The sequence below is a fragment of the Cellulomonas fimi genome (assembly GCF_012952065.1).
GTDB classification, from domain to species: Bacteria; Actinomycetota; Actinomycetes; order Actinomycetales; family Cellulomonadaceae; genus Pengzhenrongella; species Pengzhenrongella fimi_A.
Genome location: NZ_JABCJJ010000001.1, coordinates 56,709 through 281,819, shown reverse-complemented (window position 1 = coordinate 281,819; position 225,111 = coordinate 56,709). Strand labels below are relative to the sequence as shown.

Sequence of the window (225,111 nt, the reverse complement as noted above, 5' to 3'; positions counted from 1 at the left end):
GGTGAGCGGCGCCGTCTGCTCCGCGTAGACCTCGAGACGGCGGCGGATCGCGTCCTCGGTGTCGTCGGTGCGGCCCTCGATCGCGGCACGCCTCGCCAGCCGGGCCAGGAGCTCGTCGCGCGGCGCCGACAGCTCGACGACCGCGTCGAGCGCGACACCGTCGCCCTGGAGCATCTGGTCGAGCGCGGTCACCTGAGCGGCGTTGCGCGGGTAGCCGTCGAGGATGAACCCGCGCGACGCGTCCTCCTGCGAGAGCCGGTCGCGGACCATCGCGTTGGTCAGCTCGTCGGGGACGAGGTCGCCCGCGTCCATGATCGCCTGGGCCTGGGTGCCGAGCTCGGTGCCCCCCTTGACGTTGGCGCGGAAGATGTCACCCGTCGAGATGGCCGGCACGTCCATGCGCTCGGCGAGGCGGATCGCCTGGGTCCCCTTGCCGGAGCCCTGCGGCCCCATGATCAGCAGGCGCGCGCTCATCGGAGGAACCCTTCGTAGTGACGCTGCTGGAGCTGGGACTCGATCTGCTTGACCGTGTCGAGGCCCACCCCGACCACGATGAGGATCGACGCGCCACCGAACGGGATCTGGGTCGAGATGTCCAGCAGGATGAACGCGATCGTCGGGATGAGCGCGACGAGCGCGAGGTACACCGACCCGGGCGCGGTGATCCGCGAGATCACGTAGGAGAGGTACTCCGCCGTGGGACGACCCGCCCGGATGCCGGGGATGAAGCCGCCGTACTTCTTCATGTTGTCGGCGACCTCGTCCGGGTTGAACGTGATCGCGGTGTAGAAGTAGCAGAAGAAGATGATGAGGACGATGTAGATCGCCAGGTACAGCGGCGCCCCCGGGTCCACCAGGTTGTTCGCGACCCAGATGACCCACTCGGACGTCTGGTCCCCGAACTGGACCAGCAGGCTCGGCACGGCGAGCAGGGACGCCGCGAAGATGATCGGGATCACTCCGGCCATGTTGATCTTGATCGGGATGTAGGTGCTCGAGCCGCCGTACATGCGGCGGCCGACCATCCGCTTCGCGTACTGCACCGGGATGCGTCGCTGCGACTGCTCGACGAACACGACCAGGCCGATCACCAGGATGATCACGGTCATCACGATGAGGAACTTGCTGACGCCGTTGTCGCCGCCCGCGATGGACCACAGGGCGGTCGGGAAGCTCGCCGCGATCGACGTGAAGATCAGGAGCGACATGCCGTTGCCGACGCCGCGCTCGGTGATGAGCTCGCCGAGCCACATGATCAGACCGGTGCCCGCGGTCATCGTGAGGACCATGAGCAGGATCGTCACGACCGAGTCGTTCGGGACCACGTCGACCGAGCAGCCCTGGAACAGCTGGCCCGTGCGCGCGACCGTGATGACCGTCGTCGACTGCAGGATCGCGAGGGCGATCGTGAGGTACCGGGTGTACTGCGTGAGCTTCGCGGTGCCCGACTGCCCTTCCTTGTGGAGCGCCTCGAAGCGCGGGATGACCACGCGCAGCAGCTGCACGATGATGCTCGCCGTGATGTACGGCATGATCCCGAGCGCGAACACCGACAGCTGGAGCAGCGCGCCGCCGCTGAAGAGGTTGACGAGGCCCAGCAGGTCGTTGTTCCCCGCGGTCTCGTCGATGCAGGTCTGGACGTTCGGGTAGGAGACTCCCGGCGTCGGCAGGAACGAGCCCACCCGGAAGATCGCCATGACCGCGATGGTGAAGAGCAGCTTGCGCCGCAGATCGGGCGTCCTGAACGCCCGGGCGAATGCGCTGAGCACCTGTCCTCCTGCTCCGCCGTGGGCGGTCTGTCCGTGACGTCGGGAGACCCCGACGGTCGTCCGGCCCCCTGGGGCCCCGGGAACCCTAACCGATCGGTGCCCGGATGCGGGAACGGGGTCGGAAGGACCTGTGTCCCTCCGACCCCGTCCTGCGATCAGTCCTGCTCGACGGACCCGCCGGCGGCGACGATCTTGTCCTTGGCGGACGCCGAGTAGGCGTCCACCGCGACCGACAGCTTGACCGTCAGCTCGCCGGTCCCGAGGACCTTGACGGGGGCGCCCTTGCGGACAGCGCCCTTCGCCACGAGGTCCTCGACCGTCACCGAGCCGCCCGCCGGGTACAGCGCGGACAGCTTGTCCAGGTTCACCACCTGGTACTCGGTGCGGAACGGGTTCTTGAACCCGCGGAGCTTCGGCAGGCGCATGTGCATCGGCATCTGACCACCCTCGAAGCCGGCCGACACCTGGTAGCGCGCCTTGGTGCCCTTGGTACCGCGACCCGCCGTCTTGCCCTTGGACGCCTCGCCGCGACCCACGCGGGTCTTGGCGGTCCTGGCGCCGGGGGCCGGACGGAGGTGGTGCACCTTGAGCGTGCCGCCGGCTCCCACCTCGGCCTCAGCGGCCGCAGCCTTGGTGCTCGACTTCGCGGTGCTCGACTTCGCGGTGCTCGACTTCGAGGTGCTCGCCTTGGCGGTGCCCGTCCTGCTCGAGCTCGCCTTGGCGGGCGTCTTCTCGGCCGCCGACGACGTCGCGTCGTCGGCCTTCGTGGGCGTCGCCTTGGCGGCGGGCGCCTTCTCGGCCTTCGTGGCGGCGGCCTGGGCCGGCGCCTTCTTCTTCGCCGGGGCCTTCACCTCGGCGTCGGCCTGCGTCTTGTCGTCCTTGTCAGCCATCAGTCGACCTCCTCGACCGCGACCAGGTGCGTCACCGTCGAGACCATGCCGCGGATCTCCGGACGGTCCTCCTTGACGACGACGTCGCCGATCCGCTTCAGGCCCAGGGTGCGCAGCGTGTCGCGCTGGTTCTGCTTGCCGCCGATGGCGGACTTGGTCTGGGTCACCTTGAGACGGGCCATCACGCACCCACCCCTGCAGCCCGGGCCCGCAGCAGCGAGGCCGGCGCGACGTGCTCGAGCGGCAGGCCACGGCGAGCCGCCACGGCCTCGGGCTGCTCGAGCCCGCGGAGCGCCTCGACCGTGGCGTGCACGATGTTGAGCGCGTTGGTCGAGCCGAGCGACTTGCTCAGCACGTCGTGGATGCCGGCGCACTCCAGCACGGCGCGCACCGGACCGCCGGCGATCACGCCGGTACCCGGCGCAGCCGGACGCAGGAAGACGACACCCGCGGCTGCCTCGCCCTGGATGGGGTGCGGGATGGTGCCCTGGATGCGCGGGACCTTGAAGAAGTTCTTCTTGGCCTCCTCGACACCCTTGGCGATCGCCGCGGGCACCTCCTTGGCCTTGCCGTAGCCGACGCCGACGGTTCCGTCGCCGTCGCCCACCACGACGAGCGCGGTGAAGCTGAAGCGGCGGCCGCCCTTGACGACCTTGGAGACGCGGTTGATCGTCACGACGCGTTCCAGGAAGGCGCTCTTCTCCGGGGCGTCCCGACGGCCGTCCCGACGGCCACCGTCGCGACGGTCGCCGCCGGAGCCGCCCGCGGGGGCGCCGGTGTTGCTGCGCTGCGGTGCAGCCATCAGTGGGTCCTCTGCTTCCGTACGGGGATGGTGTAGGTCGTCACAGGGTCAGGCCGCCTTCGCGGGCCCCGTCGGCGACTGCTGCCACCCGGCCGTGGTACTTGTTGCCGCCGCGGTCGAAGACGACCGCCTCGACGCCGGCGGCCTTGGCACGCTCGGCGACGAGCTCGCCGATGCGACGGGCCTTCGCCGTCTTGTCGCCGTCGAGGCCCCGAAGGTCGGCCTCGAGGGTCGACGCCGAGGCCACGGTGCGTCCGACCGTGTCATCGACGACCTGCGCGGTCATGTGCCGGGCGGACCGGGTGACCACGAGGCGCGGACGGGCGGGCGAGCCCGAGACCTTCTTGCGGACCCGCAGGTGACGACGGGCGCGAGAGATCGACTTGCCCTTGCCCTTGATCGTGAGAGCCATCGCTTACTTACCAGCCTTTCCGACCTTGCGGCGGACGACCTCGCCGGCGTAACGCACACCCTTGCCCTTGTACGGCTCGGGCTTGCGGATCTTGCGGATGTTCGCTGCGACCTCGCCGACCTGCTGCTTGTCGATGCCGCTGACCGAGAACTTGGTCGGGCCCTCGACCTGGAACGAGATGCCGGGCGGCGGGGCGATGCTGACCGGGTGGCTGAAGCCGAGCGCGAACTCGAGGCTCTCGCCCTTCGCCGTGACGCGGTAACCGGTACCGACGATCTCGAGCTTCTTCGTGTACCCCTCCGTGACCCCGACGACGAGGTTCGCGAGCAGCGTGCGGGTCAGCCCGTGCAGGGAGCGCGAGAGGCGCTCCTCGTTCGGGCGCGTCACCACGAGAGCGCCGCTCTCGTCGCGGGCGACCTGGATGGGGCTCGCGACGGTGTGCGTCAGCTCCCCCTTGGGGCCCTTCACGGTGACCGTGGGGCCGTCGATCGTGACATCCACGCCGGTGGGGACCGGGACGGGGACTCTGCCGATACGGGACATGGCTAGCTCCTTTCCGTCTCGGACTTACCAGACGTAGGCGAGGACTTCCCCACCCACGCCCTTCTTGGCGGCCTGCTTGTCGGTGAGGAGACCGGAGGACGTGGACAGGATCGCCACGCCCAGGCCGCCGAGCACTCTGGGCAGGTTGGTCGACTTCGCGTACACGCGCAGGCCCGGCTTGGACACGCGCTTGATCCCGGCGAGCGAGCGCTCGCGGTTCGGGCCGAACTTGAGCTCGATGGTGAGCGTCTGGCCCACCTCGGCCTCCTCGACCTTCCAGCCGGCGATGTAGCCCTCGGCCTGGAGGATCTCTGCAACGTGCGACTTCAGCTTCGAGTACGGCATGGACACCGTGTCGTGGTACGCCGAGTTCGCGTTCCGCAGACGCGTGAGCATGTCTGCGATCGGGTCGGTCATCATCGGGCTTCCGCCCTTCCTCGCCGGGGTATCCCCACCGGGCTCGCGCCTGCGATGGGGACCAGCGGCGTAGTGGTTACCAGCTGCTCTTGGTGACGCCGGGAAGCTCGCCTGCGTGCGCCATCTCGCGCACGCAGATGCGGCAGAGCCCGAACTTGCGGTAGACGGAGTGCGGACGCCCGCACTTCTGGCACCGGGTGTAGGCGCGCACCTTGAACTTGGGCGTCCTGGCGGCCTTCTGGATCAGGGCGGTCTTCGCCATGTCAGTCCTCCTTGAAGGGGAAGCCGAGACGCTTCAGCAGCGAGCGGCCCTCAGCATCGGTGGTCGCAGTCGTGACGATGGTGACGTCCATGCCCCGCACGCGGTCGATCTTGTCCTGGTCGATCTCGTGGAACATGACCTGCTCCGTGAGACCGAAGGTGTAGTTGCCGTGACCGTCGAACTGCTTGGGCGACAGGCCGCGGAAGTCGCGGATGCGCGGGAGCGCGGTCGAGAGCAGCCGGTCGAGGAACTCCCACATCCGGTCGCCGCGCAGCGTCACGTGCGCGCCGATCGGCATGCCCTCGCGGAGCTTGAACTGCGCGATGGACTTGCGGGCCTTCGTCACCTGCGGCTTCTGGCCGGTGATCGCGGTGAGGTCCTTGATCGCGCCCTCGATGAGCTTCGAGTCCTTGGCGGCGTCGCCGACACCCATGTTCACGACGACCTTGGTGAGCCGCGCGACCTGGTTGACGTTCTCGTGGCTGAACTCCTCACGGAGCCCGCCGACGATCTCGTCCGCGTAACGCGCCTTGAGTCGCGGCTGGGGGCCGGCCACGTTGACGTTCTCGGTGGTGGTCTCGGTGCTGTCGACGCTCATCAGATGTCCTTACCGGAGCGCTTGGCCACACGGACCCGCACGGTCCTGGTGCGACCGTCGCGCTCGATCTCCTCGGTGCGGTACCCGACCCGGGTGCCCTTCTTGGACTCCGGGTCGACGACCATCACGTTGCTGATGTGGATGGGAGCCTCGACGGTCTCGATGCCGCCGGTCCGGGCGCCGCGCTGCGACTGCCCGACCTTGACGTGCTTCGTGACCCGCTGGACACCCTCGACCACGACGCGCTGCGACTCGGTGAGGACCTCGAGGACCCGTCCCTGCTTGCCCCGGTCACGACCGGAGATGACGACGACGAGGTCGCCCTTCTTGATCTTGGCCATGGTCAGAGCACCTCCGGCGCCAGCGAGATGATCTTCATGAACTTCTTGTCACGCAGCTCGCGGCCCACCGGGCCGAAGATGCGGGTCCCACGGGGCTCCCCGTCGTTCTTGAGGATCACGGCCGCGTTCTCGTCGAACTTGATGTACGAGCCGTCGGGCCGACGGCGCTCCTTGCGGGTGCGGACGATGACGGCCTTGACCACATCGCCCTTCTTGACGTTGCCGCCGGGGATCGCGTCCTTGACGGTGGCGACGATGGTGTCGCCGATTCCGGCGTAGCGACGTCCCGAACCACCGAGAACGCGGATGCAGAGGATCTCCTTGGCACCCGTGTTGTCGGCGACCCTGAGTCGCGACTCCTGCTGGATCATCTGATGAACTCCTGACGTCTGCCGGTTCTCGCGGAACGAGCCTGGCCGAACGGATAGCTGCCGTCATGCACCCGTGGGAGGCTCCGGCGGGAGCCGGCGCCTCGGTCACGGGGGCAACTGAGTAGTGCTGTCGTGCTGAGTCGTGCTGGGCGGTGCGGGGAAGGCCTACTTGGCCTTCTCGAGGACCTCGACCACACGCCACCGCTTGGTGGCGGACAGCGGACGGGTCTCCATGATCACGACCAGGTCGCCGATGCCCGCCGAGTTCGCCTCGTCGTGCGCCTTGACCTTGCTCGTGCGCCGGATGACCTTGCCGTAGAGCGGGTGCTTGACCCGGTCCTCGACCTCCACCACGACGGTCTTGTCCATCTTGTCGCTGACGACGTACCCGCGCCGCGACTTGCGGTCGGCGCGGGGCGTCGCCGCGGTCTCGTTCTTCGTTGCCATGGTCGACCTCACTCGCTCGCGCTCGGGGCAGTACGGATGCCGAGCTCGCGCTCGCGCAGGATCGTGTAGATCCGCGCGATGTCGCGGCGCACGGCCTTGAGGCGCCCGTGGCTCTCGAGCTGGCCGGTGGCCGACTGGAAGCGCAGGTTGAACAGCTCTTCCTTGGCCTTCTTCAGCTCGGCGACCAGTCGCTCGTCGTCGAACCCGTCCAGCTCACTCACGGCCAGGTCCTTGGTTCCCAGAGCCATCAGTTGCCACCACCCTCGCGGACCACGAAACGGGTCTTCATCGGGAGCTTGTGCTGCGCGCGACGCATGGCCTCGCGAGCCAGCGGCTCCGGGACGCCGGCGAGCTCGAACAGAACCCGGCCCGGCTTGACGTTGGCGATCCACCACTCGGGCGAACCCTTGCCGGAACCCATGCGGGTCTCCGCCGGCTTCTTGGTGAGCGGGCGGTCCGGGTAGATGTTGATCCAGACCTTGCCGCCACGCTTGATGTGGCGGGTCATCGCGATACGAGCAGCCTCGATCTGGCGGTTGGTGACGTAGGCGGGCTCGAGAGCCTGGATGCCGTACTCACCGAACGCGATCGCGGTGCCACCGGTCGCGGCGCCGGAGCGCCCCGGGTGGTGCTGCTTGCGGTGCTTGAGCCTGCGCGGGATCAGCATTGCTCAGGCCTCCGTTCCGGGCTCGGCGGCGGGCGCCGCGGCGTCCGTCGCGGGGGCTGCGGCCTCGGCGGCCGGCGCCGGGGTCTCGGCCTGACGACGAGGGCCACCACCGGCACCGGCACCACCGCGCGCGGGGCGCTCGGGACGGTCACCGCGGGGTCCACGCGGCGAGCGCGGGGCCTGCGTGGCCTGCTGCTGCGCGAACTCCTTCTCGGTCATGTCGCCCTTGTAGATCCACACCTTGACGCCGATGCGGCCGAACGTCGTCTTGGCCTCGTAGAAGCCGTAGTCGATGTTCGCGCGGAGCGTGTGCAGCGGCACCCGGCCCTCGCGGTAGAACTCGCTCCGGCTCATCTCGGCGCCGCCGAGGCGACCCGAGCACTGGACCCGGATGCCCTTGGCACCCGCGCGCTGGGCGGACTGCATGCCCTTGCGCATGGCGCGACGGAACGAGACGCGGCTCGCGAGCTGCTCCGCGATCCCCTGGGCGACCAGCTGAGACTCCATCTCGGCGTTCTTCACCTCGAGGATGTTGAGCTGCACCTGCTTGCCGGTGAGCTTCTCGAGCTCCCCGCGGATGCGGTCCGCCTCCGCGCCACGACGCCCGATGACGATGCCCGGGCGGGCGGTGTGGATGTCGACGCGGACCCGGTCCCGGGTGCGCTCGATCTCGACCTTGGCGATGCCGGCGCGCTCGAGCCCCGTGGACATGAGCTTGCGGATCGCGACGTCCTCCCGGACGTAGTCGCGGTACCGCTGGCCGGGCTTCGTGCTGTCGGCGAACCACCGCGAGCGGTGGTCCGTGGTGATGCCGAGCCGGTACCCGTGCGGGTTGACCTTCTGTCCCACTATCGGGCCCTCTCCTTCTTCTCGACCGGGGCCACGACCACGGTGATGTGGCTGGTCCGCTTGAGGATCTGGCTCGCCCGGCCCTGTGCGCGCGGGCGGAACCGCTTGAGGGTCGGCCCCTCGTCGACGTACGCCTCGACGACGACGAGCTCACGCTCGTCGAACGCCTGGCTGGCACGGTCGGCCTTCACCCGTGCGTTGGCGATCGCGCTCTCGACCACCTTGCGGACGGTCTCCCCCGCGGCCTGCGGCGCGAACCTCAGCGTCGCGACGGCCTCTTCGGCCTGCTTGCCACGGATGAGGTCCACGACGCGCCGGGCCTTCTGGGGCGTGACACGGACGAACCGTGCCTGCGCCTTGGCTTCCATTGCTGTCCTGCCTTCTGTCTGGTCTGTCTCGAGGGACGTCGGGAAGTGCGGTGTCGTCGCTGATCCCTCGCGGGTCAGCGGCGACGACCCTTCCGGTCGTCCTTCTCGTGGCCGCGGAACGTCCGCGTGGGGGCGAACTCGCCCAGCTTGTGCCCGACCATCGACTCGGTGACGAAGACGGGGGTGTGCTTGCGGCCGTCGTGCACCGCGAACGTGTGGCCGAGGAAGTCCGGCGTGATCATCGAGCGGCGGGACCAGGTCTTGATGACCGCCTTGGTCCCCTTCTCGTTCTGGACGTCGACCTTCTTCTGCAGGTGTCCGTCGACGAACGGGCCCTTCTTCAGGCTGCGTGGCATCTGTCGGCTCCCTATCAGCGCTTCTTGCCGGTGCGCCGACGGCGCACGATGAGCTTGTCGCTCGGCTTGTTCGGACGACGGGTGCGGCCCTCGGGCTGACCCCACGGACTGACCGGGTGACGGCCTCCGGAGGTCTTGCCCTCGCCACCACCGTGCGGGTGGTCGACCGGGTTCATGGCGACACCGCGGACGGAGGGGCGCTTGCCCTTCCACCGCATGCGGCCGGCCTTGCCCCAGTTGATGTTGGACTGCTCGGCGTTGCCCACCTCGCCGACCGTCGCGCGGCAGCGCAGGTCGACGTTGCGGATCTCGCCGGACGGCATGCGCAGCTGCGCGTACGGGCCGTCCTTGGCGACGAGCTGCACCGACGCACCTGCCGAGCGGGCGATCTTCGCGCCGCCACCGGGCTTGAGCTCGATGGCGTGCAGGACCGTACCGGTCGGGATGTTGCGCAGCGGCAGGTTGTTGCCGGGCTTGATGTCCGCACCGGCACCGTTCTCGATGACGTCGCCCTGCCTGAGCTTGTTCGGCGCGATGATGTAGCGCTTCGTGCCGTCCGCATAGTGCAGGAGCGCGATGCGGGCCGTGCGGTTCGGGTCGTACTCGATGTGAGCGACCTTGGCCGGCACGCCGTCCTTGTCGTGACGACGGAAGTCGATCACGCGGTAGGCGCGCTTGTGCCCGCCACCCTGGTGGCGGGTCGTCACACGCCCGGTCGAGTTGCGGCCACCCGTCTTGTGCAGCGGGCGGACCAGCGACTTCTCCGGCGTGGAGCGCGTGATCTCGACGAAGTCGGCCACGCTCGAGCCGCGACGGCCCGGGGTGGTCGGCTTGTACTTACGGATTCCCATGGGGGTATGTCCTCAATCTGCTCTCGACCGGCTCAGCCGACCGGTCCGCCGAAGATGTCGATCGAGCCCTCGCGGAGGGTGACGATGGCACGCTTGGTGTCCTTGCGCTTGCCCATGCCGAACTTCGTCCGCCGCGTCTTGCCCTTGCGGTTGATCGTGTTCACGCTGGCGACCTTGACGGAGAAGATCTGCTCGATGGCGACCTTGATCTCCGTCTTGTTGGCGCGCGGGTCCACGACGAAGGTGTACTTCCCCTCGTCGAGCAGCCCGTAACTCTTCTCCGAGACGACCGGCGCGATCAGGATGTCGCGGGGGTCCTTGGCCACGGTGGTCACTTGGCGTCCTCCTCGATGTCGACCTCGGTCGCCTCGCTCGACGTGGCGACCGCCGTCGCCGAGCGGCCGGTGGCCGGGCCCGCCAGGAACGCGTCGAGCGCGCCCTGCGTGAAGACGACGTCGTCCGAGACGAGGACGTCGTAGGTGTTCAGCTGGTCGGCGACCAGGAGGTGGACCCGCTCGACGTTGCGGAGCGACTTCCAGGTGATCTCGTCCTGACGCTCGACGACCACGAGGACGTGCTTGCGGCCGGAGAGCCGCGAGAGCACCTCGAGGGCCGTCTTGGTCGAGGGCGCCTCGCCCGGGGCGAACCCGGTGACGACGTGCACGCGACCGGCGCGGGCGCGGTCCGAGAGAGCACCGCGGAGCGCCGCGGACTTCATCTTCTTCGGGGTCCGCTGGGAGTAGTCGCGCGGCGTCGGGCCGTGGACGACCCCGCCGCCGGCGAACTGCGGGGCGCGCGTCGAGCCCTGACGGGCGCGGCCGGTGCCCTTCTGCTTGTACGGCTTGCGGCCGCCACCACGGACCTCGCCACGGCTCTTCGTGTCGTGGGTGCCCTGGCGCGCCGCGGCGAGCTGCGCCACGACGACCTGGTGGATGAGCGGGATGTTCGTCTGGACGTCGAACACCTCGGCGGGGAGGTCGGCGCTGCCGGCCTTCTTGCCGGACGCGTCGATGACGTCGACGGTCAGTGCGGTGTCAGCCACGGTGTCATGCTCCCTTCGCGGCGGAGCGCACCAGGACGACGCCGCCCTTGGGGCCGGGCACTGCGCCCTTGACGAGCAGCAGACCCTTCTCGGCGTCGACCGCGTGCACGGTCAGGTTCTGGGTGGTCTGGCGGTCGAATCCCATCCGTCCCGCCATGCGCAGGCCCTTGAACACGCGCGACGGGGTCGAGGCCCCACCGATCGAGCCCGGCTTGCGGTGGTTGCGGTGCGAACCGTGGGACGCGCCGACGCCGGCGAAGCCGTGACGCTTCATGACGCCGGCAGTGCCCTTGCCCTTGGTCGTGCCCGTGACGTCGACCGTCGCGCCGACCTCGAAGGCCTCCGCGGTGATCTCCTGGCCGAGCGCGAACTCGGCCGCGTCGGACGTCCGGACCTCGGCGACGTGCCGGCGGGGGGTGACCCCAGCCTTCTCGAAGTGGCCCTTGAGCGGCTGGCTCACCTTGCGCGGGTCGATCTGGCCGTAGGCCAGCTGGACCGCGGCGTAGCCGTCCGCGTCAGCGGTGCGCACCTGCGTGACGACGTTCGTGCCGACCTGCACGACGGTGACGGGGACGAGACGCCCGTTGGCGTCCCACACCTGCGTCATGCCGAGCTTGGTGCCGAGCACGGCCGTGACGGCGCGCGCGTTCTGCTGGGTGGTCATCGTGATCAGTTCCTTCCCAGCTTCAGAGCTTGATCTCGATGTTCACGTCGGCCGGCAGGTCGAGGCGCATGAGCGAGTCGACCGCCTTCGGCGTGGGATCGATGATGTCGATGAGCCGCTTGTGCGTGCGCATCTCGAAGTGCTCGCGGCTGTCCTTGTACTTGTGGGGCGACCGGATGACGACGAAGACGTTCTTCTCCGTCGGGAGCGGCACCGGGCCCACGACCGTCGCACCAGCGCGCGTCACCGTGTCGACGATCTTGCGCGCCGAGCTGTCGATGACCTCGTGGTCGTAGGACTTGAGCCGGATGCGGATCTTCTGTCCCGCCATGGCGTCGTCTGACTCTCTCTCTCGAACCGCTGGCTGTCCGACCCCCGCACTCGGGCGTGTCGCGTTTCGCGGACACACCTTCGGGCTGCACACCTGTTCGCGGTGCGAGGTCGTTGGATGCTGTCTGGACTCGGCCACCGGGTGACCCCGGGGTCCGCTGAGCCCTCAACGTCTGTGCGCCTCGGCAGCTGACGACACGCTCGCGCGCGCCATCTACTCTCGCCGGGCAACCTGGCTAGTGTGCCAGATTCCGACCGCCATGACCAATCCGGGCCGTCAGCGATCCGGATCGGCCCTCGGGCGGACATGGGCAGGGCCCGGGCGCAGTGCCCGGGCCCTGCCGCGCGATCACTTGATGATCTTGGTGACCTTGCCGGAGCCGACGGTGCGACCACCCTCACGGATGGCGAAGCCGAGGCCCTCCTCCATGGCGATCGGCTGGATCAGCGCGACCGTCATCTCGGTGTTGTCGCCCGGCATGACCATCTCGGTGCCCTCGGGCAGCGTGATGACGCCGGTGACGTCGGTGGTGCGGAAGTAGAACTGCGGACGGTAGTTCGCGTAGAACGGGTTGTGACGCCCGCCCTCGTCCTTGGCGAGGATGTAGACCTGCGCCTCGAAGTCCGTGTGCGGCGTGATCGAGCCGGGCTTCACGACGACCTGGCCGCGCTCGACCTCCTCGCGCTTCGTGCCACGCAGGAGCAGACCGACGTTCTCGCCCGCCTCGGCGTAGTCGAGCAGCTTGCGGAACATCTCGACGCCGGTGACGGTGGTCTTGATCGCCTTCTCCTTGATGCCGACGATCTCCACCTCCTCGTTCACCTTGAGCTTGCCGCGCTCCACGCGGCCGGTGACGACCGTGCCACGACCGGTGATCGTGAAGACGTCCTCGATGGGCATGAGGAACGGCTTGTCGATGTCACGGACCGGGTCCGGGACGCTCTCGTCGACGGCGTCCATGAGGTCGGAGACGGACTGGACCCACTTCGGGTCACCCTCGAGCGCCTTGAGGCCCGAGACCTGGACCACGGGGACGTTGTCGCCGTCGAAGCCCTGGGCGCTGAGCAGCTCGCGGACCTCGACCTCGACGAGCTCGAGGATCTCCTCGTCGTCGACCATGTCCGACTTGTTGAGCGCGACGAGCAGGTACGGAACGCCGACCTGGCGGGCGAGCAGGACGTGCTCACGCGTCTGGGCCATCGGGCCGTCGGTCGCCGCGACCACGAGGATGGCGCCGTCCATCTGCGCCGCACCCGTGATCATGTTCTTGATGTAGTCCGCGTGGCCGGGCGCGTCGACGTGGGCGTAGTGACGCTTCTCCGTCTGGTACTCGACGTGCGAGATGTTGATCGTGATGCCGCGCTGCTTCTCTTCGGGCGCCTTGTCGATCTGGTCGAACGGCGTGAAGGGGTTCAGGTCGGGGAACTTGTCGTGCAGCACCTTCGAGATCGCTGCCGTCAGCGTCGTCTTGCCGTGGTCGACGTGACCGATGGTCCCGATGTTGACGTGCGGCTTGCTCCGCTCGAACTTGGCCTTGCCCACTGTGTCCTCCTCGGACTCAAGGTAGTGATCTGCCGAACGATGCAGGAGTCATGGTGACACCTGCCGGGCGTTCGGTCCTACCGGTCGGTTGTTGTGGAACTGCTGGTCTCGACCAGTGGGACCTACTCGCCCCGGGTCTTCTTGATGATCTCCTCGGCGACGTTCCGCGGAACCTCCGAGTAGCTGTCGAACTGCATCGAGTACACCGCGCGCCCCTGGGTCTTCGACCGCAGGTCGCCGACGTAGCCGAACATCTCGCTCAGGGGGACCTGAGCCGAGACGACCTTCACGCCGGTGGCGTCCTCCATGGACTGGATCATCCCGCGACGCGAGTTCAGGTCGCCGATGACCTCGCCCATGTACTCCTCGGGCGTCCGGACCTCGACGGCCATGACGGGCTCGAGGAGCACCGGGTCGGCCTTGCGGACGGCCTCCTTGAGGATCATGGAGCCCGCGATCTTGAACGCCATCTCCGAGGAGTCGACGTCGTGCGCGGCGCCGTCGAGCAGGGTCGCCTTGATGCCGACGAGCGGGTAGCCCGCGAGCACGCCCAGCTGCATCGCGCTCTGGATGCCGGCGTCGACGGACGGGATGTACTCGCGCGGGACGCGGCCACCGGTGACCTTGTTCTCGAACTCGTACAGCTCGCCCTCGGCCGGGTCCAGGGGCGCGAAGGTCATCTGGACCTTCGCGTACTGGCCCGAGCCACCGGTCTGCTTCTTGTGCGTGTAGTCGAGCTTCTCGACGGTACGGCGGATCGTCTCGCGGTACGCGACCTGCGGCTTGCCGACGTTCGCCTCGACCTTGAACTCGCGGCGCATGCGGTCCACGAGGATGTCGAGGTGCAGCTCGCCCATGCCGGCGATGATCGTCTGACCCGTGTCCTCGTCGAGGTTGACCCGGAACGTCGGGTCCTCCTCGGCGAGCTTCTGGATCGCGACCGAGAGCTTCTCCTGGTCGCCCTTCGTCTTGGGCTCGATGGCGACCGAGATGACCGGCTCCGGGAACGTCATCGACTCGAGGACGATCTTGTTCGCCGGGTCGCACAGGGTGTCACCCGTGGTGACGTCCTTGAGCCCGATGAAGGCGTAGATGTGGCCGGCCGTCGCGCTCTCGACCGGGTTCTCCTTGTTGGCGTGCATCTGGAAGAGCTTCCCGATGCGCTCCTTCTTGTCCTTGGTCGCGTTGTAGACCTGGGCGCCCGAGGCGACCTGTCCCGAGTACACCCGGACGTAGGTCAGCTTGCCGAAGAACGGGTGCGCGGCGACCTTGAACGCGAGCGCCGAGAACGGCTCCTTGGCGCTCGGCTCACGCGTGAGGATCGTCTCCTCGTCGCCCACGGCGTGACCCTCCATCGGGGGAACGTCGAGCGGCGACGGCAGGTAGTCGATGACCGCGTCGAGCATGGGCTGCACGCCCTTGTTCTTGAACGCGGAGCCGCACAGGATCGGGTACGCCTCGCCCGCGATGACGAGCTTGCGGATGCCGGCCTTGATCTCGGCGACCGTCAGCTCCTCGCCGCCGAGGTACTTCTCGAGCAGCTCCTCGTCGGTCTCGGCGACCGCCTCGATGATCGCGGCGCGGTACTCGGCGGCCTTCTCGACCATGTCGGCCGGGATCTCCTCGACCGAGTACGCCTCGCCGAGAGCCGTCTCGCCGTGCCACACGAGCGCGCGCTCCTCGACCAGGTCGACGACGCCGATGAAGTCGCTCTCGGCACCGATCGGGAGCTGGATCGGCAGCGGCTTGGCCTTGAGGCGGTCGACGATCGTCTTGACCGTGAAGTAGAAGTCGGCGCCGAGCTTGTCCATCTTGTTGACGAAGCAGATGCGCGGGACCTCGTACTTGTCCGCCTGGCGCCACACCGTCTCGGACTGGGGCTCGACACCCTCCTTGCCGTCGAAGACGGCGACCGCGCCGTCGAGCACGCGGAGCGAGCGCTCGACCTCGACCGTGAAGTCGACGTGGCCCGGCGTGTCGATGATGTTGATCTGGTTGTCGTGCCAGTAGCAGGTCGTCGCGGCGGACGTGATCGTGATGCCGCGCTCCTGCTCCTGCTCCATCCAGTCCATCGTCGACGCGCCGTCGTGCGTCTCACCGATCTTGTAGTTGACCCCGGTGTAGAACAGGATCCGCTCGGTGGTCGTGGTCTTGCCGGCATCGATGTGGGCCATGATGCCGATGTTGCGGACCTTGGTGAGGTCCGTCAGCACGTCGAGTGCCACGTTGTCGCCCTTCTCAAAGCATGGGGATGGCGCCGCCGGGTGCCCCCGGCGGCGCGGCCGGGGTCACCAGCGGTAGTGCGCGAACGCCTTGTTGGACTCTGCCATCTTGTGCATGTCCTCGCGACGCTTGACCGCGGCGCCCAGGCCGTTGCTCGCGTCGAGGATCTCGTTCATGAGCCGCTCGGTCATCGTCTTCTCGCGACGGGCGCGCGAGAAGTCGGTGAGCCAGCGCAGGGCGAGCGTGGTCGACCGCACGGGACGGACCTCGACCGGCACCTGGTAGGTCGCGCCGCCGACGCGGCGGGACTTGACCTCGAGCGCCGGGCGCACGTTCTCGAGCGCGCGCTTGAGGACGACGACGGGGTCACCGCTGGTCTTCTCGCGCACGCCCTCGAGGGCGCCGTAGACGATGGCCTCGGCGACGGACTTCTTGCCGTCCAGGAGGACCTTGTTGATGAGCTGCGTGACGACCGGCGATCCGTAGACCGGGTCGATGACGAGCGGCCGCTTCGGGGCCGGACCCTTGCGAGGCATCAGTTGCCGCCCTTCTTCGCGCCGTAGCGGCTGCGCGCCTGCTTGCGGTTCTTCACGCCCTGCGTGTCGAGCGCACCGCGGACGATCTTGTAGCGGACGCCCGGGAGGTCCTTCACACGACCACCGCGGACGAGCACGATCGAGTGCTCCTGCAGGTTGTGGCCGACGCCGGGGATGTAGGCCGTGACCTCGATCTGGCTCGAGAGCTTGACGCGCGCGACCTTGCGAAGGGCCGAGTTCGGCTTCTTCGGGGTGGTCGTGTACACGCGGGTGCACACACCGCGCCGCTGCGGGCTGCCCTTGAGCGCCGGGGTCTTCGACTTGGTGGCCTTGGCCTGCCGGCCCTTGCGGACCAGCTGCTGGATCGTAGGCACTACGTCTCCGTGTCTGTTCGAGGTGGATCTCTGGTCGGCCGGATCCTTGTCCGGCCCGGTCGGACCGACCCGGTGGGCCGACCCGGAGGTCTTGAGTCCCGCACCGGCCCACGCACCCGGGCGTGTCGCGCCATCCGGTCGCGGCGTCCACCCCCGACGCCAGAGACGGTGAGGTGTTCGCGCACGAGGGAGGGAGATCCACCACCCGGCACCGGCCTGCCGCTGCCGGAGCAGGCGCAGATCGCAGTGCACACACGAGGGCCCGACGACGCGGGCACGGTCGACAACGTTACTCGCACGCGCCCGAGGCGTCAAAAAGACGCGGTGTGATGCACGTCGGTCCCCGGCGCGCCGCGCACGGCGCGCCGGGGACCGACCTGATCAGGCGCTCGGGCTCAGCGGAAGTCGCCGAAGTCGAGGTCCTCGAGCGGGATCGCCTCGCCCGAGCCGAGGCCCAGGGCGGGGAAGTCGATCTCGTCGTAGCCGAAGCTCGGGTAGAGCTCGGCCTTGGCCTCCTCGGTCGGCTCGACCGCGACGTTGCCGTACCGCGGCAGGCCCGTCCCGGCCGGGATGAGCTTGCCGATGATGACGTTCTCCTTGAGGCCGAGCAGCGGGTCGCTGCGTCCGCTCATGGCCGCCTCGGTCAGCACCCGGGTGGTCTCCTGGAAGGAGGCCGCCGAGAGCCACGAGTCGGTCGCGAGCGAGGCCTTGGTGATCCCCATCAGCTCGGGACGGCCCGATGCCGGCTGGCCGCCCTCGGCGACCGCACGACGGTTGGCGTCCTCGAACCGGCCACGCTCGGCGAGCTCGCCGGGCAGCAGGTCCGAGTCGCCGGAGTCGAGGACGGTCACCCGGCGCAGCATCTGCCGGACGATGACCTCGATGTGCTTGTCGTGGATGTCCACGCCCTGCGAGCGGTAGACCTCCTGGACCTCGTCCACCAGGTGCTTCTGCGTGGCACGCGGGCCGAGGATGCGCAGCACCTTCTTCGGGTCGACGGCGCCCTGGACCAGCTGGGTGCCGACCTCCACGTGCTCGCCGTCGGAGACGAGCAGACGGTGCCGCTTGGTGATCGGGTAGGCGATCTCCTCGGAGCCGTCGTCGGGCGTGAGCACGATGCGGCGCGTCCGGTCGGACTCGTCGATCGTCACGCGACCCGAGAACTCCGCGATGGGTCCCTCACCCTTGGGGGTGCGGGCCTCGAAGAGCTCCTGGATACGGGGCAGACCCTGCGTGATGTCGTCGGCCGAGGCCACGCCACCGGTGTGGAACGTCCGCATCGTCAGCTGCGTGCCGGGCTCACCGATCGACTGGGCCGCGATGATGCCGACGGCCTCGCCGATGTCGACGAGCTTGCCGGTCGCGAGCGAGCGGCCGTAGCACTTGGCGCACGTGCCCACGCGTGACTCGCAGGTGAGGACCGAGCGCACCTTGAGCTCGGTGACCCCCGCGTCGAGCAACTGGTCGATGAGCACGTCGCCGACGTCGTCACCGGGGTTGCCGATGACCGTGCCGTCCACCTCGACCGTCGTGGCGAGCGTGCGCGAGTACACGCTCGTCTCGACCTTGTCGTGGCGCCGGAGCGTGCCGTCCGAGCCCGCCACGCCCACCGTCATGGTGAGCCCGCGCTCGGTGCCGCAGTCGTCCTCGCGGACGATGACGTCCTGCGAGACGTCCACCAGGCGACGGGTCAGGTAGCCCGAGTCGGCGGTCCGCAGGGCGGTGTCCGCCAGACCCTTGCGGGCACCGTGCGTCGCGATGAAGTACTCGAGGACGGACAGGCCCTCGCGGTAGTTGGACTTGATCGGGCGCGGGATGATCTCGCCCTTCGGGTTCGCCACGAGACCGCGCATACCGGCGATCTGACGGACCTGCATCCAGTTACCACGCGCGCCGGATCCGACCATCTTGAAGACGGTGTTCTCCTTCGGGAAGTTCTCCCGCATCGCGTCGGCGACCTTGTCCGTGGCCTGGGTCCAGATCTCGATGAGCTCCTGACGGCGCTCGTCGTCGGTGATCAGACCCTTGTCGTACTGGCCCTGCACCTTGGCCGCGCGACCCTCGTGCTCCTCGAGGATCGCCGCCTTCTCGGTCGGCGTCGCGACGTCGGAGATCGAGATGGTGACGCCGGAACGGGTGGCCCAGCGGAAGCCGGCCTCCTTGAGCGCGTCGAGGCTCGCGGCGACCTCGACCTTGGGGTAGCGCTCGGCGAGGTCGTTGACGATCACCGAGAGGCGCTTCTTGTCGACGACGCCGTTCTCCCAGGGGTAGTCGATCGGCAGCAGCTCGTTGAAGAGCGCACGGCCGAGCGTCGTGTCGAAGACGACCGGGTCGCCCTCGCTCCACCCTTCGGGCAGCCCGGCGCGGTCGGCCGGTGCGACGAGGTCCGTGAGCCGGACCCTGATCGTCGCGTTGAGGTCGAGCTCGCCGGCGTCGAACGCCATCTGCGCCTCGGCGGTCGAGCTGAACACGCGACCCTCGCCGAGCGCACCCTCCTTGTCGCTCGTCAGGTGGTACAGGCCGATGATCATGTCCTGCGAGGGCATGGTCACCGGACGACCGTCCGACGGCTTGAGGATGTTGTTGCTCGAGAGCATGAGGATGCGGGCCTCGGCCTGCGCCTCCGCGCTCAGCGGCAGGTGGACGGCCATCTGGTCACCGTCGAAGTCCGCGTTGAACGCGGCACACACGAGCGGGTGCAGGTGGATCGCCTTGCCCTCGACCAGCTGGGGCTCGAAGGCCTGGATGCCGAGGCGGTGCAGCGTGGGCGCGCGGTTGAGCAGCACGGGGTGCTCGGTGATGACCTCTTCGAGGACGTCCCAGACCACCGGGCGGGCGCGCTCGACCATGCGCTTGGCCGACTTGATGTTCTGCGCGTGGTTGAGGTCGACGAGCCGCTTCATGACGAAGGGCTTGAAGAGCTCGAGCGCCATCTGCTTCGGCAGCCCGCACTGGTGCAGCTTGAGCTGCGGGCCGACGACGATGACCGACCGGCCCGAGTAGTCGACGCGCTTGCCGAGCAGGTTCTGGCGGAACCGGCCCTGCTTGCCCTTGAGCATGTCCGAGATCGACTTGAGCGGGCGGTTGCCCGGACCCGTCACCGGACGGCCGCGGCGGCCGTTGTCGAACAGCGAGTCCACGGCCTCCTGGAGCATCCGCTTCTCGTTGTTGACGATGATCTCCGGCGCACCGAGGTCGAGCAGCCGCTTGAGGCGGTTGTTGCGGTTGATGACGCGGCGGTACAGGTCGTTCAGGTCCGACGTCGCGAAGCGGCCACCGTCGAGCTGCACCATCGGGCGCAGGTCCGGGGGGATGACCGGGACGGCGTCGAGAACCATGCCCTCGGGCGTGTTGCTCGTCGTGAGGAACGCGTTGACGACCTTGAGCCGCTTGAGCGCGCGCGTCTTGCGCTGGCCCTTGCCGTTCTTGATCGTGTCGCGCAGCGACTCCGCCTCGGCGGTCAGGTCGAAGGCCTGGAGCCGCTTCTGGATCGCAGCGGCGCCCATCGAGCCCTCGAAGTAGTTGCCGTACCGGTCCTGGAGCTGGCGGTAGAGCATCTCGTCGCCCTCGAGGTCCGCGACCTTGAGGTTCTTGAACCGGTCCCACACCGTGTCGAGCCTGTCGAGCTCGGCGTCGGCGCGCTTGCGGATCTGGGCCATCTCACGCTCGGCGGAGTCGCGGACCTTGCGGCGCGCGTCGGCCTTGGCGCCCTCGGCCTCGAGCTCGGCCAGGTCGGCCTCGAGCTTCTGCGCGCGGGTGTTGATGTCGTTGTCGCGGCGGTCGGTGATCTCCTTCCGCTCCAGGTCGATCTCGTTCTGGAGGTTGGGGAGGTCCTCGGCGCGGCCGGCCTCGTCGACCGACGTGATCATGTACGCCGCGAAGTAGATGACCTTCTCGAGGTCCTTCGGGGCGAGGTCGAGCAGGTAGCCGAGGCGCGACGGCACACCCTTGAAGAACCAGATGTGGGTCACCGGGGCGGCGAGCTCGATGTGGCCCATCCGCTCACGGCGCACCTTCGAGCGCGTCACCTCGACGCCGCAGCGCTCGCAGATGATGCCCTTGAAGCGCACGCGCTTGTACTTGCCGCAGTAGCACTCCCAGTCCCGGGTGGGGCCGAAGATCTTCTCGCAGAAGAGCCCGTCCTTCTCCGGCTTGAGCGTGCGGTAGTTGATGGTCTCGGGCTTCTTGACCTCGCCGTGGGACCAGGCGCGGATGTCCTCGGCCGTGGCCAGGCCGATCCGAAGCTCATCGAAGACGTTGACGTCGAGCAAGGGGTCCTACTTCCTTCGCTTGCCGGCACCCGGCCTCAGCGGGGGTCCGACGGTGATAAGGAGCTACGTGACGGTCCCCGGCGCCGCCCCTGAGGGGCTGCGGCGCCGGGGCCGAGGTCAGATCTCTTCGATGCTGCTGGCGTTGGGTCGCCGGGAGAGGTCGATGCCGAGCTCTTCCGCCGCGCGGTAGACCTCGTCGTCGCTCTCCTTCATGTCGATCGACGTGCCGTCGGACGACAGCACCTCGACGTTCAGGCAGAGCGACTGCATCTCCTTGAGGAGGACCTTGAACGACTCCGGGATGCCCGAGTCGGGGATGTTCTCGCCCTTGACGATCGCCTCGTACACCTTGACGCGTCCGGGGACGTCGTCGGACTTGATGGTGAGGAGCTCCTGGAGCGTGTAGGCGGCGCCGTACGCCTCGAGGGCCCACACCTCCATCTCGCCGAACCGCTGACCGCCGAACTGCGCCTTACCACCCAGCGGCTGCTGCGTGATCATCGAGTACGGGCCGGTCGAGCGGGCGTGGATCTTGTCGTCCACCAGGTGGTGCAGCTTGAGGATGTACATGTAGCCGACGGCCACGGGCTCCGGGAACGGCTCGCCGGAGCGGCCGTCGAAGAGCCGCGCCTTGCCCGATCCGTCCACCATGCGGTCCCCGTCGCGGTTGGGGGTCGTCGCCGAGAGCAGCCCGGTGAGGGCCTCCTCCTGGACGCCGTCGAACACCGGGGTGGCGACCGGGACGCCCGGGGCGGACGACGCGGCGATGTCCGGCACGTGGGCCTTCCACGCGGCGTCCTCGACCTGGCTGATGTCCCAGCCCTGCTTCGCGACCCACCCGAGGTGGGTCTCGAGGACCTGGCCGACGTTCATGCGGCCCGGCACGCCGAGCGGGTTGAGGACCACGTCGACCGCGGTGCCGTCGGGCAGGAAGGGCATGTCCTCGACCGGCAGGATCTTGGAGATGACGCCCTTGTTGCCGTGCCGGCCGGCGAGCTTGTCGCCGTCGGTGATCTTGCGTCGCTGGGCGATGTAGACCCGGACCAGCTCGTTCACGCCGGCGGGGAGCTCGTCGCCGTCCTCGCGGTTGAACGTGCGGACCTCGATGACCGTGCCCGACTCGCCGTGCGGCACCTTGAGAGACGTGTCACGGACCTCGCGCGCCTTCTCGCCGAAGATCGCACGGAGCAGGCGCTCCTCGGGCGTGAGCTCGGTCTCACCCTTCGGCGTGACCTTGCCGACGAGGATGTCGCCCGCGACGACCTCGGCGCCGATGCGGATGATCCCGCGCTCGTCGAGGTCCGCGAGGACCTCCTCGGAGACGTTCGGGATGTCCCGCGTGATCTCCTCCGGGCCGAGCTTGGTGTCCCGCGCGTCGACCTCGTGCTCCTCGATGTGGATCGACGAGAGCACGTCGTCCTGCACGAGGCGCTGGCTGAGGATGATCGCGTCCTCGTAGTTGTGGCCCTCCCACGACATGAACGCGACGAGGAGGTTGCGGCCGAGCGCGAGCTCGCCCTCGTCGGTCGCCGGGCCGTCGGCCAGCACGGAGCCGACCTCGACGCGGGCGCCCTCCTCGACCACGACACGCTGGTTGTACGACGTGCCCTGGTTGGAGCGGCGGAACTTGGCGACGCGGTAGCTCGTGGTGGTCGCGTCGTCGTTGGCGACGACGATCAGGTCGGCCGAGACCTCGGTGACGACGCCGGCCTTGGTCGCGACGATCACGTCACCGGCGTCGACGGCCGCGCGACGCTCCATGCCGGTCCCGACGAGCGGGGCCTCGGAGCGGACGAGCGGCACGGCCTGGCGCTGCATGTTGGCGCCCATGAGCGCGCGGTTGGCGTCGTCGTGCTCGAGGAACGGGATGAGCGCGGTCGCGACCGAGACCATCTGGCGCGGCGACACGTCCATGTAGTCGACGACGTCACCGGGGACGACCTCGACCTCGCCACCCTTGCGGCGCACGAGGACGCGGTCCTCCTCGAACTCGCCGTTCGCCTTGAGCGGCGCGTTCGCCTGGGCGATGACGTAGCGGTCCTCGTCGTCGGCGGTGAGGTAGTGCACGTCGTCCGTGACCTTGCCGCCCACGACCTTGCGGTAGGGGGTCTCGACGAAACCGAACGGGTTGATCCGCCCGTACGTCGCGAGCGAGCCGATGAGGCCGATGTTCGGGCCCTCAGGGGTCTCGATCGGGCACATGCGGCCGTAGTGCGACGGGTGGACGTCACGGACCTCCATGCCGGCACGGTCGCGGGAGAGACCTCCCGGGCCGAGCGCGGACAGGCGCCGCTTGTGCGTCAGACCCGCGAGCGGGTTGTTCTGGTCCATGAACTGGGACAGCTGCGACGTCCCGAAGAACTCCTTGATCGACGCCACCACGGGGCGGATGTTGATCAGGGTCTGCGGGGTGATCGCCTCGACGTCCTGCGTGGTCATGCGCTCGCGCACGACTCGCTCCATGCGGGACAGCCCGGTGCGGACCTGGTTCTGGATCAGCTCGCCGACCGCGCGGATGCGACGGTTGCCGAAGTGGTCGATGTCGTCCGTCTCGACCCGGACCTCGATCGCCTCGCCGTTGCGCTGCCCCGGGAGCGTCGCGACGTCGGCGTGCAGGGCGGCGAGGTACTTGATCGTCGCCACGACGTCCGAGACCGAGAGCACGCTCTCGGTGAGCGGCGCGTCGATGCCGAGCTTCTTGTTGACCTTGTAGCGCCCGACCTTGGCCATGTCGTAGCGCTTCGGGTTGAAGTAGAAGTTCTCGAGCAGCGCGCGGCCGGCCTCGATCGTGGGCGGCTCGCCCGGGCGGATCTTGCGGTAGAGGTCGAGCAGCGCCTCGTCCTCGGTCGTGACGTGGTCCTTCTCGAGGGTGTCGATCACGGCGGGGAACTGGGCGAACTCCTCGCGGATCTGCGACTCGGTCATGCCGAGCGCCTTGAGGAGGACCGTGACGGACTGCTTGCGCTTGCGGTCGACGCGCACACCGACGGCGTCGCGCTTGTCGATCTCGAACTCGAGCCAGGCACCGCGGCTCGGGATGATCTTGGCGCTGAAGATGTCCTTGTCGGACGTCTTGTCGGCCGTGCGCTCGAAGTAGACGCCCGGTGAGCGGACGAGCTGGGAGACGACGACGCGCTCGGTGCCGTTGATGATGAACGTGCCACGCTCGGTCATCAGCGGGAAGTCGCCCATGAACACGGTCTGGCTCTTGATCTCACCCGTGGTGTAGTTCACGAACTCCGCGGTGACGAACAGCGGGGCCGCGTAGGTGAAGTCCTTCTCCTTGCACTCCTCGGCCGTGTACTTCGGCGGCTCGAAGCGGTGCTCGCGGAACGACAGGGACATGGAGCCGCCGAAGTCCTCGATCGGCGAGATCTCCTCGAAGATCTCCTCCAACCCGGCCGTCTCGGGGACGTCGGTGCGCCCGGCCTCGACAGCGGCGGCGACGCGCGCCTGCCACTTCTCGTTCCCGAGCAGCCAGTCGAAGTTCTCGGTCTGCAGGCCGAGGAGGTCGGGGACCTCGAGAGGCTCGTGGATCTTGGCGAATGAGACGCGACGGGACGCGGTGCGGTTCGCGATAGCGTCGACGGACGGTGCAGATGGGATGCGCGAGGCAGCCAAGAGGGGTCCTTCCCTGCGGATCGAGTGCACGCTGCGCAGGGCCCGGCGGGGCGCGACCCCCCGGCCTCGGACCGTCCGGACGTCGCGCACGAGGACGTCAGGAGTGGTCGGGTTATTCGGGGTCGCGGGCACAGGCCAGCGCAAAGCGCTAGCATAGCCGGTCCGGTGAGGGCTGTCCAACGAGCACGAGGCCCGCACCCGAGAAGGGTGCGGGCCTCGACTTCTGCAGGCCTCCGGGGGAGACCTCGGTACTACGAGCGCCCGTGCGGGCGCGGTGTCAGTCGCCGGTCAGTCGACGGTCACTCGACCGTCACTTGACGGTGACGGTGGCGCCGGCAGCCTCGAGCTGGCCCTTGGCCTTCTCGGCGGCCTCCTTGTTGACACCCTCGAGCACGGCCTTGGGGGCGGCGTCGACCAGGTCCTTGGCCTCCTTGAGGCCCAGGCTGGTGAGCACGCGCACCTCCTTGATGACCTGGATCTTCTTCTCGCCGGCGGCCTCGAGGACGACGTCGAACTCGTCCTTCTCCTCCTCGGCGGCGGCCTCAGCCGCACCGCCACCGGCGGCCGGGGCAGCAGCCGCGGCGACGGGGGCGGCCGCGGTGACCTCGAAGGTCTCCTCGAAGGCCTTCACGAAGTCGGAGAGCTCGATGAGCGTGAGCTCCTTGAAAGCGTTGATCAGCTCGTCGGTCGTGAGCTTCGCCATGGTGGCGTTCCTTCCGTGTCGTCTCCCGGAGCCGGGCGGGTGGCCTGGCGTCGGGCGGGTTGTGGTGCGCTTGAGCCGGTCGGCTCAGGCAGCGTCTTCTGCAGGCGCCGAGCCCTGCGTCTTCTCGCGCAGGGCGTCGATGGTGCGCACGGCCTGGGCCGTGGGCGCCGTGAAGAGGTACGCCGCCTGGAACAGCGACGCCTTGAACACGCCGGCCGCCTTGGCCAGCAGGACCTCACGGGACTCGAGGTCCGCGAGCTTGGTGACCTCCGCAGCGGTCAGGGTGCGTCCCTCGAGGACACCGCCCTTGATGACCAGTGCAGGGTTCGCCTTGGCGAAGTCACGCAGACCCTTGGCCGCCTCGACCGGGTCACCGGTCACGAAGGCGATCGCCGAGGGGCCGGCGAGGTGCGCGTCGAGTCCGTCGACGCCCGCCTCCTTGGCCGCGATGGCGGTCAGCGTGTTCTTCACCACGGCGTAGGTTGCGTTGCCGCTGAGCGCGCGCCGCAGCTGCTTGAGCTGGGCGACGGTGAGCCCGCGGTACTCGGTCAGCACGGCCGCGTTCGAGTCGCGGAACTGGTCCGTGAGCTCGGCGACTGCGGCTGCCTTGTCCGGCCTCGCCATGGCAATCCTTCCGATGGTGGTGCCACGGGTCGTCGCCTCGGTCACGAGCAGCGGGAGAAGCACGAAGAGCCCCGCGCAGGCGCGGGGCTCGGCACCCGGACATGGTCCGGGCTGCTGAACTCTCACCTGCGCCGGCCCCCGCTGCTGCGGGACTTCGGGCAGCCACGTCCGACCTGGAGGAAGGGGTGGCCGACGACCTGCGGTCTTGGGCAGCGACCAGAGTACGCGCCCGAGACCGTGCGGCCAAATCCGTCGGGCCGGGCCCCGCTCGTCGGACCGGGCCCCGCTCGTCGGTCCACCCACCGGTCGGATGGTGGTGGGGCGGAGCTCAGACGGAGGCGCCGAAGCAGACCAGCGGAGCCGGCGCGCCGCGGCCGGCGTCGACCTGCGTGGCCTGCGCGAGGGCGCGCGCCACGTCCCAGCCGTCCCGCAGCAGCGCGTGGGTGCGCGTCATGACCCGGAGCGCGACGTCGTCGGACAGCGGCGCGATCGCGGCCACGACCGCGCCGACACCGATGCGCAGCAGCACGCTCGCCAGTCCGAGCGCCTCCCCGCCCGGGCGGACCGACGTGCGCCCCACCTCGCAGGACGAGAGCAGCACGAGCTCGGGGGCGGCGCTGCCGTTGTCGAGCTCGTGCGCGAACAGCGGGCCGTCCGCCATGCGTACCGAGGAGAACAGCGGGTTGTCCGTCTCGTGCCGACCGTGCGCCGCGAGATGCACGACGCCGGGAGCCCGCAGCACACCGGCGACCTCCGCGCAGGTCGCCGCCGGTCCCGTCAGCACGACGCTGTCCGGCCAGCCCAGCGCGACCTGCTCGACCTCGAGCCGCGCGTGCTGGAGACCGGGGCCGGCGACGGCGCTCAGCCGCTGCTCCGCCAGGCCGGGGACGCCCACCGGACGCCGACCCGGTGGGACCGCGTGCGTCAGCCAGTGCCGGGCCGACGGCGCCACGACGGTCGGGCGGCCGACCCGGCTCCGGAGCATCGACCACGGGACGGCGGCGAGCCAGCCTCCGACCACGACGACGAGCTCCCCCGGTGCGGCCACCGCGTCGCACAGCGCGTCGTCGATCCGTCCGAGCGCACGCTGCAGCGACCCCTCGGCGGCTGCCCGGAGGCCGGCCGGCACGAGCGGGTTCGCGACGACCGGGAGGTCCGCGTGCGCGCGACGTGCCTGCTCGCGCAGCGGGCCGGCCGGCCCGAGGGGCACCAGCTGGGCTCCTCGCTGGGTCAGGCGTACGGCGGCGAGGTGGCCGCGGTGCTCGAGCACGCTCACGACCGTCGTGCCGGGGTGCGCGCCGAGCATCGCGACGAGCTCGCGCGCCCGGCCGGGCTCGTCGGCCGGGCCGGTGTCCCCCTCCTGCCACGAGCGTGCCTGGATGGCGTGCCTGAGCCGGAGCGCCTCGCGCCGCGCACGCTCGCGCTGGGGATCGGTGGCGGGCCGGCGGTCGAGCTCGCGCGACTGCTCGAGCAGCTGGCGGAGCTCCGCGAGGAGGGCCGCCGTGCCCGCGTCCGGGGGCGGGTTGACGCGGCGCGCCCCGCGGATGACCGCGCGGCTGCGTTCCGCGGCGTCGAGCACGACGTCGGCCCGCCCGCTCGCGAGCGCCATCCGCAGGTCGATCTCCGCGAGCGCGGCCCCGTGCACCGCGCTCGCGGTCCGCAGGTCGATCGAGCCGAACCGCGCCCGGTGCGCCGCCAGGTCGCGCTGCCCCGCGCGCACGTGCCGCGCGGCCCGGGCCCGGTCACCCGCCCGGAGGGCCAGCTCGGCTCGCAGGCGCTGGCCCTGGAGCCGGACACCGAGGGGCGCGCCCGCGGGCACGGCCCCGAGGGCGACCAGCCGCGAGCGCGCGTCGGCGCCGCTGCCCACCGTGACCTCGGCCTCGGTCCGGAGCATGCGCGCGACGTAGGCCCACTGGGTGCGCCCGGTGTCCGCGCAGGCGAGCTCGAGCTGCGCGCACCGCGTGGCGAGCCGGCGCCACGCGGTGCGGAGGGCGGGCGGGAGCTCGTCGGGTGCGGGGACGAGCCGGACCGAGAGATCACGCGTGCCGTTGCTGCCCGAGGTGCTCACGGCCTCACCCTCCCGGGTCAGGGCCGCGGCCTGCACCTGCAGCTCCAGCACCGTCGCGCGCACCGCCCACGCCTCGTCACCTCGGCGCTCGAACCGGCGCCGAGCCGCTGCGGCGAACCGCTGGGCGGCCGCGTGGTCGGCGCGGAGCAGCGCGCACTCGGCCCGCGCGAGCTCCGCCTCGGCGAGGTCGTGCGGGAGCCGGTCGGCCGCGAAGATCGCGGCCGCCTCGGCGAGCGTGGCGTCCGCGACGCCGACGAGCCCCGCCTCGACCAGGACGCGCGCCCGGTCCAGCAGCGCGATCGCGCGCGGGCCGCCCGGGTCGTTCTGCGACGCCTCCTCCATCCGGGCGAGCGACAGCGGCAGCCGACCCGCCAGGTACTCGAGGTACCCGAGGTTGTGGGACGCCTTGAACACGAGGAGCCCGAGGTCCGCCTCCTTGGAGCGACGCACGCACTCGGCCAGGTCCCGACGGGCGCGGGCCAGGTCACCGCGCTCGAGGTGGAGCACGCCGCGGTTGAGGAGCGCGCAGCAGGCGTCGATGACCTCCGCGCTGTCGATCTGGTCCACCGCGGTGTCGAGCTCGCGCAACGACGACTCGACGTCGCCCGCCCGCAGGTGCAGCAGGCCGCGGAGCCCCGCGACGGCCGGTTCGAGCCCGGGCCAGCCCGCGCCGTCGGCCGCGAGGTGGTCCAGCCGCTCGAGCTGCGCCGAGGCGTCCGCGCGCATCTCGAAGTCGCTCTTGGCGAGCTCGAGCACCGCTCGCGCCCGCACCCGGCCCACGTCGGCACCGCGACCCAGCGCGTCCAGGCGCACGAGCGCGGGGCGCAGCCGACGGGCCGCCGGAGCGGGACGACCGTCGGCGTTCTCGCCGGCGGCCAGCTCCACCTGGAGCGTCAGGGCGTCGAGCTCGCTCGACTCCGGACTGCTGCGCACCGCCCGAGGCACCGCCTACAGCTCGACCATGGGTGTCACGACGGGCACACCCGGCTCCTCCGCCCGGCGCATCACGAGCCGCGACGGTCCGCGCACCAGGTCCTCGAGCACGAACCGGCCCTCGTCGTCGGAGTCCGTGCTGGTGACCGTCCCGGCCTGGTGGAGCTCGACGGACAGCCGGCCCGCGGGAGTGACCCACCCGTCGAGGCGGACGACGTCGCCCTCCGCGTGGACGGTGATCATCACCGTCAGCACGTCCGTCGTGAAGGTGATCGTCTCGGCCTCGATGCTCGTCTCGTCCGCGCGGACACCCGCGGGAGCGGAGGCCACACGACGGAGCTCGGCGACCTCGGTGTGCAGCGCGTCGAGCGTCAGGGAGAACCCGATCCGGTCGACCAGGTCGGCGGGCACGGGATCGACGCGGGCCCACACCTCGGCGAGGCGGCCCAGCACGGCGCTGTCGGTGCCGTCCAGGGACGCGAGTGACCCGGTCGTGTCGTCGTAGGTCATCGGGCACCCCATGCCGGGTCGGCGGCCAGGGCCGCGCGGAGCTTCGCCAGGCAGCGGCCGCGGGTCGGGCCGATGCTCCCGACCGGCATGCCGAGCGACTGGGAGACCACCGCGTAGTCCGGCCGGTCGACCATGGCGACGAGCCGCAGCAGCGCGCGGCATCGTTCGGGCAGTGTCTGGACGTGGTCCCACAGGACGCGGTCGCGCTCCTCGCGCAGCACCGTCGCGTCAGGGGCGTCCTCGGTCGGTGTGACGACGAGCTCCATCGCGCGCTCGTCGGAGCTGGTGTGCGTCAGGTCGGAGCGTCGGCGCTGCACGGCGCGCCATGCGGACCGGCGCGCCGTCACGAGCATCCACTGGAGCGTCGCCATGGGGTCGCGGATGCTCCCGGCCTCCCGGAGCAGGGCGATCCAGACGCCCTGCACCACGTCCTGCGCCTCGTGCGCCGCGACGCCCTGGGCACGCACCGTGTGCCAGAGCAGCGGTGTGAGCTCGGCCACGAGCGCGGCGAGAGGCTCACGATCGCCGTCACGGAGCGCGACGACGGCGTCGGCCGCCTGGTCGGCGAGCGACCGGTCGCGGTGCGCCGTCTCGCTCGCGACAGGGCCGGCCTGGTCGTCGCTCATGGCGAACCTCCTGGATGGGTACCGCCCGGATGCGGGCCGCCCGGGCCGGAGCCGCCTGCGCCGGATCGGCGAGAGGGCGTCTCCGGTCAGGCTAGGACGAACAGGACACGTGGACAAGGACGATCCGGACGGCGTGCGCCCAGGCGGGGCGGCCGTCGCGTGGGGCGTGTGGTGGGTCATCGCAGGCAAGGAGCTCGGGACCCTTGCCCTGATACCCGGATCCGTGAGATGTATCAGCGACCGTGCGCGGCGCTCCTTGCGCACGGTCGGTGCGGGCGTTCGCCTGCCGGTCGCGAGTCGTGGTCCTGCGGGTCGTCCGGAGGCAGGGTCCAGGCAAGTTCCAGGCAGGGGGCCAGACAGGGGTCCAGGCAGGTCCAGGCAGGTCGTCAGCACAGGAAAGGTCGTCCATGACATCCGAGGGACCGGCGGACGAGCGGCAGCAGCGCTCGCGCATCCGCCCCGTCAAGCAGCGCGTCGAGAACGAGCTGATCAGCCGCCCCGGTGTCGTCGGGATCGACATCGGCGAGAAGGTCAGCGGCGGTGAGCGGACCGGCGTCGAGTCGATCGTCGTGTACGTCCAGCGCAAGCGGCCGCTCGAGGACGTCGCCGACGACGAGCGGGTGCCCGTCGAGATCGACGGCGTGCCGACCGACGTCGTCGAGAAGCGCATCCGCCTGCTCGCGGACGCGGTCAAGCTCGTCGCGCCCGAGGATCTCGTGGACGGTGCGGCCTACCGGCCCGTCGTCGGCGGGGTCAGCCTGGGTCCCGAGCGGCCGGTCCACCGCACGTCCCCGCAGGTGGAGAAGACCGGGTACTACACGTTCTCGGGCACCATCGGCGCGATCGTGACCGACCGGCTGTCGGGGCTCGCCCTCGCGCTGACGAACTACCACGTCGCCGCCGCCGACCCCCGGTGGCGGCGCGGGGACGTCCAGCTCCAGCCCTCCCGCGGCGACGAGGGCGATCCCGTGGAGGACCGGATCGGGACGCTCGCGCGTGCCGAGCTCTCGGACGAGGTCGACGCCGCCGTCGTGCTGCTCGATCCGGGGACGCCGTACTACCCCGCGATCCACGAGGTCGGTGAGGTGGCCGGCTCCGGCCCGGCCGTGCTCGGGCAGAAGGTGCGCAAGCGCGGACGGACGACCGGCCTGCGGCACGGGGTCGTGGGGTCGGTCGACCTCACCGTCGAGCTCGACTTCGGGGCTGCGGGCACGCGCGTGCTCCACAACCAGGTCCGCATCGACTCGAGCCCCGACGAGGGCTGGTTCTCCGACGGCGGCGACTCCGGCTCGGCCGTGGTGGACGACCGGCGGCGGATCGTCGGGCTCCTCTGCGCCGGCGACGAGGACGGGGAGTTCAGCATCGCCAACCCGATCGGGGCCGTGCTCGACGCGCTCGACGTCGACGTGCTGGTCGCACCTCGGGCGGGTGCCGGCGGCCGTGCGAACTCCGCCGGCCGTGCGGGCTCCGCCGGCCGTGGCGGCGGCAGCGGACGCGGCACCGCCGGCAGCGAGGCGGCCGACCGGGTCAGGACGCAGCCGACGACGGCGGGCGCAGCCGGCGCGACGACGTCCCGGCGGGTGTCAACGCAGTCGGTGGGAGGCGACGCGTACGGCGAGGGTGCCGACACCGACGGGATCGAGACCCAACCGTTCACCCAGCCGTTCACTCAGCCCTTCACGCAACCGTTCACCCAGCCGTTCACGCAACCCGTGATGCAGCCGTTCACGCAACCCTTCACCCAGCCGTTCACCCAGCCGTTCACGCAACCGTTCACCCAGCCGTTCACGCAACCGTTCACGCAGCCCTTCACCCAGCCGTTCGCGCAACCGGCGACCGCGCCGGCCGGGTCGGGCGAGGGTGCGCTCCGCGCGGCGTTCTGGTCGGGGTACCTGTTCGCGCTGCAGCAGCTCGACGGCGGCGCCTGATCGCCCGCGGGCGGCGGCCGGCCGCCGGCACGGACGCAGCAGGGCCCGGCGGTCGAGACCGCCGGGCCCTGCTGGTGCTGCTCTGCTGCCGAGAGGCGAGGTCAGGCGACCTCGTCCTCCTCCTCGGTCAGGCGGCGCGTCTTGTTCTGGTCCACGAGGATGCCGGGGCCGTTCGTCGTCGAGATCGTCGCCTTGGTGATGTAGCGGCCCTTGGACGCCGACGGCTTGAGCCGCAGCACCTCCTCGAGCGCCGCACCGTAGTTCTCCACGAGCTGCAGGTCGGTGAAGGAGACCTTCCCGATGATGAAGTGGAGGTTGGCGTGCTTGTCGACGCGGAACTCGATCTTGCCGCCCTTGATCTCGTTCACGGCCTTCGCGACGTCCATCGTCACCGTGCCGGTCTTCGGGTTCGGCATGAGCCCGCGCGGGCCCAGCACCTTCCCGAGACGCCCGACCTTGCCCATGAGGTCCGGCGTGGCGACGGCGGAGTCGAAGTCCGTGAAGCCTGCTGCGACGCGCTCGATGAGCTCGTCACCACCGACGATGTCCGCGCCCGCCTCGCGAGCCTGCTCGGCACGCTCACCCGTGGCGAAGACCAGGACCCGAGCGGTCTTGCCGGTGCCGTGCGGCAGGTTGACGGTGCCACGGACCATCTGGTCCGCCTTGCGGGGGTCGACCCCGAGGCGGAAGGCGACCTCGACGGTCGCGTCGAACGTGGCGACCGACGTGGTCTTGGCCAACCGGACGGCCTCGAGCGGCGCGTACAGGTGGTCCTTCTCGATCTTCTCCGCTGCGGCGAGGTACGCCTTGCTGCGCTTGGTCATCTGCTCTCTCCTTCTACGGCAGTCGTGGTGCGGGCCTGCGCCGGCCCTGCCACTTCCCGGCGCCGAGGGTCAGGCCGGGGTACTTCTTGGTGCCCGATGTCGCGGGGCGGGTCGTGCTGTTGTCTCGCCTCGGCCCGTTTGTGGGGCGGGGGTGCTTCGTGCGGTCGTGTCGTCTCAGCCGGCCGCAGGCCGGGCTACTTCGTGCGGTTGTGTCGCCGCAGCCCGCTGCCTTTTCGCTCGGGGTGCGCGTCGCCGGCTCTCCGGCAGGACTCGCTTCGCTCGTCCTACCTGCGAGCCGCCTCCTTCACCCCTCGACCTTGATGCCCATCGAGCGCGCCGTGCCGGCGATGATCTTCTCCGCCGACGCGAGGTCGTTGGCGTTGAGGTCCTCGAGCTTGGTCGAGGCGATCTCGCGCACCTGGTCGGCCGACAGGGTCGCGACCTTCACGGTGTGCGGCGTCGGCGAGCCCTTGTCGACGCCAGCGGCCTTCTTGATGAGCTCGGCGGCCGGCGGCGTCTTGGTGATGAACGTGAAGGAGCGGTCCTCGTAGACCGTGATCTCCACGGGCACGACGTTGCCGCGCTGCGACTCGGTCGCGGCGTTGTACGCCTTGCAGAACTCCATGATGTTGACGCCGTGCTGGCCCAGGGCGGGACCGATCGGCGGCGCCGGCGTGGCGGCCCCAGCCTTGATCTGGAGCTTGATCAGGCCGGAGACCTTCTTCTTGGGGGGCATGTCGGGTCCTTGCTTCGATGAACTTCGGTGAGTGGCACTGCCGACGACGCCGCGCGACGTCGTCGGAGGCGTCAGGTCAGATCTTGGCGACCTGGCCGAACGACAGCTCGACCGGGGTCTCCCGGCCGAAGATGGAGACGAGCACCTTGAGCTTCTGGCCCTCGGCGTTGATCTCCGAGATCGTGGCGGGCAGCGTGTCGAACGGACCGTCCGTGACCGTGACGGACTCGCCGACCGTGAAGTCGACCTTGATCTCGCTCGCGGCCTTGCCCGCAGCGGCGGCGGCCTGCGTCTTGGGAGCCAGCGTCGGGGCCAGCATCGAGAACACCTCGTCGAGCGTCAGCGGCACCGGCTGGTGGGTGTGGCCCACGAAGCCCGTGACGCCCGGCGTGTGGCGGACGGCGCCCCACGACTCGTCGGTCAGGTCCATGCGGACGAGGACGTAGCCGGGGATCCGGACGCGGCGCACGACCTTGCGCTGCGCGTTCTTGATCTCGGTGACCTCTTCCATGGGCACCTCGACCTGGAAGATGAAGTCCTCCATGTTGAGGCTCTGGATGCGGTTCTCCAGGTTGGCCTTCACGCGGTTCTCGTAACCCGCGTAGGAGTGGATGACGTACCAGTCGCCGGGAAGGCGCCGAAGCTCCTTCTTGAACTCGTCGACCGGGTCGACCTCCTCGGGGGCCTCGTCGACAGCGGGCTCGTCGACAGCGGTCTCGGCACCAGCGGGCTCGGCGGCCGCGTCGTCGTCCTCGGGCGCCGCGTCGACGTCTCCCGCCTCGACCGCCTCGACCGACGCCAGGGTGTCCTCGAGCTCCACCTCGGCGAGGGGCTGCTCCTGCGACTCCTGCGACACGTCCGGACCTGCTTTCTGAAGACCATCACTCATGAACAACTACTTCGACTCGGGGAACCGGTCGCCGACCGGGCTCGGGACCGGTCAGCCGCCGAACAACCACAGCGTGACCCGGCCGATGCCGAGGTCGAGCACCGTGATGAACGCCATCACGACGAGGACGAACACCAGGACCACCGAGGTGTACTGCAGCAGCTCGGACCGCGTCGGTCGGACGACCTTCTTGAGCTCGGCGATCACCTGACGCATGAAGAGGGCGATCCTGGCGAAGAGCCCGCGACGGGGCGCCTCCTTCGCCGGGCCGCTGCGCGCAGGCCTCGCCCCTTGCGCGGCGGCGCCTTCGGCACCGGACGCCGCAGCGGGTGCGGAATCGCTCACAGTGGGGTCCCTTGCCTCGTTCGTCGGGTGTCTACGCAGGGCAGGCGAGACTCGAACTCGCAACCGCCGGTTTTGGAGACCGGTGCGCTACCAATTGCGCCACTGCCCTTCGGTGCCGGTGGCCACCATGACTCACCGCACCGGACGCAGCAGGATACCTGCTCCCACCTGTTCCGAGGCACGACTGATCATGGCGGACGTCAACCACCGAGGGTCCACTGTACGCGAGGTCGTCAGCACGGTCGAACCGGCAGTCCCCACACTCCGCCCATGCCGCGCGCCCGGTGCCGCGTGAGAGCGCCCCCACCGGTGTCGGACCTCCGTGCCAGGATGTCGCGTGTGAGCGACGACACCCAGACCCCTGCCCCCGCGGCCGCTCGGCCGCGCGTCTCGACCCGCCTGGCGGCCATCGCGGAGTCCGCCACCCTCGCCGTGGATGCGAAGGCCAAGGCGCTCAAGGCGGCGGGCCGACCCGTCATCGGGTTCGGTGCCGGCGAGCCCGACTTCCCGACCCCCGGCTACATCGTCGACGCGGCGGTCGCGGCCGCCGTCGACCCGGTCAACCACCGCTACTCCCCCGCCGCCGGCCTGCCCGCCCTGCGCGAGGCGATCGCCGCGAAGACGCTCCGCGACTCCGGGTACGACGTGGCGCCGTCGTCCGTGCTGGTCACCAACGGCGGCAAGCAGGCCGTGTACCAGGCGTTCGCCGCCGTCGTCGACCCCGGTGACGAGGTGCTGCTGCCGGCGCCGTACTGGACGACCTACCCCGAGGCGATCCGCCTGGCCGGCGGCGTCCCGGTCGAGGTGTTCGCGGGCGTCGACCAGGAGTACCTCGTCACGGTCGAGCAGCTTGAGGCCGCGCGCACCGAGCGCACCAAGGTCCTCCTGTTCTGCTCGCCCTCGAACCCCACCGGCTCGGTGTACTCGCCGGAGCAGACGGCGGAGATCGGTCGCTGGGCGCTCGAGCACGGGATCTGGGTGATCACCGACGAGATCTACGAGCACCTGACGTACGACCACTCGGTGTTCACGCCGATGATCCGCGTGGTGCCCGAGCTCGCGGACACGACCATCGTGCTCAACGGTGTCGCGAAGACGTACGCCATGACCGGCTGGCGCGTGGGCTGGATGATCGGCCCGGCCGACGTCGTCAAGGCCGCGACGAACCTCCAGTCCCACCTGACCTCGAACGTCGCGAACGTGTCGCAGCGCGCGGCGATCGCGGCCGTGACCGGTGACCTCGCCGCGGTCGAGGCCATGCGTCTCGCGTTCGACCGCCGACGCCGGACGATGGTCGAGATGCTCACGCAGATCGACGGGGTCGAGTGCCCGATGCCGCAGGGCGCCTTCTACGCCTACCCGAGCGTCGAGGGGGTGCTCGGTCGCACGATCCGCGGCACGACGCCGACGACGTCGGCCGAGCTCGCCGCCCTCATCCTCGACGAGGCGGAGGTGGCGGTCGTGCCCGGGGAGGCGTTCGGTCCGAGCGGGTACCTGCGGCTGTCGTACGCGCTCGGCGACGACGACCTGGTGGAGGGCGTCTCGCGCATCCAGCGGCTGCTCGACGAGGGCTGAGCTCTCATCTCGTCCCGGGACCTCGAACCTCTCCCGCCGAGCATCCGCGCAGGCCAGAGTGGGGGCATGACCTCCTCCGACTCCCCCGCGACCGACGCCGCCGTGGTGGTCCGCGGGCTGCGCAAGAGCTACGGCAGCAAGCACGCCGTCGACGGCCTGGACCTGACCGTGGAGCGTGGCGAGGTCGTCGCGATCCTGGGTCCCAACGGAGCCGGCAAGACGACGACGGTCGAGATCCTCGAGGGGTTCCGCGACCGCGACGCGGGCGAGGTGTCGGTGCTCGGCGTCGACCCCGCGACGGCCGGCCGCTCGTGGCGCGCCCGGATCGGCGTCGTGCTGCAGACCATGAACGACCAGGCCGAGCTCACGGTCGGCGAGCTGGTCCGGCACTTCGCGCGGTACTACCCCGACCCGCGCGACCCCGCGGAGCTCATCGAGGCGGTCGGGCTCACCGACAAGATCGGGACGCGGACGCGCCAGCTGTCGGGTGGCCAGCGCCGGCGGCTCGACGTGGCGCTCGGCATCGTCGGGCATCCCGAGCTGCTGTTCCTCGACGAGCCGACCACCGGCTTCGACCCGCAGGCGCGTCGGTCCTTCTGGGACCTCGTCGCGGGCCTGCGGGACGCGGGGACCACGATCCTGCTGACCACCCACTACCTGGACGAGGCCGAGCAGCTCGCCGACCGGGTCGCCGTCGTGCGCGACGGCCGCCTCGTGGCCCTCGGGGCGCCGCACGAGCTGGGCGGCCCCGAGGCGCGGCGCGCCGTCGTGCGCTGGTCCGAGCCGGCCGCCGAGGGTGGCCCACCGCGTCCGCGCCAGGAACGCACGGCGACCCCGACGGCGTTCGTGCGCGCGCTGGCCGCTCGGCTCGGCGCCGGTCCGGGAGACGAGATCCCCGACCTGCAGGTGGTGCGCCCGAGCCTCGAGGACGTGTACCTCGGGCTGATCGGCGAGCCGGCCGCCACCGGCCCCGTCATGGCCACCGCCGCGCTGGACGGAGAGCCGTCATGACCACGCCCACGCAGGCCCGGCGCCCGGGAGCCGCCCCGACGCGCACCCGCACCGGCGCGGGGCGATTGCCCTCGACGCTCGCGATCGGCTGGTCGCGCGTCGGGATCGAGCTGCGCCAGTTCTTCCGCGAGCGCGACGCGGTGATCTTCATCTTCGCGTACCCGATCATCATGCTGGCGATCTTCGCGACGGTGTTCGGGCAGGACGACGGCCGCGTCGGCCCGCCGCCCGGCATCCCGTTCGCGCAGTACTTCCTGCCCGGGATGGTCGCGACCGGCGTCATGCTGTCGAGCTTCCAGAACCTCGCCATCACGATCGCGAGCGAGCGCGACGACGGTGGCCTCAAGCGGCTGCGCGCCACGCCGATGCCGGCGACGTCGTACTTCCTGGGCAAGGTCGGGCAGGTACTCCTGACGTCGATCGTGCAGGCGGCGCTGCTGCTCGTAGTGGCGGCCACCCTCTTCGACGTGCCGATGCCGGACACCGCGGGCCGCTGGTGGACGTTCGTGTGGATCTTCGCGCTCGGCACGGCGACCGGGTGCGTCTGCGGCATCGGCTTCTCGGCGGTGCCACGGTCGGGGCGCGCGGCGAGCGCCGTCGTGACGCCCGTGGTGCTCGTGCTGCAGTTCATCTCGGGCGTCTTCTTCCAGTACGACCAGCTGCCGACCTGGATGCAGCAGGTCGCGTCGCTCTTCCCGCTCAAGTGGATGGCGCAGGGCATGCGGTCGGTCTTCCTGCCCGAGGGCGCGGAGGCGGGCGAGGTGTCCGGGTCCTGGGAGCACGGCGCGACCGCGGCGGTGCTCCTGGCGTACCTGGTGGTGGGGCTCGTGCTCGGGGTGCGGACGTTCCGCTGGCGGCGGCGCGACGACGGCTGACGGGCTCCCACGCGGTCCAGGGTGCGCGCGACGACGGCTGAGTGCCCTGGCAGACTCGCCGCGTGCGCGACCTGGCCCTGCTCCCCAAGGCGCACCTCCACCTGCACTTCACCGGGTCGATGCGCGTCTCGACCCTCGCGGAGCTCGCGGACGCGGCCGGGGTGCGCCTGCCGGCCGCGCTGCTCGACGGCGACCCGCTCCGCGTCCCCGCCAACGAGCGCGGCTGGTTCCGGTTCCAGCGCCTGTACGACGCCGCGCGGTCCGTCGTGCGGTCGGAGGAGACCATGCGGCGGATCGTCGCGGAGGCGGCGGCCGACGACGCCGCGGAGGGCTCCGGCCGCCTGGAGATCCAGGTCGACCCGACGTCGTACGCCCCGTACGTGGGCGGGCTCACCCCGGCGCTCGAGATCGTGCTCGACGCGGCGCGCCGGGCGAGCGCAGCGACCGGGATCGAGGTCGCGGTGATCGTGGCGTCGTCCCGGATGCGGCACCCGCTCGAGGCGCGCACGCTCGCTCGGCTCGCGGCGCGGCACGCGGGCACCGGGCCGGGCGAGGTGGTCGGGTTCGGGCTGAGCAACGACGAGCGACGGGGCGAGACCGCGGAGTTCGCCCCCGCCTTCGCGATCGCGCGACGCGCGGGCCTCGCGTCCGTCCCGCACGGGGGCGAGCTCCTCGGGCCGGCCCACGTGGAGGACGTCCTGGGGCACCTGCGTCCCGACCGCCTGGGGCACGGCGTCCGCTCGGCCGAGGACCCGCGGGTGCTCGACCGGGTCGTCTCCGAGGGGGTCGCGCTCGAGGTCTGCCCGGCGTCGAACGTCTCCCTCGGCGTGTACCCCGAGGCGAACCACGTCCCGCTGCGCACCCTGGTCGAGGCGGGCGCGACCGTGGCGCTCGGGGCCGACGACCCGCTGCTGTTCGGCTCCCGCCTGGTGCACCAGTACGAGACCGCGCGCGACGTGCTGGGGTTCTCCGACGCGGACGTGGCCGAGCTGGCGCGCGGCTCCATCAACGCCTCGCGCGCGAGCGGCGGCACCAAGCAGACGCTGCTGGCCGGCGTGGACGCGTGGCTCGCCCCGGCTTGACACGACTTCGCGCGTGCATCAATGTATCGACTCATTGATTCATTGAGGCCTGAGGAGACGCCGTGGCCACCGCAGCACTGCTCCTGATGCTCGTCCCCCTGCTGCTGGCGGGCGCCGTGGCTGCGCTCCTCGTCGCCATGAGCAGCCGCGGGTCCGACCCGGGTGCGACGCGGTCCGAGACGGCCGTCGCGGCACGCCGGCATGCGGCCCAGGTCCTGGCCGCGGCGTGGCTCGTGCTGGTCACCGCGGTCCTGCTCGCACCGCTCACGATCGCGGTGCCGACCGGCCTCGGCGCCGGGGTCGCGATCGCGCTGACCCCCGCCGCCGCCGGCGTGCTGTTCCTCGGCGTGCTCGCGGTGGGAGAGCTCACCTGGCCGCGCCCCCGCGGCGCGCTCCGGACCGCGCCGCTGGTCCGGCGCACGGTCGCGGACGTCGCACCCGGTGCGCTCCGGAGAATCCTCTGGGCCTGGGCGCTCCTGCTCCTCGTCACCCTGGTCGCCTGCGGGTTGGTGGCGGCCGACGACGGCCGCGCGTTCGAGACCGTCATGACGGACGCGCAGGGCGTCGTCGTGCCCGGCCGGCGCAGCGGCCCCTTCCCCGGGTGGTTCTACGGGCGCCCGCTGCTCGGTGCGACCGCCGTCGTGGTGGCGGCGACCGAGGGCGTGCTGCGGCTCATCGCCCGTCGGCCCGCCGTGGCCAACGCGCCCGACGGTTTCGACGGCGGCCTGCGCAGGGTGTCCGCCGCGCGGACCCTGCGTGGCGCCCAGCTCGTGCTCGGGCTCACGCTCGTCGGCGTGCTGGCCGTCGGCGGCATGGTCCTGAGGCAGCACGACGTCGTCGTCGGCTGGCCGATGCTCGTGCTCGCGGCCGCGGTGGGGGTGGTCACGCTGGTGGTCGCACTGATCCCCGTCGCGGCGCCGGCGGTGGCCGTGGGCGAGCCGGCTCTGGGGCCCGACAGCGCACCGGCATGAGCCTCCAGGTCGCGGTGGACCTGACGTCCGGCGTCCCGCCCTACGAGCAGATCCGCAGTCAGGTCGTCGCGCACGCCTCGGCCGGCCGGCTCCGGGCCGGCGACCGGCTGCCCACGATCCGTGCGCTCGCGGCCGACCTCGGCGTCGCGGCGGGGACGGTCGCCCGCGCGTACCGCGAGCTGGAGACGGCGGGGGTGGTGACGACGCGGCGTCGGACCGGGACGGTCGTGGCGCGCGGCGCACCCGCCGTCGACGACGCGCTCGACGCGGCCGTGCGCCGGCTGGTCACGACCGCGCGGACGGCCGGGCTGGGGGACGAGGGCGTCCTGGACCTCGTCCGCGGCGCGCTGCTCGCACCCGAGGTGCCGTCCCCCGAGGTCACGTCCCCGTAGGAGTCAGACCACCTCGTCCAGCGAGCAGCCGACCAGCACCGGTTCGGGCTCCAGGACGACGCCGAACCGGTCCCGCACCCCGTCGCGGACGGTCCGCGCGAGGGCGAGCAGCTCCGTCGTCGTGCCCCCGCCCCGGTTCGTCAGGGCGAGCGTGTGCTTCGTGGAGAGCCCGACCGGGCCGGGCAGGCCGTACCCGCGGCCGAAGCCGGCGCGCTCGATGAGCCACGCTGCGCTCGTCTTGACGTGTGCGGCGTGGCCGTCCGTGGCGGACGCAGCGGCCGCCGACGGCGCCGGCCGCACCGGGTACCGGGGCGCGTCGTCGGGCAGCCTGGCGGCCTGGTCCGGCTCGAGGACCGGGTTCGTGAAGAACGAACCGGCGCTCCAGGTGTCGGGGTCGGCGTCGTCGAGCACCATGCCCTTGCCACGGCGCAGCTCGAGGACCGCCGCGCGGACGTCGGGCGTGCGCGCACGCTCGCCCACCGCGATCCCGAGCCGGCGCGCGAGCTCGGGGTAGACGACCGGCCCGGACAGGTCGCCGAGGTACATCTGCAGGCTGACGTCGAGCACGACGTACCGCGGCGTCGGCCCCCAGGGACTGCCGGGGTCGTGGAGCGAGCGCTTGAGCACCGAGGTGCGGTAGCCGAAGCCGAGGTCCACGAGCGGCAGCGTGCGGACCCGCGCACGCTCGCGGTCCCACACGCGCACGGTCGACACCACGCCCGAGAGCTCCTGCCCGTACGCGCCGATGTTCTGCACCGGCGCCGCCCCGACCGAGCCCGGGATGCCCGCGAGCGCCTCGACGCCCAGCCACCCCTCCTCGACCGCGCGAGCGACCAGGTCGTCCCACACCTCGCCCGCAGGGACGCGGATGCTCGCGCCGCCGCACGTGTCCGCCGACTCCACGACGACCCCGCGCCGGGCGTCACGGACCACGACACCCGGGAACCCGGCGTCGGCCACCACGAGGTTGGACCCGCCGCCGACGACGAGCAGCGGCTCCCCGGCGGCGTCGGCGGCCTGGACGGCCTCGAGCAGCTCGGCCTCCGTCGTCGTCTCCACGAACCGCCCGACGGGACCGCCGAGGCGCAGCGTGGTCAGCTCGGCCATCGTCGGGACCGGCTCGTGCGTGCTCGGCTCCTGGGCGCTCGCGGCGAGGGCGTCGAGAGTCATGCTGCCCAGGCTACGCCCGGGGATCGACGCGCTCGGGGCTCCCTGCGGCCGCCCGCCGAGCGGCGGCGCCGCGGGGAGCGGCCGCCGGCAGCACGAGCAGGCCGATGACCACCGGCACCGCGATCGCCAGGAGCGCTTGGCGGTACCCGACGTGCTGCGCGAGCAGCCCGAGGAGCGGCGGCCCGGCCAGGAACGCCGTGTACCCGATCGTCGAGACGACGCTCACGCGTGCCGCAGCGCGCAGCGGCTCGTCGCTCGCCGCGCTCATGCCCACCGGGAACCCGAGGGCGGCGCCGAAGCCCCACAGCACGACGCCGACCAGCGCGAGCCAGAGGCTCGGCGCCAGGCCGAACAGGAGCAGCCCGACGAGGGACAGCACGGCCGTGGCCCGGAGCACGACGATGCGCCCGTACCGGTCCAGCAGCCCCGTGCCGAGCAGCCGCATGCCGGTCATGGCCGTGACGAACAGCGCGAACGTGAGCGCGCCGGTCGCGTGGCTCTGGTCGAACCCGTCGACGACGGCGAGGCTCACCCAGTCGTTCGCGGCCCCCTCCGTGAGGGCCGCGGCGAGGACGACGACGCCGATGAGCAGGGTCCGCGGCTCGAGCCAGGCCCCGAACGTGTGCCGGGCGCCGCGGTGGACCGGCGTCGCAGGCGACGCGCCCAGGACGCCGTCGGCCCCTCCGCCCGGAGCGGTCCCGCGTGCCGCCGCCTCCGCACCCGCGGGCAGGAACCGCTGCACGCAGGCGAGGACGAGCGCGAGGCTCGTGCCGACGGTCACGGCGAGGTGGGCCAGCACCGACGCGTCGAGGTACGCCGCCAGGGCACCGGCCCCGGCGCCGGCCATCGTCCCGAACGAGAAGCCCGCGTGGAACCGCGGCATGATCGAGCGCCCCAGCCGCTGCTCGACGGCCGCGCCCTCGAGGTTCATGGCCGCGTCCCAGACGCCGGTGCCGACCCCGAAGACCACGAGCCCCACCCCGACCACGACGATGCGCCCGAGGTCCACGCCCGCGGCAGCGATGAGCAGCCCCGCGGTGTTGATCGACGCGAAGATCGCGACCGTGCGCCGCGCGCCGAGCCGCTGGACGACGAGCCCCGACAGCGGCAGCGCGCCGATCGACCCCAGCGACCCGATCAGCAGCAGGATGCCCACCCGGTCGGGGGTCAGCTCGAGCTCGTCACGCAGCGCGGGGATGCGGGCGGCCCAGTTCGCGAAGTTGAACCCGTTGAGCGCGAAGACGAGGAAGACGGCGAGCGAGGCCTGCCGGACGGTGTCGCGGCTCATCGGGGGGTCCCGTCAGGGACGCACGCGCTCGGGCGGTGCAGGCGTGGCATCGGCGGTTTCCCTGCGTTGTCAGACGTGGCGGGACACGGAGCCCGCGTCGAGCCTGACACGGGCGAGGTGGTGGTGTCGGAGGCGCGTCAGAGGCGGACGGTCGCCTGGGCGCGGCCGAGGACGCGGACCCCGTCGCACGTGGCCGTGAGGTCGACGCGCGCCGTCCCGGCGTCGGCGTCGATCGCGCCGACCGTCCCGGACACCTCGACGACGGCGACGCCCGGGTCGGGCACCGGGACGGGCCGCGTGAAGCGCACCTGGTAGTCGACGACGGCGCCCGGGTCGCCCGCCCAGGCGCTCACGAGCTCCACCGCGGCGCCCATGGTCCACATGCCGTGCGCGATGACGCCCGGCAGGCCGACCTCGGTCGCGAACCGCTCGTTCCAGTGGATCGGGTTGAAGTCGCCGCTCGCGCCGGCGTACCGGACGAGGCGGGTGCGGTCGACCTCGATGCTGCGGGTCCCGACCGGGTCGCCGACCGAGAGCCCGGTGAGCGTGGGCCGGGTCGCCTGCGCGTCGCCGGTCATGCGCCCTGCGCCCCGCGGATCGCGAGGGTGGACACCACGGTCGCGACGGGGGCGCCGTCGTCGGCGGCGATCTCCGCGCGGGTGGTGACCATGGCGAGACCCGCGCGCTCGACGACCGAGTCGACGTGCAGGACGGTGACCAGCCGGTCGCCCGCGTGGATCGGGCGGTGGTGGGTGAAGCGCTCGTCGGCGTGCACGACCCGGGTGAAGTCGATGCCCGCCTCGGGGTCGGCGATCAGCTGGCTCTCGGCACGCTGCGCGACGACGACGGCGAACGTGGGCGGCGCGATGACGTCCGGGTACCCGAGGGCGCGGGCGGCCTCGGGGTCGCGGTGCGCGGGGTGGCTCGCCCCGACGGCGTCCGCGAACTCACGGATCTTCTCCCGACCGACCTCGTAGGCCAAGTTCGGTGGGTACTCGCGGCCTGCGTACGCGGCGTTGACCGGCATGCGTGCTCGCCTGTTGCTCGCCTGGTGGCGAGGCGTCAGCGGGTCTCGCGGTGGACGGTGTGCTTGCCGTCGCGCGGGCAGAACTTCTTCAGCTCGAGCCGGTCGGGGTTGTTGCGACGGTTCTTCTTCGTGATGTAGTTCCGCTCCTTGCAGTCCACGCACGCAAGCGTGATCTTCGGGCGGACGTCAGCGCTCTTGCTGGCCACTTCGAGCCTTCTCTCACATCTCGCGCCGCACGTGCGGCGCTCGTCTTCTTCGCACAGCACACCGCCGGCCGGCGTGCTGCTGTCATGTCCGTGCTGCTGTCAGATCTCGGTAGCGGGGGCGGGACTCGAACCCGCGACACCACGATTATGAGCCGTGTGCTCTAACCACCTGAGCTACCCCGCCGAGCCGGCGGACGGCCGACGCACGTGGCGTCGGCCGCACCTCCGAACAGAGCCCCGAAAGGGAATCGAACCCTTGACCTTCTCCTTACCATGGAGACGCTCTGCCGACTGAGCTATCGGGGCAGCGCGAGCAAGGTTACACGGACGCGGGCGCGCCCGCGAAATCCTCTGGGGACCTCGCGGGCACGCCCGCCGTCGTCGTGGCAGCCGGGCCGCGACGGGCCGCGTCAGCGCACCGTGCCGAGCACCAGCCCGCCGTCGACCGCGAGCTCCGCGCCGGTGATGTTCGCCGCCTCGTCGCTCGCGAGGAACGCGACCGCCGCCGCGATCTCCTCGGGCTCCCCGATGCGCGTGACGGCCTGGCCGGCGTACGCGCTCGGGTCGTCCGCGCCCGCCGCCATCGGGGTGCGCACGCCGCCCGGGTGGATCGAGTTCACGCGGATGCCGCTGTGTCCCAGGTCCATCGCCGCCGACTTCGTCAGGCCCCGCAGTCCCCACTTGCTCGCCGAGTACGCCGGGAGGTTCTGCATGCCGACCAGCCCAGCCGCCGACGAGATGTTCACGATGGCGCCCTTGCCGGCCGCCTTCATGTCAGGCGCCACGGCGCGGATGCCGAGGAACGCGCCGGTGAGGTTGACGTCGAGCACCCGCCGGAACGTCTCCGGGTCGGTCTGGTCGATCGGTCCCCACGCGAGGATGCCGGCGTTGTTGACCAGCACGTCGACCGGCCCGAACGCCTCGTGCGCCGCGAGCACGGCCTTCTCCCAGGCCATCTCGTCGCTCACGTCGAGGTCGACGAAGACGACCTTGTCGCCCAGCTCGTCCGCGAGCGCCTGGCCCTCCTCGACCAGCACGTCGCCGATGACGACGCTCGCGCCCTCATCGACCAGGCGCCGGACCTCGGCCTCGCCCATCCCCCGTGCACCGCCGGTGACGATCGCCACCCTGCCGTCGAACCGTCCCATCACGAGCTCCTGCCCGACCGGACGTCAGGCCGGTCGATCGGCCGCCGAGCTGCTCTCTCGCCTCCCGTGCGGCGTTGTCGTCTGCGTTCTCCACGCTAGGTGCGACCGGACGCGCGGGACCCGGACCGAGGTCCCGGATGGGGTGGCGTGCGGGGGGCCGGGGGTCGGTCCGCGCGGAGCACGGGACTCGTGAGGCGCACGGGGCGGGACGACGGCGGATCGACCGCTCTCCAGCCCCACGCGCCACATGCTCCGCGCGGAAGGGCAGGCCGCGAGCATGGCCGGGACAGGTGGGCCGGGCAGGGCCGGGTCAGCCGGGCAGTGCCGGGTCAGCCGGGCAGGGCCGGGTCAGTCGGGCAGGGCCGGGCGAGCGGGCCGGGCCGCGGCGCGGCGGGCGGACGCGAACGGGGCGCCCTCTGACGAGGGCGCCCCGTGTCGGTGGCGGGTGAGGGATTCGAACCCCCGTAGGCGTTGCCAGCTGATTTACAGTCAGCCCCCTTTGGCCACTCGGGTAACCCGCCGGGCCGTCGCGGCGCTCCTGGGAAGAGCGTCGCGAGTGGTGCGGGTGGAAGGATAGCAACACCCGGGCGGGTGCCACGAACCGCCCCCGACGCCGCGCCCCGGCGCGGCCACCAGCACCTGGAGGAGCCATGGCGAGCGAGTCGTCGTTCGACGTCGTCAGCAAGGTCGACCGGCAGGAGGTCGACAACGCCCTGAACCAGGCCGGCAAGGAGATCGCCCAGCGGTACGACTTCAAGAACGTCGGCGCCTCGATCGCCTGGAGCGGCGAGAAGATCGTGATGATCGCCAACGCGCCCGAGCGGGTCCTCGCGATCCTCGACGTGTTCGAGACCAAGCTCATCAAGCGAGGCATCTCGCTCAAGTCGCTCGACACGGGCGACAAGGAGCCGAGGCTCTCCGGCAAGGAGTACCGCCTCGAGGCCTCCGTCAAGGAGGGCCTGAGCAGCGAGAACGCGAAGAAGATCAGCAAGATCATCCGCGACGAGGGCCCCAAGGGTGTCAAGGCGCAGATCACCGGCGACGAGCTGCGCGTCTCGGCCAAGAGCCGCGACGACCTGCAGTCGGTGATCGCCCTGCTCAAGGAGTCGGACCTCGACGTCGCGCTCCAGTTCGTCAACTACCGCTGAGCGCCGCGGCTCGACCGGCGGCGTGGGACGGCGGCGCGGACCGGCGGCGTGGGACGGCGGCGCGGGACGGCCACGGCGCCGCCGGTCAGAGCCGCTGGTACATCACGTGCAGGCCGACGAGCCCGTGCTCGCGGTGGTCGAACGCCTCGGGGACCGTGCAGAGGACCTCGAAGCCGAGCGACTGCCAGAGCCGGACCGCCGCCGTGTTGGTCTCGACCACGGCGTTGAACTGCATCGCGTGGTACCCGTCCCCGCGGGCCAGGCGGAGCACCTCGCGCCCCAGCGCGCGGCCGATCCCCCGGCCGTGGTGCGCGGGATCCACCATGAACGACGCCGTCGCGACGTGCGCCCCGCGACCCGGCCGGTTGGGACCCAGCTTGGCCGACCCGACGATCGCGCCGTCGTCGTCCACCGCGACGATCGTCCGCCCCGGCGGCTGCTCCATCCACCAGGCACGCGCCTCCTCGAGGGCCTGGCCGGCCGGGAAGGCGTAGGTCGCGCCGGCCTCGACGATGGCGGCGTAGAAAGGATGGATCGCGGCCCAGTCGTCGGGCGTGGCGGCGCGGAGCTCGATCATGGGACTGGACGGTACCGCCGCGCGACGACGACGCCGGGACGTCGCCGTCGTGCAGCGGGCCGGCTCAGTAGAGCGACGTCGGCGGGACGCCCGCCATGCGCTGGAGGCGGTCGATGCGGTTGCTCATCGGCGGGTGCGTCCGGAAGAGCTGGCCGACGCCGCCGCCGCGGAACGGGTTGGCGATCATGAGGTGCGAGACGTCGACGAGGTCGCGATCCTGCGGGAGCGGCGCGCGCTGCGTGCCCAGCTCAAGCTTGCGGAGCGCCGAGGCGAGGGCGAGCGGGTCGCCGGTGAGGCGGGCGCCGTCCTCGTCGGCGTCGTACTCGCGCGTGCGGCTGATGGCGAGCTGGACGAGCATCGCGGCGAACGGCGCGAGGATCGCCATGGCGAGCGCGGCGAGCGGGTTGCCGCCGCGGTCGCGGCCGCCGCCGAAGAACATGAGGAACTGCGCGAACGACGTGATGAGGCCGGCGACGGCGGCCGCGACCGACGAGGTGAGGATGTCGCGGTTGTAGACGTGCATGAGCTCGTGCCCGAGGACGCCGCGCAGCTCGCGCTCGTCGAGCAGCTGGAGGATGCCCTCGGTGCAGCAGACGGCGGCGTTGCGCGGGTTGCGACCTGTCGCGAAGGCGTTCGGCGCGGCGGTCGGGGAGACGTAGAGGCGGGGCATGGGCTGCCGGGCGGAGGTCGAGAGCTCGCGGACGATGCGGTACATCGCGGGCTGCTCGAGCTCGCTCACCGGGCGCGCGCGCATGGCGCGGATCGCGATCTTGTCGGAGTTCCAGTAGCTGTAGGCGGTGCTCAGCACGCCGATGCCGGCGAAGACGAAGAACAGGCTGCGGTTGCCGCCGCCGACGAGCGCGTAGATCCCCAGCAGCACGGCCCAGAGGACGCCGAACAGGGCGGCGGTCTTCAACCCGTTGAGATGCCGATGACCCATGGGGGCGTGCTCCTCTCGCAGTGCGTCCTCGGCCCGCTGTGCGTCCTCGACCTGACAACGCCTCCGAGGCGGCGGGGGTTCCCGGCGGGGGTGCTGAGCGGGTGGCTCACGACTTGTCAGACCGAGCGCGACGCCGAGGGCGCGCTGGGTCTGACACGTCGCCCGGGAGCTGGTCTCAGCCGGCGGTCGGCCGCCGGTGCTCGCCGCGGGCGATCGCCGTCATCTCGTCGCGCGGCACGACCTTGACGCGCTCGCGACCCGCCTCCTCACCCAGCGCCCGCTCGTGCGCGTCCAGGACCTGCCAGCCCGACCACTCGACCACCGGGACGCCGCGCGCGTGCAGGAACTCCAGCACGGCATCGGGCCCGGTCTCGGTCGCCGTGTGCAGCGCGGTGCCGTCGCCCGCGGCGGCGTCCTCGACGAGGTGGCGGATCGTCTCGGTCGCGTCGGACTTGGTGTGCCCGATCAGCCCGACCGGGCCGCGCTTGATCCAGCCGGTCGCGTAGACGCCCGGCACGACCTCGCCGTCGACGTCGACGACCCGACCCTCGCGGTTGGGGATGACGCCCTTGAGGCCGTCGAACGGGATGTCCACGAGCGGCGAGCCGAAGTACCCGACCGCGCGGTACACGGCCTGCACGGGCCAGTCGTGGTACTCGCCCGTCCCGGACACCGTGCCGTCGCCGTTGAGCGCCGTGCGTTCGGTCCGCACGCCGACCACGTGCCCGTCCTCGCCGAGCACCTCGGCGGGCCGGTGCAGGAAGTGCAGGTGGATCCGGCGCGAGGCCGTCAGCTCCTCGGGCTCCTTGAGCGTCCAGTCCGTGAGCGTCTTGACGACCTGCTTCGTCTGGTTCGACGAGTGGATCGCCGCCATCGACCCCTCGTCGAAGTCGAAGTCCTCGGGGTAGACGACCACATCGACGTCGGGCACGTGGCCCAGCTCACGCAGCTCGAGCGGCGAGAACTTCACCTGAGCCGGCCCGCGCCGCGCGAAGACGTGCACGTCCGTGACCGGCGACGCCTTGAGCGTCTCGTAGACGTTGGCCGGGATCTCGGTCGGGAGCAGGTCGTCCGCGTGCTTCGCGAGGATGCGCGCGACGTCGAGCGCGACGTTCCCCGCGCCGAGCACCGCCACGTGCTGCGCTCCGAGCGGCCAGGTGCGCGGCACGTCGGGGTGGCCGTCGTACCAGGACACGAAGTCGGCGGCGCCGTAGGACCCCTGCAGGTCGATCCCCGGGATCGGCAGCTCGGCGTCCCGGATCGAGCCCGTCGAGAAGATCACGACGTCGTAGAACTGGCGCAGGTCCTCGAGCTTGAGGTCGACGCCGTAGTCCACGTTCGCGAGCAGGCGGATGTCGCCGCGCTCGAGCACCTTGTGGAGCGCGACGATGATCTGCTTGATCCGCGGGTGGTCGGGCGCGACGCCGTAGCGCACGAGGCCGAACGGGGCGGGCAGCCGTTCCAGCAGGTCGATGCTGACGTCGAGGTCCGTCTTGGAGAGGATGTCCGAGGCGTAGATGCCGGCCGGGCCGGCGCCGACGACGGCGACGCGCAGGGCTCGGCTGCTGCTCGCGGGCTGGGGGCTCACAGGGCGGTGGTGCCTTCCGGGTCGGGGGTGCCGCGCGGGCCGGGTGAGGGGGTCCGGGACCGGTACGGGATGGGTACCGGGTCCTGGCCGGGTCGACCGACGGCACGGGGCCTGCCACCCAGTGTACGGCGGGGTGAGGGTCCCCTCACTCCGACCTGACCGCGGCTGGCGTACGTTGCACCCGTGCACCCCGCCACTCCCCCGCCCGGGCCCACGACGACACCGTCGGGCGCGACGCCATCGGGCACGACGCCATCGGGCACGACGCCGCCCCTCGCGCCGGGCGGTCCCGCGACAGCCGGTCCGGACGCGGCCGGTCCGGACGCAGCCGGCCGCGAGGCGGCCGCAGCCGCCACGCACCGCAGCGGCCTCGCGCTCGGCCTCGGCGCCTACGTGCTCTGGGGCGTCATGCCCCTCTACTTCCCGCTGCTCGAGCCCGCGGGCCCGGTCGAGATCATCGCGCACCGGGTCGTCTGGTCGCTGCTGTTCTGCCTGGTGGTGCTGCTCGCCACGCGCCAGTGGGGCACCTTCACCGCGGCGTTCCGGTCGGGCCGCACGCTCGCGACGCTGACGGTCGCGGGTGCGCTGGTCGCGCTCAACTGGCTCGTCTTCGTCTACGGGGTGCTCAGCGGTCACACCATCGACACGGCGCTCGGCTACTACATCAACCCGCTGCTCACCGTCGTCCTGGCCGTGCTCGCGCTCGGCGAACGGCTGCGGCGCGCGCAGTGGGTCGCGCTCGGCGTCGGCGCCGTCGCCGTCGTCGTCATCACCGCGGGCGTCGGGCGGCTCCCGTGGATCGCGCTCGCCCTCGCCGGGACCTTCGGGCTGTACGGCCTCATCAAGAACAGGGTCGGGCGGACCGTGCCCGCGGTGACGAGCCTGGCCGTCGAGACGACCGTGCTGGCGCCGTTCGCGCTCGGCTACCTCCTGCTGCTGCAGGCGAGCGGCGACGCGGCGTGGGGCGCGAACGGCGGGTGGCACATGGCCCTGCTCGCGAGCGCCGGCGTCATCACCGCGGTGCCGCTCCTGCTGTTCGGCGGCGCGGCGAGGCGACTACCCCTGAGCGTGCTCGGGATGCTCCAGTACGTCGGCCCGACGATGCAGTTCGCCATCGGCGTCCTCGTGCTCGGCGAGGAGATGCCCGCGGCCCGGTGGGCGGGCTTCGCGCTGGTCTGGCTCGCGCTGGTGATCCTCACCGTGGACGGTCTGCGCGCGGGTCGGGCGGAGCGCATCGCGCGCCGCGTCGCGCGGGCCCGGCCCGGCAGGGTCTGATCTGAGCGGGTCTGAGCGGACCGGGTCTGACCGGACCGGGCCCGACGGCGGCGCGTGCTCGGTCTCGGGGATGCGCGGCCGGAGAGACCGGCGTCAGTGCACGGCGACGGTGACGACGGCGATGTCGTCACGAGCGTCGCCGGACTGGAACGTCATGACGTCCGCGAGGATCGCGTCGGTCACCTCGGCCGCGGCGGCGCGGTGCTCGTCGACGACCGCCAGGAGACGCTCGATCCCGTAGAACTGCCCGGGACGCCGCGCCTCGGTCACGCCGTCGGTGAAGAGCACGAGCGCGTCGCCGGGCTTGAGCGCGACCTCGGTGTCGGTGAACCTCGCGTGGGGCAGGACGCCGAGCAGGGCTCCGTGCTCACCCACCCTGACCGGTGACCGCCCAGCGCGGCGCAGCAGCGGGAGCGGGTGACCGCCGCACGCGACCGTCGCACGCCACGTGCCCTCGCTGCGACGCACCCGCACGAGCACCGCGGTGCAGAAGCGGTCCGTCTCGGAGCTGTGGAGCACGTGGTCGAGGGTGCGCAGGACCTCGCTCGGGGAGTCGTGGTCGACCGACGCGGCGCGCACGGTGTAGCGCGCGAGCGCGGTCACGACCGCGGCCTCGGCGCCCTTGCCCTGGACGTCGCCGAGGGCGACGACCCAGTCGTCCGTCGAGACCTGGAAGACGTCGTAGAAGTCGCCGCCCACGTGCCGGCCGTCGCCCGCGGGCCGGTACGCGGCGGCGACGTCGAGGCCGGGGATGTGCGGCGGCGTCGGCGGGATGAGCGTCTGCTGGAGGGTCTGCGCGAGCTGGACCGCGCGCGCCTCCGACTCCTCGGCGCGGCGCTTGGCCGCGAGCACCTCCTGCTCGTACCGCCGGCGCTCGGTCGCGTCGAACACCGCGGTCCGGACGACGGACGGGGCGCCGTCGGAGTCGTGGTCGAGCACCGAGTTCACGAGGACGGGCAGTCGCCGGCCGTCGGCGCACACGATCTCGAGCGCGATCTCCCGCGCTGCGCCTTGCAGACGCAGCATCGGCGCGTAGTGGGTCTCGTGGTAGATCCGGCCACCGACGGACAGCAGGTCCACGAAGCGGCCCCTGCCGACGAGGTCCTCGCGTCGGTGCCCGGTCCAGGCGAGGAACGTCGCGTTGACGCGCACGATGACGCCGTCCGGCGTCGTCGACAGGTACCCGCACGGCGCCCGGTCGTACAGCTCCGCCGGGTCGTCCCGCCTGAGCGCCTCCTGGAAGGCGGCATCCGCGCCGGCGAGGGACGAGCTGACCACGGGCTGCGGGACCTCAGCCGCGGACGAACGCGGCGATCGCGGCGGTCGTCGACTCGGGGGCGCTGAGGTTGGGGCAGTGGCCGGTCGCGTCGAGCATCACGAGCTCGGCACCGGGGATCGCGTCGCGGACGTACTCCCCCACGGCGACGGGCGCGATGACGTCGTCGGTGCACTGCAGGACCAGCGTCGGGACGGTGACGTCGGCCAGGTCGGCGCGGTTGTCGGACAGGAACGTCACGTGGGCGAACCGGCGAGCGATCTCGGGGTCCGTCCGGCAGAAGCTGGCGGTCAGCTCGGCCCCGAGCTCCGGACGGTCGGCATTGCCCATGATCACGGGGGCGATCGCGCTGGACCAGCCGAGATAGTTGCTGTCCAGCGACTCGAGCAGCTCGGTGATGTCGGCCTCGGTGAAGCCGCCCGAGTAGCCCGCGTCGTCGGTGTACCGCGGTGACGGGCCGACGAGGACGAGCTTCTCGAAGCGGTCGGGCTCGGCAACGGCGGCAAGCACCGCGATCATCGCGGAGACCGAGTGGCCCACGAGCACCACGTCCTTGAGGTCCAGGTCGTCGATGATCGCCAGGACGTCCTCGGCGTAACCCTGCAGCGAACCGTGCCGCACGGGGTCGTACGCCGACAGGTCGGAGCCGCCGGCGCCGACGTGGTCGAACGTGATGACGGTGAACGCGTCCTCGAAGTGCGGGGCGACGTGGCGCCACATGTTCTGGTCGCAGCCGAACCCGTGGGCGAAGACGACCGGCTGCGCCCCGGGCACTCCCGAGACGCGGATGTTGTGCTTCTGGACCGTGTCCACCCGACGAGGCTAGCGACTCGCGGTGCGGGTCGGGACGTCCGGGGATCAGCCGGACACCGGCAGCACGGTCCGGAACGAGGAGAAGGCGCCGAGGTTCGCGGTCAGGTACTGCGCCTCACGCACGACTGCGCCCCGTCGGAGCAACGCCCGCTCCAGGGCCATCCGGAACGTCCGCATGCTCACTGTCCGCGAGCGTCCCTCGCTCGTTCCTTGATCGCGAGGATGACGGCGGTCTTGGCATCGGCGTAGTCGTTCGTGTCGTCCCACCGCTTGCTGAGCAGCGTCCTCTTGGTGCTCTCGTAGAGGGCGCGGTCGCGCGCGTCGGACCGCAGGTGATCGCGGAGGAGAAGGTAGTCGTCCACGGCGGGATCGCCCCGTTCACAGAGGTGCACGTGGACGTCGCGTGCTGGGGTGCGCACGAGGCGGTGCCCCGGCTCGCGGACCCGCAGCTCGTACCCCGCCGCCAGGAGCGCATCGAGGTAGTCCTCCTCGGCGGTGATGTCGTCCACCGTGACCACGATGTCGATGATCGGCTTCGCCGCCAGCCCGGGGACGGACGTGGAGCCGATGTGCTCGATCTCGACGTCCACCGCCGCGAGCGCGTCCCGGATCCGCCGCCGGTGATCACGAAAAATGTCTGCCCACCGCTCGTCGTGGCTGTGCAGCTCGAGCACGAGCGCCTCGACGCCCCCCACGAACTCGACCGTGGTGACGTCCGGCCGGCGCGGCTTTCGGCTCGTGATCACAGGGACATCCTCGCAGCGCGCGTGAGCGACCTCCCGCGATCGGCGTCGACCCGGGTTCTCGGGCGGCGGGCTCGGCGAGCTCACCGTCGATGCCCTTGCCGGTGCCGCCGTGACGATGCACGCTGTAGCCCCGTCCGGGCGGAGGCACCCATGGGCAAGCTGATCTACGCAGCCAACACCTCGCTCGACGGCTACCTGGAGGACGAGACCGGCTCCTTCGACTGGTCGGTGCCCGACGACGAGGTGCACGCGTTCTGGAACGAGCACGAGCGGCACATCGGCACGTCGCTGTACGGGCGCCGCATGTACGAGACGATGCGCGTCTGGGAGGACGACGACTGGCTGACGACCGCGCCGGCCGTCGTGCGCGAGTACGCGGAGATCTGGCGCGACGCCGACAAGGTCGTCTACTCCTCGACGCTCGACGAGGTGTCGACGGCACGGACGAGGATCGAGCGGCAGTTCGAGCCCGAGGCGGTACGACGGCTCAAGGAGACGTCGGGCTCGGACCTGAGCATCGGCGGCGCGGCCATCGGGGCTGAGGCATTCCGGCACGGGCTGGTCGACGAGTGCGTCCTGCTGCTGTGCCCCGTGGTCGTGGGCGGCGGCAAGCCGGCGCTGCCCCGGGGGGTACGGCTCCACCTCGAGTTGCTGGACCACCGACGGTTCCGCAATGGCGTGGTGTACGTGCGCCACGCGGTACGGAGCGCTACCTGACACCCTGGTACGTCGCAGCCGGACCGTCCCCACACCGCTTGTCGATTGCCAACGACAGGCTGCGGTGCTGGTCCAGGAACGACTCGACCTGCACCCTTATCGGCTGGTCTATGACGTCGGGAGCTCCAGCTCCGCCCGGACCTCCGTCCCGCTCACACCCGTTCGACGCGGTCGGCCTGTGGTCCTCGATCGCTCTGTCGCACCTGGTAGCGGACCCGATCGCCCTGGTGCAGCGCCTCGGCACCTCTGAGGACCGACACGTGCACGAACAGGTCCGCGCCTCCCGCGTCCGGGGCGATGAAGCCGAAACCCCGCTCCGCGTCGTAGCGCGCGACCACGCCCTCGCCGCCGCGCGCCTGGATGCCAGATGCCTCCTGGTGCCCCGACCGACCGCGGGTCGTCGACGCCGTGGGTGCGCCCCGAGGTGTCGAGCTGCGCGCGAGGCGCACGTCGCGAGCCTGCGGGCCCTTCTCGCCCACGGCGACGTCGAACGTCACCCGGTCCCCCTCGTGCAGCTCAGCGAGCCCGCCGGCCAGGGCCCGGACGTGGACGAAGACATCGGGACCGCCAGATTCAGGGGTGATAAACCCGAAGCCCTTGTCCCGGTCGTACCAGGACACGGTGCCGTCCGCCCCGTCGGACGCCACGGCCTGGTGGGCGGCCTGCGTCCCCAGGGGCAGCAGATGGTCTGCCTGCGGACCTCGCTCCCCGTCGACGACGAGGAACGCCACCCGCTGCCCCTCCCACACCACGCCGCCCCCCACGATGGCCGAGCTGTGCACGAAGATCTCGGCACCACCGCCGTCGGGGGTGATGAAGCCGTACCCCTTGGCAGGCTCGTACCAGACGACGGTGCCGAGCACGCCCAGCGGTGTGTCGGCGGACTGGTCGCCCGTGACCCGGACCCGGCGGGCCTGCGGGCCGCGGTCCCCCTCGCCGATCTCGAACTCGACCACCTGTCCCTCGCGGAGCAGCTTGGTCGGGTCGTCGCTGACGATCTCGGACGCATGTACGAACAGGTCCTCTGCCTCCTGCCCGAGGGCGATGAAACCGAACCCCCGGTCGGTGTCGAACCAGCGAACGGTTCCCTCGGGCACGGCTGACTCCTCGTCGAAGCTATGGTCGGTCGTCACCCAGTGTCCCCGACAGGACTGCGACGAGCGCCCGGCGCCCGGCGCCCGGCGCACGAACGTGATCGCACGGTCGGGGTACGAGCTCCCCGACGACATCCACGCCTCTCGGCGCCAAGCCGACAGCGACATGAGCGGATGGGCGCGACGCGTGCAGCCGCGGCGTCTTCGATGGGTAGTCCGAAGCCTACGGACGTCTCAGGGGCAGCCTCGGGTCGGGCGGCTCGGTGTCTCGCCTTCGTGGTAGGAGAACTGATGCCTCACGGATGCTTCCGGCGGTATGGGTTTGATTCGCCTTGGGCGACACTTGGTCGGGATGCCGACGCGTCTGAGCATCAGGACCGACGGTTCTGCGGACCAGGCAGGCCCGACCACTTGACCGCCCGCCCATCACTGACGACCCGCCCATCACCTACGAAAGGAGCGCGACCTGGTGACCGACTCGACTGCTCAGGGCACCGGTGTTGCGCTTCTTGTGCTCGCCGGGCTGGCATCGATCACCCTGGCCGGCTGCATCCCACTCGACCGGACTCCTCCGATCGCGAACCTGGTCAACCATCGGACGGCGCCGGTCACCCTGACGCTCACGGGCGTTGAGGTCGAGCCTCAGGAGTTCCCTGCCAAGGAAGGGGATCGGGTGCTGGCCGCGGAGCGCACCTGGATTGAAGGCAAAGACACGTGTGTGGGCGATGGGTTCATCGTCACCGACACTGCTACCGGAACCGTGCTCGACACCTCCGACCAGCCCGTATGCGGCGACACCACGATCAGGGTAAAAGAAGACGGCACCGTCACCTGAGATGAACCACCCGAACGCTGCCACTCGTCCAGGCCCGCTACCGCCCCGCCGGGCCCCGGCCTCAGGCCGTAGGACGTCATCATGGGACCGCCAACTCGGTGCGCGACGAGCGGCAGAAGCGGACTCTCGATCGGAAGCGTCGACGAGCGGCCGGGTGCCGGTCTGGAAACTACAGCAGGAGGTCGAGGTACTTCCTTCGAGCCGGCATCGCGTGGACGACCATCTCGTCGCCGCTCTCGAGGATGAGTACCACCGTCTCCAGCAGGCGGGCTCCGGTGTCGAAGCCCAGGCGCAGCTCTCGGCGGGGAGCGTCGTCGTCCACAAGGGGCTCGATCCACAGCGCCCACTGCGCCGCCTGGATCGCGTCCTCCGGCAAGACGCCGTGCTTGAGCGCTCCGGTGGACCTTCACGCAGCGAAGTGAGCCAGCGCAGCCCGGATCGCCTCGGACCTGCTCATGTCGTTCTTGGCAGCCGCCGCGTCGATAGCGTCGAGCTCCTCGGCGGTCAGCCGGACCGCCACGACCTGCATCGGTTCAGCCCCGCGACCAGGGCGTCCACGACCCCGACGCTTGAGGGCATCGACGTCGTATCCCACTTCGGCCTCGTCGGTCCACTGCTGAATGCTCGCGTCGCTCACCATGGACAAATCGTATAACGAAAAGCGATGGCGGCTCCAGAGGTGCCCCGGTCGGTCGCTACATGGCTGCGACGAGACGGCGCACCCAAATCTTTCCCCGCTCGTGACAAGGCGCTAGCTCCTCGACAGGCGCGCGTGCGGCGGCAGATGCGCGCGAGTCAGGCGACGTCGCTAAGGCGGCGGACCTTCGGTGAGCCGGTGGCGCGCTCGGCGGCCAGGTCGTGAGCCGACTGCATTGCCAGCCACGCGCGGGCGGTCCCGACCCCGGCCTCCTCCAGCCGGACCGCCAAATTCGGGCTGATCCGGGCGTGCCCGTGCAGCACCCTGCTCAACGCCACCCGCGAGACTCCCAGCCGGGATGCGGCCTCGCTCACGCCAAGCCCGAGGTCACCCAGCACGTCCTCGCGCAGGATCTCGCCCGGGTGCACCGGGTTCTTCATCGCCATCACCCTCATCTGCCTCTCAGTGGTAGTCCTGGTAGTCCACGAGCTCGACGTCGTTGTCCAGGAACCTGAACGTCACCCGCCAGTTCCCGTTCACCCAGATCGACCACTGCCCCGCCAGGTCGCCCTTCAGCGGGTGGGTGCGAAACGACGGGATCGCAAGATCCGCAGGTGTCTGCGCCACGTCCAGCGCCGACAAGATGCGCACCAGCTTGGGCACGTGAGCCGCCTGCACGCCCTTCTTCGACCCGTCGCGGTACAACTGCTCCAGACCCTTGTGCCTGAAGGTCACGATCACCGAACCAGCGTATCGCGTAACGCAACGCGATACAATCGTCGCCTTCACGGTTCTCGGCAGGACCGGTATTGGTCAGGCGCCGGAGGGTGTCATCTCGGTGGACCGTCTCCGCCGCCTCCTCATCGGCAGAATCAACGGTCAACGGTGACGGGGGACAGTCTGGTGCCCACGACGGGGCGGTGCTGAATCCCCGCCCACTTGCAGGACGCGACGCGTGACCAGCGGCATGAGCGCTCACCCTGGTCGGTAGACCTCTCGCCGGTGGTCGATGCGGAGGACGACGACTTCGCGCCGTGTCTCGTTGATCCGGTAGAGGACACGGTAGGTGCCGCGCCGAGCCGAGTGGATCCCGGCGAGGTCGCCGCGCAACTGCCTGCCGACGCGGTGCGGGTTGTCGACCAGCGCTCCGGTGACGAATTCAATGACCGCTTCCGCTACGGCGCGGGGAAGTGCGGACTTGACGGCTCGGACGGCCGGCGGGGTGAGGATGAGCTCGTAGGGAGCGTCGCTCACGCGCGAAGTCCGCGAACGGCCTCGACCCCGCGAACGACGTCACCGGCCACGTATGCCCCGTCGGCCTCGCGAATGTCCGCCAGCGCTTGTGGATCGCTCAGGACTGACAACGTCTCCTCGAGCTCGTCGAGGTCCTCCGGGCTCAAGATGATGGCGACCGGGCGCCCGTTGCGCGTCACTGTCACTCGCTCGTGCTCGTGCTCGACACGGTCGATGACCTCGCTGAAATGGTTCCGGACCTCGCGGAGTGGCTCGACGGTCATGCACACAATTGTGGCGTCAAGTTGCGCTCATGGCAAGGCTGGGCCCGCAGGGGTTCATCACCGTCAGGTGCCCGAAGCCCTGTAGGCCGCGAGGATGTAGTTGGGTCCTGGGCGAGGTGGCGCAGTCGTCGCGTGGCGGCGTGACGGTCGAGTCGGCGCCCGACGGTGTTGAGGCAGACGAGCGCGAAGTCGCACGTGTTGGGCGTTGTCCGCGACGCGGTCAACAGGGCCTGGAGCTGGAGATGGGTCAGGCCGAGGGTGGGTGACTCGGGTGGCACGTTCGGACGCCGGACGTACTCGGCTGGGGAGTGCTCGAGGATTTCGTCAATGGCGCACGTGCGGTAGAAGCCGACGACGACCGACCTCCGCCGGGAGACGGTCGAGGGGGCGTAGCGCTGGGTGTCCTGCATCCACCGGATGCAGAGCTCCACGTGAGGGCGTCGCGCGGTGAGCGGGTCAAGGTCGTGCTCCTGGCACCAGGTCAGGTAGATGCGAAGATCTGACTCGGTATGGCGGCGTGTCTCACCGCGATAGCGCGCGCGATTGCCGGCGACCGGAACGCGCAGCGGATCAAGCCGCCAGCGTGGGCCACTCGTGGGTGTGGGTAGGAATTCCGATGCAGTAGGCATCGCTGAGCATCCCCCCGCGGCTCATCGGTCCGACAGAGCCCTGCCTGCGGCAGATCGACACGGCGAGCGCAGCCGCCCTCAGTGCGGCCGGCATGTGCGGATGCCCACCTGCGCTCGCACGGCCGCGGAGTCATCCTGCCGCTGAGTCCGGTTCAGGCCGTGCGGCGAGCGCATCGCCCGCGCTCGAGCAAGGCCGTCAGGAGCCACCGAGCGATCCGCGCAGGATCGCGTTCTGATCTGGGGGCTCATAGGGAGTCTGGTCCTTCCCGCACCGCGAGCACCGCTGATACACCGCGTACGGGCCTCCCTTGTCGCGCACGGCCTCCTTCTTCCACGCATGCAGACCCAGAATGCATCGGAGGGATCGCATCGCCGCCTCCTCACTGCGAACGCAACGACTACGGTCCTCGCAGTGCCCTCAGGCGTCAACGATCTCTCCGGCTGGCCACGCGGCCCCCCCGAGGCCGGCGCCGGCGTAGCGCTCTACCGCACGAACGCGCACTGAAGAACGGCATGGGCCCGCTCCGCTCCGCGGCAGAGCTGGTGGGCGTAGCCGCCCGCGGTGCGGCATGAGCGCGCGTCGTGCGCGCGAAGCAACTGGGCGCGAGCGCCTAGCGACTGACCGACTCCAGCACCGTGGCGAGTTCCGCCCGTCGGCTCACCATCGGCCAGTGCCACGTCGGCAGCTCGACGTACGCCCAGTCGCCGTCGACCATGTGCGCGAACATCGGCGTGCAGGGCGCCATCTGCCGCAGTTGCTCAAGGCCGAAGCTGCACAGCACGCCCGTCCGTGGCAGCCGCTCCCAGGCGCCGGTGAGCGCGACCGGCCGGGTGGCGGTGCGCCAGGGCTGCGGCTGTGAGCCTTCGACCAGCGCGGCCACGGCGTCGTCGTCGACCTCGGGCGCCTCGGCGGCGAGTACGGCCCAGGGCGGCGGGGGGAGCTTCCAGCCCTGGCCGTGTGTCATGACCAGGTCCTCGTCGGCCGCCCGCGCGTCGGGCCCCTCGAAGTCGGCCTGTGCCATGCCGTCCGGCAGGGGACCCGAGTCGATGTAGACCAGGCGGGCCACCCGCTCAGGCGCGCGGTCTGCCGCACCGGTCGTCACGAGGGCGCCGTAGCTGTGGCCGACGAGCACGACGTCGTGGAGGTCGTGCTGCTCGAGCAGGTGCACGACGTCGTCGATGTGGGTCGTCAGGTCGGTCTCGGGCGAGGCGAGGTGGGCGCGCTCGCCCATGCCGCAGAGGTCGACGGCATGCACGACGTGGCCGCGCTCGCTCAGCGAGTCTGCGACGGCGCGCCAGACCCAGGCGCCGAGCCAGAAGCCGGGGACGAGGACGTAGGTGGTGTTCATGACACGACGTTAGAATGGTTTGTGGACAGATTCCGCCCGGTATTCAGGATGCGCATCGCAGTTCTTTCCATGCAGCCCCGAGGAGAGCCGTGACCCGCCCCGCCGCACGCGTGCTGGCGATGCTGGAGCTGCTCCAGGCGGGCGGGCAGCGCACCGTCGGCGATCTCGCGGCGCGGCTCGGGGTCGACGAGCGGACCGTCCGGCGCTATGCCGAGCATCTTGCCGACCTCGGGATCCCCGTCCAGGCGCAGCGGGGCAGGTACGGCGGCTACCGGCTCTCACCGGGCTACAAGCTGCCGCCGCTGATGCTCACCGACGACGAGGCCGTCGCCGTCGTCCTCGGCCTGCGGGCCGCGGAACGCGCGGGGCTCGCCACCACCGACCACGCGGCGACGGCGAACGCGCTGGCCAAGGTGTCGCGTGTACTGCCGCGGGCCCTGGGCCAGCGGATCGACAGCCTGCTGTCGACCGCACAGTTCACGACCCCGGCGCGCCCCAGCGCTCCCGCCGGCGCCGGCGCCGACACGCTGCTTGATCTGGCCTGGGCAGCGCACGCGCGGCGCACCGTCGTGATCGCCTACACCGCCTGGGACGGACAGGAGTCGCAGCGTGAGCTCGACGTATACGGCCTGGTCTTCCACTTCGGCCGGTGGTACGCCACCGGACACGACCACGGCCGTGATGACGTGCGGACCTTCCGCTTGGACCGTATCGCCTCAGTCAGGCAGGGCGACGGCTCCTACGCCGTGCCCGCCGACTTCGACGCGACGACGCAGGTCGTGTCCGGCATCGCGGCGGTCAGGTGGTCGCACGAGGTCTCCGTCGTGCTGCGGACCACGCTCGCGGAAGCGGGCGAGCGACTGCCCCCGAGCGTGGGACAGCTGAGCGAGCACCGTGACGGCGTGCTCCTCGAGGCGCGCGTCGAGCACCTCGACGGCATGGCCCGCATGCTCGCCGGGCTCGGCTGGGACTTCGAGGTGATCACCCCCGACGCCCTGCGCGACGAGGTCCTCGCCCTGTCCGACCGCCTCCGAGTCAGCGCGGTGCGCGGCGCCGTCGCCGGCACCACGGCTGGTCCGCGGAGTCCGTGAGCGACACCACCCGGCCGCACATCCCCAGCTCGTCACCGCGACGACCCATCCGGAGATCGGCAGACGCGCAGGCAGCGGCAGATCCGGGCGAGCGTAGCCGCCCTCGGTGCGGCATGACCGCGCGTCAGTCGAGGTCACGTGAGAGCAGCAGAACCTCGCGGTCGATTGCCGCGCGCGGCCCCCAGAAGGTCATCCCGTCATTGGTGCGCCGCCAGGCGACCGTGCCGTCGCCGCCCCAGTTCGACGCTCCCCACTCCAGGCCGGGGTGCTCGGTTGTGCTGGCTGAGCCGTTCGCGGACCCGACCACAAAGGTCTCGCTGTCAGGAAATACCAGCGTCCAACCCTCGAGGCTGCAGTCGGTGTACGCCGACAGTTCCTCAACGGCGAGCGTCCCCATCGGGCTGCAGGGCGGTAGCTGGCCGCGGATTTCCACGCCGGTCGGGGAGCACCCGGCCGTGGTGAGCGCGGCCAGGAATGCCATGTGCCTGAGGGGCTGACGGGGACTCATGGCCCGATCATCGCCGGTCGCCGGCCCGGAGCCGAACGCCCGTTGTCGCTGGCACGGCGCACACGGTCCGCGGCATGTGCGGATGCCGAAGGCGCACGCCCCGGCGGCGTAGGCGCGTAGCACGTCTGACGGGTGCCTCTGTAGGGGCAGAACCTGGGAGGCAGGGTGCAAGCAGCGAGATGTACCTGCTCAGCCGTTGTCAGTCCTGCGGCGGGGCGAGCCAGGGCCCCTCAGCGTGCGCGGGTCGGGCTACCGAGTTCCCGGACGGACGCACGGAGCCGCTGACCCAGGAGATGACCGGTCGCGGCAGAGCGGTCGGGCGCTCGAGGTCAGCGCGGCAGGCCAAGCCCTCGGGAGATGACCATGCGCTGGATCTCGGAGGTGCCCTCGCCGATCTCGAGGATCTTGGCATCCCGGTAGTACTTGGCGACTGGGAACTCCTCCATGAAGCCGTTGCCCCCCAAGACCTGCGTGGCGGTGCGGGCGGCCGCCACGGCGGCCTCCGTGGTGAACAGCTTGGCCACCGCAGCGGCCTGGGTGATCTCCTTCGCCGGGCGGCGGCCGGCGTCACGCTCGTCCTTGAGCCAGGCGGCCTTGTAGGTCAGCGCCTCTGCCGCCTCGACGGCGACGGCGAGGTCGGCGAGCTGGAAGGCAATGCCCTGGTTCGCGCCGATGGGCCGGCCGAACGCCGTGCGCGTCGTGGCGTACTGGGTGGCGACGTCGAGGCATGCCTTGGCAAGTCCCAAGGCGAGGGCGGAGATCGCAATGCGACCCTCGTCGAGGATCTGGAGGAACTGGCGCAAGCCGGCTCCACGCTCGCCGAGGAGATTCTCGACCGGGACGCGGCACCCCGCGAACGTCAGGCCGTGGGTATCGGAGGCGTGCCAGCCGAGCTTGCGGTAGGCCGGGTCGACGATGAAGCCGGGGGTTTTGGCGGGCACCAGGATGGCGCTGATCTCCGGGCTGCCGTCGGGCAGCTCACCGGTACGCGCTGTGACGGTGACGACAGAGGTGATCGGAGTGCCCGAGTTGGTGATGAAGCTTTTCGACCCGTCGATCACCCAGCAGTCGTCCTCCTCGCGTGCGCGGGTCCGGGTGCCGCCGGCGTCCGAACCGGCCTCGGGCTCCGTGAGACCGAAGGCGGCCAAGGAGCGGCCCGCGACGAGGTCCGGCAGCCACCGCTCCTTCTGCTCCTGGGTGCCGAAGGCAAGGATCGGGTTGATCCCCAGACCGACACCGGCGGAGAGGGTGATGCCGATCGACTGGTCCACGCGGCCGAGCTCCTCGATGGCAACGCACAAGGAGAGGAAGTCGGCGTCGGCGCCGCCGAACTCCTCAGGCGCTTGCACCCCGAAGAGTCCGAGCTCGCCCATTTTCGGGATCAGGTCGACCGGGAACCGTGCCTCCCGGTCCCACTCGGCGCTGTGCGGCGCAATCTCGTTGCGTGCGAACTTCCGGACGACGGAACGGAGCACCTCGTGCTCCGACGACAGTTCGAACATGCTTTTCCTCGTCGTCTCTCTTCGCGGGAGATGGCGTCACGCCGCACTGCCACGATCGCAGCCCGAACTGCGTGCCGGTGCGGATCATCTCGCGAACTTCGGGGTCGCGCTCATCAGGTTCGCGGCGTAGTGGGTGCGGCACCGTTGCCAGCTCGCGCCGGGCAGGGTCGCGCCGATCACGGCGACCAATCCGCGGTGGGCTTCGGAGGTCACCAGCTTGACCCCGGTCAAGCCGCGGGCGGTCAAGTCCCGGAAGAACGCCAACCACCCGGCGCCGTCCTCGGCGGTGGACACGTCGATGCCGAGGATCTCCCGGTGCCCGTCGGCGTTGACCCCGGTGGCGACCATGACCGCGATGTTGACCACCCGCCCGCCCTCGCGGACCTTCACGCTCAGCGCGTCGGCGGCGAGAATCATGTAGGGGGGGCGTCCAGCGGGCGGGTGCGGAACCCCGCGACCTGCTCGTCCAGGTCCTGCGCCATCCGGGAGACCTGGGACTTGCTCAGCCGCGTGATGCCGAGGGACTCCACCAACTTGTCCATCCGCCGGGTGCAGACCCCGAGCAGGTATCGGGTCGCGACCACGCTGGTCAGGGCGGCCTCCGCCCGGCGGCGCCGCTCCAGGAGCCAGTCCGGGAAGTAGGTCCCGGCGCGCAGCTTGGGGATCGCCACGTCCATCGTGCCGACCCTCTTGTCGAAGTCCCGGTGCCGGGAACCGTTACGGGTGTTGGCCCGCTCCGGTGCGCGGGTGCCGTACTCTGCCCCGCAGATCGCGTCGGCCTCGGCGCCCATCAACGCGTCGATGAAGACGCCCAGCAGCTCGCGCAGCAGGTCCGTGGAGGCGGTGGTCAGGTGCTCGTGCAGGAACCGGGCAGGGTCCAGACTGGGAACAGCGGTCATCGCGGGTCCGTCTCTCGAGTCGACTTTGTAGGTCTCTCGAAGAATCACGCGGTGACCCGCCACTTCGTCTACAACACCCTCACCGACGAGGGCCGCTCGCACACCACTCTGCGGGACGCCACTGGGCCAGCGCCCGCTGGGACGGATGAGACAGTCGTCGCATCGAGGTTGTATCCTTCTGCATTGGTGCGCAACCATGTGTGGCCGTCGTCTTCCGAGCCATCGACTGGTTGCTGGAACGATTGACGGGAAGTGACGACCTTCACCCAGCCAGCCGGAGCGGATCCAGCGACGCGCACCATATGCGGCATGAGCGATCACCTCCAGCAGCGGCCGAATGGGTGCGACGGAGGTGTTCGCTGCCCAGGGTTGCGGAAAAGACGACCTACAGGTCCTCAACGCTTTCCTCGTCTGGACATGGCAAGGGAGGTCCGTCGGCCAGACGGGCGCCGTCGATCTGCCACTCGCCCGCGTCGAGCACCAGGGTGTAGGTGATCACCCAGTCTGAGCACGTCGCGCCATCCGGGCCGTACTCGGCGGTCTGCGTGGTGCGCAATGCGACCGTGGCCTCGTCGGTGACCTCGTCCAACACTTCCACCTCGAGCACGTCGACCGAGATCCATGAGCTCGTGGAAAGGCCCTCGAAGTAGGTGTCGTAGTCTCCCACGCGCTCGTGCATGGATGGGGTGAGTAGGTACCAGACCAAGTCGTTGTATCTCTCGTTGAGTGCTTGGCCGTACAGTTGCAGCGTCTGCGCTATCGAGGGCGCCTCGGGGTGCGTGCTGGTGACCGACACCTGGACGGGGTCGTCCCACCGCTCTTCGCCGCTCGCCTCACACTCCTCCGCCGGCGGCACGACGGCGCTATCGGCCTGGGCCGCGACGACGGCCGCGATACGTGGCTGGGACACGGCGTAGCCGTCCCCGGGACCATCCGAGCCGGCGCTGACCACTCCGACGACATCCCCGCTCTTGTTCAGCACCGGGCCGCCGCTATTGCCCGGGTTGATCGCCGAGTCGGTGCGGAACACCCCGCGCAGGTCTCGGTCCTCTGCGTTTATGCGCAGGTCAACGGACGTCACGGCACCCTGAGTCATGCCGAGAGGCCGCCCCTCGGGGTAACCCAAGATGGCCACGTCTTCGCCGACCACCGCGGGCTCCTCGGCGATGGCAAAGCGGTGACCGGCGGGCTGCCCGTCCACCCGCACAAGCGCGAGGTCGTTCTCTGTGTCCATCAGCACCGGCTCGCCGGCGAAGACTTCCGCGCCGAATCGGAGCGACACCGTCGTCGCGCCCTCGACCACGTGCGCTGCCGTCATCACGGTGTCCGGCGCGACCAGAAACCCCGATCCGGTCCCACCACCGTCGCAAGTGACTACGGCGATGCGCGCCACGCCTGAGCTCTCTATCGCGTAAACGTCCGACCATGTGAGTGCGGTGGTCGGCGTGGGAGTCGACTCAACCATAGGCGCCTCCGTCACGGTGGCTACGGGAGGCGGGGTGGGCTCCTTCAATCCCACTGAGCACCCCGAAACGACGAGCGTCGTGACGATTAGGAGCGCCTTCGCGGCCCTCGGTCGGAATCGTGCGTGTCGCTTCGTCACCGAGCCACCTCGTTGTCGAGACCGCTTGCCGCACCTTCGAGTACTGGTGCGACGCCACTGAGGAACTTAGGCGCTGCTCCGACCTCTGTCACGAACTTGGCCCGCTGCCGGCGACCGGTCACATCTGGCGGACGTTTGAGGCTCGGATCCGACACCGTACCTGAGGTGTCGCCTGGCCTCGCCAGTACGGCGAGTCGGCCTACCTGAAGCGCCATGCGCGGGACGCCCGCCGGCATCGATCGGCGTCGAGGTCGTCGACGTGCTCGCCGAGCACGCGCGGCTCGCCGCCGGCGGCGGGATCGACCTCGATGGCGAGTCGCAGCAGATCCCCGTCGCGCCGCTCATGTTCGCGCTGCGTCACGCCGACGGGAACTGGATCTGGGTCGTGTCGCCTCGGGACTGAGGCCGACCCACGCCGACCGGCTCGAGGACCGGCTAGCGGACCGGGTCCCCTACACCCGCCGCGCGCTCGCCTGGATCGTGCGGATCTCCTCCAGCGTGCCCTTGGCCTGGGTCGCGGTGCACGTGCCGGTGACCTGCACCAGGTCGACCGCCGAGCCGTGGTCGACGACGGTGATGCGCGCCGCCTGCACGAGCCCGCCCACCTGGGGGTGCAGGAACGCGCCCTCGATCCGGAAGCCGGGCCCGCCGAGCACCTCGAGCTCGGCGCGGCCCAGCTCCTGGTAGTGCTCGAGGGGCGCGACGCTCGCGAGAACGGTCGCGACGGCGTCGTCCAGGGTGTAGCCCGGCGCGAAGCGCGCGATCGTCACCGTGACCAACGGCTGGAACTGCTTCGGCATCACGCGCTTGCCGACGGCGAGCACGACGCCGACCCCCGCCGTCGGGCCCCAGCCCCTGGGGTGGTCGAGCGCGATCGCCGGGTAGGCCGGGAACGCCTCGCTCGGGAACGTGACCGTGCCGCTCATGCGCCCGCTCCCCTCGCGCCGCTCGCTCGGACCCCGCCGCCCGCACCTCCGGAGCCCGAGGCTTCCACCCGCTCGTCCTCGACGACGACCGGGCCCTCGCCGCCCTGACCGACCGTCAGCACCGTGAAGGCGTAGTCGCCGAAGGACACGGTCGCACCGGTCGCGAGGCGCACGGTCTGCTCGGGCGCGCAGAGGATCTGCTGCCCGTCGAACAGGGTGACGACGGTCCCGTTGGTCGAGCGGCGGTCGACCACCCATGGTCCGTGCACGTCGACCCCGACCGCGAGGTGCGTCTTCGAGACCGAGCGGCCCATGTCGATCACGGGCAGCAGCATGTCGGGCGACTCGCCCGCGCGCGGGGCGGGGTTGCGGCCGAGCAGGGCCGTCCCGGCGACGGTGACGCGCCGACCGTCCGAGAGCGCGAGGTCGGCCCACGGGACGTCCGGGTGCCGGCGGTCGGCCGGCGCCGGGGCCGGCCGCGGCAGGCTCATCCGGGTCGACTCGACGTCCTCGCCGGCGCCGGCCCAGGCCGGGATCGACGTCGTGACGGGCGCCGTCCGCGGGGCCGCCGGGGTGGGCGGCGTGGGCACGAGGGGCGGGGCGGGCACCGGGCCGACGACCTGCGCGACGGTCGCGTCCGGCTGTGCGACCGGGAACGGCGTGTCGACGGGGACGGGGACGGTCGGCAGGCGCTCGGTGTCGAGGGTCCGGTGCGCGAGCGCGTCGGCCCAGGGGTCGATGCGCGTGGGCGGTGCGCCGGGCGCGGGCGCTGCAGCGACCGCGGGGCCGCCGGCAGCAGACGCGGCCGCCTCGGCCGCCTCCGCGCGAGCACCGCGCCGCGTCCCGGCCGCGCTCGCGTCCACCTCCAGCATGCCCTCGACCCGGGACGTGAAGCTCGCGGTCGTCGACTCGTCCGCGACGGACGGGTCGCGGCCGTTCCAGACGTCGAGGACGACGTCGCCGGCCGCCCGGTCGTGCCAGCCCTGGCGGCGGCCCGTCGCGTCGAAGAACGGCGAGAGGAAGACCAGCGCCGCCCCCACGACCGGCACCAGCGAGCACCCCGCGATCACCAGGTACCGCACGAGGACGCGCACCATGCCGATCGGGCGCCCGGTCTCGGCCGAGAGGGTCCGGATGCCGACGAGGCGCTTGCCGAGGGTCCAGCCGTGCGTGCCCTGGTACCACCACTGGAACCCGCCGACCGCGAGCGCGAGCACGGCCGCGAGCGCCACGAGCAGCCCGTTCGGCTGCACCGTCGGGTCCTCGGCCTGCGCCGCGGCCGCGGGGACGAGCGCCAGCAGGAGCGGCACGCCGGCCAGCAGCGACAGCACGAGCGAGTCGACGAGGTACGCGAGCAGCCGTCGACCCATCGGCGCAGGAACGGTCCGGAACATCGACATGGGTGATCTCACCGCTTTCCGTCACGGCGTGCGGACGCCGGGACTCGTGGGCGACGGGACTGCGGGTTCTTCGTCCGCGTCCCGAGAACGGTAGCCGGGGGTCGCGCGCCGCGGACCGACCGCGGCACCTCGGCGGAGCGCGCGTCGCGGCCGGGGCGGCGGGCCCGGGCGGCGTCCTTGGCGGCGGCGCGCCGGAGGCGACGGCGGTGCCGCAGCGACGACGCGGACCAGCGGGCACGCAGCCGACGGCGCCGCGGGACGCCCGCGCGCATCGCCGCGACGGTCCGGGCCACCTGCGACCAGTACCGCTCGACCGCGTCGTCCGCGGGCTCGCCGGGTCCGAACACGACCGCGTCGGCGCCGGTGGCGAGCACCGCGAGCGGGTCGCGGCTGGCGTCCCCGAACCGGTCGGCGAGCTCGGCAGCCGTCTCGCGGCGCGTCCGCCCGGCCGGGCCCGGGTGCTTGAGGTCGCGGGCGGCGTCGAGCACCTCGTCCCAGCCGCCGACCACCCGGGCGACCCCGTCCCCGCGAAGGCGACGGCGGCGTCGTCGGCGGCGGCGCAGCAGGGCGAGCACCGCGGCGGGACCCAGCAGCAGGACGAGTGGCACGCTCGCGGCGGCCGCGACGAGGGCGATCCGGCGCCACGACGACGCCGTCTCCTCCTCGCGCTCCGGGTCCTGCGTCTGCGGCTGCTCGGTGTCGTCCTCGGGCGGCGTGACCGGGTCGGCGGGCGGCGGCGGGGGCTGCATGACCTGCGGCTGCGGGTCGGACTGCTCGACGGGCGTCTCGTCGGTCGGCGTCTTGCTCTCGTCGGGCGTCGGACGGAACGGCACCCAGCCGTGGCCCGCGAACGCGACCTCGACCCACGCCTGCGCGTCGTCGCCCGTGAGCGTGAGGCCCTCCTCGGAGCCGGCCGCGGCCTCGACCGCCTCGTCGTCGGGCCAGAACCCGAGCACGACGCGCGACGGCAGGCCCAGCTCGCGCGCCATGAGCGCCATCGCGGACGCGTACTGCTCGCTGTCCCCCACCATCAGCTCGCCGCTCAGCAGGGTCGTCATGCGGTCCGCGCCGTGTCCCGAGAGCGACGGGTGGTCGCCCGCGTCGGTGAGGCCGTGGCTGAACCACCCGCGCTCGACGAGCCCCGCCTCGAGGGCGCGCGCGATCTCGACCGGCGACGAGGCGGTCCCCGCGATCTCACCCGCGAGGAGCGGCACGACGTCGGGCACGCCGGACGGCCGCGGCAGCGTCTGGCGTCCCGGCTCGGCCTCGCCGATGTCCTCGTCGGTCGGCACCTCGGGGACGACGGCGTCGACCGTGTAGCGGAGCCCCTCCCGCAGGCCCCCGGTCAGGACGGCGGCCCCCGTCGCGTCGTTGAAGCGCAGCTGCTCGTGGGTGCCCGCCGCTGCGCCGGCCGTGCGCGACGTCGCGGCCTGGCCCGAGCCGTTCGCCGATCCAGCAGTCCGCGCCGGCCCCGACGTCCCGGCTGCGCCGATCGTGATCGACGTCGGCTCGCCCACGGTCGGCAGCCAGACGCCCGGCAGCTCGAGCACCTCCACCTCGACCGACACGTCCTGGCCCTCGAGCGTCCGAGGGAGCGTCGCGCCGACGCGGCGGAACGCGCCCGACCCCTCCGCCGCGTCGCCGTCCGACACGTTCCAGACCACGCCGTCGTAGGCGTCCATCGTGGCGATCCGCACCGGGGTGCCCGCGGGCAGCCCGCGCACCGTGAGCAGCGCGGCGTCCTTCCACTCCTTGACGTACCTGCGGTACCCGGCGAGCGGGCTCGGGTAGTCGCGCGGGTCGAACGGCGGCGTGATCTCGTCGCGCAGCACGTAGCGCGGGTGCTGCGCGGCGACCAGGGGGCCGACGACGACGCCGCTCGCGCCGACCACGCCGACCAGCAGCGCGAGCGTGAGCACCCGGCGGGCCTGCAGGGTGCCGCGCCGCCACGCCGCCCACGTCGCGAGCAGGATCACCGCCGACGCACCCGCGAGCGCGCCGAGCACGGGCTCCTTGGTGCCGAGCAGGAGCGCGACGACGCCGACCGCCGGCGGCACGAGCGCCGCGAGCGCGGCCCGGCCACCCGCGGCCACCCGGAGCGCGATGCTCGCCGCGAGCGCCGAGCCGCCGAGCGCGAGCAGGAACGGCGCGACGAGCACGCCGCCGAGCGCGCCGAGCGGCGGGTCGAGGGTCACCGACTCCTTCCACGCCGTCACGGCGCCCGCGACCAGCGTCGTCAGCGTGCGCCCCGTCGGGACGACGCCCGCGAGCGTCGTCGACGGCGCGGCGAGCGGGCCGCCGGCGACGAGGAACACGACGACGACCGCCGCGAGCGTCAGCAGGGTCGGCCACCGGCGGCGGGCGGCGACGACGGCCACGCCCGCGCCGAGCACGAGGCCGCCGGCGATCGCGGGGACGACGGCGGCGACGCCGTAGGCGGGCAGGACCGGCAGCAGCGCGAGCGCGAGCGCGGCCGTGAGCACGAGGACGTCGACCGTCACCGGTCGAGCGCTGCGCGAGCTGCTCGGGCTCGAGCTGCTCCGGCTCGCACTGCTCGTTCGACCACCGCTCGTGCGACTACCGCTCGTGGGACTCCGGCTCATGCGACGACCGCCCGACGCAGCGCGCGCGGCAGGTCCGCGAGCGACGGGACGCGCACCAGCGTCAGCGAGTCGTCGGTCCGAACCCCGACCTCGCCGCGGCGGTCGCACACGAGCGCGACGGCCCGGACGCCGGCCGGGATGACGCGGGTCGACGCGCGCAGCTCCGCCTCGGTCGGCGTCGACCCGACGACGAGGATCGCGACCGACGCGTGCGGCACCTGACGCGCGACCCACCCCGCCAGGTCGGCGCTCCCCCGCTGCGCGTCGGCCGGCTCGAGCGCCGCGACGTCGTCGAGCAGGCGGACCGGCGAGTCCGTCCGCAGCCGCCCCTCCCCCGCGAGGACGGTGACCTCGCGCTCGTCGCGCAGCGCCTGCACGGCGATCGAGGCCGTCACCGAGATCGCGAGCTCGAGCTCGTCGGCGTCCGCGTAGTCGCCCGGCCGCGTCGAGAGCGCGAGCGCGGTGTGCGTGCGCCGGGTGTCCTCGAACTGGCGCACCATGAGCTCGCCGAGCCGCGCGCTCGTCCTCCAGTGGATGTGCCGACGGTCGTCGCCCGCGACGTAGTCGCGCAGCGCGTGGAACGACATGTCGCTGTCGGAGATCGTCCGGGTCGCCTGGCCCTCGAGGTCGCGCAGCACGCCCGAGCCCGCGCCGTCGAGCGGCATGGTCTCGGGGTGCACGTAGAGGTCGACCGGATCGGTCCAGCGCAGCCGCCGGCGCACGAGCCCGATCGGGTCGCCGCGCACCGACCGCACGGGCCCGACGACGACGACGCCGCGACGCGACGTCGGCACCGCGAAGACGTCCTCGTGCTCCGCGCCCGGCCCGAGCGACGGCAGGTCGAAGTCGGCCGCCCCGCGGCCGACGGGCAGCTCGACCTGCGCGGGCAGCAACCGGCGCCGCGACGTGTTCCGCACCGCGATCCGGCCGACCGCCCGCTGGCCGACCCGCACACGGTCACCCGAGAGGTCGAGCTCGACGGCGTACGTCGACCGGCCGACGGCCAGCACGAGCCCGACGCCGAACGCGGCGAGGAGCGCGACCCCGGCACTCGCGAGCTCGACCCAGCCGAACCACCAGCCGGTGCCACCGAGCGCCGCGCCGAGCGCGAGCGTGAGCCACCCGAGCGTCGAGACGGGACGCGCGCCGTCGCGGCTCACGGGGTGCCCGCCGGGGGCGGGGCGGCCGGCGGGGCGGCCGGCGGGTCCGTCGGGGTCGGCCCCGGCTCGGGCGCCCGCTCCGACGCGAACGTCCCGGACACCTGGCCCGACGTGCTCCATCCCCGGGCGTTGCCGGCCTGCACGTAGACCGTGAAGTCGTCGCCCCGGTCCCTCTGCCGCAGGCCGATCGTGACCGACCGCTGGTCGCCCGCGACCTCGGTCCAGCTGCGGTTGTCGACGCTGTAGCGGAACCGCGTGTACGGCGAGCCGCCGTCCGAACGCGGCGCCCACCGGATGGTGACCTCGTCGAGCACCGTCACGTCGGCGGTCACGTCGGGCGACTCTGCGGCCGTGGTGACCTGCGCCGACGGGAACGCGACCCACTGGCTCACCTCGCCGTGGCGGTTGATCGCACGCAGGCGGTACGCGGGCGACGGCCCGGCGGTGAGCCCGCCGAACGTCTCCTCCGTCGAGCCCCCGCCGACGCGCCGGGTCCCCTGCGGCCCCTCGATCTCGTACGCGTCGATCCACACGTCGTCGCCGCCCGGGTCGGCCGGCGCCTGCCACGACAGCCGCACCGCGCCCTCGCCCCATGCCGCGTCGCGACGGCCGGCGTCGGCCGCCGCCAGGGCGAGCGGCTCGGACGGCGCGCTCCACGTCGCGCCCGTCGCCTCGCCCCACGCACCCCAGCCGGCCTTGTTCCGGGCCCGGATCGTGAAGGTGTAGTCCCGCCCGCGCTGGGCGCCGGTGAGCTGCCACGACGTGGCCGACCCCGGCAGCGCGACAGGCGTCCCCCGGTTCACGACGAGCTCGAACCCGTTCACCGGGTCACCGTTGGTGGCGGGCGGGCCCCACGTCACGTCGATCGTGCCCTGCCCGGCCGACATCGACGAGCGCCGCGACGCCGTCAGCGCCGGCGCCTCCGGCGGCCTCGCCGGGACCATCGGCGCCGACCAGGTGCTCCACGGGCCGCCGTCGACCAGCCTGTTGAACGCCTTCACCCGGACCGTGTACTCGGTACCGTTCGTGAGCCCGGTGAACGTCTGCGACGTCGACCGCGTCGTCACCGCCCCCCCGCTCCGGGGCGCCGGGCTGATCTCCACGGTGTACCTGTCGACGGGCGAGCCGGGGCTCGTCGGCGCGGCCCACGTGGCCGTGACCTGCCCGTCCCCGAACTGGAGCACCGGGGCCCCCGGTGCGTCCGGCACGGCGTCGGGCCTCGCGGGCGGCGAGACCGGGCTCGGGTCGGACCAGTCGACGGCGTTCCGCGCGGCGACCGTGAACGTGTACTCGGTGTCGTTGACCAGGTTGTCGATCGTGCACGTGGTGCTCGCGCAGTCGCGCACGATGCCGCCGGGGTTCGCGGTCACGCGGTAGCCCGTGATCGCCTCGCCGTTGTTGACCGGCGCGACCCAGGCCAGGACCACGGTCCGGTCGCGGACCTCGACGACGCGCGGCGCCGTCGGGGTCGCGGGCCGGCCGCGCACGACGACGGTGACGCGCCCCTCGACCTCGCGCTGCGGATCGCCGGTCGCGTCGCGGACGCTGAACCGCGTCACCATCGTGCCGATGAACCCGGCCGCGGGCCGCACGGAGACCTGGTCACCGGCCACGGCCGCCGTGCCCGCGCCCGGGGTCTCGACCGTCGCGCCGCGGAGCGCCAACGGCGACCCGGGGAACGGGTTGGAGGCCCCGGCGAGGACGGGCACGTTCGACGCGCGGCCCTCCACGCCGTCGGCCACCGTGACGTCGACGACGCGGGCGAGCGGGCGCGTGCTCGCGATGACGCGGAGCTCGACCCGCGCGTCCATCGACCCGCCGACGCCGTAACCGATGCTCAGGCCGAGCGTCCCGAACGTGCCCTTGGGCGCGGTCGTCTCGGCCGCGACGCGCAGCACCGAGCCGTCGAGCGTCGCGCTGAACCCCTGCGGGACGGCCGAGGTGATCGCGTACCTGTAGGCGTTCGCGGCGCCGCCGGTGCCCACGGGGGCGGACGTGAACGCGGTGAGGTCGACCGACATGGACGCCTCACCGGGCGCCACGTCGATCACCGACGGCACGAAGGCCGGCGGGTAGTCCTCGACCGCGTACACCGTGATCGGCAGCGTGAGGACCTTGGTGCGCGCCTCGAGGTCGCCGGGACCGGTCGCATCGGTGACCTCGAACGAGATCGACGCCGGGCCGGCGTAGGTGCGCGGCGCGCGGTAGGTCAGCGTGGTCCCGTCGCGCCAGAGCGGCGACCCGTCGGCCTTGGTGGCCTGGACCTTCGCCGGGTCGCTGATCGTCGCGGTCCGGCCGGGCGCGACCTGGACCTGCTCCGCGAGCGGGATGACGAGCTCCTCCCCCGCGAGCACCTCGAGGGCCGCAGCGCGGGGACGCAGCATCGGCGGGAAGTCGCCGAGCGCCGGCACGGTGATGAACGCGTAGGTGCTCAGGCCGTCGGCCTGCGGGTTCGTGTTGGTCAGGACGTACGGGAGCGTCTGCGCCGTCTCGACGAGCGTGACCACGACGGCTCCGCCGGGCGTGACGGTCGCGGTCGACGCGGCCGTCGGGTGCACCGACACGGCGAGGTCGCTCAGCGGCCCGCTCGGGTTCTGCGCGACGGCGAGCACGTCCACCTCGACCTCGGTGCGCCCGACCGTGTCGGTCGGCGGCACGACGACGTCCTGGGCGACGGGGGGCAGCACGGTCGCGTCGTTCGAGACCGTGACGGTGAGCACCGCGCTGTCGCGACCGCCGCGCTCGTTCGTCGCGGTGTAGGCGATCTGGAGGACAGCCTCGGCATCGGGGGCCCGCACGACGATCCGGCGACCCTCGACCCGCGCGTCGACGCCCTCGGCGAGCTCGAGGTCGGGCGCGAGCTGCAGCTCGGCGCCCCCGGGGTCCACGTCGTTCGCGAGCACGCGCACCTCGACCTGCTGACCCGGCCGCACGGTGACGTCGTCGTTCCGGGCGATGACGGCGGCCGCCGTCGTCGGCCGCGCCGCGATGCCGACACGGACCGTCGCGACCGCGCGCTGCCCCACCCAGTCCTCGACCGCGTACGTGAACTGGTCGGTGCCGAGCTCGCCCGGCAGGGCCTGGTACTCGAGCCAGTCGGCGCCGACGGCCGTGATGCGGCCCTTGGTCGGCACCTGGTCCTGGCCGAGCAGGCTGACGCCGTCGCCGTCGGGGTCGATGCCGACCAGCGGGACCTGGATGCGGACCGTCTCGCTCGCGAACACGCGCGCCTCGAGGCTGCGCGGGCGCGGCGGGGCCTTGGTCTGCGGGTCGGACGCGTGGACGGTCACCGTGAGCACGGCCGCGGTCACGTTGCCGACGGCGTCGGTCACCGCGAACGTCGCCCTGGCCGTGGTCGGCTGCGTCGGCGCCTGGTAGCGCAGCAGGTCGCCGGACACGAAGAGGAGGCCCTGCCCGTCCGGCAGCGGCTCGGCGAGCTCGCGCACGAGGGTGAGCTCGTCGCCGTCCGGGTCGTACGCGTGGTCGAGCACCGGGACGGTCACGACGCCCCCGGTGCGGACCGAGACCGCGATGTTCTCGACGACGGGCGCCTGCTGGGTCACGCCGGCCGGGACCGGCCGCACGAGGATCTCGCCCGTCGCCTGCGCGGTCCCGTTCGAGACGACGTACCGCAGCACGACCGGGCCCTCGAGCACGCGCGTCGCGGTGATGCGCAGCAGCTGGTGCCCGAGCGTGGCCACCCGCAGCCCCGACTCCGCGGGCACCTCGACCGACTGGAGCACCAGGACCGCCCCGCCCGGGTCGACGTCGTTGCCGAGCGGGTCGATCGTGACCTCGCCGCCGGGCGGCAGCAGCGCGCGGTCGCCGACGGCGGTCGGCGGCTCCGGCTGGCCCGGACGCTCGCGCACGTCGACCCGGGCGACGCCGGTCGCCTGCTGCGGCGACGCCGTGACCAGGAACGTCACGTAGTAGCTGCCCGGCCGCGCGGCGCTGAAGCTGAAGGTTCCCGCGGCGAGGTCGGGGACCACTGTGGCGCCGGGGACCTCGTCGACCCCGGCCAGCCGCGCGGGCTCGCGCGAGCTGCTCCGGACCGCGTCGAGGGCCCGGACGGTCACGGGGGTGTCGACGTAGGTGACCGCGTGCACCGGGTCGATGAGGGGCGCGAGCGAGCCCGCGGGGCGCACGTCGACCAGGAGCAGCCCGTCGACCGTCTCGACGCCGTCGGACACCAGGAGGCGGACCTGCACCCGGCCCAGCTGACCGCCGTCGGCCTGGAACGTCACCTGGCCGTCCTGCCGGCTGCGGACGGTGCCACCCTGCTCGGTCGACGCGCCGACCAGCACGAGGTCGTCGCCGTCGGGGTCGGTGAAGTCGGCGAGCGCCTCGTACGAGGCCTGGGCGCCCTGCTCGACGACCACCGACCCGACCCGCACCTGCGCCGGGGCCCCGTTCTCGCCGTCGGGCCGGATGGTGAGCTGGACCCGCGCGGTCGAGGGCGCCGAGCTGCCGCGGCCGTCGGTGACCGTGTAGGTGAAGGCGGCCGAGCCGCGCGCGCCGTCGGCGGGCTGGAGCTGGAGCGCCCGCCCGCCGTGGATGGGCGCGAGCGTGCCGAACTCGGGCGGCAGGGGGTCGAACTCGGAGATCGCGAGGATGCCGCAGTCCGACGAGGAGTCGTTGTCGATGACCGACAGGACGGTCGAGCGGCCCGGGCGCACGCCGTAGTCGTCGTCGTTCGCGGTGGGCGGCGCCGACTGCGCGGTGCACTCGGCGAGCAGGTTCTGCTCGCTCTGCTGGCTGTCTGCCTCCTGCTCGTCGTCCTGCGTCTCCTCCTGCGGCTGGATGTCCTGCCAGTTCGGTTCGCGCAGCTCGGGGTCCTCGAGCGGCACCCACAGGCGCCCGGCGAGCGTGTCGTTGAGCACGACGACCGAGCGGTTCACGCGGAAGACCAGCTCGTCGCGCGTCGTCATGCCCTCGAGGTCGAGCACCTCGGGCGCACCGTCGCCGCACTTCGCCAGGAAGCTGCCCCGCGGGGTGGCCCACGCGGCGCGCGCGCAGCCGTCGACCAGCACGGGAGCGGCCGGCTTCCCGCTCCCGCCCGACTCGTGCTCGCGCACCTCGCCGCCGTCGAGCGGCACCTCGAGCAGCGCGGAGCTGCTCGCCACGAGCACCGTGCCCGACGCCGGACCCGGTTGCTGGAGCGCCAGCGCGTCCCCGTAGCGCGCGAGGTCGACCGGCCCGGTGAGGGTGTGCAGCGTGCGGCCCGCGAGCGCGACGGGCTGGTCGCCGACGGCCGTGACCTGGTCCCAGCCGGTCGGCGGGGCGGCTGCGAGCGTCCCGGCGTCCCCGGGCTCGCTCACGCCGGCAGTGCCGTCGTCGGCCGTGACCAGGGTGCTGACGGCACCGTCGGCCGCGATGGCGACGACCGTGCCGTCGCGCGCGACGACAGCGGCGCCGCCCTCGCCCAGCTCGAGGTCGGCGTCGTCGGCGTCGGTGCGCAGGGCGCCGAGCGCGCTCGTCGGGCGGACCCAGAGCGAGCCGTCCGCGGGGTCGACGACCGCCACCGTGCCCGCAGCCATCGAGACCAGCGCGTCCCGCGGGACGACCGTCTGCGCGCTCGGGGTCACGGACGCGGGGTCGATCACCGCGACGGCGCCCGGCTCGACGAGCAGCACGTCGGACGCGTCCTGGAGCACGTCGAACTCGGTCGCGGTGGTGACGAGACCCCCGTTGAGCTCGTCGATCACCGAGTTGAAGCGGCCGAGCTTGAGCGCGGAGGTGTTGGTCAGCCACACGCCGGCGTCGTTGAGGTCGACCTGGGACACGGGCTGACCGGGGTAGACGAGCGCGAGGGCCGCGAGGACGGCGGGCGCGGTCGCGACCGCTCCGACGCGGGTCCACGTCCGGCGGTCGCCCCGGCGCAGCGTGCGCGACGTGTTGGCCGGGAGGAAGCGGCGCAGGCCGTCGCGGGGGCTCACGGGCTGCACCCCACGGCCGGGGTCGTGGACGCCCGCCGGTCGGCCCGCACGATCGAGACCTCGATGCAGACCGGCGCCGCGGTCCCGGCGCCGGGCACGCTCACGACCCGCTCGTCGACGACCTCCATGCGCGGCTGCGTGCCCGTCTGCACGACGCCCCAGAGGTAGCGGTCGCCGTCCTGCGGCTCGGGGTTGCCCCAGGTGAACACGACCGCGCCGTCGGGCCCCGTCGTGCCGACCAGGTCCACCGGGGTGGGCACCGCGGTGGTGACCGCCACGGTGGCCGTCGGGGCCGGGCTCGCCTCGGCCTCGGCCTCGGGTGGGGCGTCGCCGCCGCCGAGGGAGAGCGCGGCGGCGCCGACCAGCACGCCGACGACGACGGCGCCCGCGACCGCGCCGAGGACGAGGCGACGGCGGTGGCGCGGCTGGGTGGAGCGGTCGGGGGCGGTGGCCGACGGCGCGGACGCGGCGGGCAGCGCGTAGGACGGCACGGCCGAGGCGGGACGGGCCGGTGCGCCGTCGGGCGAGATGCTCGCGACCGGACGCAGGCGCGTGGCCTGGGCGCCGTCGTCGGCGGGGTCGGCGTCGGGGTCGGCGTCGGGGTCGATGCTCACGACGGGCCGCAGCCGGGTCAGCTGCTGGTCGGCCGCCTCGCCGCCGTCGGCGTCGCCCGCCTGCTCGGCGTCGGTCAGGACGTCCTCGGGGAGCTCGACCGGGGTGCCGGGAAGCATCAGCTCGAGCTCGACCTGCTGGAGCGCGCGCGCGAAGGCCAGCGCCGAGTGGTGGCGGTGCGCGGGGTCCTTCTCCATCGAGCGCGCGAGCGCGGCCTGGAGGCTCGCGGGCACGTCGGTGCGACCGGTCGGGGCGAGCGGCGAGCGCTCGATGCGGGCGATCAGGTCCGCGGCGCCGTTCGCGCCGCCGGGGACCTCGAACGGCGACCGGCGTGCGAGCAGCGAGTAGACCGTGGCTCCGAGCGAGTAGACGTCGCCGCGCACGTCGCCCTGCGGGTCCTCGGCGAGGAGCTCGGGCGGCGACCACGGGATCGACATGCCGACCGCCGACCCGCTGCTCCAGCCGGTCGTGGCCGCGATGCCGAAGTCGGTGAGCGCGGGCCAGCCGAAGTCCGTGATGAGCACGTTGGCGGGCTTGATGTCGCGGTGCAGGATGCCGGCGCGGTGCGCCGTCTCGACCGCGGACGCGAGCCGGATCCCGATCCGCAGGGCCTCCGCGACCGAGATCCGCTCGCTGCGGTACCGCGCGCCGAGGCCGGGCCGCGAGCAGTACTCCATGACCAGGTACGGCCGTCCGTCACCCGCGATCGCGGCCTGGTAGATCGTGACGATCGACGGGTGGTGCGACAGCTGGGCCATGAGGTCGGCCTCGGTCTGGAAGCGCGACCGGACCTCGGGGCCGAGCGTGCCGGCGAGCAGGACCTTGACCGCCACGGACCGTCGCGGCATCTGTTGCTGGTACAGGAAGACGTCGGCGAAGCCGCCCATCCCGAGGAGGCGTCGGGCCTCGTAGCCCGGGATGTCGGGCGGCGTCGAGGGTTCGCGGCGCGAGGTCACGCTCCCCGCTCCACGGTGAAGGTGATGCCCTCCCCCAGGTCGACGACGAGACCGGGCTCGAGCACGGTCGCCTCCCCCGGGTGGAGGCGCTGGGGCGTGGCTCCCGGGCGGACGACGAGCACGCCGTTCGTCGAGCGCAGGTCGGTGAGCACCACGTGGTCGCCGTCCATGCGGACCTCGGCGTGCGTGCGCGAGATGTCCTGCATCGGGCTCGGGACCGTGACCAGGCGCGGGATCTCGGCGTTCTGCACGCGGGAGACCTGGGGTGCGCGGCCGATGAGCACCGGCCGGTTGAGGGTCACGACCTCGCCCGTCGAGAGCACGAGGCGCGCCGGGGCGGGCGTCGTCGAGGCGGGCACGGCCAGCGGGCCGGGCACGGCGTTGCCGACCCAGTCGGGGAGCTGCTTGCGCAGCGCGACGACGTCCGTGGTCAGGACGGTGGTGCCGTCGTGGTCCACGGAGTCGTCGAAGAGCGGGATCGTCGGCGCGGGGGTCGAGGGCACGGGCATCGGGGATGCGGGCATCGAGGAGATCGGCGTCGAGGAGATCGGCGTCGACTCGGGAGCCGCCGCCCGGTGCGCCGGGCGCAGGAGGGTGTGGTCGAGCACCTCGTCCTCGTCGAGGTCGGGGAACGGGTCCGCCGGCATCTCGTGCATCGTCGCGGAGAAGCCGGCGTGCTCGTTCTGCGTCGGGACGTCCGGCGCCATGACGAGGTGACCCGGGACGGGGACGGGAGAGGGGACCGGCTCGGACTCGGGGTGCGGCTCGGGCTCCGGCTCCGGCTGCGGCTCGGGCTCCGGCTCCGGCTCGGGCTCCGGTTCGGGCTCCGGCTCGGGCTCCGGCTCCGGCTCGGGCTCCGGTTCGGGCTCCGGCTCCGGCTCCGGCTGCGGCTCGGGCACGACGGCCTCCGCCGGCTCCGCCACCGTCTCCTCCACGACCACCGCGGTGGCGCCGGTCTCCTGCTCGCCGGTCTCGGCGTCGGGCACGAGGCGGAGGGCCCCCGCCCGCACGACCCCCGCGACCAGCGGCAGCGCGTCGTCCGTCACGGCGTCGCCCGCGGCGACACCCGGCGCGCGGAGCGTCACCGATGCGACGCCCTCGACGACCTCCTCCGACCACGTCGACACCAGCGGAGCGGCGAGCACGCGGTCGCCCGCGGCGGTCGTCACGTCGAGCGCGACGTCGCCGCGCACCATCGCGTGCAGCCGCCCGGCCTCGAGCGAGACCAGCGCGAAGGGCGGCAGCGAACCGAGCCCGTCGCGCGTGAGGACCTGGAGGTGCTCGACGAGCGACGCGCCCGCGCGCAGCGACTCCCAGAGCGCCCGCACGGTCGTTGTCGGCGTCGCTGCGGGGAGGAACGCCGCGTCCGCGCCGCTCACGACGGCGACCCACTCGCCGGGCTCGTACTCGCGCATGGTCACGCTCCTCACTGCTCCGTTCCGGTCACACGTTCCAGGCGCGGGATGGTCGCGCCGTGGAGCACCTCGTCCCAGTCGATCGCGGGAGACGACTCGGGGTGCTCGGTGGTCGCCTCGTTCACGGCCGTGGCGCGGGCGGTGCCGACGTCGACGACGACGGCGCTGACGTTGTCCCGGCCGCCCGCCGCCACCGCGGCCTCCACGAGCACCGCCGCGGCGACCTGCGGGTCCGTCTCGACGGTGAGCACGTGGGCGAGCACGTCGTCCGCGAGCTCCTGCGTCAGGCCGTCGGAGCAGATCAGCAGGCGGTCCGTGGGACCCGCCGGGATGAGCCAGTAGTCGGGCTCGGGCGGCGCGCCGGTCCCCACCGCGCGCGTGATGACGTGCCGCTCCGGGTGCCCCTCGGCCTCGTGCGCGCCGATCTCGCCGCGGTCGAGCATCTCCTGGACCACCGAGTGGTCGACGCTGATCTGCTCGAGCTCACCCTCGGCGAGGCGGTAGACGCGCGAGTCTCCGATGTTGAACACCAACCAGTACGAGCCGCCGTCGTGCGCCGCGATGGCGACGCCCGCGACCGTCGTGCCGGCCGTGCGGCCCGCGGCGATCGTCTCGCGCAGGCGTCGGGCCGTCCGCTGGAAGCAGCCGTGCACCTCGTCGGGCGAGGCGGCCGGCGATCCCGCGAGCTGCGAGAACTCCTCGACCGCGAGCCTGCTCGCGAGGTCCCCGGCCGAGTGCCCGCCCATGCCGTCAGCCACCAGGAAGACCGGCGGGTACGCCAGCAGGGCGTCCTCGTTGAGCCGACGGACCCGTCCCCGGTCGGTCGCCGAGCCCCACGACGTGCGCACGTGTCTCCTCGCGGCTCGGGTCGCCGTGGCATGTCGCGGCGAGCAGGGAAGGGTTCCGGTCCTCCCATCGGCAGGAGGGAACCGGGTCATGAGGGTCCTCGGGGCAACGATCTGCCCGGCGCAGGACCTTCCGGACTATAGAGCCAGGTCGCGGCCGCCGTCCCGGACTGTGCGCAGACGGGTGACGCGGGCTTCGCCCTTCCGCGAACCCGCCGTCTCCCGTCGACGAGGTCCGACCCCGTCAGGCACGCCGGCGGCAGCGGCCGGGCGGGCGAGCGGGGTCACGCCACGGTCCGCCGCTCCTGCGGCGCCGCGACGTCCCCGAGGATCCGGGCCAGCACGCCGTCCGACGTCGTGCCCGCGAACTCCGCCTCGGGGTCCAGCATGAGCCGGTGCGTCCAGACCGGGCCGACGAGCTCCTTGACGTCGTCGGGGAGCACGTAGTGGCGGCCGTGGACCGCGGCCCACACCTTGGCCGTCCGGACGAGCGCGAGAGAGCCGCGGACGCTGACGCCGAGCCGCGTCTCGGGGGCCGTGCGCGTCTCCTCGGCGAGCCGCGAGACGTACTCGAGCACCGCGCCGTCGACGTGCGTCGTGGTCGCGAGCCGGATCATGTCGGCGACCGCGCTCGTCGTGATGAGGGCGGGGAGGTGACCCGAGCGGTCCCGCTCGGACGCACCCGCGAGGATCTGCACGGTCGAGGCGTGGTCGGGGTAGCCGATCGACGTCTTCATGAGGAAGCGGTCGAGCTGCGCCTCGGGCAGGCGGTAGGTCCCCGCCTGCTCGATGGGGTTCTGGGTCGCGATCACCATGAACGGGCGCGGGGCGTCGTGCGTGACGCCGTCGACCGTGACGCGGGCCTCCTCCATGACCTCGAGGAGCGCCGACTGCGTCTTGGGCGAAGCCCGGTTGATCTCGTCGGCCAGCACGATCGAGCTGAAGATCGGGCCCTTGTGGAACTCGAACCGATGGGTCGACTGGTCGTAGATGGTCACGCCCGTGACGTCGCTGGGGAGCAGGTCGGGCGTGAACTGGATCCGGTTGTGCGTGCCCTGCACGGTCGAGGCGATCGCGCGTGCGAGCGACGTCTTGCCGGTTCCGGGCGCGTCCTCGAGCAGCAGGTGACCCTCGGTGAGCATGCACGTGAGCGCGAGGCGGACGACGTGCGACTTGCCCAGCACCGCCTGCCCGACGTTGGCGACGAGCTTCTCGAACGTCTCGGCGTACCAGGCGGCCTGCTCCGGGGTCATGCTCATGAACGGTCTCTTCTCTCGTGGGTCACGGGACCTCTCTCCTGCGGTGACCTCCGGGTCAGGACGCGCGGTCGACCAGCGCGTCGGTGAACGACAGCAGCGCGTCCTTGACCTTCCCCCCGGGCAGCGGGCGCAGCTCGGCGACGGCCTCGTGCGCCCACGCCACCGCGAGCGCGCGGGTCTCGTCCACGACGCTGTGCCCGCGGAGGCCGCGCACCGCCTCGGCCAGGTCGACGTCGGCCGACAGGTCCGAGTCCAGCAGCGCGACGAGCTCGCGGTCCTGCGCGCTCGCGTCCGGGCGCGCGGCGCGGGCGCGCAGCAGCAGCACCGGCATCGTGGGCACCTGCTCGCGCAGGTCGGTGCCCGGCGTCTTGCCCGTGGCCGCGCCGTCGGCCGAGAGGTCGATGACGTCGTCGGCGAGCTGGAACGCGACCCCCACCTTCTCGCCGTACTCGGTGACGATCCGCACCACGTCCGGGTGGCACCCCGCGAACATCGCCCCGAAGCGAGCGGACGTCGCGATGAGCGACCCGGTCTTGTCGGAGAGCACCTGGAGGTAGTGCTCGACGGCGTCCTCGCCGCCCTGCGGGCCGACCGTCTCGTGCAGCTGCCCCAGGCACAGTCGCTCGAACGCCGCGGCCTGGATGCGCACGGCCTCGGGGCCGAGCCCGGCGACCATCGAGGACGCCCGCGCGAACAGCAGGTCGCCCGTGAGGATCGCGACCGAGTTCCCCCAGACCTCGTGCGCCGCCGGCGCACCGCGGCGCAGCGGGGCGGAGTCCATGACGTCGTCGTGGTAGAGCGTCGCGAGGTGGGTCAGCTCGACCACGACCGCGGCGTCGAGCACCTCGGGGCGCATCCCGTTACCGAGCTGCGCGGCGAGCAGCGTCAGCATCGGCCGCAGACGCTTGCCCCCCGCGTTGACGAGGTGCCGCGACGCGGTGTCGGCGAGCGCGTCGGCCTGTGCCACGGCGTCCCGCAGCCGCTCCTCGACCAGCGCGAGCCGCCCGGTGAGCAGCTCGGTGAGCTCCGGGTCGGCGAGCGGGAGCGCCGCGGCGGACGTCACGGGACGAACCTCGTGACCTCTCCGGTCAGGACGTCGAGCACCGGCGCCGGGAACACCCCGAGCAGGACCGTGAGCGCGGCGGTCACCACGATGGTGACCGTCGTGAGGCCCTCCGACCGGACGACCGTCACGCCCGCCGCTCCGGTGTCGCCCGCCCCCGTCACGGCGGCAGGGCCGGCCGGCGTGCCGGCGGGCTCACCCGAGCGCGGCGCGTCGGTGAAGAACATCAGGACGATGATCCGCACGTAGAAGAACACGGCGACCGCGGACGCGACGACGCCGGCGACGGCGAGCGGCGTCGCGTCGCCCTCGATCGCGCTCGAGAACACCGCGAACTTCCCGATGAACCCGGCCGTGAGCGGGATGCCCGCGAACGAGAGCAGGAACAGCGAGAAGGCCACCGCGAGCCACGGGTTCCGACGCCCGAGCCCGGCCCACTGGGACAGGTGCGTCGCCTCCCCCAGCACGACGCCGTCGGCCGCCTTCTCGCGCACCAGCGTGACGATCGCGAACGCGCCGACCGTGGCCGCGCCGTACGCGGTCAGGTAGAAGATCACCGAGCCGATGCCGCTCTTCTCGAGCGCGACCACGCCCGTGAGGATGAACCCGGTGTGCGCGACGGCGGAGTAGGCGAGGATCCGCTTCATGTCCGTCTGGACCAGCGCGACGACCGTGCCGACCGCCATCGTGAGAAGGACGATCGCCCAGAGCACCGGCCGCAGGTCCCAGTGGATCGACGGGACCACGACGTAGACCACGCGCAGCAGCGCGCCGAACGCCGCGACCTTGGTGCAGGCGGCCATGAAGCCGGTGATCGGCGTGGGCGCCCCCTGGTAGACGTCGGGCGTCCACGAGTGGAACGGGACCGCGCCGACCTTGAACAGCAGGCCCACGAGGACCATCACGGCCCCCGCGAGCAGCAGCGGGTCGAGGCCCACGACCGTGGCCGTCGCCTCCGCGATCGCGTCCAGGCGGACCGACCCCGCGAAGCCGTAGAGCAGGGCCACGCCGAACAGGAAGAGCGCCGAGGAGAAGGCCCCGAGCAGGAAGTACTTCATCGCCGCTTCCTGCGACAGGAGCCGACGGCGTCGCGCCATCCCCGAGAGCAGGTACAGCGGGAGGGAGAGGACCTCGAGCGCGACGAACATCGTCAGCAGGTCGCCCGCGGCGGTGAAGATCATCATGCCGCCGGCGGCGAACAGGATGAGCGGGTACACCTCGGTCTGGACGACGCCCTGACGCCGCGCGAGCTGCTCGTAGTCGGAGCCCGGCACGGCCGCGGCCGACGGCGCGAACGCGTCCTCGCCCGTCGCCGTGCGGTCGGCGACCACGAGCAGGGACAGCAGCGTGAGCACCGCGACGAGGCCCTGGAGCAGCAGCGACGGGCCGTCGAGGATGACGGACCCGCCCAGCACGACGGTCCCGCCGTCCTGCGTCACGCCGTCCCAGAGCGCCGCGAGCGCGACGACCGCGCCGGCCGTCGCGACGAGCGCGAGCGCCAGCTGGACGGTCCTCCGCGGGCCACGCGGGACGAACGCCTCGACGAGCACGCCGATCACGCCGGCCCCGAGCACGATGAGGATCGGTGCCAGCGCCGCCCAGTCGATCTGCGGCGCGGTGAAGCCCCCGGTCACGTCGTGCTCCCCTCGTCGTCGCTGGTCGTGCCGCTGCTCGTCCCGGTCGCGGCTGCGTCGGCCCCCACCGCGCGGGCGGCCGTGCTCACGGTCGCCTCCGGGTCGCTCACGCCGACCTGCTCGAGCGTGACCGTCGCCGGCTCGCGCACCAGGTCGAGCGCCGGCGTCGGGTAGAAGCCGAGCACCAGCATCAGCGCGATGAGCGGCGCAACGACCCAGGTCTCCCGTGCGGACAGGTCGGGCGTCCGGACGAGCTCGTCACGCACGGGCCCCGTGAAGATGCGCTGGTAGGTCAGCAGCACGTAGATCGCCGCGAGCACGACGCCGAGCACCGCCACCACAGCGGCCGGCTGGGAGCGCGCGAACGTGCCGATCAGCACGAGGAACTCGCTCACGAACGTCGACAGGCCCGGCAGCGACAGCGCCGAGAGACCCGCGACGAGGAACGTGCCGGCCAGCACCGGCGCGACCTTCTGCAGCCCGCCGAAGTCGGCGATCAGCTGGCTGCCGCGGCGCGTCACCAGGAACCCGGCCAGGAGGAACAGCGCCCCGGTCGAGAGCCCGTGGTTGAACATGTAGAACGACGAGCCCGCGATGCTGGTCGACGTGAAGGCGAAGATGCCCAGGACGATGAAGCCGAAGTGGGAGACCGACGTGTAGGCGATCATGCGCAGGAGGTCCTGCTGGCCGATCGCGAGCAGCGCCCCGTAGAGGATCGAGATCACGGCGAGCACGATGATGACCGGTGCGGCCCAGCGGGAGGCGTTCGGGAACAGCGGCAGGCACAGCGTCAGCATCCCGAAGGTGCCGACCTTGTCGAGGACAGCGACCAGCAAGGTCGACGTGCCGGCCGGCGCGGTCTCCGCGGCGTCCGGCAGCCACGTGTGCACCGGCCACATCGGGGCCTTGATGGCGAAGGCGAGGAAGAACGCCAGGAACATCAGTCGCTCGGTCCAGACCGGCAGGTCGAGCCCGACGAGGTTCTCGATGAGGAAGCCCTGCGGCCCGCCGTCGCCCTGGAGGTACAGCGCGATGACGGCGACGAGCATGATCAGCCCGCCCGCGAGCGAGTACAGCAGGAACTTGACCGCGGCGTAGCGCCGCTGCTGGCCGCCGAACTGCCCGATGAGGAAGTACACCGGGATGAGCATCGCCTCGAAGAGCACGTAGAACAGGAACACGTCCCGCGCCGCGAACACCGCGACCATGAACGTCTCGAGCACGAGGATCAGCGCGACGTAGTGGCGCAGCCGATCGACGTCCCCGGCCTGCTCACGCCAGGCGGCGAGCAGCACGAGCGGCGTGAGCACGACGGAGAGCAGGATGAGGAGCAGGCCCACGCCGTCGACCCCGACGGCGTAGCTCGCGCCGATCTGCGGGATCCAGCCGCGCAGCTCGCCGAGCTGGTGGGTCCCGGCGTCGGCCGTGTCGAAGGTGGACGCGGCCGCCACCGCGAGCAGCAGCTCGAGGAGCGCGACGCCGACGGCGACGTGCCGCACCCAGCGCCGGGCGGACGAGGGCAGCGCCCACACGATCGCGGCGCCGACGAGCGGCACCACGATGAGCGTGGTCAGCCAGGGGAAATCCGCGGACAGCATGTGAATCTCCCTCAGATCCGGGTGGCCAGGACGGCGACGACGAGGACGACGAGGCCCACGGTCATCGACGCGGCGTAGGAGCGGACGTAGCCGGTCTGCAGGCGGCGCATCCGGTCGCCGATCCGGACCATCACGTGCGCGAGACCGCTCACCGCGCCGTCGACCACCTGGCGGTCGCTGTACACCAGCGAGCGCGTGAGGTACTGGCCGGGCTCGACGAGCAGGGCGTCGTTGACGTCGTCCTGGTACATGTCCTTGCGGGCCGCGCGGCTGAGCGCCGAGCCCGCCGGGGCGACCACCGGGACCGGCGCGGCCCCGTACTGCCGCCACGCGAGGGCGAGCCCGACGAGCACCAGCAGGAGGGTGAGCGTCGTGATCACCCAGATGGGCATGACGGGTGCGTGCGGCTCGGCGCGACCCGTGACCGGCTCGAGCCACGACGTGAACACCCCACCGATGCTCAGCAGCCCACCGAGCGCCGCCGAGCCGACCGCGAGGACGATCATCGGCACCGTCATGAGCCGCGGGGCCTCGTGCGGGTGCTGGACCGGGGCGTTGGCGATCGCGGCGTCCGGCGACGCGCTGTGGCCGTCGTTCCAGCGCTTGGAGCCCAGGAACGTCATGAAGAACAGCCGGGACATGTAGAAGGCGGTGATCCCCGCGCCGAGCAGCGCGGCGGACCCGAAGACCCACGGTCGCCAGCCTTCGCCGACGAACGCCGCCTCGATGATCTTGTCCTTGCTCCAGAACCCGGAGAACGGCGGCACGCCGATGATGGCGAGGTAGCCCAGGCCGAACGTGACGTACGTGGTCTTCATGTAGCGACCGAGCCCGCCGAAGCGGCGCATGTCGACCTGGTCACCCATGCCGTGCATGACCGAGCCCGCGCCGAGGAACAGCCCGGCCTTGAAGAAGCCGTGTGTCACGAGGTGGAAGATCGCGAACGCGTACCCGACCGGGCCGAGCCCGGCCGCCAGGATCATGTAGCCGATCTGCGACATGGTCGACGCCGCGAGGGCCTTCTTGATGTCGTCCTTCGCGCTGCCGATGATCGCCCCGAGCAGCAGCGTGAAGGCACCGACGACGACGACGACCAGCTGGGCCGTGGGGGCGCCGTCGAAGACCGGCGCCGAGCGCACGATCAGGTAGACGCCCGCGGTCACCATGGTGGCCGCGTGGATGAGGGCCGAGACCGGCGTCGGGCCCGCCATCGCGTCGCCGAGCCAGGACTGCAGCGGGAACTGCGCCGACTTGCCGCACGCCGCGAGGAGCAGCATGAGGCCGATCACCGTGAGGACGCCCTCGCTCGCGCCCGGGACGGCCGCGAAGACGGTCTCGAAGTCGACCGCGCCGAACGCGGCGAACATCAGCATCATCGCGATGAGGAGCCCGAGGTCACCGACGCGGTTGGCGACGAACGCCTTCTTGGCCGCGACCGCGTACGGGGTGTTGTGGTTCCAGAACCCGATGAGCAGGTACGACGCGAGACCCACGCCCTCCCAGCCGACGAACAGCAGCAGGAAGCTGTCGGCGAGGACGAGCAGGAGCATCGCCGCGACGAACAGGTTGAGGTAGGCGAAGAACCGGCGCCGGTCGGTGTCGTGCTCCATGTACGCCACGGAGTAGACGTGGATCAGCGTGCCGACGAACGTCACGAGCATCACGAACGTCAGCGACAGCGGGTCGACCCGCAGCCCGGCGTCGACGTTCAGCGCCTCGGCCGGCAGCCACGTGAACAGGCGCAGGTCGAGCACGCGCTCGCCGGCGTCGCGGCCGAGCACGCTGATCAGGAGGACGAGGCCCAGGACGAAGCTCGCGGCCGAGGCGAGCACGCCGAGCCAGTGGCCCCAGCGGTCGGAGCCCCGTCCGGCGAGGAGCAGCACGGCGGCGCTCACCAGCGGGACGGCCACGAGCAGCCAGGCCAGCGAGACGATGCCCTCGGCGGGAGCGGCGGCCGCTTGCGGCTCCACCGCGGCCACCAGGGTCGCGATCGACGAGGTCACGGTCGGCCCCTCAGCTCTTCAGCAGGTTGATGTCGTCGACCGAGGCCGAGCGGCGGGTACGGAAGATCTGCACGATGATCGCGAGCCCGACGACGACCTCGGCGGCCGCGACGACCATCACGAAGAAGGCCATCACCTGCCCCGAGAGGTCGCCGTGCATGCGCGCGTACGTCACCAGCACGAGGTTCGTGGCGTTGAGCATGAGCTCGACCCCCATGAACGCGATGATCGCGTTGCGGCGCAGCAGCACCGTGGTCGCGCCGATGGAGAACAGGATCGTCGCCAGCACGAGGTAGTTCGTGAGGTTCATGGCTGGACCTCCGAGCCGCGGCCGGTCGTGATCGTGGTGGTGGGCCCGGTGGTCTCCCCCGGGGCCCCCGCCGGCGGGAGCGGGACGCCGACGGTGCCGCCGCCCTCCTCGTCGTCGAGCCCGGCCGCGAACTCCTCGAACTCGCGCTCCTGCCCGCGGACGCGCAGCACGCGCGAGACCGAGCGCCCGATCGGCTCCCCGTACGGGTCGAGGGCCGGGACGTCCATGGCGTTCGTCCGCGCGAACACGCCGGGCGCGGGCAGTGGCGCGAGGTGCTCGCCCTGGCCGAGGCGCGCGACGCGGCTGTCGGACCGCTCCTTCTGACCGATCCGGCGCGTGAGCCGCTGCCGGTGGGTCAGCACGAGCGCGCCGACGGCCGCCGTGATGAGGAGCACGCCGACGACCTCGAACGCGAAGATGAAGTCGCCGAAGATGATGCGCGCGACGCCGACCGGGTTGGAGTCGGCGTTCGGCACCGCGAGACCCGTGGGTGCCGGGTACGTCACGCGCGTGACGGCGGCGATCAGCACCGCCGCGAGCCCGACGCCGAAGATCACGCCGACCCAGCGCTGGCCGCGCAGGGTCTCGGTGAGCGAGTCGGACGCGTCCACGCCGACGAGCATGAGGACGAAGAGGAACAGCATCATGATCGCGCCGGTGTAGACCACGACCTGAACGACGCCGAGGAACGGCGCCTCCTGCGCGATGTACAGCACCGCGAGGGAGATCATCACGAAGACGATGCCCATCGCGCCGTAGATCGCCCTGCGCGCGAGCAGCAGGCCGAGCGCCCCGAGCACCATGAGCGGGGCGAGCACCCAGAAGAGCACGGCCTCCCCCGTGCTCGTCTGACCGGCATCGGTGAACGCCGCGGCGACGCCCTGAAGGGCGCCCAGCGTGGTGGGCGACGCCGTCATCGGGTGTGCCCCTGGTGCGCCGTGGAGCCGACGGCACCGGTGGACGCGGTGGCGGCCGGCGTGACGCCCTCGAGGCTCGCGTCGTCGGGGCGGTGCTCGCGCACCCACGCGACCTGCTCCTCGGTCGGGCCGGTGATCTCGTTGCGGTAGTACTCGGTGTCCGTGGTGCCCGGCACCATCGGGTGCGGCGCGGCCAGCATGCCCGAGCGCAGGGGGGCCAGCAGGTCCTCCTTCTCCCAGATGAGCCCCTCGCGGGTCGGGCCGGCGAGCTCGTACTCGTTGGTCATCGTGAGCGCGCGCGTCGGGCAGGCCTCGATGCACAGCCCGCAGAAGATGCACCGCAGGTAGTTGATCTGGTAGACGCGGCCGTACCTCTCGCCGGGCGAGAAGTGCGCGTCGGGGGCGTTGTCCGCTCCCTCGACGTAGATCGCGTCGGCCGGGCACGCCCAGGCGCACAGCTCGCAGCCGATGCACTTCTCGAGGCCGTCCGCGTACCGGTTGAGCTGGTGTCGACCGTGGTAACGCGGCTTGGTCGGCACCTTCTCGAACGGGTACTGCTCGGTGACGGCCGGCTTGAACATCGACGAGAACGTCACGCCGAAGCCGGCGACCGGGGCGAGCACCTCCGCGAGGCCGGTGCGGGGCTCGATCAGCGGCTCGTACGGCCGGTCCGCCGACTCCGCGGCTCGTCCGACGGCGCCACCGGGCTGCTGCGCACGGGTGACCTCCCGGTCGCCCGTGGGCTGGTTCGTGTCGCGGGCGTCAGCCACGCTCCACCTCCGTCTCAGTGTCGGTCACCTCGGGTGCGGCACCGACCGGTGCGGCGGCTGTCACGCGCTGGCGACGAGGCGACGGGGGAAGCGTCTGGCCGGGCAGCGGGGGCACCGGGTACCCGGCCGCGAACGCGTCGAACTCACCCGGCGGAACCGTACCGCCATGGACACGGGGCCCGGTCCGGTCCTTCTCGGGCACGAGGAAGCTGATGCCGATCGCGATCACCACGAGCACCCCGAGCGCGATGAGCAGCGTCTGCAGGGTGATGTCGGTGAACTGGCGAACGCCCTGGACGACCGCGACGCTCACGACCCACACGAGGGCGGCCGGGATGAGGACCTTCCAGCCGAACTTCATGAACTGGTCGTACCGGAGGCGCAGCAGCGTGCCGCGGACCCAGACGAACAGGAACATGAAGCCCCACATCTTGACGAGGAACCACAGGACGGGCCACCAGCCCTCGTTGAACATCCCGTCGTTGATCGCCGAGATGGGCCACGGTGCCCGCCAGCCGCCGAAGAACAGCGTCGTGGCGATCGCGGAGACGTTGACCATGTTGATGTACTCGGCGAGGAAGAACCACGCGAACTTCATCGACGAGTACTCCGTCATGAAGCCCGAGACCAGCTCGCCCTCGGCCTCGGGGAGGTCGAAGGGCAGCCGGTTGGTCTCGCCGATCATCGAGATCACGTAGATGACGAACGCGGGGAGCAGCGGCAGGGCCCACCAGATCTGCGTCTGCGAGTCGACGATCTGCGACGTCGACATCGAGCCCGCCATGATGAACACGCTGACGAGCGAGAGCCCCATCGCGAGCTCGTACGAGATGACCTGCGCGGTCGAGCGCACCGCGCCGAGCAGCGGGTAGGTCGAGCCGGACGACCAGCCGCCGAGCACGATGCCGTACACGCCGATCGCGGTCACGCCCAGGATGTACAGCACCGCCACGGGCATGTCCGTGAGCTGCAGCGGGGTAGACACCCCGAAGATGTTCACGTTGGGCCCGAACGGGATGACGGCGAAGGTCAGCAGCGCGCAGAACACCGAGATCATCGGCGCCAGCAGGTAGATGAACTTGTCGGCCGCCTTGACGGTGATGTCCTCCTTGAGCAGGAGCTTCATCGCGTCTGCCAGCGACTGCAGCAGGCCGAACGGCCCGTGGACGTTGGGCCCCGGGCGGAGCTGCATCCGCGCCACGACCTTGCGCTCGAACCAGATCGCGAGGAGGACGGTCGTCAGCAGGAACACCAGGATGGCGACCGCCTTGAGGATCCAGATCCCGACGTGGTCCTGGCTGAAGTCGGCGGTCACGCCGGACTGGGCGGCCTGCACGGCACCGAGCTGCACCGGCCCGAGCGGCACAGGCCCGAGCTGCGACGACGACAGCAGCGCGCTCATGCGGACCCCTCCACGTCGTTGTCGGAACCACGTGAGTCCTGACCGGCACCCGGCTCTGACAGCTCGCCGGAGCCCGGGCTCAGCCGCACGACGTCGCCCGCGTCGGCCCGCAGGCTCGTGCGGATCGCGCAGTCGGGCGCCTTGGTGGGCAGCCAGACGACGTGGTCGGGCATCGGGACCACGCCGACAGGCGCCGTGACCGAGCCGTGCTCGGTGCTCACCCGCACGAGCCCGCCGTCGGTCAGGCCGGCGCTTGCCGCCGTGGCGGCCGAGACCCGGGCGACGGTGCGCTTGGCGGTGCCCGCGAGGAACGGCTCGCCGTCCTGCAGACGGCCGGCGTCGAGCAGCAGGTGCCAGCTCGCCAGCACGGCCTGGTCCGGGGCCACCGCAGGGGGCTCCGACGACGAGACAGCCGGCGCCGCGACGCGCGCCCCGTCCCAGGCACCGAGCTGGTCGAGCTCGGCGTGGACGGCCTGGAGAGTCCGCAGCCCGAGCTCGACGCCCATCGCGTCGGCCAGGGCGTCGAGCGCACGGTGGTCCGCCATCGCGGTCGAGGCGAGCGCCTGCGGGAACGGCCGCGGACGGCCCTCCCAGTTGAGGAACGTGCCGCCCTTCTCGGTGGGCGGTGCCACCGGCAGCACGACGTCGGCCCGCTCGGTGACCTCGGAGGCGCGGACCTCGAGAGAGACGACGAAGCCCGCCTTCTCGATCGACCGCAGGGCCTTGGCCGGGTTCGGCAGATCGGCTGCCTCGACCCCCGCCACGACGAGCGCGGACAGCTTGCCCTTGCGCGCCGCGCGCAGGATCTCCGTCGCGTCGCGCCCGGGCGTGGCGGGGAGCGTCGGGACGTCCCACAGCGCCGCGACGTCGACGCGCGCACGCGGGTCGGCGACCGGGCGCCCGCCGGGCAGCAGCGAGGGCAGCGCACCGGCCTCCACGCCGCCGCGCTCACCGGCACGTCGCGGGATCCACGCGAGGCGCGCGCCCGTGCGACGGGCGAGACGCAGGAGCGCCGAGTACCCGCCGGGCACCGACGCGAGCCGCTCGCCGACCAGGATCACGGCTCCCGCCCCGCCGAGCGCCTTGGACGCGTCCCGCAGCGGGCCGGTCTTGGCCCTGCCGGTGATGGCGTCGAGCACCTCGGGCTCCGTGCCCGGGGCGGCCGGGATGAGCGTGCCGTACATGCGATCGAGCCCGGGCGACGCGAGCGCGGCGACCGAGTACACCGAGGTGGTGCCCGCGAGCACGCCCTTGCGAAGCCGCAGGAAGGTGACGCCGGCCTCGTCCTCCGCCTCGAGCGCGACCAGCAGCACGGCCGGCGCCTTCTCGAGGTCGCCGAACGTGACGCCGTCGGCGGCGCCGACCAGCTTGCCCGCGACCGCGTGCCCGAGGAAGGCCTCCTCCTCGTCGGAGTGCGGCCGGGCGCGCAGGTCGATGTCGTTCGTGCCGAGCGCGACGCGCGCGAACTTCGAGTACGCGTAGGCGTCCTCGAGCGTCAGGCGGCCGCCGGGCAGCACGCCGACCCCGCGACCGCCGTTCGCCTCGCGCGCGGCGAGCAGACCCGTGGCCGCCACGTCGAGCGCCTCGGCCCAGCTCGCGGGGCGCAGGGCGCCCGTCGTCTCGTCGCGCACGAGCGGCGTCGTGAGGCGGTCGCGCGCCGACTGCCACGTGAACGCGAAGCGGTCCTTGTCGGTGATCCACTCCTCGTTGACCGCGGGGTCGTCCCCCGCCATCCGGCGCAGCACGACGCCGCGCCGGTGGTCGACACGGATCGCGGAGCCGCACGAGTCGTGCTCGCCGACCCCCGGGGTCGAGACCAGGTCGAACGGACGCGAGCGGAACCGGTAGGCCGCGTTGGTGAGGGCGCCGACCGGGCAGATCTGGATCGTGTTGCCCGAGAAGTAGGACGAGAACGGTCGGCCGGACTCGTCGAGCGCCGCAGGCCCGGCGGGGGCCTCGAAGCCGGGTTCGAAGTCGAGCACCTCGGGCCAGAGGAGCCCGATCTGCTGCTGCGCACCCCGCTCCTGGAGGTCGATGAAGGGATCGCCCGCGATCTGCTGCTGGAACCGGGTGCAGCGCTGGCACATGATGCAGCGTTCACGGTCCAGCAGGATCTCGGTCGAGATCGACAGCGGCTTGGCGAACGTCCGCTTGATGTCGACGAAGCGCGACGTCGCGCGGCCGTTGCTCATCGCCTGGTTCTGCAGGGGGCACTCGCCTCCCTTGTCGCAGACCGGGCAGTCGAGCGGGTGGTTGATGAGCAGCATCTCCATGATGCCGTGCTGCGCCTTGTCGGCGACCGCGGAGGTGCGCTGCGTCTTGACGACCATGCCCGGCGTCGCCTCGAGCGTGCAGGAGGCCTGCGGCTTGGGCATCGGCCGCAGGTTGCCCTCGCGGTCCGGCGTCGAGACCTCGACGAGGCACTGCCGGCACGCGCCGGCGGGCTCGAGCAGCGGGTGGTCGCAGAACCGCGGGATCTGGATGCCGACCTGCTCGGCGGCCCGGATCACGAGCGTGCCCTTCGGCACCGCGACCTCGAGCTCGTCGATCTGGAAGGTCACCAGCTCGGGGGGTGTGGGGACCGCGACCGCAGCGGTCCGCTCGCCGCCGGTGGCGCCGGTCCTCGGCGTCGTCGTCGTCATGCCTGCACCGTTCCTGCCATCTGGCCGGCGAGCCGGCCTGCGTCACGCGGGGGCGTCGGGAAGAGTGCCGACGCCGCGGGGTCGAACGGGCAGGCGCCCGCGGTGATGTGCTCCTCGAACTCCGCGCGGAAGTACTGGATGCCCGAGGTGACGGGCGACGTCGCGCCGTCGCCCAGCGCGCAGAACGCCCGACCGAGGATGTTGTCACAGGTGTCGAGCAGCACGTCGAGGTCGTCCATCGTGCCCTGACCGGCCTCGATCCGCCGCAGCACCAGCTTGAGCCAGTACGTCCCCTCACGGCACGGGGTGCACTTGCCGCACGACTCGTGCGCGTAGAACTCCAGCCAGCGGGTGATCGCGCGCACCGCGCACGTCGTGTCGTCGAAGATCTGCAGCGCGCGCGTCCCGAGCATCGAGCCTGCCGCCGCGACGGACTCGTAGTCGAGCGGGGTGTCGAGGTGCTCCGCGGTGAACAGCGGCGTCGAGGACCCGCCCGGCGTCCAGAACTTCAGCTCGTGACCGGCCCGGATGCCGCCCGCCATGTCGAGCAGCTCGCGCAGCGTGATTCCCAGCGGCGCCTCGTACTGGCCCGGCCGGGCGACGTGGCCCGACAGCGAGAACAGGCCGAACCCGGCCGACTTCTCGGTGCCCATGGAGCGGAACCAGTCCGACCCCCCGGTCACGATGGCGGGGACGGACGCGATCGACTCGACGTTGTTGACGACGGTCGGCCGCGCGTACAGGCCCGCGACCGCGGGGAACGGGGGCTTCAGTCGCGGCTGGCCGCGCCGACCCTCGAGCGAGTCGAGGAGCGCCGTCTCCTCGCCGCAGATGTAGGCGCCGGCGCCGGCGTGGACCGTGATGTCGAGGTCGTAGCCCGAGCCCATGATGTCCTTGCCCAGGTAGCCGGCCGCGTAGGCCTCCTCGACCGCGCGCAGCAGCCGGCGGTACACGTGCAGCACCTCGCCGCGGACGTAGATGAACGCGTGGTGGCACCCGATCGCGTACGACGTGATGATCGAGCCCTCGATCAGGACCTGCGGCGTCGCCATCATGAGCGGGATGTCCTTGCACGTGCCCGGCTCGGACTCGTCCGCGTTCACGACCAGGTAGCGCGGGCCGCCGTCGGGCGCGGGCAGGAAGCTCCACTTCAGGCCGGTCGGGAACCCGGCGCCACCACGGCCGCGCAGCCCGGAGTCCTTGACCGCGGCCACGACGTCGGCCGGGTCCTGCGTGAGCGCCTTGCGCAGGCCGGCGTACCCGCCGTTGGCCTCGTAGGTCGCGAGGGTCCACGAGCGCTCCGCGTCCCAGTGGGAGCTGAGCACCGGCGCGAGCGACGTCGGGGTGGCCATCAGGACTCCTTCGAGGTGGAGGTCTGCGTGTCGGCGTCCTTGTCGCGCTGTCCCGTGGCGGGACGCTGCGCGCTGGACTGCGGCTCGCCGGTCGCCGGCTCGCCGGCACGCTCGGGCACGGCCGAGCCGGCTGCGCCGGACCCGGACTCCGCGTCCGGCGCCGCCGGGAAGCGGGGCGCGGTCCAGCCGCGCTCCCTCGCGAGGACCGTCCCCCGCAGGGTCGGCTCCCCCGCGCCGACCCCTTCGTCCGCACGCCCGTCCGTGAACCCGGCGAGCACGCGTGACATCTGCTTGAACGAGCACACGCTCGCAGCACCCCGCGTCGGTGCGACCTCGTCGCCCGCGCGCAGGCGGTCGACGACGTCCCGCGCCGAGTCGGGCGTCTGGTTGTCGAAGAACTCCCAGTTGACCATCATCACGGGTGCGTAGTCGCAGGCCGCGTTGCACTCGATCCGCTCGAGCGTGACCTTGCCGTCCGGGGTCGTCTCGTCGTGCCCGACGCCGAGGTGGTCGCTCAGGTCCTCCCAGATCGCGTCCCCGCCCATCACGGCGCAGAGCGTGTTGGTACAGACCCCGACCGTGTACTCGCCGTTCGGGTGGCGCTTGTACTGCGTGTAGAACGTCACGACCGCGGAGACCTCGGCCGTCGACAGGTTCAGCAGGTCCGCGCAGAACGCGATCCCCGCCGGGCTCACGAACCCGTCCTGCGACTGCACGAGGTGCAGCATCGGCAGGAGCGCGGACCGCGGCTCGGGGTATCGCGCGATGATCGCGAGCGCGTCGGCGCGCAGCCGTTCCGTCCGCGCCTCGTCGTAGCTGTGGGTGGTGGTCATCAGCGGTCCACTCCTCCGAGCACCGGGTCGAGCGAGGCCACGGCGACGACGACGTCGGCGACCTGGCCGCCCTCGCACATCATGGAGACGGCCTGCAGGTTGTTGAACGACGGGTCGCGGAAGTGCGCGCGGTAGGGGCGCGTGCCGCCGTCGGACACCAGGTGCACCAGGAGCTCGCCGCGGGGGGCCTCGACGCTCTGGTAGACCTGCCCGACCGGGACCCGGAAGCCCTCGGTGACCAGCTTGAAGTGGTGGATCAGGGCCTCCATCGAGGTGCCCATGATCTCCCGGATGTGGTCGAGCGAGTTGCCCATGCCGTCCGAGCCGATCGCGAGCTGCGCGGGCCAGGCGACCTTCTTGTCGGCGACCATCACCGGGCCGGGGCCCATCGCCTGGAGCCGCTCGACGCACTGCTCGACGATCCGCATCGACTGGTAGCACTCCTCGATGCGCAGGATCACGCGCGAGAAGGAGTCGGCGTCGGTCGAGGTGGGCACGTCGAAGTCGTACGTCTCGTAGCCGCAGTACGGCGTGGCCTTGCGGACGTCGTACGGCAGCCCGGTCGAGCGCAGCACCGGACCGGTGATGCCGAGCGCCATGCACGCGGCGAGGCTGAGGTGCCCGACGTCGACCAGGCGCCCCTTGAAGATCGGGTTCGCCAGCATGAGGTCCTCGAGCTGGCGCAGGTAGTGCTTGATCAGCGGCAGCGCCTCGCGGATCGTGTCGAGCGCGCCCGGCGGGATGTCCTGCGCGACGCCGCCGGGGCGCACGTACGCGTGGTTCATGCGCAGGCCGGTGATCAGCTCGAAGATCTTGAGGATCTCCTCGCGCGCGGTGAAGCCGAGGATCATGATCGTCGTCGCACCGAGCTCGTTGCCGCCGGTCGCGAGGGCCACGAGGTGCGACGAGACGCGGTTGAGCTCCATCATCAGGACGCGGATGACGGTGGCGCGCTCGGGGACGTCGTCGGTGATGCCGAGGAGCTTCTCGACCCCGAGGCAGTAGGCGGTCTCCTGGAACAGCGGGGCCAGGTAGTCCATGCGCGTGCAGAAGGTCACGCCCTGGGTCCAGGTGCGGAACTCCATGTTCTTCTCGATGCCGGTGTGCAGGTAGCCGATGCCCGCGCGGGCCTCGGTCACCGTCTCGCCGTCGATCTCGAGCATCAGGCGGAGCACGCCGTGCGTGGACGGGTGCTGCGGGCCCATGTTGACGACGATCCGCTCCTCGCCGAGGCGGGCGGCCTCCTCGGCGATGTCGGACCAGTCGCCGCCGGACGCCTCGAACGTCCGTGCGCCGGTCGTGTCGTCGCGGAACCCGCGGGTCGCGCGCGGCCCAGCCTGCGGAGCAGCCATCAGTTGTACGCCCTTCGCTGGTCCGGCGGCGGCACGGTGGCGCCCTTGTACTCCACCGGGATGCCGCCGAGCGGGTAGTCCTTGCGCTGCGGGTGCCCCGGCCAGTCGTCCGGCATCTCGATGCGGGCGAGGGCGGGGTGCCCGTCGAAGACGATCCCGAAGAAGTCCCACGTCTCGCGCTCGTGCCAGTCGTTCGTCGGGTACACCGAGACGGTCGACGGGATGTGCGGGTCGGCGTCGGGGACCGCGACCTCGAGGCGGAGCCGGCGGCTGTGCGTCACCGAGACCAGGTGGTAGACGGCGTGCAGCTCGCGGCCCGTCTCGTGCGGGTAGTGGACGCCCGAGACGCCCATGCTCAGCTCGAACCGCAGGTCCTGGTCGTCCCGCAGGACGCGCGTGACCTGGACGAGGTGCGCGGCGACCACGTAGATCGTGAGCTCGTCGCGGTCGACGACGACCTTCTCGATCGCCGACGCGAACCCGGGACCCTGCTCGTCGAGCACCTCGGCGAGCACGTCGACCGCCTCGTCGAACCAGCCGCCGTAGGGCCGCTCGCTCGGGCCGGGCATCGTGATCTCACGGACGAGGCCGCCGTAGCCCGAGGTGTCACCCGAGTCCGCCGGACCGAACATGCCCGTGCGGACGTCGATGACGTCCAGCGGCTGCCGGCCGGCGGGCTCGGGGGCCTGCGGTGCCTGCTGCTGCTGCGCCAGCTCGGTGCTCGTGTTCGTGACGGAGTCCTTCTCGACCGGGGACGCGTCGACGCGCTTGTCCTCGCTCACCGCAGCAGCCCCTTCATGTGCGAGGTCGGCGTCGCCTCGAGCGCGGCGGCCTCGGCGGCGCGCACGGCCTCGTGGCGGTTCACGCCGAGCGGCTCGGACTGGATCTGGTCGTGGAGCGCGAGGATCGCGTTGAGCAGCATCTCCGGGCGGGGCGGGCACCCCGGCAGGTAGATGTCGACCGGGACGATGTGGTCCACGCCCTGCACGATCGCGTAGTTGTTGAACATCCCGCCCGACGACGCGCACACGCCCATCGACAGGACCCACTTGGGCTCGGCCATCTGGTCGTAGACCTGCCGCACGACCGGCGCCATCTTCTGGCTCACGCGGCCCGCGACGATCATGAGGTCCGCCTGGCGCGGGGACGCGCGGAAGACCTCCATGCCGAACCGGGAGATGTCGAACCGGGACGTCCCCGTCGCCATCATCTCGATGGCGCAGCACGCGAGCCCGAACGTGACCGGCCACAGCGAGCCCTTGCGGAAGTACCCCGCGAGGTCCTCGACCGTCGTGAGCAGGAAGCCCGACGGTGCCTCTTCGATACCCATTACGCCTCGCCTCGCCTCGTTGCGCTCATTCCCACTCGAACCCTCCGCGCCGCCACTCGTACACGAACGGCACCGTGATCAGGACGAGGAAGCCGAGCATGGCCACCAGCCCGAACATCGCGAGCTCGCCGAAGTTGACGGCCCACGGGTAGAGGAACACGACCTCGATGTCGAAGATGATGAAGGTCATCGCGACCAGGTAGTACTTGATCGGGAACCGGCCGCCGCCGACCGCGTGCGGCGTCGGCTCGATGCCGCACTCGTACGCGTCGAGCTTCGCGCGGTTGTACCGCTTGGGCCCGATGACGGCGCTCGCGGCCACCCCGCCGAGCGCCATCACCGCGGCGATCGCCATCATCACCAGGATCGGTGCGTACGGGTTCGTCATCGGAGGCCTCTCCTGCGCGGTTCGGACGTGCGGGCGACGTGCGGTGCTGTGCTCATGCTGCCGGAGCCAGCCTGCTCAGGCCGCTGATGACGCGGTCGACCATGTCGCCGCCGCGTGGCTCGTAGCAGTCCGACAGCAGCTTGAGCGTGAACCGCATGAGCAGCGGTCGTGGCAGACCGTACCGGGTGCAGAGCCGCATCACCTGCGGGTGCTCGATGAGCTTCACGAAGTACCGGCCGAGCGTGTAGTAGCCGCCCAGGTCGTCACGCATGATGCGCGGGTACGTCTCGAGCGCGCGCTCGCGCGCGGCGTCGGTGGGCCGCGCCTGCGCCTGGACGATCGCGTCGGCCGCGACGCGGCCGGCCTGCATCGCGTAGGCGATGCCCTCGCCGTTGAACGGGCTGACCATGCCGCCCGAGTCGCCGACGAGCATGAGCCCGCGCGTGTAGAGCGGCGCGCGGTTGAAGCCCATCGGCAGGGCGGCGCCGCGCACGGGCCCGACCTGGTTCTCGGGCGTGAACTCCCACTCCGCGGGGGCGTTCTTCATCCACTTCGCGAACAGGTCCTTGTAGTCGACCCTCGTCGCGGCGGCCGTCGAGCTCACGCTCCCGAGGCCGACGTTCGCGGTGCCGTCGCCGAGCGCGAAGATCCAGCCGTAGCCGGGCATCAGGTTCGAGCGGTGCGGCTCGCCGTCCCACAGCTCGAGGTGGCTCTCCATCATCGAGTCGTCGTGCCGCGGCGTGCGGAAGTACGTGCGGACCGCGACGCCCATCGGCCGGTCCATCCGCTTCTCGAGCCCGAGCGCGAGCGGCAGGCGCGCCGAGACGCCGTCGGCCGCGATGACGACCGGGGCGCGGTAGGTGCGCTCGTCGCCCGCCCGGCGCCCGGCGTCGTCCACGGGGCGCGCGGTGACGCCGACGACGCGGCCCGTGCGCTCGTCGAGCAGCGGGCCCGTCACGTTGGTGCGCTCGAGGAGCTTCGCGCCGGCCGCGCGGGCGTGGTCGGCGAGCGCGTGGTCGAGCGTCATGCGGGTCTTGGCGAGGCCGTAGGACGGGTAGCTCGAGAGCTCGGGCCACGGCAGCTCGAGCCGGTGCCCGCCCCCGACGACGCGCAGGCCCTGGTTGCGGATCCAGCCGTCCTCGGCGCGGATCGGCAGGCCCATCGCGACCATCTCGCGCGTCGCGCGCGGGGTCAGCCCGTCGCCGCAGATCTTGTCGCGAGGGAAGGCCGCCTTCTCCAGCAGGAGCACCGTGAGGCCCGCGGACGCGCAGTAGTAGGCGGCGGTGGACCCTGCCGGTCCCGCGCCGACGACGATGACGTCCGCGTCATCGCTGCCTACCTGCACCACGACTCAGCCCGCCCTACTCGCCTACTTGTGAAGACCTTCACGTGCACGTCGGTGGACCACTCTAGTCACGGGTTTCACGGGTGTCTGCCAAGGCTTGCCTCACCCCGCCGGGGGCGCGCGGATGCCGGTGCGCGCCGCTCGCGACCGGCGCCCACGGCCCGGTCAGGCCTCGTCGGGGCGGGTCGCGCGGTGCAGCGCGACGATGCCGCCGGTGAGGTTGCGGTACGCCGCCTGGCGCCACCCGGCCTCGCGGATCAGGCGGCCGAGGGCCTGCTGGCCGGGCCACGCGCGGATGGAGTCGGCGAGGTACGTGTACGCGTCCGTCTCCTTGGAGACGGCTCGCGCGACGGCCGGCAGCGCCCGCATCAGGTAGTTGTCGTAGACCGTCCGGAAGGGGGCCCAGGTGGCGTGCGAGAACTCGCACACGACGAGCCGGCCGCCCGGCCGCGTCACCCGGAGCATCTCGCGCAGGGCGCCGACCGTGTCGACGACGTTGCGCAGCCCGAACGAGATCGTCACCGCGTCGAAGGACGCGTCCGCGAACGGCAGCCGGGTGGCGTCGCCCGCCACGAACCCCAGGTCGGGGCGCCGCCGCTTGCCGACCTCGAGCATCCCGAACGAGAAGTCGCACGGCACGACCTCGACCCCGGCGTCCGCGAACGGTGCGCTCGAGGTGCCCGTCCCCGCGGCGAGGTCGAGGACGCGCTGCCCCGGTTGCGCGTCGACGGCGGCGATCGTGGCGGTCCGCCAGCGACGGTCCTGACCGAGCGACATGACGTCGTTCGTGAGGTCGTAGCGCCGGGCGATCCCGTCGAACATCTCGGCGACCTCGTGCGGCTTCTTCTCCAGGCTGGCGCGCGACATGTGGCCATCGTCTCAGGTCAGCGGGGCCTCTCGCTTCGCGAGCACCCTCGTCGCGGTCCTACCCTGGACAGCGATGACCGTCTCGTCGACCCCAGCCGGCAACGCCGTCCCGCAGCCCCTCGTGGTGCGCACGGTGGCCGTCGACGATCCCGGCGCCCTCCTCGCGCTGCTGCCGCAGGACGCGCCGCTGGCGTGGGTGCGGCGCGGCGACGGCCTCGTGGGCTGGGGTGAGGTGCTCCGGATCCCGGTGAGCGGTCCCGACCGGTTCGCCGCGGCCGAGGACGCGTGGCACCGGGTGCTCGCGCACGCCGTCGTCCGCGACGAGGTCGGCCTGCCGGGCACGGGGCCGGTGGCGTTCGGGTCGTTCGCCTTCGAGGAGGACTCACCCCGCGGCGGCGTCGTGGTGGTGCCTCGCGTCGTCGTCGGGCGACGCGGCACGACGGCGTGGCTCACGACCATCGACACCGGCGCCACGATCGGCCCGGCGCCCTCCCTCGCCCGCGCGGCCGGGTCGCGCCGTCCGGTGACCGCCCCGGGCGCGGTCCGGTACGACGACGGCGCCGTGCCCGCGGCCGACTGGCGCGACGTCGTCGCGCAGGGGGTCGCCGCGATCCGCGACGGCGAGGTCGAGAAGGTCGTGCTCGCGCGCGACGTCGTCGCCACCACCGAGCGCCCGCTCGACCCGCGGTGGGTGCTCGGTCGCCTGGCCGACGCCTACCCGTCGTGCTGGACGTTCAGCGTCGACGGGCTGCTGGGCGCGACGCCCGAGCTGCTCGTGCGCAGCGAGAAGGGCCTGGTCACCTCGCGCGTCCTGGCCGGCACCATCCGGCGCACCGGGGACGACGCCGCCGACCTCGCCCGCGCGGCGATCCTGGCCCACTCGTCGAAGGACCTCGAGGAGCACGAGTACGCGGTCTCCTCGGTCGCGGACGCGCTCGCGCCGTACTGCTCGTCGACCAACGTGCCGGACGTGCCCTTCGTGCTCCACCTGCCGAACGTGCTGCACCTCGCGAGCGACGTGACCGGGGTGCTGGCTGCGGGTCATGGCGGGGTCGGCATCGGTGGCGCGGGCGGCGCTGCAGGTGGTGCCGGCGCGGGGACGGGCGGCGCCGGTGCGACTGTTCCCGGCCTCCCCGGCCCCTCGAGCCTCGCGCTCGCCGCCGCCCTGCACCCGACGGCCGCCGTCTGCGGCACGCCCACCGAGGCCGCGCGCGCGCTCATCGCGCGGCTCGAGGGCATGGAGCGCGGCCGCTACGCGGGCCCGGTCGGCTGGTTCGGGGCCGACGGCGACGGCGAGTGGGGCATCGCGCTCCGGTCGGCCGAGGTCGACCCGCAGGACCCGCACCGGCTCCGGCTGTTCGCCGGCTGCGGCATCGTCGCGGCGTCCGACCCCGCCGCCGAGCTCGCCGAGTCCGAGGCCAAGCTCGTGCCGATGCGGCACGCGCTCGCGTCCGACTGACAAGGAAACGGACGGCCCAGGTAAGGACCGGCCGTTCCCTTGCAGTCGGAGCCACCGCCTCCCGGGTGGCGAGTTGCTCCCCGCCCGAACGAGGAGCAACCTCGTGGCCGGATCAACCGCCGCCCAGGGAGCGTTCCGCTTCGCTCCGGTCATGGCCGGAACCGCGCCTTCGCTCTCGCCGGGCGCGCCGAAACCAACCGACAAGTCGCCATAAGACGAGCCCGACGAGCACAGCGATCGCCACCAGCAGGCCAAGAGTCACCAGCTCAGCCGTCCTCATATTCGGTCCTCCGGTTCGTCGCTAACCGGCGACGACAGATCTTGTCGTGCCTCTCAGCCTGAGTTCAGTCCACGCACGGGTCTGGATCGGGGTACCGCCCACCACTTGCAGATTGTAGGCAAGTCGTGCCACAGCGGGCAGCGTGCTCGTCTGCCTCTGCCGAACGATGCTGAGGTCAACCTCGGAATATGACCCCCCGATGATTGTGATGCTCCAGCTCCGCACTCCGAGGACTTGAGCCGTGTTCCTGTTCGCTACTGCGTAGTCGGCACGGAAGGAATCGTGCCAGATGATCCCCGTGTATCTCACGAGGCAGTCCCTGTAGTACGTCACAGTTCCAGAGGTGTTTGTCACGCATCCTGAGATCGACGTGCCGAGGGCGGTGGGGTCTTTCCGACCGTCGTCGCGCTTCGCGATCTGCGCCACCTCGACCGCGGTCAGACTGACTGAACCGTCCTGGAAGGTCTTCTTCGTCACATCGAAGCCCCCCTCGCGATATGTCTTCGAGGAGACGGGGTCCACGCCGTCGATCATCGAGTCAGGAAGTACTCCGCGCTCAAGCTTCTCAACCAGCACGTTTCTCACTGCCGAAGAAATACCGAGACCCGCCATATGTTCGCGCCACTCCTGGCGCGTCTCCTCCGTGACAGAAGCGGCGTCCTCCGCGGCTGCCGGAGCCACCATGCCAGCTGCAAGTAATGCAGCAAGCGCGGCAGTCACGAGTGCAAATCTACGTGTTGCCATGGGTGATCCCTTCGTATCCATCGGACTCGCCCGACGTCAACGCCGATGTTCGCAGTCGCCTTGCGTTGCCCGGAGGTGGATCAGGTCACGGTTCGGTAACAGTAGCTATGACTGCTGTTTGATTCGACTTGACCGGGCGGGTTCCCGGTTCCGCGGTTGCAGATGTCCCCGCATGTACGTCCGGCTGCGTCCTCTCATGGCGACCTGGGCCCGGACGAGCGGGCAGCGCACCCAGCCACTCTGCCGTGGGCACTTCGGGCTCATCTGCTGCGCGATCCGTCCGATGGTGTGGGCCGGACTGGCGACGGACACTGGCAGGTGGCAGTGATGCTGCCGCGACAGGAGCGAACCCGAGGAGGGAGCGACCGTGGGACTCGACGACATGAAGGAGAAGGCCAGCGACGCGGGCATCGAGAAGGCCGGCGACGCCGCCGATCAGAAGAGGGGCGGCAAGGGCGCTGACAAGATCGACCAGGCGGAGCAGGCGGCCGACAAGAAGTTCGGCGGGTAGTCCTCGACGCGGACTGCGACGAGGAAGGCCGGCACCCGCGCGCGGGTGCCGGCCTTCCTCGTGCGCCCGACGGCCGGGGGGAGCGACCGCCGGGCAGCTGTGGTGGGACGGATCAGCCGCCGAAGTACCAGCCGAACGGGTTCTCCGGAAGCTGACCCTGCTGGCCGGGCATCTGCCCCGGCTGGTCCTGCTGCCCCGGCTGGTCCTGCTGCCCCGGCTGGTTCTGCCGCCCCGGCTGGTCCTGCGGCGCCGCCGTCTCGGCGCGGGTCGCGAGCGTCACCGTGACGTCGAGCGTCTTTCCGTCGCGGACGACGGTCAGCTTCGCCTCGTCGCCCGCCGCACGCTCCCGGACGTAAGCGGTCAGCGACTCCGACCCTGCGACCGGGTCGCCGTCGATCGCGACGACCACGTCACCGGCCCGGACGTCGGCAGCGGCTGCCGGCGACCCGTCCGTCACCTGCTGCACGACGGCGCCGCGCCGGGTGACGCCGTCCGCCGTCGCGTCTCCGTCGGTCATGGAGACGCCGAGGAACGCGTGCTCCGCGGTGCCCGACTCGATGAGCTGGGTCGCGATGTTGCGCGCGAGGTCGATCGGGATGGCGAAGCCGAGGCCGATCGAGCCCGCCTGGCCTCCGCGGCCGGAGATCGTCGCGATCGAGGACGTGATGCCGATGACCCGACCCTCGGCGTCGAACAGCGGACCCCCGCTGTTGCCGGGGTTGATCGCGGCGTCGATCTGGATCGCGTTCGTCACGACGACGTCGCTGCCCTGGCCGCCGCCGCCGGCCGAGACGGGACGGTCGACGGCGGAGACGATGCCCGTCGTCACCGTGTTCGCGAGGCCAAGCGGGTTGCCGACCGCCATCACCGGCGCGCCGACCACGACCGCGTCGGACTCGCCGAGCGACGCGGGCCGCAGGTCGCCCGGCGCCTCGACGAGCTTCACGACCGCGAGGTCGGTCGTCGGGTCGGCGCCGACGATCGTCGCGTCGAGCAGGCGCCCGTCGCTGAGCGTGACCTGGACGGTGTCGTTCTGCGCCCCCGCGACCACGTGGTTGTTGGTCAGGACGTTTCCGGCGTCGTCGAGCAGGACCCCGGAGCCCTCGCCACCGCCGTTCGCGGTCACGACCTGGATCGCGACGACCGACGCCTGCACGGCGCTCGCGACGCGCTCCCAGTCCGGGTCGTCCGCGGTCGAGCCCGAGACGGGTGCCACGTCGGTCCCCGACCGGCCGACCTGGGCGAGCGACGTCGAGGAGGTGGATCCGGGGTCGTCGTCGAAGCCTCGGGTGAGGCCCACCGTGGCGAAGCTCGCGACCAGCGCCGCGGCCGTCGCCGCGCCGACCACGGGGAGCCAGAGGCGCTGCTTGGTGCCGGTCGCGCCGTGGGCCGAGGCGGGCGCGGGCTGCGCGACGGGGCGGTGCTGTGCCGATGGCGGGGCGAACGGGTCGCGGTACGGCGCAGGAGCGGGGGGCTGCGAATGCATCGGCTCGATCCGCTGGGTCTCCGTCATCGGCGGAGCCGGCGGGGTGGGGCGCTCGGTCGGGGCGATGCCCCCGGTCGGGGCGATGCCCCCGGTCGGGGCGTTGCCCTCGGCCGGGGTGCGGTCCTCGGTGCTGTCGGGGCGGTCGCTGCTCGTCATGGGTGGTTCCTCCTCGTCGGGATCCATCTGACCCCGAGTCGCTGGAGACGACCTCGGACGGACCTGAGAGTTTGCTGCGAGCCGGATGCAGCGCGCGCCCTCCGCACGCCGAGTCGCCTTCCGTCCGACCGCGAGGCGGCGCCCCCGATGCGGATATCAGTCGAACGCGTCGTCGACCGCCGTCGCCATCCGCGCGGTCAGCGCCCGGCGGCGCGACCGGTCGACGCGCACCTCGACGACGCTCAGTCCCGGTCCGGGCGTCGCGAGCGCGACGCGCAGCGACTCGACGTCGCGGACGAGCTCGTGCCGTACCGCGTACCCCGCGCACAGCGCGCCCAGGTCCGCCCCGTGCGGCGTCCCGAACACGCGCTCGAACGCCGACGCGTGCTCCGGCGCGCCGTGCTCGAGCGTCGCGAAGATCGAGCCGCCGTCGTCGTTCGCGACGACCAGCTGGAGGTTCGGCTCGGGCTCGAACGGCCCCCGGAGCAGGCCACCGACGTCGTGCAGGAACGTCAGGTCGCCCAGCAGCGCGCGCACCCGGCGGCGTGGGAGGGCGAGCGCGACCCCGATCGCCGTCGAGACCGTGCCGTCGATGCCCGCGAGCCCGCGGTTGGCGAGCACCACGGGCGCGTCGCCGTCCCAGCGGGCCACGAGGTCGAGGTCGCGGATCGGGTTGCTCGACCCGACGACCAGCACGTCGTCCGGCCGCGACGCGCGCGCGACCTCACGGGCGAGCAGCGGCCCGCGCACCCGGGTGCCGCTGCGCGAGCGGCGGCCCTTGGGAGCGGCGTCGAGCACCCGGTCGATCGCCTCGGCCGCGATCGCGCCCGCCTTCTGCCACCGCGCGAGCCACTCGCCCGCGTGCCCCGCGGGGCCGGTCACGCCACCGAGGAGCTGAAGGGGGACCTCGGCGAGGACGGTCGACGCCCGCCGCATCGCGTCGGGCCAGGCGCCGCCGCGCGGCGCGACGACCAGCACCTCGACGTCCGCACGCGCGAGGAGCTGCTGCACCGGGCGCGAGAGCGTCGGCCGACCCAGCACCACGGCACGTCTGATGGCCCCGCCGAGCTCCGGGCGATCGAGCAGCAGGCGGTAGGCGGTGATCGCGTGGTCACCCGCACGCGCCCCCGACGACGGCTCGGCGAGCAGCGGCCAGCCGTTCGCCTCGGCGAGCCGCCGCGCGGCCGGGCCGGCGCCGTCCCCGGCGACGACGACGGTCGGCACATGCTCCGTGGCCGCCGCCGGCTGCGTGCTCACGTCCGCCGGGACGAGCGGCCCGCCGGCCGGCGTCCCGGGCTCCACCGCGTCGGCCGCGCCGCGGCGCACCACCTCGCTCAGCCCGACGGAGGACGGCGCCGGCCAGGTCCCGTCGTCGGGTCCCGGGGCGAGGGGCTCGCGGAAGGAGAGGTTGAGGTGCACCGGGCCCGGGTCGCCGGTCCGCGAGCCGAGCGCCGCCGCGACGGCACGAGACGCGAGCTGCCGTACGTCCGCGTGCTCACCCGGCCGACCGCTGGGCGCGGGCACGTCGACCGAGAGCCGGACGGCGGACCCGAACAGGCCCACCTGGTCGGTGGTCTGGTTCGCGCCCGTCCCGCGCAGCTCGTGCGGACGGTCCGCGGTGAGGACGAGCAGCGGGACACCCGCGTGGTGGGCCTCGAGCACCGCGGGGTGCAGGTTCGCGGTCGCGGTGCCCGACGTCGTCACGATCGCCACGGGCCGCGCCCCACCACCCGCCGTGGTCCCGTCGGCGGGTCCGCGCGACGCGGCCCCGTGCGGGGGCTCGGCCGCGCCGTGCGCGGGGACGGCCGACCCGCGTGCGAGCCCGAGCGCCAGGAACGCCGCGGACCTCTCGTCGATCCGCACGCTCAGCCGGATCGTCGGTGCGCCCGCGGGGCGCTCGCCGTCGGGCAGGGACGCCGCCGCCAGCGCGTACGCCAGCGGCGCCGACCGCGAGCCCGGAGCCAGCACGACGTCGCGCACCCCGAGCCGGGCGAGCGCCTGCACCAGGACGCGCGCTGCCGCGGTCGCGGGGCCGGCCGGCTGCACCGGAGCACCGCCCGGCTCAGCAGCAGGCGCGGGTCCGGGGGCGGTCATGCGACCACCGTAGCGACGGCCGCGAGGCGCTCCCGCCACCGTGCGTCGTCGGGGGGCGGGGCGGCCGCGGCGGCCAACGAGGCGGCGTCGGGCGCGGGTCGGCGCACCGGGATCGCCCCGTCCACGGGCAGGAGGGGGTCGGCGACGACGTCGCGCGTCAGCAGCTGGGCGGTCGCGAGGCCGCACGCGTACGGGAGCTCGGGGAGCGCCGCCGCGAGCGCGACGCCGGCCGCGAGCCCGACCGAGGTCTCGAGCGCGGACGACACCACGACGGGCAGCCCGACCTGTTCGGCGAGCCGCACGCAGGCGCGCACGCCGCCGAGCGGTTGCACCTTGAGGACGACGACGTCGGCGGCGTCCGCGCGCACGACCGCGAGCGGGTCCTCGGCGCGCCGGATCGACTCGTCGGCGGCGATCGGGACGTGGGTCCGGCGGCGCACGGCGGCGAGGTCGGCGACCGTCGGGACGGGCTGCTCGGCGTACTCGAGCCCGCCCGCGGCGCGGTCCAGGACGCGCAGGCGCGCGACGGCGGTCTCGACGTCCCAGGCGCCGTTGGCGTCGATGCGGACCGCGCCGTCCGCCCCGAGCGCCTCGCGCACCGCCTCGAGGCGCGCGACCTCGTCGTCGACGCTCTGGCCCGGCTCCGCCACCTTGACCTTGGCGGTTCGGCAGCCGCCCGAGCCGAGCACGAGGCGGCGGGCGGTCGCGGCGTCGACGGCCGGCACGGTCACGTTGACCGGGATCTGCGTCCGGACAGGCGCGGGCCAGCCCCCGTCAGCCGCCTCCCGGGCCGCGCGCCACCACGCGGCCGACTCGGCGACGTCGTAGTCCCAGAACGGGCTGAACTCGCCCCACCCGGCGTCGCCGTGCAGCAGCACGCCCTCGCGGACCGTGAGGCCGCGGAACCGCGTGCGCAGGGGGATCGCGTAGACGTGCGAGGGCGGGGACGCGAGGGACACGTGCCCAGGCTAGGCGTCCCCGCCGACAGCGGGCCGCGGGGGGCCGGTTAGGGTGACCGGCGTGAGCGCGATCCCCCCGCCGGTGTCCCAGACGTTCGACCCGACCCGCTGGCGCGCGGTCGACGGGTTCTCCGACCTGACCGACCTGACCTACCACCGCGGCGTCGAGCGCGGCGCCCCGGGCGAGGCCGGCGCGACAGGCACCGAGCGCGACCTACCCGTGGTCCGCATCGCGTTCGACCGGCCCGAGGTCCGCAACGCGTTCCGTCCGCACACGGTCGACGAGCTCTACCGCGTGCTCGACCACGCGCGCATGACGAGCGACGTCGGGACCGTCCTGCTGACCGGCAACGGCCCGAGCCCCAAGGACGGCGTCTGGGCGTTCTGCTCGGGCGGCGACCAGCGCATCCGCGGCCGCGACGGCTACCGCTACACCGCCGGGGCCGACGACGTCGGGGCGCCCCCCGAGGGCGCCGACGCCATCGACCCCGCGCGTGCCGGACGGCTGCACATCCTCGAGGTGCAGCGGCTGATCCGGACGATGCCGAAGGTCGTCGTCGCGGTCGTCAACGGCTGGGCCGCGGGCGGCGGGCACTCGCTGCACGTCGTCGCGGACCTGTCGATCGCTTCGCGCGAGCACGCGCGGTTCAAGCAGACGGACGCGAACGTCGGGTCGTTCGACGGCGGGTACGGGTCCGCGTACCTCGCGCGACAGCTCGGCCAGAAGCGGGCCCGGGAGATCTTCTTCCTCGCGCGCGAGTACTCGGCCGAGGACGCCGAGCGCTGGGGCGCGGTCAACGAGGTGGCGGACCACGCCGACCTCGAGGACCTCGCGCTCGAGTACGCGGCGATCATCGCGACCAAGTCGCCGCAGGCGATCCGGATGCTGAAGTTCGCCTTCAACCTGGCCGACGACGGCCTCGCGGGTCAGCAGGTCTTCGCCGGCGAGGCGACGCGGCTGGCCTACATGACGGACGAGGCGGTCGAGGGCCGGGACGCGTTCCTCGAGCGCCGGGACCCGGACTGGTCGGGCTTCCCCTACGCGTTCTGAGCGCGCACCCACCCGCCCCGGCGACTTGTCAGACCTGGCGCGCCGCCGAGCACGCGCTGCGCCTGACACCCCCGAGCGCCGCACCACTTGTCAGACCTGACGCGCTGCCGAGCACGCGCTGCGCCTGACACCCCCGAGCGCCGCACCACTTGTCAGACCTGACGCGCCGCCGAGCACGCGCTGCGCCTGACACCCCCGAGCGCCGCGCCACTTGTCAGACCTGGCGCGGTGCCGAGCACGCGCTGCGCCTGACACCCCCGAGCGCCGCACCACTTGTCAGACCTGACGCGCCGCCGAGCACGCGCTGCGCCTGACAGGACCGCGAGAGAGGGTGGCCGGTCAGCCGGGGGTGACCGAACCGGTCCCGTTCGGCACCAGCTCGACCCACGTCGCGCCGGGCGCGAGCTTGACGACCTGGCCGTCCGCCGTCGTGAGCACGAGCGGATCCCCGACACCCGACTTGGTCCACGTCACCGTGAGCACCTTGCCGCCGGTCGCGACCACGGCTTCGCCCGTCCCGACCAGCCGCGTCTCCGGCACCACGGACCCCGCGGGGTCCCTCGTGCCCGAGTCGACCAGGTCGACCCGCAGCGCCACCACGTTGCTCGCCGCCAGCCGCGCCCCCGACGCGGCGGTCGCGGCCGTGCCGGACTCCGACCGGAGCCACGTGCCGCTCACGGCGTCCCAGGTCCAGCCGGGCTGCGAATAGCTCGACATCGCGATGTTGAGCGCGCCGGCCGGCGTGCCCAGCAGGGTCACGGTCGCCTGCTCGGCGCGGCGCGCGAACGCGAACTGCTCGGGCGGCGGCGCCTGGTGGTTCGCGTCGGCCTGGTCCCAGAACGCCTGCGGGTTGCCGAACACGTTGCTGGGCGCCGGGCGGATGCGCGTCCGGTAGAAACCGGCGTTGCCGGCGTCGTGGCTCACCGTCTGGACCCCGGCGTCGCGCAGCGCGGCCACGAATCCGGGCTGACCGCCCGAGAACGCGATGATCCCGCGCATCGGCGCCGTGATCGCCGGGTCCATCGGCCGCACGGACCGGATCGGACCCACCTCGGCGGGCACCTGCGACTGGTAGACGGCGACGAGCCGCGTGACGCCCCCCTCGACGACCTGCTCCCAGACGACGTCCGCCTGGTCGAGCCCCGTCTGAGGGCGGACCTCACGCGGGTTCTCGATCTTGACGGCGAGCGCAGGCCGGCTCGCGACCTCGTCGGCAGCGACACCGGTGAGCGGCCACCTCGGCGGGACCACCGGGGGCGGCGGCGCCGTCTTGTCGACCGCGATGTCGGGGCCCTCGGTCACGGGGGTGGGGACGGTCGGCGTGTCCGCGCCGCAGGCCGTGACGGTCAGCAGCGCACCGAGCACGGCGACGGCGGCCAGCGAACGGCTCCGGTGACCGGCGGAGGTCCGCGTGCCGCGGAGGGCGACGACGCGAGCCGCGCGGGTGGCGCGGGCGGTGACAGGCACAGAGCTCCCCTTCGTGCACCGGCCCCTCGGCCGGCGATCCGCGGACACTCTACGGGCTGCGCCTACCCTGGGGCCGTGACACGTCCGCTGCGCACCGTGCCGGTCGACGACGGCGGCAGCGCTGCCGTCCTGACCGCCCTGAGGGCGGCGCTCGACGGCTCCGGACCGGCCGTCCGGCCGTCCCTCAGGACGTCGGCGCCTCGCGGCGAAAGATCCCCGGACGAGGTGCCCGACGGCGTCGCGCTCGTCGTCGAGACCTCCGGCTCCACGGGCGAGCCACGCGCCGTGATGCTCACCTCCACCGCCCTGCGCGCGTCGGCGACCGCGACCGACGCGCGTCTCGGCGGGCCCGCGCAGTGGCTCCTGACGCTCCCGCCGGCACACATCGCCGGGCTCCAGGTGCTCGCGCGCTCGGTCCTCGCGGGCACCGAGCCGGTCGTGGCGACCGCGGGCCCCTTCCGGCCGGACACCTTCGCCGCCGACGCCGCCCGCCTCACGGGCGACCGCCGCTACGTCTCGCTCGTGCCGACCCAGCTCCACCGCCTCCTGGACGACGCGGGAGCCGGGCTCGCCGCGCTCGCCCGGTTCGACGCCGTCCTGCTCGGCGGCGCCGCCGCGTCGCCGAGCCTGATGGCCCGGGCGCGCTCCGCGGGCGTCCGCGTCACGACGACCTACGGCATGTCGGAGACCTGCGGTGGCTGCGTCTACGACGGCGTGCCGCTCGACGGCGTCCGTGCGCGCGTCGACGCCGACGGCCGCATCCACCTCGCCGGTCCCGTGCTGGCCGCCGGCTACCTCGGGCGCCCCGACCTCGACGCGGCGACCTTCCACACCGACGACGGCGTCCGCTGGCTCCGCACGACCGACGCGGGCGAGCTGCACGGCGAGCTGCACGGCGAGCCGCACGCCGAGCTGCACGGGGAGCCGGGCGACGACCGTCTCACGGTGCTCGGGCGGCTCGACGACGTGCTTCTCACGGGCGGCGCCAAGGTCGCCCCGGTGGCCGTCGAGGCCCTGGTCGCCGAGCTCGAGGGCGTCGCGGAGGTCTGCGTCGTGGGGGTGCCCGACGCCGAGTGGGGGCACGCCGTGACCGCGGTGGTCGTGCTCCGGCCGGGCGCCCGGGCTCCCGCCCTCGACCGCGTCCGCGAGCACGTCGCGCGTAACCTGGGCACGCCCGCCGCACCGCGCCACCTGGTCGTGACCGGCGGGCTGCCTCTCCGGGGACCGGGCAAGGTCGACCGCCGCGCGGTCGCCGAGCTCGCTGCGCAACGGCTCGCCTGAGCGCGCGGGTGAGTCCCCGTCCGACCAGCACAGTCCGACCAGCACCGTCCGACCAGCACCGTCCGACCAGCACAGTCCGACCAGCACAGTCCGACAGGGTGCACGTCCACCGCCGCGTTCCACCGACGAACAGGAGCCCGATGCCCACCGCCGCCGAGTGGATCGCGGGCGCCCGGCCCCGCACGCTGCCCGCCGCCGTCGCCCCCGTGCTCGTGGGCACGGGGGCCGCCGCGCAGGCGCTCGACGCGTGGGAGCCCGCCGGCACGCGCACGCTCGTCGCTCTCCTCGCGGCCGGTGTGGCGCTCGCGCTCCAGGTCGGGGTCAACTACGCGAACGACTACTCCGACGGCGTGCGCGGCACCGACCTGGAACGCGTCGGCCCGCTGCGGCTCACGGCGTCGGGCATCGCGTCACCGCGGCAGGTCAAGCTCGCGGCCTTCGCGGCGTTCGGGGTCGCGGCCCTGCTCGGCCTCGCGCTCGTCGTGCTGACCGGGCACTGGTGGCTGCTGGCGGTCGGCGCGCTCTGCATCGTGGCCGCCTGGTACTACACGGGTGGCCGTCGGCCGTACGGCTACCGCGGCCTCGGTGAGGTGGGCGTGTTCGTGTTCTTCGGGCTCGTGGCCGTGCTCGGGACGACGTACCTCCAGCTCGGCGGGGTGACCTGGCCCGCCGTCCTGGGCGCGATCGGGGTCGGCCTGCTCGCGTGCGCCCTGCTCATGGTGAACAACCTGCGCGACGTCCCGACCGACGCCGTCGTCGGCAAGAAGACCCTCGCGGTGCGGATCGGCGACGCGCGCGCGCGCCGCGCCTACGTGGCGATGATCTCCGTGCCCGTGCTGCTCGGCGTCGCATGCGCCTTCGCGTCGCCATGGGCCCTGCTGGTGCTGCTGCTCGTCCCGCCGGTCGTGATCCTCGCGATCACCGTGCGGCTCGGGGCGCGCGGCATCGCGCTGGTCCCGGTCCTCGCCGGGACGGGCATGCTCGAGCTCGGGTACGGAGTGCTGCTCGGGCTGGGCCTGGCCCTCTGACGCGCCTGGAGCCCTCTGACCCGCCTGGACCTGCGTCCGGGCCGGCCGCCCACGCCATCGACCACGCCATCGACCACGCCGCGCCCCTTCCGGGCGGAGCATGTGACCGGAGTGGCCCGAGGTGCGTCGGGAGGCCCCGCGGGGTACTCAGCAGCACCACGAGCCACATGCCCCGCGCTGACGGACCGCACAGCCGAGCGCGGCCGGCCAGGCCGCCAGGGCAGCCGGCCAGGTCGACGACGCGGTCGGCGTCCGGCGCCGGCCGCGAGCAGGCGCCAGGGGCTCGAGCGGTCAGTCCTGCCCGTCGGTCCCCGGATCACGCGCGGTGCGCTGCTCGGCCGCATCACCCGCGGAGCGCTGCTCGGCCGCATCACCCGCGGAGCGCTGCTCGCCCGCGTCGGACGCGAGGCGCTGCTCGGCCGCGTCCACCACGGCGTCCTCGTGCGCGGCGTCCTGCTCGGCGTTCTCGGAGAACCGCCGACCCGAGAGCTTGCGCCGCTCGACGCGTTCGGCGATGTACAGCGCAGCCTTGTCGCGCGGCTTCGCCAGCACGACGTACGAGATGCCCCATGCGGCGAAGGCCGCGACGAGGACGAGCAACCAGCTGCCCAGACCGATCCAGTAGAGGACGGCCACGCAGACGGCGAACAGCCCGAGGCGGAGTGCGGAGTAGGTGACGATCGGCACCCCTCCAGGGTAGATCGCGCAACGGGCGGCTCCCGCACGCACGCGGCGACCTAAGGTGGAGCCATGCGCAACCTCCTCTACCTGGTGCTGATCGGACTGGTCGTGTACACGATCGTCGACGTCGTGCGCAGCGAGGACCGCGAGCGCGCGGGCATGCCCAAGGCGCTCTGGATCGTGCTGATCGTCGTCTTCCCCCTCATCGGCTCGATCGCCTGGCTCGCCGTGAGTCGGGCGATGCGCTCGCGCGGGGCCGGGGTCTCGCGCGGCGGCGGCTGGGGCAGTGCTCCCACGACGCCGGCCGGGCCGGTCGCACCCGACGACGACCCCGAGTTCCTCTGGCTCCTCGAGCAGCACCGGCGTCAGGCCGAGCGCGAGGGCCGCCGGTCGGCGCCCACCGACGGCGCGACGCCGTCCGGCGGACCGGACCCGGCGGGCGGACCGTCGTCGGCCGACGGTGCGGGCGGCGGCGTCGGGCACGGTGACGAGAGCTCGGGCCACGACCACCCGGACCCCCGCACCCAGGCGTGACGCCGGTCGCGACACCGCTGTCCTGATGCCCTCGGGGCGCAGCCCGTCACACCACCGGCTGGAAGCCGGCGATGAGACCCTGGAGCGACTGCGTCCACGTGCCCCACAACCCGGTGACCAGCGCGAGCCCGACGAGGATCAGGAGCCCGCCGCCGCTGCGCATGATCACCAGCCGGTGCCGACGCAGGAACCCGAGCGCGGCCGTGCTTCGTCCCAGCCCGAGCGCGATGAGAAGGAACGGCACACCCAGTCCCAGCGCGTACGCGGTGGACAGCGCGGCACCCCTCCCGGCCGACCCGCCGTCGAGCGACAGCGCGATCACCGCCGCCAGCGTGGGGCCGATGCACGGCGCCCAGCCGAGGCCGAACGTGAACCCGAGCATCGGCGCACCCCACAGCCCCGCCCGGGCACGCACGTGCACGCGCCGTTCGCGCTGCAGGGCGGGGACCAGGCCCAGGAAGGACAGCCCCATGGCGATGACGACCACGCCGAGAACCCGGGTGAGGGGATCCTGCCAGCGCATGAGCTCGGCCCCGAGAGTGCCTGCCAGCGTCCCGAGCGCGACGAACACCACGGCGAAGCCGGACACGAACAACGCCACGCCCAGCAGCAGTCGCCCGCGCCCGGCGCCCGCTCGGCGCCGGTCACCGAGAGCCGACCCGTCCTCAGCCGCCGACAGCCCACGCGTTCCCGCGGCGCCCTCGCGGGCGACCCCGGTTCCGGTCATACCACCGAGGTAGCCCAGGTACCCGGGCACGAGCGGCAGCACGCACGGCGACGCGAACGACACCAGACCCGCGATCAGCGCCACCGGCACGGCGAGGAGCAGGGACCCGGAGAACGCCGTCGTGGCGAACGCGGAACCCAGGTCTTCCCAGACCCCGGCCGCGAGCCCGCCGCCGGTCGTCACGAGACCGCCCCCGCCTCGCCCAGCACGTCATCGACCAGCGCGCGCAGCGTCGCGCTCTCGGCGCGCCCCAGGATGCGCGCCGCCACGCGGCCCTCGCGGTCCAGCACGACTGTCGTCGGGACGGCCTGCACGGGGACGATGCCCTGCAGGTCGGCGAGGGCGCTGCCGTCGGTGTCGGCGATCGAGGAGTACGGCACGGAGAACGTGCGCTCGTACGCCTGGGCGGTGCCGACGTCGTCGGTGCCGTTGATGCCGAGCAGGTGGACGCCGTCGTCGGCGTAGTCGTTCGCGAGGTCGACCAGGTCCGCGGCCTCGGCGCGGCACGGCGGGCACGCGGCGTACCAGGTGTTGAGCACGACGACGTCGCCGCGCCAGTCCCCGATGTCCACGGGCGCGCCTGCGAAGTCGGTCCCGGACAGCGCGACCGGGTCCCCACGCTCAGCAACCGGCCACGTCCGCGTGCTGCCGTCGCCCGACTGGTACCCCTGGCCGACGACGTCAGCCGGGCCGCGGTCCGCGCCGCCGGCGCTGTCGCCGCCGCCGGCGCCGCACGCTGTGAGGGCGACGAGGACGAGTCCCGTCAGGAGCCCGGTCACGAGCCCGGTGAGGCGGCGTCGACGACGGGTCACCGAGCGCGCGGCCGCCCGCGGTCCGGCGGGAGTGGCGCGATCGACGGGTGCCCCGGGATCGAGCGTCACGCGCCGGCCACCTGACTCGCTCCGGGGAGCAGGTCGGCCGCGGGCTCGGAGTAGCGCAGGCCCACGAAGCGGTCGTCCTCGAACTCGAGCGAGGTCAGCGACGCGAGCGAGCACTGCCGACGGCGCGGGTCGTGCCACAGCCGGCGGTTCGTCAGCGCGAGACGCGCGACCCAGATCGGCAGCTGGTGGCTCACCAGGAGGGCCTCGTGGCCCCCGGCCGCATCACGGGCGGAGCGGATCGCCGCGAGCATGCGGTCGACCTGCGCGGTGTACGGCTCGCCCCAGGACGGCCGGAGGGGGTTGACCAGGAGCGGCCAGTGGCGCGGGTGCCGCAACGAGCCGTCGCCGACCCCGAACGTCAGCCCCTGGAACTTGTTCTCGGCCTCGAGGATGCGCTCGTCGGTCATGATGTCGAGACCGAGGGCCGCCGCGATCGGCGCGGCGGTCTCCTGCGCGCGCTGGAGCGGCGAGGCGACCAGGACGGTGATGTCGCGCCCGCGGACGTGGTCGGCGACGCGGTCGGCCATCTGCCGTCCGCGCTCGGAGAGGCCGTAGCCGGGCAGGCGGCCGTACAGCAGACCGGTGGGGTTGTGGACCTCGCCGTGGCGCATGAGGTGGACCGTGGTGGCGACCATGGGCCCAGTCTCGCAAACGTGGCGGGGTGCGTGGTCCAGGCAGGCCGCCGCCGGGTGTGAGGTGGGCCCCGTCAGCGCCGCGCGCGCAGGGCGGCGCGTACGACGGCCATGGCCTCACCCAGCGCGCGGAGCTGAGGCTCGGACAGCACGTCGACGAGGTGCTCGCGGACGGCGGCCACGTGCCCGGGTGCCGCGGCCTCGAGGCGCGCGGACCCGGCGTCCGTCATCGTGCAGTTCACGCCGCGGCCGTCGTCCTTGCACGCGCGGCGCTCCACGAAGCCGCGCGCCTCCATCCGTCGGATGGTGTGGGTGGTGCGGCTGCGCGACTGCGCCAGCTCGTCCGCCAGCTCGGACATGCGCAACGTGCGGGTGGGAGCCTCGGACAGACGGACCAGCACCTCGTACTCGCTCAGCGAGAGCCCCGAGTCGCGCTCGAGCTGCTGCCCGAGCGCGTCGGTGAGGCGCACCGCGCCGTCCAGGAAGTCGCGCCAGTGCCGCTGCTGCTCGAGGTCGAGCCAGCGCGGCTCGTGCTCCGTCGTCGTGGCCATGTCCCGCGTGACCTGCTCTCTCGTCCGTGCGGCGATCCGACCCCACGTCTCGGGCGGGTCGCGGCTTGCGTTCTCGCTCCCAGCATAGTAGAAATGTCAACTACCGGATGGTTGCGTGTTCAAGGAAACGCCGTGAGGCCGTCGTCCCAGAACCAGGTGCACGTAGTCGTCCAGCCACCGACAGCTCGTCACCCAGCACCGAGGAGATCTCCATGAGCACGACCACGCTTCCCACCGAGCTCATCGCCGGCACGTACGTCGCCGACCCCACGCACTCCGAGGCGAGCTTCACGGTCCGCCACGCGGGCATCGCGAAGGTCCGCGGCACCGTCGCGATCACCGCGGGCACGATCGTCGTCGCCGAGACCGGCTCGGCCTCGGTGACCGCCACGCTCGACCCGGCGACCATCAACACGGGCGAGGCCAACCGCGACGGCCACCTCAAGACGGCCGACTTCTTCGAGGTCGAGAAGTTCCCCGAGTGGTCCTTCGTCTCGACCGAGGTCCGCGTCTCGGGCGCCGAGGCCGTCGTCGTCGGCGACCTGACGATCCACGGCGTGACCCGCCAGGTCGAGCTCGAGACCGAGTTCAACGGCACCGCGGTCGACGCCTACGGCAACTTCCGCGCCGGCTTCTCGGCCTCGACCGAGCTCCTCCGCAAGGACTTCGGCCTGACCTGGAACGCGGCCCTCGAGGCCGGCGGCGTCCTGGTCAGCGACAAGGTCAAGGTCACCCTCGAGATCTCGGCCATCAAGCAGGCCTGATCCTCCGCCGGGCCCCCGCCCGGCCGCGCACGCGCCGCACCTCACGCGGCGGTCGGCGCGCACCCACGACGGACCGCGCACTCCTCGAGTGCGCGGTCCGTCGCCGTGTGGGCAGACGGGTGGCTCGTGCGGCGGCGTCAGCTCGACAGCTCGGTCTTGCGCCGGTCGTGGAACGCGAGGATCTGCAGCTCGGACCCGAGGTCGACGACGCGCAGGTCGACGGCCGGCGGTACGCGCAGCGCGCGCGGCGCGAAGTTGAGGATGCCGGTGACACCCGCGGCGACCATGGTGTCGCACACGTCCTGGGCGACGTCGGCCGGGGTCGAGATCACCGCGATCGTCGCCGCCCCCTCCGCGACCACCCGGGCGAGCCGCTCCGCGGGCTGCACCTCGAGCCCCGCGACCGTCGTGCCGACCACCTCGGGGTCCGCGTCGACGAGCCCCACCACGGTGAAGTCGCGGCCGGCGAAGCCCGAGTAGTTCGCGAGCGCGTGGCCGAGGTGCCCGATCCCGACGATGACGACGCGACGCCGGCTCGTGAGCCCGAGCGCGACGGTCAGCCGGCGGCTGAGGTGCTCGACGTCGTACCCGACGCCGCGGGTGCCGTGGCTGCCCAGGAACGACAGGTCCTTGCGCAGCTGCGCCGGCCCCACGCCCGCAGCCGCCGCGAGCGTGCGCGACGATGCCGTCGCGACCCCCTGCGCGCCGAGCCCCGCGAGCGCCCGCAGGTACCGAGGCAGCCGCCCGACCGTCGTCGGCGGCACGCCGCGCTCGCCGGTCATCGCGCGCCCGCCGCGAGAGCGCGGGCGAGCCGCACCGGGTCGATCCGCCAGAAGCCGCGCGGGACGCCGTCGACCAGGACGACCGGCACCTGCTCGCCGTACTCGCGCCGGAGCCGGCCGCCGTCGTGCACGGCCGCGGCGTCGACGTCGACCTCGGTCCAGGTGGCACCGGCGTCGGCCGCCGCGCGCGCGACGACCTCCCGCGCCTCGTCGCACAGGTGGCACCCCGCGCGGCCGTAGAGCACGACCCGGGCGCCGTCGTCGGTCATAGGGCCACCTTAGGACGGCCCGGCCGGGCGCTCGGGGTGATCCCTCCGAGCCGCACGCGGCACGGCCGTCGCCGGGCCGGACCCGGTGGTTACAGTGGGCGCGTGTCCGAGCTCCCGACCGTCGACGCCGGGGCCCGCGACGTCGCGGCCGCGCGGACCGCGGCGGCCTTCTTCGACGTCGACAACACGATCATCCGCGGCGCGAGCGCCTTCCACCTGGCGCTCGGGCTGTACCGCCGGGGGTTCTTCAGCGTCCGGGACATCGTGTGGGCGGCGTTCCAGAACGCGCGCTACCAGCTGTTCGGCGAGAACCGCGAGCAGATCGACGAGATCCGCTCGTCCGCCCTGGGCATCATGACCGGGCACTCCGTGGCCGAGGTCGTGGCGATCGGCGAGGAGGTCTACGACCAGGTCCTCGAGCTGCGGATCTTCCCCGGCACCCGCTCGCTCCTCGACGAGCACCTGGCGGCCGGGCGCGAGGTGTGGCTCGTGACGGCGACCCCGGTCGAGATCGGCAACCTCATCGCGAGGCGTCTGGGCGCGACCGGGTGCCTCGGCACGATCGCCGAGCACAAGGACGGCTTCTACACCGGGCGGCTCGTCGGCGACCTGCTGCACGGCAAGGCCAAGGCGAGCGCCGTGCGCGCGCTGGCCGAGAAGGAGGGCCTCGACCTCGAGGCGTCCTACGCCTACGGCGACTCGACCAACGACGTGCCGATCCTCTCGACGGTCGGGCACCCGTGCGCGATCAACCCGGACCCACGGCTGCGCCGGCACGCCGAGGCGGAGGGCTGGCCGATCAAGGAGTTCCGGGGCCGACGCCGCGCGGCCAAGCGAGGCGTGAAGACGGCCAGCTGGGCGGGGCTCGCGTGGGTCGTGGGGCTCGTGCTCCGCTCGATCGGGCGGTCGCTGCGCGGCTGACGCGCGCACGTCGACCCGCCGGCACGAGGCCAGGTACGACTCGGGCCCGGCTGTTCTGCCGGGCCCGGGAGGTCACTTCTTGTTGCGACGCTGGTGACGCGTCTTGCGCAGCAGCTTGCGGTGCTTCTTCTTCGCCATGCGCTTGCGGCGCTTCTTGATGACGGAGCCCATGGGTCCTCGCAATGGTCGACTGGTGCTGGAACGAACGACACGCGGCGCGGTCGAATCGCCCACGCACGGGAAAGTCCGAGGGCGAGTCTACCGGGTCGGGCGCAGCAGCGGCGACGGCAGACCCTCTCCCGTCCGCGCGACGGGCGGCAGGACGCGAGAGGCACCCGGCGTGACGACTCAGGACGTGAGCCGGTCACCCTCGTTCGACGCGGTGCGCAGGTACTGGTCCAGCGCGTCCTGCGGGACCCGGAACGAGCGGCCGACGCGCACCGCGGGCAGCTCGCCCGAGTGCACCAGGCGGTAGACCGTCATCTTCGACACCCGCATGAGCCCGGCCACCTCGGCCACGGTGAGGAACCGTACGCGGGGCTGCTCGCTCGCCATCCTCCACCGTCCCTGGCCCGCGCCGGGCACGTGGCGCCGACGACCTGCTCGCGACCGGCGTCAGCTCTGCTGGGCGCAGCGCTCACCCTAGAGCCTGGTGGTGCTGGAGTGAAAGAGGGGAGAAGAGTGAACGCGTGGGGTCGGCGCTGCCCCGACGCGCGGCCGCGCAGGCGTCCGCGTCAGTCGTGGTGCGGGTCCAGCCCGAGGTGCGGGAAGACCGCGGCGCGGGTCGCGCGGATGGCGCGGTCGACGTCGTCGGCCGGGTCGTAGCCGTCGCGGAACTCCCGGAAGGCGGCGTCCGCGCCGTCGGTCATCCGGTCCGGCGCGCTGCGGCCCCACCTCGTGGCGACGTCGGCGAGCCACTCGGCCGGCACCTCGGCGTCCGGGGCTATCGGCGCGTGCGCCGCGACGGCGATGAGGTGCGACCAGGCGCGCGGGACGACGTCGAGCAGCGCGTACCCGCCGCCACCGAGCGCGAGCCACCGGCCGTCGGCGACCTCGTGCGCGAGCTCGTGCACGATCTCGGCGACGCGGCGCTGGGCGTCGATGCTCACGGCGAGGTTGGTCAAGGGGTCGGACGCGTGGGCGTCGCACCCGTGCTGACTGACGACGACGTCGGCCCCGAACCCGCGCACGACCGGCGCGACGACGGCCTCGACCGCGCGCAGCCAGCCCGCGTCGCCCGTGCCGGCCGGCAGGGCGAGGTTGACGGCCGTGCCCTCGGCGCCCGGCCCGCCCGTGTCGGTCGCGTGCCCGGTGCCGGGGAACAGGCTGCGGCCGCTCTCGTGGATCGAGATGGTCACGACCCGGGGGTCGTCCCAGAACACGCGCTCGACGCCATCGCCGTGGTGCGCGTCGATGTCGACGTACGCGACCCGCTCGGCACCGTCCGCGAGGAGGCGGCGGATCGCGACGGCGGCGTCGTTGTAGATGCAGAAGCCCGAGGCGGCGGCGGGCATCGCGTGGTGCATCCCACCCGTGATGTTGACGGCGTGCGCCACCTCGCCGGACCACACCGCGCGTGCGCCGGCCACGCTGCCGCTCACGATGCGGGCCGCGGCGTCGTGCATGCCCGCGAAGACGGGGTCGTCCTCGGTCCCGAGGCCGTGCGCCAGGTCCGGCCGCCCCGTGGTGGAGGCCCGCCGGACCGCGTCGACGTACTCCTGGCTGTGCACCGTGAGCAGCTCGGTGTCGGGGGCCGGGTGCGCATCGACCACCTGGACGCCGGGCACGTCGAAGAGCCCGAGGGCGCGGACCAGGCTCATCGTGAGGTCGAGCCGGACCGGTGACATCGGGTGCCCGAACCCGAAGTCGTACCCCAGCAGCGACGGGCACCATGTCAGCTGCAGCGAGTGCCCCATGCGCCACACGGTAGACCGGACCGCGGCGGATCGTCGCCTCGCGCCGCCCGGTCGCTGCGCCTGCGCGCCGCCCGGTCGCTGCGCCTGCGCGCCGCCCGCCCGGAGGCGTGCCACAGTGTCCCGTCCGGACGCGCGGTGAGCGGGAGGTGTGATGGGGCGGCTCCCTTCGCCCGTCTGGTCGGCCCGCGACCTGGTGGACCGGCTCGCCCGCCAGTCCCCCGCGCGCCTCGCGCTCGGCGTCTTCGCCTCCGTGGTCGCGATCTTCACCGGGCTGCTCTCGCTCCCGGCCGCGACCGCGACGGGCGAGCGCGCACCCTTCGTGGACGCGTTCTTCACCGCGACGTCGGCCGTGTGCGTGACCGGCCTCGTGACGGTGGACACCGGCACGTACTGGTCCCCGCTCGGGCAGGTGTTCATCCTCGTCGCGATCAAGATCGGCGGGCTCGGCGTCATGACGCTCGCGTCGCTGCTCGGGATGGCGGTCTCGCGGCGCATCGGGCTCACCCAGCGGCTGCTCGTCTCGTCCGAGACCAAGATGACGCGGCTGGGCGAGGTCGGCTCGCTCGTCCGGACCGTCATCGTGACGTCGACCCTTTTCGAGGTGGCGATCGCGGTCGTCCTCGTCCCCCGGTTCGTGGCGCTCGGGGAGGAGTGGGGCCGGGCCACCTGGCACGGCGTCTTCTACGCGGTCTCGGCGTTCAACAACGCCGGCTTCATCCCGACCACCGAGGGGCTCGGCCCGTTCGTCTCCGACTGGTGGGTGCTGCTGCCGATCATCGTCGGCGTGTTCGTGGGTTCGCTGGGCTTCCCGGTGATCCTCGACGTGATCCGCCGGTTCCGGACGCCGCGCCGCTGGAACCTGCACTCCAAGCTCACGCTCGTGACGAGCGCCGGGCTGGTCGTGTTCGGCTCGGCCGTGGTCGCGGCGTTCGAGTGGACCAACCCCCGCACCTTCGCGCCGCTCGACTGGCCGGCGACCATCCTGGCGTCGCTGTTCGCCGGCGTCATGCCCCGCTCGGGCGGGTTCTCGACCGTCCAGGTCGGCGAGATGCGCGAGGGCACCTGGCTGCTCAACGACGCGCTCATGTTCGTCGGCGGCGGCAGCGCCTCGACCGCGGGCGGCATCAAGGTGACGACGCTCGCCGTCATGCTCCTCGCCATCGTCGCCGAGGCCCGTGGCGACCGTGACGTCGAGGCGTTCGGGCGCCGGATCCCCCGCGAGGCGCTGCACACCGCCATCGCGGTGTCCTTCGTCAGTGCGACCATCGTGCTGGTGGCCAGCCTCGCGCTGCTCGCGATCACCGACCTGACCCTCGACGTCGTGCTGTTCGAGGTGATCTCGGCGTTCGCGACGGTCGGGCTGTCGACCGGCATCACCAACGACCTGCCCGACGAGGGCAAGTACGTGCTCGCCCTGCTCATGTTCGTCGGCCGCACCGGCACGATGACCCTGGCGGCGGCGCTCGCGCTGCGCAGCCGACGCCGCGTGATCCGGTACCCGGAAGAGAGGCCCATCATTGGCTGAGAAGAAGGGGGCGCTGCGGCCCCCCAAGCCGCCCGCCGCCCAGGACGCCGGTGTCCTCGTCATCGGCCTCGGCCGGTTCGGGTCGGCCATCGCGAGCACGCTCGAGGCGCTCGGTCACGACGTGCTCGCGGTCGAGCGGGACGCCGACCTCGTCGCGCAGTGGGCCGGGCGGGTCCCGCTCGTGGAGGCGGACGCGACCAACCCCGAGGCGCTCGAGCAGCTCGGTGCGCGGGACTTCTCGGTCGCCGTCGTCGGGGTCGGGTCGTACCTCGAGGCGAGCGTGCTGATCACCGGCAACCTCGTGGACCTGGGCACCCCGCAGATCTGGGCCAAGGCGATCTCGAACGAGCACGCCCGCATCCTGCAGCGCATCGGCGCGCACCACGTCGTGCTGCCCGAGGCCGACGCCGGCGCCCGGGTCGCGCACCTCGTCTCCGGGAAGATGCTGGACTACATCGAGGTCGAGGACGGGTTCACGATCGTCAAGATGCGCCCGCCGAAGGAGACGCAGGGCTTCACGATCGCGCAGACCAAGGTCCACGAGCGCTACGGCGTCACGATCATCGGTGTGAAGAGCCCGGGCGAGGACTTCGTCTACGCCGAGCCGGACACGCGGATCTCCGCGAACGACCTGCTCATCGTGTCGGGGCACGCCGACCTGCTCGAGCGGTTCGCGGCGCGGCCGTGAGGGGTACGGCTCGTCAGCGGCCCCGCGTCGTGGCCTCGGCGGCGAGCTCGCGCGAGCGGTCGCGCGCCGCCTCGGCCGCGGCGAGGAACGCCGCCCGCACGCCGTGCGCGTCGAGCTCGCGGACCGCGGCGACGGTCGTGCCGCCGGGTGACGACACGCGCTCGCGCAGCACGACGGGGTGCTCACCGCCGTCGAGGAGCGCGGCCGAGCCGACGATCGTCTGCACGGCGAGCTGCCGGGCGCGGTCCCGGGTCAGCCCGAGGAGCACGCCCGCCTCGGCCATCGCGTCCGCGACGTAGAACACGTACGCCGGGCCCGAGCCCGAGATCGCCGTGACGGCGTCGAGGTCCTTCTCGTCGGCCCGGACCACGAGGCCCGTGCTCGCGAGCACCCGCTCGGCGAGCGCGAGGTGCTCCTCGGTCGCGTGCGTTCCCGCGCTGATCGCGCTCGCACCCTTGCCGACCACGGCGGGCGTGTTCGGCATCACCCGCACGACCGGCGCGCCGGTCGGCAGCCGCTCCTCGTAGAACGCGCACGGCAGGCCCGCCGCGACGCTGATGACGAGCGTGCCGGGTCGGAGCGCGTCGGTGATCTCCGCGAGCACTCCCCCGACGTCCTTGGGCTTGACCGCGACGACGACGACGTCGGCCCGGCGGACGGTCTTCGCGTTGCCGTCCGCCGCACGCACGCCGTACGTCCCGGAGAGCTCGTTCGCGCGGAGCGCCGAGGGCTCGGTGACGGCGACGTCGTCGACGTCCCACCCCGAGGCGAGCACGCCGGCGAGCAGCGCCTCCCCCATCACGCCGCCGCCGAGAATGGCGAGGCGCGGGTGCGTCGTCGTGCCGGTCGGGCCGGTGCCGTTCGGGCTCATGGGTGCTCCTTGCCAGGGCTGTGGTGCGTCGGGGTGGCTCGTCGGGTGGAGCGCGTCAGAGCGGGAAGGCCTCGTAGAAGTCCGCGACGACGTCCGCGGGCCCGACGGCCTGGAGCAGCGCGGTGCCGTTGGTCCAGGTCGCGGTCCCGGTGCCGTCGGCGGCGGTCGTGAGGGTCCACTCTCCGGCGGGCTGGCCACCGACCACGACCTGGCCCGACGTCGGGGCGGCAGGGGGCGTCGCCGTCGCGTCGTCGGACGCGCCGGTGGCTGCCGGCTGGGGCGCAGCAGCCGGGGCGTCGCTCGTCACGATGGCGCCGTAGGCGGCGGCCGCCTCCTCGGGCGTCTCCCACTGGCCGGCGTAGAGCATCACGGTGCCCGAGCCGCCGTCGGAGTACTCCACCTGGTAGCCCTCGAGCGCACCCGCGGCGATGAGGGGGGCGTGCTCGGTGACGCTCGTGAGCGCGTAGGACAGCACCGAGTCGGGCAGCGCGTCGGCGAACGGCGAGAGGGGCTGCCGGGCGGCGGGCGCGATGGTGGGTGTCGGCGAGGGCAGGACGACCGTGCTGGGCGACGGAGCCGCCTGCGGGTCGCCGTCGAAGGCGCCGGACAGCGCGGCCGCGGCACCGCCGACCACCAGGATCCCGGCGACGACGCCCCCGACGAGCAGGAGACGACGGCGCGAGGTGTCGCGCGCGGGGCCGTCGGCCGACACGGGGCCGTCGGCCGACACAGGGCGGCCGTCCGCCGCAGGGCGACCGTCCGCCGCAGGGCGACCGTCCGCCGCGGGGCGGTCGCGCTCCGCCGGACGGTCGTCGCCCGACGCCACGGGGTCCCAGCGCGGCGTCGTCGGCCGTCCCGCGTCGTTCCCCGGCGTGCTCTGCGTCATCCTGCGTGCCTCCCTGCCGGCGCCACGGTCGTTCGCGGTGCGTCCCGGGGAAGCCTACGCACTGGGCGACGCACCGTCGGCGGCCCGGCGCGGCGAGTGTGTCGGTGGCTCCGGCTAGCGTTCGCGACGTGCCAGCCTCCTCAGCCGCCCGCCCACCTGCCGGCCGTCCCCCTGCCGCCCGCCGGGTCGAGCGGGCACCGAGACCTGCCTTCCGGTGCGGCGAGTGCGGCTGGACCACCGCCAAGTGGGTCGGCCGTTGCGGCGAGTGCCAGGCGTGGGGGTCGGTGGCGGAGGACACAGGCCCCGGCGGCGCGGCGCCGCGGACGACGGCGACGAGCCCGGCCCGCACGCCGGCCCAGCCCATCGGCGACATCGACGTCGAGGCAGCGAGGGCGCGCCCGACCGGCGTCGGCGAGCTCGACCGCGTGCTCGGCGGCGGGCTCGTGCCCGGTGCCGTGGTCCTGCTCGCCGGGGAGCCGGGCGTCGGCAAGTCGACGCTGCTTCTCGACGTCGCCGCGCGGGCGGCCCGCGGCGGCCGACGCGTGCTCTACGTGACCGGGGAGGAGTCGGCCGGTCAGGTCCGCCTGCGCGCGGAGCGGATCCGTGCGCTCGACCCGAACCTGCTGCTCGCGGCCGAGACCGACCTGGGAACGGTGCTCGGCCACCTCGAGCAGGTGGAGCCCGACCTGCTGGTGGTCGACTCGGTGCAGACGATCGCCTCGACCCTGGTCGACGGCGCTCCGGGTGGCGTGGCACAGGTCCGCGAGGTCGCTGCGGCGCTGATCGCGGTGGCGAAGGACCGCGACCTGCCCGTCCTCCTGGTCGGCCACGTGACCAAGGACGGATCGATCGCCGGGCCGCGCACGCTCGAGCACCTGGTGGACGTGGTGTGCCAGTTCGAGGGCGACCGGCACTCGCGGCTGCGGCTCGTGCGGGCGACCAAGAACCGCTACGGGCCGACGGACGAGGTCGGGTGCTTCGACCTGTCCGAGACGGGCATCGTGGGGCTCACCGACCCCAGCGGGCTGTTCGTGTCGCACGCGCTCCACCACGTCCCGGGCACATGCGTGACGGTCACGCTCGAGGGTCGACGCCCGCTCGCGACAGAGGTCCAGGCGCTCGTCGCCCCGAGCGTCCTGAGCAACCCCCGACGGACCACGAGCGGTGTCGACTCGAGCCGGCTGGCCATGGTGCTCGCGGTGCTCCAGCGGCGGGTGGGGGCGCGGCTGGTCGATCAGGACGTCTACGTGTCCACCGTGGGCGGCGCACGGGTCGTCGAGCCGGCGGCGGACCTCGCGCTCGCCCTCGCGACGGTGAGCGCACGAGAGAACGTCCCGCTGCTCGCGGGCGTCGTCGCGCTCGGCGAGGTCGGCCTCGCGGGCGAGATCCGACCGGTGGCCGGTGTCGCGCGGCGCCTGTCGGAAGCAGCGCGCCTCGGGTTCACGCACGGCGTGGTCCCGCGCGGCTCGGTCGAGCCGACGGCGGCCCCGGCCGGCATGACGTTGCACGAGGTCGGCGACCTCGCCGAGGCCGTGCTCCTGAGCAGCGGGCCACGGAGCCGACCCGCGTAGCGGACGGTGCCGGTCCCTGCGCCGACGACCGGCGTACAGTCCGCTCCGACGAGCACGGAAAGCCGCGAGACGACCGTGGCGCGTGTCCGCGTCGCGATCCCGCTGCACCGTTAGGATCCGCTCGTGGCCCCCCACCTCACTCCCGACGACCTGCTGCGGACGACTCTCGCAGCCGTCGCTCCCGGCGGGGAGCTCCGCGAGGGCCTCGACCGCATCCTGCGCGGCCGCACCGGGGCCCTGATCGTCCTGGGATTCGATCGCACGGTCGAGACCATCTCCTCGGGCGGGTTCGCCCTCGAGGTCGAGTTCTCCGCGACGCGCCTGCGCGAGCTCGCGAAGATGGACGGTGCGATCGTCCTCGACAAGGACGCCACCAATATCCTCCGCGCAGCCGTGCAGCTGCTGCCGGACCCCACCATCGAGACCACGGAGTCGGGCACCCGGCACCGCACCGCCGAGCGCGTCGCCAAGCAGACCGGCTTCCCCGTGATCTCGGTGAGCCAGTCGATGCGGATCGTCGCGCTCTACGTGGGTGGGTTCCGGTACGTGCTCGAGGACGCCGACACGATCCTGTCGCGCGCGAACCAGGCGCTCGCGACCCTCGAGCGGTACAAGTCCCGGCTCGACGAGGTGAGCGGGACGCTGTCCGCGCTCGAGATCGAGGACCTGGTCACGGTGCGGGACGTGTCCGCCGTCGTGCAGCGGCTCGAGATGGTGCGCCGGATCTCCGAGGAGATCGCCGGCTACGTCATCGAGCTCGGCACCGACGGCAGGCTCCTCGCGCTGCAGCTCGACGAGCTCATCGGCGGCATCGGGTCGGACCGCGAGCTGGTCATCCGCGACTACGTCGAGAGCCCGCGCAAGGAGCACGACGTGCCGGAGGTCCAGGCCGCCCTCGCGTCGCTCGACTCGACCGAGCTGCTGGACCTGGCCCACATCGCGGGGGTCCTCGGCCTGCCAGGCGGCGGCGACGCGCTCGACGCGGCCGCCGGTCCGCGCGGGTACCGCCTGCTCTCGAAGGTCCCGCGCCTGCCGGGGTCGATCGTCGACCGGCTCGTCGGCCACTTCGGCAGCCTGCAGAAGCTCCTCGCCGCGAGCATCGAGGACCTGATGACGGTCGACGGCGTCGGCGAGCAGCGCGCCCGGGCGGTGCGCGAGGGCCTCTCGCGCCTCGCCGAGTCGAGCATCCTCGAGCGCTACGTCTGACCGCGCCCCGCCCTTGCCGGGCGCCCACACGTCCCGGCGACGTCCGAGGGCGCTCGCGCTACTTGAGGGTGAAGACCGCCGGCTGGGCGCTCGTGCCGAGGAGCGACAGCACGGCCTGGTACGTGCCCGCGCGCGGCTCGGGGAGGCCCGCCGGGCAGCCCTCGCCCGAGCGGACGCGCTGCCACGTGATCTCGGCGGGGTCCTGCGCGCCCGTGCCGAGGAGGATCTGACGCGACGCGGTCTCCGGGGCGGCACAGTCCTTCGTCGACCAGATGCGGTCGGCGCCTGACGTGATGAGGACCTCGCGCGTGGCGTCACCCGCGTCGACCGTGCACGGCACGTCGCCGATGTTGGTGATCGACGCCCGCAGCACGGGGTCGGCGTCGGCCGCGTACTCGAGGGCGTCGGTGGTGAGCGCGAGCTGCAGGCTGTCGGGCGTGCAGTCGACCGGGGCCGCCGGAGCGTCCTCGGCATCGTCCTCGGCGGCGTCGACCGCGCCGGCGCCGGTGCCCTCGTCGCTCGCGTCGGCGGCGGTCTCCCCAGCGCCCTCGGCCGCCGTCGTCTGCCCGGCCGCTGCGGCGGCGTCGTCGGGTCCGAAGCGACCGAGGGCGATCGAGCCGAGCGCCACGAGGCCCCACACCACGGCGCCCAGCACGACGAGCACGACCAGCCGACGTACCCAGTACACCCGCGGAGGGTTCGGCCCGGCGGGGTGCAGCACCGTGCTCATCGCTCCTCCTCGACCGTGGGCTCCTCGTCGACCGCGTTCGACTCACCGTAACGACCGCGCCCGCCGCAGGTCGCGAGGGCACGCCGGTGCGCGGTGACCTGCCGACGAGGCCGGGGCATGGGAGAGGATTCGGAGGTGCCCGCACCCGACGTCACCCGGACCACGCGGCCCCGGACCGACTCGCGACGGCCGACGGCCACCGCCGGGGGGCCGGTCACCGGGGCCCTCGCGGCCGCCCAGGCGTCCGCGCTCCGCTCCGGTGTCGTCGACTGGTTCGCCGAGCACGCACGCGACCTGCCGTGGCGGGCGCCCGACCGCACGCCGTGGGGTGTGCTCGTGAGCGAGGTGATGCTGCAGCAGACGCCGGTCGTGCGCGTCCTGCCCGCCTGGACCGCGTGGACGGCGCGCTGGCCGACGCCCGCCGACCTCGCGGCCGCGAGCCCCGCCGACGTGCTGCGCGCATGGGACCGGCTCGGCTACCCGCGGCGCGCGCTGCGGCTGCAGGAGTGCGCGCGCGCGATCACCGAGCACCACGGGGGCGTCGTGCCCGACGACGAGGCCCGGCTCCGCGCGCTGCCCGGCATCGGCGCGTACACGGCGGCCGCGGTCGTGGCGTTCGCGTTCGGCGGGCGGTCGGTCGTGCTCGACACCAACGTGCGGCGGGTCCTCGCGCGGACCGTGGACGGCGCGGCGCTGCCGGCCCCGAGCCAGAGTGTCGGCGAGACCGCCCGGGCGGCCGCGCTCGTCCCGCCCGGCCCGGCGGACGCGGCACGCTGGGCGGCGGCGTCGATGGAGCTCGGAGCCCTGGTGTGCACGGCGCGGGCCCCGCGGTGCGAGGCCTGCCCGGTCGCGGAGCTCTGCGCGTGGCGGCTGGCGGGTCGGCCGCCGGACGAGCACGCTGCCCGACGCCGCACCCAGGCCTGGGCGGGCACCGACCGCCAGGTGCGCGGCCGCGTCATGGCGCTGCTCCGCGACGCACCGCTGCCCGTGCCGGGCGAGGTGGTCGACGAGGCGTGGCCGGACCGCGCCCAGCTGCGTCGATGCGTGGCGGGACTGGTCGCCGACGGACTGGTCGAGGAGGTCGCCGCCCCCGCCGACGACGCCCTCCCGGCCTACCGTCTCCCCCTCGCGCCCGTCGGCTGACACCCCGCCCGCCGACCGGGCGAAACGTCCGCGGCCGGCGTCGAGCGGGTCAGTCCAGCTCGACGAGCATGCGCGTGTTGCCGAGGGTGTTGGGCTTCACGCGCGCGAGGTCGAGGAACTCCGCGACGCCGTCGTCGTGCGAGCGCAGCAGCTCGGCGTAGACGTCCGCAGACACCGGCGTGCCCTCGATCGGCGCGAACCCGTGCGCCCGGAAGAAGTCGACCTCGAACGTGAGGCAGAAGAGGCGGCGCAGCCCGAGCACCCGTGCACGCTCGACGAGCCCGTCCAGCAGCGCGTGCCCGACGCCGTGCCCGCGCCATCCCGGCGCGACCGCGAGCGTCCGGATCTCGGCGAGGTCCTGCCACATGACGTGCAGCGCCCCGCAGCCGATCACCAGTGCGCCGCCCGGCTGACCACCGCTGTCCGCGACCGTCCGGGAGTCGCGGGCAGCGTCGCCCGCCACCGCGTCGGCCACCAGGAACTCCTGGACCGCCTCGTAGTAGCCGACCATCTCCTTGGCGAGCAGGATGCGCTCGCTCGCGTACGGCTCGACGAGGTCCCGGATCGCGGGCACGTCCGCCGGGCGCGCGGGCCGGATCGTGAGATCGGGATTCGTCACGCGGACCACCTAACCACCGCGGAGCGTCCGGGCACTCACACCATGTCGCCCGGCCAGCCGAGCCGTCCGTGCAGCACCGGCTCACCGGCTCGGTCGACGCCGTTCGGCGTGCGGTCACCTGAGCGCGTCCCGTTCCGCCCCTTCGCGTGCCTCGCGGCCGCGCCGGACCGCGCGCGCCAGGTGTCGAGCAGCAGGGCGGCCGTCCGCTCGTCCACGACCAGGTCCGTCACGACGCCGGCGCGCAGCGCGGCGAGCAGCGGGACCACCTTGTTGTCCCCGGCCACGACGCACACGCGCCTGGGCACCCGGTCGAGCTCCTGCGGCGTGGGACCCGTCGCCCGCGCGTTGAGCGCGACGTCCCGGTAGCTGCCGTCGGCGCGCAGGAAGACGGTGCAGACGTCCCCCACGACGCCTTCCGCGTGCAGCAGCGCGACGTCGTCGTCGTCGAGGTAGCCGGCGGCGTACACGTGGCTCGGCACCGTACCGGCGACGGCCCCCACAGAGAAGACCACGATGTCTGCACGTCGTTGCACGTCAAGGACCCGCTGCACCGAGCGTTCGCGCCACATCGCCGCCTTGGTGTGCGGGAAGTCGAAGAAGGCCGGCACCGGGAAGTGGTGCACCGCCGCGTCGAACGCCGAGCCGAAGCTCGAGATGAGGTCGCTGGCGTACTCGATCCCGCTGGTCCGCGTGTTCGCGGCCCCGTTGAGCTGCACGACGGCGCTGCCCCGGGTGGGCTTGTAGGTCAGGTGCCGGCTGACCGCGGCGAGCGTCGTCCCCCACGCGATCCCCAGGACCATGTCCGAGTCGAACCACGAGGCGAGCAGGCGCGCGGAGGTGATCGCCACCTGCTCGAGGCGGTCGATGTGCGCAGAGGAGTCGGGCACCGGGACGACGTAGGTGGCGATGCCGAAGGCGTTGCCGATGCTCTGGCCGAGCCCCGGCGCCCGGCTGCTCGCGGGTCGCAGGGTGATCTCGACGAGACCCGTCTCGCGGGCCCGCTTGATGAGCCTCGAGACGGTCGAGCGCGAGGTCCCGAGGTGCCGCGCGATGACCTCCATCTTCATGTCCTGGAGGTAGTACATCGCGGCCGCCCGGAGGACGTCCTGCTCTCGTTCGGGCACCGCCGCACCCTCCGTCCCGAGGACGGCGGTGCACATTCGTGCACCAGGGTTGCGCGTCCGTTCGAGCCATGGCAAGCATAGGGCTGCGTTCGGAACCAGGTCGGATGCCCACATGCCGCGACCGCTGCACGGGCCCTTCCCGGTGGCCGGGACATGCAGGTCAGGAGGACCACGGTGAAGATGGCGGCACTCACGGCGGAACGGCGGGCGGCGGCGCTCGACGTCCTGGAGGGCAGCTCCGCGGCCCACGAGCTGGACGTCCTGGTGATCGGCGGCGGCGTCACCGGTGCAGGCATCACGCTCGACGCCGTCACGCGAGGGCTCAAGGTCGCGGTCGTCGAGGCGCAGGACTGGGCCAGCGGGACGTCGAGCCGGTCGAGCAAGCTGGTCCACGGCGGTCTGCGCTACCTCCAGATGCTCGACTTCCATCTGGTCCGCGAGGCCCTGACCGAGCGGGACCTCCTCATCACGCGCCTGGCCCCGCACCTCGTGCGCCCGGTCTCGTTCCTGTACCCGCTCGAGAACCGGGTGTGGGAGCGCGCCTACGTCGGGGCCGGCGTCGCGCTGTACGACACGCTCGCGAGCGTCAACGGCCGCCGCCGGGCCATGCCCATCCACCGCCACGTGGGGCGCAAGGGGCTCGAGCGGCTCTTCCCGGACCTCCGGCACGACGCCGCGATCGGGGCCGTCCGCTACTGGGACGCCAGCGTCGACGACGCGCGCCTCGTCTCGACCCTGATCCGCACGGCCGTCTCCTACGGGGCGGCCGCGGCGTCCCGGACCCAGGTCACCGGGATGCTGACGACCGAGGGCGGCACGGTGATCGGCGCGACGGTCCAGGACCTCGAGACGGGCCGCTCGATCGAGGTGCGGGCCCGGCAGGTCGTCAATGCGACCGGCGTCTGGACCGAGGAGACCGAGTCCCTGGCCGGCACCGACGGCGGGCTGCGCGTGCTCGCCTCGAAGGGCATCCACATCGTGGTGCCGCGCGACCGGATCGCGGGCGACACGGGGCTGATCCTGCAGACGGAGAAGAGCGTGCTCTTCATCATCCCGTGGTCCCGCTACTGGGTGATCGGGACGACGGACACCCCGTGGACGCAGGAGCTCGTGCACCCGGTCGCCAACGCGGCCGACATCGACTACGTCATCGACCACGCCAACACCGTGCTCGCGCGGCCGATCTCCCGCGAGGACGTCATCGGCACCTGGGCCGGGCTGCGCCCGCTGCTGCAGCCGGGGACCAAGGAGGGCACGTCGTCGGCCAAGGTCTCGCGCGAGCACACGGTCGCGTCGCCGACGCCGGGGCTCACCGTCATCGCCGGCGGGAAGCTCACGACGTACCGGGTCATGGCCAAGGACGCGGTCGACTTCGCGCTCGGGGGCCGGGCGCACTCGCTGCCGTCGGTCACGGACACCATCCCCCTGGCCGGCGCCGAGGGCCTCGTGGTCCTCAGACGACAGGCGCCGACGATCGCGCGGCGCTACGGGTGGAGCCGCGCGATGCTCGACCACCTGCTGCACCGCTACGGCTCGCTGCTGGCCGAGCTGGTCGAGACGGTCGACGCCGAGCCCTCGCTGGGCACGCCGCTCGCCGCGGCTCCGGCGTACCTGCGTGCGGAGATCGCCTACGCGGTCACGCACGAGGGCGCGCTGCACCTCGACGACGTGATGATGCACCGCACGCGCCTCAACTACGAGGTCGCGGACCGCGGGCTCGGCGCGCTCGAGGAGATCGCCGACATCATCGGCCCGCTGCTGGGCTGGGACGACGCCACGCGCGAGCGCGAGCTGGCCGCGTACCGCGAGCGCGCGGAGGCCGAGGCGGCCGCGGAGCTCGAGCCGGACGACGAGTCCGCCGAGCAGGTGCGCCTGCGCGCGTCGGAGATCGCGCCGCTCCAGCCGATCACCGCCACCTGAGCTTGCGGTCCTCGGGCCTTGCGTGGGCCTGCGGACCGGAGGTTCTCGGGGTACCCCCCGGGAACGACATGACAGCGACGTCAGAGGAACGAGGTCGAAGTGGACAGTCTCATGTCCGAAGCATTCGTGTCCGAGATCATGGGCACGGCCATGCTGATCCTGCTCGGCGCCGGGGTGGTGGCCAACGTGATCCTGCCCCGGAACAAGGGGTTTGACAGCGGCTGGCTCGTCATCAACTTCGGGTGGGGGCTCGCGGTCTTCGCGGGTGTCTACACCGCGTTCAAGTCTGGCGCCCACCTCAACCCCGCGGTCACCCTCGGCCTGTACACGGCGGACCTGCCGTTCGCCGTGATCGACGACGTGGCGATCGAACCCACCTTCGGCAACATGCTCCTGTACTTCGCCGCGGAGCTCATCGGTGCGTTCCTCGGTGCCGTGCTGGCCTTCCTCGCCTACAAGAAGCACTTCGACGAGGACGCCGACCCCGCGACCAAGCTCGCCGTCTTCTCCACGGGACCGGCGATCCGCTCCTACGGCTGGAACGTCGTCACCGAGGTCCTCGGCACGTTCGTCCTCGTGTTCGTCGTCATCGCGTTCGGCAGCACCCCGACAGGGCTGGGCCCCCTCGCGGTCGCCCTCCTCGTCGTCGCGATCGGCGCGAGCCTGGGTGGCCCGACGGGCTACGCGATCAACCCCGCCCGCGACCTCGGTCCGCGCATCGCGCACGCGCTCCTGCCGATCCGCGGCAAGGGCTCGAGCGACTGGGCGTACAGCTGGGTGCCGATCGTCGGCCCCCTGCTCGGAGGCGCCATCGCCGGTTGGGTCGGCGCCTGGTACGTCGGCTGACGCGGCTTCACCGCACAGGCGTCTCATGACATCTGCGCTTCATGACATCTGCACTTCATTCACCTCCAGAGGACGGACGCACCATGGCTGACTACGTACTCGCGATCGACCAGGGGACCACGAGCTCACGCGCGATCATCTTCAACCACGGCGGGACCATCGTGGAGACGGGACAGCTCGAGCACGAGCAGATCTTCCCGCGGGCCGGATGGGTCGAGCACGACGCCGAGGAGATCTGGCGGAACACCCGGGAGGTCGTGGGGCTCGCGCTCACCCGCGCCAACCTGACCCACCGCGACATCGTCGCCGTCGGCATCACCAACCAGCGCGAGACCACGGTGGTCTGGGAGAAGAGCACCGGCAAGCCGGTCTACAACGCGATCGTCTGGCAGGACACGCGGACGCAGAAGATCGTGGAGGAGCTCGGGGCCCTGGGCGGCGGCGCGGAGCGGTACAAGGACCGCGTCGGGCTCCCGCTGGCCACCTACTTCTCCGGGCCCAAGGTCAAGTGGATCCTCGACAACGTCGACGGCGCCCGGGAGAAGGCCGAGCGGGGCGAGCTGCTCTTCGGCAACACGGATGCGTGGGTCCTGTGGAACATGACCGGCGGGCCCGACGGCGGCGTCCACGTCACCGACCCGACGAACGCCTCGCGCACCATGCTCATGAACCTCGACACGCTCTCCTGGAACGAGGAGATCGCGGGCGAGATGGGCATCCCGATGTCCATGCTCCCGGAGATCCGCTCGTCCTCCGAGGTGTACGGCGAGGGCCGTGAGGGCGGGATGGTCCCGGGCGTGCCGATCGCCGGAATCCTCGGCGACCAGCAGGCGGCGACCTTCGGGCAGGCGTGCTTCGAGGTGGGCACCGCGAAGAACACGTACGGCACGGGCAACTTCATGCTGCTCAACACCGGCACCGAGCCGATCCCGTCGAAGAACGGGCTGCTCACGACGGTCTGCTACAAGATCGGCGACCAGCCGACGCGCTACGCGCTCGAGGGCTCGATCGCCGTCTCGGGGTCGTTGGTCCAGTGGCTGCGCGACAACCTCGGGCTGATCTCCTCGGCGCCCGAGATCGAGCAGCTCGCGGCGACGGTCGAGGACAACGGGGGCGCGTACTTCGTGCCCGCGTTCTCGGGGCTGTTCGCGCCGTACTGGCGGTCCGACGCGCGGGGCGCGCTCGTCGGGCTGACCCGGTACGTCAACAAGGGCCACATCGCCCGGGCCGTGCTCGAGGCGACGGCGTTCCAGACCCGCGAGGTCCTGGACGCGATGAACGCCGACTCGGGGGTCGACCTCACCGAGCTCAAGGTGGACGGCGGGATGGTCGCGAACGAGACCCTCATGCAGTTCCAGGCGGACATCCTCGGCGTCCCGGTCATCCGGCCCAAGGTCGCGGAGACGACGGCGCTCGGGGCGGCCTACGCGGCCGGCATCGCCGTCGGGTTCTGGAGCGGTGAGCAGGACGTCATCGACAACTGGGCCGAGGACAAGCGCTGGGAGCCGTCGATGGAGTCCGGCGAGCGGGACCGCCAGTACCGCCTGTGGAAGAAGGCCGTCACGAAGACCTTCGACTGGGTCGACGACGACGTGAAGTAACGCGTCCACCCGTCACCAGGCGGCCGAGCTGTCAGAGCCACGTGAACCTCGAGGTTCACGTGGCTCTGACACGTCAGTGGAAGCTCGCGCCGCCGTTGACGTCGATGACGGCACCGCTGACGAACGCCGCGCCGTCGGAGGCGAGGTAGACCGCCGCCGCCGCGACGTCGGCCGGCACGCCGCCCCGGCCGACCGGGATCCCCGCGACGACCGCGCGCTGCGTCTCGACGGGCGTGTGCGTCTCCTGGAACGGCGTCTCGCCGATGAACCCGGGCGCGATCGAGTTCGCCGTGATCCCGCGCGGCCCGAGCTCCTTGGCGAGCCCGCGCGTCATGCCGTCCATGCCGGCCTTCGACGCCGCGTACGCGACAGCGCCCTGCCCGCCGCCGTTCTGCCCGGCCTGCGAGCTGATCGAGATGATCCGGCCGCCGTCGCCCATGTGCTCGAGCGCGGCGCGCGTCACGTAGAACATGCTCGTGAGGTTGAGGTCGATCACGGCGTGCCAGTGCTCGTCGGACATCTCGGCGACCGGCACCCGGCCCACGAGCCCGCCGGCGTTGTTGACGAGGATGTCGATCCCCCCGCCGAGCGCGGCGGCCGCCTGCCCGACCACGTCACGCACCTGGGTGCTGTCCGTCGCGTCGAGCGCGTACGCGACGGCGCGCCGCCCGAAGCCGGCGACCAGGTCGACCACGTGCGCGGCGTCGTGCGTGCGGTAGGTGACGGCGACGTCGGCGCCCGCGCGCGCGAGCTCGACCGCGATCGCCTGCCCGATGCCGGTCCCCGCGCCCGTGACGAGCGCGCGCCTGCCGGTGAGGTCCTGGAGGGGTCCGGCGGCCATCGGTCCGGCGGCCATCAGCGGTCCACCCGTGCGCCGCCGCCGCCTGCGAGCTTGAGCACCTCGGCCTTGGTCACCATCGTCGTGTCTCCCGGGGTGGTCATCGCGAGCGCACCGTGCGCCGCGCCGTACTCGACCGCCGTCTGCAACGGCTCGCCCTCGAGCAGCCCGTAGATGAGCCCCGACGCGAAGGAGTCACCCCCGCCGACGCGGTCCATGATCTCGAGGCGCTCGCGGTGCGTCGCCTGCACGACACCGGTCTCGCGCGACCAGGCGATCGCACCCCAGTCGTTGATGGAGGCGGATCGAACCGTGCGCATCGTCGTGCCGATGACCGTGAAGTTCGGGTACGCGGCCGCGGCCTTCTCGATCATCGCGGCGAACTTGTCGACCTCGAGCGCCGAGAGGTTCTCGTCGACGCCCTCGACCTCGAAGCCGAGCGAGGCCGTGAAGTCCTCCTCGTTGCCGATCATGACGTCAATGTGCGTGGCGATCTCGCGGTTGACCTCCTGCGCCTTGGCCTGCCCGCCGATCGCCTTCCACAGGCTCGGGCGGTAGTTGAGGTCGTACGAGACCACGGTGCCGTGCTTCTTCGCGGCCGTGACGGCCTCGATGACGGTCTCGGCCGCCGACTCGCTCAGCGCGGCGAAGATCCCGCCGGTGTGGAACCAGCGGACGCCGAGCTCACCGAACAGGTGGTCCCAGTCGACGTCGCCGGGCCTCAGCTGCGACGCCGCGGTGTTGCCGCGGTCGGAGACGCCGACCGCGCCGCGCACGCCGAACCCGCGCTCGGTGAAATTGAGCCCGTTGCGCACGCCGCGGCCGATGCCGTCGTACGGGACCCACCGGATGAACTGGGTGTCGAGCCCGCCGGTGAGGATGAAGTCCTCGACCAGGCGCCCGATCTCGTTGTCCGCGAGCGCGGTGACGACCGCGCCGCGCAGGCCGAACGCCCGGCGCAGGCCGCGGGCCACGTTGTACTCGCCGCCGCCCTCCCAGGCCTTGAACGAGCGGGCGGTCCGGATGCGGCCCTCGCCCGGGTCGAGGCGGAGCATGACCTCGCCGAGCGAGACGGCGTCGTAGCGGCACTCGGAGGCGGGGCGGATGGTCAGGGCGGTCGACGTCGACTCGGTCATCTACGGGTCCTCGATCGGTCTCGTGGGTGCGGGTGAGGGTTCGCCGGCGTGCGGCCGGCGTGCGGCTGGGCTCAGGCCTGGGCGAACGCGACGGCGTCGGCGGTGAGGGCGGTGATCCCGGCGAAGTCGCCGGCCTTGACCTTGTCGCGCGGGACCATCCAGGATCCCCCGACGGCGGCGACCGACGCGATGCTCAGGTAGTCCTGGAGGTTCTTGGGCCCGACGCCGCCGGTCGGCACGAACGAGACCCCGCCGAAGGGCGCCGCGAGCGCCGCGATCGCGGGGGCACCGCCGGACGTGCCGGCCGGGAAGAACTTGACGGTCGTGAGGCCGAGCTCGAGCGCCGCCTGGATCTCGGTCGCGGTCACGGCGCCGGGCAGGGCCACGACGCCGCGCTCCTGGCACCGCTCGACGACGGCGCGGCTGAGCCCGGGCGAGACGACGTAGGACGCGCCGGCGTCGACCGCCTGGTCGACCTGCTCGGGCGTGAGCACCGTACCGGCGCCGACCAGGATGTCGCCACGCGCCGACATCGCCTTGATCGAGTCGCGGGCCGCCGCCGTCCGGAACGTCACCTCGGCGACCGGGAGACCACCCGCCACGAGAGCACCCGCGAGCGCGTCGGCGTCGGCGGCGTCGTCGAGCACGACGACGGGGACCAGGCGTGCGGCGCGCAGGGAGGAGAGGACGTCCATGGAGGTTCCGTTTCGCTAGATGAAATGCTGGTACCGCTGTCCGAAACCCAGACTCCCACACGGCCGCCCCGACATCAACCTCCCCGCCCCGAAACTCGGACGTCCGCACTCCGTGGGGTCAGGACACCACGGAGTGCGGACGCACGCTCGGTGACCCCGGGACGCGGTGACGGGGGTGGCAGCGCGGGGGGTGGGGCTACGGGAGGTGAAGGCCCGTCGGGAGGAGCTGCGGGAGCACCTCGCGCATCTCGGCGTGCAGCTGCTCGACCCGCTCGGTCGTCATGCGCTCCGCGGGAGCGGTCACGCTGACCGCCGCGATCGCGGTCCCGCCGCGCAGCACGGGCACGGCGATGCAGCTGATGCCCGCCTCGTTCTCCTCGACCTCGGTCGCGTAACCGCGCGCTCGTGCGTGCTCGAGCGCATCCCAGACGTGCTCGGGGTCGACGGCTCGGCCCTCGCCGACCGCACGCACGTAGCCCGCCAGCGCCGACCGGTCGGTCCCGCGGAAGGCGAGCATCGCGCGCCCGAGCGCCGTCGTGACCGCCGGGCTGCGCCGCCCGACAGCCGACCACACCCGGACAGACCGCTCGGGCTCGACCTTGTCGAGGTAGACGACGTGCGTGCCGCTCAGCACCCCGAGGTGCACCAGCTCCTGCGCGACCCCCGACAGCGCGACGAGCGCCGAGTGGAGCAGCACCGGCAGGTTCTCGTCGCCGAAGAAGTCCTCGGCCAGCTGGGTCGCGGACGGGCCCAGCACGTACCCGCCCGACGCCGGGTCCTGCGTCACGAAGCCGCGGAACCGGAGCGCGGCGAGCGCGCGGTGGACGGTCGACTTGTTGACGCGAAGCTCGGACGCGAGCTCCGCGAGCCCCATCCCCCGGGCACCGGCGCGCGCCAGGACCTGCAGCACGACGAGCGCGCGGTCGACGCTCTCCACCGGCGACGTGGCGCTGCTGGGCGTGGGGCTGGCCATGCGCCGAGTGTAGGAGCGTGGCCGGCTACCGCTGCCCGCCGGGCACCCCTCAGTCGCCCCGGCGCCAGCGGTCGAAGACGCGCGGGTCGAGCGGGTGCGCCGGCCGCCGCCCGTGCGCGACGTCGATGATCGCCTCGATCACGCTCGTCGCCACGCCCGCGGTGAAGTCGGCGGTCCAGCACAGCGCGTGCGGCGTGACCAGCACGTTGTCCATGCGCAGCAGCGGCTCGTCGGGCGAGGGCGGCTCGGGGTCCAGCACGTCGAGACCCGCGCCGGCGATCCGCCCCTCGCGCAGCGCGTCCGTCAGCGCGGCCTGGTCGACCAGCCCGCCGCGGGCCACGTTGACGAGGTACGCCGTCGGCTTCATCGCGGCGAGGAAGTCGCGGTCGACGAGGTGCCGGGAGGACTCGGTGAGCGCGGCCGCGACCACCACGTAGTCGGACTCCGCCGCCAGCCGGTCGGTGTCGACGAGCTCCACGCCGAGCGCCGCGGCGCGCTCGGTGTTGCCGGAGCGGTCCGTCGCGATGACGCGCACCCCGAGCGGTGCGAGCAGGCCCACGAGATCGGAGCCCATGCTGCCGAGGCCGAGGATCCCGACGGTCCGGCCGGCGACGCCGGTCCCCCGGTACGCGCCGCGGTCGGCCCACCGGCCCGAGGTCGCGGCGCGGTGGTTGTCGAGCAGCCGGTGGCTGAGCGCGAGCAGGAGCGTCAGCGCGGACAGCGCCAGGGGCCGGCGCACCGCCGTCGGGGTGGTCGTCACGACGACGCCCTCGGCGGCGAGCGCGGCCGGGTCGATGCCGTCGTACCCGGCGCCGAACCGCGCGATGTGCTTGACCCGCGGCGCCGCCCGGAGCAGCGCACGGGGAAAGCGCAGATGCCCGAACGACAGGACGGCGTCGTACCCCGCGATCACGTCCGCCGCCAGCTCGTGCCCCTCGGCGTCGGGCATGACCTCCCACTCGAGGCCCGCCGCGGTGAGCCGGTCGAGCCCGACGTCACCGAAGATCGTCGAGCCGTCCGGGCGGGCGCAGTCCGCCGTCAGCCCCACGCGGTACCGCTCCGACACAGGGCGCCCCTCTCGCTGACATCTGATCTCTTCAGCCTAACCCGCCCGCCTTCAGTCAATTCTTGGGGTTGCACCCGTGATTCATCAGATGAATCCGATACGGTGGTCGCCACTCGACCACCCGCCACGACCCCGGAGCCCCCGCATGCCCCAGATCACCAGCGTCGAGGTCGAGGACGTCCGCTTCCCGACCTCGCTCACCGCCGACGGCTCCGACGCCATGAACAAGGACGGCGACTACTCGGCGGCCTACGTGGTCCTGCGCACCGACGGCACCGCGCCCGACGGCGCACCTCTCGCCGGCTTCGGCCTCACCTTCACGACCGGCCGGGGCAACGACATCGTCGCGCACGCCGCGCGCCAGCAGGCCGTGCACCTCGTCGGCAGGGACGTCGAGGAGATGGCCGCCGACATGGGCGGGGTCTACCGCGACCTCACCTCGGACGCGCAGATCCGCTGGCTCGGGCCGGAGAAGGGCGTGGTGCACCTCTCCCTGTCGGCCGTCATGAACGCCGCCTGGGACCTCGCCGGTCGGCTCGTCGGCAAGCCGGTGTGGCGCCTCCTCGCCGACATGACGCCCGAGCAGCTCGTCGACGTCGCCGACCTGCGGTACCTGTCCGACGCCCTCCCGCGCGAGGAGGCGGTCGCCCTGCTGCGCGCGAAGGAGGCCGGCAAGGCCGAGCGCATCGCCGAGCTCGAGGCGACCGGCTACCCCTGCTACACGACGTCGGCCGGCTGGCTCGGGTACAGCGACGAGAAGCTGCGCCGCCTGTGCCAGGAGGCCGTCGACGAGGGCTACCAGCACGTCAAGCTCAAGGTCGGCGCGAGCCTCGAGGACGACGTGCGCCGCTGCGCCATCGCCCGCGACGTCATCGGCCCCGATCGCGCGCTCATGATCGACGCGAACCAGGTCTGGGACGTCGACCAGGCGATCGAGTGGACCACCGCGCTCGCGCGGTTCGACCTGCTGTGGATCGAGGAGCCGACCAGCCCGGACGACGTGCTGGGGCACGCCGCCATCAAGCGGGGCGTGGCGCCGATCGGCGTCGCGACCGGCGAGCACGCCCACAACCGCGTGATGTTCAAGCAGTTCATGCAGGCCGGCGCGATCGACTTCTGCCAGCTCGACGCGGGACGGCTCGGCAGCCTCAACGAGATCGTGGCCGTGCTGCTGCTCGCGGCGAAGTTCGACGTCCCGGTGTGCCCGCACGCGGGCGGCGTCGGCCTCTGCGAGATGGTCCAGCACGTGTCGATGCTCGACTTCGTGGCGGTCTCCGGGACGCGCGAGGGCCGGGTCACCGAGTTCGTCGACCACCTGCACGAGCACTTCACGGACCCGTGCGTCGTGACGGACGCCGCGTACGTGCTCCCGAGCAGGCCGGGCTACTCGACCGAGATGCACCCCGCGTCGATCGCCGAGTTCCGCTTCCCCGACGGCGCGTACTGGACCCGGCGTACTGGACCCGGCGTGGCGACCGAGCGTGAGCGGCGACCGAGCGTGACCGGCGACCGATGAGCACGGGACCCGAGCCGGCCGGCGGGCATGCTGCCCGCACGTCACGCACGGACCGGGTCGTCGAGGCGATCACGCAGCTGATCCTCGACGGCCGGCTCGCGCCCGGGGACCGCCTCCCGGTCGAGAAGGACCTCGCCGCCTCGCTCGACGTCTCACGCGGGTCGCTGCGTGAGGGCGTCCGGGCACTCGCGGTCCTGGGGATCCTCGAGTCCCGGCAGGGCGACGGCACGTACGTGACGAGCCTCGCCCCTGCCCTCGTCGTCCGCCCGCTCGGCCTGGTGCTCGACCTCCAGGGGGTCGGCCACGCGGTGCACCTGCACGCCGTCCGGCGCCTCCTCGAGACCGAGGCCGTCGGCCTGGCGGCTGCGCACGCGCGCACCACCCCGGACCTTCTGGACGACGCCGTGGCGGCGCTCGCCGGGGCGGCCGAGATCCTGGCGGCGACGCCTCCAGACGTCGCGGGCGGCGACGACGACGTCGCGGCGGCCGCGCACGAGCGGTTCCTCGAGGCGGACCTCGTCTTCCACCGCACGATCGCGTCCGCCGCGGGAAACCCCGTGCTCGCGGCGCTCATCGAGGCGCTGGCCGGGCGCACCGCGCGCCACCGCCTGTGGCGAGGGCTCGAGCAGGCCGGCGTCGAGGTCCGCACCCAGCGCGAGCACGAGGCGATCCTCGACGCGGTCCTCGACGGTGACGCCGAGCGGGCGCAGGTCCGGATGGCCGCCCACCTGCTCGGCGTCGAGGACTTCCTCCGGAACCAGGACGGCTGACCCCGCCCGCCGTCCGATGCGCACGGGAGGACGCCCGGGCGGCTACAGCCGCTCGACGAGGAGGGTGAGTGCGGCCACCCCGCCGAAGGCGGTGACCACCGCCGTGAGGAGCAGCAGACCGGCACCCGGCAGGCGGTCCCCTCCTGCGTCACTCGTCAGGACGCGGTGCACCCTGCGGTGCCGACTCGAGGCCGCCGCCCCGATCGTGACGCCGACGACCATCCCCAGCAGCGCGACGACCGCCGTCAGCGCTCCGAGGTCGGGCGCGAGCAGGCGCGCGCCCACCAGCGGTCCGACGGCGAGGGCCAGCGCCGTCCGGCGCCACGCCATCGCGGTCCGCTCGGGCTGGAGGCCCGGGTCGAACGGTGCGGGTGCGGCCATGTCCCCCTCACCCGACCAGCAGGCCGACGAGCATCAGCGCACCCGCGACGAGCACCCCGACCGCGAGCGGCCCGCCCAGCACCGGGGCGGGCAGGGCGCGTCCCGCCCGCAGGGCGCGCTCGACCCGCATCCAGCCGAGCCACGCCTGGACCGGCGCCAGCACCCCGAGCGCGACGAGCACGAACGAGGCCGCGGTCCGGAACCCGGGCTCGATCGGCAACGGGAACGCCGCGAGGGCGACCCCGGCGGCCAGCAGCGCCAGCGACGTCCGGATCCAGGCGAGGTAGGTGCGCTCGTTCGCCAACGAGAAGCGCACGTCGGGCTCGGACCCCGACCCGTAGACGCGCCGGGGGAACCGCCGATCGCCGACTGCCACGGTCGCTCCTTCCCGCTGGTCCGCCGCCCCGTGATCGTGCCACGGCTCAGCGGGCCAGCCACCCGCCGTCGACGGCGAGGACCTGGCCGTGCACGTAGCCCGCGGCGGGCGACGCGAGGAAGACGACGACGTTCCCGATGTCCTCCGGCTGACCCCAGCGCCCGGCCGGGATCCGCGCCGAGAGCTGCTCGAGGCGCACCGGGTCGTTCAGCAGGGCCGTGTTCATGTCGGTCGCCATGTACCCGGGCGCGACCGCGTTGACGTTGACGCCCTTGCCCGACCACTCGTTGCACAGCGCCTTGGTGAGCTGCGCGACCCCGCCCTTGCTCGCGGCGTACGCCGGGACGGTGAGCCCGCCCTGGAACGACAGCAGCGAGGCGAGGTTGACGATCTTGCCCTCGCCGCGCTCGAGCATGGGCCGCCCGAACAGCTGGCAGAGCTGGAAGACCGACCGCAGGTTGACGTCGATGACGCGGTCCCACGCCTCGAGCGGGAAGTCGACCGCCGGGTACCGGTCCTGCGTCCCCGCGTTGTTCACGAGGATGTCGACCCGACGCTCCGCGAGCACCTCCGCTGCGGTCGCGGCGATCGCGTCCGAGTCCGCGAGGTCGAGCGCGTGGAAGTCGATCCGCCGGCCGAGCGAGGCGGCGTGGCCGGTCAGGTCGTCGCCGAGCGGGCTGCGCCCGAACACGATGACGTCCGCGCCCGCGTCGAGCAGCGCCTGCGAGATCCCGCGGCCGAGCCCACGCCCGCCGCCGGTCACGACGGCGGTCTTCCCGGTGAGGTCGAACGGGGTGCTCACGCGTCCGCCTTTCCGGGGAGGGGGGTCACGAGGACCTTGAGCGCGTCCTGCCCCGACGTCGCGGCGTCGAAGGCCGCGGTCACGTCGGCGAGGTCGAACGCCTTGGTGGGGAACCGCTCGAGCGCGAGCTCGCCACCGGCGATGAGCTCGATGGCCCTCACCACGTCCGCCGTCGTGTAGACGCGGACCCCGACCACCGACTGCTCCTTGAAGCACACCGCCTGGAGGTCGAGCGGCACCGGCTGCTTGTACACACCCACGACGACGATCCGGCCGAGCACGCGGGTCGCCGCGGTGAGCTCGGCGGCGACGCTCGGGTGGGCGGCCGAGTCGAACGTCGTGTCGGCCCCCTCGCCGCCGGTCAGCTCGTGCAGCACCTCGGTCATGGTCGAGCCCTCGGGCACGACGGTGAAGCCGAGCCCGGCCGCGACGTCGCGTCGCCACGCGCTGGGCTCGGTGACGACCACCTCACCCGCTCCCTCGTGCCGCGCGACGAGGGCGGTCAGCAGGCCGATCGGCCCGGCCCCGAAGACGGCCACCGTGTCGCCCCGCTGCATGCCCGACCGGTCCACGGCGTGCACCGCGACCGCGAGCGGCTCCGCGAGCGCCGCCGTGCGCGGGTCGACGCCGGTCGGCACCTCGTGCAGCACCTCGGGCGGGAGCGCGACGTAGGGCGCCATGCCGCCCGCGGTGTCGATGCCGTACAGGCCCAGGTTGTTGCAGACGTGCGCGTTGCCGGTGGTGCACGGCAGGCACCGCCCGCACGAGATGAGCGGCTCGACGACGACGAGCGCACCCTCGCGCGGCCCGCTCGGCGCGGCCTTCTCGACCCAGCCGGACATCTCGTGCCCCGGCACCAGCCCGTGCTGCGCCCGCGGGTGCTTGCCGTGGAAGATCGACAGGTCGGTGCCGCAGATGCCGTTGTACGCCACCCTCACCAGCGCCCATCCCTCGGGCACCTCGGGCACGGCGACCTCCGCGATGCCGATCTGGTCCGTGCCGGTCCAGACGGCCGCCTTCATCGTGCTCATCTCATGCTCCTGTCACGGGGTGGGCCGGCGCGAGGTCGGCGTTGCGGCCGGGGCCGCCGAGCACTTCGGGGTTGACGATGTTGCGGGGCGCACGGCCTGCGCAGACGTCGACGACGTTCTGCACCGTGCGGCGCTTGAGCTCGTCGTAGGACTCCTCCGTGTACCAGGCCAGGTGCGGCGTCAGGACGACCGAGTCGAGCCGGGTCAGCGGGTGGTTCGCGGGCAGGGGCTCGAACTCGTGCACGTCGATGCCGGCGCCCTGGATCGTCTTGGCCGCCAGCGCCTCCACGAGCGCCTCGACGTCGACGACGCCGCCGCGGCTCGTGTTGACCAGGATCGCGTCGGAGCGCATGAGCGCGAGCTCGCGGGCGCCGATCAGGTGCCGGGTGGTCTCGTCGAGCGGGGTGTGCAGCGAGATGACCTGCGAGCGCTCGAGCAGCTCCTCGAGGCTGACCGACGGGAACCCGTGGAACGTCTCCGCGCCCGGCTCGGCGGCGACGTCGTACCCGATCACCTCGTAGCCCAGCCCGGCCGCCTTGCGGGCGGTCGCCGTCCCGATCAGCCCCATGCCGATGATCCCGAGCACCCGGCCCCGGGTCTGGTACAGCGGCCGCACCACGGGAAAGTCGAACGACCCGGCGCGGACGCCACGGTCCAGCCGCGGGATGCCCCGGGCCACCGCGAGGGTCAGCCCGATCGCGTGGTCGGACACCGACTCGGTGCCGTAGTCCGGGACGTTGCAGACCGCGATCCCGCGCTCGGTGGCGGCGGGGATGTCGACCGAGTCGACGCCGACGCCGTAGCGGCCGATCGCGCGAAGCCCGGGCAGACCGTCCATCACCTCGGCGGTGATCCGGGCGTACTGGACGACGAGCGCGTCGGCGCCCTCGGCGTTCGCGATCAGGTCCTCGGTCGTGAACGACTGGGTGAGGACCAGCTCGGCGCCCGCCGCGTCCGCGACCTCGTGCTCGGCCTCGAACGTGTTGTGGTCGCACTCGGTGATGACGATCTTCACTGCTGCTCCTGGGTGTGGGGAACGGGTCAACGTGCGAGCCAGCCGCCGTCGACCGGGAGCACGACGCCGTGGACGTAGTCGGCGGCGCGCGAGGACAGGAAGAGCACGGCTCCGGCGATGTCGTCGGCCTCCGCCCAGCGGCCGGCCGGGATGCGCTCGAGGATCGCCTGGTTGCGGTCGGCGTCCGCGCGCAGCGCGCTGGTGTTCGCGGTGGCCACGTAGCCGGGCGCGACCGCGTTGACGTTCACCCCGCGGCCCGCCCACTCGTTCGCGAGCGCCTTCGTGAGGCCCGCGACCGCGGACTTCGACGACGTGTACCCCGGCACGTTGATGCCGCCCTGGAAGCTCAGCATCGAGGCGGTGTTGACGATCTTGCCGCGCCCGCGCTCGAGCATCGCGCGACCGACCTCGCGGGAGAGGACGAACGCCGAGCGGAGGTTGACGTCGACCACGTGGTCGAAGTCCTCGTCGGGGTGCTGGGCCGCGGGCGCCCGGCGGATCGTGCCCCCGTTGTTGACGAGGATGTCGACTCCCCGCCCGGCGAGGTCGGCGGCGAGCGCCGCGACCTGCGCGCGGTCGCCGAAGTCGGCCTGCAGCGGCGTGAACGTGCGGCCGTGCCCCTCCACGGCGTCCCGGGCGTCGCTCGCGCCGGTGGGCATGCTGTGGCTGACGCCGACGACGTCGGCCCCGGCCGCCGCGAGCGTGTCCGCGACGGCGAGCCCGATGCCCTTGCTCGCACCCGTGACCACCGCCAGCCGCCCGTCGAGGCTGAAGAGGCTGTCGAGGTAGTCGGTGCGGGCGGCGGTGGTGCTCGTCATGGTTCTGGTGCTGCTCTCTGGTGCTAGAAGGTGTGGCCGAGGGCCGCGGAGATCTGGTCCGCGGTCTCGACGGCGAGCGGGGCCATCGCCTCGATCTGCTCGGTCGTGTGCTCGAGGGTCAGCGTCGAGATGCTGAGCCCGTACCGGATCGAGCCGGTGTGGTCGCGGATGGGGGCGGCCACGCACCCGACGCCGGGCACGTTCTCCTCCCGGTCGAGCGCGTAGCCCAGCTCGCGGACCCGCGCGATCTCGGCGCGCAGCCCCTCGAGGGTCGTGATGGTGTGCGCGGTGCGGGCAGGCAGCCCGGCCCGCGCGACGAAGCGCTCGAGCGCCTCGTCGGTGTAGCCGCTGAGCACGACCTTCCCGATCCCGGACGAGTGCAGGGGGATCGAGTGCCCGACCCGCGACGGCATCTGGTACGGCTTGTCGGAGTCGGTGCGGATCAGGTAGACGATCTCGTCGCCGTTGACCACGCCCACGTGGATCGTGCAGTGCACCGTGTCCACGAGCGTGTCGACGAACGGCTGGGCGATCGCCGCGATGTCGATCCGCTGCAGCGCGCGTCCGGCGAGCGACAGGATCTTGGGTCCGGGCAGGTAGGAGCCGTCGTCGGCCACCGTGATGAACTGCCGGTCCACGAGCGTCGCGAGGATGCGGTGCGTCGTGGCCTTCGCCAGTCCCGTCGCCTCCACCACGTCGGTGAACCGGGCGTGCGTCAGCGCAGCCTCGAGCACCAGGAGGGTCTTCTCGCTCGCGCTGGCGTGCACGGCGGACGAGGTCGCGTCGGCGGCGGCCACCGTGGCGGTGCGCAGGGGTGGGGTGTCGGTGACCATGGCTGCTCTGCCTGTCGCTCGGTGGGTCAGCGCATCTCGGTGACGGGGAAGCCGTCCATGTCGTCGAACGACTGGTTCTCCCCCGCCATCGCCCACACGAAGCTGTAGCTCGCCGTACCGACGCCGGAGTGTACCGACCAGCTCGGCGAGATCGTGGCCTGCTCGTTGCCCACCACGAGGTGGCGCGTCTCGGACGGCTCCCCCATGAGGTGGATGACGCGCGCGTCGTCGGGCAGGTCGAAGTAGAGGTAGGCCTCCATCCGCCGGTCGTGGGTGTGCGCCGGCATGGTGTTCCACATGCTGCCCGGGTGCAGGGTCGTCACACCCATGACCACCTGGCAGCTGCGCACGCCGTTCTCGTGGATGTACTGGTTCAGCGTGCGCCGGTTCGACGTCAGCGGGTCGCCCAGCTCACGCACGGCGCCCTGGCCCGCCTCGACGAACGTCGTCGGGTACGCGGTGTGGGCCGGCGCCGAGACGAGGTAGAAGCGCGCAGGCCCCTGCTCACCGCCCGAGTCCGACGACGTGAAGCTCACGTCGGTCGCGCCGCGCCCGACGTACAGGCACGAGCCGTGGCCGACGTCGTACGTCGTGCCGTCGACCGAGATCGTGCCGCGCCCGCCGACGTTGACGATCCCGCCCTCGCGGTGGGCGAAGAAGTACTCGCTGCGGATCTCGGGGAACGTCGGCAGCGCGACCGTGGTGGTGACGGGCCGGACACCCACCAGCACCACGCGGTCGTGGTGGGTGTAGACGGCGTTGACCTCGTCGTCGACGAAGAGGTTCTCGACGAGGTAGCGGCGCCGCAGCTCGGCGGTGCCCATGCCCGGCAGGTGCTCGGGGCTCGTGGCGTATCGCTGTTCCATGACAGACCTTTCGAAGGGTGGGTGCCGGCGGGGCGGCGGGTCGCCGCCGCCCCGCCGGGGCCGGGCGCTAGGGCGTGATCAGGCCGATCGTCGTCGGGAGCCACATCGAGAGCGCGGGCGTGAAGATCACCATGACCAGCACGACGATCAGCGCTCCGAAGAACGGGAGCAGCCGCCTGATGACGTCCTCGATCGACACGTTCGCCACCTTCGCGCCGACGAAGAGGATCGGCCCGACCGGTGGGGTGATCGTCCCGATGGAGAGGCTGAAGACCATCATGATCCCGAAGTGCACGGGATCGATCCCCATCGCCGTGACGATCGGCAGGAAGATCGGCGTGAAGATCAGCACCGCCGGCGTCGGGTCCATGAAGCACCCGAGGATGAGCAGGATCAGGGCGATCAGCAGCAGGATGACGACCGGGTTGCTGCTGATCGAGAAGATCGCCTCGGAGGCCATGGCCGGCACCTTCGCGAACGACATGACGAAGCCCATGATCGACGAGACGCCGATGAGGAACATGACGACCGCCGTCGTGCGGGTGGCGTCCATGAGCATGCGCGGGATGTCGCGGACCTTGACGGCCCGGTAGATGAACGCCAGGACGAGCGAGTACACGACCGCGATGTTCGAGCCCTCGGTCGGGGTGAAGTACCCGAACAGGATGCCGCCGATCACGACGACGATGAGCAGCAGCGCCGGGACCGCCTCCAGGACGATCTTCGCGCCCTGGGCGAACGTGAGCCGGTCCGTGACCTTGAGCTCCGGACGCTTCCTGGCGTAGAAGTACACGATGAGCATGCACGCGATCGCCCACATCGCCCCGGGGATGTACCCCGCGACGAACAGCGCGGCGACGGAGGCACCCGAGACCAGCGAGTAGACGATCATCAGGTTGCTCGGCGGGATGATCATCCCGGAGGGCGCCGAGGCGATGTTCACGGCGGCCGCGAACTTCTTGTCGTAGCCCTCACGCGCCTGGATCGGGCCGATGGTCGAGCCGATGGCGGCCGCTGCCGCGACGCCCGATCCGCTGACCGCGCCGAACAGCGCGTTGGCCGCGATGTTGGTCTGGGCCAGGGAGCCGGGCATCCGGCCCACCATCACCTTGGCGGCGTTGACGAGCCGCAGGGCTATCCCGCCGTTGTTCATGATCACGCCCGCGAGGACGAAGAACGGGATGGCGAGCAGGGGGAACGAGTTGATCCCCCGGAAGACCTGCTGGGCCGAGGTGAGGACGCCGTTCTCGACGCCCAGGATGACGAACATCGCAGTGAGCGAGGAGAGCCCGACGGCGATGCTGATCGGTGCCCCGACCAGGAGGAAGACGGCGATGCCGCCCAGGAGGATGAGCGCGGCAAGTGCTGCGGGATCCATGGGTCAGCCCTCCTTCACAGGACGTCCGGCTCGGCTTCCTCGACGGCGACTTCCGCGCCGGTGAGGATCCGGACCAGGTGGTAGACGGTGTAGAAGGCGATGAGGACCCCGGAGATCGGCAGCGCCAGGTAGAGCGGACCCACGTTGACCGGCAGGCCGGTCAGGTTCTGATCCCAGGCGAGCTCGACGACCCGGTACCCGCCCCAGATCAGCACGAGCACCGTGAAGGCGAGGATCGCGAGCTGCACGATCACCGCGACCACGACCTTGGCCCTCTCGGGGAGGTTCTTCACGGCGAAGTCAACGGCGATGTGGCCGCGCTCGCCGAAGACGAGCGCCGCCCCGAAGAGGCCCAACCAGATGAACAGGTACTTGGCCAGCTCCTCGCTCCAGCCGCTGGGGCTGTCGAGCACCTGGCGCGCGAACACCTGCCACGCGACGTCGACGACGAGCACGGCGAACAGCACCACGCAGGCCCACGTCAGCGCGCGGTCGAGCGCGCTCTTGACTGCGGTCATGTCAGACCCCTTCGGGGACGGGGGCTGATCACTCAGCCGCGGCGCGGACCTTGGCGTAGATCTCCTTGGTGACGTCGGTGGTCAGCTTGGACTCCGTGAGCGGCCCGATGGCGTCGGCGAACGCCTTGGCGTCGACCTCGTTGAACTGCGCGCCGGCTGCTTCGGCTGCCTTCTTGGCGACCTCGACCTCCGACTTCCACAGGTCGGCCTCCTCCTCGATGGCGTTCGCCATCTCCTCCTCGAAGATCTCCCGGTGCTCGTCGCTCATGCCCTCGAGGATCGCCGGGTTGATGATCACGTAGTCGGGGAACATCAGGTGCCGCGTGTAGCTGTAGTACGGCGCGACCTCGGCGTGCTTGAGGTTGGCGTAGATGAGCTCGTTGTTCTCGCCGCCCTCGAGGATGCCGGACTGGATCGCGGTGTAGACCTCGCCCTGCCCCATGGGGGTCCCGGTGCCGCCCATGAGGCGCAGCATCTCGATGTTGGTGTCGGACTCGATGACACGGATCTTCATGCCCGCGAGGTCCTCGGGGGTGTTGATCGGCTTCTCCGAGTTGTAGACCGAGCGCACTCCGCCGTGGAAGGCGCCTGCGACGCGGATCCCCTGGTCGTCGAGCGACGAGTAGAGCTCCTCGACGATCTCCGGGTCGTTGGTCACCTTGCGCTGGTGGTCCTGCGAGTCGAACGTGAAGGGCAGGTTGAAGACCACGAAGTCCGGGTTGAAGTTCTCGAGCAGCGGCCCGCCGACGAAGGCCATCTCGATCGTCCCCGCCTGGACCAGCTCGATGGTCTCGCGCTGGGCGCCGAGCGTCTCGTTCGGGAATACCTCGATGTCGTAGGCGCCGTCCGTGCGCTCCTTGAGCCGGTCGCCCATCGCCTCGAGCGCGATGTACTGCGGGTGGTTCTCGGGCTGGTTGAACGCCAGCTTCATGACCGTGGTGGCGGCGGCGCCGCTGTCGCCGCCGGCCGTGCTGTCGCCGTTGCCGGCCGGGCTGGTGCCCGCGCTGCACGCGGTGAGCGCCAGGACCGACGCGCCGATCAGCGCGGTGATCGAAACGGCCTTGTTTCGCCTCATGGGAGAGCTCCTCTGCTGCTCACGCGGGGTGAGCGCATCTGGTGACGGGGTAGGGCTGACTGGTGCGTACTGCTCACTGCGGAGGACGCCACGACGTCGGTGCGGCCGTGCTGACCTCTCTATCAGCGCGTGGATGGAACTGGGTTCCGAGGTGCGGAACTTACGCTAACCTCTGGATCGGGGCCTGGCAAAGACGAGGGGTCCCGGGCCGTCGGCGGAGCATCCGACACACTGGAGTGGCCGCGACCGAGCCACCCGAGCCAGCCCGAGCAGAGGACCACCACCCATGGCGAGCACCACCCGGTCTCACGCCCCGCTGCTCGGCGCCTACGCGATGGCGCCGCCGGGCGCCGACGCGGAGGCCGCCTTCTACGCCGGGCTCGCCGACCTGCCGATCGGTGGGCTCGAGCTGCCGCTCGCGCTCGAGGACGCACCGAGCCTCGAGCCGGCCTGGTCCGCGCGGAACCTGCGCCCGGAGTGGGATCTCCTCCTCACGTGCGTCCCCGTGGTGATGCGGCGGCTGGGCGCCGACGCGGCCTACGGCCTCTCCTCGACCGACGACGACGGCCGCCGGCGCGCGCTCGCCGACGTCGCCCGGGCGCGGGACCTGGCCCACCGCCTCGCCGACGAGCACGGGCGCGCGAGCGTCGTCGCGATCCAGGTGCACAGTGCCCCCGGGCCGCAGGGCGGCTCGCGCGAGGCGCTCGAGCGGTCCCTCGGCGAGCTGCTCACCTGGGACCTCCTCGGCGCCGACCTGCTGCTCGAGCACGTCGACGCACCCGTCGCCGGACGCGACCCGGTCAAGGGCTTCCTGAGGCTCGACGACGAGATCGCGGCGCTCGCGAGCGCCTCGGGCGGCCGCCCGGTCGACGCGGTCGACGCGGCCGGCGGCTCGACCGCCCTCGGCGTGAGCATCAACTGGGGTCGGTCCGCGATCGAGGGGCGCAGCGCCCACACCCCCGTGGAGCACGTCGCCGCCGCGGTCGACGCCGGCCTGCTCGGCGCCGTCGTGCTCTCGGGCGCGACCGACGTCAAGACCCCGTGGGGACCCGTCTGGGACGACGCCCACATCCCGCCGTGCGGGGACGATCCCGCGCTCGCCGCGTCGTCGGCGTCCCTGCTCGGCCCCGACGAGACCGCCGCGACGCTCGCCGCCGCGCGGGCCGGCGGCAACGACCCGTTCGTGGCGGTCAAGATCGCGGTGCGGCCGATGGACGCCGACGTGGTCACGCGGCTCGCCGTCGCGCGCGCCGCGCTCGCCCAGGTGACACGGGTGGCCGCCGCATGACGGCGGTCGGGTACATCGGGCTCGGCGTCATGGGGGCACCCATGGCCGGGCACGTCCTCCGGGCCGGCTTCCCGCTCCACGTGACCGCGCGTCGCCGGGAGTCGGCGGACGGTGTGGTCGCGGCGGGGGCGCGCTGGCAGCCGACCGCGCGGCAGGTCGCGGCGCAGAGCGACGTCGTCGTGCTCATGGTCCCCGACCTGCCCGACGTCGAGGACGTGCTCGACGGTCCCGGCGGGCTGCTCGCCGGGATCGTGCGGCCGCTGGTCGTCGTGGTGTCCTCGACGGTCTCGCCCGAGGGGGTCCGCGCGCTCGACACGCGGGTGCGGGCCCTGACCGGCGGGCTCGCCCGGATCGTGGACGCGCCCGTCAGCGGCGGCGAGGAGGGCGCCGTCGCGGGCACCCTCTCGATCATGGTGGGCGGGTCCGACGACGACGTCGCGGTCACGCTGCCCGTCCTGGCCGCGACCGGCACGGTGGTCCACCTCGGGCCGCTCGGCGCCGGGCAGGTGGCCAAGGCGTGCAACCAGATGATCGTCGCGGCGACGATCACCGCGCTGAGCGAGGCAGCGGTCGTCGCGCAGCGCGCCGGGCTCGACGTGGGCGCCCTGTTCGACCTGCTCGGGGGCGGCTACGCGGGCAGCCGGCTCATGGAGGTCAAGAAGCGACGTCTCGCCGAGCACGACCACAGCCCGTCGGGAGCGGCGCGGTTCCTGCTCAAGGACCTGGGCTTCGCCGCGGCCGAGGCGCGTCGCAGCGGGACGATGACACCACAGCTCGACGTCCTGCGGGACGTGTTCGCCGGGCTAACCTCAGCCGGGATGGGTGACAGCGACATGTCGGTCGTCCAGGCGTACGTCGACGGTCTCGACCCCCGGTCGGCCCCTGCGGGCCGGCACAGCTCATGAAACCCTGCCACCTGATCCTCGAGGACGTGTGATGACCGAGAGCCCGAACCGCCTGTTCGGCCGCCTGGACGAGGGCAGCCGGCGGAACTTCGCGGACACGCTCCGCGCCGAGAACACGGGCGCGATCCTGCTGCTCGCGGGCGCCGTGGTCGCCCTCGTGTGGGCCAACTCGCCGTGGCGCGACGGCTACGAGGCGCTGAGCGGCACCGTCGTCGGGCCGGCGGCCCTGCGCCTCGACCTGACGATCGCCCAGTGGGCGAAGGACGGCCTGCTCGCGATCTTCTTCTTCGTCGTCGGGCTCGAGCTCAAGCGCGAGATGGTCGACGGGCAGCTCCGCAAGCCCTCGACCGCGATCGTGCCGATCCTCGCGGCGGTGGGCGGCATAGCGGTGCCTGCGACGGTCTACGTGCTGGTCAACTCGCTGGGAGAAGGCGGTTCGCTCGACGGGTGGGCCATCCCGGTCGCGACCGACATCGCGTTCGCCGTGGCGGTGCTGTCGATCTTCGGCAAGGGGCTGCCGACGGCGCTGCGCGCGTTCCTGCTCACGCTCGCGGTGGTCGACGACCTGCTGGGCATCATCGTCATCGCGATCTTCTACACCGCCGGGCTGCAGCTCGCCTGGCTCGGTGCCGCGTTCGCGGTGATCGCGCTGTTCGCGGTCCTCGTGCGCCGGCGCGGCATGACGGCGTGGGTGCTCATCCCGCTCGCGCTCCTCGCCTGGGCGTTCATGCACATGTCGGGGATCCACGCCACGATCGCGGGGGTCGTCCTCGGCTTCACCGTGCCTGCGCTCGCACGCACGGGCGAGAGGGTGAGTCTCGCGGAGCACTTCGAGCACCGCTGGCGGCCCGTCTCCGCCGGGCTCGCCGTGCCGGTGTTCGCGCTCTTCGCGGCCGGCGTCGCCATGGACCCCGCGGCGCTCGCCGACGCCGCGACCGACCCGCCGTCGCAGGGCGTGTTCCTCGGCCTCGTGGTCGGCAAGCCCATCGGCATCCTGCTCGCGACGTTCCTGCTGGTGAAGCTCACCCGGGCGACCCTCGACCCGAGCGCCCGGTGGCCGGACCTCCTCGCGGTGTCCGTGGTCGCCGGGATCGGGTTCACGGTGTCCCTGCTGATCGGCGAGCTCTCGTTCGCCGAGTCGTCGCCGCACGGCGAGCGCGTCAAGGCGGCGATCCTCCTCGGCTCGCTGACCGCGGCCGCGCTCGGGGCGAGCCTGCTGACGTGGCGCTCGCGCGTGCACGCGCGCCTGCACGACCTCAGTCCGGACGACCTCCGGTGAGCTGCAGGCTCGAACTCGCACCTGGCGTGACGGGGCGGGACCGCGCGTCAGCGGGTGAGCGGGTCAGGTGACCGTGCCGAGCTGCCACGGCACGAACTCCTCCTGGCCGATGTCGAGCTCCTCGCTCACGGTCTTCTCGCCGGACGCGGTCGCGAGGATCTTCTCGAAGATCTCGTCACCGACCGCGTCGAGCGTCGCCGTGCCGTCGACGATGCGGCCGGCGTTGAGGTCCATGTCGTCGGCCATGCGCGTGAACATCTCGGTGTTCGTCGCGACCTTGATCGACGGCGCCGGGCGGCACCCGAACACCGAGCCGCGCCCGGTCGTGAACACCACGACGTTCGCTCCGCCCGCGACCAGCCCGGTCACCGACACGGGGTCGTAGCCGGGGGTGTCCATGAAGCCGAGCCCGCGCTCGGTGATGGGCTCGGCGTACTCGTAGACGGCGGAGAGGTCGGCCTGGCCGGCCTTGGCCACCGCGCCGAGCGACTTCTCGAGGATCGTCGTGAGCCCGCCCGCCTTGTTGCCCGGGGACGGGTTGTTGTCGAGGCTCCCGCCACCGGCCACGGCGTACTCCTGCCACCAGGCGATGCGCTGCAGGAGCCGCTGGCCGACCTCCTCGGACACCGCGCGCCGCGTGAGCAGGTGCTCCGCGCCGAACACCTCGGGCGTCTCGGCGAGCACGGACGTCGCGCCCGCGGCGACGAGGCGGTCGGACGCGCGGCCGAGCGCCGGGTTGGCGGTGATCCCCGAGTACCCGTCGGACCCGCCGCAGTTCAGCCCGAGCACGAGCTCGCTGATCGGCGCCGGGGCCCGACGACGCGCGTCCAGCTCGGGGAGCATCGCGCGGATCCGTTCGACCCCGGCCTTCACGGTGGCGCGCACGCCGCCGGTGTCCTGGATGGTCAGCGTCTCGACGATGGTGTCCGCCGGCAGGTCGAGCCCGTCGACGAGCGACTGGACCGGCACCATCTCGCAGCCGAGCCCGAGCACGAGCAGCCCGCCGAAGTTGGGGTGCTGGGCGTACCCGCGCAGCGTCCGGACCAGCGTGTTCGCGCCGACCGAGCCGGGAACCAGCCCGCACCCGCTCTGGTGCGTCAGCGCGACGACCCCGTCGACGTTCTCGAACGCGTCGAGCGCGAGCCCGCGGAACTGGTCGGCGATCATCTTTGCCGACGACGCCGAGCAGTTCACCGACGTGAGCACGCCGATGTAGTTGCGCGTGCCGACCTTGCCGTTGGCGCGGTGGTAGCCCAGGAACGTGCGCTCGCGGTCCTCGGGGCGGTCCGGCAGCTCGGCGTGCACCGTGCCGAACTCGTACGCGCGCTCGGAGTCGTCCATGCCGAGGTTGTGCGCGTGCACGTGCTCGCCGGCCCGGATGCCCGTCGTCGCGCGGCCGATCGACTGGCCGTACTTGTGCACCGGCTGCCCGGCGGCGACGTCCTGCACCGCCAGCTTGTGGCTGCGCGGCACGTCGGCCGGGAGCACGAGCTCGCCGCGCGTGGTCGCGACCCGCGTGCCGGCCGGCAGCTCGCGGGTGAGGACGGCGACGTCGTCGTCGGGGCGGAGCAGCAGCGCCACCTCGTCGAGGGCGACGGCGAGGCCGGGGGCGGCGTGGTCTGGGGCGGCGTGGTCTGGAGCGGCGTGGTCCGGAGCGGTACTGCCGAGGCCGGGGGCCGTGTCGGTCATGCGTTCTCTCCTGTCACGGGCGCGGGTGGTGCGGCGCGGTAGACGGCATCGATCACCCGGACTGCCTCGAGTCCGTCATGGAACGTCACCGCGGGGGCCCGGTGTTCCCGGATCGCCCCCACGAGGTCCTGCCAGGTCCGCTCGTGGCCGACGGTCCCGATGCCGTCGGGACGTGCGCCACCCGCGGGGACGTCGTCGGGCGGGGGTGGCTCGGCGTCGACGTCCCACCGGGCGACCTGCGAGCCGACGAGCTCGACCGTCCCGGCCTCGGTGACCAGGGTGAGCCGCGGGTCGCCGCCGGGGCGGGCCGCGGTCGAGGTGACGAGGGACCCGACCGCGCCCGAGGCGTGCCGCAGGGCGACCGCGGTCACGTCCTCGGCCGGCGTGCCGTGCAGCACGCGCCCGGCGACCGCGCGGACCTCGACGGCCGGTCCTGCGAGCCACAGCATGAGGTCGAGCGTGTGGACGCCCTGGTTGATGAGCGAGCCGCCGGTCGGGTGCGCGGTCCGCCAGGGTGCGGCCGCGAAGTACTCGGCGGGCCGCCACCACAGCACCTCGCCGCTCACCACGAGGACGCGTCCCAGCGCGCCGCTGCGCAGGAGTCCCGCGAGGTGCTGGTGGGCGGCCTCGAACCGGCGCTGGGACACGAGCGCCGCGACGACGCCGCGGGCAGCTGCCTCGTCCGCCGCCCTCACGAGCGCCTCGGCGTCGGCGAGCGTCGTCGCGAGCGGTTTCTCGACCAGCACGTGGACGCCCGCCGCGAGCGCGGAGGACGCGGCCCGGACGTGGTCGTCGTTCGAGGAGCAGACGACGACGACGTCGAGCGTCGTGTCGTCGTCGAGCGCCGCGTCGTCGTCGGCCAGCATCGCGTCGAGGTCGGTGAACCACGGGGTCCCGTACCGCTCGGCCGCTGTCCGGCCGGTCTCGGGTCGCCCGCCCGCGACCGCGACGAGGCGGACGCCGTCGGTGCGGGCGATGGCCGTCGCGTGTGTGGCGCCGATGCCGCTCGGGCCGAGCAGGCCGACCCGGAGCTCGGTCACGGCTGCACCTGCGTCCGGGCGTCACCAGTCATGGACGGTCCCGTCGAGCAGCCGGTTCACCGGGAGGTAGGCGGGCGTGTACGGGTGGGCCGCCGCCGCCTCCTCGTCGAGCTCGACGCCGAGCCCGGGCGTCTCGCCCGGGTCGAGCAGCCCGTCGGTGAACGTGTAGCCGGTCCGGAACACCTCGAGCGTGCGCGCGTTGTGCGGCATGTACTCCTGGATCCCGAAGTTGTGCAGCGCGATGTCGAGGTGCAGGTTGGCCGCCATGCCCACGGGCGAGACGTCGGTCGGGCCGTGGAAGCCCGACTTGATCTGGTAGATCGCGGCGAAGTCCATGATCTTCCTCAGGCCCGTGATGCCGCCGGTGTGCGTCGCCGACGAGCGGACGTAGTCGATCAGCTGCTCCGTGATCAGCGTCTGGTAGTCGAAGACGGAGTTGAACACCTCGCCGATGGCGAGCGGCGTCGTCGTCTGCGAGCGCACCCGCCGCAGGCCCTCCTGGTTCTCACCGGGCGTCACGTCCTCGAGCCAGAACAGGTCGTACGGCTCGAGCGAGCGACCCAGCTGGGCGGCCTGGTTCGGAGTCAGGCGGTGGTGCGCGTCGTGCAGCAGCGGCATCGCCGGGCCGAACTCGGCGCGCACGGCCTCGAAGACCGTCGGGATGTGCCGCAGGTAGTACCCCGTGTCCCACCCTTCCTCGACCGGGATGGTGGTGCGGCCCGCGGGCTCGTAGTCGTACTTCTGGCCCTTCGCCTGGTCGGCGCCGACGCCGTAGACCTTCTTCAGTCCCGGCACCCCCGTCTGGATGCGGATCGCCCGGAAGCCCTCGTCGAGGTGGTTCTGGATCGAGGTGAACAACGACTCGATCGTGGAGCCCGACGTGTGCGCGTAGGCGAGCGCGCCACGACGGCTCCGGCCACCGAGCAGCTGGTAGACCGGCATCCCGGCGGCCTTGCCCTTGATGTCCCACAGCGCCATGTCGACCGCGGCGATCGCGGACATCGTGACCGGGCCGCGGCGCCAGTACGGCCCGCGGTAGAGGTACTGCCAGGTGTCCTCGATGTCGTCCGCCTCCCGCCCGACGAGCAGCGGCGCGACGTGGTCGCGGAGGTAGGACGCGACGGCGAGCTCGCGACCGTTCAGTGTCGCGTCACCGAGGCCGACGACGCCGTCGGTGGTCGTGAGCTTGAGGGTCACGAAGTTGCGGCCGGGGCTGGTGACGACGATGTCGACGGCCTCGATCTTCATGGACATGCCCTTCGAGGGTGCCTGGAGGTGCAACGACTCTACAACGCCGGCGCAGAACGGCGCCAGGCCTCGGGCGCGGCGGCGCGCGGCTGACCAGGCAGAACGCTCCTTCGTGCGTTCCACTCCGGGGTGTTTGCAGCGGCCGTTGCACGGCGTCTCATCTGGCCTGCAACGGTTTGCGACCTGCGGTGTTCGCCCGACGCGGGCCGACGGGGCGGGACCACCCCCTCGAGCCCGGGCATCGCGGTCGCGGTCTGTCCGGATCCCGGTCGTGGTTCCGGTCGTGGTCCTTGTCGTGGTCCGGTCGTGGTCGCGGTCGTCGGCCGCGATCCCGCGTGCCGGTCGGCAGATGACGCGTTCTGACATCGATTGGGAGCGGGCTCGGAGACCGCTCGCCGGGTGAAGCCGCGCCTGGCCTGGTCGTTCAAATCGCTGCCCGCCGCCTGCGTGCACCGCACATCACGATTGCGTGACGACGGTTGGCGCGGCCCGCAATGGTTTGCAGACTACGTGCGCCGCCCGACGCCGACGTGGGCGGCCGATACCTCCCGGCGCGCGCGACGACGCCCGCGACCTGACAGAAGGAAGACCACCCCATGCGTGTACCCAAGCCACTGCACCTGATCGCGGGCGTCACCGCCGTCGGCCTGCTCCTCGGGGCGTGCGCGGCCCCGAACGCCGAAGCACCGGCCGCGCCCGCCGAGAGCGCCGCCGCCGGCGACGTCCCCGACAAGCCGTCCGCCCCGGTCGCCCTCAACATCCTGGACGTCGGCGGGGTGAACAAGGTGATGGGCCGCGCGATGCAGGACTTCGCCGCCGAGAACCCGGACGTCATCTCGTCCATCACCTTCGAGATCGGCGGCGCGCCCGACCTCGTCGGCACGCTCAAGCCGCAGGTCGAGGCCGGCAACCTGTCGATCGACCTGGTCCTGACCGGCAACGACGGGCTCTCCTCGGGCATCACCGAGGACCTCTGGGTGCCCGTCCTGACGGACTTCCCGGACCGGCTGAGCAACATGGAGAACTACATCCAGCCGGCCGCCGACATGCAGGAGCTCGCGCAGGAGTACGGCGTCCTGTTGACCTGGACCCCCGGCGGTCCCATGCTCAGCTACAACCCGGACGCGGTGCCCGAGTCCCAGGTCCCGACGACGCCCGAGGAGGTCCTCGCGTGGGCGAAGGCGAACCCGGGCAGGTTCGGCTACGCCCGCCCCGCCAACAGCGGTCCCGGCCGCACGTGGCTCCAGGGCCTGCCCTACATCCTGGGTGACACGGACCCGAAGGACCCGGAGAACGACTGGGACAAGACCTGGGCGTACCTCAAGGAGCTCGGTCAGTACGTCGACAACTACCCGACCGGCACCGGCCAGGTCATCACCAACATGTCCGACGGGTCGTGGTCGCTGACGCCGATCACGATGGGCTGGGACATCGAGCCCCGTCTCGACGGGCGCGCGCCCAACACGCTCCAGGTCGGCAAGCTGGACGAGTTCACGTGGATCAGCGACTCGCACTACGCGGCCATGCCGAGGGGCCTGTCCGCCGACAAGCAGTCCGCCATCCTCCTCATGCTCAACGACGTGCTGACGCCGGAGCAGAACGCCAAGGCGTACGACCAGGGGTACCTCTACCCGGGCCCGTCGATCGAGGGAGCGACGCTCGACAAGGCGCCGCAGGACATCCAGGACGAGATCGCCGAGTTCAACCGTGACTGGTACGACGCGGAGATCCCGAAGCACACCATCGAGGCCCAGCTCGACGCCGCGAGCATCGTCACCGCGTTCGACATCTGGGACCGTGAGGTCGGCGCGGGGAAGTTCGAGACCAAGTAGCCCGCCGCTCGACCTGCTGACGGCCCGGGTGGACACCTCGTCCACCCGGGCCGTCTTCGCGTCGTCGCCCCGAGTGGATGAGCAACGCTGAGATAGTTCGCAGCGCGCGTGACCGCGGACTCCACTCCGCACCGCCAGCGCGCTGGCCTGCGGCAATGTCGTTCGCGACCTCGCGGCCGCCTGTCCCAGGTCACGAATCGGTGACAGAGACTTGACGAAACGTCGCAATGGTTTGCAGACTAGGCGCCGCGCCACACCGAGGTGGCGGCACACCGATGGAGGTGAACGGCACGTGGCAGTGAGCGCCCGCGATGTCGCCCGTGTTGCCGGCGTCTCGGTCTCGACCGTCTCCCGCGCGCTGGCCCGTCCGCACGAGGTCGCCCCCGCCACGCGCGTCAAGGTCCTGGAGGCCGCCCGCGGCCTCGGCTACACGCCGAACCTCGCGGCCCGCAGCCTCATCACGGGGCGAACCGGCAACATCGGTCTCGTCGTCCCCGACCTCGAGAACCCGTTCTTCGCCTCGGTGACCAAGGGCGTCCAGAGCCGCGCCCGCACCGCGGGCTACGCCGTCTTCATCGCGGACTCCGACGAGGACCCGACCCAGGAGGCCGAGCTCGTCCGGAACCTCGCCAAGCAGGTCGACGGCATGGTCCTGTGCTCTCCGCGCGCGACGGACGCCGTGCTCGCCGAGCTCGCCCGCGAGTGCGTCCTCGTGCTGGTCAACCGCGAGTCCGGCGACATCCCCACCGTGACGATCGACAACCACGAGGGCACCCGGCAGGCGGTCGCGCACCTCCTGGCCCTCGGTCACCGCCGGATCGCGTACGCGGGCGGTCCGACGACGTCGTGGTCCAACCGCCAGCGCGCGGCCGCGGTCGAGGCGCAGGGTGCCCTGCACGGGGACCTCGAGGTCGTGAACCTCGGCTCGTTCCAGCCCTACGTGTCCGGCGGCATCGCCGCCGGCGATCTCGTGCTCGCGAGCGGCGCCACCGCCGTCATCGCCTACAACGACCTGCTGGCGTTCGGCCTCCTCGAGCGGTTCCGTCAGCGGGGCGTCCGCGTGCCCGACGACGTCAGCGTGGTCGGCACCGACAACATCCCCGTCTCCGCGCTCACCTCCCCCGGCCTCACGAGCGTGGGCATCCCGCTCGTGAACACCGGCCGCGCCGGGGTCGACATGCTGCTGCACCTGGTGCGCGACCCGTCGACACCGCCCACCCACCACCACGACCTGACCGTCCAGCTCGTCGTCCGCGCCTCGACCGGGCCGCACGGCGGCGACGTCGCCCTGCGCCAGCTCGCCTGATCCCCGACCCGCCCCCGCCCCCGCCCGTCCGACCCGACCCGACCCGACCCGCACCGCACCGCCCGCACCGCCCGACAGCTCGACGCTCGACAGCTCGACGCACGACCCGGCCCGGTGATGACGCCGGCCCTACCAGAGAGAAGGATCTCCATGCGAACCACCAAACCACTGCACCTCGTGGCCGGGGTTGCGGCCGTCGGTCTGGCCCTCACTGCCTGCAGCGCCCCCAACGCGAACGAGCCGGCCGCTCCCGCAGCGAGCGACGCGAGCGAGGTTCCGGACACCCCGTCGGAGCCGGTCGACCTCAACATCCTCGACGTCGGCGGCGTGCTCAAGCTCGCCCAGGGCGCGATCGAGACGTTCGCCGACGAGAACCCCGACGTCATCTCGTCCGTCACCTTCGAGACCGGTGGGGCACCTGACGTCGTCGGTACGCTCAAGCCTCAGGTCGACACGGGCAACCTGTCGATCGACATCGTGCTCACCGGCAACGACGCGCTCTCCGCGGGCATCGCCGAGGACCTGTGGGTCCCGATGATCGAGGACTTCGGCGACCGCCTGAGCAACCAGGAGAACTACATCCAGCCGGCCGCCGACATGCAGGAGCTCGCGCAGGGCTACGGCGTGCTGCTGTCGTGGACGCCCGGTGGCCCGCTGCTGAGCCACAACCCGAGCGCGATCCCCGCCGCCGACGTGCCGACCACCCCGCAGGAGCTGCTCGACTGGGCGAAGGCCAACCCGGGCAAGTTCGGGTACGCCCGTCCGGCCAACAGCGGCCCCGGCCGCACGTGGCTCCAGGGTCTGCCGTACATGCTCGGCGACACCGACCCCAAGGACCCGGAGAACGGCTGGGACAACACCTGGGCGTACCTCAAGGAGCTCGGCCAGTACATCAACAACTACCCGACGGGCACGGGCCAGGTCATCACCAACATGTCCGACGGGTCGTGGTCGCTGACCCCGATCACCATGGGCTGGGACATCGAGCCGCGGGCCGACGGCCGCGCCCCGAACACCCTCGAGGTGACAGAGTTCGACGACTACACGTGGATCAGCGACTCGCACTTCGCGGCGGTCCCCAAGGGGCTCTCGGCGGACAAGATGTCGGCGATCACGCTGCTGCTCCAGGACCTCCTGACCCCGGAGCAGAACGCCAAGTTCTACGACAACGGCTACCACTACCCCGGTCCGTCGATCGAGGGCGCGACCCTCGACAAGGCGCCGCAGGAGACCCAGGACGTCATCGCCGAGTTCGGCCGTGACTGGTACGACGAGGCGATCGAGTCGCAGGACATCCAGACCCAGCTCGACGCGACGGCCATCGTCACCGCGTTCGACATCTGGGACCGCGAGGTCGGCGCCGGGAAGTTCGAGGGCTGATCACCATGGCTATCGCTGCCAGCAAGTTCGAGTCGCTCGAGCTCCAGGGGGTTGGTCGGAGCTTCGGGGGCGCCCACGCGCTGGTGGACCTCGACCTGACGGTCCGGGCAGGGGAGTTCATCGCCCTGCTCGGCCCGTCGGGGTGCGGGAAGTCCACCGCGCTCAACTGCCTCGCGGGGCTCCTCCCGCTCACCCACGGGCAGATCCTGATCGACGGCAAGCGCGTCGACACCGTGGCCGCGGAGAACCGCGGCTTCGGGATGGTGTTCCAGAACTACGCCCTCTTCCCGCACCTCACGGTCGAGAAGAACATCGCGTTCGGCCTGCAGATGCGGGGCGTGGCGAAGGCCGACATCAAGCGCCGCGTCGCCGAGGCGCTCGCGCTGGTCAAGCTCGAGCAGCACGCGAAGAAGCTGCCCGGCCAGCTGTCCGGCGGCCAGCAGCAGCGCGTGGCGATCGCCCGCGCCGTCGTGCTCGAGCCGCGGCTCGTGCTCATGGACGAGCCGCTGTCCAACCTCGACGCGAAGCTGCGCATCGAGATGCGCGGCGAGATCCGGCGGCTGCACCAGTCGTTGGGCCTGACCACGATCTACGTGACGCACGACCAGGAGGAGGCCCTGTCGATGGCCGACCGCCTCGTCGTCCTGCGCGAGGGCCGGGTCCAGCAGGTCGGGACCCCCGAGGAGCTGCACAACAACCCCGTGAACTGGCACGTCGCCGACTTCATGGGCTACCGCAACATCCTCGACCTCGACGTCGTCAGCGTCGAGAACGGCACGGCCACGGTGACCGGTCAGGGCCTGACCCTGCGCGGTACCGCGGTGGAGCCGGTCGCCGTCGGCGAGAAGGTCCGGGTCGCGATCCGGCCCGAGGACCTCGTCGTCACGTCGCCGACCGTGCCCGTGCGCGGCGGCAACGCGTCGGACGCCACGGTGTCCGTGGTCGAGTACCACGGCCGGGAGTTCGCTGTCGGGGTCCTCACGCCCGGGGGGCAGAGCATGCACGTGCGCTCCGACCACTCCCCCGCCATCGGCAGCAAGGTCCAGGTCACCGCCGACCCGAGCCGCGTGCTCGTCTACAAGGCCGACCTGATCGACCCGTCCCGGCTGTCCGTCGAGGAGCGCGAGCTGCTCGAGGTGCGGACATGAGTGCCCCGGCCGTGCGACGTCCGCGCGCGGAGAAGTCGACGGCGAGCAGGCGGCACAGGCTCGCCGAGCGCGGGATCGACACCTCGCTCCTCATGCTCGTGCCGGCCCTGGTGTTCGCGGTCGCCCTGTTCATCTACCCGTTCACCTACGGGATCGGGCTCACGTTCCAGCCGTCGCTGGCGATGCAGGAGCAGTGGGGCGCCGGGATCTGGTCGAACTACGTCGCCTTCTTCAAGGACCCGTTCATCTTCGACTCCATCTACCTGACGATGCGGCTGGCCCTGCCGGTCGCGCTGTTCAACGTGCTGGCGTCGATCCCGGTGGCCTTCAAGCTGCGGCACAAGTTCCGTGGCAAGAAGACGCTGACCATCCTGCTCGTCCTGCCGATCACGCTCGGCACCGTCCTGACCGCGCAGGGCCTGCTGATCTTCGCCGGGAGGCAGGGCTGGCTGAACCGGTTCCTCGTCCAGATCGGGCTGATCGACCAGCCGCTCACCCTGGTCAACAACTACTGGGGTGTGGTCTTCTCGCTGGTCATCTCGGGGTTCCCGTTCGCGTTCCTCCTGATCTCGTCCTACCTGTCGGGCATCGACCCGTCGATCGAGGCCGCGGCGAAGACCATGGGCGCGGGCTGGTTCCAGCGGTTCCGGCGGATCATCCTGCCGCTGCTCGCACCCGGCCTGGCGACGACGTTCATCCTCACCTTCGTCCTGGCGTTCAGCGTCTTCCCGTCCGCCCGGCTCGTCGGTGACGCGATGGGTGAGACACGTGTGATGGCGCTGATGGCCTACCGGGCCTTCGGCGAGCTCAACGACTACCCGATGGCCTCGACCATCGCGATCATGATGGGGCTCGTCGAGCTCGTCGTCATCGCCCTGGTGCTGGTCTGGCGGTCGTTCATGTACAAGGGTTCGACGGGAGGCAAGGGCTGATGGCCGCCACCGACACGGCACACACCACGGCGCCGGGGGTCGACCTCCCGCCGGCTCCGCCGCGCCGCAAGGGCTCGGTCACCCGGGCGCCCGGCGAGAAGGCACTGGTCGCGTCCCCCTCGACGTGGTTCGTCTGGGCGGGCGTGGCGGCGTTCTTCATCTTCCTGATCGGGATCCTGGTCAGCGTCGTCGTGGACTCGCTCGGCAAGCCGTGGTTCGACACGTGGCTCCCCGAGAACTTCACGACGGACTGGTACACCGGCGCGTGGGACCGCTTCGGCATGGCCCAGATCATCGGCGTCACCCTGACGGTCGCGATCGTGGTGATCGTGCTCTCGGTGCTGATCGGGGTGCCCGCGGCCTACCTGCTCGCGCGGCGGAACTTCCCGTTCAAGCGGATCATCACGCTGCTGTTCCTGCTGCCGGTCCTGATGCCGCCGATCACCTACGGCATCCCGCTGGCCACCGTGATGTACAACTTCGGTCTCGGCCGCTCGCTGGTCGCGGTGATCCTGGTCAACCTGGTGCCGTCGGTGCCGTTCGTGATCATGACCATGACGCCGTTCATCGAGCAGATCAACCCGACGATCGAGAACGCGGCCCGGATGTCCGGGGCGAACATGCGGCAGGTCTTCACCAAGATCCTCGGCCCGCTCCTGGTCCCCGGGATCCTCGCCGCCTCGGTCCTGGTGCTGGTCCGCACGGTCGGCATGTTCGAGCTGACCTACCTGGTGTCCGGCCCGCAGACCGACACCCTCGTCGTCGCGATCTACCGCGCGATGACGGCGTCCGGCGGTGGTGAGGCGCGCCAGCTCGTCTCCTCGATGGCGGTGGTCTACACCGTGACGATGATGGTCATCCTGATCATCGCCCTGCGGTACGTGAGCCCGACCCAGCTCGTCGCCCGCGTCAAGGAGTCCCGCGAGGACTGACCCTCGCGCCCGCCAGCGTCCGAGCGCTGACGTCCGACAGGACGTCAGCGCTCGGACGTCACGGGTTCGGGAGCAACCCACTGATCATCGACCGGTCCTGGAGGGCTTCTCGTGACCACCGCTCGGCACCCCGCGTCGTCGGATCCCGCGTCGTCGGACCTGTCGCCGTCGGACCTGTCGCCGTCGGACCGCGCGAGGTTCGCGATCGACTCCCCCGCCCACCACGCGTGGCTCGCCGCCGAGACCCGCCGGCTGCTCGAGTTCGGCCGCGGGGCGGCGCTGCCCGACGGCGGCTTCGGCTGGCTCGACCGGCGCGGCGCGGTGATGCCGTCGGTTCCCCCGCCGCTCTACGTGACCTGCCGCATGACGCACGTGTACTCGCTCGGCGCGCTGCTGGGTGTCGAGGGCAGCGAGGCGCTCGTGGACCACGGCGTCGCAGCGCTGCGCGGCAGGTTCCGCGACGCGGCGCACGGCGGCTGGTTCACCGCGGTGGGGCACGACGGGTCCCCGGCTGACGAGCGCAAGCAGGCGTACCCGCACTCGTTCGTCGTGCTGGCCGCCTCCAGCGCCCTGGTCGCCGGCCGCCCCGGCGCCCGCGAGCTGCTCGACGAGGCCCTCGACGTGGTCGAGCGCCGCTTCTGGGACGACGACGCCGGGATGATGGTCGAGGCGTGGGACCGCGCCTTCAGCAAGCTGGACGACTACCGCGGCATGAACTCGAACATGCACACGGTCGAGGCGTTCCTCGCGGCGTACGCCGCGACGGGCGACGGTCTGTGGCTCGACCGCGCGACCCGCATCACGCGGCGCGCGCTGGCCTTCGCGCGCGAGCACGACTGGCGCCTGCCCGAGCACTTCGACCCCGCGTGGACGCCGCTGCTCGACCACCACATCGACACCCCGGACGACCCGTTCCGTCCGTACGGCTCGACCATGGGCCACTGGCTCGAGTGGAGCCGGCTCGCGCTCCATGTGCGGGCCGCGCGCATGGCGTCGTCCGTCTGCCCGCACGCGACCGACGACGACCTGCTGCACGACGCCGTCGCGCTGTTCGACGCGGCCGTCCGGGAGGGCTGGCACGTCGACGGTGCGCCCGGCTTCGTGTACACCGTCGACTGGACCGGGACCCCCCGGGTCCGGCAGCGGCTGCACTGGGTGCTGTGCGAGGCGCTCGGCGCGGCGACCACGCTGTGGCAGGGATGCGGCGACGACCGGTTCCGCGACTGGTACGCCACCTGGTGGGCCTACGCGGACGCCCACCTCCTCGACCGCGTCGACGGGTCGTGGCACCACGAGCTCGACCCGCAGAACCGCCCGGCCGAGACCATCCGCCCCGGCAAGGCGGACGTCTACCACGCGCTCCAGGCGACGCTGCTGCCGCGGCTCCCGCTCGGCGCCGCCCTCGCGACCGCTGTGCGGGACCAGCCGCCGGCGCCCTGACGGCGGACGACGGCAGGGGGCGGGCAGCATGGGCGCGGTGGTGACGGCGCTCGGCACCATGGCGGCCATCGTGCTCGGCGGCTGGGTGCTCGGGTGGCGTGGGACCCTCGGGCCGGGCGCGCAGACGGTCCTCGCGCGCGCGACGTTCGCGGTCGCGACTCCGTGCCTCCTCCTCGTGACGGTCGCGCACGCCGACCTGCACCTGCTGATCTCGCGGCAGGCGCTCGTCACGGCGTCGAGCACGGCGGTCGTCGCGATCGTCGCCGCGGTCGTCCTGCGCCTCGTGTGGCACCGGCCCGCGCCCGACGTCGTCGTCGGGACGCTGACCGCGTCCTACGTCAACGCCGGGAACATCGGGCTCCCGCTCGCGGTGTACCTGCTGGGCGACGCCGTCGCGGTCGTCCCGACGCTGCTGTTCCAGCTCCTGGTCCTGGCGCCGATCGCCTTCTCGGTGCTCGACGCCCACACGGCGACGGTCAAGCCGGGCCTGCGCGGCGTCGTCGGGCGCACGCTGCGGAACCCGATCATCGTCGGCTCGCTCGTCGGGCTGCTGCTCGCCGCCGTCCCCTGGCGGCTGCCTGAGGTCGTGTTCGAGCCGTTCGCGCTGATCGGCGCCGCGGCGGCGCCGCTCGCCCTGCTGACCTTCGGGATGGCGCTCGCGGTCCCGCGCGCGGACGGCGGGACCGCCCCGCGCCGCGAGCTGGCGCTGGCCGCGGTGCTGCGCGAGGTGGTGCACCCGGCGCTCGCGCTCGTCATCGGCCGGGCGCTCGGGCTCGAGGGGCCCGCACTGCTCGCCGTCGTCACGATGGCTGCCCTGCCGACCGCGCAGAACGTGCTCGTCTACGCGATCCAGTACGGCCGCGGTCAGCCGCTCGCGCGCGACGCCGGCGTCCTCACCACCGCCCTCGCAGTCCCGGTGCTGCTCGTGATCGCGGCCGTCCTCGGCTGACTGACCCACGCCCCTCGCGAGCTGTCAGAACCACGTGACGCTCAGGACTCACCCAGCTCGGACAACGGGGCCGGCTCTGACACCTCGGCGTGAGGGGCCGCGCCGGCGAACCCGAGCTGCCGCCACGCCTCGTACACGCCGAGCGCGGCCGAGTTGGCGAGGTTGAGCGACCGTCGCCCGGCCAGCATCGGGATCCGGACCCGGTCGGTGACGCGCGGGTCCGCCAGGACGTCGTCGGGCAGGCCCGTCGGCTCGGGGCCGAAGAGCAGCGCGTCCCCGTCGCGGTACGCGACGTCGGTGAACGACCGCGTCCCGCGCGTCGCGAAGGCGAAGACCCGCGCCTCGGGCAGCGCGGCCCACGCCGCCTCGAGATCGCGGTGCACGACGACGTTCGCCAGGTCGTGGTAGTCCAGTCCCGCCCGGCGCAGCTTGGGCTCCGACAGGTCGAACCCGAGCGGCTCGACGAGGTGGAGCGTCGCGCCGGTCACGGCCGCGAGGCGGATCGCGTTGCCGGTGTTCTGCGGGATGCGCGGGGAGAAGAAGACGATGTGGAGCACGGGGACGATGCTCCCACCCTGCCGCTCCCACCCCGCCGCTCCCACCCCGACGGCGCGTGCCGGACCGCGCGTCACGCCCCACGGTCACTTCCAGCGGCGTGACGTCCCGGCGAGGTGCTGCGCGTACCCGACGAGGGACGCCGTCGAGCAGAGGACCTGGTACCCCAGCAGGAACACCAGGTACCCGACCCGGTTCTTGCGCACCCGCAGGTCCAGCGGACCGAACACATAGCGCGACTGGTACGTCCGCAGGCCGCCGTACATGAGGAGCGTGATCGGCAGCACCGCGAGCGTCCACACCGACACGATGAGCGGGATCCCGAAGAGCGCGAGCACGACACCGGGCAGCCACACCAGCACGTACCCGACGTCGAGGAACGGGATCAGCAGGTCGATCCCGGCGACGAACCTGGTCATCGGTCGCGTCTGCTTCCACGGCGGCACCGCGCTGATCCCCTCGAACATCCCACGTGCCCACCGCGCCCGCTGCCGCAGGAAGTGCGTGACCTCGAGCGGGGCGTCGGTGAACGCGACCGCCGTCGGCTCGAAGAACACGCGGTTGCCGTACTCCATGAGCCGCCACGTCACGACGATGTCCTCGCCGATCGCGTCCGGCCACCCGCCGATCTCCCGGACCGCCGTGGTCACGTAGACCGAGAAGGCGCCCTGCGCGACGAGCGTCGCCTGGTACAGCCCCTGCATCCGCTTCACTGCGGCGATGCCGAGGTAGTAGTCCCACTCCTGCACCCGCGTGAGCAGGTTCGCGCGCGAGTTCCGCACCAGCACGGTCCCCGCCACGGCCACCGTGTCCGACGGCGCGGACTCAAGCCGGGAGATCAGGCGCCGGAGGGCGTCGGCGTGGAGCAGGGTGTCGGCGTCGACCGTGATGACGTACGGCGTCGTGATCCCCTCGAGCGCGCGGTTGAGCGCGTGCGACTTGCCCGGGGTCGGCTCGCGCACGACGACGAGGTCGATGCCGAGCGCCTCGGCCGTCGCTCGCGCGATCTCGACGGTCCGGTCGGTCGAGCCGTTGTCCGCGAGCACGTACGTCACCGGGCCCGCGTACCGGGCCCGCGCGGCGGCGCGGAGCGTCATGTCGATCCCGGCCTCTTCGTTGCGCGCCGCGAGGACGATCGAGATCGGTGTCGTGGGGTCACGCACCTTGAGCGCGGGTTGTCGGTCCAGCAGCAGGGACGCCCCGAGGAAGGCGACGATCGCGCCGGGCAGGTAGGCCACGAGCGTGACGATCGTGTAGGCGAGCACGACGCCGACGACGGGAGTCAACTCGCGCACCCACGGCGCCGAGATCAGGGCGGAGAGCGTGACCCACAGGATCGTGGCGACCACCGCGATCCAGAACTTCGTGACGACCGGGATGTAGCGACCGCGCGCCGGGGGCTCCTCGGAGGCCGCCTCAGGCCGGCCCGGGTCGGGGAACCCGAGGTCGCCGAGCAGGTCGGAGCGGCCCCGGACCGCCGACCGCCGGACGACACCGACAGGATCCACGGGTGGACGTTCGGCCCGAGGAGGCTCGAGCTGCGGCCCTCGGGCGGAGTTCACCCGCGCCGCGGACCGGTTTCACCCCTCGCCGTCACCCGACAGCACGAGAGGCCCGGACCCGAAGGTCCGAGCCTCTCGTCGCTCGCACGGAGCGTCAGTCGTCAGGCGTCACGCCTCAACCGACCTGCGGCTGCACCCCCGGGTCGCCCGACGACGACGCCGGCGGTGCCGGCGGCAGGTCGGTGCCCGATCCCGGCGTCCCGATCGCTCCGACCGCCACCGGCTCGGGAACGGACGCGCCCTTGGGAACCCCGCGGAACGTGAACTCCCCGAGCAGACCCTCGCCGACCGCGTCGACGATGATCAGCTGACCGGCGGTGATCTCACCGAACAGGATCTTCTCGGACAGCGCGTCCTCGATCTCCCGCTGGATCGCCCGGCGCAGCGGCCGCGCACCGAGGACCGGGTCGTAGCCCTTCTCGGACAGCAGCTGCTTCGCGGCGGGCGTGATCTCGATCGCCATGTCCTTGTCCTTCAGCCGCTGGTCGAGCTTGGCGATCATCAGGTCGACGATCGCGAAGATCTCGGGCTGCGACAGCTGCGGGAACACGACCACGTCGTCCACGCGGTTGAGGAACTCCGGCCGGAAGTGCTGCTTGAGCTCGTCGTTGACCTTCGCCTTCATGCGCTCGTACGACGTCGACAGGTCGCCGCCGGCCTGGAAGCCGGTCTGCACGCCCTTGGCGATGTCCCGCGTGCCGAGGTTCGTGGTCATGATGATCACGGTGTTCTTGAAGTCGACCACGCGGCCCTGCGAGTCGGTCAAGTGACCGTCCTCGAGGATCTGCAGCAGCGAGTTGAAGATGTCCGCGTGCGCCTTCTCGACCTCGTCGAACAGGACGACGGAGAACGGCTTGCGACGCACCTTCTCGGTGAGCTGACCGCCCTCGTCGTAGCCCACGTACCCGGGAGGCGAGCCGAAGAGCCGCGAGACCGTGTGCTTCTCCGAGAACTCCGACATGTCGAGCTGGATCAGCGCGCTCTCGTCACCGAACAGGAACTCGGCGAGCGCCTTGGCGAGCTCGGTCTTCCCGACGCCCGTGGGCCCCGCGAAGATGAACGACCCGCCGGGCCGCTTCGGGTCCTTGAGGCCCGCACGCGTACGCCGGATCGCCTGCGACAGCGACTTGATCGCGGCCTCCTGGCCGACGACGCGCTTGTGCAGCGACTGCTCCATCGTGAGCAGCCGGTGGCTCTCCTCCTCGGTGAGCTTGAACACCGGGATGCCGGTCGCGAGCGCCAGCACCTCGGCGATCAGCTCCTCGTCGACCTCGGCCACGGAGTCGAGGTCGCCCGACTTCCAGGCCTTCTCCTTCTCGACCCGGCGCAGCCCGAGCCGCTTCTCGGTGTCGCGCAGGCGCGCGGCCTTCTCGAAGTCCTGCTCGTCGATCGCCGACTCCTTGTCGCGGCGCGCCTCGGCGATCTGCTCGTCGAGCTCGCGCAGCTCCGGCGGAGCGGTCATGCGGCGGATCCGCAGCCGTGCGCCGGCCTCGTCGACGAGGTCGATCGCCTTGTCCGGGAGGAAGCGGTCGTTGACGTACCGGTCCGCGAGCGTCGCGGCGGCCACGAGCGCGCCGTCCGTGATCGACACGCGGTGGTGCGCCTCGTACCGGTCCCGCAGCCCCTTGAGGATCTCGATCGCGTGCTTGAGGTTCGGCTCCGCGACCTGGATCGGCTGGAAGCGTCGCTCGAGCGCCGCGTCCTTCTCGACGTACTTGCGGTACTCGTCGAGCGTCGTCGCCCCGATCGTCTGGAGCTCACCACGCGCGAGCATCGGCTTGAGGATGCTGGCGGCGTCGATCGCGCCCTCGGCCGCACCGGCCCCGACGAGCGTGTGGATCTCGTCGATGAACAGGATGATGTCGCCGCGCGTGCGGATCTCCTTGAGCACCTTCTTCAGGCGCTCCTCGAAGTCACCGCGGTACCGGCTCCCGGCCACGAGCGCGCCCAGGTCGAGCGTGTAGAGCTGCTTGTCCTTGAGCGTCTCGGGGACGTCCCCCCGCACGATGTCCTGCGCGAGACCCTCGACAATCGCCGTCTTGCCGACGCCGGGCTCGCCGATCAGCACCGGGTTGTTCTTGGTGCGGCGGGACAGCACCTGCATGACCCGCTCGATCTCCTTCTGGCGCCCGATGACCGGGTCGAGCTTGCCGTCGCGGGCGGCCTGCGTGAGGTTGCGGCCGAACTGGTCGAGGACCGCCGAGCCCGACGGCTGCCCCTCGGCGGGACCGCCCGAGGCGACCGGCTCCTTGCCCTGGTAGCCCGAGAGCAGCTGGATGACCTGCTGGCGCACGCGGTTGAGGTCGGCGCCCAGCTTGTTGAGCACCTGGGCGGCGACGCCCTCGCCCTCGCGGATGAGGCCGAGCAGGATGTGCTCGGTGCCGATGTAGTTGTGGCCGAGCTGAAGCGCCTCGCGCAGCGACAGCTCGAGCACCTTCTTGGCGCGCGGCGTGAACGGGATGTGCCCGGAGGGGGCCTGCTGGCCCTCGCCGATGATCTCCTGGACCTGCGAGCGCACGGCGTCCAACGAGATCCCGAGGGACTCGAGCGCCTTCGCGGCGACGCCCTCGCCCTCGTGGATGAGACCGAGCAGGATGTGCTCCGTGCCGATGTAGTTGTGGTTCAGCATCCGCGCCTCTTCCTGGGCGAGGACGACGACCCGGCGGGCTCGGTCCGTGAATCTCTCGAACATGTGCACTCCTCACGAGCGACGTGCAGCCGGGATCGAGGGCCCGGCCGTGACGGCTGTTTCCAGGCTAACGGGCCGGACCAGCCGGAACCTCCTGTGTTCGCCGCAGGCGTGACGCCGGCGCCCGCTCGGCCGTCACCCGGCCGCGAGCGCCTCCTCGAACGCCGCGAGCGCCGCGTCCGAGAACAGCACGAAGCGCACGAGCCCGATGCCCGACGCCGCGCGCTCGCCCGCCGCGACGGCGTCGGGGGTGTCGTCGCCCGCCCGGGCGGGGGTGGCAGCCCAGCCGCGGACCGCGGCGACCGCCAGCCGCGCGACGTCGTGCACGTCCCAGCCGTAGACTCCCGCGCTCACGGCCGGGAACGCGACCGACCGTGCGCCGAGCCGCGCAGCGACGTCGAGCGAGCGCGTGAAGCACGAGCTGAGGAGCGCGGGGTCCGTCTCACCGGCGTGCCGGTTCGGGCCGACGGTGTGGACCACCCAACGCGCGGGCAGCCGCCCCGCACCCGTCGCGACGGCCTCGCCGACCGGCAGTCCGCCCGGGAGCCGCGTGCGGCGCAGCTCCCGGCACGCGGCGAGCAGCTCCGGTCCCGCGGCTGCGTGGATCGCGCCGTCGACCCCGCCGCCGCCGAGCAGCGACGAGTTGGCCGCGTTGACGATCGCGTCGACGTGCTCGCGCGTGAGGTCGCCGCGCACGGCCTCGATCCGCGTCGCCGCCCCCGTCGCACCACGCACGCCGCTCACGCCGCTCACGCCTCCAGGAGGATCGTCACCGGGCCGTCGTTGACCAGCTCGACCGCCATGTCCGCCCCGAACGCGCCGGTCGCGACCTCGAGCCCGCGGTCACGCAGGGCCGTCACCACCGCCTCGACGAGCGGCTCGGCGACCGGCCCCGGCGCGGCCCGGTTCCAGGTCGGCCGTCGGCCCTTGCGCGTGTCGGCGTAGAGCGTGAACTGGCTGACGACGAGCACGGGCGCACCGGCGTCCACCGCCGACCTCTCGTCCCGCAGGATGCGCAGCTCGGCGACCTTGCGGGCGATCAGCTCGACCTGTGCGGGGCCGTCGTCGTGCGTCGCCCCGACGAGCACGACCAGGCCCGGCCGGTCGACGGCGCCGACCACCGCGCCGTCGACCACGACGGACGCCCGCGTGACGCGCTGGACCACGGCCCTCATGCGGCGCCCCCCGCTCGCTCCCCCGCCGGCTCCCTCGCCGCATGCGGGCCGAGCACGGGGACGACGGCGCCGACCGGCCGACCATGGCCCAGCACCGGCGTCTGCCCGACGGCGTCCAGCGCGTCCGAGGCGACGCCTGCCACCGCGAGCGCCGCGACGAGCAGCGCGGCCCGCGGCCGGTCGCCGCCGTCCATGACCTTGAGGGCCAGCGCTCCCCCGTCGGGCAGGCCGGCCGCGTAGACGCCGTCCGCGCCGTCCTTCGCCACGAGACCCGGAGCCGCGGTCATCGCGCGGGTCACGTCGCGACCGGTCCCGCCGACGAGCGCCGGGTGGCCGCGCATCGCCAGCGCCACGCGGGCCTCCGCCGACCCCGGCGCACGGCCGGGCGCCGCACCGATCCGGCCGAAGGCCCGGGCGAGGCCGACGAGCGTCGTGGAGAACAGCGGCGCGCCGCACCCGTCGACGGTCGCGTGCGCGACCGGGACGCCGGTCAGGTGCCCGAGCTCCGTGCGGATCGCCTGCTGGAGCGGATGGTCGACGGCGAGGTGGTCGGCGGTGCTCCACCCGCGCGCCACGCACGTCGCGAGCATCGCCGCGTGCTTGCCCGAGCAGTTCTGGGTGAGCGAGGTCGGACCGTTGCCGGCGACCTGCCACGCGAGCGCGGCCTCGGACCCGTACGGCAGCGCCGGCGTGTTCTGCAGCGCGCTCTCGTCGAGCCCGGCGGCGGCGAGCACCGCCCGGACCCCGGCGAGGTGCTCGGGCTCGCCCGAGTGGCTCGCGCACGCGAGCGCCAGCCCGGGGCCGTCGAGGTCGAGGCCCGCGCGCAGCATCGCGACCGCCTGGAGCGGCTTGAGCGACGACCTCGCCCAGAGCACGACGTCGGGGTCGCCGAGCGCGAGCCGCACCGCGCCGTCGGGCCCAAGGACGACGAGGTGGCCGGCATGGACCGACTCGACGAGCCCCCCGCGGACCACGCGCACGAGCGGGACGGCACGCGCCGCCACGTCCGGACCGCTCGCGGCGCCGCCGGCCGTTCCCGTCACCAGCCCGCCACCAACCCGCCACCAACCCGCCACCAGCCGGTCACCAGCCGGTCACCATCCGCCGCGTGAGGGCGGGGTCCCGCCGCGGCCACCCCGCCCGCCGCGGCCACCTCGACCGCCCGAGTACGGCCCGACCGCGGGACGCACGTCGACGAGGTAGACGATCGCGCCGACCGCCCCGAGGAGCGCGAGGAACCCGAGCTGCCCGATGCCCAGCGGCGGCGGCAGCGCGACGAACGAGACCGCCGTCGCGACGCCCGTGATCACGAGCCAGAACCGCTTGGTCCGCTTGCCCGCGCTGACGAAGGCGGTGGCGGGTCGTACGGCCGCGTCGATCAGGGCCCAGAGGGCGAGCACGAAGATGGCGACGTAGAAGAGGGTGAAGACGAGGATCTGAGCGCTGGCGATCACGGCGTGAGCCTACGAGACCGCGCCTGTCACGGCACGACCCGCAGCCCCTCGGCCCGCGCGGCTTCCGTGAACGGCGTGTCCCAGCTCAGCACCGCGAGGTCCGGGCTCGACAGCACGAGCGCGCTCGCGAGGTGCACGGCGTCGCTCGCGCGCAGCGGGTGCAGCCCGACCAGCTCGGCCGCCCGTTCGGTCACCTCGCTGCGCAGCTCGACGGTCCACACCCCCCGCCACAGCCGCTCCCATCGCTCGCACGCCCGCGTGTGCGCGGCGTCGTCCAGGCGGCCCATCCGCAGGCCGCCCGCCAGCACGGCGCGCACCTCGACGTCGGCGAGCCGCGAGGTCGCGACCGTGTCGGCGCCGTCCCACATGGCGGCCGCGATGCCGGCACCCGCCGCGGGCATGCAGAGGCGCACGAGCGCACCGGGGTGGAGGTAGACGAGAGCCATCGGGCGGACGTCAGCGGCGCAGGCGGCGGGCGAGACCCGAGAGGGCCTGGGCGGGGCCGTGCCGGTCCTGCACGTGCGCCGCGACGCGCGGGCCCTCGGGCGGTGCGAGGAGACCCTCGCGCTGGAGCCTGCTCAGCAGGTCCGCCGAGGCGATCCCCGACAGCCGCGCCACGGGGATGCCACGGTCGGTGATGACCACGTCCTCACCCGACCGGGCCGCGTCGATCCATTGCTTGAGCTCGGCTCGCAGGGTGCTGACGGAGACCTCCATGAGCCGAAAATACAGGAGCCCGACGACCCGGCGCCCGACCGAGGGCCCGGGTCCGAGCTCTGAGGTCAGAACTCCACGAGCGCCGCGCGCGCGTCGTCGGCCGCGACACCGGCCGTCTCGAGCAGGTCGACGACGAGCGAGCGCAGCAGCAGGACGAGGCTCTGCGCCTGCCAGTCCCCCGGCGCGAGCCGGAACGGGTCCATCCGTGCGGCGATCCCGTTCAGGTCCGTGCGCGCCCGCTGCATCGAGCTGCCCGTGCCCAGCGCCACGGCGAGCTCCTGGGTCGCGTCGGCGAGCTCACGCACCACGTCGGCGAGCATCACGAGATCACGGCCCTCGCCGAGCACCGAGGCCGCGCGACGCGCCAGGACCCGCGCGTTCCGCATCGCGTGGTCCGCCTGCGCCGCGGCGCCCTGGAGCGCGGTCAGCTCGTCGACGTGGCGCATCCACCCCGGTGACACGCGTGCCGCCTCGCGCGCGCCCTGGGCGCTCGACCGCCACTCGGCGAACTCGGGCTCGGCGGCGCGGCCCTGCAGCAGCGCCTCCTCGGCGTCGGCCCGCGTGTCGGTCCGCAGCGCCTCGGCGAGCGTCCCGAGCAGCGCCGCGAGCGCGCGCATCGCCTCGCGCGCCGCTTCGCGCGTGCGCGGCCGGGGGTCGGTCGTCCCCAGGGTCGCGACGAGCAAGGCGACCGCGCCGCCGACGAGCGCGTCCATCCACCGCCCGACGGCCCCGTCGGTGATCATCGAGGCCGGCAGACCGATGATCACGATCGCCTGGACGCCCGCCTGGGTGGTGAGCAGCGCCCCCCGGTCGATGAACCGGCCCGCGAGCGCGGCCACGAGCAGCACGACGGACACCTGCCACCAGCCCGACCCGATGACGTGGACGACGACGTCCCCGAGCGCGACGCCGACGGCGACACCGATCGCCAGCTCGGCGACGCGACGCACCTGACGGTCCGGACTGAACCCCAGGGCGACGAACGCCGACACCGGGGCGAAGAAGGGGTACGGGTGCCCGAGCCCGTACCGCGCGATGGCGAACGCCACGCCGGCGGCCAGGCTGGCCTGGAGCAGCGGGACGAACGACGAGCGGACGCGGGTCCACCCCTGTCGCGCCCGCGCGCGCAGGACGACCCGGGCCCGGTCTCGGCGCGGGCGGCGACGCGCGGTGTCGTCCGTCACAGCGAGGCACCCGTCACAGCGAGGTGCCCGTCACAGCGAGGTGCCCGTCACAGCGAGGCACCCGTCACAGCGAGGTGCCCGTCACAGCGAGGTGCCCGTCACACCGGCGGTCACAGCATCGGGTGGTGCCCCAACCCTCGGGCGACCGGGCCGCGCGGGGCCGGACGGTCCACCGACACCCCCTCGCCCGGCACGACGACCTCCTGGCCCGCAGCGACGGCGCCGCCGCCCTCGCACTCGACCTCGAGGTCGACGTCCGTGGGTGTGCTGCGCTTGACGACCGCGAGCGCGATCGGGCCCAACTCGTGGTGCCGCGCGACCGAGGTCACGGTGCCGACAGCGCGCTCACCGTCGCGCACCTCGGCGCCCGGGACCGGGAGCAGGTGCCCGGACCCGTCGAGGTGGAGCATCACCAGGCGTCGCGGCGGGCGCCCCATGTTGTGCACCCGCGCGATCGTCTCCTGCCCCCGGTAGCAGCCCTTGTGCAGGTGGACGGCGGTCCGCAGCCAGTCCAGCTCGTGCGGGATCGAGCGGTGGTCGACCTCGGTCGCGAGGCGCGGACGCCATGCCTCCACGCGCGCGGCCTCGGTGGCCCACGTCCCGACGACCCGCCAGCCGGCGGCCTCCCGCTCGGCGACCGCCGCCGCGAGCCCGCCGCGCGGCACCAGGACCAGCCGCCACGGCCGCTCGGCGCCCGGGTGCGCGGCGTCGTCCACGCCGTAGCGCGTCCCGCCAGGGAGCGTGCGCGGCCACGGGTCGCGCCACGTGACGGGTTCGTCGTCGCCGCCCTCGGCGTCGACCGGCTCCCCGAGCACCGCGTACTCGGCCGACACGTCCGCGACCTCGACGCGCAGCATGAACCTCATGCGGTCGAGCCAACCGGCGAGCGCTGCCGCCCGGGTGCCCTCGGTCACCAGCCAGGTCGCCTCGCCGTCGTCGACCACGCCCGCCGCGTGCTCGACGTGCCCCTGCGGGCTGAGCACGAGGAGCTCGGTCGAGGTGCGGGGCGCGAGGGTCGCGAGGTCCTGCGACGTGATCGAGTGCAGCCACGTGAGCCGGTCCGGCCCGGTCACGCGGACGACGCCGTGGTGCGAGAGGTCGGCGACCGCGCCGCCGGCCCGCAGCGCGCGCTGCTCTGCGGTGGGGTCGCCGTAGTGCCAGGCGACACCGGCGTCGGGCCCGGCGGCCGCGACGGCGCCGCGCCGCGAGAGCAGCGGGCTGCGGGTCGGGGTCGGCGTCGGGCTCGGCGTCGTCACGGGTGTCGGCGGATTCATTGCGGTCCCTCCAGTCGCGCCAGCCGGGCCGACGCGTAGCTCTGCAGCGGCTTGCCGAACGCCGCGAGGTCCCACGCCCACATGAGCTCACCCTGCACGAGCCCGTACAGCCGCGTCCCGGCGGAGACCTCGGCCGCGGACACGGTCCGCGCGACCAGGTCGCTCACGAGGTCGATGCGCCCGTTGCCGGCCGAGCCGACGTAGAGCGACAGGTGGCCGGCCGGGTCGGCGAGCAGCACCTCGACCGGGTGGTGGTCGGCGGGCAGGTCGTCGGGGCGCTCGGACGAGATGCGCCAGTACCCGGACTCGGTCGCCCACACGGGACCGGCGTCGTCGGCGGCGCTCTCGTGGACGACGCCGCCCTTGGTCTCGCGGATCACCCCGTCGACGAGCGCGGCCGGGTCGTCGGGCACGACGACGAGCCGCATCGTCGAGCTGTAGCGCAGGTACGGGCCGCCGTCGTGGCTGAACTCGACGTCCTGCATGAACGCCGACTCGTCGATCCCCGGGTAGCCGACGACGCCCTCGCCACGCCACCGCCCCACGAGCCACGCCAGCGGGTACACCTCGGGGGCGAGTCCGTCGGGAACGGCGAACGGCATGTGCGGAACCTCCATCGGCGGTCGACCCGCCTCGAGCGACGCCAGCGAGCGGCGACCAGCGGCTACCTCAGCGCTGGCCCTTGAAGAGCCGGAAGACCACCAGCCCGGCGATGCCGCCGATCGCCACGGTCGCCAGCACCAGCAGTCCGATGAAGAACACCTCGAGCGCATCCATGTGCCGATCCTAACGACGCACGGGACCTACGCTGACGCCGTGAGCAGCGCAGCGCGGTCCCTCGTGGTCAAGACGACGTCCGGCGCCGACCGGCCCGAGGCCTGCAACCAGGCCTTCACGGTCGCCGCCACGGCGGTGGCCGCCGGTGTCGAGGTGAGCCTGTGGCTCACGGGCGACGCCGCGTGGCTCGCCCTCCCCGGCCGCACCAGCGACATCTCGCTCGCCCATGCGGCCCCGCTCCAGGAGCTGCTCGAGGTGGTGCTGGGGTCGGGCACGGTCACGGTGTGCACCCAGTGCGCGGTGCGGCGCGGCATCACGCCCGAGGCAGTGGTCCCCGGCGTCCGCATCGCGGGCTCGGCGGTGTTCGTGGAGGAGTCGCTCGCGCCGGGCGCGCAGGCGCTCGTCTACTGAGGCGCAGCACGCCGCCGCCGACGCCCGAGGCTCAGCCGCCGACGACGCCGGGGGCTCAGCCGACCAGGACGCGGCCGACGACGTAGACCAGCACCCCGGTGACCGAGACGGGCAGCACGACGCCGGCCACCGCCGCCCACCGCCGGCGCAGCGAGGGGAGGTGGTCGAACAGCTCGTGCAGCGTCGCGCCGAGGATCCCGACCGCGAGCCCGATGAGAGCGCCGACCTGCGGCTCGATCCCGGGCACCAGCAGACCGGCGCCGGCGCCGGCGCCGGCACCCGCCGCCAGCGTGAGCAGCACACCGGTCCAGCCCGCCGCCGGCAGCGCCGACACCGCGGACGCGACCGCCAGCGCGATCGCGCCCGTCACCACGAGCGGCACGCCGCCGGCGGTCCGCCCGGCCGCGACCCAGCCGACGACCGACACGGCCACGAGCACGCCGGCGACGACGCCCGACACGGACTCGACCAGACGCTCGCGCCCGTCCCGGCGCACCAGCTCGCGGACGAACGCCAGCACGATCGAGAACGCGAGCACGAGCGGCAGCTCGCGCAGGTACGGCTCCCCGGCCGTGCGGTAGACCGCCGCGATCGCTGCCGCGGACGCGAGCACGAGGACCACCACCGCTCCGCGCGACGCCGGCAGGTCGGCCAGGCGCGGCCACCCGATCGCGAACACGAGCGTGAGCGCGCTGACCAGGCTCACGAGCGGCAGCTCGCCGACGTACGCCGCGGCAGCGACGAGTGCGGCGGCCGCGGCGGTGCACACGGCGCGCGTCGAGGCGTCCATCAGCAGCCCACCGCCGGGCTCCAGGCGCGCCTCGGGCGCGTCCGAACGGGGCGGGATGGGCCGAGCACGGGCACGAGTGTCGCAGATCAGCGGAGCCACCTGGCGATCGGCGGGGACGACCGCGGTGCGCGGTAGCCTGTCCTCCTCCAGCCCGGAGGGGGAACACCTCGGTGGCAGACCTGCTGCTCCTCACACCCACCACGGGCGGTTCGGCGCAGGTGCTCCCGGCCCTCGGGCTCCTGTCGCACCGCATCCGCGTGCTGCCGGTCGAACCGTCGGCCCTCGTCGACGCGCCGGAGTCCGACCTGGTGCTGCTCGACGCGCGCAAGGACCTCGTCAGCGCGCGGACGACGTGCCGCCTGCTCCGCGCCACCGGTCTCGACGTCCCGCTCGTGCTCGTGCTCACCGAGGGTGGGCTCACGGTCGTCACGGCCGAGTGGGGGATCGACGACCTGCTGCTCGAGGACGCGTCTCCCGCCGAGGTCGAGGCGCGCTTCCGGCTCGTGCTGGAGCGGGCCCACACGGCGGGCGCGCTGAACGCGCCCCGCGAGATCTCGTCCGGTGAGCTCACGATCGATGCGGGCGGCTACACCGCGCGGGTGCGCGGACGCCCGCTCGACCTCACGTACAAGGAGTTCGAGCTCCTCAAGTACCTGGCCCAGCACCCGGGGCGCGTGTTCACCCGGACCCAGCTGCTGCAGGAGGTCTGGGGCTACGACTACTACGGAGGCACGCGGACTGTCGACGTCCACGTGCGGCGCCTGCGGGCCAAGCTCGGGCTCGAGCACGAGCAGCTCATCGGGACGGTCCGGAACGTCGGCTACCGCTTCGACCCGCCGAAGGACCGGCGGGCGGGCAGCGAGGCCCCCGGAGGTGGCGTGGGCTCGTCGGGCTCGTCAGTGCGCTCGCGCGCCGGGGCGTGAGGCTCCCGCACCGGCCCGCGCGCCCGGTAGGTTCACGCGGGTGATCGTCGACTCGAGCGCCGTCCTGGTGCCCGGCCCCTGGCGGCACCAGTTCGTGCCGGCCAACGCCGCGCGGTTCCACGTCGCCGTGGCGGGCCCGGAGGACCGTGACGTCCCCCTCGTCGTCCTGCTGCACGGGTTCCCGCAGTTCTGGTGGGCCTGGCGGCACCAGCTCGAGGCGCTGGGCGCGGCGGGGTACCGCGTCGCCGCGATGGACCTGCGTGGCACCGGAGCCTCCGACAAGCCGCCGCAGGGCTACGACGTCCCGACCCTCGCCCAGGACGTCGCCGGACTCGTCCGCTCCCTCGGCGCCGACCGCGCCGTCGTCGTCGGGCACGGTCTGGGTGGTGGTGTCGCCTGGTCCATGCCCGCGCTGCAGCCGGGAGTCACCCAGGCGGTCGGCGCCGTCGCGGCGCCGCACCCCCTGCGCTTCCACGCGGCGCTGCGCCGCTCGCCCCGACTGACCGCGGTCCGCCGGATGGCGTACTTCCAGCTGCCCTCGCTCCCCGAGCGAGCGCTCATCCGGACGGACCTGAGCGTGCGGCTCCTGCGCGAGTGGGGCGCGTCGGGGTGGGCCGACGCCGAGGCCCACGCCACGTACCGCGCCGCGATGCGCGTGCCGTTCGCCGCGCACAGCGCGATGGAGCAGGTCCGCTGGCTCGTCCGGTCGACCCCGCGCGCCGACGGTCGCCGTTACCTCTCGGCGATGGAGTCCCCCGCCGACGTCCCGACGCTCCAGCTGCACGGGACCGCGGACCGGTTCATCCCCGCGCGGCACGCCCGGCTGCGCGACTCGGAGCTCGAGCTCGGCGGACCGCAGCACCGGTTCGAGCTGGTGCCCGGCGCGGGACACTTCCCGTGCGAGGAGGCCCCCGCGCGGGTGACCGAGCTCCTCACCGACTGGCTCGCGGAGGTCGCGCCCCTCGGCACGTGAGCGGGCGCGGCACGTGAGCAGGGCGTCGTCCGTGCGCAGGGCGTCGTCCGCGCGCAGGGCGTCGTGCGGGTCAGCCCTTGACCATGGCCGCGGCCTTGGTCGGGTCGATCTCGCCGATGCCGAACGACGGGCAGTCCGCGGAGATCGGGCACGCCCCGCACGCGGGCCTGCGGGCGAAGCAGGTCCGTCGGCCGTGGAAGATCAGGCGGTGGGAGACCATCGTCCACTCGCGCTTCTCGATCAGGGCGGCGACGTCCCGCTCGACCCTGACCGGGTCGTCCTGCGCCGACCAGGCGAGCCGGCGCGCGAGCCGACCGACGTGGGTGTCGACCGTGATGCCGGGGATGCCGAAGGCGTTGCCGAGGACGACGTTCGCCGTCTTGCGCCCCACGCCCGGCAGCGTCACCAGGTCGTCGAGGCGCGCGGGGACCTCGCCGTCGAACCGCTCGACCAGCTCACGGCCGATGCCCATGAGCGCGTCCGTCTTGGCGCGGAAGAACCCGGTCGAGCGGATCAGCTCCTCGAGCTCGACGCGGTCCGCTCCCGCATAGGCCCACGCGTCCGGGTACAGCGCGAACAGGGCGGGGGTGACGAGGTTGACCCGGACGTCCGTGCTCTGGGCGGAGAGCACCGTGGCGACGAGCAGCTCGAGCGGCGTCGTGAAGTCGAGCTCGCAGCGGGCGTCGGGATAGCGCGCGGCGAGCGTGCGGTTGATGCGCCGCGCCCGCCGGACGAGCGCCGGCGGGGGCACGGGCGCGGGGACGCGGTCCGGCGTGGCTGCCACGGTGCGAGCCTAGCGCGCTGCTCCCTGCGGGTGAGCGCCCGCGCAGAACGGATGAACGCGAGCCCGAGTTCTCAAGTCACCTGGTCAGGCCGCCGAAATCAGGTCCGGACGGGCGGTACGGACACTGCCCCCGACACAGGGCTCAGCCTTGCAGGACGGTGGTGAGGACGACGACCCGCAGCGGAACGCTCGCCCTCTCCGACCTCCGCCACTCCCGCCGGGCCCTCCGGGCCGAGCGTGCCCGCGTCGCGCGCTGGCGCCGTCTGCTCCGCGCCCGCATGGACCTCGCGGTCGCGGCCGCGCTCATGCCCGATCCCCTGGGGTACGACACGGGCGGGGTGCTGCCGGTCGACGCCGGCGCCGGGCTCCCGTCCGCGGTCGAGCTCGTGAGCGCCGTGCGCGACGGCGCTCCTCCGGCCGAGCTCGACCGTCTCGAGTCGCTGCGGGAGCTCGACCGCAGGCTCGCGACCTACGAGTCGACGGTCGTCCGCGCCCTGCACGGGACCACGGACGAGTTCATCCGGCGGCTCGCGATGGACCCGGTCGCGGGACTGCGCGGACTGGCAGACATCCCCTGAGGACCCGTGATGGGGCAGACTGTCAGCCGGATGTGACGGTCGGCACGGGTGAGGACGGGCGCGTGGAGAACGACGTGGTGCTCACGGCACCGCTGTTCGCGGACATGGACGTGGAGCAGACGCAGGCGCTTCGGGCGTCCCTGACCCCGATCGAGCTGGCGCGCGGCGACGTGCTGTTCCACGAGGGCGAGCCCGGAGACCGGCTCTACGTGATCGAGCGCGGCAAGATCAAGCTCGGCCGGCGGTCCAACGACGGCCGGGAGAACCTGCTCAGCGTGCTGGGTCCCGGCGAGATGTTCGGCGAGCTCTCGCTGTTCGACCCCGGTCCCCGCACCGCGACGGCGAGCGTCGTCGCCGATGCGCGCCTGCAGGAGCTGGCCCACCGCGACCTCGTGGCGTGGCTGCAGACGAACCCCGCGGTCGCCAAGCACCTGCTCCAGGCGCTCGCCCGCCGGCTGCGCCGCACCAACGAGGCGCTGGCCGACCTGGTGTTCTCGGACGTGCCGGGACGTGTCGCCAAGGCGCTGCTCGACCTGTCGACCCGCTTCGGCGAGCCGGTCGAGGACGGTCTGCGGGTCGCGCACGACCTGACGCAGGAGGAGCTCGCGCAGCTCGTCGGCGCCTCACGCGAGACGGTCAACAAGGCGCTCGCGGACTTCGCCGCACGGGGCTGGGTCCGCCGGGAGGGGCGCGCCGTCGTCCTCCTCGACGTCGACCGCCTGGAGCGACGGGCCCGCTAGCTCGCGGCCGTCATCGCAGGTCGCGGCCCGTCGATCACCGGACCTCGACGAGGAGCTCCACCTCGACGGGGGCGTCCAACGGGAGGACGGCGACGCCGACGGCGCTGCGCGCGTGCACCCCGGCGTCGCCGAAGATCGAGCCGAGCAGGTCGCTCGCGCCGTTGACGACCTGCGGCTGCCCCGTGAACCCGGGGTCGCTGGCGACGTACCCGACCACCTTGACGACCCGGACGATCTGGTCGAGGTCGCCGATGAGCGCCTCGATGGCCGCGAGCGCGTTGAGGGCCGCCGTCCCGGCATACCCCGCCGCGTCGATCGGGTCCACGAGGCCGTCGCCCACGCCCACCTTGCCCGTGGCGGGGAGCGCGCCGGAGACGAACGGCAGCTGACCCGAGGTGTAGACGAACTTGCCGGCCTGCACCGCGGGCACGTACGTCGCCACGGGAGGAGCCGCCGTCGGCAGCGTCAGCCCGAGCTGCGCGATCCGGTCGGCGACCGTACCCATCAGGCGCTCGTCGGCCGCTTGAGGTACGCGACCAGCCCGGCGTCGGGACCCTGCACGACCTGCACGAGCTCCCAGCCGTCCGACCCCCACTGGTCGAGGATCGCCTTGGTGGCGTGGATGATGAGTGGAACGGTCGCGTACTCCCACGTGGTGGCCATGGCCGCAGCCTACTGGGCAAGGTTCGCGAGTGGTCGGGGTTCGGCTACTCGCCGGGATCGGGATCGGGCGGGAGCCCCTCGACCACGAGGTGCTCGTACCAGGACGCGACGTCGGGCCGGCGCCGCAGGAGCGCCCGCCGTTCTCGCTCGGTCATCCCGCCCCAGACGCCGAACTCGACGCGGTTGTCGAGCGCATCCGCCAGACATTCGAGCCGAACGATGCAACCCTGGCAGACCGCACGCGCCGAGCGCTGCGCCGCTCCCTGGACGAACAGGTCGTCCGGGGCCAGGTCGAGGCACGCTCCGCGCGCGGTCCAGTTCGCGTCATCCACCAGTGCTCTCACGCCAGTTGCGCCTTTCGCCGTGAGCCGCACAGAGTGGCGCAAATCGACCATCTCGCGCCAGGTGTTCGCTCCACAAGACCCCGATCGGGTGGTGGTGGCCGGCCACTTGCGGTGCGGGGCGTCGTGTGGGATAGGTGTGGAGGTCCGGTAGAGGTCGGGGTCGGCGGCACGTCCCCTCACGGGTCGGGCGAAGCGCTCCCGTACCCTGAGGAGCATGGCTACTTCTGCGCGTCCTGGCGGCCGCCAGGTCAACCTGCTCCAGGCGCTCGCGCTCCTGCTGGCGTTCCTGCTGATCGCGGGGGTCGGCGGCGTGCTCGCGGCGGGGCTCGTGCTGCCGGCGGTCGCGGGAGCGAGCGTGGTCGCCGACGCCACCACCGAGGTGTTCGACGACCTGCCGACCGAGCTCGACGAGCAGCCGCTCTCGCAGAAGTCGACCGTGCTGGCCAACGACGGCACGACCGTGCTGGCCACGTTCTACCTCGAGAACCGCATCGTGGTGCCGCTCGAGGCGATCGCGCCGGTCATGCAGCAGGCGGTCGTCGCGACCGAGGACAAGCGGTTCTTCGAGCACGGCGGCATCGACCCCACCGGCATGGTCCGTGCGGCGGCCAAGAACGCGCTGACCGACGACGTCGAGGGCGCCTCGACGCTCACGCAGCAGTACGTCAAGAACGTGCTCATCGAGGCCGCGGCGCGCGAGGGCGACACCGACGCGATCGCCGCCGCACGCGAGGCCGAGGGCACGGCCGGCGTGAGCCGCAAGCTCCGCGAGGCCAAGCTCGCCATCGCGCTCGAGCAGAAGTACTCCAAGGAGGAGATCCTCGCCCGCTACCTCAACATCGCCTCCTTCGGCGCCTCGGTGTACGGCGTCGAGGCCGCCTCGCAGTTCTACTTCAGCAAGCCCGCGGCCGAGCTCAACTACCTCGAGGCCGCGACGCTCGCGGGCGTCACGCAGAGCCCCACGAAGTGGGATCCCGTCGTCAACCCCGAGAACTCGACCTCCCGGCGCAACACGGTCCTCGGGCTCATGCTCGCGCAGGACATCATCGACCGGGCCCAGTACGACGCCGGGATCGCGACGCCGCTCGTGAGCGTGGAGGAGGGCGGTTACCTCAACGTCCAGGGCACCGGCCTCGGCTGCATGACGGCGAACGCCGTCGCCCAGTCCGGGTACTTCTGCGACTACGTCACCAAGGTCATCACGAACAACCCGGCGTTCGGCGAGACGCCCGAGCAGCGCAAGCAGCTGCTCTACCGCGGCGGGCTGACCATCACGACGACGCTCGACCCCCGCATGCAGGCGATCGCCGATGCCGAGGTCAAGGCCGGGATCCCTGTCGACGACCCGTCCGGGGTCGCGTCGGCCATCTCGGTGGTCGAGCCGGGCACCGGCAAGATCCTCGCGATGGCGCAGAACCGGATCTACAACAACACGTCGACCGCGGGCGACCGCGAGACGGCGGTCAACTACAACACCGACAGCGCCTACGGTTCGTCGAAGGGCTTCGCACCCGGGTCGACGTTCAAGCCGTTCACGCTCGCGCAGTGGCTCAAGGAGGGGCGCAGCCTCAACGAGACCATCGACGCCCGGAAGATGACCTACCAGCTCCGCGAGTTCAACGCGCCCTGCACCAACCTGGGTGGCGGCGAGTACAAGTTCGGCAACGCCGAGGGCACCGGCGGCGTGATGAGCGTCATGGACGCCACCCGCAACTCGGTGAACTCCGGCTACATCCGTATGGCGAGCGAGCTCAACCTCTGCGGGATCCTCGACACGGCCAAGTCGCTCGGGATCCACCAGGCGAACGGCAGCGACTTCAAGGTCGTCGCGGCGAACGTGCTCGGCAGCGACTCGGTGGCGCCCCTCACGATGGCCGCCGCCTTCGCGGCCTTCGCAGCGAACGGCACCTTCTGCGAGCCGATCGCCATCACGCGCGTCGTCGATGCCGCTGGTGCCGAGCTTCCGGTCCCGTCGAGCAACTGCCGCCAGGCGCTCGAGCCGCGCATCGCCTCGGCCATGAACTACGCGCTCAGCCAGGTCTGGCAGGGCACCGCCAGGGGTCTCGGCGGCCTGGGAGACCGCCCGTCGGCAGGCAAGACCGGGACGACGTCGCAGAACGAGTACACCTGGTTCGTCGGCTACACGCCGCAGCTCGCCACCGCCGTGTGGGCCGGGTACCCGGACGCGATGGTGCCGGTGCAGGGGGTGACCATCAACGGCAGGTACGTCCGGAACGCGTACGGCTCGACCGTCGCCGCCCCGACGTGGCAGCGGTTCATGCGACAGGCGTCCGAGGGCATGCCCGTCGTGCCGTTCCCCGCCGCCTCCCCCACGGAGATCGAGGGCCAGCGCGGCGCCGTGCCCGACGTCGTGGGCAGGTCGGAGGCGGACGCTCGGGCGACCCTCCGGGGCGCCGGGTTCAACGTCCGTACGTCAGGTCAGCAGGCCCCGTCGTCCGCCCCCGCGGGCACCGTGGGATCGACGTCGCCGGGTGCCGGCGCACGCGTGGCGCGCGGCGCGATGATCACCCTCGTGATCTCGAGCGGGCCGGCAACCCAGCCGGCCGAGAACACCGTGGCGCCCCCGCCCCGCGGTCCTGAGGGGGACGCCGGTGACCGGAACGGCGACGGGCGGGGCGGCGACGGTCGGGGCGGCGACGGCCGTGGCAACCGCGACTGACGGCCTGTGAGCCACCCTCTCCGGGCCGCGACGGGCGCCGCGGCCGCCCTCGCGACCGTCGGCGTCGCGGCCCTCGCCTGGGCAGCCCTCGTCGAGGTCCGCTGGTACGCCCTGCGCGAGGTCACCATCCCGGTGCTGCCGCCTGGCCAACCTCCGCTGCGGGTGCTGCACCTCTCCGACCTGCACCTGGTGCCGTCGCAGCAGCGCAAGATCGACTGGGTCCGCGATCTCGCGTCGCTGCGCCCCGACCTCGTGCTCGACACGGGTGACAACATTGCCCACGTCGACGCCCTGCCGAGCCTCGTGCACGCCCTGGAGCCCCTGCTCGGCACGCCGGGCGCGTTCGTCATGGGGTCGAACGACTACTTCGCCCCGCAGCCCAAGAACCCGGCCCGGTACCTCCTGTCCGACGCTCGTCGTCGCGAGGCGCCCGAGCTGCGCGAGCTCCCGGCGGACAAGTTCGCGCGCGAGCTCACCGACGCGGGCTGGAAGGACCTCGGCAACCGGCGCGACGTCGTCGTCGTCGACGGTCGGCGGGTGTCGCTCGTCGGTACGGACGACGCCCACCTCGACCGCGACCGCATCCCCACCGCGGGCGGCACCGACGACGCGCGCACCGGCGCCGACCCGGTGGACCTCCACCTCGGCGTCACGCACGCGCCGTACCTGCGGGTGCTGCGGCAGATGCACGACGACGGCGTCGACGCGATCATCGCCGGGCACACGCACGGCGGGCAGCTCGCCCTGCCGCTCTACGGCGCGCTCGTCACCAACTGCGACCTCGACCGTGGCCGCGCCAAGGGGCTGCACGGCTGGCCGGGAGCCCGCCCCGACGAGCCCGGGGGCAAGGGGTCGACCTGGCTGCACGTCTCGGCAGGCCTCGGGACGTCGCCGTACGCGCCCGTCCGGTTCGCGTGCCGCCCCGAGGCGTCGCTGCTCACGCTGGTCGCGCGCGCGGCCTGACTCCACGCGCGCAGCCAGGCTGAGACCGTGGGCAGCCGGTTTCGTCGCACCCCCGTGCGTCGGCTATCCTGGGCGGGCTCAATCGGGGTGTGGCGCAGCTTGGTAGCGCGCTTCGTTCGGGACGAAGAGGTCGTGGGTTCGAATCCCGCCACCCCGACGGTTGAGGAAGGCCCCTGGTCGGCGGAGACGCGGACCAGGGGCCTTGACCCTGCCACGCCTGCACCGTCAGAGGCACGCTGCGCGTGATCACTCACAGGCAGCCGTGTGCCGCAGGTCGTGCAGGGTGCGGCCGCGGCCGACATCGTTCCACCCGTGTCGCTTCACGACGTCGGAGCGAGCCCACGGGCGAGCAGGCCGTCTTGCGATCCGCTGATCGCCGCCGCGATGACCCTGCCGACGTGGAGTCTGCGGAACGGAACCCCGTCGGCAGGATCGTCTCGGTCCGGGTCCTGCCGGACTGCGGACCGAGGGTCGGCAGTAGGTCGCGGTCCGTGTTCAGCGTGGTGCCACCTACCCGCACAGCCCCGCTTCTCCAGCCAGTCGACCAGTAGGGCCTCGACGGTGACCTCGCCCATTCCTCGGGTCGATATCCGAGCTCGTCGAACGCACCACGCTGCCGCCGCTCCCAGTCGGCCGCCGCCCGCTCGGTCTCGAATCTGCGGGTGGCGACGACCTGTGTAGCCGACCTCGTCGATGATATGCAGCTTGTAGCGGCGAGGCTTGTGAGCTCGTGTGCGAGGCGTCCGGTGTCGTGGGCGGCCTTGACGCCGAGGGCGATGCCGTGGGTCTTGCCGACCCCGGGCGGGCCGAGCGGCACGACGTTCTCGGCCTTGGCGACGAACGTCGTGGTCGCCAGGTGGGTGAGGATGTCGCGGTGCAGGCGAACCCCCGACGGCCGGGCACGGCATCATGCTCTCGTGGCGTGATAGCGTCAGATATCTAGGAGGTGGACCCATGCCAGACGTCCTGATCCGCAACTTACCCGCCGAGGACCTGACCCTGCTCGATGAGCAGGCAGCGAGGCTCGGCATCTCACGGACCGAGTACCTGCGTCGGCACCTGCACCGCGAGGCTCGACGGACCGTCGGGCCGGTTACTGCGGCGGACCTGCGCGCACTCGGAGATCTCGTCGCCGACCTCGCCGACGAGACGGTGATGTCCGACGCCTGGTCATGACGACGTCCTGGCTGATCGACAAGTCTGCGCTCGTCAGGCTGGGCCAGAGCGCCGACGCCGAGGAATGGGCCAACCGGATCGAACGCGGAATGGTCGCAATTACTACAGTGACTCTGCTTGAAGCCGGCTTCTCGGCCCGGTCCGCCGACGACCTCGGGCGCACGCTGAGCTCCGCGCCGGTGGGATCGATGCCTGTGGAGTACCTGACGCCCGCCGCCGAGGACCGAGCCGTCCAGGTACAGCGACTGCTGGCCGAGCGTGGCCGGCATCGCGCCCCCTCCATCCCTGATCTCCTCGTCGCAGCGGCGGCCGAGCTGACGCAACGGACGGTCCTCCACCTGGACAAGGACTTCGACCTCATCGCCGACCTGACCGGGCAGCCGATGGAACGCCTTCGCGTCGAGTGAGCCGGGCGCTGACCCCAGAATCACCCCCACACCGCACTCAGCGGCCCAGAAGGACTCTCCCCTCGGAGAACCAGCGAGATTCCGCACCCGGGACGTTCGGGACGAAGAGGTCGTGGGTTCGAATCCCGCCACCCCGATCCCGCCACCCGACGGTTGAGGAAGGCTCCTGGTCGGCGGAGACGCCTGTCAGGGCCTTTCGCGTGCTCGGGCCTTTCGCATGCTCGGGCCTTTCGCATGCTCGTGGCCTTTCGCAGGCTCGCGCGACGGCTCCGCGGCTCCCCGGGCCGTCAGCATCGCGATGCCGACCATGACCCAACCGACGCCGAACGGCAGGAAGAACAGCACCAGCGCGGTCTGCTCGTTGGACGCGAGCATCGCGGCACCGCCCGCCACGAGGGCGACGCCGGCCCACGACGAGATCACACGGGCGCGCAGCACTGCCACCCCGACGAGCACCAGTCGGACCGACGCGAGCAGGATCCCTGGGCCCACGAAGAGCGGCATGGCGCTCCAGTCGCCGCCGTACACCAGCGACTGGAGCCCGCCCCCGAGAGCCAGGACGACGAACCCCGCGGCTGCCGCCAAGACCCCACGGCGGCCCAGCCGGCCCCAGCGCCCGGTCGCGCGGGCCGCGGTGACGAGGGCCGCGGCCGCGACGCCGAGCAGCAGCGCGGCGGCGACGAGGAGCGGCGCCTCCCACGGGCCCGGCGAACGCATCCGAGACACCGCGCACCCCGCACCGACGCATCCGACCGGCCGCGCCGCGTGGAGCAGCACGACCGCGACCCACAGCAGTCCGCCGACGATCGCAGCAGGACCACTCACGCGTGTGGTCAGGGTCGGCATGGCACCTTTCTCTCCGCAGGACGGACGTCGGCACATCCGACCAGGCCGCCGGATGCGGCACAAGGGATCGATCAGGCGATTCGCACCCATGCGGCGCATCGCACGGACACGGTCCACACCTACGCTGCCCGCACGTACGCTCGGCGCATGCCCATCCCCGACTTCGTCAGCCGCCTGCGCGCCCGCGTCGGCACGGACCTGTTGTGGCTGCCGGGCGTGAGCGCCGTCGTCGTCGACGAGGACGGGCGGCTCCTGCTCGGGCGACGGGCCGACAACGGACGATGGGCCGTCGTCAGCGGGATCCTCGAGCCGGGCGAGCAGCCCGCGCACGCGGCGGTCCGCGAGGTCCGGGAGGAGACCGGGGTCGACGCCGTCACCGTCGCCCTGGTCGCGGTGTCGTCGGACCGCGAGAGGGTCGTCTACGAGAACGGCGACCAGGCGCAGTACGTCGATCTCACGTTCCTGTGCCGACCGGTCGGCGGCGAGGCGCACGTGGGCGACGACGAGTCGACCGAGGTCGGCTGGTTCCCTCCGGACGCACTGCCGGAGCCGATGACGCGGACGTCACGGGAACGGATCGCGCACGCCCTCGCCTACCGCGCCGACCCGGCGCGCGGCACCTGGTTCGACCCGCCGCCGAGCTGACCCGACGGCTCCCCCACACGGTGTCAGGCACAGCGCGCGTCAGGCACAGCGCGTGTCAGACACAGCGCGCGCCCCCGTACGCGTCACGCCTGACACGTCAGCCATGAGCACGTCGACGGACGCGGTGTCAGGCACAGCGCGCGCCGGGGCGCGCGCTGTGTCTGACACGCTTCAGCCGGCGACGCGCTCCCCTGCGAGCTTCTCCACGAGCAGCTCCGCGATCTGCACCGCGTTGAGCGCCGCACCCTTGCGCAGGTTGTCGTTGCTCACGAACAGCGCGAGCCCGCGCGCGTCGGGCACGCCCGGGTCCTGCCGGAGCCGCCCCACGTACGACGGGTCCTGACCTGCCGCCTGGAGCGGGTTCGGCACACCCGTCAGCTCTACGCCGGGCGCGCCCAGCAGCAGCTCCTGCGCGCGTGCAACCGTCATCGGCCGCGCGAACTCGGCGTTGATCGAGAGCGAGTGCCCGGTGAAGACGGGCACACGCACGCACGTCCCCGACACGCGCAGCTCGGGGATGCCGAGGATCTTGCGCGACTCGTTGCGGAGCTTCTGCTCCTCGTCGGTCTCGAGCGACCCGTCCTCGACCAGGTTGCCGGCCAGCGGCACCACGTTGAACGCGATCGGGCGCACGTACTTCTCCGGCTCCGGGAAGGTGAGGGCCGCGCCGTCGTGCACGAGGTCCGTCAGCGAGCCGCCCTGCTCGGAGACCGCCTTCACCTGACCCGCGAGCTCCTCGGCGCCCGCGAGCCCGCTGCCCGAGACCGCCTGGTAGGTGCTCACCACGAGGCGCTCGAGACCCGCCTCGTCGTGCAGCACCTTGAGGACCGGCATCGCGGCCATCGTGGTGCAGTTCGGGTTGGCGATGATGCCCTTGCGCGCCTCGCGCACCGCCCCCGGGTTGACCTCCGAGACGACGAGCGGCACGTCGGGGTCCATCCGCCAGGCGGACGAGTTGTCGATGACCACGACGCCGGCCGCGGCGAACCTTGGAGCCTGCGCCTTCGAGGTCGCTCCCCCGGCGGAGAACAGCGCGAGGTCGAGGCCGGTCGGGTCCGCGGTCGCGGCGTCCTCGACGACGACGTCGCTCCCCTTCCAGGGCAGGGTCGTGCCGGCCGAGCGGGCCGAGGCGAAGAATCGGATCTGCTCGACCGGGAAGTCGCGCTCCTCGAGGAGCCGGCGGATCACGGCGCCGACCTGCCCGGTCGCGCCGACGACGCCGACGCGCAGGCCGTGCTGGGCCTGCGAGCCGCGCTGGGTGTTCTCGCTGAGGTTGCTCATCGGGTCGCTCACCTTCCGGTCCCGCCGTACACGACGGCCTCGTCCTCGGTGCTGTCGAGCTCGAACGCCGAGTGGGCGGCGCGCACGGCGTCGTCCAGGTGGTCGGCGCGCGTGACGACGGAGATGCGGATCTCCGAGGTCGAGATCATCTCAAGGTTGATGCCCGCGGCGCTGAGCGCCGCGAAGAGCTTCGCGGAGACGCCGGGGTGCGACCGCATCCCCGCGCCGACGAGCGACAGCTTGCCGATCGTGTCGTCGTACTGCAGCGAGTCGTAGCCGATCTCGGCCTGCGCCGCGGTCAGCGCCGCGATGCAGTGCTGACCGTCGGTCGCGGGGAGCGTGAACGAGATGTCGGTCAGCCCCGTCGCGGCGACCGACACGTTCTGCACGATCATGTCGATGTTGACCTCGGCACCGGCGACGACCTCGAAGATCTTCGCGGCCTTGCCGGGCACGTCGGGGACGCCGACCACGGTGATCTTGGCCTCGCTCCGGTCGTGCGCGACGCCGGAGATGATCGGCTCCTCCACGGTTCCTGCTCCTTCGATCTCGTCCGTGACCAGTGTGCCCTCGCGCCCCGAGAACGAGGAGCGCACGTGCACCGGCACCCCGTACCGGCGGGCGTACTCGACGCAGCGCAGCCCGAGCACCTTCGCGCCGCTCGCCGCCATCTCCATCATCTCGTCGTAGCTGATCCGCGGGATCCGCCGGGCGGACGGCACGATGCGCGGGTCGGCCGTGAAGACGCCGTCGACGTCGGTGTAAATCTCGCAGATGTCGGCGTGCAGCGCGGCGGCGAGTGCGACCGCCGTCGTGTCCGAGCCGCCGCGGCCCAGGGTGGTGACGTCGTTCGTGTGCTGCGTGACGCCCTGGAAGCCGGCGACGATCGCGACAGCGCCCTCCGCGAGCGTCGACGTGATGCGCCCGGGCGCGACGTCGATGATGCGGGCCTTGCCGTAGCGCGTGTCGGTGATGACGCCGGCCTGCTGACCCGTGAACGACTTCGCCTCGACGCCGAGCGACTCGATCGCCATCGCGAGGAGCGCCATCGAGATGCGCTCGCCTGCTGTGAGCAGGATGTCCATCTCGCGCGAGGGCGGCATCGGCGTGACCTCGTTCGCGAGGTCGATGAGGTTGTCGGTGGTGTCACCCATCGCCGAGACGACCACCACGACGTCGTTCCCCCCGCGCTTCGCCTCGGCGATCCGTTTCGCCACGCGCTTGATGCTGGTCGCGTCGGCGACGGACGATCCGCCGTACTTCTGGACGATCAGGGCCACGGTCCGAGCTCCGGATTCCTCTGGGGACAGGCGGCCGAGTCTAGGTGCGGCCACCCTCCGGACCCGGTCCCGCTCACATCGCGGACCCCTTCTCGTTGTCAGAACGACGCGACGCTCAGGGCTCACGTGGGTCTGACGACGTGGCGCGCGGGTGAGTCGCGCGGGTGAGTCTCGTGGGCGGTGGCGGGCGAGCGGTCGACCTCTCAGGCGAAGACGTCCCAGCCGAGCCGGACGATCAACGCGCCGACCACCACGACGAACACGACCCGGACGAACGCGCTGCCCTTCGCGACCGCCATCCGTGCGCCGAGGTACGCGCCGGCGATGTTGGCGACCCCCACCGCGAGCCCGAGCTTCCACAGCGGCGCGCCCTGGACCGCGAACACCGCGAGCGCCCCGAGGTTCGTCGCGGCGTTGACGATCTTCGCCTGCGCCGACGCCTCGAGGAACGCGAACCCGAGCACGCCCACGAGCGCGATCACGAGGAACGTGCCGGTCCCGGGGCCGAGCAGCCCGTCGTAGAAGCCGATGACCGCGCCGATCGCCGCCGCGGCGCCGGTGTGCCGCCGACCCGCCCACCGCAGCGCGGTCGACCTGCCGACGCTCGGCCGCGCGACCGTGTAGACGGCGACGAGCACGAGTGCCACCAGGATGACCGGACGGAACACGGCCTCCGGCAGCGAGCTCGCGAGCGCCGCTCCCCCGGCGGCCCCGCCGAGGGCCGCGAGCGCGGTCGGGAGCGCCGTGCTCATGTCCGGCCCCACGCGCCGGTAGTACGTCACGGCGCTCACCGAGGTGCCCATGATCCCGGCCAGCTTGTTGGTCGCGAGCGCCTGCACGGGGCTCATCCCCGGGACGAGCAGCAGCGCCGGCAGCTGCACCAGACCGCCACCGCCCACGACGGCGTCGATCCAGCCCGCGGCGAAGCCGGCGAGGACCAGGAGCAGGAGGGTGGCGCCCGCGATCTCGACGCCGCCGGACGTCACGCGCGCGCCGAACGGGTGACGGTCTGCAGCACGGCGCTGGTCTATCACACGCGTCGCACGCGCGTCGCAACGGGTCCCACGAGCGGCTCTGCCGCACAGGACAGCGCTCGCGTAGGTTCGGCGCATGTCTCTCAGCGTGCGCGCGGTGCACCGGTCGTTCGGGACGGTCCGCGCGCTCGACGGCGTCAGCCTCGAGGCTCGGCCCGGTGCCGTCACGGCCCTGATCGGCCCCAACGGGTCGGGCAAGACGACGCTCCTGCTGATCCTCGCGGGACTGCTCGTGCCGGACGCGGGCGAGGTGCGGGTCGGCGGGTACGACGTCGCCGTCCACGGCTACGCCGCCCGTGCCCGGACAGGCTGGATGCCCGACGCCTTCGGCACGTGGGACTCGCTGACCGCGCGCGAGGTGCTCCGCACGTTCGCGGCGGCCTACCGGATGGCACCCGACCGAGGCGCGGCGCGCGCCGCCGAGCTGCTCGAGACCGTGCACCTCACCGAGTTCGCCGACCGCCCCGCCAGCGTGCTGTCTCGCGGGCAGAAGCAGCGGCTCGGCCTGGCGCGGGCGCTCGTCCACGACCCGGAGGTCCTGCTGCTCGACGAGCCCGCGAGCGGTCTCGACCCGCGGTCCCGCGTCGACCTGCGCGTGCTGCTGCGTCGGCTCGCGGCCGAGGGCAGGACGGTGCTGGTGTCGAGCCACGTGCTCACCGAGCTCGACGAGATGGCCGACGACGCGGTGTTCCTCTCGCGCGGGCGCACCGCGGCGTCGGGCAGCGTCGCGAGCGCCGAGGCGGGGCCGCGGACCTGGCGCCTGCGCGCGCTGTCCTTCCCGGCTCTGACCCGCTGGCTCGACTCGGCCGGCGCCGCCTGGCGACCGGACGACGACGCGGACGGGCGGGGTGCTGGGCCGGATTCTGGGCCAGATTCTGGGCCGGGTGCTGGGCCGGGTGCTGGGCCGGGGGGTGTGCTGGTCGAGGTGCAGGGCGAGGAGGGTGCTGCGGCCCTGCTGCGCGACGCCGTCGCGGCGGGCGTCCCCGTGACCTCGTTGGCACCCGCGGGCGGCGCTCTCGAGCAGGCGTACCTGGCGCTCGAGGAGGAGCGGCGATGACCACCGAGGTGACCCTGGACGACGCCGCACCCACCCCGGGAGGCGACCCCGCGCCGTCGGGCAGCCCGGCGGAGCAGGGCCCGTGGTCGTTGTCGTGGCACGGCGTGCGGACCGTCGCGGTGCTCGATCTTCGCCAGCGCGTGCGGTCGACGCGGTGGGTCGTGGCGCTGGTCGTGTGGTTCGTGGTGGTCGGGGCGGTCACCGCCCTCACGTGGGCGGCGGTCGGCGCGGCGTTCCCCGGCACGCCGCCGGGCGTCGACACGAGCGGGATGGGGGTGTCGGCTCAGGTGCTTCGCGGGCCGACCATCTTCGGTGTCGTCGTGTTCTTCGTGCTGTTCCTGGGGCTGCTCGTCTCGCCGACCCTGAGCGCGACGTCGATCAACGGCGACCGCGCCGCGGGGACGCTCGCGACGCTCCAGGTCACGCTGCTGACGCCGGGCGAGATCGCCGTCGGCAAGCTCGTCGCGGCCTGGGTGGCGGCGCTCGCCTTCCTCGCGGCCGGCGTGCCGTTCCTCGTGGTCGCGCTCGCGGCCGGGGGCACGCCCGTGGTGTCGGTGGTGGTGTGCCTGGTCGTGCTGGCGGTGCTGCTCGCCGTGGTGTGCGCGATCGGGCTCGGGTTCTCGGCGCTGTCGCCGCGGACGTCGGGCTCCGCCGTCCTGACGTTCCTCGCGGTCGCCGGGCTGACGGTGCTGAGCCCGATCGTGTTCGCCCTCACGCTGCCCGCGGTGACGCAGGAGGAGCCGGTGCGGGTGTGGACCACGTCGGGCGACTACCGGTGGGACGACGACGAGCCGCCGACGTGCACGTGGCAGACCGTCACCATGTCGCGCCCGCACACCGAGCGGACGTGGTGGCTGCTCGCGGTCAACCCGTTCGTCATCCTCGCCGACGCAGCGCCGGAGGTCCGTGTCGAGGAGACGGTCTACACCGCGGACCCGCTCGCGGCGATCCGCACGGGCGTGCGGGAGGCGCGGACCGGACCGGCGGCCGAGGAGGACTGGTGCGGCGGGTTCGCCGAGCTCACGAGCGGCTCGGCCCAGTCGCCGGTGGCCCAGTCGCCGGTCGCCGAGCGCGAGCCCGACCGGAGCGTCGTCTGGCCGTGGGGTCTCGCGGCGAACCTGGCGCTCGGTGGGGCCGGCCTCGCGATCGCGGTGCGTCGCCTCGCGATCCCGCAGCGCACGCTGCCCCGGGGCACGCGCGTCGCCTGAAAGGGCTCAGCGGCCAGGCCTCGGCGGTCAGGGCTGGAGCGCGTCGTACTCCGCCTCGGCCGCGACGTCGTCCTCGACGTCGAGCCGGAGGTGCCCGAGCAGCACCTGGAGCACCCGCAGGACGCTCGAGGCGCGCTCACCCCAGGCGGACAGGTACGAGAACTGCCACCACCAGAGCGCCTCGAGCGTCTGACCGGCCTCGAAGTGCCGCAGACCCTGCGCGACGGCGCCGGCGATCGCCACCAGGTCTCCCGAGATCGAGCTCGTGCCGATCTCGGCGCCCAGGAGCGGGTCGACGATCTCGGCGAACTCGTCGAGACCCTCGAGCACGTTGGCGAGGGCGATCCGCAACGGGTCCACGTCGGGGTCCGGCCCGACGTCGGGCTCGTAGCGCTCGGGCGGCACGACGTCCTGGATCGCGCCGAGTCGCGCGCCGGCGCTGAGCAGGTCGGACACCGCGAGGAGCAGCAGCGGGATCGTGGCCTCGGGATTGCTCCCGGAGCCGACCTCGGTCACCGTGCTCAGGTAGCTCCGGCTCTCCTCGGCCATGGTGCGTGCCACCGCGAGGAGGTCGGCCGCCTCGGCGGCCACCGCCGGATCGATGTCGTTCCCCTGGTCGTCCTGCATCGGCACGGCCGGCATCGTCCCGTCAGGCATCGTCTCGTCAGGCTTCGTCCCGTCAGGCATTGATCCGTCGCCTCCCCTCGAACGCACGGCCGAGGGTCACCTCGTCCGCGTACTCCAGATCGCCGCCCACCGGCAGACCGGACGCGAGCCTGCTCACCGTCAGGCCCATCGGCAGGAGCATCCGCGCGAGGTACGTCGAGGTGGCCTCACCCTCGACGTTGGGGTCGGTCGCCAGGATGACCTCGGTGACCTCGCCGCTCGCGAGCCGCGTGAGCAGCTCCTTGATCCGCAGGTCGTCCGGCCCCACGCCCGCGATCGGGTTGATGGCTCCGCCGAGCACGTGGTACTTGCCGCGGAACTCGCGCGTGCGCTCGATCGCGACGACGTCCTTCGGCTCCTCGACCACGCAGATCACGGTCGTGGACCGCCGGGGGTCGCGGCAGACCCGGCACGTCTCCTCCTGCGTGACGTTGCCGCAGACGTCGCAGAACCGGACGCGCGCCTTGACCTCGGTCAGCGCGTCGACGAGCCGCCGCACCTCGACCGGGTCGACAGCCAGCAGGTGGAAGGCGATCCGCTGCGCGCTCTTGGGCCCGACGCCGGGAAGCCGGCCGAGCTCGTCGATCAGGTCCTGGACCGCGCCTTCGTACACGTCGGCCAGCCTACGGGGTGCCACCGACGCGGAGCCTCCCGGCTCGGCAGAGGCTCAGGACCGGCAGCGGATCACAGCTCGTCGCCGACCTGCTCGTCGATCACGGTCCCGCCGAGCATCTGCGCGATGAGCGGCGGCCCGCTGAGGTGCGACCCGCTGATGTCCGGGTCGTCGGGCGACGGTGAGTCCTCGACCGCCGACGGCGTCGCACCGGTCCGGCGCATCGCCTCGGCGTGCGCCTGCTCGCCGGCCGCGCGCGCGCTCAACCGGGGCGCGACAGCACCGCCCCGTGGGCCACCGGGCTCGTCGTCGTACGGCGGCTCGACCGGGTCGAGGTCGGGCGGCGGCTCGACGTCGGACCACGACGCCTCGGCGCGCACCCGGTCGACCGCCTGCGGTATCGGACGGCCCTCGGCGGGCTGCGACTCCCCCCCGCTCGGTGCGCGACGCTCCGCTCCTGCCCGGCCCGCCGGACCCACTCCCGAGGCCGCGTCCCCCACCGCCACCTCGACCTTCACGTCGAAGCCGAGCGTCTCGCGGACTGCCCGCTGGACCATCTCGTTGTGGATGCCGCCGCGGAGGTCGGTCGCCATGACGGGGTTGGCGAACACCAGGCGGAGCGTCGTCGCGGTGAGCTCCCCGACCTGCGCGTGGTCGCTCACGCGCGCCCACGTGCCGACCTTGAGCCGGCGCAGCGTGTCGAGCACCTCGGGCCACCGCCGACGGAGCACCTCGGTGTCGAGCCCCGGGCTCGACGGCGTCGCGGCGGCGGGCTGGGCGGTCTCACGGGCCGACCCACCCGCGGCAGGCGTCGCGCGCGGGGGCTCCGCCGCCGACGGGCTCGTCCGGCCGCCCGCGGGGGGACGGCTCGAGGTCGCGGGCTGGACAGGGGTCGGCGCGTCGACCCGCGACGTCGGACGGATCGGCGCCGACGACTGCGGGTGCGCGGGCTCACCCGGCGCCACGTCGGACGACGCCGGAGCGGGGCGCTCGGCCGGAGCGGGGACCTCCGCCGGAGCGGGGACCTCGACGACCCGCTCGACGGGCGCCGGTGGCTCGACGGCAGGAGGCGGCGACGGCTCGGCCGGAGCGGGAGTCGGAGGCTCGACAGCCGCGCCCGCACCCCCGGGCGCTGCGCGCCACCCGCGCTCGAGCCGGTCGAGCCGGGCTGCGAGGCCGACCGCGCCGTCGTCGGCGGCGGGCAGCAGCAGGCGCGCGACGAGCAGCTCGAGGTGGAGGCGCGGCGACGTCGCGCCGATCATCTCGGTGAGCGTCGCGTTGACGAGGTCGGCCGCGCGGGACAGCTCGGCGGGGCCGAGGTGCGTGGCCTGCGCGCGCATCCGGGTCAGCTGGTCCGTCGGCACGTCGCGCAGCGCGGCGTCGGCCGCCTCGCCGCTCGCCGCGATGACGATGAGGTCGCGCAGGCGCTCGAGCAGGTCCTCGACGAAGCGGCGGGGCTCGTGGCCGGTCGAGATGACGCGCTCGACCACGCGGAACGCGCTCGCGCCGTCGTTCGCGGCGACCGCCTCGACCACGTCGTCGAGCAGGGTGGTGTGGGTGTAGCCGAGCAGCGCGACGGCGCGCTCGTAGTCGATGGTGCTGTCCGCGGCGCCGGCGACCAGCTGGTCGAGCACCGACAGCGAGTCGCGCACCGACCCGGCGCCGGCGCGGATCACGAGCGGCAGCACGCCCGTGCCGACGGACACGCCCTCGGCCGCGCACAGCTGCTCGAGGTACCCGGTCAGCACGTCCGGCGGCACGAGCCGGAACGGGTAGTGGTGCGTGCGCGAGCGGATGGTCCCGATGACCTTGTCCGGCTCGGTCGTCGCGAAGATGAACATGACATGCTCGGGCGGCTCCTCGACGATCTTGAGCAGCGCGTTGAAGCCCTGCGGCGTCACCATGTGCGCCTCGTCGAGGATGAAGATCTTGAACCGGTCCCGCGCCGGCGCGAAGGTGGCCCGCTCGCGGAGCTCGCGCGCGTCGTCGACCCCGCCGTGGCTGGCCGCGTCGATCTCGACGACGTCGAGCGAGCCCGGGCCCCCGCGCGCCAGCTCGAGGCACGACTCGCACGCACCGCACGGGGTGTCGGTCGGGCCGGCCGCGCAGTTGAGGCAGCGCGCGAGGATGCGGGCCGACGTCGTCTTGCCGCAGCCCCGCGGGCCGCTGAACAGGTACGCGTGGTTGACCCTGCCGGAGCGCAACGCCTGCATGAGCGGCTCGGTGACGTGCTGCTGCCCGATGACCTCGGCAAAGTTCTCGGGCCGGTAGCGGCGGTACAGGGCTGTCGTCACGCACCGAACCATAGACGCCGATCCTGACGCTGCTCATCCCTCGTGGTCCCTCTCCGCACGGCACACTGGGCCGATGACCGAGCGCGAGACGCCACCCCTGCCGCCCACCCGGCCCGCCACCGACGACCGTGCCCCGGCGCGCTCCCGGGAGCGACTCCCGGCCTCGCTGCTCGGTGGCGCGGTCGCCTGCGTCTGGTACGCGCTGCCCGACTACGTGACGAGCCCGCGGGACCGCGCGCTGGTCAAGACCGTCCTGCTCGTCCCGGCGGGCCTCTACGGCGCGTGGCTCGGCCGAGACGTGCGCGCCACCGCCGCCGGGGCCGGCGAGCTTGCCGACGACGCGGAGCGGGCCGGCCCCGCCGACGCCCCGGGCACACCCTCGCGCGACACGCCGCTGCTCAGGCTTCCCCCGCCCGCGCAGGTCGCGCTCGGACTCGGCGCCCTCGTGGTCCTCGCGACCGGGACGGTGGCCGCCGAACGCGGCACCTACCGGTTCGGTGAGCAGCTCGCCCGAGGCGGCGTGAGCCGCCCGCACACCAGGATCGGCCTCGCGCTCGGCGCCCTCACCGTGCTGACGGACCTGGCCGGCGAGCGCGCCTCCCGCGCCGGGGCCACCTGATCCGCCTCCACCGACCCGACGGGCCCGTCCCGGGGAGGGCGGTGTCGCGGGCTGGCTCCTCAGCGGCATGCGAGGACCCCCCGCACACCCGCCAGAGCTCACCTGCCCTTGCTGCCTTCCGGCCCTGGGGGAGTTCAGCGAGATGACGCCGCACGAGGGGTCTGCCGCCGATCCTAACAAGCCTTCGCGGCTGTCACGGACCTCGGCCACGGACCTGGACCTGGACCCAGACCTGTGACGCAGTACCTGGACTCCCTCGCGGCCGAGGGAGACTTCGCCCAGTTCTTCGCTCCCGACGTGACGATGACGATCGTCGAGACGGGCGACACGATCACCGGGCGCGACGCGGTCCGGGACGCGGGGCGATCACGGCGCTGCGCGGGTACCTGCCGATGACGGCGGTCCTGCAGCAGCTCCAGCAGGCAGCGGCGGCGAGTGCCGCGAGCGCGTAGCCCGGGCGCGAGCCGGCCGGTGTCTTGTCACGCAAGTATTTGCTTGCCTATAGTTCCTCCATGGGTGACGTGTTCAAGGCGCTCGCCGACCCGACCCGCCGGGCGATCCTCGACGAGCTGGTCGAGCGGGACGGCCAGACGCTCTTCGAGCTCTGCGCCCGCCTGGTGACCAAGCACGGCCTGAGCTCCTCCCGGCAGGCGATCTCCCAGCATCTCGAGGTGCTGGAGGACGCCGGCCTGATCCGGACGAGGCGTGAGGGGAAGTACAAGTTCCACGACGTCGACACCGCGCCGCTGCGGGCCGTCGTCGACCGCTGGCCCGTCCGACCCACCGACAAGGAGTCCCGATGCCCCGGATCCACCTGAGCAGCGTGTTCGTCGACGACCAGGAGAAGGCGCTGCGCTTCTACACCGACGTCCTGGGCTTCGTGAAGAAGTACGACGTCCCGATGGGCGAGGACCGCTGGCTCACCGTCGTCTCCGCCGAGGACCCCGACGGGACCGAGCTGCTGCTCGAGCCCAGCGGCCACCCCGCCGTCGGACCCTACAAGGAGGCGCTCGTGGCCGACGGCATCCCCGCCACGGCGTTCGCGGTCGACGACGTGCAGGCCGAGTACGAGCGGCTCGTCGGGCTCGGCGTGACGTTCACCCAGGCCCCGCTCACGATGGGCCCCGTGACGACGGCCGTGCTCGACGACACCTGCGGCAACCTGATCCAGCTCGCCGCCATGGCCTGACCCGGCGAGCCACCCGGCGAGCCACCTCGCGGGTCACTTTCACGGCCGGATATTTCGCGGCCGGGTGATTTCACCGCCGGGTGATTTCACCGCCGGGTGATTTCACGAGAGCGTCGAGCTGCGCTTCGCCCTCCCCCGGACCGACGCCGAGAACCGGCTCGACGCCGACGGGCCGCTCGTCGCCCACATCGACGCCCGCGAGCTCGACGCCCTGGACGACGACGACGAGTACGGCCGCGCGCTGGGCCGTGGCTTGTTCGCCGGCGCCATCGGCACCGCGTTCCGCACGGCCGTCGCGACGTCGCAGAGCCAGGGGGTCAGGCTGCGCGTCCGGCTCGTGATCGGGCCGAGCGCCACGGCGCTGCACGGGATCCGCTGGGAGACGCTGCGCGACCCGAGCGACGGCACCACGCTCCTCACCAACGAGAACGTGCTGTTCTCCCGCTACCTCGGCAGCCTGGACTGGCGGCCGGTCGGCGTCCGCCCGCGCGGCGACCTGCGCGCGCTCGCGGTGGTCGCGGCGCCGTCGAACCTCGACGAGATCAGCGCGGGGCGGCCGCTCGCCCCGGTCCCGGTCGAGACCGAGCTCGAGCGCGCGCGCGAGGGCATGGCGGGGCTCCGGCTGGTCGAGCTGCCCGGCGCCGCGCGGCCCACGGCCGCGAACCTGCTCGCCGAGCTGCGGACGGGGTACGACGTCGTCTACCTCGTCTGCCACGGCTACCTCGCCAACGACGAGCCCGTCCTGCTGCTCGAGGACGACGACGGCCGCGCGGCACCGATGCTGGGCAGCGAGCTGGTCGACCACCTGCGCTCGCTCACCCGCACGCCGCGGCTCGTGTTCCTCGCGTCGTGCCAGAGCGCAGGCGCCGGGGCCGACCGCCGGAGCGAGGACGCCGGGGTGCTCGCAGCCCTGGGACCGCGACTGGCCGAGACCGGCGTGCCCGCCGTCCTCGCGATGCAGGGCAACGTGTCGATGCGGACCGCGGGCGAGTTCACCAAGGCGTTCTTCGAGGCGCTCGACGAGGACGGGCTCGTGGACCGGGCGACGGCGGTCGCGCGGTCGGTCGTGCGCGAGCGGCCCGACTGGTGGGTGCCCGCGCTGTTCATGCGGCTCAAGAGCGGCCGGCTCTGGTACGTCCCCGGCACCGCGCCGGGCGGCGAGAAGTTCGACAAGTGGCCCTCGCTCGTCACCGACATCGTCGCGGGCAAGTGCACGCCGATCGTCGGCCCGGGGATCAGTGACGCCCTCCTCGGCACCCGGCAGGAGATCGCGAGGAGCTGGGCGCGCAGCTACCGGTTCCCGATGGCCCCGCACAACCGCGAGAGCCTGCCGCAGGTCGCCCAGTACCTGTCGATCAACCAGAACCGCCGCTTCCCGCGGCTCGAGCTCGAGGCCCACCTGCGCCGCACGCTCCTCGAGCGCTACGGCGACGAGCTCCCGCCGATGCCCGACGACGGCGCCCGGGTCCCGCTCGAGGAGCTCCTCGCGCAGGCCTGGAGCGTGCGGCACGCGCGCGGGGTGACCGAGCCGTACTCGGTGCTCGCCGAGCTGCCGACGCCGATCTACGTGACGACGCAGCCGTCACGCCTGCTGGCGAACGCGCTCGAGGACGCCGGGCGCGCGCCCGAGGTCGAGCTGTGCCGGTGGCGCGAGGACGGGTACTGGCCGGAGTCCGTGTTCGAGCGTGAGCCGGGCTACCGACCGTCGGTGCAGCGCCCGCTCGTCTACCACCTGCTCGGCCTGATCGACGAGCCGGAGTCCCTCGTGCTCACCGAGGACGACTACTTCGACTTCCTCATCGGCGTCACGCGCAACCAGGACCTGGTGCCGTCGGTCGTGCGGCGCGCACTGTCGGACTCCGCGCTCATGTTCGTCGGCTTCCGCATCGACGAGTGGGACTTCCGCGTGCTCTACCGCAGCCTCATGAACGCCGAGGGCGGCCGCAGGCGTGACGACTACACGCACGTCGCGGTCCAGATCGACCCCGAGGAGGGCACGACGATCGACGCCGAGCGCGCGCGCCGTTACCTCGAGAGCTACTTCCGGAACTCGCACATCAGCCTGTACTGGGGCAGCACCGAGAGCTTCGTCAAGGAGCTGCACGACGAGTGGGGCTCCCGGCGGTGACCAGCGAGGTCACGGCCGTCCGCACCGACAACCCCTACGTCGGCCCGACGTCCTTCACCGCCGGCGACCCGCTCTACGGGCGCACGCGGGCGCGCGACGAGCTGCTCGACCTGGTCGTGGCCGAGCGGATCGTGCTGCTCTACTCGCCGTCGGGCGCGGGCAAGACGTCGCTGCTCCAGGCCGCGCTGATCGGCGCCCTCGAGGACGCGAAGTTCGAGGTGCTGCCGATCGTCCGGGTCACGCACACCGTCGAGACCGACCCGCGGCTCGTGGCCCCCCGCAACCGCTACCTGCTCAGCACGCTGCTGTCGCTCGAGGAGAACGTCCCGCCGCACCTCCAGCGCTCGATCGGCGAGCTCGCGGGCCTGTCGCTGTCCGAGTACCTGCGCCTGCGTCCCGACCTCGACGGCCGCCCGGGGAACGAGGTGCTCATCTTCGACCAGTTCGAGGAGGTCCTCACCGCGGACCCCACGGACGAGGACGCCAAGCGCGAGTTCTTCGCCGAGCTCGGCGAGACGCTGCGTGACCGCCAGCACTGGGCGGTCTTCGCGATGCGGGAGGACTTCCTCGCGGCTCTCGACCCGTACCTCCGGTACGTGCCGACCCGCTTCCGAACGCGGTACCGGCTCGACCTGCTGACCGCCGACCAGGCGTTGGAGGCGGTGGTCGAGCCGGCGCGCGAGGCAGGCGTGACCTTCACCGACGACGCCGCGCACCAGCTGGTCGACGAGCTGCGGCGGGTGCGGGTCCAGCGCCCGACGGGGACGACCGAGGCGCTCGGCGCCTACGTCGAGCCCGTCCAGCTCCAGGTCGCCTGCCACCGCCTGTGGTCCCGGCTGCCCGCCGGCGCCACGCAGATCACCGAGGCGGAGGGGTCCGCGCTCGGTGACGTCGGCGAGTCGCTCGCCTGGTACTACGCGCACAGCGTCAGCCAGGCGGTCGACGACGTCAACGGCACCCGCACGGGCGTCCGCGAGGGCGACGTGCGCGACTGGTTCGAGGAGCGCCTCATCACGCCGCAGGGCCTGCGCGGCCAGGTCCTCGAGGGGCCGCTCGGCGGCGGTGAGGAGGACCGCGCGCTCCTGGACAGGCTCCTGGGCGCCCACCTCGTGCGCGCCGAGACGCGGCGGCAGGCCACGTGGTACGAGCTCGCGCACGACAGCTTCATCGAGCCGGTCATGCGCGACAACGCGGCCTGGCGCATGTCCCACCTCATGGACTTCCAGCGTGCCGCCCTGCTCTGGGACGCCGAGAAGCGACCCGACCGGCTGCTGCTCGTCGGGCCTGCGCTGGCGCAGGCCGACGCCGACGCCGAGCGGGTCCCCGGGCCGCTCAACGCGCGCGAGACCGAGTTCCTCGTGGCGTCCCGACAGGCCGACGAGCGGCAGCAGCGCGACCTGCGCAACGCGGTCCGCATGCGGCGGCTCGCACAGGGCCTGGCCGCGGCGGGCGTCGTCGCCGTCGTCCTGCTCGTCACGACCGCCGTGCTCTACCTCGGCGCCCGCACCGCCCGTAGCGAGGCGGAGGCGCAGGAGCGGCAGCAGAGCCTCCTGGTCGGCACGCTGCGCAACCTCGAGTGGGACCTGGAGACGAGCGTCGTGCTGGCCGGGGCGCTCGCGGGCATGGTCGGCGACGAGGGGCTCGAGCCGAACATGCGCGACGTGGTGTCGATGGCCGTGAGCGCCTCCCCCACCGAGGTCGTGATCGGGGACCACGAGGGCCCGGTCAACTCGGCGGCGATCTCGCAGGACCTCACGTCCGTCGTGACGGGGTACTCGAACCTGGTTCAGCTCTGGAGCTGGGAGACCGGTGAGCTCCTCGCGCGCTACGAGGTCCCGCCCGACGTCGTCGTGAACGCCGTCGACCTCGACGCGGACGCGAGCACGGTGCTCATCGGGCTCGACGACGGCTCCGTGCTGCTCTGGGACGTGCCCTCGGGCGAGGCGCTGCCCTGGGGCGACGGGCTCGACGACGCGGTGTGGCAGGTCGCGCTCTCCTCCCAGGGCGATCGGATCGCCGTGCTCGACGCCGGCGGGCGGTACACCGTCGGGCCGCGCGCGGGAGGCGAGCGGGTCGCGGTCGCGGACCCGGGCACGACCGGCTACGGCGCGGCCTTCAGCCCCGACGGCAGCGCGCTCGCCACGATCAGCGACGACGTCGACCTGGTCTTCTGGGACCCGGTCACCGGGGCCGAGCGCGGACGCATCGTCATGGCCGAGCCGGCGGTCAACCTCACCTACAGCGAGGACGGCACCAGCCTGGCGACCGTCGGCGCGTACGGGACGGTCACGATCTGGGACCTCGCCTCCGGCACCCCGCTCCACCCCCCGAACGAGGACACCGAGGCCGACTACCGAGCCGTCAACCGCGACTTCACGCGGGTGATCTCGATGGCAGCGTGGGGCGAGGTCCGCGTCCAGGACCTCCGCTCCGGGATCCAGCTCGCCGACGTGTTCGTGCCCGGCGCCGACCTCGTGGCGGCGGTGTTCGACCCGGTCGACGAGACGCGCGTCCTCGTGCTGCCGGCGACAGGGAGCCCTGCCGTCTGGCGCACCGAGCCCGCGGAGCCTGTCCGGGCCGTGGCCTACGAGGGCGACCTGATCTACAGCGCGCGCACCGACGGGAGCGTCCAGGTGGTCGACGCGTCCGGTCGCCGGCGCACGACCCCCGTGGTGGCCGCCGACGGCGTCGACGGGATCGATGTGGACCCCGACGGTCGGCGGGTCCTCGTGCAGACCGACCTCGGCGATGCCCACGTCTGGGACCTGGAGACCGGCGAGCAGCTGCTCGCCCTGTCCGCAGGTGACGGCTGGTTCGTCGACGCCCGGTTCAGCGCCGACGGCCGCTCGGTCGTGACGGGCGACGAGCAGGGACGAGTCGCACGGTGGGACGCGAGCACCGGCTACGAGATCGAGGAGCTCGCCCCCGCACAGGCCGAGGGACTCTCGTTCGTCGGGCTCTCGCCCGAGGCCACCCACGTGGTCCTCGTGTACAGCACGCCGGTGCGTGTGGACGACGACGCCCCGACCCTCGTGGCGGGCGTCGTGATCGCGCTGGACGGGACCGAGCAGACCGCGACGCTCCGGTTCCCCGCCGATGCCGGTGAGCGTCGGGTGGACCAGCCCGCAGCCCAGCCGGTCGTGAGCGCCGTCGCCATGTCCGAGGACGGCACGCACGTCGCGCTGGCCACCGAGCAGGGAGCGGCGGCGGTCTTCGACGCCGACGACGGTGCGCTCGTCTCCATGCCGAACCTGCACACGCAGCCGATCGACGGGATCACCTTCACGCGCGACGGCCGGCTGCTGACGTTCGCGGCCGACCGGCAGGTCGTGCTGTCGGAGCCGGAGTCGGGCGAGACGCTGCGGACGGTCGTCTTCAACTCCTACCTCCAGACGGCCGGCCTCACCGGCGACGGGCAGCGGGTCGCGGCGTACATGCTGAACGGCTCGTTCGTGAGCCTCCCGCTGGACGACGCGAGCCTCCTCGATCTGGTCCGCTCCAAGGCGACCCGAGCGCCGACCGAGACCGAGTGCCGCGTCTACCAGCTGGGTTGCTGAGCAGGTCTACCAGCTGGGTTGCTGAGCAGGTCTACCAGCTGGGTTGCTGAGCAGGTCTACCAGCTGGGTTGCTGAGCAGGTCTACCAGCTGGGTTGCTGAGCAGCCGGCCGGACGGCTGAGCAAGGGGTCTGCGGTCCCGCTCAGGTGAGCGCGGCCTGCCACATCGCGTGCGCGACCGGTTCCTTCGCGATGTCGCTGTGCGCGCCCATCGCGCCCTGGTACTCCGAGATCACGTCGTCGGCCCGCAGGTTGTGGACGATCCCTGGCCGCAAGGCGTAGGGCTGGTCGGCGGCGTGGAGGTCGTCGTCGACGATGGCGATGCCCGGGCCGCGGATCCCGAAGGTGCCGATCGCGCCGTAGGTGGGCAGGTCGCCCGGGCCGTGGTCGACCTGGCCGTAGTCGACCCGGCCGTAGTCGACCTGGCCGCGGGCCCCGGCGCCGAGCGGGTAGAAGACGCGCACGGCACGGTCGTGCACCGAGGTGGTGACGACGGTCGGCCCGGCCACCAGGCCGTCGGCGACGACGCGGTGGAACCACCCGGCGCGCGCGGGCGCCGACGGGATGCTCCGGCAGAACGACCAGTGCGACATCGCGCCCTGGACCAGCGTGAGGGAGTGGACCGGCGTCCGCTCCGACCCGGCCCCGGCCGCGGCGCCGGCAGCACCCGCGAGGCTCGCGGACACCACGATGCAGCCGAAGCTGTGGCCCATGAGGTGGAACCGTGCCGTGGGAGCAGCTCCCTGCAGGTCGGTCAGCAGCCGCGCGATGCCCGTGGACCCGACGTCGGCCGCGCGTCGCTTCATCTGCCAGAACGTGAGGATCCGCAGCGGCGCGAGCACGCCGCCGAGCGACATGCCCCCGAACGAGACGAGCTCGTCGAGCAGGCAGGCCTGGTACGCGGTCTCGGCGTCGAACGGAGCGCGGTCCTCGGCCGGCGACGCGCCCTCCCCCTCGGCGCCCACCCCGGACGCGGCGTCCAGCCGCCGGTACGCCTCGCGCACCTCGTCCGGCAGGGTGACCGGGGCGGCGTCGTCCATGGCGGCGCGGACGATCGTCAGCAGCGCCTCGTGCGCCTCGGGTGAGCTGCCGAAGGCCTCGAGCGCCGACTCGAGCAGGGCGTCGCTCGGCGCGGCGAGCGCTGCGGCGGGGTCGGCTCCGGGGAGGTCGGGGCCGGGGAGGTCGGGGCCGGGGAGCCCGAACGACGCGTCGCCCAGGTCCTCGTCGCCCCAGGCCTTGCTGGGCCAGTGCACCGCCACGATCAGCCCCCGGAAGCCGCCGGGGCGGGCGCGGGCCGCCTCGAGGTCCTGCGTGCACGCCGCCATGGCGTCGATCCAGCGGTCGTACTGGGCGCGGGCCGCGGGGACGTCGCCGTTCCAGCCGTGGCTCATGAGGAACACGTCGGTCGGCGCGCTCGCGGCCGCGTCCTGGAGCGCCTTCTCGCTGTACGCGACCCCGAGCTCGGGCCGCTCGACGCCGGCCGCGTCGAACGCGACGAGGTGGTACTCGGTTCCGCCGGGGGTGGTTTCTCGTCCCATCGACCCTCTCCTCACGTGCGCGTCAGCCGCGCCTCACCTGGGGGCGAGCTGCGCGGCGCCCCGGGGAGCGACCCGCACGGCCGGATCGCCGAGCACGACGTAGCCGCGCGCGTCGTGGGTGGCGGTCCACAGCCCGACGAGGTCGGCGTCGCTGATCGCGAGGCCGTACTTCCGGCTGCTGTCGAGCCGCTGGGTCAGCTCGGTCGCCACCTCGGCGTACCGCGAGGTCAGGCTCTCGAGGGCGAACCCGAGGCGGGCACCGTCCATGAGCGCCAGCAGCGCGCTCGTGAACGGGGCGATCTGGCCGGTCGCGCCCTTCCAGAGGAACGAGCACTGCCAGACCCGGTCCACGTGCCCGACGAACGCGAGCGCGCCGGCCGGCTCGCCGAGCAGGCGCTGCGGCAGGTGGGCGGTGAAGCTCGCGTCCGAGAGCTCGAGCCGGGCGCCCGGGCCCGCCCCCGGGTAGTCGGAGAGCCGCGGCGTGCCGGCGCCGAAGCACGCGAAGGAGAAGACGACGCGCGGGCGGATCGGGGTGCCTGTCGCCAGGTGGTCGGCGGCGAGGTAGTGGGCCTCGTCGACCGGCCCGCGACGGGCCAGCGGGCCGGGCCAGTCCTGGCAGAGCAGCGCCCCGGTGACCGCACGTGGCCTCGTCGTGGAGCCGGCGATCCCGTGGCCGGCGGTGAAGAGGATGTCGGGTCCCGCGGGGGTGGTCACGAGGTCACCGAGGCGGGCGCGGGTGGCACCCGGCCCGACGTCGGAGGTCACCTCCCACGACGCCGTCGCCCCCGCCAGCTCGGCGGCCAGGGGTGCCACGAGGCGGGACGCGCTGAGCGCCGTCGGTGTGTCCACCGGGTGCCGTGTGGCGAAGAGGTGCAGGGACCTCCGAGCGCCGGGGGCGGCGGCGGGGGCGGGGGCGGCGTCGGGGGCGGGGGCGGCGTCGGGGGCGGGGGCGGCGTCGTCGTCGTCGGCCGAGCGCGCGGCTGGGGCCGGCTGCTCCGTTCTGGCCGGCTGCTCCGAGGCGACGACGTCGGCGGCGTAGGCGGCGTACGCGGCGGGGCTCGGCAGGTCGAGGCGCCCGACGGCGTAGGTGACGCCGAGCTGGTACTGGAGCTCGAACGAGAGCTGCTCCGGGGTGCCGAGAAGGAGCAGGTAGTAGGGGACCTTGCGGGGATCGGCCACCCCAGGACCCATCCCGTACCGCGCCAGGAGGACGTCCTTGCTCTCGCCAGGACGCGCGTCGAGACGCTTGAACCGCTCGCCCGCCTCGGCCTGGCGGTGGTCGAGCAGCGGACCGAGCGCCTCGAGGATCGCGGGATCGAGACCCTCGGGGACGACGACGCCCCAGCCGACCGAGGCCAGGTCCTGCGGGTCGAAGCCGTAGGCCACGCCGAGATGGTCCTCGTCGTCGTGCCGCCGGCGGCGCAGCTCACGCGCGCCCGGTGCCGGGCTCGGGTCGCCGCGGAGGGCTGCCGCGACGTCGGCGAGGTCGAGGCGAGGGACAAGGTAGGTGCCGGTCGTGACGTCGATGCCGTTGAGAACGAGGGCGTCGTCCTGGAGCGCGAGCTCGTCGCTGTCCGCCGAGGTCTCGACCACGAGGCACCTCCCTCTTGCGAGGCTAGGGGCACGGGTGCTCGACGGGCAACGGGCCCGTCCGGCGGGGAGTGAACCTCGGGTAGAGTACGGCGCTGTTGACGGGTGCGTGGCTGCGCGAGCCGAGCCCCCGGAAGCGCCTGGAGGATTCGCCTAGTGGCCTATGGCGCACGCTTGGAAAGCGTGTTGGGTGCAAGCCCTCGGGGGTTCGAATCCCCCATCCTCCGCCGGCCGAAGGGCCCGTGACCTGCAGAGATGCGGGTTGCGGGCCCTTCGTCGTGTGCGGGTGCGGGCGGCCGGCGGGGCGGCGGTAGCAGTTTTGGTAGCAGTTTGTGCGCGAGTGTCCAGCTGATGCTGGAGCGCGCATGCCGTCGTCGCGCCTGTGGTGGCTGCAGCGGCATGAGCGGATCTGCCCCTGGACGCTACGTGCGGGCGAGGTGCGCCAGCCGGCTCGCCACGGCACGTCAGAGGATCGAGCCGAGGTCTGATCCGACGGTCGGGTAAGCAGCGGTCATCGACTTCAGCTGGCGGGTGGTCAGTCCGAGCTTCATGGCCAGGCCAAGGACGTTGATGAGTTCGCCGTACCCCGGGCCGAGGAGGTGTCCGCCGACGATCCGGTCGCTGGATCGGTCCACGAGGACCTTGGTGGCCGCAGTGGTCTCGCCGATCCGGTAGTTGGAGTACCAGCCGCTGGTGTCGCGGTAACGGACGTCGACGTCGATGCCCTGGTCCCGGGCCTCTTGTTCGAGCATCCCGACCCGGGTCAGTTCGGGGATCGTGAAGACCGCCGTCGGGACGCCCGCGTAGTCCGGGACGGTCGTGGTGCCTTTGAGCATGTTCGACGCGGCGACCTTGCCCTCGAAGACCGCGACCGGGGTCAGCGGCATCCCTGGGCTGTTGGCAGCGTCGCCGGCCGCGTAGACCGACGGGTTGCTCGTGCTCTGCAGGTGATCAGCCACCCGCACGCCACTCTCATCCCACTCCACGCCGGCGGCGTCGAGGTGCAGGCCGGATAGGTCCGGTACCCGGCCCGCGCCGTGCACCACGAGGTCGAACTCCACCGTCTCGGGTTGGCCGGAGCGTTCCACGCGGACCAGGTAGGAGGTCCCGGACTTCTGAATCGCGGTGACCGTGGTGGAGCGCCACAGCTCGATCCCGGCGTCGGCGCCGCGGCTGATGAGGAGCTCGACGAGATCGGGGTCAAACGCCTTGAGCGGCCGGGGACCGCGGTCGAGGATGACCGGCGTGCTGCCCGCGCGGGCCGCGATGTGGGCGAACTCGAAGGAGACGAAGCCGCCACCGACGAATAGGATCCGCTTCGGCAGCTCGGGAAGGTCCATGAACTCGGTGCTGTCGACCAGGTGCTCGTGACCGGGGACGTCCAGTGGACGGGGGCGTGCGCCGGTGGCGATAAGGAAGTGTGCTGCCTCGTACGTGGTGCCGTCGATCGCGAGGGTGTTCGCACCGGTGAACCGCGCAGAGCCGTGCAGGGTGTCGACGCCGTTGCTCGACAGGCCCTGCTCCATATTGGCCGGGACCGGGTCGGTGAAGGCGTGCTTGTGCTTGATCAGGTCGGGCCAGTCGATCGACAGGCCGGCGTCGTCGATGCCTTTGCCCCGCATGAGCCGGGCGCTGTCGATGATCTCGGCACCGCGACGCAGGATCTTCTTCGGGTCGCACCCGCGCAGGGCGCAGGTGCCGCCGTAGGGCAGCGCGTCGACGATGGCGACGCTCCAACCCGCAGCGGCGCACTTGTTCGCCGCCGAGACGCCGGCCATCCCCGCGCCGATCACGATCAGGTCGTAGGCGTTCATCATCTCGCCGCCTCGTCTTTCACGCCAAGGGCCGTCCTGAGCTGGTCCATCGTGGGCGCCCCGGCCAAGCCGTCGGGCGTGCGATAGACCCGGCACGACAACCCCACGCCGGCGCCCGGCTCGGCGAAGACGTCGACGCCGTCCACCACGATGCTCGGCGAGCCGTGGAACCCCAGCCGCTCGGACTCCTCCATGGTCTCCACGCGGTGACGCGTCACCACGACGTCGGGGCGCTCGGAGGCGATCGAGGCGAGCCGCTGGTCGGCGACCTTCCAGTTCGGGCAGCCATCGAAGTACAGCAGCGAGATCTCCATGCCTGCGACGCTAGACCTTGTACCGTGGTAGAAGGTCAAGGGTGAAGGACGGACGAGATGCTGATCGGTGAGCTTGCCGACGTTGCCGGGATGACCAGCCAGGCCATCCGGTTCTATGAGCGCAAGGGCCTGCTGCCCGTGGCCGATCGGGGCGCCAACGGCTACCGCGTCTACGACGAGTCCATGCTCACCCGGTTGCGCTTCATCACCGTGGCGCAGGCCGCCGGTCTCACCTTGTCCGAGATCCGCAGCATCATCGACCTCCGTGATGACGGGACCGTGCCCTGCGCGCACGTCGTCGCGCTCATCGACGCCAAGCTCACCGACGTACGGGCGCGGATCCGGCACCTTGCGGCGATGCAAGGCGAGCTGGAAGCACTCCTCGAGGACAGCCACCTGCTCGACCCCGCCGACTGCGCAGACGACGACATCTGCCACGTACTCACGAGACCGTCGCAGGACACCTGAAACTCACCGGTCCCCGACGTGGGGCGTCATTGGCACTGCGACGGGCATCCTCTGCAGATCCGGGTGGCGAGCACCTGGTACGGCTGCCAAATTCCTTTAACCGGTCCCGTGGTCGCTCGCTCCCCAGAGGAGCACCCCCATTCGACGGTTGGCCTCCTCCACGAGCTCCGGCACGACGTGTTGGTAGCGGGTCGTCATCGCCGGCGACGTCCAGCCGAACATGCTCATGACGACGCGCTGGTCGACGCCCTGGACCAGGAGCAGCGTCGCGGCCGTGTGCCGGGCGTCGTGCAGCCGCGCCGGCCGGATCCCGAGCCGTTCGAGGAACGCCGTCCAGTGCAGCGAGTGGTCGTGCGGGGCGACCGGTCGCCCTACGAGGTTCGTGAAGACGAGCCCGGAGTCTCGCCACAGCGTCCCCGCGTGGATGCGAGCCTCGCGCTGCCGACGCCTGTGCTGCCGCAGGGCGATCAGCAACGGCTCTGGCAATGGCAGCGTGCGGCGCGACTGCTTCGTCTTCAGCTCGGTAAGGACCAGCCCGCCCTCCTTGCGGTGCGGGCAGCGTGATGGCCGCTCGTGGCAGCGGTCTAGATCAGCGCACCCGTGCCGCCAGTTCCGTCGCTCAAGCTGACGGCGCACCTGCAGCCGGCCAGCGTCGAGGTCGACGTCGGCCCATGACAGACCCAGCACCTCGCCGCGCCGCAGCCCGAGCGAGATGGCGAGCATGAACGCCACCCCGTTGGGCTCGTTCTCGGCAGCGGCGAGGATGCGGCGGGCCTCGTCGACCGTGAGCGGTTCGATCTCGGGCGGGTTGTATCGCGGCGTGTGGGCGAGCGCGACGGGGTTGCCCGGGAGGCGCCGTCGTCGGACCGCGTCGTTCAGTGCCTTGTTCAGCGTCCGGCGTACGTGGTGGACGGTGCCGGCGTTCAGGCCGTTGGCGAGCAGCGCGGTGTAGAGGTGCTCGATGTGCTCGGGCTGGAGCGCATCGAGGCGGTGCTTGCCGATGGCGGGGTTGATGTGGCGGTGGACGTCGACGGTGTAGCCCGAGAGGGTGCTCGGCCGGACGCGCAGCGCTGTGGCCGACAGCCACTCGGTCAGCCAGGTCTCCAGCCGCGGTGACCGGCCCGCTGGGAGGGCGGACTGGTCGGACCGCTCGCGTTCGAGCGCGCGGACCTTGCGGACCACGTCGGCCCGTGATGCGCCCGAACGCTTGCGGCGGTCGACCGAGCCGTCGGGCTGGATGCCCATCGTCACGAAGCCGTACCAGCGCCCGTCGTTGCCCTGGAAGATCGACGAGCGCTGGTTGCCGGCCCGAGTGCCCATCAGGTCACGGCACCTTGGGGTGCTGTTCGCGGCGGCACCGCTCGACGAACTGGGTGAGCGCGTCGGCGGGCACGCGCCGGAGCCGGCCGATGTGCACGGTCTCGATCGCGCCGCTGTGGATCAGCTCGTACATCGTGGTGCGGCCGATCGACAGGCACGCGGCGGCGTCGGTGACGCTGAGCATGACGCGCGGGGTCTCGATGATCTCGATGTCACTCATGGCTGTTCTCCTCTTGGGTTGGGTTGGGTGATGCCGATCAGAGGCCCAGCACCCGACCATCGGGTACTGGCGGCGGGGTAGTGGTCAAGCGGTTCGGCGCCGGCTGTGGAGAGGGCGCGCCCCAGGGCTGATGTGGATGGACTGGTGGCAAGAGCGGCGCGTGTTCGTGCGGGTGGTAGGTCTCCCACGTCTCGGTCGCGGTCGGCTCGGCGTGGCTGGTCGCCAGGATCTGCTCGAGCACCTCGCGGCTCGACGCAGGCGCCTGGCCCGGCAGGCAGTCCGGGTCGGCTTCCTCGACGACGACGTACGTGCGGTTCGCGTGTCGGCCGCGGCTCATCGCGACGTACAGGTCTTCGCGGCCCATCCCGGGCGCGGCGATGGTGTGCGTCTCATCGACGGTCATGCCTTGGGTGCGGGCGACGGTGGTGGCATAGCCGAGCTCGACCTGCTCGGTCACGTAGGACGCCGGTAGACGAACTTCTGGCGAGCTGACGTCCGAGCGGCCGTCGCGCTGGACGGGGCGGACGCGCAGGGCGCCGTCGCGCATGACCTCGGTGACGTCCCACAGTGCGCCGTTGCGGACGTAGCCGTCAGAGGTCCGCAGGCGCCGGTGGTTGCGACGGGTGACGACGCGGTCGCCGACACCGGCGGTCAGACCGTCATGGAGCGCGACGCCGTCGCGGGCGACCGTGCCGGACAGGATGCCGTCGGAGCGGGCGCGGGCGTTGAGGTCGCGCACGGTGCGATTGTCGACGGCTTGGACGATGGCGACCCGGCCGTGCCCCTGGGCGGTGCTGGCAGCGGCCAGGGCGGCATCGAGCACGTCGTCGTGGCTGCCGGCGCTGAACGCACCGTGGTTCTCGTAAGCGTCGAGGGCTTCGCGGTGGGCGCGGCGCAGCTCGAGGCTCGCGCGGGCCTCCCACGGGTGAGCGAAACGCCACAGGCTGGTGAGCTCGGCGGTGGGTCCGCGGCGGGCGAGCATGGCGAACGCCCCGCCGGCGTCGACGGAGCCGCGCTGGAGGTGGTCGCCGACGAGCAGCACCTTCGCCGTGGCAGCGCGTGCCTGCTCGACGATCGTCGCGAGGGTGCGGGTGTCTGCGAGTGAGGCTTCGTCGACGATGACGAGCTGGCCGGGGCTGAACCGCCAGGTGTCCTGCTCGATGCGGATCCGCCAGTGCTCCTGGTGGAGTTCGCGCGCCTCGATCACCCCGGCGGTGTCTCTCCGCTCGAGGGTCTCCGCGTAGCGACCGGCGCGTGCGGCGGCACCGTCGCCGGTGGACTCGTGAAGCCATTTCGCGGTCGTCTCGCAGGTGACGCCGAGGGAGGCGGACAGGGTGTGCGCGGCCGAGGCGGACGGGGCCAGCCCGACGACCGGTCCGACGCTCTGACGCCAGAACGAGGTGAGGGCGGCGAGCGTCGTCGTCTTGCCGGAGCCAGCCGGACCGACAAGCACGTCGAGGAGGTGCCCGGAAGTGATGACGGCTTCGGCAGCAGCTCGCTGGTCTGCGGCGAGCGCGCCCAGGAGGTGCTCGGTGCGCATCGTCGGGTGGCCGAGCGCCTCAGGTGGGCGGTGCGGGAAGCCGCCGGCCTCGGACGCGTCAAGGAGTACGCGTTCGGCGCCGAGGAGCTCGGTGGTCGTGAACAGGGACTCTCCAGCCCGGCGGGTGGCAGGGTCCCGGTTGTCGTCGAGGTGGACGCAGGCGGCCGCGGCGCCGGCCGTGATGGTGTTCAGGAGGTGTCGTCGCTCGGTGGGTGAGGCCATCCGGAGGAGCTTCGAGGCGCGCACGGCTTCGGCGCCGAGGTTCCAGGTGGTCCAGACCGAGCGCCGTGTGGAAACCACATCGATGACACCGGCGACCATCGCGGCCCGGACCTCGGGTCCGACGTCATGCGCCCGCAACGGCCGTCCGTACGTGCCGGTCAGCGCGCGGGAGGCGAGGTCGCGCGGCTCGACGCCGGTCAGGGCGCGCGCGCGGTTGCCCCAGTCGGCCAGGAGGTCGGCGAGGCGACGCACGACCTTCGGCGGGCGAGTCGCTCGGGTGAGGTGCTGCCGAGCCTTGGTGGTCTCGACGCGCGTCGGCGCGCGGCCGTGAGCGGCCTCGAACTCGGCGAGCCACTGCTGCTCTGCGCAGTGGATCTGCTCGGCCCGGGCGGAGAAGTGAGCGAGGACGTCGTCGCCGATGCCGCTCAGCTCGAACGCAGGGTTGCGCCGGGGTCCGCGGTCCCGCATCGACCAGTCGACCGGGAGCCGTCGGGCGAGCTCGTCGGCCAGGAAGACGTCGTAGAGCTCGGAGACCGTGACGACCGCGGCATGCACCGTGCGCCCGTCGACGCTGCGCCAGGCGCCGTCGGGACCCTGGACCTTGTTCGCGATGACGACATGGGTGTGCAGGTTGGGGTCGCCGGCCCGGGTGTCCCAGTGGTCGAAGGCTGCCGCCACCATCCCGCGCGTTCGAACCTGCCGGCAGCCGGCCTCACCCACGCGGGTGCGGATGACGCGCTGCTCGACGAACTCCAACGACGACGCGAGCGCCGCGCGGTGCGCGCCATAGACGGTGGCCCTGGTCGCGTCATCGGCCAGCGCCCACAGGACGGAGGCGGACTTCGGGGCGGTGAAGGTCAGGTCGTAGCCGACGACGGCGTGCCGCTTCCCGTCATCGAACCGGCCATAGGGGCGGCCGAGCGCGTCATCGGTGAGCGGGTCGACTCCGTCGCGGAAGACAGCCGTCATCGCCTGCTCGGTGACGGCATCACCCGGGCGGAGCCGTTTGCCCCCGTCGCCACCGAGCCCCGCGAGCCCGCCGCCGTACCAGCGCCCCGCCGGATCGCCGGTCTGCTCGTAGTAGGCGGTCAGCGAGTCGCCCGCGCGGAGGCCTGCGTCGCCCGCGGCCACGTGCCGGGTCAGGTACGCGTACCCGTCGCCAGCCGTCAGCTTGTGCATCGACATCACCTCGCACCACCTCCTCGGCGGACCCCGAGAGGCACGAAGCCACCTGCCCCTTACCCGCAGGTGTGCGGAAGGAGGAAAGAAGATGCTTGGTGGTCGTACGCCGGCGTCTACAGGCAGGTAGGCGAGCCCGAGCGCAACCGCACGGATGGGACGTGCCGGCTGTGGTGCCGTGCGGGCTCGTGCGGCGCAGTTGAGGCGCTATCGGGCGGGCCTGCCGCGCCGCCGGTGGTGTCACGCACCACAACGGGCGTGCCGACGACGGGGACCACCGCGGCCGTCATCGGCACGACGTGCAAGAGGAGTCAGCCGTCGTGGGTGCCGACTGACTCGTAGGGGTCACGCAGCGCGGGTGTCGCCAGTCGCCGCGACCAGAGCGCGCCGCATCGAGTCGGCGCCGAGGTGCATCCCGAAGATGACGGATCCGGGCTGCATAGTGGCGCTGTCGTGCAGGGTGCCGGCACGGACGGCGTCGAACCCGAGGCGGTCGATGAGGCGGGCGACGGTCGCGACAGCGTTGGGGTCGTCGCCGGCGACGGCGAGAGCGGCTCTGTCGGTCGAGCCGGCGGGTCGGGCGAGCTCTTCGATCTGGTGGTAGCCGAGGTGGTTGAGGGTCTTGACCAGACGCGCGGTGGTCGGGAGCGCGTCCTGCACGATCACCGACGAGGGCCGGTCGGCGCCGGCGAAGTCAGGCAGCATGCCATCGTGGGACGGCCAGTCGTTCATCAGGTCGACGACGACGTGGTCCGCGAGCAGCGCTAGGGGCAGCTCGCGAAACCGGCGCAGGGGAACGGCCAAGATCGCGAGTTCCGCCTCTGCGAGGAGCTGCTCGGTGCTCGTCGCCCGGGCGCCCGGCGCGACGCAGAGTAGGCGCTCGGTGAGGTCAGCCGTCGGCCTCGAGGAGGCCATCAGGACATCCAGCCCGGCGCGCAGCGCCAGGCGAGCGATCGCGCTGCCTGCCTTGCCGGCCCCGAGGACACCGATGGTCTGGGCTTGGTCGTCGTGCATCATGCAGTTCTCCTCGGCCGTGAGACGCGCGGGTTCAGGCCCAGCGGCGCAGGGTCGTGGCGAGCGGCTCGGTGGGGTGGCCGATGAGGCGGGCGAGGTCACCGGTTGTGGGGGCGAGGGCGCCGTCGCGCATGTTGGCGTTCAGGGCCACGAGGAACC

Annotated in this window: 220 protein-coding genes, 6 tRNA genes, 1 other RNA gene and 3 pseudogenes (2 of these 230 running past the window's edge); 63 read left to right on the top strand and 167 right to left on the bottom strand. The window is 72.5% G+C overall.

Features of this window, described 5'->3' with window-relative positions:
- From HIR71_RS01425 to HIR71_RS01260, 34 genes and pseudogenes are all read right to left on the bottom strand, one after another.
- Positions 1 to 474, bottom strand: partial view of an adenylate kinase gene (locus tag HIR71_RS01425; RefSeq protein WP_169322801.1) — the 5' portion only. Its footprint begins 105 nt before the window's first position; only the first 474 of its 579 coding nucleotides appear in the window; its start codon is at positions 472 to 474; the stop codon falls past the left edge of the window.
- On the bottom strand, positions 471 to 1,769 hold the full coding sequence (secY, locus tag HIR71_RS01420) for a preprotein translocase subunit SecY (protein WP_169322800.1): 1,299 nt from the start codon (positions 1,767 to 1,769) through the stop codon (positions 471 to 473). The genes HIR71_RS01425 and secY overlap by 4 nt, the downstream gene beginning before the upstream one ends.
- A 155-nt stretch (positions 1,770 to 1,924) precedes the next feature.
- Positions 1,925 to 2,398: pseudogene (rplO, locus tag HIR71_RS16320) on the bottom strand (50S ribosomal protein L15); the annotation flags it as partial.
- Between the two features lie 260 nt (positions 2,399 to 2,658).
- Positions 2,659 to 2,841 (bottom strand): 50S ribosomal protein L30, encoded by a 183-nt coding sequence (gene rpmD, locus HIR71_RS01410; protein ID WP_169322799.1) that lies wholly within the window; start codon positions 2,839 to 2,841, stop codon positions 2,659 to 2,661.
- Entirely contained in the window at positions 2,841 to 3,461 is a 621-nt protein-coding gene (rpsE, locus tag HIR71_RS01405; protein WP_169322798.1) for a 30S ribosomal protein S5, read from the bottom strand. The genes rpmD and rpsE overlap by 1 nt, the downstream gene beginning before the upstream one ends.
- A 40-nt stretch (positions 3,462 to 3,501) precedes the next feature.
- Positions 3,502 to 3,873, bottom strand: a complete 372-nt coding sequence (gene rplR / locus HIR71_RS01400; RefSeq protein ID WP_169322797.1) for a 50S ribosomal protein L18 — start codon at positions 3,871 to 3,873, stop codon at positions 3,502 to 3,504.
- 3 nt (positions 3,874 to 3,876) lie between these two features.
- Entirely contained in the window at positions 3,877 to 4,416 is a 540-nt protein-coding gene (gene rplF / locus HIR71_RS01395) for a 50S ribosomal protein L6 (protein WP_169322796.1), read from the bottom strand.
- A gap of 24 nt (positions 4,417 to 4,440) precedes the next feature.
- Positions 4,441 to 4,833 carry a 30S ribosomal protein S8 gene (rpsH, locus tag HIR71_RS01390; RefSeq protein WP_169322863.1) on the bottom strand — a complete coding sequence of 131 codons (393 nt, stop codon included), beginning with the start codon at positions 4,831 to 4,833 and terminating at the stop codon, positions 4,441 to 4,443.
- Between the two features lie 76 nt (positions 4,834 to 4,909).
- A complete protein-coding gene (locus tag HIR71_RS01385) occupies positions 4,910 to 5,095 on the bottom strand; it encodes a type Z 30S ribosomal protein S14 (protein WP_169322795.1) in 186 nt (61 codons plus the stop codon).
- Between the two features lies 1 nt (position 5,096).
- Complete coding sequence (gene rplE / locus HIR71_RS01380) at positions 5,097 to 5,693, bottom strand: 50S ribosomal protein L5 (protein WP_169322794.1); 597 nt, start codon at positions 5,691 to 5,693, stop codon at positions 5,097 to 5,099.
- The gene (gene rplX, locus HIR71_RS01375) at positions 5,693 to 6,034 is read right to left on the bottom strand and encodes a 50S ribosomal protein L24 (protein ID WP_169322793.1); all 342 of its coding nucleotides are present in this window, start codon (positions 6,032 to 6,034) and stop codon (positions 5,693 to 5,695) included. Before rplX ends, rplE begins: the two co-directional genes overlap by 1 nt.
- A gap of 2 nt (positions 6,035 to 6,036) precedes the next feature.
- On the bottom strand, positions 6,037 to 6,405 hold the full coding sequence (gene rplN / locus HIR71_RS01370; protein WP_169322792.1) for a 50S ribosomal protein L14: 369 nt from the start codon (positions 6,403 to 6,405) through the stop codon (positions 6,037 to 6,039).
- A gap of 165 nt (positions 6,406 to 6,570) precedes the next feature.
- Complete coding sequence (gene rpsQ, locus HIR71_RS01365; RefSeq protein WP_169322791.1) at positions 6,571 to 6,852, bottom strand: 30S ribosomal protein S17; 282 nt, start codon at positions 6,850 to 6,852, stop codon at positions 6,571 to 6,573.
- Between the two features lie 8 nt (positions 6,853 to 6,860).
- Positions 6,861 to 7,100, bottom strand: a complete 240-nt coding sequence (gene rpmC, locus HIR71_RS01360; protein ID WP_169322790.1) for a 50S ribosomal protein L29 — start codon at positions 7,098 to 7,100, stop codon at positions 6,861 to 6,863.
- Positions 7,100 to 7,519 carry a 50S ribosomal protein L16 gene (gene rplP / locus HIR71_RS01355; protein ID WP_169322789.1) on the bottom strand — a complete coding sequence of 140 codons (420 nt, stop codon included), beginning with the start codon at positions 7,517 to 7,519 and terminating at the stop codon, positions 7,100 to 7,102. Before rplP ends, rpmC begins: the two co-directional genes overlap by 1 nt.
- 3 nt (positions 7,520 to 7,522) lie before the next feature.
- Positions 7,523 to 8,368, bottom strand: coding sequence for a 30S ribosomal protein S3 (gene rpsC / locus HIR71_RS01350; RefSeq protein WP_169322788.1), 846 nt, complete (start codon positions 8,366 to 8,368; stop codon positions 7,523 to 7,525).
- Positions 8,368 to 8,736 carry a 50S ribosomal protein L22 gene (rplV, locus tag HIR71_RS01345; RefSeq protein ID WP_169322787.1) on the bottom strand — a complete coding sequence of 123 codons (369 nt, stop codon included), beginning with the start codon at positions 8,734 to 8,736 and terminating at the stop codon, positions 8,368 to 8,370. Before rplV ends, rpsC begins: the two co-directional genes overlap by 1 nt.
- A gap of 74 nt (positions 8,737 to 8,810) precedes the next feature.
- A complete protein-coding gene (gene rpsS, locus HIR71_RS01340; RefSeq protein WP_034625887.1) occupies positions 8,811 to 9,092 on the bottom strand; it encodes a 30S ribosomal protein S19 in 282 nt (93 codons plus the stop codon).
- A gap of 14 nt (positions 9,093 to 9,106) precedes the next feature.
- Positions 9,107 to 9,943 carry a 50S ribosomal protein L2 gene (gene rplB / locus HIR71_RS01335; RefSeq protein ID WP_169322786.1) on the bottom strand — a complete coding sequence of 279 codons (837 nt, stop codon included), beginning with the start codon at positions 9,941 to 9,943 and terminating at the stop codon, positions 9,107 to 9,109.
- A gap of 32 nt (positions 9,944 to 9,975) precedes the next feature.
- The gene (gene rplW, locus HIR71_RS01330; protein ID WP_169322785.1) at positions 9,976 to 10,278 is read right to left on the bottom strand and encodes a 50S ribosomal protein L23; all 303 of its coding nucleotides are present in this window, start codon (positions 10,276 to 10,278) and stop codon (positions 9,976 to 9,978) included.
- Entirely contained in the window at positions 10,275 to 10,985 is a 711-nt protein-coding gene (rplD, locus tag HIR71_RS01325; protein WP_169322784.1) for a 50S ribosomal protein L4, read from the bottom strand. Before rplD ends, rplW begins: the two co-directional genes overlap by 4 nt.
- Before the next feature lie 4 nt (positions 10,986 to 10,989).
- Complete coding sequence (gene rplC, locus HIR71_RS01320; protein WP_169322783.1) at positions 10,990 to 11,649, bottom strand: 50S ribosomal protein L3; 660 nt, start codon at positions 11,647 to 11,649, stop codon at positions 10,990 to 10,992.
- Between the two features lie 22 nt (positions 11,650 to 11,671).
- Positions 11,672 to 11,980: a 30S ribosomal protein S10 gene (gene rpsJ / locus HIR71_RS01315; RefSeq protein WP_019146773.1), complete on the bottom strand. Its 309-nt coding sequence runs from the start codon at positions 11,978 to 11,980 to the stop codon at positions 11,672 to 11,674.
- 348 nt (positions 11,981 to 12,328) lie between these two features.
- Entirely contained in the window at positions 12,329 to 13,522 is a 1,194-nt protein-coding gene (tuf, locus tag HIR71_RS01310; protein WP_169322782.1) for an elongation factor Tu, read from the bottom strand.
- A gap of 122 nt (positions 13,523 to 13,644) precedes the next feature.
- A complete protein-coding gene (fusA, locus tag HIR71_RS01305; protein ID WP_169322781.1) occupies positions 13,645 to 15,747 on the bottom strand; it encodes an elongation factor G in 2,103 nt (700 codons plus the stop codon).
- Positions 15,748 to 15,810: 63 nt separating this feature from the next.
- Positions 15,811 to 16,281: a 30S ribosomal protein S7 gene (rpsG, locus tag HIR71_RS01300; protein ID WP_169322780.1), complete on the bottom strand. Its 471-nt coding sequence runs from the start codon at positions 16,279 to 16,281 to the stop codon at positions 15,811 to 15,813.
- Positions 16,281 to 16,655, bottom strand: coding sequence for a 30S ribosomal protein S12 (gene rpsL, locus HIR71_RS01295; protein ID WP_169322779.1), 375 nt, complete (start codon positions 16,653 to 16,655; stop codon positions 16,281 to 16,283). The genes rpsG and rpsL overlap by 1 nt, the downstream gene beginning before the upstream one ends.
- Positions 16,656 to 17,050: 395 nt before the next feature.
- Positions 17,051 to 20,926, bottom strand: coding sequence for a DNA-directed RNA polymerase subunit beta' (locus HIR71_RS01290; RefSeq protein WP_169322778.1), 3,876 nt, complete (start codon positions 20,924 to 20,926; stop codon positions 17,051 to 17,053).
- Between the two features lie 117 nt (positions 20,927 to 21,043).
- A complete protein-coding gene (gene rpoB, locus HIR71_RS01285; protein ID WP_169322777.1) occupies positions 21,044 to 24,547 on the bottom strand; it encodes a DNA-directed RNA polymerase subunit beta in 3,504 nt (1,167 codons plus the stop codon).
- A 310-nt stretch (positions 24,548 to 24,857) separates the two neighbouring features.
- Positions 24,858 to 25,250 carry a 50S ribosomal protein L7/L12 gene (gene rplL, locus HIR71_RS01280; RefSeq protein ID WP_169322776.1) on the bottom strand — a complete coding sequence of 131 codons (393 nt, stop codon included), beginning with the start codon at positions 25,248 to 25,250 and terminating at the stop codon, positions 24,858 to 24,860.
- A gap of 84 nt (positions 25,251 to 25,334) precedes the next feature.
- Entirely contained in the window at positions 25,335 to 25,874 is a 540-nt protein-coding gene (gene rplJ, locus HIR71_RS01275; RefSeq protein ID WP_169322775.1) for a 50S ribosomal protein L10, read from the bottom strand.
- Between the two features lie 328 nt (positions 25,875 to 26,202).
- Positions 26,203 to 28,875, bottom strand: coding sequence for a CHAT domain-containing protein (locus tag HIR71_RS17310; RefSeq protein WP_169322774.1), 2,673 nt, complete (start codon positions 28,873 to 28,875; stop codon positions 26,203 to 26,205).
- A 15-nt stretch (positions 28,876 to 28,890) separates the two neighbouring features.
- The gene (locus HIR71_RS01265) at positions 28,891 to 29,385 is read right to left on the bottom strand and encodes a carboxypeptidase regulatory-like domain-containing protein (RefSeq protein ID WP_169322773.1); all 495 of its coding nucleotides are present in this window, start codon (positions 29,383 to 29,385) and stop codon (positions 28,891 to 28,893) included.
- The gene (locus HIR71_RS01260; RefSeq protein WP_169322772.1) at positions 29,382 to 30,011 is read right to left on the bottom strand and encodes an RNA polymerase sigma factor; all 630 of its coding nucleotides are present in this window, start codon (positions 30,009 to 30,011) and stop codon (positions 29,382 to 29,384) included. Before HIR71_RS01260 ends, HIR71_RS01265 begins: the two co-directional genes overlap by 4 nt.
- Before the next feature lie 407 nt (positions 30,012 to 30,418).
- Here HIR71_RS01260 and HIR71_RS01255 point away from each other — a divergent pair, with 407 nt between their 5' ends.
- Complete coding sequence (locus tag HIR71_RS01255) at positions 30,419 to 31,939, top strand: chymotrypsin family serine protease (RefSeq protein WP_169322771.1); 1,521 nt, start codon at positions 30,419 to 30,421, stop codon at positions 31,937 to 31,939.
- A gap of 101 nt (positions 31,940 to 32,040) precedes the next feature.
- Here the strand turns inward: HIR71_RS01255 and rplA are convergent, their stop codons facing one another.
- The 5 genes from rplA to HIR71_RS01230 form a co-directional block, all read right to left on the bottom strand.
- Complete coding sequence (gene rplA, locus HIR71_RS01250) at positions 32,041 to 32,763, bottom strand: 50S ribosomal protein L1 (protein ID WP_169322770.1); 723 nt, start codon at positions 32,761 to 32,763, stop codon at positions 32,041 to 32,043.
- A gap of 304 nt (positions 32,764 to 33,067) precedes the next feature.
- Entirely contained in the window at positions 33,068 to 33,499 is a 432-nt protein-coding gene (rplK, locus tag HIR71_RS01245; RefSeq protein ID WP_169322769.1) for a 50S ribosomal protein L11, read from the bottom strand.
- A 76-nt stretch (positions 33,500 to 33,575) separates the two neighbouring features.
- A complete protein-coding gene (nusG, locus tag HIR71_RS01240; protein WP_169322768.1) occupies positions 33,576 to 34,355 on the bottom strand; it encodes a transcription termination/antitermination protein NusG in 780 nt (259 codons plus the stop codon).
- Between the two features lie 84 nt (positions 34,356 to 34,439).
- Positions 34,440 to 34,733 carry a preprotein translocase subunit SecE gene (secE, locus tag HIR71_RS01235; protein WP_169322767.1) on the bottom strand — a complete coding sequence of 98 codons (294 nt, stop codon included), beginning with the start codon at positions 34,731 to 34,733 and terminating at the stop codon, positions 34,440 to 34,442.
- 36 nt (positions 34,734 to 34,769) lie between these two features.
- A tRNA-Trp gene (locus tag HIR71_RS01230) sits at positions 34,770 to 34,842 on the bottom strand.
- 221 nt (positions 34,843 to 35,063) lie between these two features.
- Here HIR71_RS01230 and HIR71_RS01225 point away from each other — a divergent pair.
- The 6 genes from HIR71_RS01225 to HIR71_RS01200 all read left to right on the top strand — a co-directional run bounded on the left by HIR71_RS01225 (position 35,064) and on the right by HIR71_RS01200 (position 40,639).
- On the top strand, positions 35,064 to 36,308 hold the full coding sequence (locus tag HIR71_RS01225; protein WP_169322766.1) for a pyridoxal phosphate-dependent aminotransferase: 1,245 nt from the start codon (positions 35,064 to 35,066) through the stop codon (positions 36,306 to 36,308).
- 66 nt (positions 36,309 to 36,374) lie between these two features.
- Positions 36,375 to 37,319 carry an ABC transporter ATP-binding protein gene (locus HIR71_RS01220; RefSeq protein ID WP_169322765.1) on the top strand — a complete coding sequence of 315 codons (945 nt, stop codon included), beginning with the start codon at positions 36,375 to 36,377 and terminating at the stop codon, positions 37,317 to 37,319.
- Complete coding sequence (locus HIR71_RS01215) at positions 37,316 to 38,194, top strand: ABC transporter permease (RefSeq protein ID WP_169322764.1); 879 nt, start codon at positions 37,316 to 37,318, stop codon at positions 38,192 to 38,194. The genes HIR71_RS01220 and HIR71_RS01215 overlap by 4 nt, the downstream gene beginning before the upstream one ends.
- 62 nt (positions 38,195 to 38,256) lie before the next feature.
- Complete coding sequence (locus HIR71_RS01210; protein ID WP_169322763.1) at positions 38,257 to 39,276, top strand: adenosine deaminase; 1,020 nt, start codon at positions 38,257 to 38,259, stop codon at positions 39,274 to 39,276.
- Between the two features lie 62 nt (positions 39,277 to 39,338).
- Complete coding sequence (locus HIR71_RS01205; RefSeq protein WP_169322762.1) at positions 39,339 to 40,247, top strand: hypothetical protein; 909 nt, start codon at positions 39,339 to 39,341, stop codon at positions 40,245 to 40,247.
- A complete protein-coding gene (locus HIR71_RS01200) occupies positions 40,244 to 40,639 on the top strand; it encodes a GntR family transcriptional regulator (RefSeq protein ID WP_169322761.1) in 396 nt (131 codons plus the stop codon). The genes HIR71_RS01205 and HIR71_RS01200 overlap by 4 nt, the downstream gene beginning before the upstream one ends.
- A 3-nt stretch (positions 40,640 to 40,642) precedes the next feature.
- Here HIR71_RS01200 and HIR71_RS01195 read toward each other — a convergent pair whose 3' ends face one another.
- The 9 genes from HIR71_RS01195 to HIR71_RS01155 all read right to left on the bottom strand — a co-directional run bounded on the left by HIR71_RS01195 (position 40,643) and on the right by HIR71_RS01155 (position 45,999).
- Positions 40,643 to 41,809: a UDP-N-acetylmuramate dehydrogenase gene (locus tag HIR71_RS01195; RefSeq protein WP_169322760.1), complete on the bottom strand. Its 1,167-nt coding sequence runs from the start codon at positions 41,807 to 41,809 to the stop codon at positions 40,643 to 40,645.
- Between the two features lie 10 nt (positions 41,810 to 41,819).
- On the bottom strand, positions 41,820 to 43,097 hold the full coding sequence (locus HIR71_RS01190) for an MFS transporter (protein ID WP_169322759.1): 1,278 nt from the start codon (positions 43,095 to 43,097) through the stop codon (positions 41,820 to 41,822).
- 137 nt (positions 43,098 to 43,234) lie between these two features.
- Positions 43,235 to 43,675, bottom strand: a complete 441-nt coding sequence (locus HIR71_RS01185) for a MaoC family dehydratase (protein WP_169322758.1) — start codon at positions 43,673 to 43,675, stop codon at positions 43,235 to 43,237.
- The gene (locus tag HIR71_RS01180; protein ID WP_169322757.1) at positions 43,672 to 44,124 is read right to left on the bottom strand and encodes a MaoC family dehydratase N-terminal domain-containing protein; all 453 of its coding nucleotides are present in this window, start codon (positions 44,122 to 44,124) and stop codon (positions 43,672 to 43,674) included. The genes HIR71_RS01185 and HIR71_RS01180 overlap by 4 nt, the downstream gene beginning before the upstream one ends.
- Before the next feature lie 35 nt (positions 44,125 to 44,159).
- Positions 44,160 to 44,330 carry a 50S ribosomal protein L33 gene (rpmG, locus tag HIR71_RS01175; protein WP_169322756.1) on the bottom strand — a complete coding sequence of 57 codons (171 nt, stop codon included), beginning with the start codon at positions 44,328 to 44,330 and terminating at the stop codon, positions 44,160 to 44,162.
- 110 nt (positions 44,331 to 44,440) lie between these two features.
- Positions 44,441 to 44,514 (bottom strand) — tRNA-Met (locus HIR71_RS01170).
- Between the two features lie 49 nt (positions 44,515 to 44,563).
- Positions 44,564 to 44,636 (bottom strand) — tRNA-Thr (locus HIR71_RS01165).
- A gap of 104 nt (positions 44,637 to 44,740) precedes the next feature.
- Positions 44,741 to 45,478, bottom strand: a complete 738-nt coding sequence (locus tag HIR71_RS01160; RefSeq protein ID WP_169322755.1) for a glucose 1-dehydrogenase — start codon at positions 45,476 to 45,478, stop codon at positions 44,741 to 44,743.
- 439 nt (positions 45,479 to 45,917) lie between these two features.
- Positions 45,918 to 45,999 (bottom strand) — tRNA-Tyr (locus HIR71_RS01155).
- Positions 46,000 to 46,128: 129 nt separating this feature from the next.
- Between HIR71_RS01155 and HIR71_RS01150 the strand changes: the two genes are divergently transcribed.
- Complete coding sequence (locus tag HIR71_RS01150; protein WP_169322754.1) at positions 46,129 to 46,626, top strand: YajQ family cyclic di-GMP-binding protein; 498 nt, start codon at positions 46,129 to 46,131, stop codon at positions 46,624 to 46,626.
- An 85-nt stretch (positions 46,627 to 46,711) separates the two neighbouring features.
- Here the strand turns inward: HIR71_RS01150 and HIR71_RS01145 are convergent, their stop codons facing one another.
- The 3 genes from HIR71_RS01145 to HIR71_RS01135 form a co-directional block, all read right to left on the bottom strand.
- Complete coding sequence (locus tag HIR71_RS01145; protein ID WP_211373607.1) at positions 46,712 to 47,203, bottom strand: GNAT family N-acetyltransferase; 492 nt, start codon at positions 47,201 to 47,203, stop codon at positions 46,712 to 46,714.
- A 64-nt stretch (positions 47,204 to 47,267) separates the two neighbouring features.
- The gene (gene htpX / locus HIR71_RS01140; RefSeq protein ID WP_169322753.1) at positions 47,268 to 48,143 is read right to left on the bottom strand and encodes a zinc metalloprotease HtpX; all 876 of its coding nucleotides are present in this window, start codon (positions 48,141 to 48,143) and stop codon (positions 47,268 to 47,270) included.
- A 175-nt stretch (positions 48,144 to 48,318) separates the two neighbouring features.
- Positions 48,319 to 49,731, bottom strand: a complete 1,413-nt coding sequence (locus HIR71_RS01135) for an FAD-dependent oxidoreductase (protein WP_311836008.1) — start codon at positions 49,729 to 49,731, stop codon at positions 48,319 to 48,321.
- 183 nt (positions 49,732 to 49,914) lie between these two features.
- On the opposite strand from HIR71_RS01135, the gene rarD reads away from it, so the two are divergent.
- On the top strand, positions 49,915 to 51,006 hold the full coding sequence (gene rarD / locus HIR71_RS01130; RefSeq protein ID WP_169322752.1) for an EamA family transporter RarD: 1,092 nt from the start codon (positions 49,915 to 49,917) through the stop codon (positions 51,004 to 51,006).
- 93 nt (positions 51,007 to 51,099) lie between these two features.
- On the opposite strand, the gene HIR71_RS01125 is transcribed toward rarD, so the two are convergent.
- Genes HIR71_RS01125 through HIR71_RS01110 form a run of 4 tightly spaced genes read right to left on the bottom strand, consistent with a single transcriptional unit; the run spans position 51,100 to position 53,841 of the window.
- On the bottom strand, positions 51,100 to 52,284 hold the full coding sequence (locus HIR71_RS01125; RefSeq protein WP_169322751.1) for a PP2C family protein-serine/threonine phosphatase: 1,185 nt from the start codon (positions 52,282 to 52,284) through the stop codon (positions 51,100 to 51,102).
- A 13-nt stretch (positions 52,285 to 52,297) separates the two neighbouring features.
- Positions 52,298 to 53,095 carry an alpha/beta fold hydrolase gene (locus HIR71_RS01120; protein WP_169322750.1) on the bottom strand — a complete coding sequence of 266 codons (798 nt, stop codon included), beginning with the start codon at positions 53,093 to 53,095 and terminating at the stop codon, positions 52,298 to 52,300.
- 45 nt (positions 53,096 to 53,140) lie between these two features.
- A complete protein-coding gene (locus HIR71_RS01115; protein ID WP_169322749.1) occupies positions 53,141 to 53,278 on the bottom strand; it encodes a hypothetical protein in 138 nt (45 codons plus the stop codon).
- The gene (locus tag HIR71_RS01110; protein ID WP_169322748.1) at positions 53,275 to 53,841 is read right to left on the bottom strand and encodes a GrpB family protein; all 567 of its coding nucleotides are present in this window, start codon (positions 53,839 to 53,841) and stop codon (positions 53,275 to 53,277) included. The genes HIR71_RS01115 and HIR71_RS01110 overlap by 4 nt, the downstream gene beginning before the upstream one ends.
- A 150-nt stretch (positions 53,842 to 53,991) precedes the next feature.
- Here HIR71_RS01110 and HIR71_RS01105 point away from each other — a divergent pair, with 150 nt between their 5' ends.
- A complete protein-coding gene (locus HIR71_RS01105) occupies positions 53,992 to 54,558 on the top strand; it encodes a dihydrofolate reductase family protein (protein WP_169322747.1) in 567 nt (188 codons plus the stop codon).
- A 152-nt stretch (positions 54,559 to 54,710) separates the two neighbouring features.
- On the opposite strand, the gene HIR71_RS17100 is transcribed toward HIR71_RS01105, so the two are convergent.
- Positions 54,711 to 55,655 (bottom strand): cold-shock protein, encoded by a 945-nt coding sequence (locus HIR71_RS17100; RefSeq protein WP_169322860.1) that lies wholly within the window; start codon positions 55,653 to 55,655, stop codon positions 54,711 to 54,713.
- Positions 55,656 to 56,121: 466 nt separating this feature from the next.
- On the opposite strand from HIR71_RS17100, the gene HIR71_RS01095 reads away from it, so the two are divergent.
- Complete coding sequence (locus HIR71_RS01095) at positions 56,122 to 56,487, top strand: hypothetical protein (RefSeq protein ID WP_169322746.1); 366 nt, start codon at positions 56,122 to 56,124, stop codon at positions 56,485 to 56,487.
- 169 nt (positions 56,488 to 56,656) lie between these two features.
- Here HIR71_RS01095 and HIR71_RS01090 read toward each other — a convergent pair whose 3' ends face one another.
- The 7 genes from HIR71_RS01090 to HIR71_RS01060 form a co-directional block, all read right to left on the bottom strand.
- The gene (locus tag HIR71_RS01090) at positions 56,657 to 56,863 is read right to left on the bottom strand and encodes a toxin (RefSeq protein WP_169322745.1); all 207 of its coding nucleotides are present in this window, start codon (positions 56,861 to 56,863) and stop codon (positions 56,657 to 56,659) included.
- A 30-nt stretch (positions 56,864 to 56,893) separates the two neighbouring features.
- Entirely contained in the window at positions 56,894 to 57,127 is a 234-nt protein-coding gene (locus HIR71_RS01085) for a ribbon-helix-helix domain-containing protein (protein ID WP_169322744.1), read from the bottom strand.
- Between the two features lie 155 nt (positions 57,128 to 57,282).
- A complete protein-coding gene (locus HIR71_RS01080) occupies positions 57,283 to 57,579 on the bottom strand; it encodes a HigA family addiction module antitoxin (RefSeq protein WP_249051437.1) in 297 nt (98 codons plus the stop codon).
- A gap of 7 nt (positions 57,580 to 57,586) precedes the next feature.
- Entirely contained in the window at positions 57,587 to 57,865 is a 279-nt protein-coding gene (locus tag HIR71_RS01075; RefSeq protein ID WP_169322743.1) for a type II toxin-antitoxin system RelE/ParE family toxin, read from the bottom strand.
- 234 nt (positions 57,866 to 58,099) lie between these two features.
- Positions 58,100 to 58,378 carry a type II toxin-antitoxin system RelE family toxin gene (locus tag HIR71_RS16560; RefSeq protein ID WP_169322742.1) on the bottom strand — a complete coding sequence of 93 codons (279 nt, stop codon included), beginning with the start codon at positions 58,376 to 58,378 and terminating at the stop codon, positions 58,100 to 58,102.
- Positions 58,375 to 58,641, bottom strand: a complete 267-nt coding sequence (locus HIR71_RS01065; RefSeq protein WP_169322741.1) for a type II toxin-antitoxin system Phd/YefM family antitoxin — start codon at positions 58,639 to 58,641, stop codon at positions 58,375 to 58,377. Before HIR71_RS01065 ends, HIR71_RS16560 begins: the two co-directional genes overlap by 4 nt.
- Positions 58,642 to 59,881: 1,240 nt before the next feature.
- Complete coding sequence (locus tag HIR71_RS01060; RefSeq protein ID WP_169322740.1) at positions 59,882 to 60,619, bottom strand: alpha/beta fold hydrolase; 738 nt, start codon at positions 60,617 to 60,619, stop codon at positions 59,882 to 59,884.
- 89 nt (positions 60,620 to 60,708) lie between these two features.
- On the opposite strand from HIR71_RS01060, the gene HIR71_RS01055 reads away from it, so the two are divergent.
- Entirely contained in the window at positions 60,709 to 61,710 is a 1,002-nt protein-coding gene (locus tag HIR71_RS01055) for a helix-turn-helix transcriptional regulator (protein WP_169322739.1), read from the top strand.
- A 124-nt stretch (positions 61,711 to 61,834) separates the two neighbouring features.
- On the opposite strand, the gene HIR71_RS01050 is transcribed toward HIR71_RS01055, so the two are convergent.
- From HIR71_RS01050 to HIR71_RS01035, 4 genes and pseudogenes are all read right to left on the bottom strand, one after another.
- On the bottom strand, positions 61,835 to 62,191 hold the full coding sequence (locus tag HIR71_RS01050) for a hypothetical protein (protein WP_169322738.1): 357 nt from the start codon (positions 62,189 to 62,191) through the stop codon (positions 61,835 to 61,837).
- A gap of 356 nt (positions 62,192 to 62,547) precedes the next feature.
- A complete protein-coding gene (locus HIR71_RS01045) occupies positions 62,548 to 63,720 on the bottom strand; it encodes an acyl-CoA dehydrogenase family protein (RefSeq protein WP_169322737.1) in 1,173 nt (390 codons plus the stop codon).
- 96 nt (positions 63,721 to 63,816) lie between these two features.
- Positions 63,817 to 64,619: pseudogene (locus tag HIR71_RS01040) on the bottom strand (IS256 family transposase); the annotation flags it as partial.
- A 385-nt stretch (positions 64,620 to 65,004) separates the two neighbouring features.
- Positions 65,005 to 66,012 carry a trypsin-like peptidase domain-containing protein gene (locus tag HIR71_RS01035; RefSeq protein ID WP_169322736.1) on the bottom strand — a complete coding sequence of 336 codons (1,008 nt, stop codon included), beginning with the start codon at positions 66,010 to 66,012 and terminating at the stop codon, positions 65,005 to 65,007.
- Between the two features lie 469 nt (positions 66,013 to 66,481).
- Here HIR71_RS01035 and HIR71_RS01030 point away from each other — a divergent pair, with 469 nt between their 5' ends.
- Positions 66,482 to 66,625, top strand: coding sequence for a hypothetical protein (locus HIR71_RS01030; RefSeq protein ID WP_169322735.1), 144 nt, complete (start codon positions 66,482 to 66,484; stop codon positions 66,623 to 66,625).
- Positions 66,626 to 66,674: 49 nt separating this feature from the next.
- Here HIR71_RS01030 and HIR71_RS01025 read toward each other — a convergent pair whose 3' ends face one another.
- From HIR71_RS01025 to HIR71_RS00900, 26 genes are all read right to left on the bottom strand, one after another.
- The gene (locus tag HIR71_RS01025) at positions 66,675 to 67,148 is read right to left on the bottom strand and encodes an LpqN/LpqT family lipoprotein (RefSeq protein ID WP_169322734.1); all 474 of its coding nucleotides are present in this window, start codon (positions 67,146 to 67,148) and stop codon (positions 66,675 to 66,677) included.
- A complete protein-coding gene (locus tag HIR71_RS01020) occupies positions 67,145 to 68,560 on the bottom strand; it encodes an RDD family protein (RefSeq protein WP_169322733.1) in 1,416 nt (471 codons plus the stop codon). The genes HIR71_RS01025 and HIR71_RS01020 overlap by 4 nt, the downstream gene beginning before the upstream one ends.
- Positions 68,557 to 71,049 (bottom strand): transglutaminase-like domain-containing protein, encoded by a 2,493-nt coding sequence (locus tag HIR71_RS01015; protein WP_311836007.1) that lies wholly within the window; start codon positions 71,047 to 71,049, stop codon positions 68,557 to 68,559. The genes HIR71_RS01020 and HIR71_RS01015 overlap by 4 nt, the downstream gene beginning before the upstream one ends.
- A 98-nt stretch (positions 71,050 to 71,147) precedes the next feature.
- A complete protein-coding gene (locus tag HIR71_RS17305) occupies positions 71,148 to 72,311 on the bottom strand; it encodes a DUF58 domain-containing protein (RefSeq protein ID WP_211373669.1) in 1,164 nt (387 codons plus the stop codon).
- Positions 72,308 to 78,247: an Ig-like domain-containing protein gene (locus HIR71_RS01005; RefSeq protein ID WP_311836006.1), complete on the bottom strand. Its 5,940-nt coding sequence runs from the start codon at positions 78,245 to 78,247 to the stop codon at positions 72,308 to 72,310. Before HIR71_RS01005 ends, HIR71_RS17305 begins: the two co-directional genes overlap by 4 nt.
- Entirely contained in the window at positions 78,244 to 79,815 is a 1,572-nt protein-coding gene (locus HIR71_RS01000) for a serine/threonine-protein kinase (protein ID WP_169322730.1), read from the bottom strand. Before HIR71_RS01000 ends, HIR71_RS01005 begins: the two co-directional genes overlap by 4 nt.
- Positions 79,812 to 81,230 carry an FHA domain-containing protein gene (locus HIR71_RS00995; protein ID WP_169322729.1) on the bottom strand — a complete coding sequence of 473 codons (1,419 nt, stop codon included), beginning with the start codon at positions 81,228 to 81,230 and terminating at the stop codon, positions 79,812 to 79,814. The genes HIR71_RS01000 and HIR71_RS00995 overlap by 4 nt, the downstream gene beginning before the upstream one ends.
- A gap of 11 nt (positions 81,231 to 81,241) precedes the next feature.
- Positions 81,242 to 82,078 (bottom strand): PP2C family protein-serine/threonine phosphatase, encoded by an 837-nt coding sequence (locus HIR71_RS00990; RefSeq protein WP_169322728.1) that lies wholly within the window; start codon positions 82,076 to 82,078, stop codon positions 81,242 to 81,244.
- A 281-nt stretch (positions 82,079 to 82,359) separates the two neighbouring features.
- Positions 82,360 to 83,334, bottom strand: a complete 975-nt coding sequence (locus tag HIR71_RS00985; protein ID WP_169322727.1) for an AAA family ATPase — start codon at positions 83,332 to 83,334, stop codon at positions 82,360 to 82,362.
- A gap of 55 nt (positions 83,335 to 83,389) precedes the next feature.
- A complete protein-coding gene (locus HIR71_RS00980) occupies positions 83,390 to 84,397 on the bottom strand; it encodes a polyprenyl synthetase family protein (RefSeq protein ID WP_169322726.1) in 1,008 nt (335 codons plus the stop codon).
- Positions 84,394 to 86,031, bottom strand: coding sequence for an NADH-quinone oxidoreductase subunit NuoN (nuoN, locus tag HIR71_RS00975; protein ID WP_169322725.1), 1,638 nt, complete (start codon positions 86,029 to 86,031; stop codon positions 84,394 to 84,396). Before nuoN ends, HIR71_RS00980 begins: the two co-directional genes overlap by 4 nt.
- Positions 86,028 to 87,629, bottom strand: a complete 1,602-nt coding sequence (locus tag HIR71_RS00970) for an NADH-quinone oxidoreductase subunit M (protein ID WP_169322724.1) — start codon at positions 87,627 to 87,629, stop codon at positions 86,028 to 86,030. The genes nuoN and HIR71_RS00970 overlap by 4 nt, the downstream gene beginning before the upstream one ends.
- Positions 87,630 to 87,640: 11 nt before the next feature.
- Positions 87,641 to 89,608 (bottom strand): NADH-quinone oxidoreductase subunit L, encoded by a 1,968-nt coding sequence (gene nuoL, locus HIR71_RS00965; protein ID WP_472595083.1) that lies wholly within the window; start codon positions 89,606 to 89,608, stop codon positions 87,641 to 87,643.
- A gap of 34 nt (positions 89,609 to 89,642) precedes the next feature.
- Positions 89,643 to 89,942: an NADH-quinone oxidoreductase subunit NuoK gene (gene nuoK, locus HIR71_RS00960; RefSeq protein ID WP_169322723.1), complete on the bottom strand. Its 300-nt coding sequence runs from the start codon at positions 89,940 to 89,942 to the stop codon at positions 89,643 to 89,645.
- Positions 89,939 to 90,859 (bottom strand): NADH-quinone oxidoreductase subunit J, encoded by a 921-nt coding sequence (locus HIR71_RS00955; protein WP_169322722.1) that lies wholly within the window; start codon positions 90,857 to 90,859, stop codon positions 89,939 to 89,941. The genes nuoK and HIR71_RS00955 overlap by 4 nt, the downstream gene beginning before the upstream one ends.
- A complete protein-coding gene (nuoI, locus tag HIR71_RS00950) occupies positions 90,856 to 91,629 on the bottom strand; it encodes an NADH-quinone oxidoreductase subunit NuoI (protein WP_169322721.1) in 774 nt (257 codons plus the stop codon). Before nuoI ends, HIR71_RS00955 begins: the two co-directional genes overlap by 4 nt.
- Complete coding sequence (gene nuoH, locus HIR71_RS00945) at positions 91,622 to 93,031, bottom strand: NADH-quinone oxidoreductase subunit NuoH (RefSeq protein ID WP_169322720.1); 1,410 nt, start codon at positions 93,029 to 93,031, stop codon at positions 91,622 to 91,624. Before nuoH ends, nuoI begins: the two co-directional genes overlap by 8 nt.
- Positions 93,028 to 95,673 carry an NADH-quinone oxidoreductase subunit G gene (locus tag HIR71_RS00940; protein ID WP_169322719.1) on the bottom strand — a complete coding sequence of 882 codons (2,646 nt, stop codon included), beginning with the start codon at positions 95,671 to 95,673 and terminating at the stop codon, positions 93,028 to 93,030. Before HIR71_RS00940 ends, nuoH begins: the two co-directional genes overlap by 4 nt.
- Positions 95,670 to 97,025 carry an NADH-quinone oxidoreductase subunit NuoF gene (gene nuoF, locus HIR71_RS00935; RefSeq protein WP_169322718.1) on the bottom strand — a complete coding sequence of 452 codons (1,356 nt, stop codon included), beginning with the start codon at positions 97,023 to 97,025 and terminating at the stop codon, positions 95,670 to 95,672. The genes HIR71_RS00940 and nuoF overlap by 4 nt, the downstream gene beginning before the upstream one ends.
- Entirely contained in the window at positions 97,025 to 97,858 is an 834-nt protein-coding gene (nuoE, locus tag HIR71_RS00930) for an NADH-quinone oxidoreductase subunit NuoE (RefSeq protein ID WP_169322717.1), read from the bottom strand. Before nuoE ends, nuoF begins: the two co-directional genes overlap by 1 nt.
- On the bottom strand, positions 97,858 to 99,210 hold the full coding sequence (locus HIR71_RS00925) for an NADH-quinone oxidoreductase subunit D (protein WP_169322716.1): 1,353 nt from the start codon (positions 99,208 to 99,210) through the stop codon (positions 97,858 to 97,860). Before HIR71_RS00925 ends, nuoE begins: the two co-directional genes overlap by 1 nt.
- Positions 99,210 to 99,923, bottom strand: coding sequence for an NADH-quinone oxidoreductase subunit C (locus tag HIR71_RS00920; protein WP_169322857.1), 714 nt, complete (start codon positions 99,921 to 99,923; stop codon positions 99,210 to 99,212). Before HIR71_RS00920 ends, HIR71_RS00925 begins: the two co-directional genes overlap by 1 nt.
- Positions 99,924 to 99,988: 65 nt before the next feature.
- Positions 99,989 to 100,540: a NuoB/complex I 20 kDa subunit family protein gene (locus HIR71_RS00915; RefSeq protein WP_169322715.1), complete on the bottom strand. Its 552-nt coding sequence runs from the start codon at positions 100,538 to 100,540 to the stop codon at positions 99,989 to 99,991.
- A 25-nt stretch (positions 100,541 to 100,565) separates the two neighbouring features.
- Complete coding sequence (locus HIR71_RS00910; RefSeq protein ID WP_169322714.1) at positions 100,566 to 100,928, bottom strand: NADH-quinone oxidoreductase subunit A; 363 nt, start codon at positions 100,926 to 100,928, stop codon at positions 100,566 to 100,568.
- 52 nt (positions 100,929 to 100,980) lie between these two features.
- Entirely contained in the window at positions 100,981 to 102,273 is a 1,293-nt protein-coding gene (locus tag HIR71_RS00905) for a geranylgeranyl reductase family protein (protein WP_396030741.1), read from the bottom strand.
- A 165-nt stretch (positions 102,274 to 102,438) separates the two neighbouring features.
- Positions 102,439 to 103,140, bottom strand: coding sequence for a demethylmenaquinone methyltransferase (locus HIR71_RS00900; protein WP_169322712.1), 702 nt, complete (start codon positions 103,138 to 103,140; stop codon positions 102,439 to 102,441).
- A 73-nt stretch (positions 103,141 to 103,213) separates the two neighbouring features.
- Here HIR71_RS00900 and HIR71_RS00895 point away from each other — a divergent pair, with 73 nt between their 5' ends.
- A complete protein-coding gene (locus tag HIR71_RS00895; protein ID WP_169322711.1) occupies positions 103,214 to 104,599 on the top strand; it encodes an isochorismate synthase in 1,386 nt (461 codons plus the stop codon).
- Between the two features lie 301 nt (positions 104,600 to 104,900).
- Here HIR71_RS00895 and HIR71_RS00890 read toward each other — a convergent pair whose 3' ends face one another.
- Entirely contained in the window at positions 104,901 to 105,623 is a 723-nt protein-coding gene (locus HIR71_RS00890; protein ID WP_169322710.1) for a hypothetical protein, read from the bottom strand.
- Between the two features lie 367 nt (positions 105,624 to 105,990).
- On the opposite strand from HIR71_RS00890, the gene HIR71_RS00885 reads away from it, so the two are divergent.
- Entirely contained in the window at positions 105,991 to 106,134 is a 144-nt protein-coding gene (locus HIR71_RS00885; RefSeq protein WP_396030739.1) for an Rv0909 family putative TA system antitoxin, read from the top strand.
- 112 nt (positions 106,135 to 106,246) lie between these two features.
- Here HIR71_RS00885 and HIR71_RS00880 read toward each other — a convergent pair whose 3' ends face one another.
- The 3 genes from HIR71_RS00880 to HIR71_RS00870 form a co-directional block, all read right to left on the bottom strand.
- Positions 106,247 to 107,776 (bottom strand): S1C family serine protease, encoded by a 1,530-nt coding sequence (locus HIR71_RS00880; protein WP_249051436.1) that lies wholly within the window; start codon positions 107,774 to 107,776, stop codon positions 106,247 to 106,249.
- A 156-nt stretch (positions 107,777 to 107,932) separates the two neighbouring features.
- On the bottom strand, positions 107,933 to 109,870 hold the full coding sequence (gene menD, locus HIR71_RS00875; RefSeq protein ID WP_169322708.1) for a 2-succinyl-5-enolpyruvyl-6-hydroxy-3-cyclohexene-1-carboxylic-acid synthase: 1,938 nt from the start codon (positions 109,868 to 109,870) through the stop codon (positions 107,933 to 107,935).
- Positions 109,867 to 110,829 carry an o-succinylbenzoate synthase gene (locus HIR71_RS00870; RefSeq protein WP_169322707.1) on the bottom strand — a complete coding sequence of 321 codons (963 nt, stop codon included), beginning with the start codon at positions 110,827 to 110,829 and terminating at the stop codon, positions 109,867 to 109,869. The genes menD and HIR71_RS00870 overlap by 4 nt, the downstream gene beginning before the upstream one ends.
- A gap of 61 nt (positions 110,830 to 110,890) precedes the next feature.
- On the opposite strand from HIR71_RS00870, the gene HIR71_RS00865 reads away from it, so the two are divergent.
- Positions 110,891 to 111,880 (top strand): 1,4-dihydroxy-2-naphthoyl-CoA synthase, encoded by a 990-nt coding sequence (locus HIR71_RS00865; protein WP_169322706.1) that lies wholly within the window; start codon positions 110,891 to 110,893, stop codon positions 111,878 to 111,880.
- A gap of 339 nt (positions 111,881 to 112,219) precedes the next feature.
- Here HIR71_RS00865 and HIR71_RS00860 read toward each other — a convergent pair whose 3' ends face one another.
- Entirely contained in the window at positions 112,220 to 113,347 is a 1,128-nt protein-coding gene (locus HIR71_RS00860; RefSeq protein WP_311836004.1) for a DUF3048 domain-containing protein, read from the bottom strand.
- 75 nt (positions 113,348 to 113,422) lie between these two features.
- On the opposite strand from HIR71_RS00860, the gene menE reads away from it, so the two are divergent.
- Positions 113,423 to 114,628, top strand: coding sequence for an o-succinylbenzoate--CoA ligase (menE, locus tag HIR71_RS00855; protein WP_311836003.1), 1,206 nt, complete (start codon positions 113,423 to 113,425; stop codon positions 114,626 to 114,628).
- Positions 114,629 to 114,768: 140 nt separating this feature from the next.
- On the top strand, positions 114,769 to 115,656 hold the full coding sequence (locus tag HIR71_RS00850) for a 1,4-dihydroxy-2-naphthoate polyprenyltransferase (protein ID WP_169322705.1): 888 nt from the start codon (positions 114,769 to 114,771) through the stop codon (positions 115,654 to 115,656).
- Positions 115,657 to 115,947: 291 nt separating this feature from the next.
- On the opposite strand, the gene HIR71_RS00845 is transcribed toward HIR71_RS00850, so the two are convergent.
- Positions 115,948 to 116,343, bottom strand: coding sequence for a DUF4229 domain-containing protein (locus HIR71_RS00845; protein ID WP_311836002.1), 396 nt, complete (start codon positions 116,341 to 116,343; stop codon positions 115,948 to 115,950).
- A gap of 63 nt (positions 116,344 to 116,406) precedes the next feature.
- Here HIR71_RS00845 and HIR71_RS00840 point away from each other — a divergent pair, with 63 nt between their 5' ends.
- Positions 116,407 to 116,871 carry a PLD nuclease N-terminal domain-containing protein gene (locus tag HIR71_RS00840; protein ID WP_169322703.1) on the top strand — a complete coding sequence of 155 codons (465 nt, stop codon included), beginning with the start codon at positions 116,407 to 116,409 and terminating at the stop codon, positions 116,869 to 116,871.
- 46 nt (positions 116,872 to 116,917) lie between these two features.
- On the opposite strand, the gene HIR71_RS00835 is transcribed toward HIR71_RS00840, so the two are convergent.
- From HIR71_RS00835 to HIR71_RS00820, 4 genes are all read right to left on the bottom strand, one after another.
- A complete protein-coding gene (locus HIR71_RS00835; protein ID WP_211373633.1) occupies positions 116,918 to 117,700 on the bottom strand; it encodes a cytochrome c biogenesis CcdA family protein in 783 nt (260 codons plus the stop codon).
- A gap of 77 nt (positions 117,701 to 117,777) precedes the next feature.
- Positions 117,778 to 118,410, bottom strand: coding sequence for a TlpA family protein disulfide reductase (locus HIR71_RS00830; protein ID WP_396030788.1), 633 nt, complete (start codon positions 118,408 to 118,410; stop codon positions 117,778 to 117,780).
- A gap of 65 nt (positions 118,411 to 118,475) precedes the next feature.
- A complete protein-coding gene (locus HIR71_RS00825; RefSeq protein ID WP_169322702.1) occupies positions 118,476 to 119,114 on the bottom strand; it encodes a histidine phosphatase family protein in 639 nt (212 codons plus the stop codon).
- Between the two features lie 71 nt (positions 119,115 to 119,185).
- Positions 119,186 to 119,662 carry a MarR family winged helix-turn-helix transcriptional regulator gene (locus HIR71_RS00820; protein WP_169322701.1) on the bottom strand — a complete coding sequence of 159 codons (477 nt, stop codon included), beginning with the start codon at positions 119,660 to 119,662 and terminating at the stop codon, positions 119,186 to 119,188.
- A gap of 212 nt (positions 119,663 to 119,874) precedes the next feature.
- On the opposite strand from HIR71_RS00820, the gene HIR71_RS00815 reads away from it, so the two are divergent.
- A complete protein-coding gene (locus HIR71_RS00815; RefSeq protein WP_169322700.1) occupies positions 119,875 to 120,426 on the top strand; it encodes a YceI family protein in 552 nt (183 codons plus the stop codon).
- A gap of 137 nt (positions 120,427 to 120,563) precedes the next feature.
- Here HIR71_RS00815 and HIR71_RS00810 read toward each other — a convergent pair whose 3' ends face one another.
- Positions 120,564 to 121,208, bottom strand: coding sequence for a redox-sensing transcriptional repressor Rex (locus HIR71_RS00810; protein WP_169322699.1), 645 nt, complete (start codon positions 121,206 to 121,208; stop codon positions 120,564 to 120,566).
- Positions 121,205 to 121,477: a glutaredoxin family protein gene (locus tag HIR71_RS00805; RefSeq protein WP_169322698.1), complete on the bottom strand. Its 273-nt coding sequence runs from the start codon at positions 121,475 to 121,477 to the stop codon at positions 121,205 to 121,207. The genes HIR71_RS00810 and HIR71_RS00805 overlap by 4 nt, the downstream gene beginning before the upstream one ends.
- Before the next feature lie 102 nt (positions 121,478 to 121,579).
- Here HIR71_RS00805 and HIR71_RS00800 point away from each other — a divergent pair, with 102 nt between their 5' ends.
- A complete protein-coding gene (locus HIR71_RS00800) occupies positions 121,580 to 122,398 on the top strand; it encodes an HAD family hydrolase (RefSeq protein WP_169322697.1) in 819 nt (272 codons plus the stop codon).
- Between the two features lie 72 nt (positions 122,399 to 122,470).
- Here HIR71_RS00800 and HIR71_RS00795 read toward each other — a convergent pair whose 3' ends face one another.
- The 3 genes from HIR71_RS00795 to HIR71_RS00785 form a co-directional block, all read right to left on the bottom strand.
- The gene (locus HIR71_RS00795; RefSeq protein WP_003792170.1) at positions 122,471 to 122,569 is read right to left on the bottom strand and encodes a 30S ribosomal protein bS22; all 99 of its coding nucleotides are present in this window, start codon (positions 122,567 to 122,569) and stop codon (positions 122,471 to 122,473) included.
- 177 nt (positions 122,570 to 122,746) lie between these two features.
- Complete coding sequence (locus tag HIR71_RS00790) at positions 122,747 to 122,953, bottom strand: helix-turn-helix domain-containing protein (RefSeq protein WP_169322696.1); 207 nt, start codon at positions 122,951 to 122,953, stop codon at positions 122,747 to 122,749.
- A 179-nt stretch (positions 122,954 to 123,132) separates the two neighbouring features.
- Entirely contained in the window at positions 123,133 to 124,314 is a 1,182-nt protein-coding gene (locus tag HIR71_RS00785) for an acetoin utilization protein AcuC (RefSeq protein WP_169322695.1), read from the bottom strand.
- A 151-nt stretch (positions 124,315 to 124,465) separates the two neighbouring features.
- Between HIR71_RS00785 and HIR71_RS00780 the strand changes: the two genes are divergently transcribed.
- The gene (locus HIR71_RS00780; RefSeq protein ID WP_169322694.1) at positions 124,466 to 125,839 is read left to right on the top strand and encodes a TrkH family potassium uptake protein; all 1,374 of its coding nucleotides are present in this window, start codon (positions 124,466 to 124,468) and stop codon (positions 125,837 to 125,839) included.
- Entirely contained in the window at positions 125,832 to 126,527 is a 696-nt protein-coding gene (locus HIR71_RS00775) for a potassium channel family protein (protein WP_249051435.1), read from the top strand. Before HIR71_RS00780 ends, HIR71_RS00775 begins: the two co-directional genes overlap by 8 nt.
- A gap of 13 nt (positions 126,528 to 126,540) precedes the next feature.
- On the opposite strand, the gene proC is transcribed toward HIR71_RS00775, so the two are convergent.
- Both proC and HIR71_RS00765 read right to left on the bottom strand, forming a co-directional pair.
- Positions 126,541 to 127,398: a pyrroline-5-carboxylate reductase gene (proC, locus tag HIR71_RS00770; protein ID WP_169322693.1), complete on the bottom strand. Its 858-nt coding sequence runs from the start codon at positions 127,396 to 127,398 to the stop codon at positions 126,541 to 126,543.
- A gap of 55 nt (positions 127,399 to 127,453) precedes the next feature.
- Positions 127,454 to 128,284 (bottom strand): hypothetical protein, encoded by an 831-nt coding sequence (locus HIR71_RS00765; protein WP_169322692.1) that lies wholly within the window; start codon positions 128,282 to 128,284, stop codon positions 127,454 to 127,456.
- 128 nt (positions 128,285 to 128,412) lie between these two features.
- On the opposite strand from HIR71_RS00765, the gene radA reads away from it, so the two are divergent.
- Positions 128,413 to 129,855, top strand: coding sequence for a DNA repair protein RadA (gene radA / locus HIR71_RS00760; RefSeq protein ID WP_169322691.1), 1,443 nt, complete (start codon positions 128,413 to 128,415; stop codon positions 129,853 to 129,855).
- A 123-nt stretch (positions 129,856 to 129,978) separates the two neighbouring features.
- Positions 129,979 to 131,061: a DNA integrity scanning diadenylate cyclase DisA gene (disA, locus tag HIR71_RS00755; protein ID WP_169322690.1), complete on the top strand. Its 1,083-nt coding sequence runs from the start codon at positions 129,979 to 129,981 to the stop codon at positions 131,059 to 131,061.
- A 58-nt stretch (positions 131,062 to 131,119) separates the two neighbouring features.
- On the opposite strand, the gene HIR71_RS00750 is transcribed toward disA, so the two are convergent.
- A complete protein-coding gene (locus HIR71_RS00750; RefSeq protein WP_169322689.1) occupies positions 131,120 to 131,791 on the bottom strand; it encodes a hypothetical protein in 672 nt (223 codons plus the stop codon).
- A 135-nt stretch (positions 131,792 to 131,926) separates the two neighbouring features.
- On the opposite strand from HIR71_RS00750, the gene HIR71_RS00745 reads away from it, so the two are divergent.
- Positions 131,927 to 132,934 (top strand): A/G-specific adenine glycosylase, encoded by a 1,008-nt coding sequence (locus tag HIR71_RS00745; protein WP_396030730.1) that lies wholly within the window; start codon positions 131,927 to 131,929, stop codon positions 132,932 to 132,934.
- A gap of 49 nt (positions 132,935 to 132,983) precedes the next feature.
- On the opposite strand, the gene HIR71_RS00740 is transcribed toward HIR71_RS00745, so the two are convergent.
- Both HIR71_RS00740 and HIR71_RS00735 read right to left on the bottom strand, forming a co-directional pair.
- Positions 132,984 to 133,553 (bottom strand): amino-acid N-acetyltransferase, encoded by a 570-nt coding sequence (locus HIR71_RS00740; protein WP_169322687.1) that lies wholly within the window; start codon positions 133,551 to 133,553, stop codon positions 132,984 to 132,986.
- A 35-nt stretch (positions 133,554 to 133,588) separates the two neighbouring features.
- Entirely contained in the window at positions 133,589 to 134,713 is a 1,125-nt protein-coding gene (locus HIR71_RS00735; RefSeq protein WP_169322686.1) for a sugar-binding transcriptional regulator, read from the bottom strand.
- A 144-nt stretch (positions 134,714 to 134,857) separates the two neighbouring features.
- On the opposite strand from HIR71_RS00735, the gene HIR71_RS00730 reads away from it, so the two are divergent.
- The 3 genes from HIR71_RS00730 to glpK all read left to right on the top strand — a co-directional run bounded on the left by HIR71_RS00730 (position 134,858) and on the right by glpK (position 139,044).
- Entirely contained in the window at positions 134,858 to 136,597 is a 1,740-nt protein-coding gene (locus HIR71_RS00730; protein ID WP_169322850.1) for a glycerol-3-phosphate dehydrogenase/oxidase, read from the top strand.
- 111 nt (positions 136,598 to 136,708) lie between these two features.
- Complete coding sequence (locus HIR71_RS00725; RefSeq protein WP_169322685.1) at positions 136,709 to 137,443, top strand: MIP/aquaporin family protein; 735 nt, start codon at positions 136,709 to 136,711, stop codon at positions 137,441 to 137,443.
- 83 nt (positions 137,444 to 137,526) lie between these two features.
- Complete coding sequence (glpK, locus tag HIR71_RS00720; RefSeq protein WP_169322684.1) at positions 137,527 to 139,044, top strand: glycerol kinase GlpK; 1,518 nt, start codon at positions 137,527 to 137,529, stop codon at positions 139,042 to 139,044.
- A 73-nt stretch (positions 139,045 to 139,117) separates the two neighbouring features.
- Here glpK and HIR71_RS00715 read toward each other — a convergent pair whose 3' ends face one another.
- The 5 genes from HIR71_RS00715 to HIR71_RS00695 all read right to left on the bottom strand — a co-directional run bounded on the left by HIR71_RS00715 (position 139,118) and on the right by HIR71_RS00695 (position 143,752).
- A complete protein-coding gene (locus HIR71_RS00715) occupies positions 139,118 to 139,900 on the bottom strand; it encodes an SDR family NAD(P)-dependent oxidoreductase (RefSeq protein ID WP_249051434.1) in 783 nt (260 codons plus the stop codon).
- Entirely contained in the window at positions 139,900 to 141,018 is a 1,119-nt protein-coding gene (locus HIR71_RS00710; RefSeq protein WP_169322683.1) for a sugar kinase, read from the bottom strand. The genes HIR71_RS00715 and HIR71_RS00710 overlap by 1 nt, the downstream gene beginning before the upstream one ends.
- A 71-nt stretch (positions 141,019 to 141,089) precedes the next feature.
- Complete coding sequence (eda, locus tag HIR71_RS00705; RefSeq protein ID WP_169322682.1) at positions 141,090 to 141,713, bottom strand: bifunctional 4-hydroxy-2-oxoglutarate aldolase/2-dehydro-3-deoxy-phosphogluconate aldolase; 624 nt, start codon at positions 141,711 to 141,713, stop codon at positions 141,090 to 141,092.
- Positions 141,714 to 141,909: 196 nt separating this feature from the next.
- Positions 141,910 to 142,686: an IclR family transcriptional regulator gene (locus HIR71_RS00700; protein ID WP_169322681.1), complete on the bottom strand. Its 777-nt coding sequence runs from the start codon at positions 142,684 to 142,686 to the stop codon at positions 141,910 to 141,912.
- Between the two features lie 49 nt (positions 142,687 to 142,735).
- Complete coding sequence (locus HIR71_RS00695) at positions 142,736 to 143,752, bottom strand: NAD(P)-dependent oxidoreductase (RefSeq protein ID WP_169322680.1); 1,017 nt, start codon at positions 143,750 to 143,752, stop codon at positions 142,736 to 142,738.
- Positions 143,753 to 143,897: 145 nt separating this feature from the next.
- On the opposite strand from HIR71_RS00695, the gene HIR71_RS00690 reads away from it, so the two are divergent.
- A complete protein-coding gene (locus tag HIR71_RS00690) occupies positions 143,898 to 145,268 on the top strand; it encodes an L-fuconate dehydratase (RefSeq protein WP_169322679.1) in 1,371 nt (456 codons plus the stop codon).
- On the top strand, positions 145,265 to 146,038 hold the full coding sequence (locus HIR71_RS00685; protein ID WP_169322678.1) for a FadR/GntR family transcriptional regulator: 774 nt from the start codon (positions 145,265 to 145,267) through the stop codon (positions 146,036 to 146,038). Before HIR71_RS00690 ends, HIR71_RS00685 begins: the two co-directional genes overlap by 4 nt.
- Before the next feature lie 42 nt (positions 146,039 to 146,080).
- On the opposite strand, the gene HIR71_RS00680 is transcribed toward HIR71_RS00685, so the two are convergent.
- The 11 genes from HIR71_RS00680 to HIR71_RS00630 form a co-directional block, all read right to left on the bottom strand.
- Positions 146,081 to 146,419, bottom strand: a complete 339-nt coding sequence (locus HIR71_RS00680) for a DUF202 domain-containing protein (protein ID WP_169322677.1) — start codon at positions 146,417 to 146,419, stop codon at positions 146,081 to 146,083.
- Positions 146,420 to 146,426: 7 nt separating this feature from the next.
- A complete protein-coding gene (locus HIR71_RS00675; protein ID WP_169322676.1) occupies positions 146,427 to 146,795 on the bottom strand; it encodes a YidH family protein in 369 nt (122 codons plus the stop codon).
- Positions 146,796 to 146,841: 46 nt separating this feature from the next.
- Positions 146,842 to 147,597 carry an SDR family oxidoreductase gene (locus HIR71_RS00670; RefSeq protein WP_169322675.1) on the bottom strand — a complete coding sequence of 252 codons (756 nt, stop codon included), beginning with the start codon at positions 147,595 to 147,597 and terminating at the stop codon, positions 146,842 to 146,844.
- Positions 147,594 to 148,628, bottom strand: coding sequence for a zinc-dependent alcohol dehydrogenase (locus HIR71_RS00665; protein WP_169322674.1), 1,035 nt, complete (start codon positions 148,626 to 148,628; stop codon positions 147,594 to 147,596). Before HIR71_RS00665 ends, HIR71_RS00670 begins: the two co-directional genes overlap by 4 nt.
- Position 148,629: 1 nt before the next feature.
- Entirely contained in the window at positions 148,630 to 149,643 is a 1,014-nt protein-coding gene (locus HIR71_RS00660) for a C-terminal binding protein (RefSeq protein ID WP_169322673.1), read from the bottom strand.
- A gap of 26 nt (positions 149,644 to 149,669) precedes the next feature.
- Positions 149,670 to 150,461, bottom strand: coding sequence for an SDR family oxidoreductase (locus tag HIR71_RS00655; protein WP_169322672.1), 792 nt, complete (start codon positions 150,459 to 150,461; stop codon positions 149,670 to 149,672).
- A 23-nt stretch (positions 150,462 to 150,484) separates the two neighbouring features.
- Entirely contained in the window at positions 150,485 to 151,294 is an 810-nt protein-coding gene (locus HIR71_RS00650) for an IclR family transcriptional regulator (RefSeq protein WP_169322671.1), read from the bottom strand.
- Between the two features lie 26 nt (positions 151,295 to 151,320).
- On the bottom strand, positions 151,321 to 152,160 hold the full coding sequence (kduI, locus tag HIR71_RS00645) for a 5-dehydro-4-deoxy-D-glucuronate isomerase (protein ID WP_169322670.1): 840 nt from the start codon (positions 152,158 to 152,160) through the stop codon (positions 151,321 to 151,323).
- A 67-nt stretch (positions 152,161 to 152,227) separates the two neighbouring features.
- Positions 152,228 to 153,538, bottom strand: a complete 1,311-nt coding sequence (locus tag HIR71_RS00640; protein ID WP_169322669.1) for a TRAP transporter large permease — start codon at positions 153,536 to 153,538, stop codon at positions 152,228 to 152,230.
- Positions 153,539 to 153,552: 14 nt separating this feature from the next.
- Complete coding sequence (locus HIR71_RS00635; RefSeq protein ID WP_169322668.1) at positions 153,553 to 154,056, bottom strand: TRAP transporter small permease; 504 nt, start codon at positions 154,054 to 154,056, stop codon at positions 153,553 to 153,555.
- A 28-nt stretch (positions 154,057 to 154,084) separates the two neighbouring features.
- Positions 154,085 to 155,131 (bottom strand): TRAP transporter substrate-binding protein, encoded by a 1,047-nt coding sequence (locus tag HIR71_RS00630; RefSeq protein ID WP_169322667.1) that lies wholly within the window; start codon positions 155,129 to 155,131, stop codon positions 154,085 to 154,087.
- A gap of 286 nt (positions 155,132 to 155,417) precedes the next feature.
- Between HIR71_RS00630 and HIR71_RS00625 the strand changes: the two genes are divergently transcribed.
- Genes HIR71_RS00625 through nhaA form a run of 3 tightly spaced genes read left to right on the top strand, consistent with a single transcriptional unit; the run spans position 155,418 to position 158,603 of the window.
- Positions 155,418 to 156,419: a DUF4862 family protein gene (locus HIR71_RS00625; RefSeq protein WP_249051433.1), complete on the top strand. Its 1,002-nt coding sequence runs from the start codon at positions 155,418 to 155,420 to the stop codon at positions 156,417 to 156,419.
- Positions 156,416 to 157,324 carry an NAD(P)-dependent oxidoreductase gene (locus HIR71_RS00620; protein ID WP_169322666.1) on the top strand — a complete coding sequence of 303 codons (909 nt, stop codon included), beginning with the start codon at positions 156,416 to 156,418 and terminating at the stop codon, positions 157,322 to 157,324. Before HIR71_RS00625 ends, HIR71_RS00620 begins: the two co-directional genes overlap by 4 nt.
- A 31-nt stretch (positions 157,325 to 157,355) precedes the next feature.
- Entirely contained in the window at positions 157,356 to 158,603 is a 1,248-nt protein-coding gene (gene nhaA, locus HIR71_RS00615) for a Na+/H+ antiporter NhaA (protein ID WP_169322665.1), read from the top strand.
- A 63-nt stretch (positions 158,604 to 158,666) separates the two neighbouring features.
- Here the strand turns inward: nhaA and HIR71_RS00610 are convergent, their stop codons facing one another.
- The 3 genes from HIR71_RS00610 to manD are packed head-to-tail and all read right to left on the bottom strand — an operon-like array spanning position 158,667 to position 162,580.
- A complete protein-coding gene (locus HIR71_RS00610; RefSeq protein WP_169322664.1) occupies positions 158,667 to 160,292 on the bottom strand; it encodes a UxaA family hydrolase in 1,626 nt (541 codons plus the stop codon).
- Positions 160,289 to 161,332, bottom strand: a complete 1,044-nt coding sequence (locus HIR71_RS00605) for a Gfo/Idh/MocA family protein (protein ID WP_169322663.1) — start codon at positions 161,330 to 161,332, stop codon at positions 160,289 to 160,291. The genes HIR71_RS00610 and HIR71_RS00605 overlap by 4 nt, the downstream gene beginning before the upstream one ends.
- Before the next feature lie 21 nt (positions 161,333 to 161,353).
- Positions 161,354 to 162,580 carry a D-mannonate dehydratase ManD gene (gene manD / locus HIR71_RS00600; protein ID WP_169322847.1) on the bottom strand — a complete coding sequence of 409 codons (1,227 nt, stop codon included), beginning with the start codon at positions 162,578 to 162,580 and terminating at the stop codon, positions 161,354 to 161,356.
- A 596-nt stretch (positions 162,581 to 163,176) separates the two neighbouring features.
- Here manD and HIR71_RS00595 point away from each other — a divergent pair.
- The 8 genes from HIR71_RS00595 (at position 163,177) to HIR71_RS00560 (ending at position 172,499) form a co-directional block, all read left to right on the top strand.
- Positions 163,177 to 164,412: an extracellular solute-binding protein gene (locus tag HIR71_RS00595; protein WP_169322662.1), complete on the top strand. Its 1,236-nt coding sequence runs from the start codon at positions 163,177 to 163,179 to the stop codon at positions 164,410 to 164,412.
- A gap of 292 nt (positions 164,413 to 164,704) precedes the next feature.
- Positions 164,705 to 165,718 carry a LacI family DNA-binding transcriptional regulator gene (locus tag HIR71_RS00590; protein WP_169322661.1) on the top strand — a complete coding sequence of 338 codons (1,014 nt, stop codon included), beginning with the start codon at positions 164,705 to 164,707 and terminating at the stop codon, positions 165,716 to 165,718.
- Between the two features lie 150 nt (positions 165,719 to 165,868).
- Positions 165,869 to 167,098: an extracellular solute-binding protein gene (locus HIR71_RS00585; protein WP_169322660.1), complete on the top strand. Its 1,230-nt coding sequence runs from the start codon at positions 165,869 to 165,871 to the stop codon at positions 167,096 to 167,098.
- Between the two features lie 5 nt (positions 167,099 to 167,103).
- Entirely contained in the window at positions 167,104 to 168,246 is a 1,143-nt protein-coding gene (locus HIR71_RS00580) for an ABC transporter ATP-binding protein (RefSeq protein WP_169322659.1), read from the top strand.
- Positions 168,243 to 169,178, top strand: a complete 936-nt coding sequence (locus tag HIR71_RS00575) for an ABC transporter permease (protein WP_169322658.1) — start codon at positions 168,243 to 168,245, stop codon at positions 169,176 to 169,178. The genes HIR71_RS00580 and HIR71_RS00575 overlap by 4 nt, the downstream gene beginning before the upstream one ends.
- Entirely contained in the window at positions 169,178 to 170,110 is a 933-nt protein-coding gene (locus tag HIR71_RS00570) for an ABC transporter permease (protein WP_169322657.1), read from the top strand. Before HIR71_RS00575 ends, HIR71_RS00570 begins: the two co-directional genes overlap by 1 nt.
- A gap of 111 nt (positions 170,111 to 170,221) precedes the next feature.
- Complete coding sequence (locus HIR71_RS00565) at positions 170,222 to 171,550, top strand: AGE family epimerase/isomerase (RefSeq protein ID WP_311835999.1); 1,329 nt, start codon at positions 170,222 to 170,224, stop codon at positions 171,548 to 171,550.
- A gap of 28 nt (positions 171,551 to 171,578) precedes the next feature.
- Positions 171,579 to 172,499: an AEC family transporter gene (locus HIR71_RS00560; RefSeq protein WP_169322656.1), complete on the top strand. Its 921-nt coding sequence runs from the start codon at positions 171,579 to 171,581 to the stop codon at positions 172,497 to 172,499.
- Between the two features lie 41 nt (positions 172,500 to 172,540).
- Here the strand turns inward: HIR71_RS00560 and HIR71_RS00555 are convergent, their stop codons facing one another.
- The 12 genes from HIR71_RS00555 to HIR71_RS00500 form a co-directional block, all read right to left on the bottom strand.
- Complete coding sequence (locus HIR71_RS00555) at positions 172,541 to 173,056, bottom strand: tRNA (cytidine(34)-2'-O)-methyltransferase (protein ID WP_169322655.1); 516 nt, start codon at positions 173,054 to 173,056, stop codon at positions 172,541 to 172,543.
- An 84-nt stretch (positions 173,057 to 173,140) separates the two neighbouring features.
- Entirely contained in the window at positions 173,141 to 174,562 is a 1,422-nt protein-coding gene (locus HIR71_RS00550; RefSeq protein ID WP_211373601.1) for a glycosyltransferase family 2 protein, read from the bottom strand.
- Positions 174,563 to 174,731: 169 nt separating this feature from the next.
- Positions 174,732 to 177,308 (bottom strand): ATP-dependent Clp protease ATP-binding subunit, encoded by a 2,577-nt coding sequence (locus tag HIR71_RS00545; RefSeq protein ID WP_169322654.1) that lies wholly within the window; start codon positions 177,306 to 177,308, stop codon positions 174,732 to 174,734.
- 132 nt (positions 177,309 to 177,440) lie between these two features.
- Complete coding sequence (locus HIR71_RS00540; RefSeq protein WP_311836015.1) at positions 177,441 to 178,049, bottom strand: O-acetyl-ADP-ribose deacetylase; 609 nt, start codon at positions 178,047 to 178,049, stop codon at positions 177,441 to 177,443.
- A 5-nt stretch (positions 178,050 to 178,054) separates the two neighbouring features.
- Positions 178,055 to 178,480 (bottom strand): D-aminoacyl-tRNA deacylase, encoded by a 426-nt coding sequence (gene dtd / locus HIR71_RS00535; protein ID WP_169322653.1) that lies wholly within the window; start codon positions 178,478 to 178,480, stop codon positions 178,055 to 178,057.
- Entirely contained in the window at positions 178,477 to 179,523 is a 1,047-nt protein-coding gene (locus tag HIR71_RS00530; RefSeq protein WP_311835998.1) for an asparaginase, read from the bottom strand. The genes dtd and HIR71_RS00530 overlap by 4 nt, the downstream gene beginning before the upstream one ends.
- 51 nt (positions 179,524 to 179,574) lie before the next feature.
- Positions 179,575 to 179,934 (bottom strand): DUF2516 family protein, encoded by a 360-nt coding sequence (locus tag HIR71_RS00525; RefSeq protein ID WP_169322652.1) that lies wholly within the window; start codon positions 179,932 to 179,934, stop codon positions 179,575 to 179,577.
- 26 nt (positions 179,935 to 179,960) lie between these two features.
- Complete coding sequence (locus HIR71_RS00520) at positions 179,961 to 180,380, bottom strand: type II toxin-antitoxin system VapC family toxin (RefSeq protein WP_169322651.1); 420 nt, start codon at positions 180,378 to 180,380, stop codon at positions 179,961 to 179,963.
- Between the two features lie 10 nt (positions 180,381 to 180,390).
- Complete coding sequence (locus HIR71_RS00515; protein ID WP_169322650.1) at positions 180,391 to 180,651, bottom strand: type II toxin-antitoxin system Phd/YefM family antitoxin; 261 nt, start codon at positions 180,649 to 180,651, stop codon at positions 180,391 to 180,393.
- Between the two features lie 65 nt (positions 180,652 to 180,716).
- Positions 180,717 to 181,835, bottom strand: a complete 1,119-nt coding sequence (locus HIR71_RS00510; RefSeq protein ID WP_169322649.1) for an FUSC family protein — start codon at positions 181,833 to 181,835, stop codon at positions 180,717 to 180,719.
- A gap of 110 nt (positions 181,836 to 181,945) precedes the next feature.
- Positions 181,946 to 183,109 carry a CAF17-like 4Fe-4S cluster assembly/insertion protein YgfZ gene (gene ygfZ, locus HIR71_RS00505; protein ID WP_169322648.1) on the bottom strand — a complete coding sequence of 388 codons (1,164 nt, stop codon included), beginning with the start codon at positions 183,107 to 183,109 and terminating at the stop codon, positions 181,946 to 181,948.
- On the bottom strand, positions 183,106 to 183,711 hold the full coding sequence (locus HIR71_RS00500) for a heme-binding beta-barrel domain-containing protein (RefSeq protein WP_169322647.1): 606 nt from the start codon (positions 183,709 to 183,711) through the stop codon (positions 183,106 to 183,108). The genes ygfZ and HIR71_RS00500 overlap by 4 nt, the downstream gene beginning before the upstream one ends.
- Before the next feature lie 214 nt (positions 183,712 to 183,925).
- Between HIR71_RS00500 and HIR71_RS00495 the strand changes: the two genes are divergently transcribed.
- Positions 183,926 to 184,297: a DsrE family protein gene (locus HIR71_RS00495; RefSeq protein WP_169322646.1), complete on the top strand. Its 372-nt coding sequence runs from the start codon at positions 183,926 to 183,928 to the stop codon at positions 184,295 to 184,297.
- A 55-nt stretch (positions 184,298 to 184,352) separates the two neighbouring features.
- Here HIR71_RS00495 and HIR71_RS00490 read toward each other — a convergent pair whose 3' ends face one another.
- On the bottom strand, positions 184,353 to 185,087 hold the full coding sequence (locus HIR71_RS00490; RefSeq protein WP_169322645.1) for a hypothetical protein: 735 nt from the start codon (positions 185,085 to 185,087) through the stop codon (positions 184,353 to 184,355).
- A gap of 170 nt (positions 185,088 to 185,257) precedes the next feature.
- Here HIR71_RS00490 and HIR71_RS00485 point away from each other — a divergent pair, with 170 nt between their 5' ends.
- Entirely contained in the window at positions 185,258 to 186,010 is a 753-nt protein-coding gene (locus HIR71_RS00485; RefSeq protein WP_169322644.1) for a response regulator transcription factor, read from the top strand.
- 40 nt (positions 186,011 to 186,050) lie between these two features.
- The gene (locus HIR71_RS00480; protein WP_169322643.1) at positions 186,051 to 186,983 is read left to right on the top strand and encodes an alpha/beta fold hydrolase; all 933 of its coding nucleotides are present in this window, start codon (positions 186,051 to 186,053) and stop codon (positions 186,981 to 186,983) included.
- Between the two features lie 70 nt (positions 186,984 to 187,053).
- On the opposite strand, the gene nth is transcribed toward HIR71_RS00480, so the two are convergent.
- On the bottom strand, positions 187,054 to 187,767 hold the full coding sequence (nth, locus tag HIR71_RS00475) for an endonuclease III (protein ID WP_311835997.1): 714 nt from the start codon (positions 187,765 to 187,767) through the stop codon (positions 187,054 to 187,056).
- 161 nt (positions 187,768 to 187,928) lie between these two features.
- Here nth and HIR71_RS00470 point away from each other — a divergent pair, with 161 nt between their 5' ends.
- Both HIR71_RS00470 and HIR71_RS00465 read left to right on the top strand, forming a co-directional pair.
- Positions 187,929 to 188,345 (top strand): hypothetical protein, encoded by a 417-nt coding sequence (locus HIR71_RS00470; protein ID WP_169322642.1) that lies wholly within the window; start codon positions 187,929 to 187,931, stop codon positions 188,343 to 188,345.
- Between the two features lie 62 nt (positions 188,346 to 188,407).
- Positions 188,408 to 189,085 (top strand): Crp/Fnr family transcriptional regulator, encoded by a 678-nt coding sequence (locus HIR71_RS00465; protein ID WP_169322641.1) that lies wholly within the window; start codon positions 188,408 to 188,410, stop codon positions 189,083 to 189,085.
- A 34-nt stretch (positions 189,086 to 189,119) separates the two neighbouring features.
- Here the strand turns inward: HIR71_RS00465 and HIR71_RS00460 are convergent, their stop codons facing one another.
- The 3 genes from HIR71_RS00460 to HIR71_RS00450 are packed head-to-tail and all read right to left on the bottom strand — an operon-like array spanning position 189,120 to position 190,092.
- Positions 189,120 to 189,590, bottom strand: a complete 471-nt coding sequence (locus tag HIR71_RS00460) for a RidA family protein (protein WP_169322640.1) — start codon at positions 189,588 to 189,590, stop codon at positions 189,120 to 189,122.
- Positions 189,590 to 189,748: a DUF4177 domain-containing protein gene (locus tag HIR71_RS00455; protein WP_169322639.1), complete on the bottom strand. Its 159-nt coding sequence runs from the start codon at positions 189,746 to 189,748 to the stop codon at positions 189,590 to 189,592. The genes HIR71_RS00460 and HIR71_RS00455 overlap by 1 nt, the downstream gene beginning before the upstream one ends.
- A 44-nt stretch (positions 189,749 to 189,792) precedes the next feature.
- Entirely contained in the window at positions 189,793 to 190,092 is a 300-nt protein-coding gene (locus tag HIR71_RS00450) for a WhiB family transcriptional regulator (protein ID WP_311835996.1), read from the bottom strand.
- 214 nt (positions 190,093 to 190,306) lie between these two features.
- Here HIR71_RS00450 and HIR71_RS00445 point away from each other — a divergent pair, with 214 nt between their 5' ends.
- From HIR71_RS00445 to HIR71_RS00435, 3 genes are all read left to right on the top strand, one after another.
- Positions 190,307 to 192,772 (top strand): penicillin-binding protein, encoded by a 2,466-nt coding sequence (locus HIR71_RS00445; RefSeq protein ID WP_169322637.1) that lies wholly within the window; start codon positions 190,307 to 190,309, stop codon positions 192,770 to 192,772.
- 6 nt (positions 192,773 to 192,778) lie between these two features.
- Positions 192,779 to 193,735 carry a metallophosphoesterase gene (locus tag HIR71_RS00440; RefSeq protein ID WP_169322636.1) on the top strand — a complete coding sequence of 319 codons (957 nt, stop codon included), beginning with the start codon at positions 192,779 to 192,781 and terminating at the stop codon, positions 193,733 to 193,735.
- 83 nt (positions 193,736 to 193,818) lie between these two features.
- Positions 193,819 to 193,892, top strand: a tRNA-Pro gene (locus tag HIR71_RS00435).
- Positions 193,893 to 194,482: 590 nt separating this feature from the next.
- Here HIR71_RS00435 and HIR71_RS16310 read toward each other — a convergent pair.
- Positions 194,483 to 194,576, bottom strand: a pseudogene (locus tag HIR71_RS16310) (ATP-binding protein); the annotation flags it as partial.
- A gap of 113 nt (positions 194,577 to 194,689) precedes the next feature.
- On the opposite strand from HIR71_RS16310, the gene vapB reads away from it, so the two are divergent.
- The gene (gene vapB, locus HIR71_RS00425) at positions 194,690 to 194,911 is read left to right on the top strand and encodes a type II toxin-antitoxin system VapB family antitoxin (protein WP_169322635.1); all 222 of its coding nucleotides are present in this window, start codon (positions 194,690 to 194,692) and stop codon (positions 194,909 to 194,911) included.
- Positions 194,908 to 195,318 carry a PIN domain nuclease gene (locus HIR71_RS00420; protein WP_169322634.1) on the top strand — a complete coding sequence of 137 codons (411 nt, stop codon included), beginning with the start codon at positions 194,908 to 194,910 and terminating at the stop codon, positions 195,316 to 195,318. Before vapB ends, HIR71_RS00420 begins: the two co-directional genes overlap by 4 nt.
- Before the next feature lie 186 nt (positions 195,319 to 195,504).
- Here the strand turns inward: HIR71_RS00420 and HIR71_RS00415 are convergent, their stop codons facing one another.
- Positions 195,505 to 196,164, bottom strand: coding sequence for a hypothetical protein (locus HIR71_RS00415; RefSeq protein ID WP_169322633.1), 660 nt, complete (start codon positions 196,162 to 196,164; stop codon positions 195,505 to 195,507).
- A 147-nt stretch (positions 196,165 to 196,311) separates the two neighbouring features.
- On the opposite strand from HIR71_RS00415, the gene HIR71_RS00410 reads away from it, so the two are divergent.
- Positions 196,312 to 196,809: an NUDIX hydrolase gene (locus tag HIR71_RS00410; protein ID WP_169322632.1), complete on the top strand. Its 498-nt coding sequence runs from the start codon at positions 196,312 to 196,314 to the stop codon at positions 196,807 to 196,809.
- Between the two features lie 171 nt (positions 196,810 to 196,980).
- On the opposite strand, the gene HIR71_RS00405 is transcribed toward HIR71_RS00410, so the two are convergent.
- From HIR71_RS00405 to HIR71_RS00395, 3 genes are all read right to left on the bottom strand, one after another.
- On the bottom strand, positions 196,981 to 198,090 hold the full coding sequence (locus HIR71_RS00405) for an aspartate-semialdehyde dehydrogenase (RefSeq protein ID WP_169322631.1): 1,110 nt from the start codon (positions 198,088 to 198,090) through the stop codon (positions 196,981 to 196,983).
- 8 nt (positions 198,091 to 198,098) lie between these two features.
- Positions 198,099 to 199,370, bottom strand: coding sequence for an aspartate kinase (locus HIR71_RS00400; protein ID WP_169322630.1), 1,272 nt, complete (start codon positions 199,368 to 199,370; stop codon positions 198,099 to 198,101).
- 203 nt (positions 199,371 to 199,573) lie between these two features.
- Complete coding sequence (locus tag HIR71_RS00395; protein ID WP_311835995.1) at positions 199,574 to 200,356, bottom strand: sulfite exporter TauE/SafE family protein; 783 nt, start codon at positions 200,354 to 200,356, stop codon at positions 199,574 to 199,576.
- A gap of 124 nt (positions 200,357 to 200,480) precedes the next feature.
- Between HIR71_RS00395 and HIR71_RS00390 the strand changes: the two genes are divergently transcribed.
- Both HIR71_RS00390 and HIR71_RS00385 read left to right on the top strand, forming a co-directional pair.
- Positions 200,481 to 201,461, top strand: a complete 981-nt coding sequence (locus HIR71_RS00390; protein WP_169322628.1) for an ABC transporter ATP-binding protein — start codon at positions 200,481 to 200,483, stop codon at positions 201,459 to 201,461.
- Positions 201,458 to 202,669, top strand: coding sequence for an ABC transporter permease subunit (locus HIR71_RS00385; protein WP_169322627.1), 1,212 nt, complete (start codon positions 201,458 to 201,460; stop codon positions 202,667 to 202,669). The genes HIR71_RS00390 and HIR71_RS00385 overlap by 4 nt, the downstream gene beginning before the upstream one ends.
- 27 nt (positions 202,670 to 202,696) lie before the next feature.
- Here the strand turns inward: HIR71_RS00385 and HIR71_RS00380 are convergent, their stop codons facing one another.
- The 3 genes from HIR71_RS00380 to HIR71_RS00370 all read right to left on the bottom strand — a co-directional run bounded on the left by HIR71_RS00380 (position 202,697) and on the right by HIR71_RS00370 (position 206,242).
- Entirely contained in the window at positions 202,697 to 203,296 is a 600-nt protein-coding gene (locus tag HIR71_RS00380; RefSeq protein WP_169322841.1) for a DUF5063 domain-containing protein, read from the bottom strand.
- Between the two features lie 52 nt (positions 203,297 to 203,348).
- Complete coding sequence (recR, locus tag HIR71_RS00375; RefSeq protein ID WP_169322840.1) at positions 203,349 to 203,948, bottom strand: recombination mediator RecR; 600 nt, start codon at positions 203,946 to 203,948, stop codon at positions 203,349 to 203,351.
- Positions 203,949 to 204,019: 71 nt separating this feature from the next.
- Complete coding sequence (locus tag HIR71_RS00370; RefSeq protein WP_169322626.1) at positions 204,020 to 206,242, bottom strand: DNA polymerase III subunit gamma and tau; 2,223 nt, start codon at positions 206,240 to 206,242, stop codon at positions 204,020 to 204,022.
- 73 nt (positions 206,243 to 206,315) lie between these two features.
- Between HIR71_RS00370 and HIR71_RS00365 the strand changes: the two genes are divergently transcribed.
- Entirely contained in the window at positions 206,316 to 206,861 is a 546-nt protein-coding gene (locus HIR71_RS00365; protein WP_169322625.1) for a hypothetical protein, read from the top strand.
- 68 nt (positions 206,862 to 206,929) lie between these two features.
- Here HIR71_RS00365 and ffs read toward each other — a convergent pair.
- Positions 206,930 to 207,026, bottom strand: an RNA gene (ffs, locus tag HIR71_RS00360) — signal recognition particle sRNA small type.
- 69 nt (positions 207,027 to 207,095) lie between these two features.
- On the opposite strand from ffs, the gene HIR71_RS00355 reads away from it, so the two are divergent.
- The 5 genes from HIR71_RS00355 (at position 207,096) to HIR71_RS00335 (ending at position 213,735) form a co-directional block, all read left to right on the top strand.
- On the top strand, positions 207,096 to 207,257 hold the full coding sequence (locus tag HIR71_RS00355; protein WP_169322624.1) for a hypothetical protein: 162 nt from the start codon (positions 207,096 to 207,098) through the stop codon (positions 207,255 to 207,257).
- A gap of 116 nt (positions 207,258 to 207,373) precedes the next feature.
- A complete protein-coding gene (locus HIR71_RS00350; RefSeq protein ID WP_169322623.1) occupies positions 207,374 to 207,679 on the top strand; it encodes an ArsR/SmtB family transcription factor in 306 nt (101 codons plus the stop codon).
- On the top strand, positions 207,661 to 208,050 hold the full coding sequence (locus tag HIR71_RS00345; protein ID WP_169322622.1) for a VOC family protein: 390 nt from the start codon (positions 207,661 to 207,663) through the stop codon (positions 208,048 to 208,050). Before HIR71_RS00350 ends, HIR71_RS00345 begins: the two co-directional genes overlap by 19 nt.
- A gap of 253 nt (positions 208,051 to 208,303) precedes the next feature.
- Positions 208,304 to 210,178, top strand: coding sequence for a CHAT domain-containing protein (locus tag HIR71_RS00340; protein ID WP_211373599.1), 1,875 nt, complete (start codon positions 208,304 to 208,306; stop codon positions 210,176 to 210,178).
- Positions 210,160 to 213,735: a WD40 repeat domain-containing protein gene (locus HIR71_RS00335; RefSeq protein WP_169322621.1), complete on the top strand. Its 3,576-nt coding sequence runs from the start codon at positions 210,160 to 210,162 to the stop codon at positions 213,733 to 213,735. Before HIR71_RS00340 ends, HIR71_RS00335 begins: the two co-directional genes overlap by 19 nt.
- A 141-nt stretch (positions 213,736 to 213,876) precedes the next feature.
- Here HIR71_RS00335 and HIR71_RS00330 read toward each other — a convergent pair whose 3' ends face one another.
- Positions 213,877 to 215,271, bottom strand: a complete 1,395-nt coding sequence (locus HIR71_RS00330; protein WP_169322620.1) for a hypothetical protein — start codon at positions 215,269 to 215,271, stop codon at positions 213,877 to 213,879.
- Between the two features lie 33 nt (positions 215,272 to 215,304).
- On the bottom strand, positions 215,305 to 216,864 hold the full coding sequence (locus HIR71_RS00325) for a hypothetical protein (RefSeq protein ID WP_169322619.1): 1,560 nt from the start codon (positions 216,862 to 216,864) through the stop codon (positions 215,305 to 215,307).
- Positions 216,865 to 217,003: 139 nt separating this feature from the next.
- Here HIR71_RS00325 and HIR71_RS00320 point away from each other — a divergent pair.
- Positions 217,004 to 217,088, top strand: a tRNA-Ser gene (locus HIR71_RS00320).
- A gap of 237 nt (positions 217,089 to 217,325) precedes the next feature.
- Here the strand turns inward: HIR71_RS00320 and HIR71_RS00315 are convergent.
- Both HIR71_RS00315 and HIR71_RS00310 read right to left on the bottom strand, forming a co-directional pair.
- Complete coding sequence (locus tag HIR71_RS00315; RefSeq protein ID WP_169322618.1) at positions 217,326 to 218,678, bottom strand: dihydrolipoyl dehydrogenase family protein; 1,353 nt, start codon at positions 218,676 to 218,678, stop codon at positions 217,326 to 217,328.
- A complete protein-coding gene (locus HIR71_RS00310) occupies positions 218,675 to 218,989 on the bottom strand; it encodes a thioredoxin domain-containing protein (RefSeq protein WP_169322617.1) in 315 nt (104 codons plus the stop codon). Before HIR71_RS00310 ends, HIR71_RS00315 begins: the two co-directional genes overlap by 4 nt.
- Positions 218,990 to 219,046: 57 nt before the next feature.
- Between HIR71_RS00310 and HIR71_RS00305 the strand changes: the two genes are divergently transcribed.
- Entirely contained in the window at positions 219,047 to 219,457 is a 411-nt protein-coding gene (locus HIR71_RS00305) for a heavy metal-responsive transcriptional regulator (RefSeq protein WP_169322616.1), read from the top strand.
- A 96-nt stretch (positions 219,458 to 219,553) separates the two neighbouring features.
- Here the strand turns inward: HIR71_RS00305 and HIR71_RS00300 are convergent, their stop codons facing one another.
- The 5 genes from HIR71_RS00300 to HIR71_RS00280 form a co-directional block, all read right to left on the bottom strand.
- Positions 219,554 to 220,777 carry a tyrosine-type recombinase/integrase gene (locus HIR71_RS00300; RefSeq protein WP_169322615.1) on the bottom strand — a complete coding sequence of 408 codons (1,224 nt, stop codon included), beginning with the start codon at positions 220,775 to 220,777 and terminating at the stop codon, positions 219,554 to 219,556.
- Between the two features lie 4 nt (positions 220,778 to 220,781).
- Complete coding sequence (locus tag HIR71_RS00295) at positions 220,782 to 220,997, bottom strand: helix-turn-helix domain-containing protein (protein ID WP_169322614.1); 216 nt, start codon at positions 220,995 to 220,997, stop codon at positions 220,782 to 220,784.
- A gap of 37 nt (positions 220,998 to 221,034) precedes the next feature.
- Entirely contained in the window at positions 221,035 to 223,938 is a 2,904-nt protein-coding gene (gene mobF / locus HIR71_RS00290; RefSeq protein WP_249051432.1) for a MobF family relaxase, read from the bottom strand.
- Between the two features lie 345 nt (positions 223,939 to 224,283).
- Complete coding sequence (locus tag HIR71_RS00285) at positions 224,284 to 224,955, bottom strand: NADPH-dependent F420 reductase (RefSeq protein ID WP_211373598.1); 672 nt, start codon at positions 224,953 to 224,955, stop codon at positions 224,284 to 224,286.
- Between the two features lie 31 nt (positions 224,956 to 224,986).
- On the bottom strand, positions 224,987 to 225,111 hold the 3' portion of the coding sequence (locus HIR71_RS00280) for an NAD(P)H-binding protein (protein WP_169322612.1). 730 nt of this gene lie beyond the right edge of the window; 125 of the gene's 855 nt are visible here — the last part of the coding sequence; its start codon lies beyond the right edge, outside the window; it ends in the stop codon at positions 224,987 to 224,989.

Bases quoted from the DNA above. Each gene is read 5' to 3' on its own strand.
- HIR71_RS00725 (WP_169322685.1), top strand. From the start codon at position 136,709: ATGTCCGAAGCATTCGTGTCCGAGATCATGGGCACGGCCATGCTGATC.
- rplP (WP_169322789.1), bottom strand. From the start codon at position 7,519: ATGCTGATCCCGCGCAGGCTCAAGCACCGCAAGCAGCACCACCCGGGG.
- rpsE (WP_169322798.1), bottom strand. From the start codon at position 3,461: ATGGCTGCACCGCAGCGCAGCAACACCGGCGCCCCCGCGGGCGGCTCC.
- HIR71_RS00685 (WP_169322678.1), top strand. From the start codon at position 145,265: ATGAGCACGGGACCCGAGCCGGCCGGCGGGCATGCTGCCCGCACGTCA.
- HIR71_RS00735 (WP_169322686.1), bottom strand. From the start codon at position 134,713: ATGTGCACCGCCGTCCTCGGGACGGAGGGTGCGGCGGTGCCCGAACGA.
- HIR71_RS00890 (WP_169322710.1), bottom strand. From the start codon at position 105,623: ATGGCAACACGTAGATTTGCACTCGTGACTGCCGCGCTTGCTGCATTA.
- HIR71_RS01060 (WP_169322740.1), bottom strand. From the start codon at position 60,619: ATGAACACCACCTACGTCCTCGTCCCCGGCTTCTGGCTCGGCGCCTGG.
- HIR71_RS00900 (WP_169322712.1), bottom strand. From the start codon at position 103,140: ATGTCGCGCGCCAGCCTGGAGAAGAAGCCGCACGAGGTCGCCGAGATG.
- HIR71_RS00545 (WP_169322654.1), bottom strand. From the start codon at position 177,308: ATGTTCGAGAGATTCACGGACCGAGCCCGCCGGGTCGTCGTCCTCGCC.
- rplC (WP_169322783.1), bottom strand. From the start codon at position 11,649: ATGACCACCCAGCAGAACGCGCGCGCCGTCACGGCCGTGCTCGGCACC.
- HIR71_RS00655 (WP_169322672.1), bottom strand. From the start codon at position 150,461: ATGACGAGCACCACCGCCGCCCGCACCGACTACCTCGACAGCCTCTTC.
- HIR71_RS00940 (WP_169322719.1), bottom strand. From the start codon at position 95,673: ATGACGACGACGACGCCGAGGACCGGCGCCACCGGCGGCGAGCGGACC.
- HIR71_RS01255 (WP_169322771.1), top strand. From the start codon at position 30,419: ATGACATCCGAGGGACCGGCGGACGAGCGGCAGCAGCGCTCGCGCATC.
- dtd (WP_169322653.1), bottom strand. From the start codon at position 178,480: ATGAGGGCCGTGGTCCAGCGCGTCACGCGGGCGTCCGTCGTGGTCGAC.
- HIR71_RS00500 (WP_169322647.1), bottom strand. From the start codon at position 183,711: ATGCCGTTCGCCGTTCCCGACGGACTCGCCCCCGAGGTGTACCCGCTG.
- HIR71_RS00415 (WP_169322633.1), bottom strand. From the start codon at position 196,164: ATGCCGACCCTGACCACACGCGTGAGTGGTCCTGCTGCGATCGTCGGC.
- HIR71_RS00310 (WP_169322617.1), bottom strand. From the start codon at position 218,989: ATGGAGATCTCGCTGCTGTACTTCGATGGCTGCCCGAACTGGAAGGTC.
- HIR71_RS01045 (WP_169322737.1), bottom strand. From the start codon at position 63,720: ATGTTCGAACTGTCGTCGGAGCACGAGGTGCTCCGTTCCGTCGTCCGG.
- HIR71_RS00895 (WP_169322711.1), top strand. From the start codon at position 103,214: ATGACCGTCTCGTCGACCCCAGCCGGCAACGCCGTCCCGCAGCCCCTC.
- ygfZ (WP_169322648.1), bottom strand. From the start codon at position 183,109: ATGAATCCGCCGACACCCGTGACGACGCCGAGCCCGACGCCGACCCCG.
- HIR71_RS00840 (WP_169322703.1), top strand. From the start codon at position 116,407: ATGCGCAACCTCCTCTACCTGGTGCTGATCGGACTGGTCGTGTACACG.
- HIR71_RS00880 (WP_249051436.1), bottom strand. From the start codon at position 107,776: ATGACGAGCAGCGACCGCCCCGACAGCACCGAGGACCGCACCCCGGCC.
- HIR71_RS01050 (WP_169322738.1), bottom strand. From the start codon at position 62,191: ATGGCATTCCTGGCCGCGCTCACCACGGCCGGGTGCTCCCCGACCGGC.
- HIR71_RS00910 (WP_169322714.1), bottom strand. From the start codon at position 100,928: ATGACGAACCCGTACGCACCGATCCTGGTGATGATGGCGATCGCCGCG.
- HIR71_RS00520 (WP_169322651.1), bottom strand. From the start codon at position 180,380: ATGGCTCTCGTCTACCTCCACCCCGGTGCGCTCGTGCGCCTCTGCATG.
- HIR71_RS00805 (WP_169322698.1), bottom strand. From the start codon at position 121,477: ATGACCGACGACGGCGCCCGGGTCGTGCTCTACGGCCGCGCGGGGTGC.
- HIR71_RS00820 (WP_169322701.1), bottom strand. From the start codon at position 119,662: ATGGCCACGACGACGGAGCACGAGCCGCGCTGGCTCGACCTCGAGCAG.
- kduI (WP_169322670.1), bottom strand. From the start codon at position 152,160: ATGGAACAGCGATACGCCACGAGCCCCGAGCACCTGCCGGGCATGGGC.
- HIR71_RS00390 (WP_169322628.1), top strand. From the start codon at position 200,481: ATGTCTCTCAGCGTGCGCGCGGTGCACCGGTCGTTCGGGACGGTCCGC.
- HIR71_RS00710 (WP_169322683.1), bottom strand. From the start codon at position 141,018: ATGACCGAGTCGACGTCGACCGCCCTGACCATCCGCCCCGCCTCCGAG.
- rpsQ (WP_169322791.1), bottom strand. From the start codon at position 6,852: ATGGCAACGAAGAACGAGACCGCGGCGACGCCCCGCGCCGACCGCAAG.
- HIR71_RS00650 (WP_169322671.1), bottom strand. From the start codon at position 151,294: ATGGTCACCGACACCCCACCCCTGCGCACCGCCACGGTGGCCGCCGCC.
- HIR71_RS01190 (WP_169322759.1), bottom strand. From the start codon at position 43,097: ATGAGCCGCGACACCGTCCGGCAGGCCTCGCTCGCCGTCTTCCTCGTC.
- HIR71_RS00790 (WP_169322696.1), bottom strand. From the start codon at position 122,953: ATGGCGAGCGAGCAGCCCCGCGTACGGTTCCTCACCGTGGCCGAGGTG.
- HIR71_RS00620 (WP_169322666.1), top strand. From the start codon at position 156,416: ATGACGGCGGTCGGGTACATCGGGCTCGGCGTCATGGGGGCACCCATG.
- HIR71_RS00460 (WP_169322640.1), bottom strand. From the start codon at position 189,590: ATGGGTACGGTCGCCGACCGGATCGCGCAGCTCGGGCTGACGCTGCCG.
- HIR71_RS00985 (WP_169322727.1), bottom strand. From the start codon at position 83,334: ATGAGCATGACCCCGGAGCAGGCCGCCTGGTACGCCGAGACGTTCGAG.
- rpsH (WP_169322863.1), bottom strand. From the start codon at position 4,833: ATGACCGACCCGATCGCAGACATGCTCACGCGTCTGCGGAACGCGAAC.
- HIR71_RS01080 (WP_249051437.1), bottom strand. From the start codon at position 57,579: ATGAGGGTGATGGCGATGAAGAACCCGGTGCACCCGGGCGAGATCCTG.
- HIR71_RS01065 (WP_169322741.1), bottom strand. From the start codon at position 58,641: ATGACCGTCGAGCCACTCCGCGAGGTCCGGAACCATTTCAGCGAGGTC.
- HIR71_RS00970 (WP_169322724.1), bottom strand. From the start codon at position 87,629: ATGCTGTCCGCGGATTTCCCCTGGCTGACCACGCTCATCGTGGTGCCG.
- HIR71_RS00825 (WP_169322702.1), bottom strand. From the start codon at position 119,114: ATGGTCGCCACCACGGTCCACCTCATGCGCCACGGCGAGGTCCACAAC.
- HIR71_RS00810 (WP_169322699.1), bottom strand. From the start codon at position 121,208: ATGACCGGCGAGCGCGGCGTGCCGCCGACGACGGTCGGGCGGCTGCCT.
- HIR71_RS01225 (WP_169322766.1), top strand. From the start codon at position 35,064: ATGTCGCGTGTGAGCGACGACACCCAGACCCCTGCCCCCGCGGCCGCT.
- rplL (WP_169322776.1), bottom strand. From the start codon at position 25,250: ATGGCGAAGCTCACGACCGACGAGCTGATCAACGCTTTCAAGGAGCTC.
- rpsG (WP_169322780.1), bottom strand. From the start codon at position 16,281: ATGCCTCGCAAGGGTCCGGCCCCGAAGCGGCCGCTCGTCATCGACCCG.
- HIR71_RS00380 (WP_169322841.1), bottom strand. From the start codon at position 203,296: ATGCAGGACGACCAGGGGAACGACATCGATCCGGCGGTGGCCGCCGAG.
- HIR71_RS00515 (WP_169322650.1), bottom strand. From the start codon at position 180,651: ATGGAGGTCTCCGTCAGCACCCTGCGAGCCGAGCTCAAGCAATGGATC.
- HIR71_RS00345 (WP_169322622.1), top strand. From the start codon at position 207,661: ATGCCCCGGATCCACCTGAGCAGCGTGTTCGTCGACGACCAGGAGAAG.
- HIR71_RS00640 (WP_169322669.1), bottom strand. From the start codon at position 153,538: ATGGATCCCGCAGCACTTGCCGCGCTCATCCTCCTGGGCGGCATCGCC.
- HIR71_RS00560 (WP_169322656.1), top strand. From the start codon at position 171,579: ATGGGCGCGGTGGTGACGGCGCTCGGCACCATGGCGGCCATCGTGCTC.
- HIR71_RS00915 (WP_169322715.1), bottom strand. From the start codon at position 100,540: ATGGGTATCGAAGAGGCACCGTCGGGCTTCCTGCTCACGACGGTCGAG.
- HIR71_RS00815 (WP_169322700.1), top strand. From the start codon at position 119,875: ATGAGCACGACCACGCTTCCCACCGAGCTCATCGCCGGCACGTACGTC.
- menD (WP_169322708.1), bottom strand. From the start codon at position 109,870: ATGACCGCCCCCGGACCCGCGCCTGCTGCTGAGCCGGGCGGTGCTCCG.
- HIR71_RS00795 (WP_003792170.1), bottom strand. From the start codon at position 122,569: ATGGGCTCCGTCATCAAGAAGCGCCGCAAGCGCATGGCGAAGAAGAAG.
- rpmD (WP_169322799.1), bottom strand. From the start codon at position 2,841: ATGGCCCGTCTCAAGGTGACCCAGACCAAGTCCGCCATCGGCGGCAAG.
- HIR71_RS01265 (WP_169322773.1), bottom strand. From the start codon at position 29,385: ATGACCTACGACGACACGACCGGGTCACTCGCGTCCCTGGACGGCACC.
- HIR71_RS00610 (WP_169322664.1), bottom strand. From the start codon at position 160,292: ATGACCGACACGGCCCCCGGCCTCGGCAGTACCGCTCCGGACCACGCC.
- manD (WP_169322847.1), bottom strand. From the start codon at position 162,580: ATGAAGATCGAGGCCGTCGACATCGTCGTCACCAGCCCCGGCCGCAAC.
- HIR71_RS00925 (WP_169322716.1), bottom strand. From the start codon at position 99,210: ATGGCTGCTCCGCAGGCTGGGCCGCGCGCGACCCGCGGGTTCCGCGAC.
- HIR71_RS01220 (WP_169322765.1), top strand. From the start codon at position 36,375: ATGACCTCCTCCGACTCCCCCGCGACCGACGCCGCCGTGGTGGTCCGC.
- rplV (WP_169322787.1), bottom strand. From the start codon at position 8,736: ATGGAAGCCAAGGCGCAGGCACGGTTCGTCCGTGTCACGCCCCAGAAG.
- HIR71_RS00955 (WP_169322722.1), bottom strand. From the start codon at position 90,859: ATGACGGCGTCGCCCACCACGCTGGGCGCCCTTCAGGGCGTCGCCGCG.
- HIR71_RS00750 (WP_169322689.1), bottom strand. From the start codon at position 131,791: ATGAGCACGGTGCTGCACCCCGCCGGGCCGAACCCTCCGCGGGTGTAC.
- HIR71_RS00405 (WP_169322631.1), bottom strand. From the start codon at position 198,090: ATGAGCAACCTCAGCGAGAACACCCAGCGCGGCTCGCAGGCCCAGCAC.
- nuoE (WP_169322717.1), bottom strand. From the start codon at position 97,858: ATGACCACCACCCACAGCTACGACGAGGCGCGGACGGAACGGCTGCGC.
- HIR71_RS00715 (WP_249051434.1), bottom strand. From the start codon at position 139,900: ATGGCCGCCGGACCGATGGCCGCCGGACCCCTCCAGGACCTCACCGGC.
- HIR71_RS00315 (WP_169322618.1), bottom strand. From the start codon at position 218,678: ATGATGAACGCCTACGACCTGATCGTGATCGGCGCGGGGATGGCCGGC.
- HIR71_RS00635 (WP_169322668.1), bottom strand. From the start codon at position 154,056: ATGACCGCAGTCAAGAGCGCGCTCGACCGCGCGCTGACGTGGGCCTGC.
- rpsS (WP_034625887.1), bottom strand. From the start codon at position 9,092: ATGCCACGCAGCCTGAAGAAGGGCCCGTTCGTCGACGGACACCTGCAG.
- HIR71_RS00580 (WP_169322659.1), top strand. From the start codon at position 167,104: ATGGCTATCGCTGCCAGCAAGTTCGAGTCGCTCGAGCTCCAGGGGGTT.
- HIR71_RS01195 (WP_169322760.1), bottom strand. From the start codon at position 41,809: ATGACTCTCGACGCCCTCGCCGCGAGCGCCCAGGAGCCGAGCACGCAC.
- HIR71_RS00350 (WP_169322623.1), top strand. From the start codon at position 207,374: ATGGGTGACGTGTTCAAGGCGCTCGCCGACCCGACCCGCCGGGCGATC.
- HIR71_RS01260 (WP_169322772.1), bottom strand. From the start codon at position 30,011: ATGAGCGACGACCAGGCCGGCCCTGTCGCGAGCGAGACGGCGCACCGC.
- HIR71_RS01200 (WP_169322761.1), top strand. From the start codon at position 40,244: ATGAGCCTCCAGGTCGCGGTGGACCTGACGTCCGGCGTCCCGCCCTAC.
- rplK (WP_169322769.1), bottom strand. From the start codon at position 33,499: ATGCCCCCCAAGAAGAAGGTCTCCGGCCTGATCAAGCTCCAGATCAAG.
- rplE (WP_169322794.1), bottom strand. From the start codon at position 5,693: ATGAGCGTCGACAGCACCGAGACCACCACCGAGAACGTCAACGTGGCC.
- HIR71_RS00490 (WP_169322645.1), bottom strand. From the start codon at position 185,087: ATGGACGCCTCGACGCGCGCCGTGTGCACCGCCGCGGCCGCCGCACTC.
- HIR71_RS00300 (WP_169322615.1), bottom strand. From the start codon at position 220,777: ATGGGCACTCGGGCCGGCAACCAGCGCTCGTCGATCTTCCAGGGCAAC.
- HIR71_RS00295 (WP_169322614.1), bottom strand. From the start codon at position 220,997: ATGAGTGACATCGAGATCATCGAGACCCCGCGCGTCATGCTCAGCGTC.
- HIR71_RS00700 (WP_169322681.1), bottom strand. From the start codon at position 142,686: ATGGCCAGCCCCACGCCCAGCAGCGCCACGTCGCCGGTGGAGAGCGTC.
- HIR71_RS00305 (WP_169322616.1), top strand. From the start codon at position 219,047: ATGCTGATCGGTGAGCTTGCCGACGTTGCCGGGATGACCAGCCAGGCC.
- HIR71_RS00330 (WP_169322620.1), bottom strand. From the start codon at position 215,271: ATGGGACGAGAAACCACCCCCGGCGGAACCGAGTACCACCTCGTCGCG.
- HIR71_RS01215 (WP_169322764.1), top strand. From the start codon at position 37,316: ATGACCACGCCCACGCAGGCCCGGCGCCCGGGAGCCGCCCCGACGCGC.
- rplX (WP_169322793.1), bottom strand. From the start codon at position 6,034: ATGGCCAAGATCAAGAAGGGCGACCTCGTCGTCGTCATCTCCGGTCGT.
- rplJ (WP_169322775.1), bottom strand. From the start codon at position 25,874: ATGGCGAGGCCGGACAAGGCAGCCGCAGTCGCCGAGCTCACGGACCAG.
- HIR71_RS01025 (WP_169322734.1), bottom strand. From the start codon at position 67,148: ATGAGCGGCACGGTCACGTTCCCGAGCGAGGCGTTCCCGGCCTACCCG.
- HIR71_RS01185 (WP_169322758.1), bottom strand. From the start codon at position 43,675: ATGACCGGCGACGCGCAGGCGACCCGGCCCACGCTCACCGGGCTCTCG.
- rplN (WP_169322792.1), bottom strand. From the start codon at position 6,405: ATGATCCAGCAGGAGTCGCGACTCAGGGTCGCCGACAACACGGGTGCC.
- rpmC (WP_169322790.1), bottom strand. From the start codon at position 7,100: ATGGCTCTGGGAACCAAGGACCTGGCCGTGAGTGAGCTGGACGGGTTC.
- HIR71_RS00680 (WP_169322677.1), bottom strand. From the start codon at position 146,419: ATGGCCGCACCCGCACCGTTCGACCCGGGCCTCCAGCCCGAGCGGACC.
- eda (WP_169322682.1), bottom strand. From the start codon at position 141,713: ATGGACGTCCTCTCCTCCCTGCGCGCCGCACGCCTGGTCCCCGTCGTC.
- HIR71_RS00585 (WP_169322660.1), top strand. From the start codon at position 165,869: ATGCGAACCACCAAACCACTGCACCTCGTGGCCGGGGTTGCGGCCGTC.
- HIR71_RS00665 (WP_169322674.1), bottom strand. From the start codon at position 148,628: ATGAGCACGATGAAGGCGGCCGTCTGGACCGGCACGGACCAGATCGGC.
- HIR71_RS00785 (WP_169322695.1), bottom strand. From the start codon at position 124,314: ATGGGGCACTCGCTGCAGCTGACATGGTGCCCGTCGCTGCTGGGGTAC.
- HIR71_RS00595 (WP_169322662.1), top strand. From the start codon at position 163,177: ATGCGTGTACCCAAGCCACTGCACCTGATCGCGGGCGTCACCGCCGTC.
- HIR71_RS00455 (WP_169322639.1), bottom strand. From the start codon at position 189,748: ATGGCCACCACGTGGGAGTACGCGACCGTTCCACTCATCATCCACGCC.
- HIR71_RS00285 (WP_211373598.1), bottom strand. From the start codon at position 224,955: ATGATGCACGACGACCAAGCCCAGACCATCGGTGTCCTCGGGGCCGGC.
- HIR71_RS00625 (WP_249051433.1), top strand. From the start codon at position 155,418: ATGGCGAGCACCACCCGGTCTCACGCCCCGCTGCTCGGCGCCTACGCG.
- rpsJ (WP_019146773.1), bottom strand. From the start codon at position 11,980: ATGGCGGGACAGAAGATCCGCATCCGGCTCAAGTCCTACGACCACGAG.
- HIR71_RS00780 (WP_169322694.1), top strand. From the start codon at position 124,466: ATGGGGCGGCTCCCTTCGCCCGTCTGGTCGGCCCGCGACCTGGTGGAC.
- rplB (WP_169322786.1), bottom strand. From the start codon at position 9,943: ATGGGAATCCGTAAGTACAAGCCGACCACCCCGGGCCGTCGCGGCTCG.
- HIR71_RS01385 (WP_169322795.1), bottom strand. From the start codon at position 5,095: ATGGCGAAGACCGCCCTGATCCAGAAGGCCGCCAGGACGCCCAAGTTC.
- HIR71_RS00575 (WP_169322658.1), top strand. From the start codon at position 168,243: ATGAGTGCCCCGGCCGTGCGACGTCCGCGCGCGGAGAAGTCGACGGCG.
- HIR71_RS00385 (WP_169322627.1), top strand. From the start codon at position 201,458: ATGACCACCGAGGTGACCCTGGACGACGCCGCACCCACCCCGGGAGGC.
- nuoF (WP_169322718.1), bottom strand. From the start codon at position 97,025: ATGGCCACCCCGACGTCGCTCGCGCCGGTGCTCAGCTCCCACTGGGAC.
- HIR71_RS00365 (WP_169322625.1), top strand. From the start codon at position 206,316: ATGACCGAGCGCGAGACGCCACCCCTGCCGCCCACCCGGCCCGCCACC.
- HIR71_RS01145 (WP_211373607.1), bottom strand. From the start codon at position 47,203: ATGATCGAGCTCCGCGCCGCCACGCCCGACGACTGGGCCGCGATCCAT.
- HIR71_RS01180 (WP_169322757.1), bottom strand. From the start codon at position 44,124: ATGCCGGTCAACGCCGCGTACGCAGGCCGCGAGTACCCACCGAACTTG.
- rplR (WP_169322797.1), bottom strand. From the start codon at position 3,873: ATGGCTCTCACGATCAAGGGCAAGGGCAAGTCGATCTCTCGCGCCCGT.
- HIR71_RS00410 (WP_169322632.1), top strand. From the start codon at position 196,312: ATGCCCATCCCCGACTTCGTCAGCCGCCTGCGCGCCCGCGTCGGCACG.
- HIR71_RS00420 (WP_169322634.1), top strand. From the start codon at position 194,908: ATGACGACGTCCTGGCTGATCGACAAGTCTGCGCTCGTCAGGCTGGGC.
- mobF (WP_249051432.1), bottom strand. From the start codon at position 223,938: ATGCACAAGCTGACGGCTGGCGACGGGTACGCGTACCTGACCCGGCAC.
- HIR71_RS00765 (WP_169322692.1), bottom strand. From the start codon at position 128,284: ATGACGCAGAGCACGCCGGGGAACGACGCGGGACGGCCGACGACGCCG.
- nuoH (WP_169322720.1), bottom strand. From the start codon at position 93,031: ATGAGCGCGCTGCTGTCGTCGTCGCAGCTCGGGCCTGTGCCGCTCGGG.
- proC (WP_169322693.1), bottom strand. From the start codon at position 127,398: ATGAGCCCGAACGGCACCGGCCCGACCGGCACGACGACGCACCCGCGC.
- nhaA (WP_169322665.1), top strand. From the start codon at position 157,356: ATGACCGAGAGCCCGAACCGCCTGTTCGGCCGCCTGGACGAGGGCAGC.
- rplF (WP_169322796.1), bottom strand. From the start codon at position 4,416: ATGTCCCGTATCGGCAGAGTCCCCGTCCCGGTCCCCACCGGCGTGGAT.
- HIR71_RS01085 (WP_169322744.1), bottom strand. From the start codon at position 57,127: ATGGTGAGCGACGCGAGCATTCAGCAGTGGACCGACGAGGCCGAAGTG.
- glpK (WP_169322684.1), top strand. From the start codon at position 137,527: ATGGCTGACTACGTACTCGCGATCGACCAGGGGACCACGAGCTCACGC.
- HIR71_RS00850 (WP_169322705.1), top strand. From the start codon at position 114,769: ATGCCCACCGCCGCCGAGTGGATCGCGGGCGCCCGGCCCCGCACGCTG.
- HIR71_RS01160 (WP_169322755.1), bottom strand. From the start codon at position 45,478: ATGGGACGGTTCGACGGCAGGGTGGCGATCGTCACCGGCGGTGCACGG.
- HIR71_RS01150 (WP_169322754.1), top strand. From the start codon at position 46,129: ATGGCGAGCGAGTCGTCGTTCGACGTCGTCAGCAAGGTCGACCGGCAG.
- htpX (WP_169322753.1), bottom strand. From the start codon at position 48,143: ATGGGTCATCGGCATCTCAACGGGTTGAAGACCGCCGCCCTGTTCGGC.
- HIR71_RS00730 (WP_169322850.1), top strand. From the start codon at position 134,858: ATGGCGGCACTCACGGCGGAACGGCGGGCGGCGGCGCTCGACGTCCTG.
- HIR71_RS00630 (WP_169322667.1), bottom strand. From the start codon at position 155,131: ATGAGGCGAAACAAGGCCGTTTCGATCACCGCGCTGATCGGCGCGTCG.
- HIR71_RS01105 (WP_169322747.1), top strand. From the start codon at position 53,992: ATGGGCAAGCTGATCTACGCAGCCAACACCTCGCTCGACGGCTACCTG.
- HIR71_RS00690 (WP_169322679.1), top strand. From the start codon at position 143,898: ATGCCCCAGATCACCAGCGTCGAGGTCGAGGACGTCCGCTTCCCGACC.
- rplA (WP_169322770.1), bottom strand. From the start codon at position 32,763: ATGACCAAGCGCAGCAAGGCGTACCTCGCCGCAGCGGAGAAGATCGAG.
- nuoK (WP_169322723.1), bottom strand. From the start codon at position 89,942: ATGAACCTCACGAACTACCTCGTGCTGGCGACGATCCTGTTCTCCATC.
- HIR71_RS00995 (WP_169322729.1), bottom strand. From the start codon at position 81,230: ATGCGCGAGTACGAGCCCGGCGAGTGGGTCGCCGTCGTGAGCGGCGCG.
- HIR71_RS00570 (WP_169322657.1), top strand. From the start codon at position 169,178: ATGGCCGCCACCGACACGGCACACACCACGGCGCCGGGGGTCGACCTC.
- HIR71_RS00445 (WP_169322637.1), top strand. From the start codon at position 190,307: ATGGCTACTTCTGCGCGTCCTGGCGGCCGCCAGGTCAACCTGCTCCAG.
- vapB (WP_169322635.1), top strand. From the start codon at position 194,690: ATGCCAGACGTCCTGATCCGCAACTTACCCGCCGAGGACCTGACCCTG.